209 protein-coding genes, 1 tRNA gene, 2 pseudogenes and 1 riboswitch (2 of these 213 cut by a window edge) are annotated in these 227900 nt (G+C 71.9%); of the genes and pseudogenes, 116 read left to right on the forward strand and 96 right to left on the reverse strand.

The annotated features are described in order from the left end of the window. Together fxsT and AQJ84_RS18740 are read right to left on the reverse strand one after the other, a co-directional pair. Positions 1-2042, reverse strand: the 5' portion of a protein-coding gene (fxsT, locus tag AQJ84_RS18735) for an FxSxx-COOH system tetratricopeptide repeat protein (RefSeq protein ID WP_053193873.1). The gene continues 478 nt to the left of window position 1, outside the view; 2042 of the gene's 2520 nt are visible here — the first part of the coding sequence; it begins with the start codon at positions 2040-2042; its stop codon lies beyond the left edge, outside the window. Positions 2043-2133: 91 nt separating this feature from the next. After that, positions 2134-3408 carry an MDR family MFS transporter gene (locus tag AQJ84_RS18740; RefSeq protein ID WP_030043495.1) on the reverse strand — a complete coding sequence of 425 codons (1275 nt, stop codon included), beginning with the start codon at positions 3406-3408 and terminating at the stop codon, positions 2134-2136. Between the two features lie 179 nt (positions 3409-3587). On the opposite strand from AQJ84_RS18740, the gene AQJ84_RS18745 reads away from it, so the two are divergent. Continuing rightward, entirely contained in the window at positions 3588-4349 is a 762-nt protein-coding gene (locus AQJ84_RS18745) for a phosphoglyceromutase (RefSeq protein ID WP_030043496.1), read from the forward strand. Positions 4350-4614: 265 nt separating this feature from the next. Here the strand turns inward: AQJ84_RS18745 and AQJ84_RS18750 are convergent. From AQJ84_RS18750 to AQJ84_RS18800, 10 genes and pseudogenes are all read right to left on the reverse strand, one after another. Further along, positions 4615-5220 (reverse strand): annotated as a pseudogene (locus AQJ84_RS18750) (transposase family protein); the annotation flags it as partial. Between the two features lie 169 nt (positions 5221-5389). After that, positions 5390-6577, reverse strand: coding sequence for a M20 metallopeptidase family protein (locus AQJ84_RS18755; protein ID WP_225877394.1), 1188 nt, complete (start codon positions 6575-6577; stop codon positions 5390-5392). Between the two features lie 295 nt (positions 6578-6872). Further along, positions 6873-8369, reverse strand: coding sequence for a cellulase family glycosylhydrolase (locus AQJ84_RS18765; protein WP_079022789.1), 1497 nt, complete (start codon positions 8367-8369; stop codon positions 6873-6875). A 191-nt stretch (positions 8370-8560) separates the two neighbouring features. Beyond that, a pseudogene (locus AQJ84_RS18770) lies at positions 8561-9160 on the reverse strand (cellulose-binding protein); the annotation flags it as partial. Between the two features lie 352 nt (positions 9161-9512). Then, entirely contained in the window at positions 9513-9695 is a 183-nt protein-coding gene (locus tag AQJ84_RS18775; RefSeq protein WP_030043504.1) for an RICIN domain-containing protein, read from the reverse strand. A gap of 504 nt (positions 9696-10199) precedes the next feature. Continuing rightward, entirely contained in the window at positions 10200-10562 is a 363-nt protein-coding gene (locus AQJ84_RS18780) for a hypothetical protein (RefSeq protein WP_053193875.1), read from the reverse strand. A gap of 34 nt (positions 10563-10596) precedes the next feature. Next, the gene (locus AQJ84_RS18785) at positions 10597-11496 is read right to left on the reverse strand and encodes a glycine betaine ABC transporter substrate-binding protein (protein WP_030043507.1); all 900 of its coding nucleotides are present in this window, start codon (positions 11494-11496) and stop codon (positions 10597-10599) included. Positions 11497-11514: 18 nt separating this feature from the next. Further along, positions 11515-12168, reverse strand: coding sequence for a hypothetical protein (locus AQJ84_RS44750; protein WP_030043508.1), 654 nt, complete (start codon positions 12166-12168; stop codon positions 11515-11517). Between the two features lie 219 nt (positions 12169-12387). After that, positions 12388-16446 carry an nSTAND1 domain-containing NTPase gene (locus tag AQJ84_RS18795; protein ID WP_225889108.1) on the reverse strand — a complete coding sequence of 1353 codons (4059 nt, stop codon included), beginning with the start codon at positions 16444-16446 and terminating at the stop codon, positions 12388-12390. 293 nt (positions 16447-16739) lie between these two features. Next, on the reverse strand, positions 16740-17342 hold the full coding sequence (locus AQJ84_RS18800; protein ID WP_053193878.1) for a tetratricopeptide repeat protein: 603 nt from the start codon (positions 17340-17342) through the stop codon (positions 16740-16742). Positions 17343-17676: 334 nt separating this feature from the next. On the opposite strand from AQJ84_RS18800, the gene AQJ84_RS18805 reads away from it, so the two are divergent. From AQJ84_RS18805 to AQJ84_RS18815, 3 genes are all read left to right on the forward strand, one after another. Then, on the forward strand, positions 17677-17898 hold the full coding sequence (locus AQJ84_RS18805; RefSeq protein ID WP_030043511.1) for a hypothetical protein: 222 nt from the start codon (positions 17677-17679) through the stop codon (positions 17896-17898). Positions 17899-18196: 298 nt separating this feature from the next. Beyond that, positions 18197-18709, forward strand: a complete 513-nt coding sequence (locus AQJ84_RS18810; protein ID WP_051870170.1) for a DUF4265 domain-containing protein — start codon at positions 18197-18199, stop codon at positions 18707-18709. Positions 18710-18948: 239 nt separating this feature from the next. Then, on the forward strand, positions 18949-19275 hold the full coding sequence (locus tag AQJ84_RS18815; protein ID WP_030043513.1) for a GYD domain-containing protein: 327 nt from the start codon (positions 18949-18951) through the stop codon (positions 19273-19275). Between the two features lie 46 nt (positions 19276-19321). Here AQJ84_RS18815 and AQJ84_RS18820 read toward each other — a convergent pair whose 3' ends face one another. Together AQJ84_RS18820 and phoU are read right to left on the reverse strand one after the other, a co-directional pair. Continuing rightward, a complete protein-coding gene (locus AQJ84_RS18820) occupies positions 19322-20170 on the reverse strand; it encodes an alpha/beta hydrolase (RefSeq protein ID WP_030043514.1) in 849 nt (282 codons plus the stop codon). Between the two features lie 817 nt (positions 20171-20987). Beyond that, a complete protein-coding gene (gene phoU, locus AQJ84_RS18825) occupies positions 20988-21677 on the reverse strand; it encodes a phosphate signaling complex protein PhoU (RefSeq protein ID WP_030043515.1) in 690 nt (229 codons plus the stop codon). A 235-nt stretch (positions 21678-21912) separates the two neighbouring features. Between phoU and AQJ84_RS18830 the strand changes: the two genes are divergently transcribed. Further along, positions 21913-23178, forward strand: coding sequence for a sensor histidine kinase (locus tag AQJ84_RS18830; RefSeq protein WP_030043516.1), 1266 nt, complete (start codon positions 21913-21915; stop codon positions 23176-23178). Continuing rightward, positions 23175-23855, forward strand: a complete 681-nt coding sequence (locus AQJ84_RS18835) for a response regulator transcription factor (protein ID WP_030043517.1) — start codon at positions 23175-23177, stop codon at positions 23853-23855. The genes AQJ84_RS18830 and AQJ84_RS18835 overlap by 4 nt, the downstream gene beginning before the upstream one ends. Before the next feature lie 94 nt (positions 23856-23949). On the opposite strand, the gene AQJ84_RS18840 is transcribed toward AQJ84_RS18835, so the two are convergent. Beyond that, positions 23950-24612 carry a copper chaperone PCu(A)C gene (locus tag AQJ84_RS18840; protein WP_030043518.1) on the reverse strand — a complete coding sequence of 221 codons (663 nt, stop codon included), beginning with the start codon at positions 24610-24612 and terminating at the stop codon, positions 23950-23952. A 612-nt stretch (positions 24613-25224) separates the two neighbouring features. Here AQJ84_RS18840 and AQJ84_RS18845 point away from each other — a divergent pair. From AQJ84_RS18845 to AQJ84_RS18870, 6 genes are all read left to right on the forward strand, one after another. After that, entirely contained in the window at positions 25225-25707 is a 483-nt protein-coding gene (locus AQJ84_RS18845) for a CarD family transcriptional regulator (RefSeq protein WP_003953493.1), read from the forward strand. A gap of 258 nt (positions 25708-25965) precedes the next feature. Beyond that, on the forward strand, positions 25966-26730 hold the full coding sequence (ispD, locus tag AQJ84_RS18850) for a 2-C-methyl-D-erythritol 4-phosphate cytidylyltransferase (protein ID WP_053191842.1): 765 nt from the start codon (positions 25966-25968) through the stop codon (positions 26728-26730). Further along, positions 26720-27217 (forward strand): 2-C-methyl-D-erythritol 2,4-cyclodiphosphate synthase, encoded by a 498-nt coding sequence (gene ispF / locus AQJ84_RS18855; protein ID WP_030043521.1) that lies wholly within the window; start codon positions 26720-26722, stop codon positions 27215-27217. Before ispD ends, ispF begins: the two co-directional genes overlap by 11 nt. A gap of 99 nt (positions 27218-27316) precedes the next feature. Then, complete coding sequence (gene cysS, locus AQJ84_RS18860; protein ID WP_030043522.1) at positions 27317-28717, forward strand: cysteine--tRNA ligase; 1401 nt, start codon at positions 27317-27319, stop codon at positions 28715-28717. 111 nt (positions 28718-28828) lie between these two features. Further along, positions 28829-29770 carry a 23S rRNA (guanosine(2251)-2'-O)-methyltransferase RlmB gene (gene rlmB, locus AQJ84_RS18865; protein ID WP_030043523.1) on the forward strand — a complete coding sequence of 314 codons (942 nt, stop codon included), beginning with the start codon at positions 28829-28831 and terminating at the stop codon, positions 29768-29770. Between the two features lie 118 nt (positions 29771-29888). Beyond that, positions 29889-31553, forward strand: a complete 1665-nt coding sequence (locus AQJ84_RS18870; protein WP_078632293.1) for a DoxX family protein — start codon at positions 29889-29891, stop codon at positions 31551-31553. Positions 31554-31763: 210 nt separating this feature from the next. Here the strand turns inward: AQJ84_RS18870 and AQJ84_RS18875 are convergent, their stop codons facing one another. The 4 genes from AQJ84_RS18875 to AQJ84_RS18890 form a co-directional block, all read right to left on the reverse strand. Continuing rightward, positions 31764-32495: a nucleotidyltransferase family protein gene (locus AQJ84_RS18875; protein WP_030043526.1), complete on the reverse strand. Its 732-nt coding sequence runs from the start codon at positions 32493-32495 to the stop codon at positions 31764-31766. 89 nt (positions 32496-32584) lie between these two features. Next, a complete protein-coding gene (locus tag AQJ84_RS18880) occupies positions 32585-33040 on the reverse strand; it encodes a hypothetical protein (RefSeq protein WP_030043527.1) in 456 nt (151 codons plus the stop codon). Between the two features lie 213 nt (positions 33041-33253). After that, entirely contained in the window at positions 33254-34390 is a 1137-nt protein-coding gene (locus AQJ84_RS18885) for an ABC transporter ATP-binding protein (protein WP_030043528.1), read from the reverse strand. Positions 34391-34736: 346 nt separating this feature from the next. Beyond that, positions 34737-36056, reverse strand: a complete 1320-nt coding sequence (locus AQJ84_RS18890) for an RNA-guided endonuclease InsQ/TnpB family protein (protein WP_051870172.1) — start codon at positions 36054-36056, stop codon at positions 34737-34739. A 175-nt stretch (positions 36057-36231) separates the two neighbouring features. On the opposite strand from AQJ84_RS18890, the gene AQJ84_RS18895 reads away from it, so the two are divergent. Beyond that, positions 36232-36305 (forward strand) — tRNA-Thr (locus AQJ84_RS18895). 40 nt (positions 36306-36345) lie between these two features. Here AQJ84_RS18895 and AQJ84_RS18900 read toward each other — a convergent pair. The 5 genes from AQJ84_RS18900 to AQJ84_RS18920 form a co-directional block, all read right to left on the reverse strand. After that, positions 36346-36825, reverse strand: a complete 480-nt coding sequence (locus AQJ84_RS18900; RefSeq protein WP_030043530.1) for a GNAT family N-acetyltransferase — start codon at positions 36823-36825, stop codon at positions 36346-36348. Between the two features lie 9 nt (positions 36826-36834). Next, positions 36835-37722, reverse strand: a complete 888-nt coding sequence (locus AQJ84_RS18905) for an aminoglycoside phosphotransferase family protein (protein ID WP_198536330.1) — start codon at positions 37720-37722, stop codon at positions 36835-36837. Between the two features lie 98 nt (positions 37723-37820). After that, a complete protein-coding gene (locus AQJ84_RS18910) occupies positions 37821-39314 on the reverse strand; it encodes an MFS transporter (protein WP_107082738.1) in 1494 nt (497 codons plus the stop codon). Between the two features lie 43 nt (positions 39315-39357). Beyond that, positions 39358-40338, reverse strand: coding sequence for a zinc-binding dehydrogenase (locus AQJ84_RS18915; RefSeq protein WP_030043532.1), 981 nt, complete (start codon positions 40336-40338; stop codon positions 39358-39360). Positions 40339-40386: 48 nt separating this feature from the next. Continuing rightward, positions 40387-41547 (reverse strand): FAD-dependent oxidoreductase, encoded by a 1161-nt coding sequence (locus AQJ84_RS18920; RefSeq protein ID WP_053191844.1) that lies wholly within the window; start codon positions 41545-41547, stop codon positions 40387-40389. A 144-nt stretch (positions 41548-41691) separates the two neighbouring features. Here AQJ84_RS18920 and AQJ84_RS18925 point away from each other — a divergent pair, with 144 nt between their 5' ends. Continuing rightward, positions 41692-42372 (forward strand): pentapeptide repeat-containing protein, encoded by a 681-nt coding sequence (locus tag AQJ84_RS18925; protein WP_051870173.1) that lies wholly within the window; start codon positions 41692-41694, stop codon positions 42370-42372. Between the two features lie 4 nt (positions 42373-42376). Continuing rightward, complete coding sequence (locus AQJ84_RS18930) at positions 42377-43027, forward strand: hypothetical protein (protein ID WP_053191846.1); 651 nt, start codon at positions 42377-42379, stop codon at positions 43025-43027. Positions 43028-43225: 198 nt separating this feature from the next. Here the strand turns inward: AQJ84_RS18930 and AQJ84_RS18935 are convergent, their stop codons facing one another. Next, entirely contained in the window at positions 43226-43726 is a 501-nt protein-coding gene (locus AQJ84_RS18935) for a hypothetical protein (RefSeq protein ID WP_030043538.1), read from the reverse strand. Between the two features lie 40 nt (positions 43727-43766). Here AQJ84_RS18935 and AQJ84_RS18940 point away from each other — a divergent pair, with 40 nt between their 5' ends. After that, positions 43767-45236 carry a M1 family metallopeptidase gene (locus AQJ84_RS18940; RefSeq protein ID WP_030043539.1) on the forward strand — a complete coding sequence of 490 codons (1470 nt, stop codon included), beginning with the start codon at positions 43767-43769 and terminating at the stop codon, positions 45234-45236. A 30-nt stretch (positions 45237-45266) separates the two neighbouring features. Here AQJ84_RS18940 and AQJ84_RS18945 read toward each other — a convergent pair whose 3' ends face one another. Both AQJ84_RS18945 and AQJ84_RS18950 read right to left on the reverse strand, forming a co-directional pair. Then, on the reverse strand, positions 45267-46208 hold the full coding sequence (locus AQJ84_RS18945) for a GNAT family N-acetyltransferase (protein ID WP_030043540.1): 942 nt from the start codon (positions 46206-46208) through the stop codon (positions 45267-45269). Between the two features lie 124 nt (positions 46209-46332). After that, entirely contained in the window at positions 46333-46908 is a 576-nt protein-coding gene (locus tag AQJ84_RS18950) for a TerD family protein (RefSeq protein WP_030043541.1), read from the reverse strand. A 145-nt stretch (positions 46909-47053) separates the two neighbouring features. Between AQJ84_RS18950 and arfB the strand changes: the two genes are divergently transcribed. Next, complete coding sequence (arfB, locus tag AQJ84_RS18955) at positions 47054-47491, forward strand: alternative ribosome rescue aminoacyl-tRNA hydrolase ArfB (protein WP_030043542.1); 438 nt, start codon at positions 47054-47056, stop codon at positions 47489-47491. Positions 47492-47518: 27 nt separating this feature from the next. On the opposite strand, the gene AQJ84_RS18960 is transcribed toward arfB, so the two are convergent. After that, positions 47519-47992 carry a GNAT family N-acetyltransferase gene (locus AQJ84_RS18960; protein ID WP_053191848.1) on the reverse strand — a complete coding sequence of 158 codons (474 nt, stop codon included), beginning with the start codon at positions 47990-47992 and terminating at the stop codon, positions 47519-47521. Between the two features lie 43 nt (positions 47993-48035). Then, positions 48036-48632, reverse strand: a complete 597-nt coding sequence (locus tag AQJ84_RS18965) for a flavin reductase family protein (RefSeq protein ID WP_030043545.1) — start codon at positions 48630-48632, stop codon at positions 48036-48038. A gap of 338 nt (positions 48633-48970) precedes the next feature. Here AQJ84_RS18965 and cdgB point away from each other — a divergent pair, with 338 nt between their 5' ends. Both cdgB and AQJ84_RS18975 read left to right on the forward strand, forming a co-directional pair. After that, positions 48971-50629 (forward strand): diguanylate cyclase CdgB, encoded by a 1659-nt coding sequence (gene cdgB / locus AQJ84_RS18970; RefSeq protein WP_030043546.1) that lies wholly within the window; start codon positions 48971-48973, stop codon positions 50627-50629. A gap of 119 nt (positions 50630-50748) precedes the next feature. Beyond that, complete coding sequence (locus tag AQJ84_RS18975; protein ID WP_030043547.1) at positions 50749-51705, forward strand: CBM35 domain-containing protein; 957 nt, start codon at positions 50749-50751, stop codon at positions 51703-51705. 3 nt (positions 51706-51708) lie between these two features. On the opposite strand, the gene AQJ84_RS18980 is transcribed toward AQJ84_RS18975, so the two are convergent. The 3 genes from AQJ84_RS18980 to AQJ84_RS18990 all read right to left on the reverse strand — a co-directional run bounded on the left by AQJ84_RS18980 (position 51709) and on the right by AQJ84_RS18990 (position 54987). Next, on the reverse strand, positions 51709-52638 hold the full coding sequence (locus AQJ84_RS18980; RefSeq protein WP_030043548.1) for a 1-phosphofructokinase family hexose kinase: 930 nt from the start codon (positions 52636-52638) through the stop codon (positions 51709-51711). 172 nt (positions 52639-52810) lie between these two features. Further along, complete coding sequence (nagA, locus tag AQJ84_RS18985; RefSeq protein WP_030043549.1) at positions 52811-53917, reverse strand: N-acetylglucosamine-6-phosphate deacetylase; 1107 nt, start codon at positions 53915-53917, stop codon at positions 52811-52813. 128 nt (positions 53918-54045) lie between these two features. After that, positions 54046-54987: an ROK family protein gene (locus AQJ84_RS18990; protein ID WP_030043550.1), complete on the reverse strand. Its 942-nt coding sequence runs from the start codon at positions 54985-54987 to the stop codon at positions 54046-54048. A gap of 118 nt (positions 54988-55105) precedes the next feature. Between AQJ84_RS18990 and AQJ84_RS18995 the strand changes: the two genes are divergently transcribed. From AQJ84_RS18995 to otsB, 3 genes are all read left to right on the forward strand, one after another. Further along, complete coding sequence (locus tag AQJ84_RS18995) at positions 55106-56377, forward strand: ABC transporter substrate-binding protein (protein ID WP_051870171.1); 1272 nt, start codon at positions 55106-55108, stop codon at positions 56375-56377. A 38-nt stretch (positions 56378-56415) separates the two neighbouring features. Beyond that, the gene (locus tag AQJ84_RS19000; protein ID WP_030043552.1) at positions 56416-56658 is read left to right on the forward strand and encodes a DUF3263 domain-containing protein; all 243 of its coding nucleotides are present in this window, start codon (positions 56416-56418) and stop codon (positions 56656-56658) included. A gap of 70 nt (positions 56659-56728) precedes the next feature. Further along, the gene (gene otsB / locus AQJ84_RS19005; protein WP_053191849.1) at positions 56729-57598 is read left to right on the forward strand and encodes a trehalose-phosphatase; all 870 of its coding nucleotides are present in this window, start codon (positions 56729-56731) and stop codon (positions 57596-57598) included. 87 nt (positions 57599-57685) lie between these two features. On the opposite strand, the gene AQJ84_RS19010 is transcribed toward otsB, so the two are convergent. Both AQJ84_RS19010 and AQJ84_RS19015 read right to left on the reverse strand, forming a co-directional pair. Further along, a complete protein-coding gene (locus AQJ84_RS19010) occupies positions 57686-59164 on the reverse strand; it encodes an alpha,alpha-trehalose-phosphate synthase (UDP-forming) (protein ID WP_030043554.1) in 1479 nt (492 codons plus the stop codon). A gap of 90 nt (positions 59165-59254) precedes the next feature. Then, complete coding sequence (locus tag AQJ84_RS19015) at positions 59255-60199, reverse strand: glucosyl-3-phosphoglycerate synthase (RefSeq protein WP_030043555.1); 945 nt, start codon at positions 60197-60199, stop codon at positions 59255-59257. Between the two features lie 175 nt (positions 60200-60374). Then, positions 60375-60515: riboswitch (SAM riboswitch) on the forward strand. Between the two features lie 17 nt (positions 60516-60532). On the opposite strand from AQJ84_RS19015, the gene thrC reads away from it, so the two are divergent. From thrC to AQJ84_RS19045, 6 genes are all read left to right on the forward strand, one after another. Further along, complete coding sequence (thrC, locus tag AQJ84_RS19020; RefSeq protein WP_030043556.1) at positions 60533-61816, forward strand: threonine synthase; 1284 nt, start codon at positions 60533-60535, stop codon at positions 61814-61816. 85 nt (positions 61817-61901) lie between these two features. Continuing rightward, positions 61902-62177: a MoaD/ThiS family protein gene (locus AQJ84_RS19025; protein WP_030043557.1), complete on the forward strand. Its 276-nt coding sequence runs from the start codon at positions 61902-61904 to the stop codon at positions 62175-62177. 431 nt (positions 62178-62608) lie between these two features. After that, a complete protein-coding gene (locus AQJ84_RS19030; protein ID WP_007493268.1) occupies positions 62609-62815 on the forward strand; it encodes a cold-shock protein in 207 nt (68 codons plus the stop codon). Positions 62816-63168: 353 nt separating this feature from the next. After that, complete coding sequence (gene groL / locus AQJ84_RS19035) at positions 63169-64794, forward strand: chaperonin GroEL (protein WP_053191850.1); 1626 nt, start codon at positions 63169-63171, stop codon at positions 64792-64794. A gap of 227 nt (positions 64795-65021) precedes the next feature. Continuing rightward, positions 65022-66146 (forward strand): NADH:flavin oxidoreductase, encoded by a 1125-nt coding sequence (locus AQJ84_RS19040; protein WP_053191852.1) that lies wholly within the window; start codon positions 65022-65024, stop codon positions 66144-66146. 119 nt (positions 66147-66265) lie between these two features. Further along, complete coding sequence (locus tag AQJ84_RS19045) at positions 66266-67798, forward strand: carboxylesterase/lipase family protein (RefSeq protein WP_030043562.1); 1533 nt, start codon at positions 66266-66268, stop codon at positions 67796-67798. Positions 67799-67811: 13 nt separating this feature from the next. Here the strand turns inward: AQJ84_RS19045 and AQJ84_RS19050 are convergent, their stop codons facing one another. From AQJ84_RS19050 to AQJ84_RS19065, 4 genes are all read right to left on the reverse strand, one after another. After that, positions 67812-68381, reverse strand: a complete 570-nt coding sequence (locus tag AQJ84_RS19050; protein WP_030043563.1) for a hypothetical protein — start codon at positions 68379-68381, stop codon at positions 67812-67814. A gap of 100 nt (positions 68382-68481) precedes the next feature. Further along, positions 68482-69372 (reverse strand): hypothetical protein, encoded by an 891-nt coding sequence (locus AQJ84_RS19055; RefSeq protein WP_374935405.1) that lies wholly within the window; start codon positions 69370-69372, stop codon positions 68482-68484. 230 nt (positions 69373-69602) lie between these two features. Continuing rightward, a complete protein-coding gene (locus tag AQJ84_RS19060; RefSeq protein WP_030043565.1) occupies positions 69603-69803 on the reverse strand; it encodes a DUF397 domain-containing protein in 201 nt (66 codons plus the stop codon). Beyond that, positions 69787-70626 carry a helix-turn-helix domain-containing protein gene (locus AQJ84_RS19065; protein ID WP_030043566.1) on the reverse strand — a complete coding sequence of 280 codons (840 nt, stop codon included), beginning with the start codon at positions 70624-70626 and terminating at the stop codon, positions 69787-69789. The genes AQJ84_RS19060 and AQJ84_RS19065 overlap by 17 nt, the downstream gene beginning before the upstream one ends. Positions 70627-70744: 118 nt before the next feature. Between AQJ84_RS19065 and AQJ84_RS19070 the strand changes: the two genes are divergently transcribed. Then, entirely contained in the window at positions 70745-71137 is a 393-nt protein-coding gene (locus AQJ84_RS19070; protein ID WP_030043567.1) for a hypothetical protein, read from the forward strand. 9 nt (positions 71138-71146) lie between these two features. On the opposite strand, the gene AQJ84_RS19075 is transcribed toward AQJ84_RS19070, so the two are convergent. Genes AQJ84_RS19075 through AQJ84_RS19090 form a run of 4 tightly spaced genes read right to left on the reverse strand, consistent with a single transcriptional unit; the run spans position 71147 to position 75308 of the window. After that, the gene (locus tag AQJ84_RS19075; RefSeq protein WP_030043568.1) at positions 71147-71986 is read right to left on the reverse strand and encodes an aldo/keto reductase; all 840 of its coding nucleotides are present in this window, start codon (positions 71984-71986) and stop codon (positions 71147-71149) included. Positions 71987-72016: 30 nt separating this feature from the next. Continuing rightward, positions 72017-73420, reverse strand: coding sequence for a PTS transporter subunit EIIC (locus AQJ84_RS19080; protein ID WP_030043569.1), 1404 nt, complete (start codon positions 73418-73420; stop codon positions 72017-72019). A 16-nt stretch (positions 73421-73436) separates the two neighbouring features. Continuing rightward, positions 73437-74372 carry an N-acetylmuramic acid 6-phosphate etherase gene (gene murQ / locus AQJ84_RS19085; RefSeq protein WP_053191854.1) on the reverse strand — a complete coding sequence of 312 codons (936 nt, stop codon included), beginning with the start codon at positions 74370-74372 and terminating at the stop codon, positions 73437-73439. 48 nt (positions 74373-74420) lie between these two features. Further along, on the reverse strand, positions 74421-75308 hold the full coding sequence (locus tag AQJ84_RS19090; protein WP_030043570.1) for a MurR/RpiR family transcriptional regulator: 888 nt from the start codon (positions 75306-75308) through the stop codon (positions 74421-74423). Between the two features lie 55 nt (positions 75309-75363). On the opposite strand from AQJ84_RS19090, the gene AQJ84_RS19095 reads away from it, so the two are divergent. Both AQJ84_RS19095 and AQJ84_RS19100 read left to right on the forward strand, forming a co-directional pair. Then, complete coding sequence (locus AQJ84_RS19095) at positions 75364-75747, forward strand: hypothetical protein (RefSeq protein ID WP_030043571.1); 384 nt, start codon at positions 75364-75366, stop codon at positions 75745-75747. Beyond that, complete coding sequence (locus AQJ84_RS19100; protein ID WP_053191856.1) at positions 75744-76022, forward strand: DUF4031 domain-containing protein; 279 nt, start codon at positions 75744-75746, stop codon at positions 76020-76022. Before AQJ84_RS19095 ends, AQJ84_RS19100 begins: the two co-directional genes overlap by 4 nt. On the opposite strand, the gene AQJ84_RS19105 is transcribed toward AQJ84_RS19100, so the two are convergent. Further along, positions 76004-77086 carry a GNAT family N-acetyltransferase gene (locus AQJ84_RS19105; RefSeq protein ID WP_030043573.1) on the reverse strand — a complete coding sequence of 361 codons (1083 nt, stop codon included), beginning with the start codon at positions 77084-77086 and terminating at the stop codon, positions 76004-76006. The genes AQJ84_RS19100 and AQJ84_RS19105 overlap by 19 nt on opposite strands. 26 nt (positions 77087-77112) lie before the next feature. Next, the gene (locus AQJ84_RS19110) at positions 77113-77814 is read right to left on the reverse strand and encodes an HD domain-containing protein (protein ID WP_030043574.1); all 702 of its coding nucleotides are present in this window, start codon (positions 77812-77814) and stop codon (positions 77113-77115) included. Positions 77815-78056: 242 nt separating this feature from the next. Between AQJ84_RS19110 and AQJ84_RS19115 the strand changes: the two genes are divergently transcribed. After that, a complete protein-coding gene (locus AQJ84_RS19115; RefSeq protein WP_053191858.1) occupies positions 78057-78746 on the forward strand; it encodes a copper homeostasis protein CutC in 690 nt (229 codons plus the stop codon). Between the two features lie 34 nt (positions 78747-78780). Here the strand turns inward: AQJ84_RS19115 and AQJ84_RS19120 are convergent, their stop codons facing one another. Further along, positions 78781-80844 (reverse strand): HelD family protein, encoded by a 2064-nt coding sequence (locus AQJ84_RS19120; protein ID WP_053191860.1) that lies wholly within the window; start codon positions 80842-80844, stop codon positions 78781-78783. A gap of 462 nt (positions 80845-81306) precedes the next feature. On the opposite strand from AQJ84_RS19120, the gene AQJ84_RS42320 reads away from it, so the two are divergent. Continuing rightward, on the forward strand, positions 81307-81483 hold the full coding sequence (locus tag AQJ84_RS42320; protein WP_164873170.1) for a hypothetical protein: 177 nt from the start codon (positions 81307-81309) through the stop codon (positions 81481-81483). A gap of 8 nt (positions 81484-81491) precedes the next feature. On the opposite strand, the gene AQJ84_RS19125 is transcribed toward AQJ84_RS42320, so the two are convergent. Further along, positions 81492-83135, reverse strand: a complete 1644-nt coding sequence (locus AQJ84_RS19125) for a DNA repair helicase XPB (RefSeq protein WP_053191861.1) — start codon at positions 83133-83135, stop codon at positions 81492-81494. A gap of 209 nt (positions 83136-83344) precedes the next feature. Here AQJ84_RS19125 and AQJ84_RS19130 point away from each other — a divergent pair, with 209 nt between their 5' ends. Further along, positions 83345-83899, forward strand: coding sequence for a hypothetical protein (locus AQJ84_RS19130; protein ID WP_198536331.1), 555 nt, complete (start codon positions 83345-83347; stop codon positions 83897-83899). Between the two features lie 37 nt (positions 83900-83936). Here the strand turns inward: AQJ84_RS19130 and AQJ84_RS19135 are convergent, their stop codons facing one another. Next, the gene (locus AQJ84_RS19135; RefSeq protein ID WP_053191863.1) at positions 83937-86459 is read right to left on the reverse strand and encodes a helicase C-terminal domain-containing protein; all 2523 of its coding nucleotides are present in this window, start codon (positions 86457-86459) and stop codon (positions 83937-83939) included. Between the two features lie 770 nt (positions 86460-87229). On the opposite strand from AQJ84_RS19135, the gene AQJ84_RS19140 reads away from it, so the two are divergent. Next, complete coding sequence (locus AQJ84_RS19140) at positions 87230-88312, forward strand: hypothetical protein (RefSeq protein WP_053191865.1); 1083 nt, start codon at positions 87230-87232, stop codon at positions 88310-88312. A 52-nt stretch (positions 88313-88364) separates the two neighbouring features. Next, positions 88365-89012, forward strand: a complete 648-nt coding sequence (locus tag AQJ84_RS19145; protein ID WP_078632298.1) for an HAD family hydrolase — start codon at positions 88365-88367, stop codon at positions 89010-89012. Here the strand turns inward: AQJ84_RS19145 and AQJ84_RS19150 are convergent. Next, positions 88991-89239 (reverse strand): hypothetical protein, encoded by a 249-nt coding sequence (locus AQJ84_RS19150; RefSeq protein WP_030043584.1) that lies wholly within the window; start codon positions 89237-89239, stop codon positions 88991-88993. The genes AQJ84_RS19145 and AQJ84_RS19150 overlap by 22 nt on opposite strands. A 163-nt stretch (positions 89240-89402) precedes the next feature. Here AQJ84_RS19150 and AQJ84_RS44980 point away from each other — a divergent pair, with 163 nt between their 5' ends. Beyond that, positions 89403-89786 (forward strand): cold-shock protein, encoded by a 384-nt coding sequence (locus tag AQJ84_RS44980; protein WP_030043585.1) that lies wholly within the window; start codon positions 89403-89405, stop codon positions 89784-89786. A 9-nt stretch (positions 89787-89795) separates the two neighbouring features. Here AQJ84_RS44980 and AQJ84_RS19160 read toward each other — a convergent pair whose 3' ends face one another. The 4 genes from AQJ84_RS19160 to AQJ84_RS19175 form a co-directional block, all read right to left on the reverse strand. Beyond that, positions 89796-90644, reverse strand: coding sequence for a 1,4-dihydroxy-6-naphthoate synthase (locus AQJ84_RS19160; protein WP_030043586.1), 849 nt, complete (start codon positions 90642-90644; stop codon positions 89796-89798). Then, a complete protein-coding gene (locus AQJ84_RS19165; RefSeq protein ID WP_030043587.1) occupies positions 90631-91341 on the reverse strand; it encodes a futalosine hydrolase in 711 nt (236 codons plus the stop codon). The genes AQJ84_RS19160 and AQJ84_RS19165 overlap by 14 nt, the downstream gene beginning before the upstream one ends. A 13-nt stretch (positions 91342-91354) precedes the next feature. Then, complete coding sequence (locus AQJ84_RS19170) at positions 91355-91855, reverse strand: hypothetical protein (RefSeq protein WP_030043588.1); 501 nt, start codon at positions 91853-91855, stop codon at positions 91355-91357. A gap of 61 nt (positions 91856-91916) precedes the next feature. Further along, positions 91917-93350, reverse strand: coding sequence for an MFS transporter (locus tag AQJ84_RS19175; protein ID WP_030043589.1), 1434 nt, complete (start codon positions 93348-93350; stop codon positions 91917-91919). Between the two features lie 269 nt (positions 93351-93619). Between AQJ84_RS19175 and AQJ84_RS19180 the strand changes: the two genes are divergently transcribed. Together AQJ84_RS19180 and AQJ84_RS19185 are read left to right on the forward strand one after the other, a co-directional pair. After that, complete coding sequence (locus AQJ84_RS19180) at positions 93620-94546, forward strand: DUF3027 domain-containing protein (protein ID WP_030043590.1); 927 nt, start codon at positions 93620-93622, stop codon at positions 94544-94546. A gap of 353 nt (positions 94547-94899) precedes the next feature. Next, positions 94900-98055: a sacsin N-terminal ATP-binding-like domain-containing protein gene (locus tag AQJ84_RS19185; protein ID WP_053191867.1), complete on the forward strand. Its 3156-nt coding sequence runs from the start codon at positions 94900-94902 to the stop codon at positions 98053-98055. Positions 98056-98113: 58 nt separating this feature from the next. Here the strand turns inward: AQJ84_RS19185 and AQJ84_RS19190 are convergent, their stop codons facing one another. Beyond that, positions 98114-98344 (reverse strand): DUF7683 domain-containing protein, encoded by a 231-nt coding sequence (locus AQJ84_RS19190; protein ID WP_030043593.1) that lies wholly within the window; start codon positions 98342-98344, stop codon positions 98114-98116. Positions 98345-98570: 226 nt separating this feature from the next. Here AQJ84_RS19190 and AQJ84_RS19195 point away from each other — a divergent pair, with 226 nt between their 5' ends. Both AQJ84_RS19195 and AQJ84_RS19200 read left to right on the forward strand, forming a co-directional pair. Beyond that, positions 98571-99497: a hypothetical protein gene (locus tag AQJ84_RS19195; protein ID WP_030043594.1), complete on the forward strand. Its 927-nt coding sequence runs from the start codon at positions 98571-98573 to the stop codon at positions 99495-99497. A gap of 207 nt (positions 99498-99704) precedes the next feature. Next, positions 99705-100556 (forward strand): hypothetical protein, encoded by an 852-nt coding sequence (locus tag AQJ84_RS19200; protein ID WP_030043595.1) that lies wholly within the window; start codon positions 99705-99707, stop codon positions 100554-100556. 12 nt (positions 100557-100568) lie between these two features. Here AQJ84_RS19200 and AQJ84_RS19205 read toward each other — a convergent pair whose 3' ends face one another. Both AQJ84_RS19205 and AQJ84_RS19210 read right to left on the reverse strand, forming a co-directional pair. Next, on the reverse strand, positions 100569-102962 hold the full coding sequence (locus tag AQJ84_RS19205; RefSeq protein ID WP_030043596.1) for a cation-translocating P-type ATPase: 2394 nt from the start codon (positions 102960-102962) through the stop codon (positions 100569-100571). 113 nt (positions 102963-103075) lie between these two features. Continuing rightward, entirely contained in the window at positions 103076-103351 is a 276-nt protein-coding gene (locus AQJ84_RS19210) for a DUF2530 domain-containing protein (protein WP_030043597.1), read from the reverse strand. 150 nt (positions 103352-103501) lie between these two features. On the opposite strand from AQJ84_RS19210, the gene AQJ84_RS19215 reads away from it, so the two are divergent. After that, positions 103502-104953, forward strand: coding sequence for an NCS2 family permease (locus tag AQJ84_RS19215; RefSeq protein WP_030043598.1), 1452 nt, complete (start codon positions 103502-103504; stop codon positions 104951-104953). Positions 104954-104960: 7 nt separating this feature from the next. On the opposite strand, the gene AQJ84_RS19220 is transcribed toward AQJ84_RS19215, so the two are convergent. Next, a complete protein-coding gene (locus tag AQJ84_RS19220) occupies positions 104961-105143 on the reverse strand; it encodes a hypothetical protein (RefSeq protein WP_030043599.1) in 183 nt (60 codons plus the stop codon). 151 nt (positions 105144-105294) lie between these two features. Between AQJ84_RS19220 and AQJ84_RS19225 the strand changes: the two genes are divergently transcribed. Together AQJ84_RS19225 and AQJ84_RS19230 are read left to right on the forward strand one after the other, a co-directional pair. After that, positions 105295-105732 carry a MarR family winged helix-turn-helix transcriptional regulator gene (locus AQJ84_RS19225; protein ID WP_030043600.1) on the forward strand — a complete coding sequence of 146 codons (438 nt, stop codon included), beginning with the start codon at positions 105295-105297 and terminating at the stop codon, positions 105730-105732. 122 nt (positions 105733-105854) lie between these two features. Then, on the forward strand, positions 105855-107126 hold the full coding sequence (locus AQJ84_RS19230) for an MFS transporter (RefSeq protein ID WP_053191871.1): 1272 nt from the start codon (positions 105855-105857) through the stop codon (positions 107124-107126). A gap of 370 nt (positions 107127-107496) precedes the next feature. Here AQJ84_RS19230 and AQJ84_RS19235 read toward each other — a convergent pair whose 3' ends face one another. Beyond that, the gene (locus tag AQJ84_RS19235; protein WP_053191075.1) at positions 107497-108018 is read right to left on the reverse strand and encodes a GNAT family N-acetyltransferase; all 522 of its coding nucleotides are present in this window, start codon (positions 108016-108018) and stop codon (positions 107497-107499) included. Between the two features lie 26 nt (positions 108019-108044). On the opposite strand from AQJ84_RS19235, the gene thpR reads away from it, so the two are divergent. After that, positions 108045-108617: an RNA 2',3'-cyclic phosphodiesterase gene (gene thpR / locus AQJ84_RS19240; protein ID WP_030042524.1), complete on the forward strand. Its 573-nt coding sequence runs from the start codon at positions 108045-108047 to the stop codon at positions 108615-108617. A 144-nt stretch (positions 108618-108761) separates the two neighbouring features. On the opposite strand, the gene AQJ84_RS19245 is transcribed toward thpR, so the two are convergent. Both AQJ84_RS19245 and AQJ84_RS19250 read right to left on the reverse strand, forming a co-directional pair. Continuing rightward, positions 108762-109754 carry an aldo/keto reductase gene (locus tag AQJ84_RS19245; protein ID WP_030042523.1) on the reverse strand — a complete coding sequence of 331 codons (993 nt, stop codon included), beginning with the start codon at positions 109752-109754 and terminating at the stop codon, positions 108762-108764. Positions 109755-109794: 40 nt separating this feature from the next. Beyond that, the gene (locus tag AQJ84_RS19250; RefSeq protein ID WP_053191078.1) at positions 109795-110472 is read right to left on the reverse strand and encodes an SGNH/GDSL hydrolase family protein; all 678 of its coding nucleotides are present in this window, start codon (positions 110470-110472) and stop codon (positions 109795-109797) included. Between the two features lie 89 nt (positions 110473-110561). On the opposite strand from AQJ84_RS19250, the gene AQJ84_RS19255 reads away from it, so the two are divergent. Beyond that, on the forward strand, positions 110562-111536 hold the full coding sequence (locus AQJ84_RS19255; protein WP_053191080.1) for a hypothetical protein: 975 nt from the start codon (positions 110562-110564) through the stop codon (positions 111534-111536). Between the two features lie 179 nt (positions 111537-111715). Here AQJ84_RS19255 and AQJ84_RS19260 read toward each other — a convergent pair whose 3' ends face one another. After that, on the reverse strand, positions 111716-112486 hold the full coding sequence (locus tag AQJ84_RS19260; protein ID WP_030042521.1) for a TetR/AcrR family transcriptional regulator: 771 nt from the start codon (positions 112484-112486) through the stop codon (positions 111716-111718). An 88-nt stretch (positions 112487-112574) separates the two neighbouring features. Here AQJ84_RS19260 and AQJ84_RS19265 point away from each other — a divergent pair, with 88 nt between their 5' ends. The 3 genes from AQJ84_RS19265 to AQJ84_RS19275 all read left to right on the forward strand — a co-directional run bounded on the left by AQJ84_RS19265 (position 112575) and on the right by AQJ84_RS19275 (position 115994). Further along, positions 112575-113549, forward strand: coding sequence for an ATP-binding cassette domain-containing protein (locus tag AQJ84_RS19265; RefSeq protein WP_053191082.1), 975 nt, complete (start codon positions 112575-112577; stop codon positions 113547-113549). Then, positions 113546-114367 (forward strand): ABC transporter permease, encoded by an 822-nt coding sequence (locus tag AQJ84_RS19270; RefSeq protein ID WP_030042520.1) that lies wholly within the window; start codon positions 113546-113548, stop codon positions 114365-114367. The genes AQJ84_RS19265 and AQJ84_RS19270 overlap by 4 nt, the downstream gene beginning before the upstream one ends. Positions 114368-114476: 109 nt before the next feature. After that, complete coding sequence (locus AQJ84_RS19275) at positions 114477-115994, forward strand: cellulase family glycosylhydrolase (RefSeq protein ID WP_053191084.1); 1518 nt, start codon at positions 114477-114479, stop codon at positions 115992-115994. A gap of 83 nt (positions 115995-116077) precedes the next feature. On the opposite strand, the gene serC is transcribed toward AQJ84_RS19275, so the two are convergent. Continuing rightward, a complete protein-coding gene (gene serC, locus AQJ84_RS19280) occupies positions 116078-117196 on the reverse strand; it encodes a phosphoserine transaminase (RefSeq protein WP_030042517.1) in 1119 nt (372 codons plus the stop codon). An 80-nt stretch (positions 117197-117276) separates the two neighbouring features. On the opposite strand from serC, the gene AQJ84_RS19285 reads away from it, so the two are divergent. The 15 genes from AQJ84_RS19285 to AQJ84_RS19355 all read left to right on the forward strand — a co-directional run bounded on the left by AQJ84_RS19285 (position 117277) and on the right by AQJ84_RS19355 (position 135929). Continuing rightward, positions 117277-120201 carry an FAD-binding and (Fe-S)-binding domain-containing protein gene (locus tag AQJ84_RS19285; protein ID WP_053191086.1) on the forward strand — a complete coding sequence of 975 codons (2925 nt, stop codon included), beginning with the start codon at positions 117277-117279 and terminating at the stop codon, positions 120199-120201. A 122-nt stretch (positions 120202-120323) separates the two neighbouring features. Then, the gene (locus AQJ84_RS19290; protein WP_053191088.1) at positions 120324-121448 is read left to right on the forward strand and encodes a lipid II:glycine glycyltransferase FemX; all 1125 of its coding nucleotides are present in this window, start codon (positions 120324-120326) and stop codon (positions 121446-121448) included. A gap of 211 nt (positions 121449-121659) precedes the next feature. After that, positions 121660-122613 (forward strand): EamA family transporter, encoded by a 954-nt coding sequence (locus tag AQJ84_RS19295; RefSeq protein ID WP_030042514.1) that lies wholly within the window; start codon positions 121660-121662, stop codon positions 122611-122613. A 183-nt stretch (positions 122614-122796) separates the two neighbouring features. Next, on the forward strand, positions 122797-123345 hold the full coding sequence (locus AQJ84_RS44205) for an SAV_915 family protein (RefSeq protein WP_225877334.1): 549 nt from the start codon (positions 122797-122799) through the stop codon (positions 123343-123345). Continuing rightward, positions 123345-123647, forward strand: a complete 303-nt coding sequence (locus AQJ84_RS19305; RefSeq protein WP_030042512.1) for a DUF6317 family protein — start codon at positions 123345-123347, stop codon at positions 123645-123647. The genes AQJ84_RS44205 and AQJ84_RS19305 overlap by 1 nt, the downstream gene beginning before the upstream one ends. Then, a complete protein-coding gene (locus AQJ84_RS19310) occupies positions 123647-124936 on the forward strand; it encodes a WXG100 family type VII secretion target (protein WP_053191090.1) in 1290 nt (429 codons plus the stop codon). The genes AQJ84_RS19305 and AQJ84_RS19310 overlap by 1 nt, the downstream gene beginning before the upstream one ends. Next, positions 124914-125435, forward strand: coding sequence for a hypothetical protein (locus AQJ84_RS19315; protein WP_053191092.1), 522 nt, complete (start codon positions 124914-124916; stop codon positions 125433-125435). Before AQJ84_RS19310 ends, AQJ84_RS19315 begins: the two co-directional genes overlap by 23 nt. 103 nt (positions 125436-125538) lie before the next feature. Then, entirely contained in the window at positions 125539-126336 is a 798-nt protein-coding gene (locus AQJ84_RS19320; RefSeq protein ID WP_030042506.1) for a TIGR03084 family metal-binding protein, read from the forward strand. Then, the gene (locus AQJ84_RS19325; RefSeq protein WP_030042505.1) at positions 126333-128015 is read left to right on the forward strand and encodes an acyclic terpene utilization AtuA family protein; all 1683 of its coding nucleotides are present in this window, start codon (positions 126333-126335) and stop codon (positions 128013-128015) included. The genes AQJ84_RS19320 and AQJ84_RS19325 overlap by 4 nt, the downstream gene beginning before the upstream one ends. Continuing rightward, a complete protein-coding gene (locus AQJ84_RS19330) occupies positions 128012-129610 on the forward strand; it encodes an acyl-CoA carboxylase subunit beta (RefSeq protein ID WP_053191094.1) in 1599 nt (532 codons plus the stop codon). The genes AQJ84_RS19325 and AQJ84_RS19330 overlap by 4 nt, the downstream gene beginning before the upstream one ends. Before the next feature lie 8 nt (positions 129611-129618). Next, positions 129619-131487, forward strand: a complete 1869-nt coding sequence (locus tag AQJ84_RS19335; protein WP_053191096.1) for an ATP-binding protein — start codon at positions 129619-129621, stop codon at positions 131485-131487. A 281-nt stretch (positions 131488-131768) separates the two neighbouring features. Next, entirely contained in the window at positions 131769-132908 is a 1140-nt protein-coding gene (locus tag AQJ84_RS19340; RefSeq protein ID WP_030042499.1) for an acyl-CoA dehydrogenase family protein, read from the forward strand. A gap of 26 nt (positions 132909-132934) precedes the next feature. Further along, positions 132935-134503, forward strand: a complete 1569-nt coding sequence (locus AQJ84_RS19345) for a 4-coumarate--CoA ligase family protein (protein WP_030042498.1) — start codon at positions 132935-132937, stop codon at positions 134501-134503. Further along, entirely contained in the window at positions 134500-135243 is a 744-nt protein-coding gene (locus tag AQJ84_RS19350) for an enoyl-CoA hydratase family protein (protein WP_030042497.1), read from the forward strand. The genes AQJ84_RS19345 and AQJ84_RS19350 overlap by 4 nt, the downstream gene beginning before the upstream one ends. Next, positions 135231-135929, forward strand: a complete 699-nt coding sequence (locus AQJ84_RS19355; RefSeq protein ID WP_225889109.1) for a TetR/AcrR family transcriptional regulator — start codon at positions 135231-135233, stop codon at positions 135927-135929. The genes AQJ84_RS19350 and AQJ84_RS19355 overlap by 13 nt, the downstream gene beginning before the upstream one ends. Positions 135930-135963: 34 nt before the next feature. Here AQJ84_RS19355 and pdxH read toward each other — a convergent pair whose 3' ends face one another. Continuing rightward, on the reverse strand, positions 135964-136650 hold the full coding sequence (gene pdxH, locus AQJ84_RS19360) for a pyridoxamine 5'-phosphate oxidase (RefSeq protein ID WP_030042496.1): 687 nt from the start codon (positions 136648-136650) through the stop codon (positions 135964-135966). A 233-nt stretch (positions 136651-136883) separates the two neighbouring features. On the opposite strand from pdxH, the gene AQJ84_RS19365 reads away from it, so the two are divergent. The 3 genes from AQJ84_RS19365 to AQJ84_RS19375 all read left to right on the forward strand — a co-directional run bounded on the left by AQJ84_RS19365 (position 136884) and on the right by AQJ84_RS19375 (position 140332). Beyond that, complete coding sequence (locus AQJ84_RS19365) at positions 136884-137984, forward strand: citrate synthase 2 (protein WP_030042495.1); 1101 nt, start codon at positions 136884-136886, stop codon at positions 137982-137984. Between the two features lie 340 nt (positions 137985-138324). Beyond that, the gene (locus tag AQJ84_RS19370) at positions 138325-138777 is read left to right on the forward strand and encodes a GNAT family N-acetyltransferase (protein ID WP_030042494.1); all 453 of its coding nucleotides are present in this window, start codon (positions 138325-138327) and stop codon (positions 138775-138777) included. A 151-nt stretch (positions 138778-138928) separates the two neighbouring features. Beyond that, on the forward strand, positions 138929-140332 hold the full coding sequence (locus tag AQJ84_RS19375) for a PAS domain-containing protein (RefSeq protein WP_053191098.1): 1404 nt from the start codon (positions 138929-138931) through the stop codon (positions 140330-140332). Positions 140333-140397: 65 nt separating this feature from the next. Here the strand turns inward: AQJ84_RS19375 and AQJ84_RS19380 are convergent, their stop codons facing one another. Next, positions 140398-141153 carry an SIS domain-containing protein gene (locus AQJ84_RS19380; protein ID WP_030042491.1) on the reverse strand — a complete coding sequence of 252 codons (756 nt, stop codon included), beginning with the start codon at positions 141151-141153 and terminating at the stop codon, positions 140398-140400. Between the two features lie 225 nt (positions 141154-141378). Here AQJ84_RS19380 and AQJ84_RS19385 point away from each other — a divergent pair, with 225 nt between their 5' ends. Further along, the gene (locus tag AQJ84_RS19385; RefSeq protein WP_030042490.1) at positions 141379-142071 is read left to right on the forward strand and encodes a metal-dependent transcriptional regulator; all 693 of its coding nucleotides are present in this window, start codon (positions 141379-141381) and stop codon (positions 142069-142071) included. A 600-nt stretch (positions 142072-142671) separates the two neighbouring features. Beyond that, the gene (locus AQJ84_RS19390) at positions 142672-143565 is read left to right on the forward strand and encodes an alpha/beta fold hydrolase (protein ID WP_030042489.1); all 894 of its coding nucleotides are present in this window, start codon (positions 142672-142674) and stop codon (positions 143563-143565) included. A gap of 18 nt (positions 143566-143583) precedes the next feature. Here AQJ84_RS19390 and AQJ84_RS19395 read toward each other — a convergent pair whose 3' ends face one another. Genes AQJ84_RS19395 through AQJ84_RS19405 form a run of 3 tightly spaced genes read right to left on the reverse strand, consistent with a single transcriptional unit; the run spans position 143584 to position 146702 of the window. After that, positions 143584-145215 (reverse strand): hypothetical protein, encoded by a 1632-nt coding sequence (locus AQJ84_RS19395; protein ID WP_051870096.1) that lies wholly within the window; start codon positions 145213-145215, stop codon positions 143584-143586. Then, entirely contained in the window at positions 145188-145982 is a 795-nt protein-coding gene (locus AQJ84_RS19400) for an ABC transporter ATP-binding protein (protein WP_053191100.1), read from the reverse strand. Before AQJ84_RS19400 ends, AQJ84_RS19395 begins: the two co-directional genes overlap by 28 nt. A gap of 57 nt (positions 145983-146039) precedes the next feature. Next, positions 146040-146702, reverse strand: a complete 663-nt coding sequence (locus AQJ84_RS19405) for a bifunctional DNA primase/polymerase (protein ID WP_037803620.1) — start codon at positions 146700-146702, stop codon at positions 146040-146042. A gap of 320 nt (positions 146703-147022) precedes the next feature. On the opposite strand from AQJ84_RS19405, the gene AQJ84_RS19410 reads away from it, so the two are divergent. Both AQJ84_RS19410 and AQJ84_RS19415 read left to right on the forward strand, forming a co-directional pair. Then, a complete protein-coding gene (locus AQJ84_RS19410) occupies positions 147023-148408 on the forward strand; it encodes a hypothetical protein (protein ID WP_053191102.1) in 1386 nt (461 codons plus the stop codon). A gap of 223 nt (positions 148409-148631) precedes the next feature. Then, entirely contained in the window at positions 148632-150524 is a 1893-nt protein-coding gene (locus tag AQJ84_RS19415) for a hypothetical protein (RefSeq protein ID WP_053191104.1), read from the forward strand. A gap of 39 nt (positions 150525-150563) precedes the next feature. On the opposite strand, the gene AQJ84_RS19420 is transcribed toward AQJ84_RS19415, so the two are convergent. Continuing rightward, complete coding sequence (locus AQJ84_RS19420) at positions 150564-151874, reverse strand: ABC transporter substrate-binding protein (RefSeq protein ID WP_030042482.1); 1311 nt, start codon at positions 151872-151874, stop codon at positions 150564-150566. A gap of 117 nt (positions 151875-151991) precedes the next feature. On the opposite strand from AQJ84_RS19420, the gene AQJ84_RS19425 reads away from it, so the two are divergent. Further along, positions 151992-152492 carry an SCO4402 family protein gene (locus AQJ84_RS19425; RefSeq protein ID WP_030042481.1) on the forward strand — a complete coding sequence of 167 codons (501 nt, stop codon included), beginning with the start codon at positions 151992-151994 and terminating at the stop codon, positions 152490-152492. A 47-nt stretch (positions 152493-152539) separates the two neighbouring features. Next, positions 152540-153421, forward strand: coding sequence for a formyltetrahydrofolate deformylase (gene purU / locus AQJ84_RS19430; RefSeq protein WP_030042480.1), 882 nt, complete (start codon positions 152540-152542; stop codon positions 153419-153421). Between the two features lie 165 nt (positions 153422-153586). On the opposite strand, the gene AQJ84_RS19435 is transcribed toward purU, so the two are convergent. Both AQJ84_RS19435 and AQJ84_RS19440 read right to left on the reverse strand, forming a co-directional pair. Next, on the reverse strand, positions 153587-155083 hold the full coding sequence (locus AQJ84_RS19435) for a zf-HC2 domain-containing protein (RefSeq protein ID WP_374935391.1): 1497 nt from the start codon (positions 155081-155083) through the stop codon (positions 153587-153589). Beyond that, positions 155080-155661, reverse strand: a complete 582-nt coding sequence (locus AQJ84_RS19440) for a sigma-70 family RNA polymerase sigma factor (protein WP_030042478.1) — start codon at positions 155659-155661, stop codon at positions 155080-155082. Before AQJ84_RS19440 ends, AQJ84_RS19435 begins: the two co-directional genes overlap by 4 nt. Before the next feature lie 343 nt (positions 155662-156004). Here AQJ84_RS19440 and AQJ84_RS19445 point away from each other — a divergent pair, with 343 nt between their 5' ends. Then, positions 156005-156385 carry an STAS domain-containing protein gene (locus tag AQJ84_RS19445; protein ID WP_030042477.1) on the forward strand — a complete coding sequence of 127 codons (381 nt, stop codon included), beginning with the start codon at positions 156005-156007 and terminating at the stop codon, positions 156383-156385. 165 nt (positions 156386-156550) lie between these two features. Then, positions 156551-157063 (forward strand): EF-hand domain-containing protein, encoded by a 513-nt coding sequence (locus AQJ84_RS19450; protein WP_030042476.1) that lies wholly within the window; start codon positions 156551-156553, stop codon positions 157061-157063. On the opposite strand, the gene AQJ84_RS19455 is transcribed toward AQJ84_RS19450, so the two are convergent. After that, entirely contained in the window at positions 157042-158583 is a 1542-nt protein-coding gene (locus AQJ84_RS19455; RefSeq protein ID WP_059198844.1) for a class I adenylate-forming enzyme family protein, read from the reverse strand. The two genes, AQJ84_RS19450 and AQJ84_RS19455, sit on opposite strands and share 22 nt — an antisense overlap. 111 nt (positions 158584-158694) lie before the next feature. On the opposite strand from AQJ84_RS19455, the gene AQJ84_RS19460 reads away from it, so the two are divergent. The 3 genes from AQJ84_RS19460 (at position 158695) to AQJ84_RS19470 (ending at position 161727) form a co-directional block, all read left to right on the forward strand. Then, entirely contained in the window at positions 158695-159882 is a 1188-nt protein-coding gene (locus tag AQJ84_RS19460; protein ID WP_374935392.1) for an acyl-CoA dehydrogenase, read from the forward strand. Between the two features lies 1 nt (position 159883). Next, positions 159884-160747: an acyl-CoA dehydrogenase family protein gene (locus tag AQJ84_RS19465; protein ID WP_053191108.1), complete on the forward strand. Its 864-nt coding sequence runs from the start codon at positions 159884-159886 to the stop codon at positions 160745-160747. Between the two features lie 503 nt (positions 160748-161250). After that, entirely contained in the window at positions 161251-161727 is a 477-nt protein-coding gene (locus AQJ84_RS19470) for an ATP-binding protein (RefSeq protein WP_107082684.1), read from the forward strand. A gap of 415 nt (positions 161728-162142) precedes the next feature. Here AQJ84_RS19470 and AQJ84_RS19475 read toward each other — a convergent pair whose 3' ends face one another. Then, complete coding sequence (locus AQJ84_RS19475; protein ID WP_030042469.1) at positions 162143-163069, reverse strand: cyclase family protein; 927 nt, start codon at positions 163067-163069, stop codon at positions 162143-162145. An 83-nt stretch (positions 163070-163152) separates the two neighbouring features. On the opposite strand from AQJ84_RS19475, the gene AQJ84_RS19480 reads away from it, so the two are divergent. The 3 genes from AQJ84_RS19480 (at position 163153) to AQJ84_RS19490 (ending at position 166457) form a co-directional block, all read left to right on the forward strand. Beyond that, a complete protein-coding gene (locus tag AQJ84_RS19480) occupies positions 163153-164064 on the forward strand; it encodes an SDR family NAD(P)-dependent oxidoreductase (RefSeq protein ID WP_030042468.1) in 912 nt (303 codons plus the stop codon). 108 nt (positions 164065-164172) lie between these two features. Beyond that, complete coding sequence (locus AQJ84_RS19485; protein ID WP_030042467.1) at positions 164173-165393, forward strand: acyl-CoA dehydrogenase family protein; 1221 nt, start codon at positions 164173-164175, stop codon at positions 165391-165393. Positions 165394-165407: 14 nt separating this feature from the next. Then, a complete protein-coding gene (locus tag AQJ84_RS19490) occupies positions 165408-166457 on the forward strand; it encodes a Zn-dependent alcohol dehydrogenase (protein ID WP_030042466.1) in 1050 nt (349 codons plus the stop codon). Between the two features lie 24 nt (positions 166458-166481). Here AQJ84_RS19490 and AQJ84_RS19495 read toward each other — a convergent pair whose 3' ends face one another. After that, on the reverse strand, positions 166482-167522 hold the full coding sequence (locus AQJ84_RS19495) for a GlxA family transcriptional regulator (RefSeq protein WP_037803617.1): 1041 nt from the start codon (positions 167520-167522) through the stop codon (positions 166482-166484). A gap of 71 nt (positions 167523-167593) precedes the next feature. On the opposite strand from AQJ84_RS19495, the gene AQJ84_RS19500 reads away from it, so the two are divergent. Next, positions 167594-168916 carry an MFS transporter gene (locus AQJ84_RS19500; protein ID WP_030042464.1) on the forward strand — a complete coding sequence of 441 codons (1323 nt, stop codon included), beginning with the start codon at positions 167594-167596 and terminating at the stop codon, positions 168914-168916. A 42-nt stretch (positions 168917-168958) separates the two neighbouring features. Here AQJ84_RS19500 and AQJ84_RS19505 read toward each other — a convergent pair whose 3' ends face one another. The 5 genes from AQJ84_RS19505 to AQJ84_RS19525 form a co-directional block, all read right to left on the reverse strand. Continuing rightward, positions 168959-169546 (reverse strand): flavin reductase family protein, encoded by a 588-nt coding sequence (locus tag AQJ84_RS19505; RefSeq protein WP_030042463.1) that lies wholly within the window; start codon positions 169544-169546, stop codon positions 168959-168961. A gap of 80 nt (positions 169547-169626) precedes the next feature. Beyond that, positions 169627-170466, reverse strand: coding sequence for an enoyl-CoA hydratase/isomerase family protein (locus AQJ84_RS19510; RefSeq protein WP_051870093.1), 840 nt, complete (start codon positions 170464-170466; stop codon positions 169627-169629). A gap of 37 nt (positions 170467-170503) precedes the next feature. Next, entirely contained in the window at positions 170504-172729 is a 2226-nt protein-coding gene (locus AQJ84_RS19515; RefSeq protein WP_030042461.1) for an acetate--CoA ligase family protein, read from the reverse strand. 177 nt (positions 172730-172906) lie between these two features. Then, positions 172907-174133 (reverse strand): flavin-containing monooxygenase, encoded by a 1227-nt coding sequence (locus AQJ84_RS19520; protein WP_030042460.1) that lies wholly within the window; start codon positions 174131-174133, stop codon positions 172907-172909. Positions 174134-174769: 636 nt separating this feature from the next. Beyond that, positions 174770-176356, reverse strand: a complete 1587-nt coding sequence (locus AQJ84_RS19525) for a subtype B tannase (protein ID WP_051870092.1) — start codon at positions 176354-176356, stop codon at positions 174770-174772. A 313-nt stretch (positions 176357-176669) separates the two neighbouring features. On the opposite strand from AQJ84_RS19525, the gene AQJ84_RS19530 reads away from it, so the two are divergent. The 3 genes from AQJ84_RS19530 to AQJ84_RS19540 are packed head-to-tail and all read left to right on the forward strand — an operon-like array spanning position 176670 to position 178161. Then, positions 176670-177119 (forward strand): hypothetical protein, encoded by a 450-nt coding sequence (locus AQJ84_RS19530; RefSeq protein ID WP_030042458.1) that lies wholly within the window; start codon positions 176670-176672, stop codon positions 177117-177119. Beyond that, positions 177116-177508, forward strand: a complete 393-nt coding sequence (locus AQJ84_RS19535; RefSeq protein ID WP_030042457.1) for a Zn-ribbon domain-containing OB-fold protein — start codon at positions 177116-177118, stop codon at positions 177506-177508. The genes AQJ84_RS19530 and AQJ84_RS19535 overlap by 4 nt, the downstream gene beginning before the upstream one ends. A 56-nt stretch (positions 177509-177564) precedes the next feature. Beyond that, complete coding sequence (locus AQJ84_RS19540; RefSeq protein WP_030042456.1) at positions 177565-178161, forward strand: GNAT family N-acetyltransferase; 597 nt, start codon at positions 177565-177567, stop codon at positions 178159-178161. Positions 178162-178696: 535 nt separating this feature from the next. On the opposite strand, the gene AQJ84_RS19545 is transcribed toward AQJ84_RS19540, so the two are convergent. Next, a complete protein-coding gene (locus AQJ84_RS19545) occupies positions 178697-179599 on the reverse strand; it encodes a LysR family transcriptional regulator (RefSeq protein WP_030042455.1) in 903 nt (300 codons plus the stop codon). A 188-nt stretch (positions 179600-179787) separates the two neighbouring features. On the opposite strand from AQJ84_RS19545, the gene AQJ84_RS19550 reads away from it, so the two are divergent. Further along, the gene (locus AQJ84_RS19550; RefSeq protein WP_030042454.1) at positions 179788-180093 is read left to right on the forward strand and encodes a DUF1330 domain-containing protein; all 306 of its coding nucleotides are present in this window, start codon (positions 179788-179790) and stop codon (positions 180091-180093) included. Between the two features lie 222 nt (positions 180094-180315). On the opposite strand, the gene AQJ84_RS19555 is transcribed toward AQJ84_RS19550, so the two are convergent. The 3 genes from AQJ84_RS19555 to AQJ84_RS19565 all read right to left on the reverse strand — a co-directional run bounded on the left by AQJ84_RS19555 (position 180316) and on the right by AQJ84_RS19565 (position 182881). Further along, entirely contained in the window at positions 180316-180981 is a 666-nt protein-coding gene (locus AQJ84_RS19555; protein WP_053191110.1) for a pyridoxine/pyridoxamine 5'-phosphate oxidase, read from the reverse strand. 135 nt (positions 180982-181116) lie between these two features. Beyond that, the gene (locus AQJ84_RS19560; protein WP_030042452.1) at positions 181117-181542 is read right to left on the reverse strand and encodes a pyridoxamine 5'-phosphate oxidase family protein; all 426 of its coding nucleotides are present in this window, start codon (positions 181540-181542) and stop codon (positions 181117-181119) included. 160 nt (positions 181543-181702) lie between these two features. Then, entirely contained in the window at positions 181703-182881 is a 1179-nt protein-coding gene (locus AQJ84_RS19565) for a thiolase C-terminal domain-containing protein (RefSeq protein ID WP_030042451.1), read from the reverse strand. A 228-nt stretch (positions 182882-183109) separates the two neighbouring features. Between AQJ84_RS19565 and AQJ84_RS19570 the strand changes: the two genes are divergently transcribed. Both AQJ84_RS19570 and AQJ84_RS19575 read left to right on the forward strand, forming a co-directional pair. Further along, positions 183110-184294, forward strand: coding sequence for an acyl-CoA dehydrogenase family protein (locus AQJ84_RS19570; protein WP_030042450.1), 1185 nt, complete (start codon positions 183110-183112; stop codon positions 184292-184294). After that, positions 184291-184761: a nitroreductase family deazaflavin-dependent oxidoreductase gene (locus AQJ84_RS19575; RefSeq protein WP_030042449.1), complete on the forward strand. Its 471-nt coding sequence runs from the start codon at positions 184291-184293 to the stop codon at positions 184759-184761. The genes AQJ84_RS19570 and AQJ84_RS19575 overlap by 4 nt, the downstream gene beginning before the upstream one ends. 32 nt (positions 184762-184793) lie before the next feature. On the opposite strand, the gene AQJ84_RS19580 is transcribed toward AQJ84_RS19575, so the two are convergent. Beyond that, positions 184794-185453, reverse strand: a complete 660-nt coding sequence (locus AQJ84_RS19580) for a LysE family translocator (protein ID WP_030042448.1) — start codon at positions 185451-185453, stop codon at positions 184794-184796. 82 nt (positions 185454-185535) lie between these two features. Here AQJ84_RS19580 and AQJ84_RS19585 point away from each other — a divergent pair, with 82 nt between their 5' ends. Next, on the forward strand, positions 185536-186027 hold the full coding sequence (locus tag AQJ84_RS19585; RefSeq protein WP_030042447.1) for an Lrp/AsnC family transcriptional regulator: 492 nt from the start codon (positions 185536-185538) through the stop codon (positions 186025-186027). Between the two features lie 37 nt (positions 186028-186064). On the opposite strand, the gene AQJ84_RS19590 is transcribed toward AQJ84_RS19585, so the two are convergent. Next, the gene (locus AQJ84_RS19590) at positions 186065-186700 is read right to left on the reverse strand and encodes a TetR family transcriptional regulator (RefSeq protein WP_030042446.1); all 636 of its coding nucleotides are present in this window, start codon (positions 186698-186700) and stop codon (positions 186065-186067) included. Between the two features lie 134 nt (positions 186701-186834). On the opposite strand from AQJ84_RS19590, the gene AQJ84_RS19595 reads away from it, so the two are divergent. The 3 genes from AQJ84_RS19595 (at position 186835) to AQJ84_RS19605 (ending at position 190722) form a co-directional block, all read left to right on the forward strand. After that, entirely contained in the window at positions 186835-187575 is a 741-nt protein-coding gene (locus AQJ84_RS19595; protein ID WP_157874947.1) for a VOC family protein, read from the forward strand. Positions 187576-187742: 167 nt separating this feature from the next. Next, on the forward strand, positions 187743-190094 hold the full coding sequence (locus AQJ84_RS19600; protein ID WP_053191112.1) for an outer membrane protein assembly factor BamB family protein: 2352 nt from the start codon (positions 187743-187745) through the stop codon (positions 190092-190094). Between the two features lie 67 nt (positions 190095-190161). Then, positions 190162-190722, forward strand: coding sequence for a hypothetical protein (locus AQJ84_RS19605; protein WP_030042442.1), 561 nt, complete (start codon positions 190162-190164; stop codon positions 190720-190722). Between the two features lie 5 nt (positions 190723-190727). Here AQJ84_RS19605 and AQJ84_RS19610 read toward each other — a convergent pair whose 3' ends face one another. The 4 genes from AQJ84_RS19610 to AQJ84_RS19625 are packed head-to-tail and all read right to left on the reverse strand — an operon-like array spanning position 190728 to position 194070. Further along, entirely contained in the window at positions 190728-191696 is a 969-nt protein-coding gene (locus AQJ84_RS19610) for an alpha/beta fold hydrolase (protein ID WP_030042441.1), read from the reverse strand. Positions 191697-191733: 37 nt separating this feature from the next. Further along, positions 191734-192507, reverse strand: a complete 774-nt coding sequence (locus AQJ84_RS19615; RefSeq protein WP_030042440.1) for an enoyl-CoA hydratase/isomerase family protein — start codon at positions 192505-192507, stop codon at positions 191734-191736. Further along, positions 192504-192920, reverse strand: coding sequence for a Zn-ribbon domain-containing OB-fold protein (locus tag AQJ84_RS19620; protein ID WP_030042439.1), 417 nt, complete (start codon positions 192918-192920; stop codon positions 192504-192506). The genes AQJ84_RS19615 and AQJ84_RS19620 overlap by 4 nt, the downstream gene beginning before the upstream one ends. Before the next feature lies 1 nt (position 192921). Next, positions 192922-194070, reverse strand: coding sequence for a lipid-transfer protein (locus tag AQJ84_RS19625; protein ID WP_030042438.1), 1149 nt, complete (start codon positions 194068-194070; stop codon positions 192922-192924). A 128-nt stretch (positions 194071-194198) separates the two neighbouring features. Here AQJ84_RS19625 and AQJ84_RS19630 point away from each other — a divergent pair, with 128 nt between their 5' ends. Continuing rightward, entirely contained in the window at positions 194199-195821 is a 1623-nt protein-coding gene (locus tag AQJ84_RS19630; protein ID WP_030042437.1) for a FadD3 family acyl-CoA ligase, read from the forward strand. Between the two features lie 435 nt (positions 195822-196256). Here the strand turns inward: AQJ84_RS19630 and AQJ84_RS19635 are convergent, their stop codons facing one another. Beyond that, positions 196257-196460 carry a hypothetical protein gene (locus AQJ84_RS19635; RefSeq protein ID WP_030042436.1) on the reverse strand — a complete coding sequence of 68 codons (204 nt, stop codon included), beginning with the start codon at positions 196458-196460 and terminating at the stop codon, positions 196257-196259. A 234-nt stretch (positions 196461-196694) separates the two neighbouring features. Next, on the reverse strand, positions 196695-199667 hold the full coding sequence (locus AQJ84_RS19640; RefSeq protein ID WP_053191114.1) for an AfsR/SARP family transcriptional regulator: 2973 nt from the start codon (positions 199665-199667) through the stop codon (positions 196695-196697). Between the two features lie 211 nt (positions 199668-199878). On the opposite strand from AQJ84_RS19640, the gene AQJ84_RS19645 reads away from it, so the two are divergent. The 7 genes from AQJ84_RS19645 to AQJ84_RS19675 all read left to right on the forward strand — a co-directional run bounded on the left by AQJ84_RS19645 (position 199879) and on the right by AQJ84_RS19675 (position 208009). Then, positions 199879-201138: an amidohydrolase family protein gene (locus AQJ84_RS19645; RefSeq protein WP_030042434.1), complete on the forward strand. Its 1260-nt coding sequence runs from the start codon at positions 199879-199881 to the stop codon at positions 201136-201138. Continuing rightward, positions 201138-202052 (forward strand): TIGR03619 family F420-dependent LLM class oxidoreductase, encoded by a 915-nt coding sequence (locus tag AQJ84_RS19650; RefSeq protein ID WP_053191131.1) that lies wholly within the window; start codon positions 201138-201140, stop codon positions 202050-202052. The genes AQJ84_RS19645 and AQJ84_RS19650 overlap by 1 nt, the downstream gene beginning before the upstream one ends. A gap of 17 nt (positions 202053-202069) precedes the next feature. Next, the gene (locus AQJ84_RS19655) at positions 202070-202816 is read left to right on the forward strand and encodes an SDR family NAD(P)-dependent oxidoreductase (protein WP_030042431.1); all 747 of its coding nucleotides are present in this window, start codon (positions 202070-202072) and stop codon (positions 202814-202816) included. 112 nt (positions 202817-202928) lie between these two features. Further along, positions 202929-204047, forward strand: a complete 1119-nt coding sequence (locus AQJ84_RS19660; RefSeq protein ID WP_078632155.1) for an LLM class flavin-dependent oxidoreductase — start codon at positions 202929-202931, stop codon at positions 204045-204047. A gap of 82 nt (positions 204048-204129) precedes the next feature. Continuing rightward, a complete protein-coding gene (locus AQJ84_RS19665) occupies positions 204130-205893 on the forward strand; it encodes an N-acyl-D-amino-acid deacylase family protein (protein WP_259294301.1) in 1764 nt (587 codons plus the stop codon). Further along, complete coding sequence (locus tag AQJ84_RS19670) at positions 205890-207341, forward strand: aldehyde dehydrogenase family protein (RefSeq protein ID WP_053191116.1); 1452 nt, start codon at positions 205890-205892, stop codon at positions 207339-207341. The genes AQJ84_RS19665 and AQJ84_RS19670 overlap by 4 nt, the downstream gene beginning before the upstream one ends. Positions 207342-207499: 158 nt before the next feature. Continuing rightward, entirely contained in the window at positions 207500-208009 is a 510-nt protein-coding gene (locus tag AQJ84_RS19675) for an NUDIX hydrolase (protein ID WP_051870091.1), read from the forward strand. A gap of 47 nt (positions 208010-208056) precedes the next feature. Here AQJ84_RS19675 and AQJ84_RS19680 read toward each other — a convergent pair whose 3' ends face one another. The 3 genes from AQJ84_RS19680 to AQJ84_RS19690 are packed head-to-tail and all read right to left on the reverse strand — an operon-like array spanning position 208057 to position 209535. After that, the gene (locus AQJ84_RS19680; protein WP_030042425.1) at positions 208057-208467 is read right to left on the reverse strand and encodes a nitroreductase family deazaflavin-dependent oxidoreductase; all 411 of its coding nucleotides are present in this window, start codon (positions 208465-208467) and stop codon (positions 208057-208059) included. Positions 208468-208478: 11 nt separating this feature from the next. Further along, positions 208479-208670: a DUF397 domain-containing protein gene (locus tag AQJ84_RS19685; RefSeq protein ID WP_030042424.1), complete on the reverse strand. Its 192-nt coding sequence runs from the start codon at positions 208668-208670 to the stop codon at positions 208479-208481. A 10-nt stretch (positions 208671-208680) separates the two neighbouring features. Further along, positions 208681-209535 carry a helix-turn-helix domain-containing protein gene (locus tag AQJ84_RS19690; RefSeq protein WP_030042423.1) on the reverse strand — a complete coding sequence of 285 codons (855 nt, stop codon included), beginning with the start codon at positions 209533-209535 and terminating at the stop codon, positions 208681-208683. A 201-nt stretch (positions 209536-209736) separates the two neighbouring features. On the opposite strand from AQJ84_RS19690, the gene AQJ84_RS19695 reads away from it, so the two are divergent. From AQJ84_RS19695 to AQJ84_RS19760, 14 genes are all read left to right on the forward strand, one after another. Then, positions 209737-210177: an ATP-binding protein gene (locus tag AQJ84_RS19695; RefSeq protein ID WP_030042422.1), complete on the forward strand. Its 441-nt coding sequence runs from the start codon at positions 209737-209739 to the stop codon at positions 210175-210177. Next, positions 210174-210425 carry a hypothetical protein gene (locus AQJ84_RS19700; RefSeq protein ID WP_157874948.1) on the forward strand — a complete coding sequence of 84 codons (252 nt, stop codon included), beginning with the start codon at positions 210174-210176 and terminating at the stop codon, positions 210423-210425. The genes AQJ84_RS19695 and AQJ84_RS19700 overlap by 4 nt, the downstream gene beginning before the upstream one ends. 188 nt (positions 210426-210613) lie before the next feature. Next, positions 210614-212221 (forward strand): WXG100 family type VII secretion target, encoded by a 1608-nt coding sequence (locus AQJ84_RS19705; RefSeq protein ID WP_053191122.1) that lies wholly within the window; start codon positions 210614-210616, stop codon positions 212219-212221. Next, positions 212221-212757, forward strand: coding sequence for a protease inhibitor I42 family protein (locus tag AQJ84_RS42335; RefSeq protein ID WP_053191124.1), 537 nt, complete (start codon positions 212221-212223; stop codon positions 212755-212757). The genes AQJ84_RS19705 and AQJ84_RS42335 overlap by 1 nt, the downstream gene beginning before the upstream one ends. A gap of 258 nt (positions 212758-213015) precedes the next feature. Next, the gene (locus tag AQJ84_RS19715; protein ID WP_107082685.1) at positions 213016-213426 is read left to right on the forward strand and encodes a type VII secretion target; all 411 of its coding nucleotides are present in this window, start codon (positions 213016-213018) and stop codon (positions 213424-213426) included. A 10-nt stretch (positions 213427-213436) separates the two neighbouring features. Then, positions 213437-215002, forward strand: a complete 1566-nt coding sequence (locus tag AQJ84_RS19720; RefSeq protein WP_030042419.1) for a WXG100 family type VII secretion target — start codon at positions 213437-213439, stop codon at positions 215000-215002. 3 nt (positions 215003-215005) lie between these two features. Continuing rightward, positions 215006-215503, forward strand: coding sequence for a protease inhibitor I42 family protein (locus AQJ84_RS19725; protein WP_030042418.1), 498 nt, complete (start codon positions 215006-215008; stop codon positions 215501-215503). Between the two features lie 31 nt (positions 215504-215534). Next, positions 215535-215939, forward strand: a complete 405-nt coding sequence (locus AQJ84_RS19730; RefSeq protein WP_053191126.1) for a hypothetical protein — start codon at positions 215535-215537, stop codon at positions 215937-215939. 79 nt (positions 215940-216018) lie between these two features. Beyond that, on the forward strand, positions 216019-216873 hold the full coding sequence (locus AQJ84_RS19735; protein ID WP_053191128.1) for an LLM class F420-dependent oxidoreductase: 855 nt from the start codon (positions 216019-216021) through the stop codon (positions 216871-216873). A gap of 37 nt (positions 216874-216910) precedes the next feature. Beyond that, the gene (locus AQJ84_RS19740) at positions 216911-217117 is read left to right on the forward strand and encodes a hypothetical protein (protein WP_030042417.1); all 207 of its coding nucleotides are present in this window, start codon (positions 216911-216913) and stop codon (positions 217115-217117) included. Positions 217118-217160: 43 nt separating this feature from the next. Further along, on the forward strand, positions 217161-219746 hold the full coding sequence (locus AQJ84_RS19745) for a bifunctional FO biosynthesis protein CofGH (protein WP_053191129.1): 2586 nt from the start codon (positions 217161-217163) through the stop codon (positions 219744-219746). Between the two features lie 89 nt (positions 219747-219835). Further along, positions 219836-220708: a DUF4231 domain-containing protein gene (locus AQJ84_RS19750; RefSeq protein ID WP_051870089.1), complete on the forward strand. Its 873-nt coding sequence runs from the start codon at positions 219836-219838 to the stop codon at positions 220706-220708. A gap of 86 nt (positions 220709-220794) precedes the next feature. Beyond that, positions 220795-221364: a hypothetical protein gene (locus AQJ84_RS19755; RefSeq protein ID WP_107082686.1), complete on the forward strand. Its 570-nt coding sequence runs from the start codon at positions 220795-220797 to the stop codon at positions 221362-221364. A gap of 54 nt (positions 221365-221418) precedes the next feature. Then, a complete protein-coding gene (locus AQJ84_RS19760) occupies positions 221419-221598 on the forward strand; it encodes a hypothetical protein (protein WP_030042413.1) in 180 nt (59 codons plus the stop codon). Positions 221599-221605: 7 nt separating this feature from the next. On the opposite strand, the gene AQJ84_RS19765 is transcribed toward AQJ84_RS19760, so the two are convergent. Then, positions 221606-222124, reverse strand: coding sequence for a DUF2165 domain-containing protein (locus tag AQJ84_RS19765; protein ID WP_107082689.1), 519 nt, complete (start codon positions 222122-222124; stop codon positions 221606-221608). Positions 222125-222236: 112 nt separating this feature from the next. Between AQJ84_RS19765 and AQJ84_RS19770 the strand changes: the two genes are divergently transcribed. Next, the gene (locus AQJ84_RS19770) at positions 222237-223352 is read left to right on the forward strand and encodes an ADP-ribosylglycohydrolase family protein (RefSeq protein ID WP_030042411.1); all 1116 of its coding nucleotides are present in this window, start codon (positions 222237-222239) and stop codon (positions 223350-223352) included. Positions 223353-223374: 22 nt separating this feature from the next. On the opposite strand, the gene AQJ84_RS19775 is transcribed toward AQJ84_RS19770, so the two are convergent. Continuing rightward, positions 223375-224961, reverse strand: coding sequence for a sodium:solute symporter family protein (locus AQJ84_RS19775; protein ID WP_030042410.1), 1587 nt, complete (start codon positions 224959-224961; stop codon positions 223375-223377). A gap of 217 nt (positions 224962-225178) precedes the next feature. Next, entirely contained in the window at positions 225179-225964 is a 786-nt protein-coding gene (locus AQJ84_RS19780) for an SDR family oxidoreductase (protein ID WP_030042409.1), read from the reverse strand. A gap of 106 nt (positions 225965-226070) precedes the next feature. Between AQJ84_RS19780 and AQJ84_RS19785 the strand changes: the two genes are divergently transcribed. After that, positions 226071-226910 carry a hypothetical protein gene (locus AQJ84_RS19785; protein ID WP_030042408.1) on the forward strand — a complete coding sequence of 280 codons (840 nt, stop codon included), beginning with the start codon at positions 226071-226073 and terminating at the stop codon, positions 226908-226910. 84 nt (positions 226911-226994) lie between these two features. Here AQJ84_RS19785 and AQJ84_RS19790 read toward each other — a convergent pair whose 3' ends face one another. After that, positions 226995-227900, reverse strand: partial view of a membrane protein gene (locus AQJ84_RS19790; protein WP_030042407.1) — the 3' portion only. 948 nt of this gene lie beyond the right edge of the window; 906 of the gene's 1854 nt are visible here — the last part of the coding sequence; the start codon falls outside the window, past its right edge — the gene reads right to left on this strand; its stop codon occupies positions 226995-226997.

The raw sequence follows: 227900 nt of genomic DNA on the forward strand, positions 1-227900 counted from the left end.
CTGGAGACGGAGCGAAGTGCCTCGACGTGGTCTTCGCCCAGTGCCGACTGGCGACGCGCCGCGACGTCCTTGAGGATCGGGTACGCCGCGTCGTGGCTGCCCAGATTGCCCAGAGCGATGCCGAGATCGTGGGTCGCGCTCAGTGTGTCGGGATGGTCCTCCCCGAGCACTCTGCGACGTTTTTCCAGGAGATCCCTGACGAGGGGCAGGGACTTGTCGTACGCCTGCATGTCGTTCAGTGCCACGGGCAGCAGGTGGGCCGCGCGCAGCGTGTCGGGAGCGTCCTCGCCCAGGGAGACCTTCCACTTCTCGTGCATGATCGAGGCGAGGCCGTGGGCCGCCTCGGGCTGGGCGTTGCGCACGAGATACCTGGCGGCCTTCAGGTACGTCGGCCGCAGTTCGGCTCTGTCGATCGTCGCGTCCAGCGTCGCCGTCAGATGCTGGGTGAGCGAAGCCCACTCCGGCCAGGTCCTGGGCAGTTCGGGGTCGCCTGGATCGACGACGGCCAGCAGCGCGGCCACGTCCGGCACCGTGCTCGCTGCCTGGTCGGCGGTGCCGTGACGCACGACAGCCTGCGTGAGCCGGTGCACCTGGAACGCGTCCGGCCCGACGACCGCCAGCCCGTACTGGGCGAGTGGCTGGAGCGCGTTGCGCGGCCAGCGGATGTCGTGCGGGTCGCCGGGGATGCTGGTCAGCCCCCCGCGTGCCTGGACGAGCCACGACGTCGGAATGGGCTCGGACCCGAGGAACGCAGCCAGACGCAGCAGGGCCGCCGCCTCGGGGCGGCCGGCCTCCAGACGGTCCGCGGCGATCGTGACCGTGGCCGCCACCGAGACCGGATAGTCGTACACCTCTCCGTCGTTGAGGAGCTCGGCGGTGTTGGTCCTGAGCAGCTGGAGATAGTGGTCGGGCGGTGTCCCCTCGCCGAGCGCACCCGCGGCGTGTGCCAGCGCGAGCGGCAGGTCACCGAGGGCTTCGGCCAGCGCGTCGGCCGTCCGGTCGGTCAGCGTGGGCAGCTGGCCGTTCAGGTAGGCCAGCGACTCCGTACGGCTGAACACACCCAGGGGAAGACCCGTCACGATCTTGTTCCAGGCCGGGTCGCGCGCCGTGATGAGCACGTGGCCGGGTCCCTCGGGCAGCCAGGTGCGCAGCTGCCGCGGGTCCTCGGCGTTGTCCAGGACGATGAGCCACCGGTCGTGGGTGCGCAGGTACTCCAGCGCGTACCGGGCGTTGATCTCGGCGCCGGCGTCCGGCTTGGCCACGTCGACCCGGGCCGCGAGCTCCGCGTACCGGGCCGGGACCTGCTCGACCTGCTCGGCGTCGACCCACCACACCAGGTCGTACTGTCCGGCGAAGCGGTGCGCGTACTCCAGCGCCACCTGGGTCTTTCCGACGCCGCCCGGCCCGTGGAGTGCGCGTACGGCGGCCCGGCGCTCGCCGAGCAGACCGCCGCGCACCTTCTCGATGACCTCGTCGCGGCCGGTGAAGTGCGGGTTGCGCCGCTGGCGTACGTCCCACACGACGGGATCGTGGGTGGCGGACGGGAAGCGGGGCTGGAGGCTCTGCGAAGTCGACGAGCCGGTGCGCTTGACTGCCAGGGGCGCCGTGCCGGGAAAGGCCGGCGAGGTGGTCGGGACCTCCCGCCCCCGCACCGCTTCGAGCAGGGCCTTGAGCGCCGCCTCCTCGTCCAGGTCGTGCATCTGCTGACGGATGCGTGGCCGAAGGAGCGCGGGCAGCTGGCCCGGCTCCAGGGGCTCGACGACCAGCGGGACGAAGCGGTCCCGGCCGGCCACGGCGGCGGTCCACTCCTCCTCGGTGTACCGGCCCGGGGCGAAGTACTGCGGGGAGAAGAGCGCCACGACGGCGGACGCCCGCTCCAACGCCGCGTTCATCTTCTGCACGAAGTCCTCGCCGGAACGCCAGTGCCACAGGTCGAGCTCGATCCCGTACCCGGCCTCCTGGAGGTGCCAGGCCACCCACTCCGCCCACTGGCTGTCATGTCCGGCATGACTGACGAAGATCAACTCGGAATTGTCGGTCACGCCCGTCTCCCACCCCAGCGGCCCCAACGGCCCCCGTACCGCACCTCCTTGTATACCGCGTGGGGTGTGGCCTCAGCAGGGAGTCGGCGCGTCAGGCCGTCCGGACCTCGGGTTCCGTACCGGCGGGGGTGGCGTCGGCAACCGTCTTTCCCTCCGCCGGAAGCCGCCGCATCAGCACCCCGAACCCGACCGCGGCCGCCGTCCCGACGACCGCGCACAGCCCCCACAGCCACTCGGCGCCGTAGCGGTCGATGACGACTCCGGACATCAGGGGTGCCACCAGCGCGGCGACCGACCAGGACAGGGTGTACATGCCCTGGTACCGGCCTCGCCCGTTGGCCGGCGACAGCCGGACGACCAGCCCGGTCTGCGTGGGCGCGTTGATCATCTCGCCCAGTGTCCACACGCACACCGTGAGGGCGAACACGCCGATCGACCCGGCGAAGGCGGTGAGGCCGAAGCCGTATCCCGCGAGGAGGGACGACACGATGAGCAACCGCCTGGTGTCCCGGTGCTCGATGAACCGGGTGACCGGGATCTGCAGCACGACGATCAGCACGCCGTTGACGGCGATCGCCATGCCGTAGTCGGCGGGCGTGAACCCGGCCGCGCCCATGGCCACCGGCAGGCCGACCGCGCCCTGCTGGAAGACGAGGGCGACGAGGAAGGACAGCCCGACGACGCTCATGAACCGCCCGTCGCGAAGGACGTCACCGAGGCGGACGTCGTCGGTCGCGCGTACCCCGACCCCTGGCTCAGGCTTCCGAGCCACGGGCCGTGACTCGGGCAGCCGCAGGAACACCACGACCGCGCAGACGGCCGTCATCCCCGCCTCGAGCAGGAACCCGGCCCGGTAGCTGACCTCCGCGATGAACCCGGCCGCCATGGAGGAGACGGCGAACCCGAGGTTGATGGCCCAGTAGTTGAGCGAGAAGGCCCGCACCCGGTCCTCGGGCCGCACGATGTCGGCCATCATCGCCTGCACGGCCGGCCGGGAGGCGTTGGAGGCCATCCCGACGAGGAAGGCGACACCGGCGATGGCGAGGGGGTGGTGCACGAAGCCGAGCAGGGCGACGGACGCGGCGGTCGACGCCTGGGCGATGAGCAGGGTGGGCCGGCGCCCGAGCCGGTCCGCCATCACCCCGCCGCCCAGCGAGGAGATCACCCCGCCCAGGCCGTGCAGCGAGGCGACGAGACCGGCGTACGAGGCGGAGTAGCCGCGGTCGAGGGTCAGGTAGAGGGCCATGAAGGTGGCGACGAAGGCGCCCAGCCGGTTGACCAGCGTGCTGGTCCACAACCACCAGAACTCACGGGGGAGGCCGGAGACCGTCTCGCGGGTGGCACGTCTCAGGGCGGCGACGGACATGACGGATCCCCCACGGATGCGATCGGCTCGGCAAGAGGCCCGGATGTAAGAGGCTCGGGCGGCGAGCAAACATTACGAGCCTGGTGGGGGCGAGGACCACTCAATTAACAGATCCCGTCAACTGTCCGGCTGACGGGCGGACGCCCAACGGATCAAAGCCTTCGTTTACGCTCATACGCATGGCCGACGCACCGTACAAGCTGATCCTCCTCCGCCACGGCGAGAGCGAATGGAACGCGAAGAACCTGTTCACCGGCTGGGTGGACGTCAACCTCAACGAGAAGGGCGAGAAGGAGGCAGTCCGCGGCGGTGAGCTGCTCAAGGACGCCGGCCTGCTCCCCGACGTGGTCCACACGTCCCTCCAGAAGCGCGCCATCCGCACCGCCCAGCTCGCCCTGGAGTCCGCGGACCGCCACTGGATCCCGGTCCACCGCAGCTGGCGCCTCAACGAGCGCCACTACGGCGCCCTCCAGGGCAAGGACAAGGCCCAGACCCTCGCCGAGTTCGGCGAGGAGCAGTTCATGCTGTGGCGCCGCTCCTACGACACCCCGCCGCCCCCGCTCGCGGACGACTCGGAGTTCTCCCAGGCCTCGGACGCGCGCTACGCGACGATCCCGCCGGAGATCCGCCCCCGCACGGAGTGCCTCAAGGACGTCGTCGGCCGCATGCTGCCGTACTGGTACGACGGCATCGTCCCCGACCTCCTCGCCGGCCGCACGGTCCTCGTCGCCGCCCACGGCAACTCCCTCCGCGCCCTCGTCAAGCACCTCGACGGCATCTCCGACGCCGACATCGCGGGCCTGAACATCCCGACGGGCATCCCGCTGGCGTACGAGCTCGACGCCGACTTCAAGCCGGTGAAGCCCGGAGGCACGTACCTCGACCCGGAGGCCGCCGCGGCGGCGATCGAGGCGGTCAAGAACCAGGGCAAGAAGAAGTAACGCGACGCTGATAAGCCCCCGACCTGCGGTTTCTTGGCAGGGCGGGGGCTTTTTGGTGGGGTCGGGCCGTCTCTGGGCCGTCAGGTCCGGCGGCGGGGTCAGGCCGCCAGGTAGCCGCCGGAGTCCGGCCGCACGATGAGCGGGGCGGGTTGTTCCCGTGGACCAGGTCGAACGCGAAGCGGCGGCGGTGGTAGTCGGGCAGTGAGCGTTTTCCATCCTCACTCTGAGCTGGTCAGATGAAGGGTGAGGACGGCCTGGTTCACCGCCTTCTGCCGGTGGAGAGGGTCTCCCACCCGCCCCGGTACGGGGTGCGGATCGTGCCGCTGGCGCCCCGGTAGGCCTTGTCCGCCCAGCACGGGATGCCGACGCCGGCGAGGGTGTCGAGGATGCCGTGTTCGCGGGCCGCGCGGATGTCGTGGACGGCGCCGGGCAGGGGAGGTGAGGCCCACAGCAGTCGGCCGAAGGGGTCGGCGAGGACCTGCACGTTCATCCCGTGCCTCTTGTGCTTGCCCGAGTGGAACGGCCGGTCCGCGGCGATGCGGTCGATCGGCAGCAGTGTGCCGTCCAGCTTCAGATACGCCTTCACCGAAGCAGTCCGCACCGCGTCTGCCAGGCTGGGAGCGAGAGCGGCCAGGAGGTCGACGGCCTCGGTGACGTAGCGATAGGCCGTCGTGGTGCCGACACCGAACCCTGCCGCAAGCTGAGCGTACGTGTGCCCCACCCGCAGGTGGGCGAGCGTGAGCAGAGCCTGGCGGCCCGCACTCAGGCGCCGCCAACGGGAGCCGATCGCACGGCGGTGCCGCCGCAACTGCTGCGCGAGGAAGCGAAGGGCAGAGCCGGGCACGTCGACGCCCGACGGGTAGACAAGCACGTGAAGCCTCTGGTGGAGACGGTTCTTTTGGTCGAAAACCCATCTACCAGGGGCTTCACCACGCTGTCAGCCCAACTCCCCGACTGAGGTACCGGGTTGGAAAGGGCTCGGTGAGCATTTTTGCATCTCACGTTGGCGAGGTGCGCCGCCCGGCCGACCGGGATGCAGCTCAGGCGAGGGCATCGAGACGGTGTGACAGGAACCCCGCCATCGCGCGGACCCCGATACCGATCGCGTGCTCGTCGGCGGCGAAGTCCGGGGAGTGGGGGACCCCGTTGATGCCCGCTTCCGGGTTGGCGACGCCGAGGTAGAACATCGCTCCGGACACCTGGTGCAGGAAGTACGCGAAGTCCTCGCCGTTGAACGGATACGCCGCGTGCAACAGCATGACCGCGTCCGCACCCAGGGCGCCTCGCAGGTACGAGGCTGCCGCCGCGTTGAGCTCCGGCGAGCACACCATGGCGGGCAACGGAGGCTCGGTGAACTCCACCCGCCCACGGGGCAGCGCATCCACCCAGCGCCGCACCTCCTCACGGATCTCGGCGTACCGGCTCTCAGGCCAGGCCCGCAGATAGGCGTGCACGCGCGCGCCATCATCGCCAGAGCTCGAATGGGACAGGGCGTAGACAAAGCGCGCCAGCGGGCCGTCCGGGGTCTGCATGTCGTCCATGAGCTGCTGGAGCTGTCCGGGCGTCTGCGGGCGCCCGACAGTCGACAATCCGTCGATCATGGCGACGAGCCGCTTGGCGTCGTCGGCGGCGCCCGGCCCCGCCAGCTCGATCCGGAAGCGGTCTTGCCCCGGCTGACCCGGCCCGACCGCGAACGTGCCGACTGGATTGGAGCCGCAGTGCAGCGCGTAGATCTCCCGCGGCGCGGTCCGCTCCAGGACCCCGTCCTCGATCATCGCCCGGGCGCCCTCGCACGTCTCCTCGGCCGGCTGGAAGACGAAGACGACCCGGCCGTTCAGCTGCTTCCGCAGCCGTGCGAGGACCAAGGCGATACCCACCCCGATCGCCGTGTGCAGGTCGTGGCCGCACAGGTGGGCCGCCCCCGGGACCTGCGAGGCGAAGGCACAGTCGAACAGTTCGTCGTCGTCGACCGCGTCCATGTCGGCCCGGTAGGCGACGGTCGGGCCCTCGCCCGCACCGTCGAGCACCGCCACCACACCATGGCCGCCCACGCCGGTTACGACGGCCAGACCCGCGGCGCGAAGCCGCTCGGCGACCAGTGCTGATGTGCGCCGCTCCTCACCGGCAAGATCGGGATGCCGGTGGATGTCGCGGCGCATCCCGATCAGCTCATCGTCGATCTCGGCCGCAATCTTGTCGATCATCGCGTGGTCCAGCGCGGAAGACATGCGCCGGAGGCTACAGGAGCCGATCTCCAACCCGGCCTTCAAGTTGAAGAAGGCTCATTGCCAGGGGGCGGCACACGGCCGGGCCGGACTGCCGTGGTGGGGCGACCACGGGCCCGACCATGAACGTCTGGCGGTACTCACCCGGGCTGCCGCCGAACGGCCCGTACATGTCCAGTTCCCTGCCGACCACCACCCCGGGGTCGACCGTGTCGGGGCGCAGGCAGACACCGACCAGCACGATCTCCGCACCGGCCGGTGCGCCGTCGACGACCCGGGCGAGAACCTGGGCACTCGGTTATGGGGTCGAGTAGGGGTCTTGGCTGATCAGGTGGGCCTTCAGACCCTCTCCGACGCCGGGCTCCGGGGTGCCCGCCCAGTCCTTGATGAGTACGCCACCATTGCTGCAGCCCCAGGGGTTCCAGGTCCACGCGAGATAACTCATGTTGTGCGCGTCGGCCCAGTCCACCAACTGCTGCATGTAGTCGAAGCCGCAGTTGTCCTGGCCGAACTCACCGATGACGACCGGCACGTGCTGGGCGAGCGGCGCGACCTGGCTGTCCCAGCAGGACACTGTCGCACAGGCGTTGAAGCTGTACGAATGCCAGGACGCGGCGAGGTTGTTCAGCGGGTCGTTCGGCATGTGCGTCAGCCACTCGCGCATGTCGTTGGCCCACTCAAGGCCACCCAGCATGAGGACGTTGGTCGCGCCGGTGGCCCGGACCGCGTCGACGAGGTCCTGCATGCCGGCCGTCTCGTACGGGAGGCCCGTGCAGGTGCCGCCGTCGCGCCAGCACTGCCAGCCGACGGTCTTGTCCCAGCCGGCGGCGATCTCCGGGTACGGCTCGTTGAACAGATCGAGGACGACGGCGTCATTGCCCTTGAAGGTGTTGGCGACACCGGTCCAGAACTGGGGGGCGTACTGCGCGTCCGGCATGGGTTTCTGGCAGGTCGCGGTGGCGTCCTTGCAGTGCCACTCCGGCCCGTTGGTATAGGCGCCCCGCGTCCAGTGCAGGTCGAGGATCGGGGTGATGCCATTGGCGACCAGCAGGTTGACGTAATCTTTGACGCCCTGCTGGTAAGCGGTCCCCTTGGGCGAGCCGTTGAGGCCGAGCCAGCATTCCTCGTTCAACGGCACACGCACCGCGTGGATGTTCCAGGTCTTCATCGCGTCGACGGAAGCCTGGTCGACCGGGCCGCCGTCCCACAGTCCCTTGCCCTGAACACAAGCGTATTCACCGCTGGAGCGGTCCACGCCCAGCAGCCGGTACGGCTTGCCGCTCGCGGTGACGATCTTGTTGCCGGAAACCTTCAGCTCCGGGGCCGGACCGCTGGGACCGCCGGTCGGAGTGGTGGTGGGGCTGGGGGTCGGGGATGTCACCGAGCCGGTACAGGTCACGCCGTTGAGCGCAACCGATGCGGGTTGCGGATTGGCGCCCTTCCACGCACCGTTGAACCCGATGGACGCCGACCCGCCCGTGTCCAGCGTCCCGTTCCAGTCGAGGTTGGTGGCGGACACGTGGGTTCCGGACTGTGCCCAGGTGGCACTCCAGCCGTTGGTGACCTTCTGGTCGGAGTTCGGGAAGTCGAACGTCGCGGTCCACCCTCGCACGGGGGAGCCGAGATTGGTGATGGCCAGGTCCGCGGTGAACCCTCCCGGCCATTCGCTCTGCACCTTGTACGCGACCGAGCAGCCGGTGGCGGCTGCCGATGCGGGCAGGGTGGCGATGGCAAGGCCACCCAGGATCAGTGCACCGGCGGCGCCGGTGGCTATCAAGGTGTGACGACGTTTCACCTGATCTCCTTGTTGAGTAAGGGATCGATGAGCTCGATACCCATCTGATCGACGGACGGGTGAGCCAGGGCCCAGGCCGAGGGCCTGCAGCTGACCGGTCCACCAGGCGGGTGCTGCGCGCCGTACGGATCAAGGAATCGACAACTGTCGCGCGTTCAGATCCTGTCGTCCCGGCACATTCCATGCGGGCGTCAGCAGCCGATCGGTGAGGGGCCCAGGGCCACGTCGTCGAACCAGAGAGTGTCGTCCCCGGTGCTGTAGCTCTCCCAGCCCAGGCGCAGGCCGGTGGGGCGGGGAGGGGTCCTGCGGGCGAGCCACTGCCCGTCGACGTTCTGGGTCGGCACCCCGTCCACGCGCAGTCCGGCGATCTCCTGGTCGTCGACCCAGGTGCGCATGGACTGGGCGGTGGTGTCGATCTGGTACCGCAGGCACAGCCACCGGCCGGTCGCCAGCGGGGTGCTGAGCGTGACACCCGCCGGGCTCTGTTCCGGCAGCGTCGCGTCGTCGCTCTCGCGGTTCCACTGCAGCGCGCCGTTCTGCCTGCCGACGCGCAGCGCCTTGCTGCCCTGTGAGGCGTCCGGCATGGACACGAAGGTGACGTGGTTGATGGGCAGGGCGGTGGTGTGCCGGACCCGCATCCGCACGTACACCACGGGCCCGACGGAGGACAGATCGCGGGTGGAGGCTGCGAAGACGTGGTTGCAGTAGCCGGCGCCGCCGTCGACGCGCAGCGACCTGGTGCCGCTGTAGGCGACGGACGTGTCGACGCTGACCTTCCCCGTTCCCCAAGACCTCAGTGGCGGCGGCGCTCGCCACGGGCGGCTGGGCGGCCGCGGCCACGACGGGTAACGCGGCACAGCAAAGCGCTGCCAGCAACACCGCAATGCGCTTTCGGGCGGGCGAGCGGTGGATCGAAAGAAGCTGCATGGGGGATCCGCCTTCTTCGTGACGGGGCGCCGTGACGTTCCTGTGGGACTCCTCCCGGAGTGAGCGCTGGAGCACCCCCATTGTGGGAGCGCTCCCACAGTCTCCGTATCCGGGACTGTAGAAGAGGGTCATGACCCTGACAAGGGGTCGCGTGCCCGTCGGAGTTTTCGCCGTGTCCGGGCTGGGGCGTGTGCCCGGCCCGGACAGGGGGTGGAATCAGTTGGGGTTCGGCCTCTGCTTGGTGCCGCCGCTGCAGGTCCACAGCTGGACCGGGGCGCCGTCGGTGGTGGAGGCGCCGGTGACATCGAGGGACAGGCGGGACGGGGCGGGACTGGACTGGACGTCGGTGACGATCTCGCCGGGGTTGAGGTCCCCTGCTGGTGGGCCCCGCCCTGGCAATGAACCGGGACGTTTTCGGCATCCTCCCAGACCAGAGCCGAGTGCTGCGGGCCCGTCCGGCCCAACAGCTCCTCACGCGACTGGGCCCGACCGCCGAGTCCCGCAGTCTGATCAGCAGGCGTCCGATCAGCTCATGCAAGCCCCCTACCGTCCGACCGAACCGTCGGGCCATCTGCCCGAGGGGAGCCTGTGCAGCTAGAGGTTGTCCCGTATGGGATGGGAGTTATCCAGTGAGGGCCAGGTTGTGCAGTCGGGCGATGCCGAGCATGGCCTGGTGGCCTGGTGAACTCCGTCGCCCTTGAGTCGGCAGTCCCGCAGGATGGCGCGGGCGGGAGGCGTTCGACATGGCGAGGCCCTGCGGATCGGTCCGTGAGGGGTGATCTCCACGTGGACCGGGGCGCGCGCTCAGGCATGAGTGCGGGTGCCCATCTCCGTACGGGTTTCCGCCCATGCCGTCTCGACGAGCAGGGGGGGCGGGACCCTTTCGAGTCCCGCCCATGCGGTCTACGACATGTGGAACGTCGTCGTCCGGCCCTTCGTATTGGGGACGTACTTCTGCTTCCAGGTCCAGGCGCCGCTGCCGAACTGGGAGTGGAGTTCGACCGAGGAGTTCTTCTTCCACCAGTAGTCCCACATGGTGGCGCAGGTGTGGGGGTAGGCGTCCCAGATCGGGGAGTCGTCCCACTCGTTGTGCTGGTTGTAGCCCCTGACCCAGAACCGCAGGTTCGAGTTCGAGTCGTTGCAGACCGTGATCTGTATGGCGGGGACCCCGTCGGCGGCGCTGGCCGTTGTGGGGAGGGCCAGGCCGCCGAGGACGGCGGCCGCCGTGAGCGCGGTTACGGCGAACTTCCTTTTGATGTCACGCATTTCACTGTCACCGTTCTGTTCGAGTGAGGGGGGATCAGCTGAGCAGCCCTTTGGAGCGCAGCCAGGTCCGCGCCGCCTTCGCGGGGGACTCGCCCGCGTCGACGGAGGAGGCGAGCGCGGCCAACTGATCTGTCGTCAGCGCCGAGTTGACTCGGGCCAGGGCTTTTCTTGCGGCCAGGCCCGCGTACGGGGCCTGGATGAGAGGGAAGACGTGCTCGGGCGGGATGACGGCCTCGGGGTCGGTCAGCACGACCAGCTTGTCCTCGGTGAGGGACGGGTCCGTGCTGCGCAGGGCCAGTACGTCGGCGGTGGCCGAGGTGCCGGCGGTGGTGAGAGTGACGCCGTACGCCTTCTTCAGTGACGAGGGCGTCGGGGCGTCGGGGTCCTTCGAGGCGGCGCCGCCGAGGGTGAGGCGGCTGCCGGCCTTGGGGAGGTCGGCGAGGCTGTGCAGGTCATGGGCCTGGGCGGTGGCCCTGGTGACCGCGAGGACGACACCGCGGTCGGCCGCGGCCGGGGGCAGGGCGGTGATGCCCATCGGCAGCGCCATACTCAGCGTCGTCGACACGTTCCCGGGCAGGGTGTCCCCGCCCGGGAACGTGCGCAGCAGAGTGCTCTCGTACGCCGGCGCCAGCCCGATCCTGCCCGCCACCACGGCCTTGGCGGTGGCGGAGGGCGAGGCGTAGCTCGTCGTCGCCATCCGCACCTTCTGCCCGGCCCCGGTGAGGAGTTCGCCGTACATGGCCGCCACCACCCGGCTCTCCGCCGAGGTGTCGGTGCCGATCACCGTCGGTCCGACAGCGTCCGCGTACACGGTGTCGGGATTGCTCGTCGCCCCCGCCGCACAGCCGGTCAGGAGGACCAGCGAGCATACGGCGGCGGCAGCGAGCCGGAGCCGGGAGCGGGAGCGGGTTGCCGAGGTCGCGGAGCACCACATGCCGTTGTCCGTCCTGGCTCAGCGGCAGTGGGCTGAGCGCTCGCCCGCGGTCATCTTCGCGTCCCTGTAGTTGACATAGCCCTTCTTGGGCTGGTCGGCGTTGAAGCCGGCCGACTGGTAGTTGTTGATGTACCAGATGTAGTGGCCGTAGTAGCGCTTGCCGAAGTGCAGCTCGTACCAGCCCTTGGCCTGCTGCTTGGAGGTGCCGCGCTCGAGCCAGCCCTTGTAGCCGGCCGGGATGTTGACGGTGTCGGTCACGGTGTCGGTGTGCGAGGCCACCCAGCTGTGGCTGTAGGTGGCCGTGACCTCGGTGGAGAACGTCTCGAACCACTTGTACTCGGCGCTGATCGAGATGCCGAAGGTGTTGGTCGAGCCGGTCATGTCCATCCCGCCGACGGTGTGCGGGTTGGTCAGGCTCCCGCAGTTGTAGGCGGTGTCGCCGACCTGGTGCTTGGGACCGGTGTAGGTCCAGTAGGCGGTGGCGTGGAACTCGCAGAGGTCCGTCGTGTGGCCACACGCGTCCAGCAGCTGCTTCGTGGTGGGGCTGTCGGCGGCGGAGGCCGGCGGGGCGGCCATCAGCGAAGCGCCCAGGGCGAGGGCCGCGACGGCTCCGGCGGTGCGGAGGGTGCGCTTGGGGGACGAGGAGGAGGTCTTGCGGCGGGCGAATGCCATCGGTGACTCCAGCGAGTGAGGGATGAAGCGGTCGGTCTGTTTTCCGGGCGGCCGACGGGATCGCCGCCGGCCGCCCGCCGGTTTCACTGACCGGGGGGTGCAGCGAACCGGGTGAGCCCCACTCTTGGCGCCCTGGATTTGTCTATCAATGCAGGTCAGAGGCGTAAACAACCCATTGGAGGACGGAAACGGGACACGTTACGACCCGTTCACGCTCCATTAATCGGGGGCCTTTCCTACGAGCGGCCGGCGTGCGGTCTTGCGTGGCCTGGAGCGCGGATGTGCCTCGTCGGCCGAGGGAGACGCGGCTTCGCGCCGTGCTCCGGGAGGCGGCACGGCCTCGGGCGTCACGATGCCGTGCGCGGACGCGCCGGGCTTTTGGGACGCGTGCCGCCGAGCGACGGGCGGCGACGAGGTGGTGCGCGCCGGCGCCGAAGTCCCGGTCGGCTTCGGCGAAGCGGCTGGGGCGGGGCCGGCTTCCGCGACCGGGTCGGGGCCGGCTTCCGCGACCGGGTCGGGGCCGGCTTCCGCGACCGGGTCGGCGGTGCCGGACACCCCGCACAGGCGCCGGTAGGGCACATCGGAGAGGTAGGTCCGCCATTCGTCGGCGGTCAGATCGCGGCCGGCGCGCGCACAGAGCTGGGTGACGACCTGCGAGAGGCCGACCGCGTACCGCTGGATGGGGACGTGGGCGCTGCCGGCGTAAACGGAGTCGCCGCGCCCGTCGAAGGCGAGCGAGCGGATCGCCTCGCCGGGCGTGCTGAGGCTGCCACCGAGAGGCTGCCGGGTGGCGGTGTCCCACAGCCGGAGCGCGCCGGAGGCGTAACCCACCGCGAGGGTGCTGCCATCGGGGCTGAAGGCGAGCGCGGTGACCCGGGCGCCGATCGCTTTGTCGTCGGCCACTTGCGCGACGGGAGGGATGACGGCCTCCCGGTGGCGTTCGGTACGGCCGCGCCAGACCGTGACGCTGCCGAAGCCGCCACCGGTGGCGAGGTGGACGCCGTCAGGGCTGAGAGCGAGAACCTCCGCACCGCCGTCCGGGCCGAGCGGTACGCCGGTGTCCAGGCCGAACGGCAGCGCGCTGGCCGGGCCGGTGAAACCGGAGACCAGGGCGGACCTCAGGGCCGCGGTCAGGGCTTCGGGCCGGTCGGTCCGCGTTTCGCGGGCGGTGTTCCACACCTCGCCGGTGGGCGAGCCGGTGGCCGTCGCCCGGGAGAGGAGCAGTTTCCCACCGCCCGGGGTGAGCGCGATGGAGCGGACCGGGGACGATCCGCCAGGCTGAAGGACCGCCCGCACGCGGTGATCTGTCACATTCCATACGACGAACCGCGCGCCGGACGCTTCCGGCTGCCCCACGCCGTACGCGAAGTCCCGCCTGTCCGGACTGAACGTCATCAGCGGCCCGACGCCCCCGGCCCCGCTCCGGCCGTCCGCTGCCGCGAGTGAGGGCAGCCGGGCGAGGACACGACCCGTCCGGGTGTCGCGCAGGCTGAAGCGGTAGTGATCGCCGTGCCGTTCGGCGGCGGCCAGCAGGCGGCCGTCCGGGCTGAACGTCTCGTGGTCCAGCGGCCGTTCGAGCCACGGAGAGGCGAGGGGCACCGCGAGGTCGAGGGAGTGCACGGTGCCGCCGGCCAGGTAGCGCAGGGTCGGGCCGTCCGGATCCCAGGCGAGGGCGGTGAGGGGCCCGTCGGAGAGGGTGTGGCGGAACACCGGTGCCTCCGCCGCCGATATGCGCCAGACCGTCGTCCCGTCCAGGCCGGCCGTCGCGAGGAACCGCCCGTCCGGGGTGAACGCGAGATGGGACATGCCGGGTTGGGCGATGTCCGCCAGTTCCCGGCCCGAGGCCGTGTCCCAGACGCGTATCGCAGCGTCGGAGACCGCCGCGAAGCGCGTCCCGGCCCGGTCGAAGACGAGGGCGGCGGACGAGCAGTCCACCGCCGACGAGTCCTGCCAGGCGCCGGTGACCGTGCGGTGGCGGACGATGTCCCGCAGCATTAGCGGCTGGTCCTGCGCGCACACGGCCGCCAGGCGCCCGTCCGCGCTCGGCACCAAGACGTCCATGGCACTGGCGGCACCTGCGGCGGAACGCTCCAGCACCACCGGGTCGTCCGTGAACGCGCTCACCTGCGCCGTCGTATCGGGGCCGTTCACGACGTACGCCCCGACGCCGAGCTCCGAGTCGGCCGCCGCGTGATACCCGACGGGGTCCTCCGTCCCCGCTGGCAGCCGCCACAGCCGGGCGGCGCTGTCACCGTCAGTACCGGCCAGGGCGAGGGTCCGCCCGTCGAGGCTGACCGCGGTCACCGCACGGTCCGGCAGGCGTCCCGATCCGGTACGGCGATGTGTGGCCACGTCCCAGGCCGACCACCGGCCGCCGCCGACGCCGAGCAGGGTGCGCCCGGAGTCGGCGAGGAAGTCGCGGGTGTCGTCGTTCTGGTCGGGGTCGGTGAAGGCGTCGCGTTCGGGTTCGGCGAGGGCGTCGAAGAGGGCGGCGCGGCTCTCGGGCAGCGGGGCGAGCCGCCAGGCGGCGATGCTGAGCAGGGTCCTGGTGCGGGGATCCGTCACCCGTTCCCCGCCGACGAGGCCGGCGGCCCGGCGGGCTCCGGCCACGCTGCGCTCCCTCTCCGCGACGTCGCTCTCGTGCCAGGCGATCTGCCCGGCGACCAGGACCCCGCACACGACGCAGATGAGCGCCACGACGAGTCTTCGCATGCGGCGCTGCACCTGGGCGGTTGTCCAGCGCTCCATGCGGTGGGCCACCCGAGAGGCGCTGAGGAAGGCGCGCTCCCGTGCGGCGAGGTCGTCGTCCTGCCGTTCACGGGTGAACAGCACGTCGGCCAGGGCGAGGTTGATCCCCCGGTACAGGGTGCCGGGGTCGCGGCCGTGCTCCTGCCAGTTGCGGGCGGCCTCGGTGAGGTGGCGGTGCATGCGCAGCCGCTCGCGGTTCTCCTCGAGCCAGCACTGCAGCCGGGGCCAGCCGGTGATGAGGGCCTCGTGGGCGAGTTCGACGTTCTTCTCGTCCACGGTGACGAGCCGGGCCCGGGAGAGACGTTCGAGGACGAAGGGCACCTCGGGGTCGGGCCATTCGCGCAGGTCGGCCCGTCTGACCGGGCGGCGGCTGTCGGGTGTGCCGTCGCCGGGGGCGATGAGGGCGAGCAGGAGCCGGCGGGCGGTGCCGGTCTGGTCGGGCGACAGGCCGCCGTAGACCTCCTCGGCCGCCGCGGCGATCGCTCCGTGGACGCCGCCCGCCTGCTCGTAGGCAGCGAGCGTCAGCACTCCGCTGCGTCTGCGGCGCCAGGTCTCGCGCAGGGCGTGCGAGAGCAGCGGCAGCGCGCCGGGCTGGTCGTACACCTCCTCGACGATGCGGGCGGTGAGTTCCCGCTCGACCCGCAATCCGGCCGCCGTGGCGGGCTTGACGATGGCGTCCCTCAGTTCGTCCCGGGTCATCGGGCCGACCGTCAGGCTCGTGTGCCGCAGTGCCTCGGCGAGGCCGGGGTGCTCGGCGCACCGGCCGTGGAAGCCGGCGCCCACCGCCACGACCACGCGCAGCCGGCCGCCCGAGTCCTTGGCGGCGAGCAACTGCTCGACGAACAGCCAGCGTTCGGCCCGGTCGCGGCAGAGCGTGAAGATCTCCTCGAACTGGTCGACCACGACGATGCGGTGCGGCTCGTCCGGCCCCGGCCCCGGCCCCGGCCCCGGCCCCGGCGCCAGCAGCCGGCCGTGCGTGGCGGCCGGCCGCGCGCCGGGTGTAATCAGCCGGAGCTCCGCCGCGCAGCCTGCCTCCTGGACGACCTTCTCCAGGCGGGGCAGCACGCCGGCCCGCAGCAGGGAGGACTTGCCGCTGCCGGATGCGCCGACGAGCACCGCGAACAGGTGCTCCTTCATCAGCCTCACCGTGTCCTCTGCGAGCTCGTCCCGGCCGAAGAACAGCTCCTGGTCGGCCGGTTCGAACTGGGCGAGTCCCTTGTACGGTGACTCGCCGCCCTCGGTTCCGCGGGCCGCGACGTCGTCGGCCGCTGCCAGCCGGCTCTCCCACTCGTCCGGATCGGCCCCGCAGGCCCGCGCGTACGCGCGCACGACCGCCACCGACGGCAGCCGCTCGCCCGAGGCCCCCCGCGACAGGGCGGCCACCGAGACGCCGGCCTGTTCGGACATCGTCCGGTATGAAGGGGAGCTGGCCCGCGCACGGAGTGACCGCAGCTCGTGGGCGAAGCGCTGCACCGGCCCCGCGTCGGGATCGAGCAGCCGCTCGGGGCGTCCCCTCTGCCGACTGCTCACGGACGCTCCCGCACATGGCTTCTCACGTTCACGGAAATTCGCTCTCGCAAACAAGTCGGGACAATTGCGCGCAGGAGGTGAGTATGTCATGACAGCTTGAGAGTTCAAGTGGTGTGTTGAGTCTTTGCCAGTGATGGACAAAACGTGGCCCGGCTACGGGCCGTCCGGGCATTGGACGGCCCTTCGCTCTACTCACGTGAAAAAGAGGCCCTATTTTGGTGCCGCGCCTGGAGCGCAGCACCACCGGCCCGAGCCGACGGAGTTGCCGCAGGTGAGGCTGCGTGAGCCCCCTGTCAGGCGAAGTGGCCGGCCTGGCGGTGGGCTGCGCCTCGCTCGGCGTGGGCCCAGGCGAGGGTGGGGTCGAGGTCGAGTGCGGCGGTGAGGTCGGTGATGGCTTGGTCGAAGCGGCCTGCCTGGCGGTGGGTTTCGCCGCGTTGAGCGAGGGCCCACAGGTCTTCGGGGTTGAGGTCGAGTGCGACGGTGAAGCCGGCGATGGCTTGGTCGAAGTGGCCCGCCTCGAGGTGGGCTTCCCCGCGGCGGCCAAGGGCGTCCTGAGGAACGGCGCCCGGATCGGCTGAGGCCTGCGGCTGCACGGAAGAAGGGTCGGACGGTACTTCGGCCGGCGTTTCTGACGCGTCTGTCTGAGGGGCGAGAGACCGCAGGCGCGTGGCGGCGGCGGTGGACACGCGTCTGCTGTCGTCGTCGGTGAGGTGGCGGAGCTCATCGAGGACGGTGCTGCGTACCACGTCGTTGCCGATGCGGTGCAAGCGGGCGAGCCCGTCGAGCGCGGCGAGCCGGTCGTCGGCCATCGGGCTGGTGAGGGCATTGCGCAGGTGGGCAGGCAGAGCCCAGTTGATGTTGCGGGCTATGACGATGCGGCTGCAGCCGCCGGCCACACCCGCGGCGTGCCCTGTTCGGCACGGAACTCATAACCCAGCCGCGGCCACAGCCAGTCGGCGGACCTTCTTCGCCGCTGTCATGCAGGGACCCTCCCGGCCGTGGGTCGGTGCAGTCATCGCCGTCACGGGACCCGAGCTTGCCAAAGCCGGGGTTCGGGGAATCCGGCACGGGCCGGCCGTCGCGGGACGAGGCCCGTGCCACAAGCGTGCCGGATTTTCAGGGGCTCACTGATTCTCGAAACAGCAGGTCAGTGGCGTGGCGAGGTTGTTGTCGGCTGGATCTGTGCCGACGGCCACAGCGAGTGGGAGATACGTAGGCTCATAATGAGCCATGACAAAGCCTGCGGCATCGAAGCGTCATCTGCCCACCAGCCCCTTCAAAGCCCCGGTCGCACCGGATCCCAAGCACTTCGCCATGGGCGACCAGGTCTCCCATGACGTGTACGGCCTCGGCCGGGTCGTCGGCGTCGAGGACGGAACCGCGGCGCTCGTGGATTTCGGTTCGGCACAGATGCGGCTCCTGAGCCCGTTCACCAAGATGACCAAGCTGTAGGACCGCTGTGCCCGGTCACGGCACGCCAGGCCCGTTCGAGGACCTGTAACGAAAGGCAGACCTCTCATCGACGCGACGTCGCTGTTCTCCGCCCCGGAAGGGCAGACCCGCCGTTCCACCGAAGTGTCGCCGCCTCCGACGACGCAGCCCTTCCATGCCCCGGACTTCGGAGAAGACGAGACCCTGTGGTCCGAGGAGGTAGAGGAGCCCGCCCCGGGCACGCGTGCGGGGCGGTCCAAGGCTGCCTAGCGACGGGTTCGAGACCCGAAGCGGTCCCGGTACCGGCTGCTGATCGCCCATGAACAAGGTGAGGGCCGACCACCCCGACGACGCACCCGAAGGCCCGTACGTGAAGGTGCACTTCCGGCTCGAGATCGAAGAGGACTGGCCTCCGGCGTCGGTGGAGAGCCTGTGGGCTGTGGACCAGGGCGACGGCACCGTGCGGCTCGACAACATCCCCTGGTTCGTCCGAGGCATCGCCTGTGGGGACATCGTGGCCACCGAGCCCGATGACGAAGGCGTGCGATGGGCCGGCGAGGTGGTCCGGCGTTCGGAGAACTGCACCATCCGCCTCATCGTGTTCCGTGACAGCGGTTCAGGAGCTGCACGGCAGAGCGTGATCAACGCGTTCCACGGGCTCGGAGTGTGCGGCGAGGGCATCGAGCGGTTCGGCATGATCGCCCTGGACGTCCCGCCCACCGCCGATCTCGCCAAGGTCCAGAGGCTGCTCCACCATGGCGTGGCCCAGGAGTGGTGGGACATGGAAGAAGGCTGCGTCACCGCGCGATGGCGAGCCGCCTCCGCGAGCTGACGCCGTTCGTGTCGGGGCCCACGCCGGATGGCGGTACGGCGGTACGGCCCAGGGCGGCAGGGCGGTACGGCGGCATGCCGGTACGGGTCATCGAGTTCGGCGGGCTCATCCGGGTCCAGGGGCGGCCCCCAGTCGCCGTACCGGTCATCGTCCCCGGCCGTTCGGGGGATACGCGGGCCCTCGCCGGCCCCTTCCCCGCCCCGCTAGGGCATCCCTGGAGGGGACGAAAGGGAGACACGATGCCGCTCTACCTATCGAGGTTCAGCTACACGCCGGAGACCTGGGCGAGGCTGATCGGCCATCCGGAGGACCGCGCCCAGGCCGCGCAGGCGTACATCGAGTCCGTCGGCGGGAAGCTCCACGGTTTCTGGTACGCCTTCGGCACGCACGACGGATACAACCTGTGGGAGGCCCCGGGCAACGTGTCCATGGCCGCGGTGGCGTTGGCGATCAGCGGAGGCGGCGCGCTGAGTTCGTTCGAGACGACGGTTCTCCTGACCGTCGACGAAACGATGGATGCCCTGCGCACGGCGGAGCGGGTCCAGTACCGGCCTCCGGGCGCGTAGGGGTCCGGATCAGTCGGCCGCCTCCGTGCGGCGGTCCGGGTCGTCTTCAGAGCGTGGCGAGTTCGCCCAGGGCCCGGGCCGCCGGTGCCGGGTCGACCAGCCACTTCAGGTGGCTGCCCTGGAGCGTGCGGACGTCGTACGGGTTTTCCGGCGTCAGCGCGTCGCCCTCGCGGATCAGCCGGTCCTGCATGGCGAGCGGCATGCTCGCGTCGTCGGCCAGGCGGACGTAGGTCTTCGGGACGCGGCCCCAGGTCGCGGCCTGCGCCCGGTCGGCGGAGGTGCCGACGTCCAGGTTCTCGTCAGGCTGGAAGGTGTTCAGGAAGGTCAGGAACTCCTCGTCGGTGCCGTCGGCCAGGAAGGCCGCCTTGAGCGCTCCGAGGGCATCCGGATCGGCCGTGCGGAAGTTGACGCGGAGCAGGCCGAGTTCGGCGGGGTTCCCGGCCATCGCGGCACCCAGCAGAGCGACGTCGACCGTGGCCATCTCCGGCTCCGCGTAGTAGTCGCCCACGTCGAGACGGACCGGGCACCAGGCCGAGACATAGACGATGCGGTCGATCAGGTCCGGCCGCGCGTTGGCCGCCGCCGTGGCCGTGACGCCGCCGCGGCTGTGGGCGACGAGGATCACGGGGCCGTTCCGCTTGGCCCGTTCCAGGATCCCGATCAGGTGCGCCGCGTTGTCCGCGAGCGTGACGCCCTTGATCGAGCCGGGCGCGGTGGCGAGCCCTTCGAGGTCCTGCGGCGCCTGGTACGCGCGGGTGTAGGTCGCCCCGAACCCGTGGCCGGGCAGGTCGACGGCGACCGAACGGTGTCCCAGGAGGCCGAGTTCGGCCTGGAGCGGCGCCAGGGAGAAGGAGTTCGCGAAGGCTCCGTGAACCAGTACGAACGTCGGTTGCATGTGGCTACTCGCTTTCCGGCCTCCGCGGCGTAGGCGGCACACGCGTCGCCGTCAGCCGCGGAGCCTTGAGAGCAGCGTGCGGACAGCTGCCTGCCCGACCGTTCACGCTACCCAGCGGAAGATCATCCGAGCTACCCGATTGAGTTGTTCCGCTTGTGCACGTGGTTGCCGCGGGCGGGACGGGATGGGGCGGAGCGGGACGGGGCGCGGCGGGGCGAGGGCTTCGCGAGCCTGGCGCCGCCGAAGGCGAACGGCCCCCGGCACCCGACGACGAAGGGCCCCAGCACCCCAAAACGAAGGCCCCCGGCACCCCACGACGAAGGGCCCCGGCAACCGACACCGGAGCCCTCAAGCGCCGCACGACCTTCACCGCCGTACGCGAGCCACTGCCGTACGACCTTCACCGCCGTACGCGATTCACCGCCGTACGAGACTCACGCCGTACGCGCCTCACGCCGTACCGGACTCTCCGCACCCCACCCCCGCCCCATCACCCGCACTGGCAAGGATTGCCCGACTGACACCCGCACCCGCACCCCGACCCGCAGCCGCACGCGGCTATCAAGGTCAGGCTGTTGATCCGGGCGGGCTGTTCGGTCGGGCGTTCCTGCGTGGGGTCGGGGGTGGGGGTGCTGGGGGATTCGGCCATGGTCCCTCCTCAAGGCTGGTGCCTGTGCCCATTGGACGCCCGTCGCACTGGGCGCATCAACGGCGCACGGAGGCTCCCACACGCCCCGACCGACACCCTCGCGCCCGGCGCAACCGGCACCTTCGCGCCCGGCGCAACCGGCACCTTCGCGCCCGGCGGAGGCCGGGATCAGGCCCCTTCCACCCCCGCCACCGCCTGGATGTCCTGCTGGAGTTCGTCCGCGTGCTCGCCCGTCACCAGGTACACGACCCGCTTGGCGACCGCGACGGCGTGGTCGGCGTACCGCTCGTAGTAGCGGCCGAGCAGCGTGACGTCGACGGCCGTCTCGATGCCGTGCTTCCAGCGGTCGTCCATCAGGTGCTGGAAGAGCGTGCGGTGCAGGAGGTCCATCGCGTCGTCGTCCTGCTCCAGCTGGAGCGCGAGGTCGACGTCCTTCGTGATGATCACCTCGGCCGCCTTGGCCATCAGCCGCTGCGCCAGCTGGCCCATCTCCAGGATGGTCGCGTGCAGGTCGTGCGGGATGGCGCGGGCCGGGAAGCGCAGCCGGGCGAGCTTCGCCACGTGCTGGGCGAGGTCGCCCGAACGCTCCAGGTCCGCCGACATGCGCAGGGAGGTGACGACGATCCGCAGGTCCGTCGCCACCGGCTGCTGGCGGGCCAGCAGGGCTATCGCCCGGGCCTCCAGTTCGTGCTGGAGGTTGTCGACCTTCTGGTCGCCCTCGATGACGCTTTCGGCAAGCTTCAGGTCGGAGTCGAGGATCGCCGTCGTGGCGCGTCCGATCGCCGACCCGACCAGTCGGGCCATCTCCACCAGACCGTCGCCGATCGAATCCAGTTCCTCGTGGTACGCGTCCCGCATCAGGGTTCCCTCTCGTACGTGATCTTCGGGGGTCACCGGGGGCCGGGTCCCGGCGCGTCTGTCAGGCAAAACCGGTGCTTCGCACCCCACGCTCCCACGTTCCGCCCTGTACGCGTCGGTTTCCGTCACCCCAAATGAACCGTCACTGGCTCCAAGGTGAACTCTGGGCGACGAGTGTTCGAGCTCGCACTCGGACGGCTGTGGGCGGAGCCCGACCCATGCCTAACCTGGGTGCATGGACGTGAACGCGGCGGTCGCCGCAGCGGCGGCGATAGCCGGTGTGCTCACCGGTGTCATCGCCATGCTGGCGTTCCGCTGGAGCGAGCGGGAGCAGAAGCGCCCCACCCGCACCTCTCTGCACACCGACCCGGTGCTTCCGCCGGGCGTGGACACCGTCCTGTCCGTGCTGAGGTCCTCCGCGGTCGTCCTGGACGAGGCGGACGCCGTGGTCAAGGCCAGCTCCGCCGCCTACGCCCTCGGGCTGGTGCGCGGCGGCAAGCTCTCCGTGGAAGCCATGCTCCAGATGGCCCGGGACACCCGACGCGACGGCGAGATACGCCAGGTCGAGCTGGACCTCCCCAGACGCGGCACCGGCCGTGGCGAGGCCCTCGCCGTCTCCGCACGCGTCGCCCCCCTCGGCTCCCGCCTGGTGCTGCTCCTCGTCGAGGACCTCACCGAGGCCAGGCGCATAGAGGCGGTGCGGCGCGATTTCGTGGCGAACGTCAGCCATGAGCTGAAGACCCCGGTCGGCGCCCTCTCCCTGCTGTCCGAGGCCGTGATGGACGCCTCCGACGACCCGGAGGCGGTGGAGCGCTTCGCCGGCCGGATGCAGATCGAGGCGACCCGGCTGACCAACCTGGTCCAGGAGCTCATCGACCTGTCACGCGTGCAGAACGACGATCCGCTCGAGGACGCCGAACCGGTCCGCGTCGACGAACTCGTCGCCGAGGCCATCGACCGCTGCCGGCACCAGGCCGGCGCCAAACAGATCACCATGGCCGCGGCCGGCCACGTCGACCTGGCAGTCTGGGGCAACCGCGGCCAGCTCGCCGCCGCCCTCGGCAACCTCGTCGAGAACGCCGTCAACTACTCTCCCGCCCGCACCCGCGTCGGCATAGCCGCCCGCCGTGTGACCGCGCCCGGCGGCGACATGATCGAGGTCGCCGTCACCGACCAGGGCATCGGGATCACCGACAAGGACAAGGAGCGCATCTTCGAGCGCTTCTACCGGGTCGACCCGGCCCGCTCCCGAGCCACCGGCGGTACCGGCCTCGGCCTGGCGATCGTCAAGCACGTGGCCGCCTCGCACGGCGGGGAGGTCACGGTGTGGAGCTCCGAGGGACAGGGCTCCACCTTCACCCTGCGACTCCCGGAGGCGGGTGCCGCCCGAGACCGGGCCCACCAGCGTCCGGACCTCGACGGTCTCGACGACGAGACCGGACCTTCGTCCCCCGAATCATCCCCTTACGAACCGCTCCACTCCCCGGAGGTCCTTCCGTGACCCGAGTGCTTGTCGTCGAGGACGAGGAGTCCTTCTCCGACGCCCTGTCGTACATGCTCCGCAAGGAGGGCTTCGAAGTCGCCGTGGCGACCACCGGGCCCGACGGACTCGACGAGTTCGACCGCAACGGCGCCGACCTCGTCCTCCTCGACCTGATGCTGCCCGGCCTGCCGGGCACCGAGGTGTGCCGCCAGCTGCGCGGCCGCTCCAACGTCCCCGTCATCATGGTGACCGCCAAGGACAGCGAGATCGACAAGGTCGTCGGGCTGGAGATAGGAGCCGACGACTACGTGACCAAGCCGTTCTCCTCCCGAGAGCTGGTCGCCCGTATCCGCGCAGTGCTGCGCCGCCGCGGAGAGCCCGAGGAGGTCACCCCGGCCGCCCTGGAGGCGGGCCCGGTCCGCATGGACGTCGACCGCCACGTCGTCACCGTCTCCGGCTCCAAGGTCGACCTTCCCCTCAAGGAGTTCGACCTCCTGGAGATGCTGCTGCGCAACGCCGGCCGCGTCCTCACCCGTATGCAGCTCATCGACCGCGTCTGGGGCGCCGACTACGTCGGCGACACCAAGACCCTGGACGTCCACGTGAAGCGCCTGCGCGCCAAGATCGAGCCGGACCCGGGCGCGCCCCGGTACCTGGTGACGGTCCGGGGGCTGGGCTACAAGTTCGAGCCGTAGACCGGCCACGCACTGACGCCGAAGGGCGGAACCTCCTGGGAGGTTCCGCCCTTCGGTCGTACGACGATCTCGTACGGCTGTTTCGAACGACCGCTCAGTGGCCCGCGCCCGCGGCCGGCGACTCGGTCGTGGTCGACTCGCCGGTCGCCGCGTCCGTGCCGGTCGGGGTTGCCGTGGGGGCGCTCGGCGTGGCCTCGGGGTCCTCGCTCGCGCCGGGGCTCGAGGTGCCGCCCGGCGTCGCGGGGATCTCGGTGGGGCCCCAGGTGGAGAAGTAGTGCTCGGCGGGGACCACGAAGGCGCGCAGGCTCACGTCACCGGTCTTGCTGAAGGTGAAGGTGACCTTCTGGGCGTTGCCGTTCTGCACGTTCTCGCCGAGGCTGTTCAGCACCGCGGAGGCGTTGCCCTTGCCGCCGAGAATGAGCGAACCGCCCGCGGGGACGGTCACCTTGCCCTTGCCCTTGGCGGGCGTGAGCTCGGCGCTGCCGCCACCGTCGACGGCCACCGAGTCCAGGGTCTGGGCGGTGTCGCCGCTGTTGAAGAGGGTGGCCGAGATGACCGCCGGGCCCTTGGCCTCGACGTCCGGCTGGGTGATGACCACGACGTTCTGGAGCTTGATGTCCCCGACCGACGTGGCCGCGTTGTCCGGCTTGACCCCCAGGGTCTGTGCGTTGTTGCCGGCCGCGCACGCGGAGAGCGAGGCGATCGAGAACGCGATGGCGGCGGCGGCGAGGGCACCGCGTCGAAGGCTGCTGCTCACGGCGGCGGCGACTCCTTGACTCGAGCGAGGCGGCCCGTAAAGCCGCGCTAAGTGTCTGTCAGCGGCATCAGGTTACCGAGCCGTCCCCGTGCCGCCGCACCCGACCCTCCCCCGGGGGCCCGTCACTTCGCCCGGTCTACCCCCGGCAGGGGCGGTCACGGCACTCCCGGGTGACCTCCGAGCCACGGCGAGGTGTCGCTCGTACGGCATTCACATAAGCCGGCCGATCGCGCGCCGGGGATTTTCCGTGAAGGAATCCGTGCACCCCGAAATTGATCACCATCCGTCCGGCCGAACGCCACGATGATCAATTCCGGATTCGACCCGGACCCGACTCCCCTCATCGAACGGAGTAGCGGAAGTCGCACGGTTGGAAGCGGACATATGGGGATGTTTGGCCGCTTGGAGGGGCCTCCGGATGCGTGTAACGGCCGCGTTTCTCCTCCCCCGAAGAGCCGCTCCGACCTGCGAATACCTTCTTCCGCTCGGCCTCCGCAGCACGTTCCTGTTGTTGTTGTCAAGCCCCGAGATATGCCCTGACCTGCGAAAACGCCATTCAGAACCCGCAGTTTCCGTGTTACTCTGGATAGCCACGGAAGGGGTACCTGTCACATGACGTTCAAGGTTGGCGACACCGTGGTCTATCCCCATCACGGGGCCGCGCTGATCGAGGCCATCGAAACTCGCCAGATCAAAGGCGTGGACAAGACCTACTTGGTGCTGAAGGTCGCCCAGGGCGACCTGACGGTACGTGTGCCAGCGGACAATGCGGAGTTCGTCGGCGTGCGTGATGTGGTCGGTCAGGACGGGCTGGACCGGGTCTTCGAGGTGCTGCGCGCGCCGTACGCCGAGGAGCCCACGAACTGGTCGCGTCGTTACAAGGCAAACCTGGAGAAGCTCGCCTCCGGCGATGTCATCAAGGTCGCGGAAGTCGTGCGTGACCTGTGGCGTCGTGAGCGCGAGCGTGGTCTCTCCGCCGGTGAGAAGCGCATGCTCGCCAAGGCCCGCCAGATCCTGGTGAGCGAGCTCGCGCTCGCGGAGAACACGAACGAGGACAAGGCGGAGGCCCTGCTCGACGAGGTTCTCGCGTCCTGACGCCGGCGCAAGCCAGCCTCAGCACATCTGAAATGCCGCGGTGCCCGATGACGTATTTCTCGTCGCCGGGCGCTGCGGCATGTTCGTACCCGGACGCCGACGTGCGTACATCTCGGGGAAAGCCTCCCCCGATACTGGGCGTGCCGGGCCCGGGCAGCTGGCTCGACCGGCGTCACGGAAGGGTCCGGTCAAGGCGTCGCGCCCGGCACGCTGAGGCCATACCCACCTAGGCCGAGCACACAAACCTGACAGGAACCGATGTCTGACGATTCGCGCCCCTCGCCCGCGGAAGTCCGGGCCGCCGCCCGTACGGCCGCCGTGATCCCGGCCGCCGGCCGTGGTGTACGTCTCGGCCCCGGCGCCCCCAAGGCGCTCCGCGCGCTGAACGGCACCCCCATGCTCATCCACGCGCTCCGCGCCCTGGCCGAGTCCCGTGCCGTCTCCCTCGTGGTCGTCGTGGCCCCGCCCGACGGCGCGGCCGAGGTCAAGTCCCTGCTCGACGCGCACGCCCTGCCCGAGCGCACCGACTTCCTCGTCGTCCCCGGCGGTGAGACCCGCCAGGAGTCCGTGAAGCTCGGTCTGGACGCGCTGCCGCCCGCGTACGACATCGTGCTGGTGCACGACGCCGCCCGCCCCCTCGTCCCGGTCGACACGGTGGACGCCGTCGTCGAGGCCGTACGGGCGGGAGCCGTGGCCGTCGTCCCGGCGCTGCCCCTCGCGGACACCGTGAAGGAGGTCGAGCCGGCCGCGACCCCGGGCGAACCGGAGCCGGTGGTGGCCACCCCGGAGCGGGCGCGGCTGCGTGCCGTCCAGACCCCCCAGGGCTTCGACCGCGCCACCCTGGTCCGCGCCCACGAGACGGTCACCGCCGACGTCACCGACGACGCCGGCATGGTCGAGCGGCTCGGCGAGACGGTCGTGACCGTCCCCGGCCACGAGGAGGCCTTCAAGGTCACCCGCCCGCTGGACCTCGTCCTCGCGGAGGCGGTCCTGGCCCGCAGGAGGCTCAACGATGGCTTCTGACCTCCCCCACGTGCTGCCCCAGGTCGGCATCGGCACCGACATCCACGCCTTCGAGGAGGGCCGCGAGCTGTGGTGCGCCGGCCTCAGGTGGGAGGGCGAGGGCCCGGGGCTGGCCGGTCACTCTGACGCTGACGTCGTCGCCCACGCCGCCTGCAACGCGCTGTTCTCCGCGGCCGGTCTCGGCGACCTCGGTCAGCACTTCGGCACCGGGCGCCCCGAGTGGTCCGGCGCCTCCGGGGTGACCCTGCTGACGGAGGCCGCCCGGATCGTCCGCGAGGCCGGGTTCACCGTCGGCAACATCGCCGTACAGGTCGTAGGGCCCCGCCCGAAGATCGGCAAGCGCCGCGACGAGGCCCAGAAGCTGCTGTCGGAGGCGGCCGGGGCGCCGGTGTCGGTTTCCGGCGCGACCACGGACGGCCTCGGCTTCCCGGGCCGGGACGAAGGCCTGATGGCGGTGGCCACGGCGCTGGTGGTGCGGACCGGCTGACCGGCCGGGCCGGGCGACGGAGCCGACCGACGTCACGAATGTGTGCCCCTTGGCCGCAAGGGGCTCAAGGCAGTGCTCCGCGCCTACTACCCTGGAGGCGTGACTATTCGCCTGTACGACACCAGCGCCCGGCAGATCCGTGACTTCGCCCCGCTCCAGCCGGGTTGTGTCTCGATCTACCTCTGTGGCGCGACCGTGCAGGCGGCACCGCACATCGGGCACATCCGCTCGGGGCTGAACTTCGACATCATGCGCCGCTGGTTCGCGTACCGCGGCTACGAGGTCACGTTCGTCCGCAACGTCACCGACATCGACGACAAGATCATCGCCAAGTCGGCCGACCAGGGCCGCCCCTGGTGGTCGATCGGGTACGAGAACGAGCGCGCGTTCAACGACGGCTACACCGCGCTCGGTTGCCTCCCGCCGACCTACGAGCCGCGCGCCACCGGTCATGTCACCGAGATGGTCGAGATGATGCGCGGTCTCATCGAGCGCGGCCACGCCTACGAGGCCGACGGCAACGTCTACTTCGACGTGAAGTCGTTCCCGGAGTACCTGCGCCTGTCCAACCAGGAGCTGGACAACCTGCTCCAGCCCTCGGGCGAGGGCGAGACCGGCAAGCGGGACCCGCGGGACTTCGCCATGTGGAAGGCGACCAAGCCGGGTGAGCCGAGCTGGGAGACGCCGTGGGGCCGCGGCCGGCCCGGCTGGCACCTGGAGTGCTCGGCGATGGCCCACAAGTACCTGGGCTCCGTCTTCGACATCCACGGCGGCGGCCTGGACCTGATCTTCCCGCACCACGAGAACGAGATCGCCCAGGCCAAGGCCTACGGCGACGAGTTCGCCCGGTACTGGGTGCACAACGCCTGGGTCACCATGAGCGGCGAGAAGATGTCGAAGTCGCTGGGCAACTCGGTCCTGGTGTCCGAGATGGTCCAGCGCTGGCGTCCGATCGTGCTGCGCTACTACCTCGGCACCCCGCACTACCGCTCGATGATCGAGTACAGCGAGGAGGCCCTGCGCGAGGCCGAGTCCGCGTTCGCGCGGATCGAGGGCTTCGTGCAGCGCGTGATGGAGAAGGCCGGGGGAGTCGTCGAGCCGTCCGCCGACGTCCCGCCCGCCTTCGCCGAGGCGATGGACGACGACCTGGGCGTCCCGCAGGCCCTCGCCGTCGTGCACACCACCGTCCGGCAGGGCAACTCCGCGCTGGCCGCCGACGACAAGGAAGCCGCCGTGGCCCGCCTCGCCGAGGTCCGCGCCATGCTCGGCGTCCTCGGCCTGGACCCGCTCGACCCGCACTGGGCGGGCGAGAGCGACCGCGGCGACGACCTCCACGGGGTCGTCGACAGCCTGGTACGCCTGGTCCTGGACCAGCGTGAGGCGGCCCGCGCCCGCAAGGACTGGGGCACCGCGGACGCCATCCGCGACCAGCTCAACCAGTCCGGCCTCGTCATCGAGGACAGCCCGCAGGGACCGCGCTGGAGCCTCGGCCCGCGCTGAGCTCTTTCTTGATCGATTGTGCCGCCCGGCCATCCGGGCGGCACACTGCATATACGCACGTACGCACGCTTCGGCTTCCCCGGGGCTTCTCAGAGAACAGACAGGTAGGTCATGGCAGCCAACAACCGCCGCATGTCCGGCAAGAAGGGCGCGCAGGTCGGCAGCGGCGGCCAGCGACGCAGGGGCCTCGAGGGCAAGGGCCCGACCCCGCCCGCCGAGATGCGCAAGGGTCACAAGAAGAACCGCGTGGCCAACGCCAAGGCGAAGCAGGCGGTACGCCGTCCCACGCCGCGCGGCCGGGGCGGCAAGGGCACCTCCGAGATGGTCGTCGGCCGCAACCCCGTCGTCGAGGCGCTGCGCGAGGGCGTGCCCGCGGTGACGCTGTACGTCCAGCAGTTCATCGACAACGACGAGCGGGTGCGTGAGGCGCTCCAGCTCGTCGCCGAGCGCGGTGGCGTCCACCTCATGGAGGCCCCCCGCCCCGAGCTCGACCGCATGACCAACGGCCTCAACCACCAGGGCCTCGTCCTCCAGGTCCCGCCGTACGAGTACGCGCACCCCGAGGACCTCGCGAACGCCGCCTACGACAAGGGCGAGGACCCGCTCATCGTCGTCCTCGACGGCGTCACCGACCCGCGCAACCTCGGCGCCGTCGTCCGGTCCGCCTCCGCCTTCGGCGGCCACGGCGTCGTCGTCCCCGAGCGGCGCGCGGCCGGCATGACCGCCGGTGCCTGGAAGACGTCCGCCGGTGCGGCCGCCCGGACGCCCGTCGCCCGCGCCACCAACCTGACGCGCACCCTGGAGGCGTACAAGAAGGCCGGCATCACGGTCGTCGGTCTCGCCGCCGACGGCGAGTCCGAACTCGGTGACCTTCAGGCCCTGTCGGGGCCCGTCGTCATCGTCGTCGGCAGCGAGGGCAAGGGCCTGTCCCGGCTGGTCGGCGAGACCTGCGACCACCGGGTGCGGATCCCCATGCCGGGCGGTGCCGAGTCGCTGAACGCGGGCGTCGCGGCGGGCATCGTGCTCTACGAGACGGCACGGCGACGCGCCTGAGCGACTGTTCGACGTAGTCACCCACACGGGGTATTCCTGGCGTCGAGGACAACCTTGACGGGGTCCGGACAGATCCGCCCGGTCAAAGCAGTGTCCTAAGCACACGTCACTCGGTTAGATGAGTGTGGACACCAGAACACCCCGCACACCCACGGGGGACGGCCCGTCGGGATTCGACGACGCTCCCGCGCTGAGCATGGTGAAGGTGCCGAGCGATCCGGCGCAGATCATCGTCAATCATGTGAGCTTCCGCGTGCAGTTGGGCGCGGCGACGCGGCGTAGCCAATCCCCGCGGATCGCACGGCACTTGAGCACCGACGACACCACCCGGATCCCCCCCGTCGGTGCCGCGGTCGGCAGACCGGGCGTGACCGCGGCCGCCCGTCGCCGGCCCGTCGTGTGGAGCGGCAGGTCCGATCCCGACGACACCGGAGCCCACCGCCTGTTGCAGGCCGTGCGGGGCGGCAGCGTCCGGTACGGCGAGGACCCCGTCACGTCCGCCGACGCCGGAGCCACCCAGGTCATCCCGCGGATCGACGCCAACGGCGGTTACGGCGACGGCGGTTACGACGACGGCTACGACGCCCTCGACCAGACCGTCGAGACCCCGGTCGTGGGCGCCCAGCGCACCCACGCCTCCGACGGCGGCCGACTCCTGCCGAACATGCGGACCGTGGGCAGCGTCGACGACGAACCCGCCTACCGGGGCGAGGAGTTCGACGAGTACGGCACGTCCGACACCGGCACCGACGGCCGCCGCGCCAAGCGGCACGGCGACGAACCGGCACGGCACGCCTACTTCCCGGGCCGCCGTATGAACCTCGGCGTCGTCCTGCTCCCGCTGCGGATCTTCCTCGGGTTCATCTCCATCTACGCCGGCATGGGCAAACTCTGCGACCCCGTCTACTTCGACGGCGGCGAACGCGGCTCCATGGTCAAGTGGCTCAACACCCTGCACCCCTGGGAAGTCGCCGAGCCGCTGCGGCAGTTCGCCCTCGAGCACCCGGTCGGAGCCGGGCTGGTCATCGCCTTCCTCCAGGTCATCGTGGGCGTCCTCACGATCCTGGGCTGCTGGCAGCGGGTCGCCGCGGTGGTCGGCGCCGGCCTCTCGGCCGCGCTCCTCGTCACGGTGAGCTGGAAGAGCGTCCCCGCCTACGACACCCCCGACATCATCTACCTGGCCGCCTGGTCCCCGCTGATCATCGCGGGCGCCCCCGTCTACTCCATCGACGGCCGTCTCGCCGGCGGCGCCTGGCGCCGCCTCGGCCCCCGTGCCGACATCTGGGACCTGCGCCGCTACGTGCTGCGTCGCGGCGCCCTGATCACCGTCGTCGTCACCGGGCTGACCCTGCTCCTCGGCTCGCTCCTCGGCGGCGCGGTCCGTGACGCGGACCGCGTAGTCGTCCCCGGACCCGGTGAGGCCCCGCGCAACGAACTGCCCGGCTCCCCGCTCCCGCAGGACCCCGCCAAGCGGCAGAAGAGGACCCCGTCGGCCTCCACCACGCCCACCCAGGGCGCCACGACCGGCCCCTCCGCGGCCACCTCCGCCACCCCGGACGCCACCCAGGACACCGGCACGGTCACCGGCGGCTCGCCCAGCCAGACCCAGGGCACCGGCCAGGCGCCGCCCCAGCAGTCCGCCCCGGTCGAGCAGGCCCCCAGCACCAGCTCCGGCCCCACGTCCGGCGGCAGCGCCTCCGGCGGTTCCACAGGTGGCTCAGGCAGCGGCGGCGGAGGCTCCGCCTCCGGCCAGCCGGGCCTGGTAGGCGGCCTGTTGGGGTAACCGAGCCGGTGGGCGGCATCCTGGGCACGCCCGCCGGCTGAACTCCCCGCCCATACGACGGAGGGTCCCGCACGTCATCCGTGCGGGACCCTCCGTCGTATGCGTGGGGGCCTGCGAGGCCGCTCAGGAGCGTCGGGAACCGCGCGACCCGCTGGACCACCTGCCGGCACTCGCCGAACCGCCACCTGACCGGCACCCGCCGAACGGCCTCTAACGACCCAGCGCGGCGAGCTCCTTGGCCGCCTCCGTCAGGTCCTTCGCGGTGTCGATGGCGCGCCAGTACGCGCCCTGCGGGATCGGGTAACCGGCGAGGCGGCGCTCACGCGCGAGGCGGGGAAAGGTCGTGCGCTCGTGATCGCCGCGCTCGGGCAGCAGACCCGCGAACTCCGGCGCGAAGACGTACACGCCCGCGTTGATCTCGTGCGTGCTCGGCGGCGACTCTATGAAGTCCGTGACCCGGCCGAACCCGTCCGTCTCCACCGCTCCCCACGGAATGCGCGGCCGTGCCAGCGCCAGGGTCGCCACCGCGTCGCGCTCGGCGTGGAAGTCCGCCATGTCGCGCAGCGAGAAACGGGTCCAGATGTCGCCGTTGGTGGCGTACCAGGGCCGGTCGGGGTGGGGGAGATGCGCGGCGGCGTACTTCAGGCCGCCGCCGCGGCCGAGCGGCTCCGTCTCGACGACGGTGGTGACGTTCACCGGGAGGTCGGCCGTCTCCAGCCAGTTCTGCAGGACTTCGGCGAGATGGCCGCAGCTGACCACCACGTCCGTCACGCCCTCTTCCGCGAGCCAGACAAGCTGATGGCCGATGATCGGAGTCCCCGTGCCGGGGATCTCGACCATCGGCTTGGGCCGGTCGTCGGTGTAGGGGCGCAGGCGGGAGCCCTGGCCGCCGGCCAGTACGACGGCTTGAACGGGGCGGGACGCGGCGTTCGGATCGGTCATGACCGAACTGTACGTGGCGTCCCGCCCGCAGCCGGGGCCGGCAACCCTTCCTTGGAACCAGGCGCTACCACCCTCCCTCGGGCCGTCGTTCAGCTGTGCGCGGCCGCGACGCCGGTCGCGAAGGACGTGTCGCAGACGGGCCGGGCGAACGACTGGGCGCGCGTGGGTCCGTACACACGGACCGCGGCCTTGCCCAGGGCGCGCGCGATGGACACGCAGTGCTTCGCCAGCGACGGACGGCCGTTCACCGCCTCCTGGAGGTGGGTGAGTGCGACGCCCGGGTTCTTCTCCTGGAGCTCGGTCAGCAGCTGGTCGCGCAGCAGCTCGTGCGGGGCGCGGGCCACGGCCCCCGAGGAGGTGTCCGCGTTGGAGGCGTCCGCCGCGGTGAGCACCGAGTTCGAGGGGTTCCCCGACCAGTTGACTCGGGTGACCGCCAGGGTCCCGGAGAGCACCAGGACTACGGGCAGGACGAATGCGAGGGAGCGGCCGATCCGGCGGGCGGGGCCCCGGCCGCGTCGCGTCTGTTGGTTAGTGGAGTGCTTCACGCGTGTGAGGGTAGCGCGGGGTGATGATTTGGCGACATTTAGTCACCGGTTCGGGGGATGAAGTGGTGCCTCTTTTTGGGTAACGCGTTGACGCACACTGCTCGAAATGACGGGTATGCCGGGGTATTCGGCGACAGCGAAGAGGGCCCCGCGGCAGGCCGCGGGGCCCTCTTCGTCAACCTGGGTGAATTGCCCGGGGTTGTGCTGCCCGGGTCAGTCGGTGAGGCGCTCGCCCGTGGAGGTCGAGAACACGTGGGTCTCGCCCGGCCGCGGCACGACGTGCAGCGTGGCGCCCTTCTCCGGGACCGCGCGGCCGCTGACGCGGACGACCAGGTCCTTGAGCTCGCCGTCGACCTTGGCGCTGCCGTAGACGTAGCCGTCGGCGCCGAGCTCCTCGACGACGTTCACGGTGACCGCGAGACCGGCCGGGGCGTCCTCGGTGTCCTTCGACAGGGCGGCAGCGGCGGCGCCGTTGTGCTCGACCACGTCGAAGTGCTCCGGGCGGACACCGACGGTGACGGTGGTGTCACCCTTGTCGGAGGCGGCCTTCAGGGCTTCGCGGTTGACCGGGACGACGCTGTTGCCGAACTTCACGCCGCCGTCGGTGATCGGGACCTCGACGAGGTTCATCGCCGGGGAGCCGATGAAGCCGGCGACGAAGAGGTTCGCCGGACGGTCGTACATGTTGCGCGGGGAGTCGACCTGCTGGAGCAGACCGTCCTTGAGGACGGCGACCCGGTCGCCCATCGTCATGGCCTCGACCTGGTCGTGGGTGACGTAGACGGTGGTGATGCCGAGGCGGCGCTGCAGCGAGGCGATCTGCGTACGGGTGGAGACACGGAGCTTGGCGTCCAGGTTGGACAGCGGCTCGTCCATGAGGAACACCTGGGGCTCACGCACGATGGCGCGTCCCATGGCGACACGCTGGCGCTGACCACCCGAGAGGGCCTTCGGCTTGCGGTCCAGGTACTCGGTGAGGTCGAGGATCTTCGCGGCCTCCTCGACCTTCTGCCGGATCTCCGCCTTGTTGACGCCGGCGATCTTGAGCGCGAAGCCCATGTTGTCGGCGACGGACATGTGCGGGTACAGCGCGTAGTTCTGGAACACCATGGCGATGTCCCGGTCCTTGGGCGGCAGGTGCGTGACGTCACGGTCGCCGATGCGGATGGCGCCGCCGTTCACGTCCTCGAGCCCCGCGAGCATGCGGAGCGAGGTGGACTTGCCGCAGCCGGACGGGCCGACCAGGACGAGGAACTCGCCGTCCTCGATGTGGATGTCGAGACCGTCGACGGCGGGCTTGGTGGAACCCGGGTAGATCCGGGTCGCCTTGTCGAACGAGACAGTGGCCATGGTGAAGGGCCCCCTTCTACCGGCAGGAACGTGCCGGACGATCCGTTGTAGGAAGGTGGTGAGCCGCCCCCGGCGGTGCGGGGGTGGTGTAGTCCACACGCGTGAACTGGGTCAGGACGGTACCTGGCGTTCACGTGGTCTGTCAGTACCTGGGGGACTGTGAACTTCGCCGAAATTTTCGAGGGGGCGGCAGAGCAACGCACTTTTGACCTCGCTACGAAGCTTCCTGCTTCATCGCCCGCCGCCGACCACGCGCAACCCTGGTGAGCTGCGACTGACCGGTCTTACGTGGGCTCCACAGGCATTCCGGCCGACGGCCCGTCGGTCCGTACCGCACCAGCCACGCCTACGCGGCCAGCAACCGCAATCCTTCGTCCCGGAGATTCGCGGCGGCGTTCACATCGCGGTCGTGGAGCGCACCGCACTCGGCACACGTCCACTGCCGCACCGAGACGTCCAGCTTGGGGCCCATGGAGTGACAGCCCGAGCATCGCCGGGTCGAGGGAAAGAAGCGGTCCACGACCACCAGCGTCCGGCCGTACCATTCGCACTTGTAGCGCAGCTGCCGCACCAGCTCGCCCCAGCCGGCGTCCATGATCGCCCGGTTCAGCTTCGCCTTCCGTTGCTTCCCCTTGCCGCGCCTCGCTCGCATCAGGGCCGCGACGGACAGCTCCTCCACCACGAGCACTTGGTTCTCGCGCACGAGGCGGGTGGTGAGCTGGTCCAACAAGTCCCTGCGGACGTCACGGATGAGTGTGTGGAGGCGCGCGATCTTCAGCTTGGCCTTCTCCCGGTTCTGGGACCCCTTCACCTTCCTGTGCAGTTCCCGCTGCAACCGTGCCAGCTTTCGCGCGTACCGCTTCAACAATCGTGGATGATCGAGCTTCGTCCCGTCGTCCAACGTGACGAGAGACGCCAGCCCCACATCCACCCCGACCGCCTTCGGCTCCCCCGAACCCGGAACGAAGACGGGAGACAACGGCGCTATTCGCTCCTCTACCAGCGTCGACACGAAATACCGCCCCGCGCGATCCCGGGTCACGGACAAGCGAACCGGGACCACTTCGGCGGGCAACGCCCTTGACCACCGGATGTCCAGCGGCTGCGTTTGCTTGGCCAGCGTGATCAACCCCGTACCCGGCCGCTCCGGATCTTCGATCCACCGGAAGCCCGTGCGCACGTAGGTCGCCGCATCCCGCGACCGCCCCTTCTTCTTCCGCTTCGGATACCTTTGCTCCCCCTTGAAGAACCGGCCGTACGCCTGGTCGAGATGTCGCAGGGACTGTTGAAGGACCGTCGACGACACGTCCTGCAACCACCCCGTCTCCTCAGCCCGTTTCCAGCCGGTCAGCGCGCGGCACGTCTCCGCGAAGCCCACCTTCACCCGGTGCCGTTCCCAGGCCTCGGACCGCAGCGCCAGCCCCTCGTTGTAGACCCACCGGCATGCCCCGAAGGTCCGCTCCAACTGCTCGGCCTGCTCTTCGGTCGGGTAGAAGCGGAAACGGTAGAGGCGGTGGTGCGCGTCCGAAGTCTTGGCGTGGGACTTCAGCCGCGTGGTCTTCCGCGCGTGGTGCTTGCGGCGCTCGCCGATGCCGAGTGCCTCGCGCTTGATGCGCTCGGCCTCCTCGCCCTTCACCGCCGTCGGCTTCGCCGCCGTCTTCCCCATGGCCCCCTCCCCGACGATCCGATCTCCGGAACAGCACGTCAGATCGATCAACGAACGGATGCGCGGGTGGTTACGCATGAACCCGGAAGCGTGTGAGTGGAGAACTTCGTGGCTTGGGGAAACGGCCTCTGTGTACAGTGGTGCCGCCTTCCCGTGCGGAGTTGTGCCGTGCGATGCCCCCTTAGCTCAGTTGGCCAGAGCGCGTGACTTGTAATCTCGAGGTCGTCGGTTCGATTCCGACAGGGGGCTCAGGAAAACCCAGGTCAGACGGTGTCTGGCCTGGGTTCTTTCATGTCGGGTCGCCCAGGGTGCGCAGGGACTCGTCGGTCAGGCGGTACACCGTCCACTCGTTCTGGGGGTGGGCGCCGAGGGATTCGTAGAAGGCGATCGACGGGGTGTTCCAGTTCAGGACGGACCACTCCAGGCGTTCGTAGCCGCGGGCGACGCAGATGCGGGCCAGTTCGGTGAGGAGGGCCTTGCCGTGGCCGGCGCCCCGGGCGTCGGGGCGGACGTAGAGGTCCTCGAGGTAGATGCCGTGGACGCCGCGCCAGGTGGAGAAGTTGAGGAACCACAGGGCGAAGCCGACGGGCTCGCCGGTGGTGTCGTCGGTGGCGATGTGGGCGTAGGCGGCGGGGTGTTCGCCGAAGAGGGCGTCGTGGAGCTGGGCCGGGGTGGCCCTGGCCTCGTGCGGGGCCTTCTCGTACTCGGCGAGTTCGCGGACGAGGGCGTGGATGACGGGGATGTCGCCGGGGGTCGCGGTGCGGATCATGCCGGGAGGCTAGCCCGCGTGATTCCTCAGGCGCCTCCCGATCTCCAGCCGGCGGGGCTCCGGCGGGCGGCCGTCCTCGATGTCCCACAGGGTGTTCTGGAGGAGCCGGGCGAGGGTCCAGGCACGCGCGCGGGCGCGGTCGAGGCCGAGGACGTCGGTCATGGCGTCGAAGCGCCAGTGGATCTCGTCGGCGTCGAAGCGGTTGTCGAGGGCCGGCCAGAGTTCGAAGCCGGGGTCGCCGGCGAGCGGTTTGGGGTCGATGGCGAGCCAGGGGGCGCGGTCGGAGGCGAGGACGTTCTCGTCGTGCAGGTCCCAGTGCAGGAGGCGGTCGCCGGGTTCGTCGATCACCTCGCGTACGGCGGCGGCGCAGTCGGCGATCAGGCGGCGGGTGCGTAGGTCCGGGGTGCGTTCCAGTGCCCGGGGGGTCCGGTCGAGCATGACCTGCGCGATGTCGCCGAGGCGCCGCATGCCCGGCGGGGCGGGGAACGCGGTGAGGTGGGACAGGAGCCGGGCGATGACGAGGACGGCCTCGCGGGTGTCGCCGAGGTGGGACAGCATGCGGGTGGGGTCGAGGCGTTCGAGGAGCATGGTCCCGGTGGCCTCGTCGTGATCGAGGAGCCGTACGGCCTGGTCGCCGTCCCAGACGCGCAGGGCGACGGGCTCTCCCTCGCTCTCCTCGTCGAGGAGTTGGAGCTTCAGGACGGCCCGGCCTGCGTCCGCGCGGACGACCGGCAGGACCAGGGCGCTGACCCCGTGCATCGGCCGTCCGTCGACCGTCAGCTCCCAGCGGTCGAGGAACTCGGCCGTCAGCCGCGGCAGTCCGGCGACGAAGGCGCGGCCCGCCTCCCCGTTGAACTCCTCCTGCGAGGCGGCCAGCTCGTCCGGGACGTCGATCACGCGTCGGACCCTACCCGCGTCCGGGAATCGCCTCACGCGAATTCGAGTGGGGGAGGACCGGGCGGAGAGTGCGCGGCGGCTGCGGGTCTCGTGACCGCTCAGGCCACCGCCTCCGGTACCCCCGTCTTCGTCGTGGCGCCCCGTTTCGGGGGCCGTGAGGTGATCATCAGGCCCGCGACCAGGCCGGCCAGCAGCATGGCGGCGGCGGCCCACCAGATGGCGACCGAGTAGCCGTGGACGACGGCCTTCTCGGCGAGCAGGGCGCGGCCGCCCGGGTCGGCGAGGTGGGCGGTGAGGTAGGCCGTGCTGCTGGTGGTGGCGATGGTGTTGAGGAGGGCCGTGCCGATGGAACCGCCCACCTGCTGTGCGGTGTTGAGGGTCGCGGAGGTGACGCCGGAGTCCTGGGGGGCGACGCCCGCGGTGGCGGTGGAGAAGACCGGCACGTAGGTGAGGCCCATGCCGAGGCCCATGAGGATCAGCGCGGGCAGGATCTCGGTGGCGTAGTCGCTGTCCACGGTCATCCGGGTGAGGACCACCATGCCGGTCGCGGCGAGGAACATGCCGGGGGCCATGAGCATGCGGGGTGGCAGGCGGTTGATCAGGCGGGCGGAGATCTGGGTGGAGCCGATGACGGTCGAGGCGGTGAGGGGGAGGAAGGCGAGGCCGGTCTGCACGGGGGAGTAGGCCAGGACGACCTGCAGGTAGTAGGTCATGAAGAGGAACAGGCCGAACATGCCGACGATGGCGAGGGCCATGGTGAGGAAGCAGCCGGCGCGGTCGCGGTCCCTGACGATGCGGAGGGGGAGCAGGGGCATGGGGGCCCGGGCCTGCCACCACACGAACGTCGTCAGGAGTGCGACGCCCGTCGTGAACAGGCCCAGGACCAGCGGGTCGGTCCAGCCCCGGGGTGCCGCCTCGCTGAAGCCGTAGACGATCGCGACCAGGCCGCCGCAGCCGAGCAGCACGCCGGGGACGTCGAGGCGGGCGCCGGCCTGGCCGGGGCGGGCGTCGAGGAGTGCGAGGGCGCCGATGACGGCGACGACGGCGATGGGGACGTTGACGTAGAGGCACCAGCGCCAGTCGAGGTACTCGGTGAGCAGTCCGCCGACGACGAAGCCGGTCGCCGAGCCGCTGCCGGCCAGGGCACCGTAGACGCCGAAGGCCTTTCCGCGCTCCCTGGGGTCGGTGAAGGTCGTCGTCAGGAGGGAGAGCGCGGAGGGGGCCAGTACGGCGGCGAAGGCGCCCTGGAGGGCGCGGGCGCCGAAGAGCATGCCGGGGGTGGCGGCGGCGCCGCCGAACGCGGAGGCGGCGGCGAAGCCGACCAGGCCGATGACGAAGGTGCGCTTGCGGCCCACCAGGTCGGCGATGCGGCCGCCGAGCAGGAGGAGGCCGCCGAAGGCGAGGGTGTAGGCGGTGATCACCCATTGCCGGTCGCCGTCGGAGATGCCGAGGTCCTGCTGGGCGGACGGGAGCGCGATGTTGACGATGGTCGAGTCGAGGACCACCATCAGCTGCGCGAGGGCGATGATCACCAGGGCCCACCAGCGGCGCGGGTCGGCGTCCTTGGGAGCACCTTTCGGGGTGACGCTCACCGGGTCAGCAGAACACGGATCGTGGCCGGTCGCATCCGGGGAGTCAGGGCTCGAGGACCACCTTTCCGGTGGTCCGGCGGGTCTCCAGGGCCCGGTGCGCGGCGGCCGCCTCGGCGAGTGGGAAGCGTTGGACGGCGGGGGTGAGGCGGCCCGCGGCGGCCTCGGCGAGGGCGCGCAGTTCCAGGGTGCGTACGGGCTCGGGGCCGCCGGCCCTGCGCATCATCGCGGGGCCGAGGACCTGCTGGGACACGCCGTCGACGAGGTAGGGCCCTGCGTCGTGCGGGCCGCCCGCGGACCAGCCGAAGACGAGGTGCCTGCCGCCTGGGCCGAGCAGGGCGACGGCCTCGCGGGCCACCTCGCCGCCGACGCCGTCGAAGACGACGGTGGCATCGCGTCCCGCGAGGTGGGCGCGGACCTTCGCCGGCCAGGCCGGGTCGGTGTAGTCGACGGCGAGGTCGGCGCCGTTGGCCTGGACGCGGGCGGTCTTCTCGGGACCGCCGGCGAGGCCGACGACGGTGGCGCCGGCGTGCCTGGCGTACTGCACGAGGAGGGTGCCGATGCCTCCGGCGGCGGCCGGGATCACGGCGACCGAGCCGGGGCCGAGCTCGGCGAACTGGAGGATCCCCATGGTCGTACGGCCCGTGCCGATCATGGCGACCGCCTGCGCGAAGTCCAGGTTCGCCGGGATCTCGTGGAGGCGTTCGACGTCGGTGACGGCGAGTTCGGCGTAGCCGCCGGGGGCGAACCCGAGGTGGGCGACCACGCGGCGGCCGAGCCACAGGGCGGCGACGCCCTCGCCGAGGGACTCCACGACGCCGGCGATCTCGCGGCCGGGGACGGTCGGCAGGGTGGGCCGTTCGGGCAGGGGGCCCTGGACGCCCTCGCGCACGGCGGTGTCCAGGAGGTGGACGCCGGCCGCTTCGACGGCGACACGGACCTGGCCCGGGCCGGGTCGCGGGTCGTCGATCTCCTCGTATGTGAGGTTCTCGGCGGGGCCGAAGGCGTGCAGACGGATGGCGCGCATGGGGCGACTCCCTTGGTGGTCTCTCCGCAGGTGCCCCACTGTTCAACCTCAAGCATGCTTGAGGTCAAGGTGGTGGCGGCCGAGCGCCAGCGACACCGCGGTCAGGGCGCTGTTGAAGGAGACCTCGCTGAGCACGCCGGGCGCGGCCACCTGGTCACCCGCCAGGTAGACGCCGTCACCGCGGTCGACGGAGGGCCGGTCGCGCCAGCTGGTGCCGGGCAGGTCGACGGCGCCGGTACGGCCGTTCGCGACGGCCGCGCTCCGCCAGGTCACCCGCCCGCGCCAGCCCTCGAAGGCGAGGTCGAGGAGCTGCTCGGCGCGCGTGACGCCGTCGGCCTTGGTCTCGTGCGGGGCGATGGGGATCTGTCCCTGGATGAGCTGCTCTCCGGCGGGGGCCAGGGAGCGGTCCTGGGCGGTGAACCGTTCGATCCAGCCGGGGGCGTCCAGGTCGGAGACGGCGAAGGCGTCGCCGCGCCGGGTGCGTACGGCGAGGTCGACGAGGGCGGTACGGCCGCCGGGCCAGGTCAGCGAGTCGTCGCCGAGGAGGCGGCGGGCGGCGTCCAGGGAGGTGGCGACGACGACGGGCGTGTCGGTGGGGAGGGTGTCGACCCGTGACAGCGTCTCCATGCGCACGCCGAGGTTCCAGGCCCGGGCGGCCATCCGGTCGATGACACTGGCCCAGCCGCCGCGCGGGTAGTGGGCCTCGGGGGGCAGTTTGGTGGCGCGGCGCAGGCGTTCCTGGACGAACGCGGCGGACAGGGTGCCGGGGTCGTGGTGGAAGACCGCCACGGCGGAGTAGTGGGCGGCCGCGCGGGCGGCCTCCTCCCCGGCCTGCTCGGTCGCCCAGGTCATGAAGTCGACGTCGACGGGGGCCTGGCGGGCGCCGGGGCGCAGCAGCTTGAGCATCGCGAAGGGCGGGGTGCGGCGCAGTGCGCCCCGGTAGCGCAGCCTGAGGCGGGCCGCCTCCAGGGGCGGGATCGGCGCGAGCGGTCCGATGAGGTCGCGCTGCTGGAGCCAGGACCAGTGCGGGCCGCCCTTGTAGAGCGCGTGCGGGCCCTCGTTCGTCCGGTAGGGCCCCTCGGCGGTCCGGGCCCGGCCGCCGAGGGTGTGGTGGGCTTCGTACACGGTGACCTTGGCGCCCGCCTCGGCGGCGGTGACGGCCGCGGTGAGGCCGGCGAAGCCGCCGCCGACGACGGTGATGCGGTGCATGGCTGGGGTCTCCCTCGGTCGGGTTGCCGGTCCTTGTCCGTTTCCTTATCCGTGCGTACGACTGATCGAGGGCCCCGGAATGTGACATCACCGGTGTTCGCGCAGGTCGGGGCGATTGTCAGTGGTGGGGTGCAGCATGGGGGCATGGTGAGGCGAGCGACGGGTGCGGGTGGCCGGCAGCGGGGAGCGCGGCGGCCGGAGGTGCGGCTGCCGCCCCTGGTGCCGTACGACGGTGGGGGGTTGGAGCCGGACGGGGACTACGACGGGGTGGAGTTCACGGAGGCGGACTTCGCGGGGCAGGACGGGCGGGGTGCCCGGTTCATGGACTGCGCGCTGACGGCGTGTGCGCTGGACGAGGCCCGGCTGCACCACGCTCGCTTCCTGGACTCCGTCCTCACCGGCATCCGGGGGGTGGGCACCGACCTGGCCGAGTCGACCCTGCGGGACGTCGAGTTGGTCGACGCCCGCCTCGGCGGGGCGCAGCTGCACGGGGCGGTTCTGGAGCGGGTCCTGATCCGCGGCGGCAAGATCGACTACCTGAACCTGCGCACCGCCCGTCTCAAGGACGTCGTCTTCCAGGGCTGTGTCCTGGTCGAGCCGGACTTCGGCGGGGCCCGGCTGGAGCGGGTCGAGTTCGTGGACTGCGAGCTGAAGGGGGCGGACCTCAGTGCGGCCACCCTGAAGGACGTCGACCTGCGGGGAGCCGCTTCGCTGGAGATCGCGCGGGGTGTGGACCGGCTGTCGGGGGCGTTGATCAGTCCGGCGCAACTGCTGGACCTGGCACCGGTATTGGCGGCGGAGCTGGGGATCAGGGTGGAGGGCTGACGGGGTGGGGACGTTCTACGGCAACGTGCTGGTGGCGCGGACGTGCGACGAAGTGGTGCCGCTGCTCGCGGGGGCCGGCGACCCGGACGGCGAGCCGCTGCGGGGGTACGCGATGGCCGTGGGCCCCGGCCACACGGTGATCTGCCCGGCCGAGGGGACCGACGCGATCGGACTGGCCGGCCCGCTGAGCCGACTGCTCGGGGCGCCGGCGCTGAGCGCGTACGTCCATGACTCCGACGTGCTGGACCTGCGGGTGTTCGTGGGCGGGGAGCAGCGCCACGGGTACGACTCCTTTCCCGGGTACTTCGACGAGGTCGAGACCGACGAGGACGGGAATCCGGTGGGTGCGGTGGCCGAGGGCCGTCCCGAACCCGTAGGCGTCGATCCCGAGGCCTTCCTGCCGCTGGCGGCGGGCCCTGTGGACCGCGCGGCACTGGTCCGCGTCCTGCGCGGGACACCCCTGGACCCGCAGGACGGCGAGGGCGGGCGGTACGTGTTCGCGGACGACCGGCATCACGACGTGATGGCGACGCTGGGTCTGGACGCGGCCCGGCTGAGCACGGGGTACGCGCAGCTGTCCCGTGGGTACCTGCCGGGTGGGACCGTGGCCGGGGACCTGATAGCGCTGGGCGGGGCGGAGCCGCCGGCGCGGTGAGGCGGGGTGCGGGCCCGGTGCGCCCGGCCAGGAGCCCGGTGCGCGGTGGCCGGGTCTCGGTCCGGCGCCCGGTGCGCCCGGCAGGAGCCCGGCGCGCCTGGCACGAGCCCGGCGCGCGGTGGCCCGGACTCGGTCCGGCTCCCGGTACGCCAGGTCGGTCGGGAGCCCGGTGCGCGGTGGCCCGGTCTCGCCCCGGCCTCATCCCAGCCGGGGGAAGCGGGCCTGCAGTGTCCAGATCGCCGGGTTCTCGCCCAGGTCGTCGTGCAGGTCGACGAGGTCGGCGATCAGGTCGTGCAGGAAGTCCCGGGCCTCCTTGCGGAGTTCGGAGTGGGAGAAGCTCAGCGGGGGCTCCTCCGCCGGCATCCAGTCGGCCTCGATGTCCACCCAGCCGAAGCGGCGCTCGAAGAGCATGCGGTCGGTGGACTCGGTGAAGTCGAGTTCCGCGCGCTGGGGGCGGGCGGCGCGGGAGCCCGCCGGGTCACGGTCGATCCGCTCCACGATGTCGCACAGCGCCCAGGCGAAGTCGAGCACCGGCACCCATCCCCAGGCTGTGGACAGTTCCCGGTCCGCCTTGGTGTCGGCGAGGTAGACGTCACCGCAGAACAGGTCGTGGCGCAGGGCCTGGACGTCCGCGCGGCGGTAGTCGGTCTGCGGGGGGTCCGGGAAGCGGTTGGAGAGGGCGTAGCCGATGTCGAGCACGTACGTGATGGTGTCACGCGCGTCCTCGTAGGATCGCCGGGTGTCCCGATCCGTACCGGTTGTCCCGACCTGGGCCCCTCGCGCCCTCCGTCCTGCCCGCACCGCCCTGTTCCTCGCCCTCGCCCTGACCGCCGCATGCGGCGGTGGCGGCGGTGGCGGTGGCGGTGGCGGAGGAGCAGAGAAAGAAGAAGCGTCCGGCCGACCCGGCGCCTCGGGGGTGCGCGACCCGTACTTCCCCAAGGCCGGCAACGGCGGGTACGACGTCACGCACTACGCCCTGGACCTCGGCTACGAGCCCGCCACCGGCCGCCTCACCGGCACGGCGACGATCAGCGCCCGCGCCACCCAGGCTCTGTCCGCCTTCGACCTCGACCTCGAAGGACTGTCCGTCCACGGCGTCACGGTGGACGGCGAAGGCGCCCGCTGGGACCGTGCCGGGCAGGAACTGACCGTACGTCCGCGGGACACTCTCGCCCGTGACAAGACCTTCCGCGTCACCGTCCGCTACTCCGGCACGCCCAAGACGATCACCGACCAGGACGGCTCCGAGGAGGGCTGGCTGCGCACCGCGGACGGGGCGCTCGCCCTCGGGGAGCCGACGGGCTCGATGGCGTGGTTCCCCGGCAACCACCATCCCTCGGACAAGGCGTCGTACGAGCTCACCATGACCGTGCCGAAGGGGCTGCGGGCCGTGTCCAACGGCGAGTTGGTGAGGGAGCGGAGCACCGGGGGCCGTACGGCCTTCACCTGGCGCACGGCCGAGCCCATGGCGAGCTACGTCGCCACGGTCGCCGTCGGCGACTACGACGTCCGCCGCTCCACCACCGCCGACGGCCTGCCCGTGTACGTCGCCGTGGAACCGGCCCTGGCCGAGGCGAGCCGCACGGTGCTGGGCAGGATCCCCGAGGTCACCCGGTGGGCCGCCGACACCTTCGGGCCGTATCCCTTCTCGTCCACCGGGGCGATCGTCCACGGTGACACCGACGTCGGCTACGCCCTGGAGACGCAGAACCGGCCGGCGTTTCCCGGCGTGCCCGACACCCTGCTGCTCGTCCACGAGATCGCCCACCAGTGGTACGGCAACTCGGTCACGCCGAAGACCTGGCGGGACATGTGGCTCAACGAGGGCTTCGCGACGTACGCGGAGTGGCTGTGGCAGGAGGAGCACGGCGGCGACAGCGCCCAGGAGACCTTCGACGCGCTGTACGACCACGGGGAGCGGACCTACGAGGACCTCTGGTCCTTCCCGCCCGCGAAGCCGACGAGCGCGGCGCACATCTCCGACAGCCCCGTGTACCAGCGCGGCGCGATGGTCCTGCACCGGATCCGCCGCACGATCGGCGACAGCGCCTTCCGTGACCTCCTGCGCGGCTGGGCCACCACCTGGCGCCACGGCAACGCGGACACGGCCGACTTCACGGCGTACGTCGAGAAGCGGGCGCCCGGCAGGAACCTCGAGGCGATCTGGGCGGACTGGCTGTACGGGGAGGGGAAACCGAAGTCCGTCTGAGACCGTCGCCGGCCTCACAGGGCAGTGCGCCTAGTCCAGTTCGTCCAGCAGCCGCGCCAGGCCGGGCGGCCACACGGGTTCCGGTTCCGCGGCGAGTTCCCTCCTCGTCCACCAGCGCCAGGTGAGGATGCCGTCCTGGGCGTGCGCGGCGGCCAGGTGAGGTCCGGTGGGTTCGCGCCGCGGGCCGTGGCTGACGTAGATGTGCTCGTGCTGGCGGACCGGGATGTCGAACCGGGTGAAGTCGTGTTCCCACGTGCACAGCAGGGGGCCCGGTTCGAGGTCCGTCCAGCCGGTCTCCTCGGCGAGTTCGCGCAGGGCGCCCTCGCGGGGGCTCTCGCCCGGGTCCAGACCGCCGCCGGGCAGGGCCCAGTGCACGCCGACCTCGGCGTTGTCGTAGCGGAAGAGGAAGACGGAGCCCTCGGGGTCCAGTACGGCGATCCGGGCGGCGGGGCGCGGTGTCCGCAGTGTCTTGCGCAGCACCGCGCAGGGGCGGTCGCGGTGGCGGTCACCGCGGCGGTCGATCACCTCGTAGCCGAGGGCCGTCCAGAAGGCGAGGCCCCGGGGGTTGGCGTCGAGGACGGCCAGGCGTACGGCGGCGTGGCCCGAGGCGCGCAGCCGGTCCTCGACGAGCGTGGCCAGCCGGCGTCCGTGGCCCCGGCGTCGGAGCTCCGCCGCCACCATCAGGAAGCCGATCCACGGGTCCGGGTCGGCGGGGTCGGGGTGCCGGGCGAGGGTGATGGCGATCCCGACGAGCCTCCCCTCGCTGCGGGCCAGCAGGACCTCGGTGCCCGGGAGCACCGCCTCCTCGACCAGGGTGGCCGCCACCTGGTGCGGGCGGATGTCGTCCGGGTCCGGGAAGTCGCCGCTGAGGGCGAAGAAGTCACGGTGGGCGGCGTAGAGCGCGGTGAGTTCGGTGAGCAGCGGACCCGGGAGGTCGCGATCCGGAGTGAGGGGGAGGGGGGTGAGGATCACGCGGGCAACCTACCGGTCCGCCCGCGGGCCGGCGGCCGGAACGCCGGAGCCCCCGGCCGGAACGCCGGAGCCCCCGGCCGTCGGGACGGTCGGGGGCTCCGGCAGGCTGCGGTGGGGCGTCGGATCAGACGTTCACACCGAAGTCCTGGGCGATGCCCACCAGGCCCGACGCGTAACCCTGGCCGACCGCGCGGAACTTCCACTCGGCGCCGTTGCGGTAGAGCTCGCCGAAGACCATGGCCGTCTCGGTGGCCGCGTCCTCCGACAGGTCGTAGCGCGCGATCTCGGCGCCGCCCGCCTCGTTCAGGATGCGGATGTAGGCGTTGCGGACCTGGCCGAAGTTCTGCGAGCGGTTCTCGGCGTCGTAGATCGAGACCGGGAAGACGATCTTCTCGATGTCGGCCGGGAGGCCCGCGAGGTTGACCTTGATCGCCTCGTCGTCGCCCGCGCCCTCGCCGGTGCGGTTGTCACCGGTGTGGACGATCGTGCTGTCCGGGGTCTGCTTGTTGTTGAAGAACACGAAGTGGGCGTCCGAGTAGACCTTGCCCTGCGTGTTGACCGCGATCGCGGAGGCGTCGAGGTCGAAGTCCGTGCCGGTGGTGGTGCGGACGTCCCAGCCGAGGCCCACGGTGACGGCGGTCAGGCCCGGAGCCTCCTTGGTGAGCGAGACGTTGCCACCCTTGGACAGGCTTACTGCCATTGTTGGGAGTCCTTCCCTCGTTAGACGTACGGCATGAAGCTACAGCTACCCGTATGAACGTGGAGAGAGGTACCAGAGGTTCCTGCTCTCTTTACTTTCTTTACCCGGGATATTCGGGTGACGTGGACCGGACAGACCGGGGAACATGGACGGCATGTCAGGTCCTCACGTCATCCGCGGCTCCGTCTCCCTCCCGGAGGCCGAGCTCATGTGGCGTTTCTCGCGGTCGTCCGGGCCCGGCGGACAGCACGTCAACACCAGTGACTCCCAGGTGGAGCTGCGTTTCGACCTCGCTCGCACCGAGGCACTGCCCGAGGTGTGGAAGCAGCGGGCGCTGGCCAAGCTGGCCGGGCGGCTCGTCGACGGCGTCGTCACCGTGCGCGCCTCCGAGCACCGCTCCCAGTGGCGCAACCGCGAGACCGCCGCCGTACGCCTGGCCGCCCTGCTCGCCGAGGCGACGGCCCCGCCGCCCAAGCCGCGCCGGCCCACCCGGATCCCCCGGGGCATCAACGAACGCCGGCTGCGCGAGAAGAAGCAGCGCTCGGACACCAAGCGGGGGCGGACGGGCCGCGACTGGGGGTGAGCCCCCGGTGGTCGACGACCCCGCGGCCTACGACAGTTCCAGCACTCCCACGGTCTCCCCCTCGCTGGTCTCCCCGTCGGTACGGAAGCCGAGCCCCAGGTAGAAGTTCTCGGGGCCGTGCGGGCCGGGGTGCCAGGTGACGTAGAGCTCCTTGCCGCCCCGGCGGCGGATCTCGGCGGCCACCGACTCGACGGCGAACCTGCCGTAGCCGCGGCCCTGTTCACCGGCCGCGATGTTCAGCCGCCACAGACCGGAGCGGAAGAGGGTGCCGTCCTGCCTCCAGTCGATGTCGAGGAAGGCCATCAGGAAGCCGACCGGGCGGTCGCCGTCGACGATCAGACGTGGCCAGGCGACGCCGGCGGGATGGACATAGGCCTCGGCGAGCGACTGCATCACCGGCGAGACCGCGAATTCCTGTTCAGGGTGGACCTTTATGCCGGTGGCGGCCTCGAAGTTACGGGGTGTGATCTCTTCGAGGCGGGGCGCGGAAGTCGTCGTCATGCGCGCACCCTAGGTCGGTGGATCACCGGCTCGCCAAGGGAATTCAGCCCAACTGCCGGTACCGGCCGCGGAAATACGTCAGCGGCCCCCCGTCGGCGCCGGGCACGTGCGCGCTCAGCACCCGGCCGATCACCAGCGTGTGGTCGCCGGCCTGCGTCCGTCGTTCCGTGCGGCACTCCAGGGTGGCCAGCGCGCCACCGACCAAGGGGGCGCCGGTCGCCTCGCCGCGGACGTACGGGATGTCCTCGAAGAGGAGGCGGTCGCTGATGCGGCCCTTCATGGCGAAGCGGCCGGCGACGTGCCGCTGGCTCTCGGACAGGACCGACACCGCCCACAGCGGCTGCTCGTCGAGCAGGTCGTCCATGCGGGAGCCCTCACGCACGCTGACCAGCACCAGAGGCGGGTCGAGGGATACCGACATGAACGCCGTGGCCGTCATGCCGACGTCCTCGCCCGCCGGCCCCTCGGGGTCGTCGGGGTCGAGCGGCGCCTCCCGCGCGGTCACCAGGACCACGCCGGCGGCCAGCCGGGACAGGGCGTCGCGGAACTCGTCGTTGCTCACCCCCACAGGATGCCCGGAGGCGGGTGAGGGAGATCGCGGCGGCGGTGCGGTGGACGTGGCGGCGGGTGTGTTCGGCACGCCCGAAACGCTAGTCCCCGGCCCCCGCGTGCCGCATCGGACCCGGGGCCGAGACCGGTCCTAGGACTCGTGGACCAGTTCCGATGTGTACTCTCTGTGTCCCGCCTGTGCGGTCTCCACATTCGTACAAAGTTTGCGTGCAGTAAACGCACAGGGAAAACGCAGAAACCCCACTCAATTGTTCATCTTTCGCTGTGACTTGAGTCACAAGGGGCACTAATTGTTGACCCTGTGTACCGAGTGGGCAGCGCGCTGTGATTCAGTGGCGGGGAAGCTGCTAGGACGATACGCCGATGAGAACCCTTGATTCGCTGCGAGGTCTCGGGGGGAGGGCGAGCATGGAGGCCGAGTCGGAGCCCTACGTCCGCCTTGCGTCCCTGCGACAGCTGCATCAGGTCATGGCCGACATGAACACGGCCCGCAGCCTCGCGGACACACTGCAGACCGTGGCCGACGGCGTGGTCAACGCCCTCGGGTACGAGCTGGCGTGCGTGAACCTCGTACGCCCCGACGGCGACCTCGTCGTCGCCGCCTTCTCCGGCAACGCGGCCGCCGAGGCGCTCATCACCGGACGTGTCGGCTCGCGCGAGTCCTGGGAGCGCCGCCTGGGCATGGGCGAGCACTGGGGCGACCTGGTCTTCATCCCGCACACCGAGGGCTGGGTCCTCGACGACGACGACGTACCGCAGTGGTACACCGACGGACCCGCGCCCCGCTTCGAGGACGAGTGGCACCCCTCGGACCGGCTCTTCGCTCCCATGTACACCCCGGCCGCGCCCGGCGGCGGCGCGTGCGGCGAGCTGATCGGCGTGCTGTCCGTGGACCGGCCGCGCAACGGCCGCCATCCCGGCGCGTGGGGGCGCGAAGCGCTCCAGATGTACGCCTTCCAGGCCGCCATCGCGATCAGCAACGCGCGTCTACGTGCCAACATGCAGCGCGCACTGGTCCGACTCGAAAGGGAGCAGCAGGCCCTCCGCGCCAGCGAGGAAAGCTTCCGGCAGGCCTTCGAGTACGCCCCCTCCGGCATGGCCATCGCCGAGATGGGCGGCGACCAGCACGGCCGGATCCTGCGCACCAACGACGCCCTGTGCCGGCTGCTCGGCCGGCCCGCCTCCGCGATGCGCCGCTACTCCTTCTCCGACCTCGTCCACCCCGAGGACATAGGCACCCTGCTGCGGACCTCCGCCGAGGGCGGCCGCGCCGAGCTGCGCCTCGGGCGCCGGGACGGGACCTACGTCTGGGTCTCGCTGCGCAACTCCGTGGTCGCCGACGCCGCCGACGGGCCCCGCTTCCTGCTCACCCACGTCGAGGACATCGAGGACCGCAAGCGCCGCGAGCTCCAGCTCGCCCACCGGGCCTCCCACGACTCCCTCACCGGCCTGCCGAACTCCGCCGAGCTGCGCTCCCGGCTCTCCTCGCGCCTGTGCCGCCGGTCCTCCGGTCACGCGGGCGCCCTCGAGCCGGTGGACGCCGCCTTCAGCCACCCGGTCTTCGACGCGGGCGGCCACGGCTTCGACTTCCCGCCGGGCGCCCAGGGGTACGACGGATACGACCACCATGTGCACACCGTCGCCCCCGAGGGTGAACACGACGACGGCACCAAGGGGCTCGCGGTCCTCTTCTGCGACCTCGACGGCTTCAAGTCGATCAACGACCGGTTCGGGCACAACGCGGGTGACGCGGTCCTCATCGAGGTCGCCCGGCGGCTGTCCCGGGGCGTCAGGGACGGCGACACCGTGGCCCGCCTCGGCGGCGACGAGTTCGTGGTGCTGGCCGACGGGCTCGGCCGGGCCGACGCGCAGGACCTCGCCGTACGCCTGCGCAACGAGATCATCCAGCCCATCCGGGTCGACGGACGGGCCATGCGGGTCGGCGCCAGCTTCGGCATCGGCTGGGCGCACTGCGGGATGACCGCGGACGAGGTGTTGAAGTCGGCCGACGAGCGGATGTACGTCGAGAAACGATCTCGTCCCAAACAACACAGACGCGCTGGGTGATCCCCAGGTCAGCGGGCCGATGCGATCCGAGTCACCCGTTTGGTCCACCAGGAGCGGGTAGGCTCGCCCTTCTCACCACACCTATCGCATCCGCACGCACCTGTTGAGGAGACCAAGGGATGACGGCCGGCAACAACGGCGCGAGCACGCCCGAGGACGACGACCCGTTCGGCTACCTCTATGAGGACGGGCAGGCCAACGGAGCCCAGCCGCCCTCTGGCGGCGGCGGCTACGGCTACCCGGGCTCCGTCAACCGGGTGCGGGCGGTCGGGCAGCGGCAGTACGGCCAGCAGGCCCCGGCCGCGGCTACCGCGCCCTACGGCCAGGTCCCGCAGCAGCAGGGCGCCGCGCCCTACGGCCAGACGAACGCCCACTACGCCGCCCCCGAGACGTTCCCGGGCGGCCCGCCCACCAGCCGGCAGCAGTCGTACGGCGGTGACGGCGGCCGGCGTGGACCCAACACCAAGGGCCTGCTGATCGGCGCGATCGCGGTCGTGGCCGCGGTCGTCATCGGCATCGGCGTGGCGATGATGGGCGGGGACGACGACAAGGGCGCGGACGACAGCGAGGCGGCGACGACGCCGACCACGTCACAGAGCGCCGAGCCGAGCCCCTCGAACAGCAACAGCGAGGCCAGCCAGGACAACCTGCCGACGATCGACGCCAAGGCCCTGGCCCTCGGCGGCACCGCCGCCACCGCCTCCGACGTCAAGGGCGCCAAGGCCGACGGCGGTGTCTACGTCACCGGCTTCAACCAGGTCGGCGCCTCGGTCACCTGGACCGTCAACGGCATCCCCAAGAGCGGCAAGTACACGGTGTACGTCGGCTACAGCGTCCCCGGCAAGGACCAGAACGCCACCCTCACCGTCAACGGGACGGCCTCCACCACGCCGGTCGACCTGAAGAACTGGACCGGCGCCAAGGAAGGCGACTTCGAGAAGGGCTGGACGAAGACCTACAACTACGTCCAGCTCAACAAGGGCACCAACACCATCAAGGTCTCCTGCGAGCAGGGCAACCAGTGCGACGCCCTGCTCGACCAGATGTGGCTGGTGAAGGGCTGGGTCAAGTCGTAGCCTTCAGGCCGCGCTGATCTCGCCCGTCACCGTCACCCGCCCCACCAGCTCGTCGTAGGCCTCCCGGTCGAACTCGCCCGCCACCGGTGCCAGTACCGTCGCCGCGGAGAGCGCGACCGCGCGGGCCAGCCGGTCCGGCCACGGGAGCTGTTCCACCAGGCCCGACAGCAGGCCCGCGACCGCCGAGTCGCCGGCGCCCGTCGGGTTGCCGCGCAGACGCGTGGGCGGGGCCGCCCGCCAGCGGCCCTCCGGGGTCACCGCGAGCAGGCCGTCGGGGCCCAGGGAGGCGACCACGCAACGGGCACCGCGCCGACGGGTGTCCTGCGTGGCGCGCACCGGGTCGTGGGAGCCGGTGAGTTCGGCCAGCTCCTCGGCGTTCGGCTTCACCAGGTCGGGACGGGCGGCCACCCCCCGCCGCAGCGGCTCACCGCCGGTGTCGAGCAGGACCGGGACGCCGGCCGCCCTCGCGGTCCGCACCAGCCCCCCGTAGGCCCCCACCGCAACCCCCGGCGGCAGGCTGCCGCACAGCGCCACCGCCGACGCCGACGCGAGCAGACCCTCGTACGTCTCCTGGAATTCCGCCCACTCGGCCGGCGTGACCGTCGGACCGGGTTCGTTGAGCTGGGTCGTGTCGCCGGTCAGCTCGTCCATGACGGCGATCGTGCGGCGGGTGGCGCCGGCGACCGGGACCAGGGCGTCCGCCACGCCCCGTACGCCGGCGAGCTGCCGCTGGACCACCTGCCCCGTCGCGCCGCCCGTGAAGCCGGTGACGGTCACCTCGTGCCCGAGGGCCGCGAGCACCCGGGCCACGTTCACGCCCTTGCCGCCGGGGCGTTCGGTCACGTCCGTGACCCGGTGGGAGGCGTGCGGGCGCAGGGACCGTACGCGATAGGTGATGTCGAGAGCGGTGTTCAGCGTGACCGTGAGGATCACCTGGTTCGCCTCCCCCGAGGAAAGAGGCAGAACGCGCTCGTCTCGCCGTCTGCCTGATGGTTCGTCTGCCGGTCCGGCTGTCTGTCCGGCTGTCCGGAGGGACGATCATGCCAAACGGACGGCGGTCCTCCCAGTTTGACAGGACAACCGCCGCCCTCAACAGACGGACAGATCAGCCCAGTTGCGGATCGACCACCCATTCGCCCCGGCGCATCACGCCCTTGAGGGCGAAGTCGGCGTCCAGGAGGACCAGGTCGGCGTCCTTGCCGGGCTCCAGCGAGCCGATCGTGTCGTAGCTGCCCAGCAGGCGGGCCGGGTTGGCGGAGAGCGCGGTGACCGCGTCCTCGACCGACAGGCCGTCGACCGTCACGGCCCTCCGGAAGGCGCGGTCCAGGGTGAGGGTGGACCCCGCGATGGAGCCGCCCTCCACGAGCCGGGCCACCCCTTTGCTTACCTCGACCTCCAGCGGGCCGAGCATGTAGCGCCCGTCGCCGAAGCCGGCCGCGTCCATCGCGTCCGTGATGAACGCCACCCGGGACGCGCCCGCGCGGTGGAAGGCCAGCTGCAGGGCTGCCGGGTGCAGGTGCGTGCCGTCGTTGATCAGCTCGACGGTGATCCGCTCGTCCTCCAGGAGGGCGGCGATCGGGCCGGGGGCGCGGTGGCCCAGGGCCGGCATCGCGTTGAAGAGGTGGGTGGCGACCGTGGCGCCGGCCTCGATGGCCTCCACCGTCTGCTCGTACGTGGCGTCCGTGTGGCCGATCGCCGCGATCACGCCGTGCTCCGCGAGCAGCCGTACGGAGTCGACACCGCCCGGCAGCTCGGTGGCGAGGGTGACCATCGTCGCCCGGCCGCGCGCGGCGTCGATCAGCTTGCGGACCTCCGCCGGATCCGGGTCGCGCAGCAGCTTCTCGGAGTGCGCGCCCTTGCGGCACGGCGAGATGAAGGGCCCCTCGAAGTGGATCCCGGCGATGTCGCCCTGCTCGGCCAGCTCGGCCAGCATCCCGGCCCGCTGGGCCAGGAAGTCCATGTCCCCGGTGACCGTCGAGGCGACGAGGGTGGTGGTGCCGTGCAGGCGGTGGGTGTGGATGCCCTTGAGGACCTCCTCGACGGTCCCGGAGGTGAAGGAGGCTCCGCCGCCACCGTGGTTGTGGAGGTCGACGAAGCCGGGGAGCAGCCAGTGGCCGGACACGTCGATCACCCGGGCGTTCTCCGGGGCGGTGGCGGCGATGCGGGTGCCCTCGACGACCAGACGGCCGTCCTCGACGGTTCCGGTCGGCATGACCACGCTGGCGCCGGACAGGACGAGGGGCGAGGGGCCGGTCGCGGGCCGCGGGCCCGTCGTGGCCGGCCGCGCCCCGCGGCCCTGCCGCGTGTCGGCGCTGTCCCGCGCCCCTGAGGGGGTTGCCATCAGGTCGTTACCTCCGTGCGGTCGGTTGGTTCGAGGAGATCCCAGGCCAGGAGTCCGGCACCCAGGCAGCCTGTGGTGTCCCCCAGAGCCGCCGGGACGATCGACGGGACTTTCTGGAAGGTCACCCGTCGCCGGACGGCGTCCCGCAGTGGTGTGAACAAGGTTTCCCCCGCCTCGGCGAGTCCGCCACCGATGATCAGGGTCCTCGGGTCCAGCAGGGTGAGCGCGGTGACCAGGCCGTCGGCCAGCGCGTCGACCGCCTCCCGCCACACTCGTACGGCGTTCGGATCGCCGGACGTGACGGCCTTCGCGCAGTCCGCCGCGTCCGCCTCGGGGTCGCCGGAGGCCGCCGCCCACGCCTCGCTCACCGCCGCCGCGGACGCGTACCGCTCCAGACAGCCGCGCTGCCCGCAGGGGCAGGGCACCCCGGCGGGCCGTACGACGACGTGGCCGATCTCGCCCGCGAAGCCGTGGGCGCCCGCCTCCACCCGGCCGTCGATGCCGATGGCGCCCGCGATGCCGGTGCCCAGCGCCACGAACAGGAAACGGTCGGTGCCCTGGCCGGCGCCGATCCGGCCCTCGGCGAGGCCGCCGGTGCGGACGTCGTGGCCGAGGGCCACGGGGGCGCCCAGCCGCCGCGCGAGCAGTTCGCGCAGCGGTACGTCACGCCAGCCGAGGTTGGCCGCGTAGACGGCGACGCCCCGGTCCTCGTCGACGATGCCGGGGACGGCGACGCCGGCGGCGGCCGCGGGCTCGCCGAAGTGCTCGACGCCGTAGGCGCGCAGGGCGGCGGCGAAGCCGAGGATGCCCTCGACGACCGCGTCCGGCCCGCGCTCGCGCCCGGTGGCGCGGCGGGCCTCGTGCAGCAGCTCGCCGTCCGCCCCGATCAGGGCGGCCTTCATGCCGGTGCCGCCCACATCGAGGGCGATGACGTGTCTCACGGGGGACAGTGTGGCCCGTGGACCCTCAAGAGGTCTAGTCCACTTACGTGGTGTAGACCTTGTGGGGGCAATATGTATGACCTTTCGAGACTTTCGATGATCGGCGATGTTGGGGCGTATGGCAGTGCAGCGGGGTAGGACAGGAACGGTCGCGGCGGTGTCCGCCCTCGGACTCACGGCGGCCCTCGCGGGCTGTGGGCTCACCGGTGACTCCGGCGACGTGACGTTGAAACTGGTCGCCGCCGACTACGGCGACAGCTCGGCCAACAGCTCCCAGAAGTACTGGGACTCCCTGGCCAAGGAGTACGAGGCGAAGCACGAGGGCGTGCGCGTCGACGTGAGCGTGTACTCCTGGAGCGACGTGGACCGCAAGGTCAAGGAGCTGGTCGAGGCAGGCGACGCGCCCGACATGGCGCAGATCGGCGCGTACGCCGACTACGCGGACGCGGGGCAGCTCTACAAGGCCGACGACCTCGTCTCCATACCCGTCCAGGCCGACTGGATCTCCCAGCTCTCCAACGCGGGCGAGGTCAAGGGCGTCCAGTACGGCATGCCGTTCGCCGCCTCCACCCGGCTGCTCTTCTACAACAAGACCCTCTTCACCCAGGCCGGCCTCACCCCGCCGACCACCTGGGACGAGCTCGCCCAGGACGCGCAGGCGCTGAAGTCGGAGGGCGTGAAGTACCCCTACGCGCTGCCCCTCGGTCCCGAGGAGGCGCAGGCCGAGACGATGCAGTGGCTGCTCGGCGGCGGAGGCGGCTACACCGACACGCTCGGCACCTACAGCATCGACTCCACGGAGAACACCGACACCTTCACCTGGCTCAGGGACAACCTGGTCGCCAAGAAGCTGACCGGGCCGGTCGCCCCGGGCAAGCTCGACCGGGCCGACGCCTTCGCCGCGTTCGCCAAGGGGCAGGTCGGCATGCTCAACGGGCACCCCTCCCTCATGGGGATGGCCGAGGACAAGGGCGTGAAGTTCGGCATGGTGCCGATGCCCGGCGAGAACGGCCAGAACAAGATCTCCATGGGCGTCGCCGACTGGATGACCGCCTTCAAGCAGAACGGGCACGCCGAGCAGATCGGCGACTTCCTCGACTTCGTCTACAGCGAGAAGAACGTCCTCGCCTTCTCCCGGAAGTACGACCTGCTGCCGGTCACCGAATCCGCGTCCGAGGTCATGAGCACGGACAAGCGGGACGCCGACCTCAAGCCGTTCCTCGACGAACTCCCGCTGTCCGAGACGTACCCGGTCGGCGAGACGTCCTGGGCGCAGGTCAGCGCCGCCGTCAAGAAGCGGATCGGGGCGGCCGTGACCCCCACCGGGAACCCGGCGGCGGTACTCAGCCAGCTCCAGGCGACGGCCACCTCGGCGCAGAACACCCCGTAGCCGGTGCCGCTGTCGGTGCCGGCGGCTACCGTGCGGTCATGGACGAGCAGCGGCGAGCGGACCTGAACCGCAGGGAACAGGAGATCCTCGCACTGGAACGCCGCGGCTTCAGCGGCCCCGGCCTGAAGGAACGAGCCATTCGCGAGGAACTCGGCCTGGCCCCGGTGCGCTACTACCAACTCCTGAACGCCCTCCTGGACGACGAACGCGCACTGGCCCACGACCCGGTCACGGTGAACAGACTGAGACGGGTACGGGAGGCGCGGCGGGGCGAGCGGTAGGACGTCTCCCTCGACCTCCCCGATTCGGCCACGGCCGTGTGGGGCGCCTCATCGTGGATAGGGTCGACTCATGGGCAGTCACGCGGATTCCATGGAGCCGAAGGTCACCGATCCTCTGCCGACGCCGGTCACGGCGGTCGGGCGGGACGGGCTCGGGCAGGTGCTGGCGCGGCCCGGGCGGGCGGTGGTCGCGTTGGACTTCGACGGGACGCTCGCGCCGATCGTGGCGGATCCGGAGCAGGCGCGGGCGCATCCGGAGGCGGTGGCCGCGTTGGTGGGGCTGGCGCCGAAGGTGGCCGGGGTCGCCGTGGTCACCGGGCGGCCGGCCGAGGTGGCGGTGCGGCACGGCGGGTTCGCCGGGGTGGCCGGGCTCGAGCAGCTCGTGGTGCTGGGGCACTACGGTGCCGAGCGCTGGGACGCCCGCACCGGCACCGTGAGCGCTCCCGCCCCGCATCCCGGGGTCGCCGCCGTGCGGGCCGAGCTGCCGGGAGTGCTCGACGCCGCCGGGGTGGGCCAGGGTGCGTGGATCGAGGAGAAGGGGCGGGCGGTCGCCGTGCACACGCGCCGCGCCGCCGATCCGCAGGCCGCCTTCGAGGCCCTGCGCGGCCCCCTCACCGAGCTCGCCACCCGACACGGCCTGATCGTCGAACCCGGTCGCCTGGTCCTCGAACTCCGCCCGCCCGGCATGGACAAGGGCGTCGCCCTCGCGGAGTACGTCCGCGAGAGGGGCGCCGGCTCCGTCCTCTACGCCGGCGACGACCTCGGCGACCTGCCCGCCTTCGCCGCCGTCGACAGGCTCCGCTCCGACGGCGTGCCCGGCCTGCTGGTGTGCAGCGGCAGCGACGAGGTCACCGAGCTGAGGGAGCGGGCCGACCTCGTCGTGGACGGCCCGGAGGGGGTCGTACGGCTGCTGCGGGCGCTCGCGACGCGGCTCAGCTAGCCGCTGCGGCCTGGCGGCGGGCTCAGCCCGCCGTCCTCATGCCCCCACCTGGACTCCAGGGAGCGGCGTGAGGCCAGGCCACGCGGCTCAGCCGGCCGCCTTCAGTGCCTCCAGCTGGTCCAGGAACCACCGGGCCGGCGGGAGGGCCGTCGCAGCCGCGGCCAGTCGCTTCACGCGCTCCGCCCGTTCGCCCGGCGGCATCGTCAGGGCCTCGTGCAGCGCCTTCGCCGTGCCGATCACGTCGTAGGGATTGACGACGATCGCGTCGTCGCCGAGTTCCTGGAAGGCCCCCGCCTCGCGAGACAGCACCAGCACGCACCCCTCCTCGGAGAGCAGCGGCACCTCCTTCGCGACGAGGTTCATGCCGTCCCGGATGGGGTTGACCAGGGCCACGTCGGCCAGGCGGTAGGCCGCCAGGGAGCGGGCGAAGTCGTCCTTCACGTGGAGGACCACCGGCGTCCAGCCGGGCGTGCCGTACCGGGAGTTGATCTCGTCCGCCACGCGCTGCACCTCGGCCGTGTACTCGCGGTAGACGGCCAGGTCCTGGCGGGACGGGTAGGCGAAGGCCACGTGGACCACGCGTTCGCGCCACTCGGGACGGTCGTCGAGCAGCTGCCGGTAGGCGAGCAGGCCGCGCACGATGTTCTTCGACAGCTCGGTGCGGTCGACGCGGACGATCGTCCGGCGCCGGCTCCCGTCGGGGGCCTCGCCGATCTCGTCCCGCAGCGCCGCCATCCGCTCGTCGACGTCCGCCTCGTGCGCCCGCTTGCGCAGGAACTCCGCGTCGGCGCCGAGACCGTGCACGCCGATCTCGGTGGTCCCGAGCGGCGGACGGCCGGTCGGCGAGTGCCCGACGGACTTGGGTGTGCTTCCGCTCGGCCACGACGGGAAGATCCGCTCCGGGTCGGTGCTCCCGGCGCAGTCCATGAACGCCTGCGCCCACCGCCAGGTCAGGAACCCGAGCCGGTCGGCGCCCAGCATCCCCCACACCAGCTGCGAACGGATGTCGTCCGGCAGCATCGAGAAGTACTCGGCCGGCGCCCACGGCGTGTGCGAGAAGTGGCCGATGCGCAGGTCGGGGCGGAGTTCGCGGAGCATGCCGGGGACGAGACAGAGGTGGTAGTCCTGCACCAGCACCGCCGCGCCCTCGGCCGCCTCCTGGGCCAGCGCCTCGGCGAACGCGCGGTTGTAGGCCTCGTACGCCCCCCACTGCCGCCGGAACTCCGCGTCGAAGACCGGCTCCAGCGGGGTCTGGTACAGCATGTGGTGGACGAACCACAGCACCGAGTTGGCGATGCCGTTGTACGCGTCGGCGTGCACGTCGGCCGGGATGTCGAGCATGCGCACGCCCGGCTCGCCCACCCCGCGCCGTACCGCCTCGCGGTCGCCGTCGCCGAGGGCCGAGCACACCCACAGCGCGCCCGCGTCGGGGCCGATGGCGGACAGGCCGGAGACCAGCCCGCCGCCACCCCGTTTGGTGTGGAGCGAGCCGTCCTCGCGCACCTCGTACGTAATCGGGCCGCGATTGGACGCGACCAACACCTCAGCACCGTGCGTTGAAGCCATACGCCTCAACCTAGCCCGGCCCGGAAACGCTCAAACGTGCGGATACGCGCCATGACGTATCCGGCACGCCCGCTGCCGGAGCGTGCCCGGTCAGGCGACCTTTCGGGCCGCGTACTCAGCGATCTCCACCATGGGCGGCCGCTCCTCCGTGTCCACGGAGTAGGTGCGCGGCTCGAAGCCGTCCTCGCCCCGTTCGAACTGGGTGAGGGAGGGACGCACGAGGTGACCGCGGGCCAGCCGCAGCTGGGCGGTGCGGTAGATCGCGGCGGACATCCGGCCCAGCGCCTGCCCGTCCTGGTGGCGGTGCTTGCGCACGCCGACGTCGACCTGGGCCAGCGCGTCGAGGCCCACCAGGTGCAGGGCGTCGATCAGCATGCCCAGCTCCACGCCGTAGCCCACCGGGAAGGGGAGCTGTTCCAGGAGCGAGCGGCGGGCCGCGTACTCGCCGCCGAGCGGCTGCACGAAACCGGCCAGCTGCGGCCAGTGCATGTTCAGCAGCGGGCGGGCCATCAGCTCGGTGACCCGGCCGCCTTGGCCTGCCGCCCCGCCCAGCGGCCGGTCGTACATCCCCTTGACCAGGTCGACGCCCGGATCGGTGAGCAGGGGGCCCACGATCCCGGAGACGAAGTCGGAGGAGAACTCCTTCAGGTCGGCGTCGATGAAGCAGACGATGTCCCCACGGGTGGCCAGGAGGGAGCGCCACAGCACCTCGCCCTTGCCGGGGACGGCGGGGAGGCGGGGGAGGATGGCGTCGCGGTGGACGACCGTGGCCCCGGCGGCGGCGGCCACCTCGGACGTACGGTCGGTGGACCCCGAGTCGACGACGACTATCTCGTCGACGAGCGGGACCTGGCACATGAGGTCGTGGCGGATGACGGCGACGATGTCGCCGACCGTCTCCTCCTCGTTGAGTGCGGGCAGCACGACACTGACGGACTGGCCGCCGGCGCGTTTCGCGGCGAGGATCCTGTGGAGCGGGCGATCGGTCTTGGACCAGGAGCGGGTGCTCAGCCAGCGCTCGACTTCGTTCAGCACAGTGCGCGGCTCCTCGTTCTCTCGGCGAGTCTGTGATCGACGTGGTATGTGATCCATCTCGCGGTTCGGACGACTATCTCAACTGTCCTGGCCTTCGGTTACAGTCTTGAACAACGCGGATGACCATCGCATGTCGGGGGTCGCCGCCCCGTTTCACCGATCAACAACCAAATACCGCTCATCCAGAGGGGCAGAGGGATACGGCCCGATGAAGCCCCGGCAACCCTCCAGTCGGTTCTCGTCACCAGCGAGGCTCCCGACTCGGGAAGGTGCCAAATCCGTCTCACGGCGAAGTGCGTCGTGAGGAAGATGAGGAGAAAGGGCCTCGCCTCCATGGCTGTGCAGACTGATGCAAGCACCACGAACACCGTAGACCTCGGCCCCGCGGCCGCGCTGAGCTGCCGCGAGTGCGGTCACCGCGTGCCCCTCGGCCCGGTCTTCGCCTGCGAGGAGTGTTTCGGCCCGCTCGAGATCGCCTACGACTTCTCCGGCTACGACGCCGAGGAGCTCCGCAAGCGCATCGAGGCGGGACCCGCGAACATCTGGCGTTACGCGCCCCTGCTCCCCGTCCCGGCCGACGTGGCGGACAAGCCCAACATCAACCCCGGTTGGACCAAGCTCGTCCAGGCCGACAACCTGGCCCGCGAGCTGGGCGTCGACGCGGGCAAGCTCTTCGTCAAGGACGACTCCGGCAACCCGACGCACTCCTTCAAGGACCGGGTCGTCGCCCAGGCCATCGAGGCCGCGCGGGCGTTCGACTTCACCACCCTCTCCTGCTCCTCCACGGGCAACCTGGCCGGTGCCGTCGGCGCCGCCGCCGCCCGGGCCGGCTTCCGCTCGTGCGTGTTCATCCCGCACGACCTGGAGCAGGGCAAGGTCGTCATGGCCGCGATCTACGGCGGCGAGCTCGTCGGCATCGAGGGCAACTACGACGACGTGAACCGTTTCTGCTCCGAGCTGATCGGCGACCCGGCCGGCGAGGGCTGGGGCTTCGTCAACGTCAACCTGCGGCCGTACTACGCCGAGGGCTCCAAGACCCTGGCGTACGAGATCTGCGAGCAGCTCGGCTGGCGGCTGCCCGACCAGCTGGTCGTCCCGATCGCCTCCGGCTCGCAGCTCACGAAGATCGACAAGGGGCTGCAGGAGCTGATCAAGCTCGGCCTCGTCGAGGACAAGCCCTACAAGATCTTCGGTGCGCAGGCCGAGGGCTGCTCGCCGGTGTCCGTGGCCTACAAGGCCGGGCACGACGTCGTGCGCCCGCAGAAGCCGAACACCATCGCCAAGTCGCTGGCCATCGGCAACCCGGCGGACGGTCCCTACGTCCTGGACATCGCGCGGCGTACGGGCGGTGCGGTGGAGGACGTGAACGACGAGCAGGTCGTCGACGCGATCAAGCTGCTCGCGCGGACCGAGGGCATCTTCGCGGAGACCGCCGGCGGGGTGACGGTGGGTGTGACGAGGAAGCTGATCGAGAACGGTCTCCTCGACCCGACGAAGACCACGGTCGTGCTGAACACCGGTGACGGTCTGAAGACGCTGGACGCGGTGGCAGGGACCGGGCTGACTGCGACCATTCGTCCGAACCTCGATTCGTTCCGCGAGGCCGGACTCGCATAGCCGTTGTCATCTGCGGGCCGGTGGGGGCTGGTCGCGCAGTTCCCCGCGCCCCTGAGGGCGATTACCTGACCGGAGGTCATCAGACATGAGCGTTACCGTCCGCATCCCCACCATCCTGCGCACCTACACCGGCGGCAAGGCCGAGGTCGCCGCCGAGGGCGGCACCCTCGGCGAGGTCATCGCCGACCTGGAGAAGAACCACACGGGGATCGCCGCCCGCGTGCTCGACGACCAGGGCAAGCTGCGCCGGTTCGTCAACGTGTACGTCAACGACGACGACGTCCGCTTCGAGCAGGGGCTGGAGACCGCGACCCCGGACGGTGCCGGTGTCTCCATCATTCCGGCCGTCGCCGGCGGCTGATCATTACCATCGGTAACGGTGATTACCGAGAGTTCATCGAATTGCCCCCTCCGCGATAGAAGCGGAGGGGGCAATTCTGTGTGGTTGAGCGCGGTACAGTTGGGGAACGCGGTGCCGAATAGCAGGTCGACGGCCCTTGATTTCCGCTCCATGCCCGACAAGAAGTAGCCAAAGTGTGTGCTTCTTTCGCGGCTTTTGTGCATTTTGTGGGGCCCGACTTGCCCCGAATTCGGGTGAATTCTCACCACATTCCGGACCGTGCGCGTCCAGAATTCTCGTCCGATTGACCTGTTGCAGACGGCAGTTGGACAGATACATTCGGCCGCGGTCGACGCGTTCCGGCGCACGCCCCCAACCATGTGGGGGGTGAGGTCTGACCCGGATCCGCGAAGTGTGGATCTGTGCAAGGGCCAGTAATAGGGGAGTTAGGCATGGCTCAGGGCACCGTCAAGTGGTTCAACGCGGAGAAGGGGTACGGCTTCATCGCGGTCGACGGTGGTGCGGATGTTTTCGTCCACTACAGCGCGATTCAGATGGACGGCTACCGCACCCTGGAGGAAGGTCAGCGGGTCGATTTCGAGATCTCGCAGGGCCAGAAGGGGCCGCAGGCGGACATGGTCCGACTGGCGACCGGCTGAAGCACGCGCCGACTGACAGCGTCGTTCTTCTGTTCTTCGGAGGGCTCGTATCCCATGGGGAGTCATGGGTTACGAGCCCTTCGGCATGTCCGGGACCGGGCCCCGGACGGGGTCCGGGGCGGCCCCGCGGACGGCCGGGGATCGGCCCAGTACCCGGGAGGCGCTTGCACTCGGCAGGGGCGAGTGCTAATCATTGGCGTTAGCACTCTGAAGGTGAGAGTGACAACGAAGGACCGGGTCGGTGAGGCCCGCAGGCCGGGTGGGGCAAGGAACCACGAGGCATGCAGGCCGTCCGTCGCGGGCGCCAGCGCGGTCCGGAGAAATCCACCCCCTGTCCGGGAGGACCACTTCACATGGCCAAGATCATCGCGTTCGACGAGGAGGCACGGCGCGGTCTCGAGCGCGGGATGAACCAGCTCGCCGACGCCGTCAAGGTCACCCTTGGCCCCAAGGGCCGCAACGTCGTCCTCGAGAAGAAGTGGGGCGCGCCCACGATCACCAACGATGGTGTTTCCATCGCCAAGGAGATCGAGCTCGAGGACCCGTACGAGAAGATCGGCGCCGAGCTGGTCAAGGAAGTCGCCAAGAAGACGGACGACGTCGCGGGCGACGGTACGACCACGGCGACCGTTCTCGCCCAGGCCCTCGTCAAGGAAGGCCTGCGCAACGTAGCCGCCGGCGCCAACCCGATGGCCCTCAAGCGCGGTATCGAGAAGGCCGTCGAGGCCGTCTCCGGTGCCCTGCTCGAGCAGGCCAAGGACGTCGAGACCAAGGAGCAGATCGCCTCCACGGCCTCCATCTCCGCCGCCGACACCCAGATCGGCGAGCTCATCGCCGAGGCGATGGACAAGGTCGGCAAGGAAGGCGTCATCACCGTCGAGGAGTCCCAGACCTTCGGTCTGGAGCTGGAGCTCACCGAGGGTATGCGCTTCGACAAGGGCTACATCTCGGCGTACTTCGCCACCGACATGGAGCGTATGGAGGCGTCGCTCGACGACCCGTACATCCTGATCGCCAACTCCAAGATCGGTTCCGTCAAGGACCTGCTCCCGCTCCTGGAGAAGGTCATGCAGTCGGGCAAGCCGCTGCTGATCATCGCCGAGGACGTCGAGGGCGAGGCCCTGTCGACCCTGGTCGTCAACAAGATCCGCGGCACCTTCAAGTCCGTCGCGGTCAAGGCCCCGGGCTTCGGTGACCGCCGCAAGGCGATGCTGAACGACATCGCCATCCTCACCGGTGGCGAGGTCATCTCCGAGGAGGTCGGTCTCAAGCTCGAGAACACCTCCATCGACCTCCTGGGCCGTGCCCGCAAGGTCGTCATCACCAAGGACGAGACCACCATCGTCGACGGTGCCGGCTCCTCCGAGCAGGTCCAGGGCCGGGTCAACCAGATCCGCGCCGAGATCGAGAACAGCGACTCGGACTACGACCGCGAGAAGCTGCAGGAGCGCCTGGCGAAGCTCGCCGGCGGTGTCGCGGTCATCAAGGCCGGTGCCGCCACCGAGGTCGAGCTCAAGGAGCGCAAGCACCGCATCGAGGACGCCGTTCGCAACGCGAAGGCGGCCGTCGAGGAGGGCATCGTCGCCGGTGGTGGCGTGGCCCTGCTCCAGGCCTCCTCGGTCTTCGAGAAGCTGGACCTGGAGGGTGACGAGCTGACCGGCGCCAACGCCGTGAAGCTGGCCCTGGAGGCCCCGCTCAAGCAGATCGCCGTCAACGGTGGTCTCGAGGGTGGCGTCATCGTCGAGAAGGTGCGCAACCTGCCCGTCGGCCACGGCCTGAACGCCGCGACCGGTGAGTACGTCGACATGATCGCCGAAGGCATCATCGACCCGGCGAAGGTGACGCGCTCTGCCCTGCAGAACGCCGCCTCCATCGCCGCGCTGTTCCTCACCACCGAGGCCGTCATCGCCGACAAGCCGGAGAAGGCGGGCGCTGCCCCGGCCGGCGGCGGCATGCCGGGCGGTGACATGGACTTCTGATCCTTCCGAGGATCGCGAGTTCATCGCTGTACACGCCGAGGGCGGTACTCCCTGGAGACAGGGGGTGCCGCCCTCGGGCGTGTGCGGGATCACAGGGGTCCGGGCGGGGCGTGGCGGAATGCGCGTCCGGGTGGCGCGGTTGAGGTGACGGGGCGGTTGATGCGTATGCACATACCGCCTGGAATGCCCCACCGCTCGATGTCCCCGATCCCCCGAGGAGTACCCCTGTGACCGTCGCCGCCTCCGCGTCCCGCGCCGCCGAAGTCCTGTCCCGGCCCGTCGCCCTGAACGGCCTGACCGTCCCGAACCGCATCGCGATGGCGCCCATGACGCGCGCGTTCTCCCCGAACGGGATCCCCGGCGCGGACGTGGCCTCGTACTACTCCCGCCGCGCGGCCGCCGGCGTCGGCCTGATCGTCACCGAGGGCACCTACGTCGGCCACGACTCGGCCGGGCAGAGCGACACCATCCCGCGCTTCCACGGCGAGGAGCAGCTCGCGGGCTGGGCGAAGGTCGCCGCCGACGTGCACGCGGCGGGCGGCACCATCGTGCCGCAGCTGTGGCACATCGGCATGGTCCGCGAGCAGGGCCAGCCGCCCTACGCCGACGCCCCCGCCGTCGGCCCCTCCGGGCTGCGCATCGGCGCCGACGAGGTGACCGGCAAGGCGATGACCCAGCGCGACCTGGACGACGTCATCGGCGCCTTCGCCGAGGCCGCCGCTGCCGCCGAGCGGATCGGCTTCGACGGCGTGGAGCTGCACGGCGCCCACGGCTACCTCATCGACCAGTTCCTGTGGGCCGGCACCAACCGCCGCACCGACGCCTACGGCGGCGACCCGGTGGCCCGCGCCAAGTTCGCCGAGGAGATCGTGGCGGCGGTCCGCGCGACGGTCTCGCCCGAGTTCCCGATCATCTTCCGCTACTCGCAGTGGAAGCAGGAGGCCTACCGGGCCCGTCTCGCCGAGACCCCCGAGGAGCTGGAGTCGATCCTCGCCCCGCTCGCCGCGGCCGGCGTCGACGCCTTCCACGCCTCCACCCGCCGCTACTGGTTCCCCGAGTTCGACGGCTCCGACCTCAACCTGGCCGGCTGGACGAAGAAGCTCACCGGCAAGCCCGTCATCACCGTCGGCTCGGTCGGCCTCGACGGCGACTTCCTCAAGGGCTTCCAGGGCGAGGGCGCCCCGGTCAAGGGCATCGACGACCTGCTCGACCGGCTGGAGGCCGAGGAGTTCGACATGATCGCCGTCGGCCGCGCCCTGCTCCAGGACCCGGAGTGGGCCGCGAAGGTCCTGGCCGACCGCTTCGACGAGCTGAAGCCGTACGACGCGGCGGCGCTGGCCACGCTCAGCTGAGTGCCGGCTCCCTTTCCACGGCGCGGGTGTCGACCGCATGGGTGACAAATTCAATGGGTGACGGCAATGATTCTGGTGAGCAACTACCGGCTCATCGGTCCATCGGCGAGGAGTGCCCTGTGACGACGACTCAGCCCCACGACCCAGTGGTCCGCACCGCGACCGGCGCGGTGCGCGGGCGTCGGGGGGACGGCCTGGCCGTCTTCCGGGGCATCCCGTTCGCCGCCCCGCCGGTCGGGGAGGCCCGGTTCCAGGCGCCGCGCCCGGCGGCGGCCTGGGATGGCACCCGCGACGCGTACGCCTTCGGGCCGCCGCCCCCGCAGGACGTGGCGGCGCTGGGCGGTGGCGTCCCGCCGGACGTGCCCCTGGGCGACGACTGGCTGACGGTCAACGTGTGGACCCCCGACCCGGACCCGGCCGCCCACCGCCCCGTCATGGTCTGGCTCTACGGCGGTGCCTACAAGCTCGGCCACGCGGGCAGCCCCGGTTACGACGCCCGGCACATCGCGCACGACGGGGACGTCGTGGTCGTCACCCTGAACTACCGCGTCGGCATCGAGGGCTTCGCCCGCCTCGACGGCGCGCCCGCCAACCGAGGCCTGCTCGACCAGGTCGCCGCGCTGGAGTGGGTACGGGACAACATCACGGCGTTCGGCGGCGACCCCGGCCAGGTGACCGTCTTCGGCGAGTCGGCGGGCGCCGGTTCGTTGGCGGCCCTGCTGGCCATGCCGTCCGCGTCCGGCCTGTTCCGGCGGGCCATCGCCCAGAGCGTGCCGGGCACCTACTTCTCCGACGCGCTGGCCCGGGACATCGCGGCCGCGATCGCGACGGAGGCCGGGCTGCGTCCGACGGCCGCCGACCTCGCCACGGTCGATCCCCGCCGACTGACCTCCGCGGGCGGTTCGCTGAGCGCCAAGATGCTCCAGTACACGGACAGATGGGGTCGGGCCGCCCCCACGGTGACCCCCTTCTCCCCGGTGGTCGACGGCGAGGTCCTGCCGGTCACGCCCTGGCAGGCGCTGGCGGCCGGGGCGGGCCGGGACGTGGAGCTGGTCGTCGGTCACAACCGGGACGAGTTCCGGCTGTTCCTGGCGATGGGCGGACAGCTCGGGCGGATCACGGAGGAGCAGGCGCGGGGGGCGTTGCGGATGTTCGCGCCGGGTGCCCCCGGTACGTCGTCCGGCGAGGAGGCGTACCGTGCGGCCTTCCCCGACGCCACGCCGGGTGAGCTGTTCGAACGGGTCCAGACCGACTGGCTGTTCGCCATGCCCAGTCTCCACCTCGCCGAGGCGCAGCTCGCCGGTGGCGGCCGCGCCCATGTCTACGAGCTGACCTGGTCGGCGCCGGGTCCTCTGGGTGCCTGCCACGCGTTGGACATCCCGCTGCTCTTCGGCACGTTCACCGCCGACTTCGGAGCCATGCTCTTCCCCGACGGGAAGCCCACGGCGGAGGCCGAGGCCCTCTCGTCCCGATTCCGGGCGGCCTGGACGGCGTTCGCGAGGACCGGCGACCCGGGCTGGCCCGCGTACGACACCGACGCGCGGCAGGTACGGGTGTGGGATGTGGAGCCGCAGGTCAGGGCGTATCCGGAGGAGGCGTCCCGGCGGATGTGGGAGGGGTACGAGTTCGCGGCGCTGCCGCTGCTGGGGTGAGTGGGGCGGAGGGCTAGAGGTTCCCGAGGGGTTCGATGTCGACGCGTACCGGGGTGCCCCAGATCCGCAGCACCTCGTAGTCGGTGAACTCGTGCACCAGCCGGTAGGCCATGGCGGCGCGGGGTCCGCGTCGCTGGGCGGCGAGGTAGAGCTCGGCCTCGTGCCGGTCCCGGCGCGGGGTCCCGCACAGCTGCCACGCCTGGCCGTTCCACAGCTCCGGCAGCCAGCGCTGCTGGGGCTGCGGCCGGTCCTCGCGCACGCCGTACCGGGAGGGCGTGGGCTCGGCGGGCCGGGCATGCGCGGCGGGGCCGTTGATCTCGGAACGCCGGGCGGCCCGCCGACGGGTCTCGCACAGCAGGCACAGGTCAGGCGCGTTCTCGTCGACCGGCCCGTTGGGGTGTTCCGGGCAGCGGGTGGTGGGCGCGGCCGAACTGACACTCTCGTCCAGCAGGTCCAGGGCCCGCTTGATGTCGGCCTTGACCTCGTGCAGCCGGGCGTCGGGGGTGTCGCCGGTCAGGGCCTCACCATGCTCGCCGAGCAGACGGAGGGCGCGGCCCAGGGCGGTGAGCTGGGCGTGGTTCATGCGGTGTCCGCCTCGTCGCGCAGCCGCCTCGGCTCTTCCGTCTCCATGAAAAAACTGTACACACCAGCGGGTGTGCGCGGAGGGCGGGCCGTCGGAGGGGTCACACCCGTGGCCTTTCGCCTCGGGGGGCCATCGCCGCGCGCACCTCCGCGGCGAGGCTCCGGACCGTGGCCGCGACGAGCGGGGCGGCGGGCCGGGCGGGGCCGGTGTTGCCCCGGCAGGTTCCGCAGACGCCGCCCGGCAGTGCCTCCGGCCGGCCCGGGACACCGCACTTCGCGCACTCCAGGACGCGGAGCGGGCGTGGGGCCGCCGGTGCGGGTTCGGGTGGGAGCTTGGTGGTGAGGCGGTTGCGGATGAGGGCGGCCGGGTGGTGGACCGGGTGGGGCAGGCCGCCGGTCAGGGCCTGGAGTACGGCCGTGTCCGTGGCGCCCCGTGCGAACCACTCCGTCAGCAACGGGGCGAGGCTCGCACAGTCCGCCTGGGACAGCGACAGGGCGGGAGCGGTACGGCCCAGGGCGGCCAGCAGGATGAAGGCGCGCGAACGGGTCTGCCGGGGCGCGTCCGGCGGCTGGTCCTTCGGTACGTCACCCCGGGTGAACGCCGCCCACCAGTCATCGTCGCGCGCGGTACGGGTGAACCACGATCGGGTGATCCAGCGCGCGCTCCCCTCGGCCGCCACCAGATGCTCGCGCCCCCTGCGCAGGTGTCCCGCGCTCTGCAGGCGGTTGAGGGCCGTACGCAACGCGCACTGTCCGTACGGCAGCACCTTGGCCAGCGTCTTTACGGAGATGTCGGCGCCGTCGGGAAGCCGGTCGATGTACGCGGCGATGGCGGCTTCGCGGGGCGGAAGGTGGGCGAAGTCGTGCGCGGCGCGGGGGCGTTGGTCCGGGGTGGAGCGTTTGCCGTAGCCCGGGTTGGCCATCGGATGGGGCTCGATGGGGGAGGGAGCGTGCGCGAGCGGGAGGGCAGCACTAAGCTTGGCGTCAGCCATGGGATCGACTTCTCTCGATCTCGTAGGTCAAGCCCCCGCAGGTGTTCGCAGCACCTGACGGGGGCTGTTCTGTCTCGTTATCCGGGCACGCTAGACGACCGTGACTCTCCGTGGCAAGTCGAACGCGTCAAGTCAACTCGCGGGGTGGGAGGGTGGGTTGAGGCCCACCACCCATTCCAAGCAAAGAGGGCTTGGAGCTGGGCACTTGAGCTTCGGGGCCGGAAAAACCCTCAGATCGCCCGGACGAACGCGGACCACGCCTCCCGACCGAACGTGAGCTTCGGGCCCCGGGGGTTCTTGGAATCGCGGACCGGGATGAGGGCGGGGAGGTGGTCGTGCGTCACCTCTAGGCAGTTGTCGCCGCTGCCGCCGCTGTAGCTGGACTTGTACCAGGCGGCCGCGTCCAGGTCGTACTCAGAGATGCTCCTCATGCGCGTAATCCTGCGCCATCGTCTCGATCAAGACCAGGGACTTCTCGGGCGAGAGTGCCGAAGCCGTGAGGAGCTCGTAGTAGAGCCGGTAGCGCGCGACGGTGGCGGGGTCGTCCTCCAGGCGGCCGGTGCCGACGCCTTCGAGGTAGACCACCGGGGGCGCGTCGCCGAAGTCCATCAGCTTGACGCACCCTTGCATCGCCGGGTGGGCTCCCGCATCGAACGGCAGTACCTGCACGATGGCACGGTTCCGGCGCGTCAGGCCGGCGATGTGGCGCAGTACTTCCGCCATCACCGCGCGATCGCCCGTCACACGACGCACGGCAGCTTCGTCGATCACCGCCCACAACATGGGCCTTGTTGGATCGTCGAGGATGCGGGCTCGCTCCATCCGGGCCACGACCAGTTCCTCGATCGCTTCCTCCAGCGCCGTCGGCTGGTAGGCGCGGCAAACCGATCGTGCGTAAGCGGGCGTCTGGAGCAGGCCGGGGATCAGCATCGACGCGTACTCCCTGATCGCCGTGGCGTTCCTCTCCGTCTCCGCCGCCTCGGCGAAGTGCTCCGGATACTTCGACTTCGCCGCCGCCCCGCAGTTCCGCTGGAAGAAGTCCTCCGTCCCCAACGCCTCGTCCAGCAACCGCGCGTACTCCGGCACCATCCGCCGCGTCCCCGCCTCCAGCTGCCCGATGAACGACCCGCTCACGAACAGCCGCTGGCCCAGGTCGTCCTGGCTCAGCCCGGCCTTCTCGCGTGCGTGGCGCAGCTCCGCGCCCAGCAGGGCGCGGGGAGAGGCCGACGGGTCCAGATCCTTCGGTCCGGGCATGGGTGACTCCCTGTCCGACAGACGAGGTTGTTGGAACGTCATGTCTGGCCAGGTTAGAGGCGGGGCAGACACGCTGTGTCGCGAATCACCAACTCAGCGTGGAGGCGGACGGATGGCCGTGAGGCAGACCGAGGAAGTCGTGGAGCAGCTGCGGGAGGCCCTCGTGGGCGTGGGCCTCGTGCTGCCGTCCCTGCGCGTGGATCCGGTGACCGGTGCGAGTGACGAACCGTTCGCCCTGGTCGAGCTCGGGCGCTGCAACGTCCGTACCGCCGAGCGGCTGGCCTCCGTGCTGCGCGGGGAGCGGCCCGCGATCGGCGCGCATGTCGTGGACGTACGGGACGGGCGGCTCGGGGAGGTGATGGGGCACGTGGGTGGCCGGGTGCAGCTCCGTCCCGTGGCCGGAGGGCGGGAGTGGGACTGTCCGCCGGAGTCGACCGGGCCCGCGCCGCAGGACGAGGTGCTGCGGGCCCGGGTCAGACGGGTCAACAAGGAGGGCCGCCTGCCCTGTTGACGTCCTGCGTTACCCCTCGGAGAGAAGGCCGTCCAGACGGGCGTACTGCTCCCGGGGCAGTCGTAGGTCCGCCGCGGCCACGTTCTCCTCCAGGTGGCGGGCGCTCCCCGTCCCCGGGATCGGCAGCATCACCGGCGAGCGGGCGAGGAGCCACGCCAGCGCGATCTGGGTGGGGGTGGCGTCCAGTTCGGACGCCACCGACCTGATCACGGGGTGCTCGTCGGCCGCCCCGGGCGCGACCGGCCGCCACGGCAGGAACGCGATGCCGGCCGCCTCGCAGGCCCTGAGCACCGGCTCGTGCTCGCGGTCGAGCAGGTTGTAGCGGTTCTGGACGCTCGCGATGTCGACGACGGACCTGGCCTCGTCGAGTTCCGCGACCGTCACCTCGGAGAGGCCGATGCGGCCGACCTTGCCCTCCGAGCGGAGGTCGCCCAGTGCGCCGAGCTGGTCGGCGAGAGGGGTGTCCGGGTCGATGCGGTGGAGCTGGAGGAGTTCGACGCGTTCGACGCGGAGGCGGCGCAGTGCCTCGTCCACCTGGCTTCGCAGGGAGGCCGGGCGGGCGTCGTAGGTCCACTCGCCCGGCGCGGGCTGCCGGACGCCGACCTTGGTGGTGACGAGCAGGTCGGCGGGGTAGGGGTGCAGGGCCTCGGCGAGGAGTTCCTCGTTGGCTCCCCAGCCGTACAAGTGGGCCGTGTCGACGAGGGTGACGCCGAGTTCGACTGCCCTGCGGAGCAGCGCGACGGACGCGGCGCGCTCGTCCGCCGGTTCGGTCGGCAGCCGCATCGCCCCGAAGCCGAGCCGTCGTACCTCCAGGTCACCGCCGATACGGAACGTGGTCGTGGTGTTCACTCGGTTTCCTCCCCCGGTCGAACTCCCACGCTAACAAGGCTGGTTGGCGTCGGTCCGGGACTCGGGGGAGGCGACGCCGGTCAGCCCGAAGGCGTACGTCGCCAGGAACCCCACCACGTACGCGGTCACCAGCCCGCCCCCGTAGATCGCCGCCGTCACCGGCAGGGCCCTGTTACCCGCCAGCAGTGGGAACAGGGCCCACCCCGAGGGGCCGATCGCCGTCGCGCCCACCCGGTCGCCGAGCATCGCGAAGAAGCCGACGAAGGCGCCGCCCGCCGAGCCGCCCGCGCAGGCCGTGAGGAAGGGGCGGCCGAGGGGGAGCGAGACGCCGTAGATGAGGGGCTCGCCGACGCCCAGGAGACCGGCCGGGAGCGCGGACCTGATCGTCGTACGGAGTGAGGTGTCGTGGCGCAGGCGGACGTACACCGCCGCCGCCGCGCCGACCTGGCCCGCGCCCGCCATGGCGAGAAGGGGGAGCAGGACGGTGTAACCCTGTTGTTCCACGAGGGTGGTGTGGATGGGGATGAGAGCCTGGTGGAGGCCCAGCATGACCAGGGGGAGGAAGAGGCCGCCGAGGACGAGGCCGGCCGCCGCGCCCGTGGTCGTCAGGAGCCAGTTCGCCGCCGTGCCGATCGCCGAGGAGATCTCGCCGGCCGCGTACATGAGGCCGTAGAGCGTGGCCAGGCCCGAGACGAGGACCGTCAGGGTGGGGGTGAGGAGGACGTCGAGGGTGGCCGGGACCCAGGTGCGGCACCACTTCTCGACGTAGGTCCCGAGGACGGCGGCGGCCAGGGCGCCGAGGACGCCACCCTGTCCGGGGGCGAGCGTCACCCCGAACGCGGTCACCTTCGCCACGCCCGGATACACGACCACGGCCGCCACCGCCCCGCCCAGCACCGGTGTGCCGCCGAACTCCTTGGCCGTGTTGTGGCCCACGAACACCGCGATCAGGGCCATGAAGGCGCTGGCGACGGCGGCGAGGGCGGGGGTGAGGGACGGCAGCCATCCGAGGTTGACCAGGAGGCCGTTGAGACCGGCCAGCACACCGCAGCCGACCAGGGCGGGGATGAGCGGGACGAAGACGTTCGCGACCCGGCGGAGGGCGAGCTTGAGCGGGGTCGCGTTGCGCTGCCGCTGCTCCTCCTTCAGTTGGACGCCGCGCGCGGCCAGTGGGGACGACGAGCCGAGGAGCGCGTCGAACCGAGCCGTCACCCTCGTCACCACCCCCGGCCCCAGGACGATCTGGTAGGTGTCGTCGTCCACGACCACACCGAGGACCCCCGGTACGGCCCGCAGCCCCGCCTCGTCCACCAGGGACCGGTCGGCGAGGCCCAGGCGGAGGCGGGTCATGCAGTGGGCGGTGGACAGGACGTTGGCGGGGCCGCCGACCAGGGGCAGGAGCGCGGCGGCGAGAGCTGACGAGGAGGTGGGCACTCCCCGAGCGTGCTGGTCAGCGGGCCGCCTCGGCGAGCGCGGCACGCAGATGACCGTCGGAGTCCTCCAGAAGGCGGGCGGCCGTCGGGCCGTCGACCCCGGCGAGGATCGTCAGGATGGCGTTCTTCACCTCGCCGTCGGTGGCCGTCAGGGCCCGCTCGACCTCGTCGTCCGGCGCGCCGGTGGCGAGCGCCACGATACGGCGGGAGCGGGCCCGCAGCTTCTCGTTCGAGGCGCGCACGTCGACCATCAGGTTCCCGTACGTCTTCCCCAGCCGGATCATCGTGATCGTCGACAGCATGTTGAGGACCAGCTTCTGTGCCGTGCCCGCCTTCAGGCGGGTGGAGCCGGTGAGCAGCTCGGGGCCGACGACGATCTCGATGCCGTGCTCGGCGGCCGCCGCGAGCGCGCTGTCCGCGTTGCAGGCCAGGCCGACGGTCAACGCGCCCTGTCGACGGGCGTGCTCGACCGCGCCGACGGCGTACGGGGTGCGGCCCGAGGCGGAGACGCCGACCACCGTGTCCCGGGGCGTCAGCGCGAGCGCGTCGAGGTCGGCGCGGGCCAGTTCCGCCGAGTCCTCGGCACCCTCGACCGAGGTGACCAGGGCGCCCGGGCCGCCCGCGATCACCCCGACCACCTGCTCCGGCTCGGTGTTGAAGGTCGGCGGGCACTCGGAGGCGTCCAGCACGCCGAGCCGCCCGGCGGTACCGGCGCCCGCGTAGATCAGCCGCCCGCCGCGGCCCATCCGCTCGGCGACGGCGTCGATGGCGGCGGCGATCTCGGGCAGCCGCCGCGCCACCGCGTCCGGCACGCAGGCGTCCTCGCCGTTCATGAGGCGGGCGATGTCGAGCGTGGGAAGCCGATCGATGTCGGCCAGCTCCGGCCGGAAGGCCTCGGTGGTCAGGGTCTCCAACTCGGCGCGGAGATCACGGGGGTTGGATGTCGAGGTCATAGGGGGGTGGCTCTTTCCCACTTCGGTGTGAACGGTCGGGCCTGCGGTCTACCGGCGGTGCCGGTGCGCCAGCGCCTCGTAGGACGCAGCCAGCGCGGGCGCCGCGGTCTCGTACGTCCGCTGCGCCACGCCGACGAACAGACAGTCCACCACCAGCAGCTGGCTGGTCCGTGACGACATCGCCGCCGGCCGGAGTTCACTCTCCCGGGCCGTCGACGTCGTCAGTACGTGATCGGCGTACTGGGCGACCGGGCCGCCCGGCCGCCCGGTGATCGCGACGGTCGTCGCCCCCCGCTCGAACGCGACCCGCAGCGGCTCGATGACGTCACCGGTCGACCCCGAGTGGGTGATCGCGACCGCCACGTCCCCGGGCCGCAGCTGCACCGCGTTCGTGACGGCCAGGTGGGGATCGCTGTGCGCCTGGGCTATCAGCCCTATCCGCAGCAGCTTCTGGGTGAGGTCCTGGGCGACCAGGCCGCTCGCCCCGACGCCGTACACGTCGGTGCGGCGGGCGGTGGCGAGGGCGGTCACGGCCGCCCCGAGCTGCACGGTGTCGAGGCCGGCCGCCGTGTCGGCGAGGGTCTGCCGCTCGTCGTACGCGAGTTTCGTCACGACGTCGGCGATGGGGTCGTCCACCGCGATGTCCGTCGTGATCGCGGGCGCGCGGCCGGACTGCTGCTGGGCGGCGAGGCCGGCCAGGGCGAGCCGCAGGTCGCGGTAGCCGGGGTAGCCCAGGATGCGGGCGGTGCGCACGACGGTCGCCTCGCTGGTGCCGGTGAGTTCGGCGAGCCCGGTGACCGTCAGGGCGGCGCAGCCGGCGGGGTCGCTCGCCACGGCCTCCGCGACGCGCTGCATGGAACGGGTCATCGACGGGACGAGGGTGCGGACCTTGGCCGCGAGGCTGTTGCCGAAAATTTCCTTCACTTCCTGGGTCACAAATGAAAGATATTTTCGGCTCGGTCCTGGGGTCAAGAGTGCGCACAATGGGTGCATGGATCCCATCAGCCCCCTGGAGCAGGCGTTGCACGCGGCACGCGCCCTCGTGCTCGCCGATCTGGCCGCGGGTGAGGTGGCCGCCGCGGACGTGGTGTCCATGGTCGAGGACTCCGTGGTGCAGCGGCGCTGGTGGGTCGAGCAGTGGCCGGAGGGCGTGGCCTTCGTGGCCGGCCTGGTCGCGCAGGACGTACAGGACGCGATCCTCGAGCGGTCCGGCCGGTGGCCCCTGTGCCCGGTGTGCGGCACCGGGCAGCCGCACGCGCTGGAGGTCGAGCCGGAACTCGGCCCCGACCCGCACTGGGTGTGCCACGAGGCGGGCGTGAAGGTCGCCGCGGTGGGAGCCCTCGGGTCGGCGACCGGCGGGACGCCGCCCTCGTGACCGTGTACATCGACCCGCCGGCCTGGCCGGGGCACGGGCGCATGTGGTCCCACCTGGTCAGTGACGTCTCCTTCGACGAACTGCACGCGTTCGCCGACGGGTTGGGCGTGCCCGAGCGGGCCTTCGAACGGGACCACTACGACATCCCGTCGCACCGGTACGCGGAGGTGGTTGCCGCCGGCGCGGTGGAGGTCAGCAGCCGCGAAGTGGTGCGGCTGCTGTACGCGGCCGGGCTGCGCCGGCGCAAGAGCCGGACTCAGCCGCGCAGTTCGTAGGCCCGCAGCCCGTCCTCGTCGAGCTCCTCGCTCACCCGCACGAACCCGGCGCGCGCGATCACCGCCTGGGACGGGGCGTTGCCCGGCTCCACCGTCGCGAACAGCGACCGCACGTCGTCCCGGGCCAGTGCCCACGCGCACAGCACCCGCAGCGCCTCGGTGGCGTAGCCGTTGCCGCGGGCGCCCTCCACCAGGTCGTAGCCGACCTCCGCGCGGCCCTCCTCGTCCGGTACCCCGTGGAAGCCCATGCCGCCGACCGCGCGGCCGTCGCTGTGCCGCACCAGGGCGAACAGGCCGAACTCCGGGCGGTGCACGCCCGCCTCGTACGCCTTCAGCATCATCCCGGCGGCCTCCAGCGTGCCCTCGTAGGGGCCGCCCGCCAGCCAGTCGAAGCCCCCGTCGCCGCCCGCGCACAGGTCGGCGGCGGCCGCGGGGGTGACGCCCTCCAGGGTGAGGCGGTCGGCGGTCAGGACCAGGTTGTTGCGCCACTTCCACTCGGTGACCGGCGCACGGCCGGGCAGCTCGCCGCGGCCGGTGGCCCACAGCAGGGTCCGCCAGTGGTCGGGGCCGGGCCGGACGTGCGGGAAGAGCCGGGTCAGGACGTACTCGGCGAGCTCCTCGGCCGGTGTGTACGCCAGCCCGAGGCCCTCGGCGACGTCCCGCGTGTGCAGCAGCACCTCGGCGACGCCCATCGCGGCGAAACCCTCACGGTTCGCGCTGCCGAAGGGGTACGGATGGAAGGCGCGGGCCCGGCGGGGCGTGGCGCGGAAGGCGGCGACCAGCAGCGCGCCGGCCGTCTCGACGACGTCCAGCAGCCCGTCCTGGCCGGTGCCCTCGTCCAAGGTGATCTCGAAGGGGACCCACGCGTGCTGCGCGCGGCCCGCCAGCTGGCCGGCGTAGGCGAGGAGAGCGCCCGCGAGGTGCTCGGCCGTGTCACGGCAGCTCCACTCCAGCCCGCCGGCCCGCACCTCTTCCCAGTCCCGGTCCGTCGCCGTCCGCTTCCGCAGCAGCGCCAGCGCGCCCGCGACGGCCTCCGCCACCCGTTCCCCGCCCAAGTCCCTCATGGGGGCAGGGTAGGGGGGCCGTTTCCTCAGGTCGACAGCATTTCCAGCTCGGCGGCCAGGTTGTAGCGGGCCGTGGCCTCCCACTCCGCCTGACCGTGCGGCGTCCTGAACAACCGGGGCAGATCCAGGAGTTGGCGCAGGATCGCGGCGCGTCCGGTGCGGAAGGCGTCCTGCGGGACGAAGCCGTACTCCTCCCGGACGGCGGCCGTGTAGGCGGCGTACGCGGAGGGCGGTCCGGCGAGGACGGCGAGGTCCGCGTCGCACAGGACCTGCCCGTCCGGGTCGTCGTCGGCGGGGTCGTGGCCGACGGTGAGCCGGACCAGCCGGGCCACCTCGGCGGTCTTCGCCGCCGACAGCCCGGCCTCGGGGAGCGCGCGCTCGGCGAGCCGGGCCGAGCGCTCCTCGTTCTCGGAGCGGTCGGGAAGGTAGACCGCGTCGTGGAACCAGGCGGCCAGGCGTACGACGTCCGGGTCGGCGGCGTGCCTCTCGAGCACGTCGATGTGGTCGAGGACCGCGGTGAGGTGGGTCAGCGTGTGATAGCGGCGCTGCGGTTCCTGCCAGCGGGCGATGAGGTCGTCGGCGTAGGGGGCCGGGTCGGGATGCGGGGCCGGGTCGGGGTCCGGGGTCCGATGGGGGTCCGGGGTCCGGCCGGTGGCGGCGGGACCGGGGCTCCGGGCTCCTTCCAGGGCGCGGGCGAAACGGGTGCGCAGGGCGTCGGGATCGGCCATGGCCCCATTCTCCCCGGGGCGGGGTTGTGCCCCTAGCGGCGACGCCGCCCCGCTCGTACGGCTGTACTCGGGGCGCGCGCGGCGGGCGGGGCGGCGTACGGGTCGGTGGGGTGAAGGAGGCGGAGCCGGACACCTACGGGTGAACATCCACGGGTGACCTCCTGTCGGCACCGGGCGTATTCTGAATTGGACTAGACCTGTAGTTGTCCGCTGAACCGCCCGACGAAGACGAATGGGGTCCCATGAGCAAGCGTGCAGTCCTGGAGGTGATCGCCCTCGACGTCGAGGACGCGGTCGCCGCCCAGGCCGGAGGCGCGGACCGTCTCGAGCTGGTCACCGACATCGCGGCCGACGGGCTGACCCCGTCGGCCGCCACGGTCGCCGGGATCCGGGCCGCCGTCGACATCTCGCTGCGCGTGATGCTGCGGCCCACGGACGGGTTCGCGCCGGGTGACGTGGACCGGCTGGTGGGGGTCGCCGGGGAGCTGCGGGCCGCGGGCGCCGAGGAGTTCGTGCTCGGGTTCCTGGACGCGGACGGCGGGGTCGACCTGGCGGCCGTGGAGCGGGTGGCCGGCGTGCTGGACGGCTGCCGGTGGACCTTCCACCGGGCCATCGACCACGCCGCCGACCGCGACGCGCTGCGCAAGCAGCTCGACGGGCTCACGGGCCTCGACACCTTCCTCACCGCCGGCTCGGCGGCCGGCGTCGACGAAGGGCTCCCCACCCTGCTCGCGGAGGCACGGCGACGCGGGGAACCCGGCTACGAGCCCCGGATCCTGGTCGGCGGCGGCCTGCGCCTGGACCACCTCCCCGCCCTCCGGACCGCCGGCGTCGACGCCTTCCACATCGGCGGCGCGGCCCGCCCCGACGGCTGGCAGGGCCCGGTGTCGGCGACGGCGGTGGCCCGGTGGCGGCGGGTGCTGGACCGTTAGGGCCTGTCGGGCCGGTTCAGGTCCAGGTCCAGGTCTAGTGGTCCTGGCCCAGCTGTGGTGGCAGCGGTGCCGTGTGGGTCACCGTCAGGCCGGACACCGCTCGGGTCAGGGCCACGTACAGGCGCCGTAGACCGGTTCGTTCGTCGGGTTCGCCGTCGACCACGGCCTGGGGTTCGTCCAGGACCACGTAGTCGTACTCCAGACCCTTGGCCAGGGAGGCGGGGACCAGCGTCAGGCGGGTCTCCCGGGTGGTCTCCTCACCCGGCGCGAGGTAGCCGATGCCCGCCGTGGTGAGCGCCTCGGCGAGGGCGGGTACGCGGGCGTCGGCGGCGATCAGACCGGTCGAGCCCTCGTGGCGCAGCAACTCCTCGCAGGCGGCGATCACCTCGTCCGCGCCGGCGACCGGTCGCACGTCGAAGAAGCCCGGGTTCTCCCGGACCGAGGCGACCGGGGTCAGGCCCGGCGCGATGTGCGGGAGGAGGCGGGAGGCGTAGGTGATGACGTCGGTCGGCACGCGGAAACCGGCCGTCAGCTCCTCGATCACGCCGTCCGACTTGCCGAGGTGGGCCAGGGCCTCGTCCCAACTCCGGGTCGCCCAGGGCGTGGTGCCCTGCGCCAGGTCGCCGAGGACGGTGGCCGAACCGGTGGTGCAGCGGCGGCCCACGGCCCGGTACTGCATCGGTGAGAGGTCCTGCGCCTCGTCCAGCACCACGTGACCCAGGGAGTGCGTGCGCTGGACCAGGTCGGTCGTCTCGTCGATCAACACCATGTCCGCCGGCGACCACTTCGCGGACTTCACCGACCGCACCGGCTTCGCCCACAGGATCGTCTTCTGCTCGTCCCCGCTCAGCAGGCCCTCCGCGTGCTCGCCGAGGAACTCCGCGTCCGTGAGCAGCCGCAGCACGAGCTTCGCCGGGTCGACGGGCGGCCAGATCTGCTTCACGGCGGCCTTCACCGCCGCGTTGCGCGCCACCGCGTCCTGCACCCGGTCGTCCGGCGCCTCACCGGAGCGTTCCATCTGCACCAGCACGGCGTGCGCGATGCGCTGCGGAAGGGCCTCGCGGGCGGCGCCGTAGCGGATGTCCCGGTCCAGCAGCTCACGGACGATCTCCTCCACCTCGTACGCCGCGACCCGCCACCGGCGCGAGCCGCGCACCACGACGACCGGCTCGGTCGGCGGGGTCACGTGCGCGTACACGGCCCGCCTCAGCACCTCCGCCATCCTCGCGTCGCCCTTGACGACGGCGGCGGTCGCGTCGTCCGTGCCGCGCACCTCCGCGCTCCCGGCCACCAGGTCGTCGACGGTGGCCTGCTTCACCGTCAACTCGCCCAGCGCGGGCAGCACCTGCTCGATGTAGTGCAGGAAGGACTTGTTCGGCCCGATGACGAGGGTGCCGGTGCGGGCCAGCCGCTCGCGGTGGGCGTACAGCAGATACGCCACCCGGTGCAGACCGACGGCCGTCTTCCCGGTCCCCGGGCCGCCCTGGACGCACACGGTGCCGCCCAGCCCGGAGCGCACGATCTCGTCCTGCTCGGGCTGGATGGTCGCCACGATGTCGCGCATCGGGCCGACACGCGGACGCTCGATCTCCTGCTGGAGCAGCTTGCTGGTGGCCGCCGCCTCGGCCGGGTCGGAGAGGTGCTCGTCCTCGTACGCCGTGAGGTCGCCGCCGGTGTAGCCGAAGCGGCGGCGCAGCGCGATGTCCATCGGGGTCTTCTTGGACGCCCGGTAGAACGGCTGCGAGACCGGCGCCCGCCAGTCGATGACCATCGGGTCGCCGTCGTGGTCGTGCACGTGCCGGCGCCCGATGTAGAAGCGCTCCCCCTCCGCGCCCTCGGCCTGCTCGACCCCGGGTGCGTGCAGGTAGTCGAGCCGGCCGAAGAAGAGCGGGGCGTGGCTGAGGTCGGCCAGCGACTTGATGCGCTCGCCGATCTGGCGCTCCAGGATCTGGGCGTTGACCCAGTTCGCCGTGACGTCGCTGATGTCGAGGGACTCGGCGTCCTCACGCATGGCCCGCAGGGCGGCTCGGGAGACGGCGAGGTGGGAGCGTTCGCGGGCGAGGGGATCGTCGTCGACCGACGGGGACGGCGTGGACAAGGGGGTGCCTCCGGAGGAACCAGCGGGTGGGTGTCGCGGGATGCCGACCGGTTTCCGTCCGGACGGCGGCTCTCCGTGCAGGAGGCGGGCAAGAGCGGAGATTGTAGGTGAGCGGGGGAGGGGGTGGCCAACGGTTTTCCGACCGGGCGTGGCGTCGCCCCCGACGGGCTGCGCCGACCCTCGGCCCGGTGTGGGCCTTTGTCCTGGTGCTGCCCGTCCGGCCGGCGTGGGCCTTTGTCCTGGTGCTGCCCGTCCGGTTGGTGTGGGCCTTTGGCTTGGTGCTGCCCGTCCGGCCGGCGTGGGCCTTTGGCCCGGTGCCGCCCCTCCGTCCGGTGCCGCCCCCTAGGGGATGCGCCCTCCCCCCTGAGGGGCACGGCTCACCCGCGAGTACTACGCGGCGACCACGGCGGGTCGGCCCGAAGACCGATGCAGTCCTTACGCCGGGAGAGTCACCATGGATACATGAGCGCAGCCACCATCACCCCAGTCTCGCGCCCGGCCGGCGCCACACCGGTCCTGGGCAGCCACCGCCACCGCCTCGGCGAGGCCCTGCGCGCCGTGAAGGTCTTCGCAGGGGCCGCCTTCGACGTGGTCATCCTCGGCGAGTACGGCGAGGAGGCCGGCGTCCGCCGCAGGTAGGGAGCCGGTCAGCTCTCCGCGAGCAGCTCGTCCGCGTCCACGATCCGGTACGCGTAGCCCTGCTCCGCCAGGAACCGCTGACGGTGCGCGGCGAAGTCCTGGTCGATGGTGTCCCGGGCGACCACCGAGTAGAAGTGGGCCTGGTGACCGTCGGCCTTCGGCCGCAGCACCCGCCCCAGCCGCTGTGCCTCCTCCTGCCGTGACCCGAAGGTCCCCGACACCTGGATCGCGACCGTCGCCTCGGGCAGGTCGATGGAGAAGTTCGCCACCTTCGACACCACCAGGACGCTGATCTCACCCTGCCGGAAGGCCTCGAAGAGCTTCTCCCGCTGGGCGTTGGAGGTCCCGCCCTTGATCACCGGCGCGTCGAGGTGCTCTCCCAGCTCGTCCAGCTGGTCGATGTACTGCCCGATGACGAGGATCTGCTGCCCGGCGAACCGCCTGACGATCGCCTCCGTCACCTTCCGCTTGGTCGCGGTCGTCGCACAGAACCGGTACTTCTCCTCGGTCTCGGCGGTGGCGTACGCGAGCCGCTCGGAGTCGGTGAGGTTCACCCGGACCTCGACACAGTCCGCCGGCGCGATGTAGCCCTGCGCCTCGATCTCCTTCCACGGCGCGTCGAACCGCTTCGGCCCGATCAGCGAGAACACGTCGGACTCCCGCCCGTCCTCCCGCACCAGGGTCGCGGTGAGCCCCAGCCGCCGCCGGGCCTGCAGATCCGCCGTGAACTTGAACACCGGCGCCGGCAGCAGGTGCACCTCGTCGTAGAGGATCAACCCCCAGTCCCGGGAGTCGAAGAGCTCCAGGTGCGGGTAGACGCCCTTCCGCCGGGTCGTCAGCACCTGGTAGGTGGCGATGGTGACCGGCCGGATCTCCTTCTTCGTCCCGCTGTACTCGCCGATCTCCTCCTCGGTCAGCGAGGTCCGCTTCACCAGCTCGTGCTTCCACTGCCGGGCGGAGACCGTGTTGGTGACGAGGATCAGCGTGGTCGACTTCGCCTGCGCCATGGAACCCGCGCCGACCAGCGTCTTTCCCGCACCACAGGGAAGGACGACGACACCGGAGCCGCCGTGCCAGAAGTTCTCCACGGCCTGCTTCTGGTACGGGCGCAGCGCCCACCCGTCCTCGTGCAGCTCGATCGGGTGCGCCTCGCCGTCCACGTACCCCGCGAGGTCCTCGGCCGGCCAGCCCAGCTTGAGCAGGGTCTGCTTGATCTGCCCCCGCTCGGAGGGGTGCACGGCGACGGTGTCGGGATCGATGCGGTTGCCGACCAGCGGGGCGATCCGCTTGGAACGCAGCACCTCCTCCAGGACCGGCCGGTCGGTGGAGGTGAGGACCAGGCCGTGCGCCGGGTGCTTGGACAGGGTGAGGCGGCCGTAGCGGTCCATCGTCTCCGCGATGTCCACGAGGAGCGCGTGCGGTACCGGGTACCTGCTGTACTCCACCAGCGCGTCCACGACCTGCTCGGCGTCGTGCCCGGCCGCCCGCGCGTTCCACAGGCCGAGCGGCGTCACCCGGTAGGTGTGGATGTGCTCCGGTGCCCGCTCCAGCTCGGCGAACGGCGCGATCGACCGACGGCAGTCGTCGGCCCGCTCGTGATCGACTTCGAGGAGCAGTGTCTTGTCCGACTGGACGATGAGTGGACCATTCACGCTCGGCACCCTTTCCGTAAGGCCGGAACAGCACGGCCAAACCTCCAGTGTGCCGTACGGCGCGCCGAAGCGGTGGTCCGCGGGCTGCCCACCGTCTCTCCCCGTCGTCTCCGCCGGTCGGGCCGGACTCGTGGGCAACCCTGCGCGCCCTTCGGTCGTCTGACCGGGCGAGCAGCGCGGTGGGCGCGACGCGGTGAGGGGTTCACGGTATGGCGGAGCTGTCGGTCCGCGGCTGGGCGACCGGTGCGGGATCCGTGGTCGTGCTGGTGGCCACGGGCGCGTGGGTGATGTGGCCGGGGAACGTCGACGGGCGGCTGTGGAGCGAGGTGCGGCCGGTGATCGAGGCCCGCATCGCCACCGAGGCGCGGGGCAGCGGGTACGGCGAGACCGTCCCCGGCCTCGACGCCCGCTGGTTCTGCCAGGCGGAGGCGCTCGGCCTGGAAGCACGCGGGGACACCGTGCGGGCCGACATCGACACGCTGTGCGTGGAGTACGGGGTGCACGGCGACGCGCTGGTGGAGTGCAGCGCCGGGCACGTCCCGCAGGTGGTGCGGCTGGAGCGGGACGAGGCGGCCGACGGCGGCTACCGGGTCGTGTCCCGGGAGGAGGCGCCCGACGGCGCGGAGAACGCGCGGTGGACGAGAACCCACTTCGGTGTCCTCGGCGCGTCCGCCCTCCAGGAACCCATGTCGACCGACGCCCTGGAGGACGAGGCCCGCGGCCACTTCGGCCTGCCCGCCGACGCCGCCGTCGCCGACTGCTGAGCCGGGACCGCGCGCGCCGCGGCGCGGAGGCCCGCCGTCAGTCGTCGGCGAGCTCCGCCACCCCCGTGACCCGGTGCAGCGGATACGTCCGCACCTCGTCCGCGGTGTGGTCGTACGCCGTCACGAAGCCGCCCTCGACCCGGATCGGGGCGATCACCCGCTGGCTGGCGGCGCCCTCGGCGTTGACGTAGCCGATCCACAGGGTCTCGCCGGTGAGGACGGCGGCCTGCATGGTGGCGAGGGTCTCGGCCGAGCTGGTGCGGGGGAGTTCGCCGCCGGTGGCCGGGGCGGTGGCCGTGGGCTTGCGGGGGGCCGTGGAGGCGAGGTCGCCGGCGCGGATGGCGCGGATCGCGGCGGTCAGCAGAGTCGCGTCGGGGACCGGCGGGCCGTCCGGGACCGGCTCGGGGGGCGTGCGCGGCGGGGTGCGGTGGGCGTGGGCGCGGGTGATCAGGACGTCGCCCTCGGCGGACTCCGCGGCCGGCGCCAAGCCCATCGCGCGCAGCCCGTCCAGCAGGGTGGCCGGGTCGGCCTGGGTGGCCAGTACCGTCGGGGCCAGCCGGCGCAGGCGCAGGCCCGCCGCCCGCTTGTCGGCCATGATCTCGTTGAGCAGGGCGTCGTCGTCGCAGCGGACGTAGGCCGAGGCCGCGCCCACCCGCAGATGCCCGTGCCTGCGGGCCACGTCGTCGATCAGGTACGCGAGCGGCTGCGGAACCGGCGTACGGGAGTGCTCGGCCAGGAACGCGTGCAGGTCGGAGGCGGCCCGGCCGGAGTCCAGCGCGCGGCGCACCGAGCCGGGCGTGAACCGGTACACGGTCGCCCCGCCCTTCGACTCCACCTCCGCGAGCACGTCCAGCATCTCCGCCAGCGGACGCTTCAACGGTCCCGGCGCCACCGCCGTCAGGTCGGCCTGGAGCAGGACGTGGTCCAGGGGCTCGGGCAGCAGCGGGGCGAGGACGCGGGCCGCCGCCGCGGCGGCGGTGGCCTGCTCGGCGGGAGACAGCGGCTCGGCGGCCGGCGGGGCGTGGTGGTGGACGGGCAGCTTGTCGCCCGGCCCCTCGGGCTCCGGCGCCGGGGCCTTCGGGGCGGGAGCGCCCAGCAGCGCCCGCCCCTGCGTGGACAGCGCGCCCCGGCCGGTCACCCCCAGCAGCTCCGCCTCCGACAGCGTCCACCGCGCGATCCGGGCCCGCAGGCCCTCGTCCGGCTGCGGGCCCCGCAGCGGGCGCTCCCAGCCCAGCCGGGCCAGCACCGACTCCGCGGACGGCGAGGTGCCCTCCGGGAGTCCGGCCAGCAGGCTCAGCACCCGGTGCCGTACCTCGGGCGCGGCCGAGCGGTCGAGCCCCGGCCCCAGCGCCGACAACGTACGGTCCTTCGCGTCCCGGCCGCCCACCACCCCGGACGTCCGCGTCGCCGTCAGCCACGCCTGCGCGAGCCGCGACCAGCGCTCGGCCGCGGGCTGCTCCAGCCACTCGTCGTGGTCCGGGGTCGCCGCGTACCGCTCGTCGGCCTCGCCGTCGGAGGCCAACAGGCCCGCCGCGTAAGCGAGTTCCACCCAGAACGCGGCGACGGGCTCGGACACGTCCAGGGCGACGGCGGTCCGCTTCAGGTCCCGGACGCTCAGCCCGCCCGCCCGCAGCACCGCCGGACCGCCCTCGTCCCAGTCCTTCAGCAGCTCCTCGACGGTCGCCAGCGCCGTGTACGCCTGCCCGGCCGCCGTCGCGTCCACAACCTGTGGACGGTGCGCGGCCGCGGCCTCCAGCGGCGGCGGCAGCGGCTCGGTGGTCCGGTGCGCCCGGCCGCCCCGCAGGTGCAGGGCCACCTCGCGGGGCAGGACGACCGTGCCCGGCGCCGTCGGCAGCAGCAGACCCCGGTCGAGGAGCCAGCGCAGCCTGGCCGCGGGATCGGCGGTGACCTGGCCGTACGGCGGCCCCCACACCAGCCGGTCCAGCACCTCACGGGACTCGGCGGGGGCCCCGGCGAGCAGCTTCGCCATCCGCTTGCGGTCCCCGAACAGCTTGGTGAGCCGCGCCACGGCCGAGACCGCGTCGTGCGTCGACGCCAGCCCTGCCGTCGCCACGATCTCCTGCACCCGGCCCGGGGACATCCCCGCGGTCGCCTCCTGCACCGTCGGGCCCAGCCCCGTCGGCGACGGGTGCTGCGAGGACGGCGCCAGCAGCTCCCGGGCCGTACGCACGAGCCTCAGCCGGTCGTCGGCGCCCCACACCAGCGCCTGCTCCCGCAGCGTCCCGAGCGCCCGAGGCAGCGCCGCGGTGACCGCCGGATCACCCTCGTCACCCGCCATCAGCCCGAGCAGCACCTGGTAAGACGCCGGCTCCGCCGCCACCGCCAGCGCCTCCGCCGTCTGCAACGCGAACCGGTCCAGCCGCTCCAGTGCCCGCACGACCGACGCACGGGTGCCCGCGCGGGTCGCGAGCTGCGTGAGGTCGGTGGGAACGGGCGTGATGAGGTCGGGGCGGGCGCGCAGCAGCGCACCCAGGGAGGCGTCGTCCCTGGCACGGAGCGCCTCCGCGAGGGACCGCGGCGGTGTGGCCTGGTGGCTCATCCTGCCCACGTTAGCGGGTCACCTCCGGCGGCCGGGCCGGTCGGACGGCGTCGAGGCGCCCTGCCCGCTCCGGGCTGACGTGCGCTCCCGCCTCTCCGTCGGGGCGGGCGCCCCCCCTGTACGCCGGCTTCTCCCGGCCCCGGGGGGCGTGGTCTGCGATCGGTGCGACGGCGGCGGTCGCATCCGACATCCGGAGCCGGGCGGTCGTCGACGTCCCAGCGCTCTCGCCGTCCTCGGCTTCGCCCTTGGGCCCGGGAGGCCTGGTCCGAGATTGGCGGTCCGTCTTCGGTGACCGGGCCGGGGGGGACGGGGCGGAGCGGGTGTTGACGTCCTGCGGGCGTCGCCGTCCTCGGCTTCGCCTGGCGGCCCGAGGGGTCTGGTCTGTGGTGGGCGGGGCGTCTTCCGTGGCCGGGCGGGGCGGAGGGAAGGCGGGGACGGGCCGCCGGGCCGCGTCAGCGTGCTGCAGCTCTCTCCAGGGCTGGAGCGGCTCGGTCCGCTCTGTCGGGTTGCTTCCGGCGGTCGGGCGGGCACGCGAGTCCTGGGAACGTCCCTGGGCTTCGGCTCTTCCGTCGGCCCGAGGGGCCTGGTCTGCGCTGGGCGGGGCGTATCCCGTGGCCGGGCCGGGCTGACTTGGTCGAGGGGTGTGGCCTTGCCGCGGCTCTGCCTCGGGGCGAAGGCCCGGCCCCGGTTGTCGGGCGGACGGATTCGGGCCGGGCTGCGCTACCTTCGACCGACGGGGTATCCAATGCGCCAACCCCGGAGGGGACTTCGTGGGTATCGAGAGCGACCAGGTCGTCTACGAGTATCTGAGCCGCGTCGGAGACGTGGCCCAGCAGCGGCAGTTGTCGTCCGCCGTCCGGATGCGGCTGGTGTCGGAGCTGCGCAACGAGATCGACCGGCGCAGGGCCAAGGCCACGGTCGACAGCCCCGCCGCCGTACGCCGCATCATCGCCCACCTGGGCAGCCCCGACGAGGTGGTGGAGGCCGCGGGCGGCACCGCCGGTGCCCCGCAGGCCCCGCCCGCCCACGTCCCCGTACAGCGGGACCGGGAACGGGAACCGGAGGACAGCGGCGGCGGCCGCGCGAAGGGGCTGCGGCGGGTCGTACCGCGCCCGCGCCCGGAGCGGGCGTCCCCCGACCCCGCCCCGTCCGACGTCCCCTCCCCGCCGCACATGGCGAGCATGGACGAGCTCGGCGACAGCGCCACCCAGCCGGACTGGTGGCGGGTGGACAGCAGCGCGTTCGGGGTCGGGGACAGCGTGCCCGGCTTCGTCGGCGGGGTGGAGATCCCGGAGCTGCTCAAGCCCCCGCCGAAGCCGGAACCGGAAGCCGAGCCGGAGACCACCGAGGAGCGGCCCGCGCCCACGGTCCAGAAGAAGGCCGGCGCGCTCGGCAGGCTGGTCCGGCTCACCAAGCCCGCGCCCGCACCCCCCGCACCGGCCGCGGTCGAGGCCCCCGCCACCCGCCGACGGTTCCGGCTCCTCGGCGGCGGCGCGGCCGGTGCGGCCGGCTCGGGCGGCTGGAGCAACCCCTTCCTCCTGCTCGCCGCCGGACTGCTCGTCGCCGGCGCCGTCCTCGGCAACTGGATCGCCCTGGTGCTGGGCTGGGCCATCGCCTACGCCTCCCGGCGCCTCAGCGACGCCGAGACGAAGCTGGCGGTGGTGATCCTTCCCGGCCTGTCCCTCACGGCCGGTGCCGTGTGGCTGTGGGGGCGGACCGAGGGCCGCTGGGGCGAGCCGATCGCCGAGGGACACATGAACGCCGCGATGGCCCAGACCTGGCCCTGGGTCGTGCGCGGCGCGGCCGTGGCGTCGGCGCTGTTCCTGGTGTGGCGCTCCCAGCGGCGGCGATGACCCCGTACGCCGCGGGCACGCGCACGCCTGCCCGCCACCGAGGCTGGGCACAATGGCCCATATGGCCTCTACACGCTTCTCCGCCCCCGCCCCCACCGTCGGCTTCGACCTCGACATGACCCTCATCGACTCCCGGCCCGGCATCCGCGCCTGCTACCTGGCGCTGTCCGAGCGGACCGGGACGTACATCGACGCCGACCTGGCGGTCACCCGGCTCGGGCCGCCGCTCGCGGAGGAGCTGGTCAACTGGTTCCCGGCGGAGGAGGTCGCGCCCATGGCCGACGTCTACCGCGCGATGTACCCGGCCATCGCCATCGTCCCGACCCCCGCGCTGCCCGGCGCCCGCGAGGCCATAGCGGCCGTACAGGCGGCCGGCGGGCGGGCGATCGTGGTCACCGCCAAGCACGAGCCCAACGCCAAGCTGCACCTGGAGCACCTCGGCATCGAGCCCGACGCGGTCATCGGCGACCTGTGGGCGGAGCAGAAGGCGGACGCGCTGCGGGAGCACGGCGCGACCGTCTACGTCGGCGACCACGTCGGCGACGTCCGCGGCGCCCGGAAGGCGGACGCGCTGTCGGTCGCGGTGGCCACCGGCCCGTGCGACGCGAACGAGCTGAGCGAGGCCGGCGCGGACGTCGTCCTCACCGACCTCACCGAGTTCCCGGCCTGGCTCGCCGGCTACCGCCCGGCCCGCGCCTGACGACGCCCCGCCCCGATCGACCGGAGCACCCCGGCACCGGCCAGCAGGAAGCCGACGCCCATGAGCATGCTCAGGCCGAACATGTACGACGGAAAAGGCTCCGTATCGAGAAGGAACGGGGCCACGGTGACCAGAGTGGCCACCGCGCCGATGAAGAACACGAGCACACCGGCGCGGATCAGTCGGTCACCGGGCTCGGCGGAATTCGTTTGGGTTTTGTCACGCACTCGACCAGGGTAGTTCCCTGCGCGAAGGAACAACCGGGCGACGTCTTGTCACCGGCCTGAAGACCATTAGCCTTGGTACCGGCGGGTCCCGACGACCCGCCCGAGTGCTATCAAGAGCCGTTTCAGAAGCAGTTTTCCGACGAGTACGAGGACGAGGACAGACGTGCCTACCGGCAAGGTCAAGTGGTTCAACAGCGAGAAGGGCTTCGGCTTTCTCTCCCGTGACGACGGCGGCGACGTCTTCGTCCATTCCTCCGTCCTCCCCGCCGGAGTCGAAACGCTCAAGCCGGGTCAGCGAGTTGAGTTCGGTGTGGTCGCCGGCCAGCGCGGCGACCAGGCCCTTTCGGTCACCATTCTCGACCCGACCCCCTCGGTCGCGGCCGCGACCCGCAAGAAGCCGGACGAACTGGCCTCCATCGTCCAGGATCTGACGACCCTCCTCGAAAACATCACGCCGATGCTCGAAAGGGGCCGGTACCCCGACAAGGCGGCCGGCGCGAAGATCGCCGGCCTGCTGCGTGCGGTCGCCGACCAACTCGACGTATAGCAGCGCGTTTCACGGAAAACCGAGAGCACCGGGGCCGAGGGGCGGCACCAGCCCCTCGGCCGCCGCGCGGGTGAGCAGACCCCGGATCGCGGCATAGCCGTCCTCGCCGAGGTCGGCGGTGAATTCGTTGACGTACAGCCCGATGTGCTGGTCGGCGACGGCCGGGTCCATTTCCTGCGCGTGCTCCATGACGTAGGGGCGGGACACCTCGGGCTCGTCCCAGGCCGCGCGCACCGACGTACGGATCGAGTCGGCGAGCCGCGTCAAGGTCTCCGCGCCCAGCGAGCGCTTGGCGATGATCGCGCCCAGCGGGATGGGCAGCCCCGTCGTGCGCTCCCAGTGCTCGCCCATGTCGGCGAGCTTGTGCAGCCCGTAGTTCTGGTAGGTGAAGCGCGCCTCGTGGATGACGAGCCCCGCGTCGACCTTCCCGTCCCGCACGGCGGGCATGATCTCGTGGAACGGCATCACCACGATCTCGCCGACCCCGCCGGGCAGCGTGTCCGCCGCCCACAGCCGGAACAGCAGGTACGCCGTCGACCGCTCGCTCGGCACCGCGACCGTGCGGCCCGTCAGGTCTTTCGGCCCACGGGTGAGGACGAGCGGCCCGCAGCCCCGGCCCAGCGCGCCGCCGCAGGGCAAGAGCGCGTACTCGTCGAGGACGTACGGCAGCACCGCGTACGACACCTTCAGCACGTCGAACTCGCCGCGCTCGGCCATGCCGTTGGTGATGTCGATGTCCGCGAACGTCACGTCGAGGGCGGGTGCGCCGGGGACGCGGCCGTGGGCGACGGCGTCGAAGGTGAAGGTGTCGTTGGGGCAGGGCGAGTACGCGATCCGCAGATGCTCACCGGTCGTCATGAGGGTTCCAACTCTCCAGTACGGGTGCGAGCTTCCCGAAGCCCGTCGCGAGGGCCGTCAGGGCGTCCCCGATGCGCCAGGCGGCGCGGTCGCGCGGGCCCACCGGGTTGGAGACGGCCCGCAGTTCCAGCACGGGCACGCCGTGCGCCGCGGCCGCCTCGGCGACCCCGAAGCCCTCCATGGCCTCGGCGAGCGCGTGCGGGTGGCGAATGCGCAGGGCGGCGGCCCGGGCGGCCGTCCCGGTCACCGTCGACACGGTGAGGACCGTGCCGGGGCGCGCTCCGGTCGCCGACACGGCAGCCCGTACGAGTGATGCCGGCGGACGGTGGGTGACGGTCCCGAAGCCCAGTTCGGTCACCGGCAGGAACCCGTCGGCCGTCTCGGCCCCCAGGTCGGCCGCGGTGATCTCGTCGGCGACGACGAGGGAGCCCAGGGGCGCCTCGGGCGGGAAACCGCCGCCGATCCCGGCGGAGACGACGAGGCCGTAGGGGGCGTCCTCCAGCGCTGCCGCGGTGAGGGCGGCGGCGGTGCGGGCCGCGGCGAGCGCGGGGCCGACGCCGGCGGCGAGGAGATCGGGGCCGCCGGGGACGCGGTGCAGGACCGCCCCCGGCAGCCGCACCTCACGCGCGGTGCCCGGGAACGCGCGCGCCACCGCGTCCCGTTCGACCGGGACCGCGGTGGCTACGAGGACACGCATGGACGTCGGCGGATCAGGCGTCGGCGTTCTTCAGCTTGAAGTTCCACACGCCCTTGTACACCTTGCTGACCGTGGTGTCGGACTTGTCCTGCTCGACGATGCTGATGTTCAGCTCCTTCGGCGCGGCCTGGCCCTGCTGGTCGGCGAAGAGGTCGACGCCCTCGAAGTAGTAGTACGTCTTCTTGGAGGGGTTGGTGACCTGCTGGCCGTTGATCCACATGGCCCAGCCGGTCTCGGCGATCTTCGGGTCGACACCGATGCGCAGCGTCTCGCTCTGCGGCACCTCGATCGTGTGGGAGGCCTTCTTCAGGGTGCACTTGGTGGCCTCGGCCTTGCCGAGGTCCTTGCCGTCCTCGTAGCACTGGGCCTCGGTGCTCACCGACTCGTCGCCGATCGTCACGGTGGCACGGGGCGTCGGCTTGTCGCAGGCCGACAGAACGAGCAGTCCGGCGGAAACGGCACCGGCGACAGCGACGGCGCGGCGGCGTCGCACTACGGATTGCAGCGTGGTCATGGCCGAAGGCTATCGGGCACGCCCACCCGTCCCCCTACGCGGGGGTGCGGCGTGCCGCGGGTTACGCCACCCTCGGCCGGGCGGGCCCGCTGTGCCGGGCCGAGCCGAGCAGCCCCTTGACGGTGGTCAGCCAGCCGACGGCGACGATCGAGGCGCCCACGAAGAGGCCCAGGGTGCCGTTGAGCGGCATCACGATGCCGACCGCGCCGCCGAACACCCAGGACACCTGGAGGATCGTCTCGGAGCGCGCGAAGGCCGACGTGCGCACCTGTTCCGGCACGTCCCGCTGGATCAGCGCGTCCAGCGACAGCTTGCCCAGGGCCTGCGCGAAACCGGCCACCGCCGCCAGGCAGGCCACCAGGAACGCGCCGAAGAAGATCGCGGCCGTGATCGCCGCGCCCACCACACACGCCACCACCGTCACGATGATGATCTCCGGCTTCTTCGACTTGAGCCCCGCCCCGACCGCCGTACCGAGCGCGTTGCCGGTGCCGGCCGCCGCGATCACTATCCCGAGGGACACCGCGGCGCTCTCCCCGGTCAGTGGATGCTCCCGCAGCAGGAAGGCGAGGAAGAAGATCAGGAAGCCGGACAGGCAGCGCAGCGAGGCGTTGGCGCCGAGGGCGTGGGTGACGCCGATGCCGACCGTGCGCAGCCCCGGCCGCTTGACCTGCTTGCGGTGCGGTCCGTGCAGGTGCTCCTCGTCCGCGGCCAGCAGCGCCACGTCCTCGCCCTTGGCCGAGTCGACCTTGGAGGGCAGGGAGAACGACAGGAACGTGCCCGCCACGAAGATCACGAAGGCGCCGTACAGCGGCCAGCTCGGCCCGATCGACTGGAGCCCCGCCGCGATCGGCGCGGCGACACCGGTCGCCAGCAGCCCGCCCAGGGTGACCCGCGAGTTGGCCTTCACCAGGGAGAACCGGGGTGGCAGCAGGCGGGGCACCACGGCACTTCTGACGACCCCGTACGCCTTCGAGGCGACCAGGACGCCCAGTGCGGCCGGATAGAGCTCCAGGCTGCCGCTGGCGACCGCACCGGAGAGGATCAGCGCGAGCAGCGCCCGGGCCAGCATCGCGCCCGCCATCGCCGCCCGGCGGCCGTGCGGCAGACGGTCCAGGAGCGGGCCGATCACCGGGGCGAGGACCGTGAAGGGCGCCATGGTGATCGCGAGGTAGAGCGCGACGCGGCCGCGGGCCTCGTCGGTGGGGACGGAGAAGAACACGGTGGACGCGAGGGCGACCGTGATCATCACATCCCCGGCGCCGTTCACACCGTGCAGCTCGATCAGTTTGCCGAGTCCCGACTCACCCGCCCCGTGCGCGTGCGTCGCCTTGCGGATACCGCGTGCGGGACCCGTCACCGGCAGGTGCAGGGCACGGCCGACCGCGCGGAGAGGCCCGCCCGCCCGGCCCGACCCGCTGCCCGTCCTGCTCCCCTTGATCCCTTTGGACCCACCGATCCCGGTGGCACCTTGGGATGACTTCGCGGCTGCCACCCCGTCATAGTGCCCCGAGAAAGCCGTGTGTAGTGCGGTTACCGCGCGTATGGCCGTGCACTTCTGAAAGGGAACAGACCCGTCGGTGTAGGCCAAGCGCACGCGAACAGGTAGCGTGCGTATCTCAGCCATCCCGCAGAATGGATGGAGTAGGTGCGCCCGAGCGTGAGCGGGCGCGGACGTTGACGCGGTCCTCGGGTCCGCTCCGTCCGCCTCGCCGCCGACAGGCAGACGCACCAGAGAGACGGCGTAGGAGAGAAGCGATACCTGTGAGCGCAGCGACCACGCGAAGCCGCACCCCCGACCGCCTGTGCGCCGAGGCGGTCGACCTCGCCCGCACCGCCGCCGAGGAGGCCGCCGCGCCCGGCGTGGTCGGCGAGCACTCGGGGCTGGTGTCCGAGGGCGACCGTGTCGTCACCCACTTCTTCGAGTGCAAGGAGCTCGGCTACCGGGGCTGGCGCTGGGCCGTCACGGTCGCCCGCGCCTCCCGCGCCAAGTTCGTCACCCTCGACGAGGTGGTCCTGCTGCCGGGGCCTGACGCCCTCCTCGCCCCCGAGTGGGTCCCCTGGAGCGAGCGCCTGCGGCCGGGCGACATGGGGCCGGGTGACCTCCTGCCGACCGACGCCGAGGACCTCCGCCTGGAGCCCGGCTACTCCGGTGAGGACGAACCGCTGCCGAGCTCACCCGTCTCCACGGAGATGGCCGAGCTGGTCGAGGCCGAGGACGCCGACGTCACCCCGGGCGCCCCGGCCCACCTGCCCGTCGCACCGGCCCGTGGTTCCATCGCCGCGGTCGCCGAGGAACTCGGCATGCGCCGGGCGCGCGTCCTGTCCCGCTACGGGCTGCACATCGCCGCCGACCGCTGGGAGGAGTCGTACGGCGCGAAGACCCCGATGGCCCAGGCCGCGCCCGCGGCCTGCGTCAGCTGCGGCTTCCTCGTGCCGATCGGCGGCTCGCTCGGTCAGGCCTTCGGCATCTGCGCGAACGAGTTCGCCCCGGCCGACGGCCGCCTGGTGTCCCTCTCCTACGGCTGCGGAGGCCACTCCGAGGCAGCGGTCATGCCGACGCCGCCCCGTCCGGCTCCACCGGTGATCGACGAGACGACGGTCGACCCCTTCCCGCTGCGACCGGCCCGGGACTCGGGGTCGGTGCCGGACGTCTCCGACGAGGACGCGGCCGAGCTGGGGCATTCCTAGGGACGTGCGGTGAGGCCGGTGGTGCCCAGGGGAGCACTGCCGGTACGACGTTCAGTCCCGGTGCCCGGTCCCTGCCGGCCGGCCGTTCTCGTCCCACTCCCGAACGGCGGCAGGACTCCGGGCTGACGCGGGCACCGCCCGGACACTCCTCGACTCCGCCCGGGAACGGCCGACCTCGATACGGCGGTCGCCGGGGCGAGGTCGATCCGCGCTCGGCGTCGTCCCGCGTCACGGGGGAACCCGCCGCCCCAGGCGCGGTTCGGCAGTTGGCCGGGGCGTGGCCGCCGGACGGCGCGCGCAGCCCCGCCCCGCTGAGCGGTACCTTCATCGTCACGCCGATGAGGAGAGTCAACGTGAGTAAGTTCGTGCGGCCCGCGGCCGAGGGGGCGGACCCCTTCGGGACCGCCCGTCTCAGGCGAGGCGTCATGGATGCCTGGGCGACCAGCCCGGCCCGTTTCCGCGAGGACGCCAACGCCGAGGAGGATCTGGTCCTCGGCGGGTACCGGGACCGGCTCGTCGTGGAGCTCGCGCAGAACGCCGCGGACGCCGCCGCCCGCGCCGGCGTTCCCGGGCGGCTGCGGCTCACCCTCCGCGACGGTGTCCTCGTCGCCGCCAACACCGGCGCCCCGCTCGACGCGGCGGGCGTGGAGTCCCTGGCCACGCTGCGGGCCTCGGCCAAGCGGGACAACGAGCAGACCATCGGCCGTTTCGGCGTCGGTTTCGCCGCCGTTCTCTCCGTCACCGACGAGCCCGCGGTCGTCGGCCGGCACGGTGGTGTCCGCTGGTCGCTCGGTGAGGCCCGGGTGCTTGCGGCCGACGTGGCCCGGCACAGTCCGGGGCTGGGCGACGAGATCCGCAGGCGCGACGGCCACGTGCCGCTGCTGCGGCTGCCGTTCGCCGCCGAGGGCACGGCCCCCGACCCGTACGACACGGCGGTCATCCTGCCGCTGCGCGACCCGGCCGCCGCCGACCTCGCCGAGCGCCTCCTCGCCGCCGTGGACGACGCCCTGCTCCTGGCCCTGCCCGGGCTGGAGGAGGTCGTGATCGAGACCGAGGAGACCCGCACCCTGCGTCGCCGAGCCGACGGCGACTTCACCGTCGTGGAGGACTCGCGGGACGGTACGACCCGTTGGCGTACGGCTGTCGCGCACGGGCCGCTCGCCGCGGAGCTGCTCGCCGACCGGCCCGTCGAGGAGCGGCTGCGGCCGTACTGGACCGTCACCTGGGCCGTGCCCGTGGACGGAGACGGCACGCCCGCCCGCCCCCGCACCGCGCCCTACGTGCACGCCCCCACGCCCAGCGACGAGTCCCTGGGCGTGCCCGCCCTGCTCATCGCGTCGTTCCCGCTGGACACCACCCGTCGGCACGCGGCGCCCGGCCCGCTCACCGAGTTCGTCGTGCAGCGCGCCGCCGACGCGTACGCCGGACTCCTCGCCGACTGGCGCCCGGTGACCGCCGGCATCATCGACCTGGTGCCCGGACCGCTCGGCAAGGGCGAGCTGGACGGGGTGCTGCGGCAGGCCATCCTCGAGCGGCTGCCGCGTACGTCCTTCCTGCCGCCCGCCGTGGAACCCCCCGCTTCCGAAGCGTCGGAAAAGGCCGAGGAGTTCGACGGGGCGGAAGGCGACGGTCTGCCCGTGTCGCTCCGGCCCCGCGACGCCGAGGTCGTCGAGGGCGCCGGCTCCGAGACCGTCCGGGTCCTCGCCGAGGTGCTCCCCACCCTTCTCCCCGCCGGGCTGGAACGCCGCGTCGAGCTGCGGACGCTGGGTGTCGCCCGGGTCGCGCTGACCGACGCCGTGGACCGGCTGGCGGGGCTGGAGAAGGAGCCGGACTGGTGGCGGCGGCTGTACGACAGCCTGGCCGGGGTCGATCCGGACCGCCTGTCCGGGCTGCCCGTACCGCTCGCCGACGGACGGACGACGATCGGGCCCCGGCAGGTGCTGCTGCCCACCGCCGACGACGCCCGTATCGACCCCGAGGTGCTCGCCCGGCTCGGCCTCAAGGTCGCCCACCCGGACGCCGCCCACCCCCTGTTGGAGAAGCTCGGCGCCCTGCCGGCGACCCCGCGCGCGGTGCTGACGACCCCGCAGGTGCGGGCCGCGGTGGCCGCCTCCCTCGACGACGAGGGCGGACTGGACTGGGAGCAGGACACGCCGGACGCGGAGGAGCTCGCCGACACCGTCCTCGCGCTCGTCCGCGACGCCGGCCTGGAGCCCGGTGACGAGCCCTGGCTCGGCTGCCTCGCGCTGCCCGACGAGGACGGGGAACCGACTCCAGCGGGCGAACTCGTCCTCCCCGGCAGCCCCTTCCACCAGGTCATGCGCGAGGACGAACTGGCCTCCGTCGACCCCGAACTGGCCGACAAGTGGGGCGAGCAGCCGCTCGCCGCCTGTGGCGTCCTCGCCAACTTCGCCCTGGTCCGCGCCACCGACGTGGTCCTCGACCCGGACGAACTGGAGCCCCGCGACGGCGACTTCGCCGAGCCGGACGACGCCGGGCTGCTCGACGCCGTCGACGTGTGGTGCGAGGACATCCTCGACCGCTTCCCGGACACGCCGGTGCCGCCGGTGGCCACCGAGCTGGTCGCCGTACGCGACCTGGACCTCGTGGACGAGGACAAGTGGCCGCAGGCCCTGGCCCTGTTGTCGAAGCCACCGCTGCGTGACGCGCTGGTCCAGCAGGTGCGGATCCTGCTGCCCGACGGCACCCACGAGGTCGTACGGCCCTACACCGCCTGGTGGTTGCGCGGGAACCCGGTGCTCGACGGGCGCCGGCCCGCCGGCCTGCTGGCCTCCGGCGGCGACCCGCTGCTGCGCGGGCTGTACGAGGAGGCCGACGCGACCGGCTTCGACGACGAACAGGTGCTGCGGGCGCTCGGCGTACGGACGTCCGTGGCCGCGCTCCTCGACGAGCCGGGCGGCGCCGCCGAACTCCTCGACCGGCTCGCCGACCCGGACCGGGAGGTCACGGGTGCCCAACTGCACGCCCTGTACGGGGCGCTGGCCGATCTGGATCCCGAGCAGGTGACCCTGCCGGACGAGCTGCGGGCCGTGGTCGACGGGCGGGTCGAGGTGGTGGACGCGGCCGACGCGGTGGTCGTCGACTCACCCGACCTGCTGCCCTTCACCGAGGGCGTCGCCCTGCTGCCCGTACGGCCCGCGCGGGCCGCCGAGCTGGCCGAGCTGTTCCAGGTGCGGCGGCTGAGCGAGTCCGTCACCGGTCAGGTCGACTCCGAGGGCACCGAACACGACGTACCGGAGCCGGTGCGGGTGCTGCTCGGGGCCGGGACCCCCCGGACCTACGTCGAACACGAGGAACTCTTCGTCGACGGCGTGGAGATCGACTGGCGCCTGACCAACGACGGCGTCCTGCACGCCGCGACCCTGGAGGGCGTCGCCGCGGGCCTCGCCTGGGCGGCGGGGCAGTGGCCCCGGCGGTTCGAGGTGGCGGCGCTGCTGGAGGATCCGTCGCGGACGGGGGAGCTGGCGCGGGATCGCTGGTTCGACTGATGCGGTGACATGGCATGACGGCGGGGCCGTCCGGCAGGACGGCCCCGCCGTCATGCCATCAGTCCGCCGTGGGGTCCAGGAAGTAGTCGTACTTCTCCAGATCGAGCGTGATACCGGTCAGCTGCAGGATGCGCTCGGCGTGCTCCCGCGTCAGGGGCACATCGCCGATGAGCTCGGTCGGTGGAATCCCCACGAGGTCCGAGAAGGCGTCTGCGCCGACCGAGGTGACGTCAATGGACGACTCGAGGAAGTCCTCGTCCTTCGGGAAGCGGGAGATGGCGAATCTCATGGGGGCACCTTCCGGGCAGGATCAGCGGGAGCGCTGGTTCGGCTGAGGCGGCGCGAGGGGGTTCTTCGAATTTCTCGCACATTTTTCTTACCAGGCGTACAACCATTCCCATGTGTCACGGATCTGATCACCTGAGTCAACAGACTCCCTGATCACTTGGGCCCCGTGCGACGACGAGCCGTAGGAACGACCACTGCCGGGGCCCCTCTCTCCACATGGAGAACACATGCGTATTCGTGCCACCGTTGCCGCCGTCTCCGGCGCCCTCGCCCTCTCCGCCGTGGCCGTGCCGGCCGCGCAGGCGGGCGACAGCCCGTCGTACAGCAAGGCCGATGTCCAGAAGGCCGTCCAGGCCGTGCAGTCGGCGTCCGGCAAGAGCGCCTTCGCCGCCGCCGCCGAGGGCGAGCCGTACGCGCTCGACCTGTCCTTCTCCGGCGTGAAGATCAACAATGGCAAGCCGATCGTGGCGGGCATCGCCAACCAGGTGACCGTGCCGGTGACGTACACGGTCACGCACGCGGCGGACATCGACCTGGACGCCTCCGACTTCCTGATGGACGTCGAGATCTACCGCGGCGCCTCCTACGCCGAGGTGGACAAGACGCTCTTCGGGGACGACTGGCCGACCTGCACGGCGACTTCGTCGACCACCGCCACCTGCAAGGGCACCATCGACGTCTACCCGGACTTCGAGCTGGTCAACGCGGACGCGGGCACCTGGAAGGCCGGCGGCTACGCCATCGACCTGAACGGTGAGGACCCGACCTCCGAGGACGTCGACTGGAGCAAGGTCGGTTACGCCGAGCAGGACGGCCTGGGCAGCACCAAGCTCCAGCGCTACTCCAAGCTGACGGTCAACGCCTCGCCGGAGCCGGTGACGAAGGGCAAGACCATCACGGTGACGGGCAAGCTGTCCCGCGCCAACTGGGAGACCCACAAGTACGCGGGTTACGCGACCCAGTCGGTGAAGCTGCAGTTCCGTAAGAAGACCTCCAGCACCTACACCACGGTCAAGACCATCAAGTCGAACTCCACGGGCAACCTGAGCACGACGGTCACGGCCTCCGCCGACGGTTACTTCCGCTACAGCTTCGCGGGTACGACCACCACCCCGGCGGTCAACGCCGCGGGTGACTTCGTCGACGTGCGATAAGCGGCAGGGCTGAGCACGGCTCAGTACGGTTGAACGCCGGCTTCGGGGCTTCCCGGGGCCGGCGTTCGGCTTTCCCCATGTAGATGTCAAACATTGCCTACGTACGGACAAAATCAGGATCGACCCGTACAACCAGGCACATGCGTCGCGGATCTGATCGCGTGAGTCAACAGACTCCTAGATCACTTCTCCCCCTGGGGAACGCACATGCGCATACGTGCCACCGTGGCCGCCGTCACCGGCGCCCTGGCTCTCTCCGCCTTCGTCGTGCCGGCCGCACAGGCCGCCGACGCCCCGTCCGGCAAGGCAGCCTTCAGCGCCGCCACCGCCGACGGGACCGCGTCCGCCGCAGCGACGCTCGACGTCACCTTCTCCAACATGAAGGTCAACAACGGCAAGAACATCGTCGTCGGCACCACCAATGTCGTCAGCGTCCCGGTGACCTACACCCTGACGCACCCCGTCGGCATGGACACCAGCGAGGACAACTTCGCCAGCGGGCCGCTCATCTACCGCGGTTCCTCGGTGACCTCCCCGAGCAACGAGATCATCAGCGACGACCCGGCGACCTGCACCACCGCGTCGTCGACCACCCTCAACTGCTCGGGCACCATCTACATCCGCCCGGCCGACGGCGACCTGACCAACGCCGACGCCGGCACCTGGAACGCGGGCGGCCTCGCCATCAACAGCGCCGGCGACACCAAGACCCAGGGCGGCCTCGGCGCCACCAAGGTCCAGCGCTACTCCAAGCTGACGGTCAACGCCGGCCCGGAGCCGGTCGCCAAGGGCAGGACCGTGACCTCCACGGGCAAGCTGTCCCGCGCCAACTGGGACGACAACGCGTACCACGGCTACACCGTCCAGCCGGTGAAGCTGCAGTTCCGCAAGGCCGGCACCAGCACGTACACCACGGTCAAGACGGTGAACTCGGACTCCTACGGCAACGTGAAGGCCACCGCCACCGCCCAGTACGACGGGTACTGGCGCTTCAGCTTCGCGGGCACCACGACGACGCCGGCGGTCAACGCCACCGGTGACTACGTCGACGTGAAGTAGTCCCCAGCCGGCTCAGGCCGGGAAGCGGCGGTCGACCACCCTCCACACCACCTCCAGGGCGACCGCCGCCACCCCCGCGATGCCGACCGCGATCCACGGCATCGTCACCCCGACCAGCTTCAGCGCGAAGAAGTCCTGCAGCCAGGGCACCACCAGCACCAGCAGGAACCCGGCGCCCATCGCCGCCACCAGCGCGATCCGCCACCAGGTGTAGGGGCGGGCGATGATCGCCAGCACCCACATCGAGACCAGGAACAGCGTCAGCGTCGCGGCACTGGTCTCGGCGTCCAGCGCACCGCTGCCCGTGTAGTGGTGCCGGGCGATCAGGTACGTCGTGAAGGTCGCCGTCGCGGCCACCACCCCGCCGGGGATCGAGTACCGCATGACCCGCCGTACGAAGTGGGGCCGCGCGCGTTCCTTGTTGGGCGCCAGCGCGAGGAAGAAGGCCGGGACGCCGATGGTGAGGGTGGACAGCAGGGTCAGGTGGCGGGGCAGGAACGGGTACTCCACCTGCCAGCACACCACCAGGACCGCCAGCAGCACCGAGTAGACCGTCTTCACCAGGAACAGGGTCGCGACCCGCGTGATGTTGCCGATGACCCGCCGGCCCTCCGCGACCACCGAGGGCAGCGTCGCGAAACTGTTGTTGAGCAGCACGATCTGCGCGACCGCCCGGGTCGCCTCGGAACCCGAGCCCATCGCCACACCGATGTCGGCGTCCTTCAGGGCCAGGACGTCGTTCACACCGTCGCCGGTCATCGCGACGGTGTGCCCGTGCGACTGCAGGGCGCCCACCATGTCGCGCTTCTGCTGCGGGGTGACCCGCCCGAACACCGTGCCGCCGTCGAGCGCCCTGGCCATGCCGTCCTGCTCGGCGGGCAGCCGGCGGGCGTCGACGGTGGTGCCGGTCAGCCCCAGCTTGCTCGCGACCGCGCCCACCGACACCGCGTTGTCCCCGGAGATGACCTTGGCGCGGACGTCCTGCTCGGCGAAGTAGCGCAGCGTGTCGGCCGCGTCCGGCCGCAGTCGCTGCTCCAGCACGACCAGGGCGGTGGGCAGGGCGCCCCGGCCCACCTCGGGGTCGTCCAGGTCACGGACGGTCCGGGCCAGCAGCAGCACCCGAAGGCCCTGTTCGTTGAGCCGCTCGGTCTCGGCGAGGGCGGGGTCGTCGGGAGCCAGGAGCACGTCGGGGGCGCCCAGCAGCCAGGTGCTGGTCTCGCCGTTCCCCTCGTTGAAGGAGGCGCCGCTGTACTTGCGGGCCGAGGAGAAGGGCAGCGACTCGGTGCAGTGCCAGTTCTCCAGGTCCGGGTAGGCGTCGATGATCGCCTGGAGGGAGGCGTTGGGGCGCGGGTCGGACTCGCCGAGCGCGCCGAGCACGTCGCGTACGTACGACTCGTCGGCGCCCTGGAGGGGGCGAAGCTCGGTGACGTCCATGCCGCCCTCGGTGAGGGTGCCCGTCTTGTCGAGGCAGACCGTGTCGACGCGGGCGAGTCCCTCGATGGCGGGGAGTTCCTGGACCAGGCACTGTTTTCGGCCAAGTCGGATGACGCCGATGGCGAAGGCGACGGAGGTGAGCAGGACCAGGCCCTCCGGGACCATCGGCACGATGCCGCCGACGGTGCGCGCTACGGAGTCCTTGAGATCGTTGTCCTTGACGAAGAGCTGGCTGATGATCAGGCCGATCGCGGTCGGGACCATCATCCACGTCACGTACTTGAGGATCGTGGAGATGCCGGAGCGCAGCTCGGAGTGGACCAGGGTGAACCGGGAGGCCTCCTCGGCGAGCTGGACGGCGTAGGCCTCGCGGCCGACCTTGGTCGCCCTGAAGGCACCGCCGCCGGCGACGACGAAGCTGCCGGACATGACCTGGTCGCCGGGTCGTTTGACGACCGGGTCGGCCTCGCCGGTGAGCAGCGACTCGTCGATCTCCAGCCCGTCGGTCTCCACGCACACGCCGTCGACCACGGCCTTGTCGCCTGGCCCGATCTCCATGACGTCATCCAGCACGATGTCGCTGGTGGCGACCTCGGAGGCGACCCCGTCCCGGCGCACGGTGGGCCGGGCCTCCCCGATCACGGCCAGCGAGTCCAGCGTCTTCTTCGCCCGCCACTCCTGGATGATGCCGATGCCGGTGTTGGCGAGGATCACGAAGCCGAACAGGCTGTCCTGGATCGGTGCGACGATCAGCATGATCACCCAGAGCACGCCGATGATCGCGTTGAACCGGGTGAAGACGTTCGCGCGGACGATCTCGACGGTGGACCGGCTGCTGCGCACCGGCACGTCGTTGACCTGCCCGCGCGCGACCCGCTCGGCGACCTCGGCCGCGGTCAGCCCGCTCGCCGCGACCGGAAGGGTCGTCGGGTGCACCGGATCCAGGTCGGCGCCCGCGTCGATGTGCGTCATGCATTCGACGGTACGTGCGGATTTGCGGCTTCACCCGCCGAGTGCGCGGAAGATCCGACCAGGGGATGAGAGGGGGCGAGGACGAGTGATGCCGTAGTACTACGGGGTCCTGGTCACTCGGCGGCAGGGGTGGACGCGTCCTCGGCCGCCGCCGCCCTCCTGATCGCCGCCTCGCGCCTGCGGACGTACCAGATGCCGATCAGGCCGAGGCCCGTTCCGGCCAGGCAGGTCCACACCCACCAGGTGTGGCCGTGGTCGTCGAACCAGCCGTAGAAGGGGAGCTGCACGAGGAAGAGGACGAACCAGAGGATCGTGCCGCCAACGACGGTGGGGACGATGGGGCCCTCCAGGGGCTCCGGCGCCTCGTGCTCGGGGGTCCACTTCTGCATGGGGACAGCTTACGAGGCGATCGGTTCTACGCGCGGAGATGGCGTCAACACGGTCATATGTTCATACTGAAACGGTTTGTGTCCGACCACTTCTCTTCGTATGAAACGCCAAAGGCGCCTGGGGGAAAGCCGCTGGTGATGAGGTTCCGCATGCCCACCTCGGCCCCTGCCAAGGTTCCCGCGCCCCAGCCGCCGGGCGGTACGCCCGCCCAGGGTGCCCTCGACCGCTTCTTCAGGATCTCCGAGCGCGGCAGCACGCTGCCCAGGGAGATCCGGGGCGGCTTCGCCACCTTCTTCGCGATGGCCTACATCATCGTGCTGAACCCGATCATTCTCGGCAGCGCGAAGGACATGTACGGGCACCAGCTCGACAACGGCCAGCTCGTCACGGCCACGGCCGTGACAGCCGCGTTCACCACGCTGCTGATGGGTGTCGTCGGCAACGTGCCGATCGCCCTCGCCGCCGGTCTGGGTGTGAACTCGGTTGTCGCGCTCCAGCTCGCTCCCCGGATGTCCTGGCCGGACGCGATGGGCATGGTCGTCCTGGCCGGCTTCATCGTCATGCTGCTGGTGGCCACGGGTCTGCGCGAGCGCGTCATGAACGCCGTGCCCTTCGGCCTGCGCAAGGCCATCTCCATCGGTATCGGCCTGTTCATCATGCTGATCGGGCTCGTCGACTCCGGCTTCGTCTCCCGGATCCCGGACGTCGCCCAGACCACCGTCCCGCTCCAGCTCGGCGCCGACGGGCACCTCAACGGCTGGCCGGTGCTCGTCTTCACCCTCGGCGCGCTGCTGACCCTGGCCCTCATCGTCCGCAAGGTGCCCGGCGCGATCCTCATCTCGATCGTCACGATGACGGTCCTCGCGGTGATCATCAACGCCGTCGCCACGATCCCCACCTGGGGTCTGACCACCCCGAAGTGGCCCGGCAACCCCGTCGCCACCCCCGACTTCGGCCTGATCGGCGAGGTCAGCCTCTTCGGCGGCTTCTCCAAGGTCGGCGTGCTGACCGGCATCCTGTTCGTCTTCACCGTGCTGCTGTCGTGCTTCTTCGACGCGATGGGCACGATCATGGGCGTCAGCGACGAGGCCAAGCTGACCGACGCGCAGGGCCAGATGCCCGGCATCAACAAGGTCCTCTTCGTCGACGGTCTCGCCGTCGCCGCGGGCGGCGCCAGCTCGTCCTCCGCCACCACCGCCTTCGTGGAGTCCACGGCCGGCGTCGGCGAGGGTGCCCGCACCGGTTTCGCGAACGTCGTCACCGGCGGCCTCTTCACCGTGGCGCTGTTCCTCACGCCGGTCGCCACGATGGTCCCGTCCCAGGCGGCCACCCCGGCCCTGCTCGCGGTCGGCTTCCTGATCCTGGCCGGCTCGGTCAGGGAGATCGACTGGGCCGACCACACCATCGCCGTCCCGGCCTTCGTCACGATGGTGATGATGCCGTTCACCTACTCGATCACCAACGGCATCGGCATGGGCTTCATCACCTTCGTGGTGCTGCGCCTGGCGGCCGGCCGGAGCAGGGAGATCCCGGCCGCGATGTACGTCGTGTCAGCCGTGTTCGCCTTCTACTACCTGATGCCGGCGCTGGGGCTGACCTGAGCGGCGCTCAGGTGACCCCGTAGAACTTCTCCGTCTCCGCGACGGCGGTCTGGAACCGCTCGTCGAAGTCGTCGCGAACGAGCGTCCGGACCACGTAGTCCTGGACGCTCATTCCCCTTTTCGCCGCATGGTCCCGGAGCCGCTCGAGCAGCTCCCCGTCTATCCGCAGGCTGAGCACGCTGGTCCCCATGGACCGAGGGTCGCTGGCGCATGCGGGGCGGCGTTCACTTTCCGCCGTCGACTCACTCGTACGGGTGATGATCGGGTTTCGGTGGCAGGTCTCACGGGAATCCGCGTGCGTGCCAGCTTGTTTAGCCAGGGTAATGAGTTACGCTAAGGAGATGCCGGACCTTACCCATGGCGACGACGCTGCCGCCGTGAACTCCCTTCGCTCCGCCGTGATGCGGCTGTCCCGTCGGCTCAAGCACCAGCGGGTCGACGAGTCGCTGAGCCCGACCGAGATGTCGGTGCTCGGCACCCTGTCCCTCTGTGGCAAGGCCACCCCGGGCGAGCTCGCCCGCAAGGAGCACGTCCAGCCGCCGTCGATGACCCGGATCGTGGCGCTGCTGGAGGCCAAGGGCCTGGTCCGCCTCGAACCGCACCCCGAGGACCGGCGCCAGAAGGTCGTCACCAAGACCGAACAGGCCGAGGCCATGCTGGCGGAGAGCCGCGCCAAGCGGAACGCCTTCCTGGCCACCCTGGTCGACGGCCTGGACGAGGACGAGTGGGCCAAACTGCGCGCCGCCGCCCCCGTGCTGGAGAAGCTCGCACACCTGTAAGCGCCCCTGAGGCGAACGAACAGTCAAAGAGGAGGCGAATCCTTTTGAGTACGGGATCCGGAGCAGACTCCAACCCCGCACCGACCACCCACGACTCCCTGTCCACCACCAAGCGCTCGTCCATGTTCAGCTCCCTGACCGTCCGGAACTACCGCCTCTTCTTCATGGGCCAGGTCGTCTCCAACGTCGGCACCTGGATGCAGCGCATCGCCCAGGACTGGCTGGTCCTCAGCCTCACCGGCTCCGCGACCGCCGTCGGCGTCACGACGGCCCTGCAGTTCCTGCCGATGCTGCTCTTCGGCCTCTACGGCGGCGTCCTCGTCGACCGACTCCCCAAGCGCGGCGCGCTCCTGGTCACCCAGTCCGCGATGGGCGCCACCGGCGTCGCACTCGCCGTCCTCACCCTGAGCGGGAACGTCCAGGTCTGGCACGTCTACCTCGCCGCCTTCGCCGTGGGTCTCGCGACCGTCGTCGACAACCCGGCCCGCCAGTCCTTCGTCTCCGAGATGGTCGGCCCCGACCAACTGCAGAACGCGGTCAGCCTGAACTCCGCGAACTTCCAGTCGGCCCGGCTCGTCGGCCCCGCCGTCGCGGGCGTCATGATCACCGGCGTCGGCACCGGCTGGGCGTTCCTCGCCAACGGCCTGTCCTTCGTCGCCCCCATCGCCGGGCTGCTGCTGATGCGCGCGCGTGACCTGTACGCCGTCGAGCGGGCCCCGCGCGGCAAGGGACAGCTGCGGGAGGGCCTGCAGTACGTGGCCGGGCGCCCCGAGCTGATCTGGACCATCGTCCTGGTCGGGTTCGTCAGCACCTTCGGCTTCAACTTCCCCGTGTACCTCTCGGCCTTCGCCGACGACGTCTTCCACGCCGGAGCGGGCTCCTACAGCCTCTTCAACACGCTGATGGCGGTCGGCTCCCTGGCGGGCGCCCTGCTCGCCGCCCGGCGCGGCACGGCCCGGATGCGGGTCCTGGTCGTGGGAGCGGTGGCCTTCGGCGCGCTGGAGATCGTGGCCGCGTTCGCCCCCTCCCTGTGGCTGTTCGCCCTGCTGATGGCACCGATCGGGATGTTCGGCATGACGGTCAACGTCACCGCCAACAGCAGCGTCCAGCTGAGCACCGACCCGGCCATGCGGGGCCGCGTGATGGCTCTCTACATGATGGTGTTCATGGGCGGCGCGCCGCTGGGCGCGCCGATCGCCGGCTGGATCACGGACGCGTACGGCGTCCGGGCGGGCCTCGCGGTGGGCGGCGCGATCGCCGCGGCGGCCGCCGTCACCATCGGCCTGGTCCTGGCCCGCGTCGGCAACCTGCGGCTGTCGGTGGGCTGGAACCGTGGTCATCCGCACGTGCGGTTCGTGCCGCGGGAGCGGGAGCAGTTGGCTGCGGCGGCCTGAGCGGGGTGTGCCTGCGGCGGCCTGTTCGGGTTCGGTGGGGGTGCGCGTCGCGCCTTGGGTTCGGGGGTGGGTCGGGGACGTGTCGGGGGGTGTCCGTCCTCGGAACGTCGCGGAATCGGTCGGTCATAGAGGTGCTCGTGTTGACGCGACAACCGCTGCGGGCGGGCACCCCCCGACACGTCCCCTTCCCGCCGTGGGCGGCTGCGGCTTTTCAGCCCGTCCGGCGTTTGAGGACGAGGCCCGTTCAGGGGCGAAATGGGGGTCTGGGGGCGGCAGCCCCCAGGGGCGGTCACTTCTGGCCTACCGAGTCGGGTGGTGGGTGGGCATAGGCCCCGGGGGCTGGGGGCGCAGCCCCCCGGTGCCTCCGCGGCTACAGCCTCCGGGCCAGTACCTGGCCCGGCCAGTTGTTCGTTGCCGTGTAGGTGTCCGTGCGGACGAAGCCGTTGGACTCGTAGTAGCGGACGAGTTTGCCGTCGGCGCCCGCGTAGCAGTCCACCCGCAGCAGCGAGACGCCCGCCCGGCGGGTCTCCTCGGCGGCGTGTGCGAGCAGGGCGCTGCCCGCGCCGTGGCCCTTGAAGCGGCGGTCGGAGGCGAGCCAGTGGATGTAGCGCTCGGGCTCGCCGGGCGGCGGGAGGTGGGACAGGTAGGCGCCGGGCGCGTCGGTGAGGGTGAGGGTGGCCGCCGGGACACCGCCGATCTCGGCCAGGTAGGCCGCGCCCTCGCCCATGTACCGGACGACCGACTCGACCACCTTCGGTTTCTGCGACAGGGGCTTGGTCCCCCACTGTTCGGTGCGCCCCTGCGCGACCAGCCATTCCGCACTGCTGTCCAGCATGCCGAGTATCGCGGGGACGTCGTCGGCCCCGCACTCCCTGATCCTGATCGTCTCCATCGCCTCATGGTGACAGGCTGGAGCGCATGAGACTCTTCGCCGCCGTGCTTCCCCCGGAGGATGTCGCCCACGAACTCGCCCTGGAAGTGGCCGAGTTGCGGAAACTTCCCGGCGCGGACGGCCTGCGGTGGACCGGCCGGCCCGGCTGGCACTTCACGCTCGCCTTCTACGGCGAGGTCGACGAGGACGTCGTACCGGAACTGTCCGCGCGGCTGGAACGGGCGGCCCACCGCACCGCCCCCTTCCCGCTCGCCGTGCGCGGCGGAGGGCAGTTCGGGCACGGACGCGCCCTGTGGGCCGGCGCCGAGGGCGACCTGCCCGCGCTGCGGCTGCTCGCCGACCGGGCGGAGGCGGCGGCGCGCAAGGCGGGCGTGGCGATGGGGGAGCACCGCCGGTACAAGGCCCACCTGACGGTCGCCCGCAGCCGGGAGGGCATCGACGTGCGGCCCTACCTGGAGACCCTGGAGCCTCTCAGGACCCGTACCTGGACGGTCGACGAGCTGGTGCTGGTGCGCAGCAACCTGCCGAGGTCGGGAGTCCCGGGAGAACAGCCGCGCTATGAGGCGGTCGCCGGTTGGCCGCTCGGGGCGGCCGGTTAGGCTCGAAGGCGTGGACCCGAAAACCCGGAACCGGATCATGGCCGGTGCGCTTGTGTTGATGTTCGTCGTGGTGGCGCTGGCGGCGGCCGTCGGCAGGTAACGAGGACCGGTCCGGCCGGCGCCGGCAGGCGCCGGCCGGATGGCTCACCAGGCGAACGCCTCCGGCGACGGTCCCGGACCCGGGAAGATGTCGTCCAGGCCGGCCAGCAGTTCCTCGTCGAGCTCCAGCTCGACCGCGCGCACCGCGGAGTCGAGCTGCTCGGCGGTGCGCGGGCCGACGATCGGGCCCGTCACACCGGGCCGGGTGAGCAGCCAGGCCAGGGCGGCCTCGCCGGGCTCGATCCCGTGCTTCTCGAGCAGGTCCTCGTACGCCTGGAGCTGCGCGCGTACGGCGGGGTTCGCGAGCGAGTCGGCCGCCCGACCGGAGGCACGCCGGCCGCCCTCGACCTCCTTCTTGATCACGCCGCCGAGCAGGCCGCCCTGCAGCGGGGACCAGGGGATGATCCCGACGCCGTACTCCCGCGCGGCCGGGATGACCTCCATCTCGGCGCGGCGCTCGACGAGGTTGTAGAGGCACTGCTCGCTGACGAGGCCGATCGTGCCGGAGCGGCGGGCGGCGATCTCGTTGGCCTGGGCGATCTTGTATCCGGGGAAGTTGGAGGACCCGACGTAGAGGATCTTGCCCTGCTGGACGAGGGTGTCGATCGCCTGCCAGATCTCCTCGAAGGGCGTGGCCCGGTCGACGTGGTGGAACTGGTAGAGGTCGATGTGGTCGGTCCGCAGCCGCTTCAGGCTGGCGTCGACCGCGCGCCGGATGTTGAGGGCGGAGAGCTTGTCGTGGTTCGGCCAGGCGTCGCCGTCGGCGGCCATGTTGCCGTACATCTTGGTGGCGATGACGACCTTGTCGCGGTGGGCGGCGCTCTTGGCGAACCAGTTGCCGATGATCTCCTCGGTACGGCCCTTGTTCTCGCCCCACCCGTAGACGTTCGCCGTGTCGAAGAAGTTGATGCCGGCGTCCAGCGCCGCGTCCATGATCGCGTGACTGTCCGCCTCGTCGGTCTGCGGACCGAAGTTCATGGTGCCGAGCACCAGGCGGCTGACCTTGAGTCCCGTGCGTCCGAGCTGCGTGTACTTCATGGTCCTCAAGCCAACGACGTGGAGTGTGCTCTATGCAAGCTCAGCAGTCCTCGTAGGGCCGGCCGAGGCCCCAGCCCTGGTGCATCGCGTCGGCGAAGGCGGCGGCGATCTTGTGTTCGCCTCGGGCGTTGGGGTGCGTGCCGTCGTAGGTGTCGAGGTCGATGTCGTACGACGGCGGGGTGGAGGCGAGGAGCAGCGGGGAGCGGGGCTCGTCGAGGTCGGCGGCCGTCTTGGCCAGGAGCTCGTTGAAGCGGTCGACCTGGGTGGCGAAGGGGGCGTCCGAGCGGGCCCGGACGTTCGGGATCACCGGCAGCAGGACCATCCGCACCCGCGGGTCGGCCGCGCGGGCCCCGGCGATGAAGGCGCGGGCGTTGTCGGCGGTCTGTTCGGCGTTCGTGTAGAAGCCCAGGTCGATCAGGCCGAGGGAGACCAGGAGGATGTCGGCCCGGTTGCCGCGCACCGCCTCGCCGATCAGCGGCGCCATGTGCAGCCAGCCCTCGCCCCAGCCGGCCAGGTGGGCACGCGGGAAGTCGGGCTCGGCGTACGCGTACGAGGTGGGGGCGTCCGCCACCTTGTCGTACAGCGTCTCGCGGGGTCCGACCAGGGTGAACGGACCGCCGTACGTCGTGCACAGGTGCCGCCACAGCCGGTGCCGCCAGGTGTGTTCACCGGTGCTTCCGATGGTCATCGAGTCGCCGACCGGCATGATCCTGAGCATCCGCTCATGATGGACGATCACGGGGGCGGGTGGGGTGTGAAGCCCGCCACCCGTCCGCGAACGCCGGGCCGGGATGGCAGGCTTGGGGGATGCGTCGCTCTCTCGGGTTCCTGGCCGCGGGTCTTCTCGTCGGCGTGCTCGCCGTGCCCTCGGCAGCCGCTGACGGCGACCAGGGGTTCTCCATCACCGACCCCCGGATCACCGAGTCGAGCGGGCTGGCCGCCTCGCGGCAGCATCCCGGCGTCTACTGGACGCACAACGACAGCGACGACGGGCCGTACCTCTACGCCGTCGACAGCGCCACCGGCAAGACCGTCGCCACCGTCACCCTCACCGGCGTGGGCACCCCCCGGGACGTCGAGGCGATCTCCATAGGCCCCGACAACCAGATCTACGTCGGGGACATCGGGGACAACGACGGGGTCACCTGGTCCTATGTGTGGATCTACCGGCTGGCCGAGCCCAAGGTGCTGAAGGACCAGACGATCCGGGCCACCCAGTACGTGGTGAAGTACGAGGACGGTTCCCGCGACGCGGAGTCCCTCGTCGTGGACCCCGACACCGGGCGGACGTACATCATCGACAAGAACGAGGAAGGCGGACACCTCTACGAGGGGCCCGCCGACCTCTCCGCCTCCGGCACCAACGTCTTCCGGCGGGCCGGTGCCGTCGATATGTGGGCCACCGACGCGGCCCTCTCGCCGGACGGCGAACAGCTCGCCGTGCGCGGCTACTTCGGTGGTGTCTGGTACGACTGGAACGGCGGGAAGATCAAGCGCGGGGGGCGGCTGAGCGTGCCCCTGCAGGGGCAGGGCGAGTCGGTCAGCTACTCCGCCGACGGTACGAAGCTGATGTACGGCAGCGAGGGCGCCGACAGCCCGGTGACGGCCGAGGACGTGCCCGGCGGTGGGTCCGACTCGGCGTCGGGGCAGGGGAGTTCGGGTTCCTCGGACTCCTCGGACACCGGGGCCGGCTCCGAGGGCAACCTCAAGGTCGGTGCCCTGGCCGTGGTGGTGGCCTGCGCCGCCCTGTTCGGGTTCCGGCGGCTGCGCCGCAGGCGCTGAGGCCGCAGGCGCTGAGGCCGGGGGCGGCCGGCGCGTACCCGCGTGGGGAGCGGGTGTGGGGAGCAGGGGTGGCGCCGGTGGGTTTCCGGCGGCCGGGGCGCGGGCGCTGAGGCCGTGGGGGCGGCCGGCGCGTCCCCGTCTGCGCGGCGGATGTGTCGCGTCGAGCGGGGTGACGCCGGTCAGGTCTGTGCGTGGCGTTGTGACACGAGGACCTCGAGGCCGTCCAGGATCCGTTGCAGCCCGAACTCGAAGTGGTCGAAGTCGGGGCCGAAGGTGTCCTCGGAGAGCCCGGCCAGCAGGGGGTAGCGGCCCGACGTCATGATCTTCTCCAGCGTGGGTGCCTGGGCCGCCCAGAACTCCGCGTCCGTGAGGCCCGTGCGGCGCTCCGCCTCCTCCTGGTGCACCTGGGTGCGTGCGGCGCCGACGACATAGCCGTCGATCAGGATGATCGCCGAGACCAGTTCGGGGTCGCGCAGCCCCATCGGCTTGATCCGGGTCAGCACCTTCTCCATGCCGTCGATGGCACTGGGGCCGAGCAGCGGGCGGGACTGGTTGACCTGGAGCAGCCAGGGGTGGCGTCGGTAGAGGGCGAGGGTGGCGCGGGCCAGGGCCTCCAGGGCGGCGCGCCAGCCCTCGTCGCCGAGGTCGGCGGGGTTGTCGGAGGGCCGCTGGACGCGGTCCAGCATCAGGTCGAGCAGCTCTGCCTTGCCGGGCACGTACCGGTACAGGGACATGGTGCCGGTGCCGAGCTCGGTGGCGATCCGGCGCATGGACACCGACTCAAGCCCGTCCTCGTCCGCGACCCGGACCGCGGTGTCCACGATGCGGTCCAGGGTCAGGGCGGGTTTGGGGCCGCGGCTGGGGCGTCTTCCGGTGTCCCACAGCAGTTCGAGCGTGCGCGCGATGTCGCCGCTGCCGCTGGTGTCCGTACTGCCCTTGCCGCTCGTCATGGGACTCAGCTTAGGTCCTCGGAAAAAAACTGAGTACGGCGTACTCTAAATCGGGTACGGTGTACTCAGTTACCGAGAAGGGGGACCCATGACTGACGGATACGCGGTGCGGGCCGAGGCCCTGGAGAAGCGCTACGGCGAGAAACGCGCCCTCGACGGTTTCGATCTGACCGTCCGCGAGGGCACCGTGCACGGCCTGCTCGGGCCGAACGGCGCCGGCAAGACCACCGCGGTCCGCATCCTGTCCACGCTGCTCCGGCTGGACGGCGGGCACGCGACGGTGGCCGGTCTCGACGTGGTCCGCCACTCGGGCGAGGTCCGCGCCCGGATCGGACTCACCGGGCAGTACGCGGCGGTGGACGAGGTGCTCACCGGCCGGCAGAACCTGGAGATGTTCGGCCGCCTGTTCCACCTGGGCGGCAGGCGGGCCAGACTGCGGGCCGTCGAACTCCTCGACCAGTTCGACCTGACCGACGCCGCCGACAAGGGCGTTGGCAAGTACAGCGGTGGCATGCGGCGCCGGCTCGACCTCGCCGCCTCGATGATCCTGGCGCCTGCCGTCCTCTTCCTCGACGAGCCGACGACGGGACTCGACCCCCGAAGCCGCGGCGAGGTCTGGGAGTCCGTGCGGGCGTTGGTGGCGGGCGGCACCACCGTGCTGCTGACCACGCAGTACCTGGAAGAGGCGGACAAGCTGGCCTCCCATATCACCGTCATCGACCAGGGGCGGGCCATCGCCGACGACACCCCGGACGGGCTGAAGAACCGGATCGGCGGCGACCGTATCGAGGTGGTGGTCGCCGAGCGGTCCGACATCGCGCGGGTGGTGAAGGTCGTCGCCCGGGTCTCGGACGGCGAACCCGAGTCGGACGAGACGGAGTTGCGCGTCCACGCCCCCGTCGCCGACCGGGTCGCCGCTCTCACCGACGTGGCGCGCACGCTCCAGGACGAGGGCGTGCGGGTCGAGGACATCGGGCTGCGCAGGCCGAGCCTCGACGACGTCTTCCTGCGCCTGACCGGACACCGTACGGACGTGTCGGAACCGAAGGAGGCCGCCGCATGAGCGCCGTGGACCTGACCGGCCAGGACTCGCGTGGCCGCGTGTACTGGCTGCTCGCCGACGTGTGGAACATCGTCCGCCGCGGCCTGACCCACTACCAGCGCCAGCCCGTCAACATCGCCTGGCAGCTGGGCTTCCCGATCCTGTCGGTCCTGCTGTACGGCTATGTCTTCGGCAGTGCGATGAAGGTGCCCGGCGGAGGGGACTACAAGGACTTCCTGATGCCCGGGATGTTCGTGATGACGATGGCCTTCGGCTTCATCAACACCGCCACCCTCGTCGTCTACGACTCCACCAAGGGGGTCATCGACCGGTTCCGTTCCATGCCGATGGCCTCGTCCGCGGTGGTCGCCGGGCGGGGGATCACCGATCTGATCGCCGCCTGCGCGGAGTTGGCGATCATGATGCTGACGGCGGTCGCGATGGGCTGGCGGCCGGACGGCGGGCTCGGCTTCCTCGCCGCGTTCGGACTGCTGCTGTGGCTGCGGTTCGCGCTGATCTGGATCGGGGTGTGGCTGGGCCTCATGGTCCCCAACCCGGAGGCGGCGGGCGGGCTGTTCGCGGTCGCCTTCCCGCTGACGATGATCTCCAGCATCTTCGTCGCGCCCCAGCTGATGCCCGACTGGCTCGGCACGGTGGCCGCCTGGAACCCGATCTCGTCCACGGCGGCGGCCACCCGCGAGCTGTTCGGCACACCGGTCGGCGGTGGCGACTCCTGGGTGGAGCAGCACTCACTGCTGATGGCCGGCGTGTGGCCGGTGGTGCTGACGGCGATCTTCCTGCCGCTGGCGGTGCGGAGGTTCCGGAAGCTGAGCCGATAGCGTCGCGTGTCTTGACGTGTCCATGCGACCTGACTTCCATGGGAGGTGCGGGGAGTGGGAGCGCTCCCACTGGATTCCGGGCCCGCGCCTCCCGAGAGGAAGCAGCGACATGTTCCGCACCTTGCGAAGAGCGCTGTGCGCGGCCGCCGCGGCGCTCCTGCTGCCCCTGTTGCCGATGACCGGCGCCCAGCCGGCCCACGCGGCGGAGCCCGGCGCCGGCTACTGGCACACCAACGGCCGTCAGATCCTGGACGCGGCGGGCCAGTCGGTCCGGATCGCCGGGATCAACTGGTTCGGCTTCGAGACCTCCAACAACGTCACCCACGGCCTCTGGGCCCGCGACTACAAGAGCATGATCGACCAAATGAGGTCGCTGGGTTACAACACCGTCCGCATCCCGTTCAGCGACGACATCTTCAAGAGCTCCACGGTCCCCAACAGCATCGACTTCTCGGGCGGCAAGAACGCCGACCTGCGGGGGCTGAACTCCCTCCAGATACTGGACAAGATCGTCTCGTACGCCGGTCAGGGCGGCCTGAAGATCGTCCTCGACCGGCATCGCCCGGACGCGGCCGGCCAGTCGGCACTCTGGTACACCGCGGCGGTCCCCGAGTCGACCTGGATCACCAACCTCAAGGCCCTGGCCACCCGCTACAAGGGCAACCCCACCGTCATCGGCATCGACCTGCACAACGAGCCCCACGACCCCGCCTGCTGGGGCTGCGGCGACACCACGAGGGACTGGCGGCTGGCCGCCGAGCGGGCCGGCAACGCCGTGCTCTCCGTCAACCCCGAGCTGCTGATCTTCGTCGAGGGCGTGCAGACCTTCAACGGCGTCTCCGGCTGGTGGGGCGGCAACCTGATGGGCGTCGCCGAGTACCCCGTACGCCTCGACGTGCCGAACCGGATCGTGTACTCGGCCCACGACTACGCCACCAGCGTGGCCCAGCAGAGCTGGTTCAGCGACCCGTCCTTCCCGGACAACATGCCGGGGATCTGGGACAGGTACTGGGGCTACATCTTCAAGCAGAACATCGCGCCGGTGTGGGTCGGCGAGTTCGGCACCACCCTCCAGTCCACCGTGGACCAGAAGTGGCTGGCCGCACTCGTGAGTTACCTGCGGCCCACGTCGACGTACGGCAACGACTCCTTCCACTGGACCTTCTGGTCCTGGAACCCCAACTCCGGTGACACCGGAGGGATCCTGAAGGACGACTGGCAGTCCGTGGACACGGTGAAGGACGGATACCTGACGAGCGTCAAGGCGCCGGGATTCCCGGCCGGGGGAGGCGGTCCTTCCGACCCCACCGACCCCGGCGGGGGCACGGCCGCCTGCACCGCCGCCTACACCGTCAGCAGCGACTGGGGCAGCGGCTTCAACGCCGAGGTGAAGGTGACCAACTCGGGCACGACCCCGCTCACGTCCTGGAAGGTGACGTGGAGCTGGCCGGGCGCCCAGAAGGTCACCAGCATGTGGAACGCCACGTACACGCAGAGCGGGGCGAGCGTGACCGCCGCGAACGCCGCTCACAACGGGGCGGTCGCGGTGGGCGGCTCCGCGAGCCTCGGGTTCGGCGGCGCGCCCGGGGGCGGGGGTGTGCCGGCGGTGACGTGCACGGCCACGTGACCCGTTCGGCGGCCTGATCGGTGGCCGCACGAGATGAGGGCGCCCGGCGTTCGCCGGGCGCCCTCATCCTCGTACCGGAACGGTCAGAGCTTCTCGATCACGTAGTCGACGCACTTCGTCAGCGCCTCGACGTCCGCCGGGTCGATCGCCGGGAACATGGCGACGCGCAGCTGGTTGCGGCCGAGCTTGCGGTAGGGCTCGGTGTCGACGACGCCGTTGGCGCGCAGCACCTTGGCGACGGCGGCGGCGTCGATCTCGTCCGAGAAGTCGATCGTGCCGATGACCTGCGAACGCCTGGCCGGGTCGGTGACGAACGGGGTCGCGTACTTGGACTCGTCCGCCCAGCCGTACAGGCGGGTCGAGGAGTCCTTCGTCCGGCCCGTGGACCAGGCCAGGCCGCCCTGGCCGTTGATCCACTCCAGCTGGTCGTTCAGCAGGAAGAGGGTCGCGAGGGCCGGGGTGTTGTACGTCTGGTTCTTGCGGGAGTTGTCGATCGCCGTCGGCAGGCTGAAGAACTCCGGGACGTGACGGCCGGACGCGTGGATCCGCTCGGCGCGCTCGATCGCCGCCGGGGAGAACACGCCGATCCACAGGCCGCCGTCGGAGGCGAAGGACTTCTGCGGGGCGAAGTAGTAGACGTCGGTCTCGGCGATGTCGACCGGGAGGCCGCCCGCGCCGGAGGTGGCGTCCACCAGGACGAGGGAGCCCTCGTCGGCGCCGTGTACCCGCTTGATCGGGGCGGCGACACCGGTGGAGGTCTCGTTGTGGGTGAAGGCGTACACGTCGACGCCCGCCTCGGCCCGCGGATCCGGGTGGGTGCCCGGGTCGGAGGAGATGACGGTGGGCTCGGCGAGCCAGGGGGCGAGCTTGGACGCCTTGGCGAACTTGGAGGAGAACTCGCCGAAGTTGAGGTGCTGCGACTTGTTCTCGATCAGGCCGTGGGTCGCGACGTCCCAGAAGGCGGTGGAGCCGCCGTTGCCGAGGACCACCTCGTAGCCCTCGGGGAGCTGGAACAGCTCGGAGATGCCCTCGCGGACCTTGCCGACCAGGTTCTTGACCGGTGCCTGGCGGTGAGAGGTGCCCATGAGGGACGTACCGGTGGAGGCGAGTGCGTCCAGCGCCTCCGTCCGCACCTTGGAGGGTCCCGCGCCGAAACGTCCGTCCGCGGGCTTGATGTCAGAAGGAATCTGGATCTCAGCCACGGAAGGGAGCGTAGCCGCTGGGGGAAACCTGGTCGAAACGAAGTCCGTCGGCTGAGACGGCGTTTTGGTTTGCTGGACGCATGACAGATCTAGAGGCCGGGCTGCGCGCGGTCGTCCGGGGTGAGGTCGGTTTCGACGTCACCTCCCGGGCGCTGGTCACCATGGACGCCTCCAACTACCGGCGGGTCCCGCTGGGCGTGGTCGCCCCGCGGGACGCCGACGACGTGGCGGCGGCGCTGGCGGTGTGCCGGGAGCACGGTGTGCCCGTGGTGGCACGCGGCGGCGGAACGTCGATCGCCGGGCAGGCGACGGGGACGGGCGTGGTCCTGGACTTCACCCGGCACATGAACCGGCTGCTGTCCCTCGACCCCGCCGCGGGCACCGCGGTCGTGCAGCCCGGGCTGGTCCTCGACCGGCTCCAGGAGGCCGCCGCCCCGCACGGACTGCGCTTCGGACCCGACCCCTCCACCCACAGCCGCTGCACGCTCGGCGGAATGATCGGCAACAACTCGTGCGGCTCCCACTCGGTGGCGTGGGGGACGACGGCGGACAGCGTCCGGGAGCTGTCGGTGGTCACCGCGCGCGGTGACCGGCTGCGGCTCGGGCAGGAGTGGGCCGGGGCGCCGGAGGGGCTGCGGGCGCTGGTTGAGGGGGACCTGGCGCGGTTGCGCACCGGCTTCCCCGAGCTGCCCCGCCGTATCTCCGGCTACGCCCTGGACGCGCTGCTGCCCGAGAAGGGCGCCGACGTCGCCCGGTCCTTCTGCGGCTCGGAGGGCACGCTGGGCATCCTGACGGAGGCGGTCGTACGGCTGGTCGAGGCCCCGCGCGCGCGTGCCCTGGCCGTGCTCGCCTACGCCGACGAGAGCGCGGCCGCGGAGGCGGCGGCGGGCCTGCTGCCGTTCGGGCCGCTGACCGTGGAGGGCATGGCGGCGGACCTGGTGCCGACGGACGCTGACCTGCCGCGCGGCGGGGCCTGGCTGTTCGTGGAGACCGGCGGGGCGACGGAGGCGGAGGCACGCGCGCGTGCGGAGACGATCGTGCGCGCGGCCGACGTCCTGGACGCCCTGGTCGTGACGGACCCGGCCGGACAGCGCGCCCTGTGGCGCGTCCGGGAGGACGCGAGCGGCACGGCGACCCGGATGCCGGACGGCTCCGAGGCGTGGCCCGGCTGGGAGGACTGCGCGGTGCCGCCGGCCCGGCTGGGCGCGTACCTGCGCGACTTCAGAGGGCTCCTCGGGTCGCACGGGCTGCGCGGCACGCCGTACGGGCACTTCGGCGACGGCTGCATCCACGTCCGTATCGACTTCGACCTGCTGACGGACCCGGGTGTGGCCCGCTTCCGCCGCTTCTCGGAGGACCTCGCCGACCTGGTCGTCGCCCACGGCGGCTCGCTGTCCGGCGAACACGGCGACGGACAGGCCCGGGCGGAGCTGCTGCCGCGCATGTACGGCGGTGAGCTGGTGGGGCTGTTCGAGCGGGCGAAGGCGGTCTGGGACCCTGACGACCTGCTCAACCCGGGCATGCTGGTCCGCCCGGCCCCGCTGGACACCAACCTCCGCTTCTCCGTGCTCCCCCGCGGCGGCCCGGTCGACGTGGCCTTCGGCTACCCGACGGACGGCGGCGACTTCTCGGCGGCCGTGCGCCGGTGTGTCGGGGTCGCGAAGTGCCGCACAACCCCGGCGTCGGGCTCCGCCGTCATGTGCCCGTCCTTCCGGGCGACCGGAGAGGAGGAACACTCCACGCGCGGGCGTGCCCGGCTGCTGCACGAGATGCTCGCGGGCGAGCTGGTGACGGACGGCTGGCGGTCGACGGAGGTCCGGGACGCCCTCGACCTGTGTCTGTCCTGCAAGGGCTGCCGCTCCGACTGTCCGGTCGGGGTCGACATGGCCACGTACAAGGCGGAGTTCCTCCACCACCACTACGCGGGGCGGCGGCGTCCGGCGGCCCACTACAGCATGGGTCTGCTTCCGGTGTGGCTGCGCGCGGTGGCCCGGCTGCGGGCGGGGGCGGCGGTCAACGCGCTCGTCTCGCTGCGGCCGCTCGCCCGGGCGGCGAAACGGCTGGGCGGGATCGCGGCGGAGCGTCGTATCCCCCGGCTGGCGACGGAGCCGTTCAGCCGGTGGTGGAGGCGGCGGCGCACGTCCCCCTCCGGCAGCGGCGCGCTGGTCGTGCTGTGGCCCGACACCTTCACCGAGTACCTGTCGCCGTCCGTGGGCCGGGCGGCCGTACGCGTGCTGGAGGCGGCGGGCCTGCGGGTGGCGCTCCCGCCGACGCTGCGGCTGCCGGGGCCGCGGATCGCCGACGGCACCTCGGCCGTCGTGAACCCCCTCACGCTCCTCGGGGGCCGCGGGCGGGTCTGCTGCGGCCTGACCTACGTCTCCACCGGCCAACTGGACCGCGCCCGTACGGTCCTGCGCCGCACCCTCGACCTCATGGCCCCGGTGCTGGCGGGGGACACCCCGGTCGTCGTCCTGGAACCCAGCTGCGCCGCCGCCCTCCGCACCGACCTCCCGGAGCTCCTGCACGACGACCCGCGCGCCCGCCTCCTCGCCGACCGGGTCCTCACCTTCGCCGAGGCGCTGGAACGCCTGGCCCCTGACTGGACCCCGCCCGTGCTCGACCGCCCGGTCGTCGGCCAGACCCACTGTCACCAGCACGCGGTGCTCGGCGACACGGCCGATCGCCGACTGCGTTCCGTGGCCGGCCTCTTCGGCGAACTGGCCGGCGGCTGCTGCGGCCTCGCCGGTGACTTCGGCTTCGAGAAGGGCCACTTCGAGGTGTCGGCCGCCTGCGCGGAGGAGCAACTCCTCCCGGCGGTACGGGAGGCGGAGGCGGGCGACGGGACGACGGTGGTCCTGGCGGACGGCTTCTCCTGCCGGACGCAGCTGGAGCAGCTGGCGGGGGTGCGGGGGTGGCATGTGGCGGAGGTACTGGCGGCGGGGCTGGACGAGGACGGGCCGCGGGAGCGCGGCCTGGAGAAGCGTGGGCCGCAGGAGCGCGGGTGAGGGGAACCCAGGTGATCGGAGGGAGGGCGAGGGAGATCCCGGCGTGACCGGCGCGTGCCGGTGGGCGGGGGCGCGGAAGTTCGTAGTCTGCAGACCCCCGCCAGCGTCAAGGAGTCCAGCGCATGACCCTCCGCATCCGGCCCATCTCCCGCGACGAACACCTCGCCTTCGTGGCGGCCCGCCGCTCCGCCAGCCACATGCAGGTCCCCTCCTGGGGTGACGTGAAGCCGGACTGGCGGGCGGAGAGCCTCGGGTGGTTCGACGAGGAGGGGCGGCAGGCGGGAGCGGGGCTGGTGCTGCTGCGGCCGGTGCCGAAGGTGCGGAAGTACCTCGCCTATCTGCCCGAGGGGCCGTTGATCGACTGGTACGCGGCCGATCTGTGCGACCGCTGGCTGGACCCGCTGCTCGGGTACCTCAAGGGGCGGGGCGCCTTCTCGGTGCGGATGGGCCCGCCCGTCGTCGTCCGCCGGTGGAGCGCCGACGCGGTCAAGGCGGCGATCGCCGACCCGGCGGCGCGGCGGCTGCGGGACGCGGAGGCGACGTCGTGCGAGGCGGGTGCCCTCGACGTGGCGGACCGGCTGCGGCACGGCGGCTGGCGGCAGACCGAACCCGGCGGCGAGGACGGCTTCGCGGCCGGACAACCGCGGTACGTCTTCCAGGTCCCGTTCGCGGGAAGATCGCTGGAGGACGTCCAGCGCGGCCTCAACCAGCAGTGGCGGCGCAACATCAAGAAGGCGGAGAAGGCCGGCGTGAAGGTCGTCCGCGGAGGCTACGAGGATCTGCCCGCCTTCTACGAGCTGTACGCCGAGACCGCCGAGCGCGACCGCTTCCTGCCGCGCCCCCTGCCGTACTTCCAGCGCATGTGGACCGCGCTCACCGCCGAGCACCCCGACCGCATGCGCCTCTACCTCGCCCACCACGACGGCGACGTCCTCGCCGCGGCCACCATGCTCACCGTCGGCGAGCACGTCTGGTACTCCTACGGCGCCTCCACCAGCCGCAAGCGCGAGGTCCAGCCCAACAACGCCATGCAGTGGCGCATGATGACCGACGCCCACGACATGGGCGCCGCCGTCTACGACTTCCGCGGCATCACCGACACCCTGGAGGAGTCCAACCACCTCCTGGGGCTCCTGCGCTTCAAGGCGGGCGCGGGAGGTGAGGCCGTGGAGTACCTCGGGGAGTGGGACTTCCCGCTCAACCGGCTGCTGCACAAGGCGCTGAACCTGTACATGGCCCGCCGCTAGCCCTTTCCGCCCGTACGGAGGGCGTACGGGAACGTACTGGGGTGTACGGGAGCCGACCGCATTCTGGGACAGTCGCATAAACGCTTCACACACCTGACGCAGTCCACTACCCTGGACTGCGTCGTACAGTCAGGTGAACGAACCGCCGACTGAGCCCCACAGTCGAGCCCTCGGCTGAGCCCCGGCTCGGCCCGAGTCCCCGGAAGGCACCGTGAGCACGTCCAGCGCCACCACCCCCTCCACTCCGGCCTCCGGCGTCCCCGCGTCCGCCCCGCAGGGCGCCGCCCCGCGCGGGCGGGGGGCCCTCGGGCCCGTGGGGCTGGTCCTCGCCGGCGGGATCTCGGTGCAGTTCGGCGCCGCGCTCGCCGTGACGCTGATGCCGAGGGCGGGCGCGCTCGGCGTGGTGACCCTGCGGCTGCTGGCGGCGGCGCTGGTGCTGCTGGTGATCTGCCGGCCCAGGCTGCGCGGGCACTCGCGCGCCGACTGGGGCACGGTCGTCGTCTTCGGCCTCACCATGGCCGCGATGAACGGCCTCTTCTACCAGGCCGTCGACCGTATTCCGCTGGGCCTCGCGGTCACCCTCGAAGTGCTCGGTCCGCTCGCCCTCTCGGTCCTCGTCTCCCGCCGCGCGCTCAACCTCGTCTGGGCGGGACTCGCCCTCGCCGGGGTCTTCCTCCTCGGCGGCGGCGGAAGCGGAGGCTTCGGTGACCTCGACCCCGTCGGTGTCGCCTTCGCCCTGGGGGCGGGCGCCATGTGGGCGGCGTACATCGTCTTCAGCGCGCGGACGGGGCGCCGCTTCCCGCAGGCCGACGGGCTCGCGCTGGCGATGGGGGTGGCGGCCCTGGTGTTCCTTCCCCTCGGCGTCGCCGAGTCCGGCGGCAAACTCCTCGACCCGACGACCCTCGCCCTCGGCTCCGCGGTCGCCGTGCTCTCCTCGGTCCTGCCCTACACCCTCGAACTCCTCGCCCTGCGCCGTCTGCCGGCCTCCACCTTCGCGATCCTGATGAGCCTGGAACCGGCGATCGCCGCCACCGCCGGATTCCTGATCCTGAACCAGGCGCTGTCGGTGGTGGAGTCCCTCGCGATCGCTCTGGTCATCGCGGCGAGCATGGGGGCGGTGCGCACCCAGGTGGGGCGGGGGAAGGCCGCGGTGCCGGAGGCCTAGGCCCGAAAGGGCGGCCCCGGTCATCGGGCGGTCAAGCCCGCATCAGCCCGCGGCCAAACGGTCGTATGGGTTGCGCATGCCCCATCCGCTTCACCCGCACATGATCTAATTTGCCCTTTCGTCTCCTGGCTACGGTGGTCCCGCCGATCGTGCACTTGGGTCCACGGGGGAGAGGAGACGGCGGTGGCCACACCGATCCGTTCGCGCCTTCTCGACTACGCAGAGCAGGTCGAGGCGAGGCCGCCCACGGGTGCGGACCTCGTCCGGACTTCGCGCCAGGAGCCCCGCAGATCACGCCTCCTCGACTACATCGACCTCGTCGACCGCGTGGACCGCACCGATCACGTCGAGCACCTCGCGCCCACTGATCCGGCGCGGCCACTCGGCCCGAAGCCGGGGGTCCCGGCGTACGGCACCCCCGTCCTCGTCCCGGCCCATCCCCGTCACGTCGACACGACCGACCCCGACGGCACCCCCACCCGCGTGCCCTTCATCGCGTACGAGCTGTTCGCGCACCCTTCGGACACGACCGTGGCGTTCGCCTTCACCACCCCGCACAGGCTCATGGCGGCGCTCGGTGAGGCCCAGCCCTGGGTGGCCACCTCGCTCGGCCCGCTGGCCGAGGGGATGGCCGCGCAGGGCGTCACCGTGCTGCTCGACCCGCGGATCGCCCCGGGCCGCCCCAACTGGCGGCCGGCCGACCTGGCCGCCCTGGCCCGGCAGGCGCGCTGATGCCGGCCGACTTCAAGGCGATCCTCAGCGACCTCACGTCGATGTCCCGCACCTTCCACGACGAGGCCGTCAACTACCGCAAGCTGCACACCGACGTCGCCCCGCCGGTGGCCGACGGCGGCGACGCCGGGCTCGACCACGCCCTCAAGGAGGTCGCGGAGCTCATCGTCGGCCTGCACACCGGCTTCGCCGACCGGCTGGACGACCACGGCGACAACGTGGCCCACGCCCGCGACTCGTTCCAGCGGCACGACATCGACGTACACGGACTGTTCGAGGACCTGACGGTGGGGGACGGCTGATGGCGGACAGCTGGGTCGGCGGCGACATCGGCGGGCTGCGCACGATGGCCGAGAGGTACAAGAACGCCCGGCAGAAGCTGGACGACGTGGTCCAGCCACTCGGCCGCGCGGTCGAACGCCTCGTGGACGACGCCGGTTGGAAGGGCGAGGCCGCCGAGACGTTCCGCGCCACGTGGAGCGAGGACGCGCTGGCGGCGGGTGCCTTCGCGAGCCTCGTACACAGCGCGGGGGACATCCTCTCCGACCTCGTCGACGCCCTGTCGACCTGTGAGACGGCTCTGCAGAACGCCGAGCACACGGCCACGCGGCAGGGTGTGGCCATGGGGGACAAGGGGGTGCCCCTGGACGTCGTCACGGCCGATCCGCCCGGCGCCGAGGACCGCAAGACCCTCTCCGCGTTGAACGAGTACGCCACGGTGCGGGGGCAGGTCCTGCACACCGCCCAGCAGGCCCGGCTGGTGGCGGCGGACAAGCTGCGCGGACTGTACGCGCAGGTCACGGCACCGGTGTCGACGGGCGACAAGATCACCGTCGCCGACTACCTGCGGGGCCTGTACGCCTACGACGCCGAGGACGCGCGGGCCGGCGGCAAAGAGGCCCGGGCCTCGCTCGACGGTGCCCAGGCAGAGGAGCGGGCCGCGAAGAAGGAGCTGCGCGCGGAGCGGAGGGCCTTCCAGAAGGCGGGCCGGGCGCTGCCGGAGGACCTCCCCGCCAAGGGCGCCTACGCCGACGCGGTCACCCGGGTCGGCGCCCTGCGGGAGGCCGTCGCCCGCGCCGACCACGGCAGTACCGCGCTGCCGTACGACCGGGCCCTGAACGTGAAGCTGGCCGACGCCGCGGACGCGCTGCGCGCGGGCAGGAGTCTGGAGAAGCTTCCGGACTTCCTCAAGGAGGTCCCGGTCCTGGATGTCGCCGCGGCCGGTGCCTGCGGGTTGCTGGAGGCGTCGGACGACCATGACAAGGGGTGGTCGTGGCAGAGGTCCGTGGCCGTGGACGGGGGCGCCAACGTGGCGGGCCTGGCCGCCGGTACGGCCGTCACGGCGGGCCTGGTGGCCCTGGCTCCCGTGGACGTACCCGTGGCCGTGGTGGCCGGGGTCGGCGGTGCGGTGGTGGTCGGCGCGACCGGCGTCATCGACCACGCCCTCCACGAACACTGGAGTGAGGACATCCACGACCGCGGGGTCGTGGGCGGCGTGCTGCACGGCAGCGGCCACGTCCTGTCGGAGACCGGGGACGACTTCGTGCGACTGAAAGACGACGTGTGGCATGGCATCAAAAGCATCTTCTGAGGTCCCCGCCCCCGGCATCCGGCCCCCGATCCCGGCCCTGCCGGGCCTCGGCACGACCTGGTACGAGCGCGGCCCGCGCTACTGGCTGCGCCGCGCCCTCGGCGCCGCGCTCTGGTTCGCCGTCCTGGCCTTCCTCTGCTACCTCGCGCTCGTCCTCTACGGCAGCTTCCGCGAGGACCTGCCACCGACCGTGCGCACCGTGTGGGACTGGGCGCAGGCCGCCGCTTCCTGCGGGGCGTCGGTGTGGGGGTGGCGGGTGCAGCGCCGGGACCACCGCAGGAAACTCCTCGACCCGCCGACCCCCGACCGTGCCCGCCGCGACAAGCAGAACGAGACCCGCCGGTCCGTGGGACTCACTCTCGCCGGCCGGCTCCTGTTCGTGGTCGCGGCGCCCATGATGCCGGCGTTCGCGGCGTGGGGCGTGGGCTGGGCCGCGGCCGCCTTCAGCGTCCGCGAGTACCCGAGCGAGGTGGGCGCCCGCCGCTCGCTGCGGACATAGGCGGCCGGCGGCAGGAGGGGCGAGGAGGGCCCGCCACCCTCGCGGAGAACAAATTCATGCAAGCATGCTTGATTGTTTCTGGCCCCGCTGCCATGCTCCCCCCATGGCCGACCCGACGCCCGTCTTCGACGACCTTCGCGCCGAGAGCGATGAACTCGACCGGCTGGTAGCCGGGTTGAGTCCCGAGGAGTGGGCCCTCGACACTCCCGCCCCGCGCTGGACCATCGCCCACCAGATCGCGCACCTCGCCTGGACCGACCGTGCCTCCCTGCTCGCCGCGACCGACGCGAAGGGGTTCGCGGTGCTGGTGGAGAAGGCGCTGTCCGCACCCGACTCGTTCGTCGACGAGGGGGCGGAGGACGGCGCCCGACTGCCGCCCGTGGAGGTCCTGTCGGGGTGGCGGGAGGGCCGGGCCGCCCTCGACGCGGCGCTGCGCGAGGCGCCGCCCGGCGCCCGTTTCCCCTGGTACGGCCCGCCCATGTCCGCCGCCTCGATGGCCACCGCCCGGCTCATGGAGACCTGGGCCCACGGCCAGGACGTGGCGGACACGCTGGGTGTGGAGCGGCCGCCCACGGACCGGCTCAGGCACGTGGCCCGCATCGGTGTGCGGGCCCGCGACTACGCCTTCGGAATGCGCGGACTGACCCCGCCCGCCGAGGAGTTCCGCGTCGAACTCGCCGCGCCGAGCGGCGACCTGTGGACCTACGGGCCCGACGACGCCTCCCAGCGGGTCACCGGCCCCGCGCTCGACTTCTGCCTCCTGGTCACCTGGCGCGCCCACCGCGACGACCTCGCCGTACGCGCCGACGGCCCCGACGCCGACCGCTGGCTCGACATCGCCCAGGCCTTCGCCGGCCCGCCGGGCACCGGACGCCCGCCGAAGGGGGGCGCCACCCCGTGACCCTGCGCATAGGCAACGCCTCCGGCTTCTACGGCGACCGTTTCGACGCCGTGCGCGAGATGCTCACCGGCGGCGAACTCGACGTCCTCACCGGCGACTACCTCGCCGAGCTCACGATGCTGATCCTGGGCCGCGACCGGCTGAAGGACCCTTGTGCCGGGTACGCCCGCACCTTCCTGGGCCAGTTGGAGGAGTGCCTCGGCCTCGCCCACGAGCGCGGGGTGAGGATCGTGACGAACGCCGGTGGCCTCAACCCCGCCGGACTCGCCGCCAGGACACGGGAGCTGGCCGACAGCCTGGGCCTTCCCGTCCGCGTCGCCCACGTCGAGGGCGACGACCTCACCGCCGCCCACCCCGGCAGCCTCGCCGCCCACGCCTACCTCGGCGGCTTCGGCATCGCCGCCTGTCTGCGCGAGGGCGCCGACGTCGTCGTCACCGGGAGGGTCACGGACGCGGCGCTCGTCACCGGGCCCGCCGCCGCCCACTTCGGGTGGACGCCGACGGACCACGACCGGCTCGCGGGTGCCGTCGTCGCCGGGCACGTACTGGAGTGCGGGACCCAGGCCACCGGCGGCAACTACGCCTTCTTCGCCGACCGGGACGTACGACGGCTGCGCCACCCCGGCTTCCCCCTCGCCGAACTCCACGAGGACGGCACCGCCGTCATCACCAAGCACCCCGGCACCGGCGGCCTCGTCGACGTCGGCACGGTCACCGCCCAACTGCTCTACGAGACCGCCGGCGCCCGGTACGCGGGCCCCGACGTCACCGCCCGCCTCGACACCGTCAGGCTCACTCAGGACGGCCCCGACCGCGTCCGTGTCGACGGCGTCCGCGGCGAGGCCCCGCCCCCGACGCTGAAGGTCGGCCGCAACCGCCTCGGCGGCTTCCGCAACGAGGTCACCTTCGTCCTCACCGGACTGGACATCGAGACCAAGGCCGCGCTCGTGCGCGAACAGATGACGGACGCGATGGCCAAGTCACCGCCCGCCGACATCCGTTGGGACCTCGTCCGCACCGACCGGCCCGACGCCCCCACCGAGGAGACCGCGAGCGCCCTGCTGCGGCTCGTGGTCCGGGACCCGGACCAGGCGGTCGTCGGGCGGGCGTTCAGCGGCGCCGCCGTGGAGCTGGCGCTCGCGAGCTACCCCGGCTTCCACGTGGTGGCGCCCCCGGGGAAGGGCTCGCCCTACGGGGTCTTCGAGGAGGCGTACGTCCCCCAGGAAGCCATCGACCATGTGGCCGTCCTCCACGACGGACGCCGAGCCCCTGTGGCGCCGGCCCACGTGACCCGCGTACTGGAGGACCTGCCGGAGCCACCCCTGCCGGAGCCCGCGCCCCCGGGGCCCACCCGCCGCGCGCCCCTCGGTCTCGTCGCCGGTGCCCGCAGCGGCGACAAGGGCCCGAACGCCAACGTCGGCGTCTGGGCCCGTACCCACGACGCCTGGCGCTGGCTCGCCCACGAGCTGACCGTCGACCGGTTTCGACAACTCATCCCGGAGAGCAGCGGGTTGAAGGTCACCCGGCACGTCCTGCCGGACCTCCGCGCCCTCAACTTCGTCGTCGAGGGCATCCTCGGCGAGGGCGTCGCCGCCCAGCACCGATTCGACCCGCAGGCCAAGGCGCTCGGCGAATGGCTGCGCTCCCGCCACCTGGACATCCCGGAGGCCCTCCTGTGACGGTCATCGACTCCGCCCTGGACACGGGCGGCCCCGACCACCTCGCCCACCGCGAGACCATGCTCGCCAAGCTGGACCAACTGGCGGACGAGCACGCGAAGGCCGTCGCGGGCGGCGGCCCCAAGTACGTCGAACGCCACCGCCGGCGCGGCAAACTCCTCGCCCGGGAACGCGTCGAGCTGCTCCTCGACCCCGACACCCCCTTCCTGGAGCTGTCCCCGCTGGCCGCCTGGGGCAGCGACCACACCGTCGGCGCCTCGCTCGTCACCGGCATCGGTGTCGTCGAGGGTGTGGAGTGCCTGATCACCGCCAACGACCCGACCGTGCGCGGCGGCGCGAGCAACCCGTGGAGCCTGAGGAAGGCGCTCAGGGCCAACGACATCGCGCTCGCCAACCGGCTGCCCTGCATCAGCCTGGTGGAGTCCGGGGGCGCCGACCTGCCCTCCCAGAAGGAGATCTTCATCCCGGGCGGGGCCGTCTTCCGCGACCTCACCCGCCTCTCCGCGGCCGGCGTCCCGACCGTCGCCGTCGTCTTCGGGAACTCGACCGCCGGCGGCGCGTACGTCCCCGGCATGTCCGACCACGTGATCATGGTCAAGGAACGCGCCAAGGTGTTCCTCGGCGGGCCGCCGCTGGTGAAGATGGCCACCGGCGAGGAGAGCGACGACGAGTCCCTGGGCGGCGCGGAGATGCACGCGCGCGTGTCGGGCCTCGCGGACCACTTCGCGGTGGACGAGCGGGACGCCCTGCGGCAGGCGCGCCGCGTGATCGCCCGCCTCAACCACCGCAAGGCGTACGGCGACCCCGGTCCGGCCGCGCCCCCCAAGTACGACGAGGAGGAGCTCCTCGGCATCGTCCCCGGCGATCTGCGCACCCCCTTCGACCCCCGCGAGGTCATCGCCCGGATCGTCGACGCCTCCGACTTCGACGAGTTCAAGCCGCTGTACGGCACCAGCCTCACGACCGGCTGGGCGGCCCTGCACGGCTACCCGGTCGGCATCCTCGCCAACGCCCAGGGCGTCCTGTTCAGCGCGGAGTCCCAGAAGGCCGCCCAGTTCATCCAGCTCGCCAACCAGCGCGACATCCCGCTGCTCTTCCTGCACAACACGACCGGCTACATGGTCGGCAAGGAGTACGAGCAGGGCGGCATCATCAAGCACGGCGCGATGATGATCAACGCGGTCAGCAACAGCCGCGTGCCCCACCTCTCCGTGCTCATGGGCGCGTCCTACGGCGCCGGCCACTACGGCATGTGCGGGCGCGCCTACGACCCCCGGTTCCTCTTCGCCTGGCCCAGCGCCAAGTCGGCCGTCATGGGACCCCAGCAGCTCGCGGGCGTCCTGTCGATCGTCGCCCGGCAGTCCGCCGCGGCGAAGGGACAGCCCTACGACGAGGACGCGGACGCGGCGCTGCGCGCCATGGTGGAGCAGCAGATCGAGTCCGAGTCCCTGCCGATGTTCCTGTCCGGGCGGCTGTACGACGACGGGGTCATCGACCCGCGCGACACCCGCACGGTCCTGGGCCTGTGCCTGTCAGCCATCCACACGGCGCCGTACGAGGGTGCGCGCGGTGGCTTCGGCGTCTTCCGGATGTGAGGGATCACGTGATCGGTACCCTGCTCGTCGCCAACCGGGGCGAGATCGCCTGCCGGGTCTTCCGCACCTGCCGTGAACTCGGCATCCGCACGGTCGCCGTGCACTCGGACGCCGACGAGGACGCGCTGCACGCACGCGTGGCCGACGCGACGGTACGACTGCCGGGCGCGGCGCCCGCCGAGACGTATCTGCGCGGCGACCTGGTCGTGCGGGCCGCCCTCGCCGCCGGCGCGGACGCCGTGCATCCCGGCTACGGCTTCCTGTCCGAGAACGCCGACTTCGCCCGGGCCGTCCTCGACGCGGGCCTGGTCTGGATCGGGCCGCCGCCGGAGGCGATCGAGGCGATGGCGTCCAAGACGCGTGCCAAGGAGCTGATGGGGCTCCCGTCGCTCGGCGAGGTCACCGAGGCCGACCTGCCCGTGCTGGTGAAGGCGGCCGCGGGCGGCGGCGGGCGCGGGATGCGGATCGTGCGCCGGCCGCAGGAGCTGCGTGCCGCGCTGGAGGGCGCGAGCGCCGAGGCCGCCAGTGCCTTCGGGGACGGCGAGGTGTTCGTCGAGCCCTACGTGGAGGGCGGCCGGCACGTCGAGGTGCAGATCCTCGCCGACACGCACGGCACGGTCTGGCCGTTGGGCACCCGGGACTGCTCCCTCCAGCGCCGCCACCAGAAGGTGATCGAGGAAGCCCCCGCACCGGGACTCTCCGAGGAGCTCACCCGGGAACTGCACACGCTGGCCGTGCGCGCCGCCCGTGCCGTCGACTACGTGGGCGCCGGCACGGTCGAGTTCCTGGTCGCCGACGGCCGGGCCCACTTCCTGGAGATGAACACCCGCCTCCAGGTCGAACACCCCGTCACGGAGGCCGTCTTCGGCCTCGACCTGGTCGCGTGGCAGATCCGTGTCGCCGAAGGACACGCCCTCGACGACGACCCCCCACGCGCGCGTGGCCACGCCGTCGAGGCCCGCCTCTACGCCGAGGACCCCGCGAACGACTGGACCCCCCAGACCGGCACCCTGCACCGCCTGACCGTCCCGGACGGCGTCCGCCTCGACACCGGCTACGACGACGGCGACACGATCGGCGTCCACTACGACGCCATGCTCGCCAAGGTCGTCGCCCACGCACCCACGCGCGCGGAGGCGGTCCGCGCACTCGCCGGCGCCCTGGAGCGGGCCACCGTCCACGGCCCGGCCACCAACCGCGACCTCCTCGTCCGCTCCCTGCGCCACGAGGAGTTCACCACGGCCCGCATGAACACCGGCTTCTACGACCGCCACCTCACCGAACTCACCAAGCCGGCACCCGACCCGTACGCCCCGCTGGCCGCCGCCCTCGCCGACGCCCACGGCCGCTCCCGCTTCGGCGGCTGGCGCAACGTCCCCTCCCAGCCCCAGACCAGGCGCTACGCGACGGCCGGCGAGGAGGTCGAGGTCCGCTACCGCCACACCCGGACGGGCCTGGCCGCGGACGGGGTGCGCGTAGTGCACACCGACGCGCGTCGCGTGATCCTCGAAGTGGACGGCGTACGCCGCGGGTTCGAGGTGGCCCGGTACGGCGACCAGGTCCACGTGAACGCCACCCGCCTCACCGCCCTGCCCCGCTTCCCCGACCCGGCCCCCCAGCTGGCGCCGGGCTCCCTGGTGGCCCCGATGCCCGGCACGGTGGTGCGCGTGGCGGGGGGCCTGAGCGAGGGATCCGCCGTCCAGGCCGGGCAGCCCCTCCTGTGGCTGGAGGCGATGAAGATGGAACACAAGATCACGGCCCCGGCGACGGGAACGCTGACCGCCCTGGACGTCGTCCCCGGCCAACAGGTGACGGTGGGCTCACTGCTGGCAGTGGTCCAGCCCACGCAGGAGCGCGAGAAACCGCGCCCCAAGTAGCCGACGCTGGCCCTCAGCCCCGCCAGGGGCGCGGGGAACTGCGCGCCCAGCCACTACGAACCCGCAGCCGAGGGCGGCCCTCAGCCCCCCATGGGCGCGGGGAACTGCGCAACCAGCCCCAACGAACCCGCAGCCGACGCTGGCCCTAAGCCCCCCCCCGGGGGCGCGGGGAACTGCGCGCCCAGCCACTACGAACCCGCAGCCGAGGGCGGCCCTCAGCCCCCCATGGGCGCGGGGAACTGCGCAACCAGCCCCAACGAACCCGCAGACGAAGGAGCCGCATGAGCCCCGTCATCGAATCCGACGAACACAAGGCCCTCCGCGCAGCCGTACGCACCCTCGGCGAACGCCACGGCCGCAACCACGACCGAGAGGCCCTCTGGGCGGAAGCAGGCAAACTCGGATACCTGGGCGTCAACCTCCCGGAGGAGTACGGCGGCGGAGGCGGCGGCATCGCCGAACTCCACCTCGTCCTCGAAGAACTCGGCGCGACCGGCTGCCCTCTCCTCATGATGGTCGTCTCACCGGCGATCTGCGGCACCGTGATCGCCCGCTTCGGCACCGAGGACCAAAAACGCGCGTGGCTCCCCGGCCTCGCCGACGGCACCCGCACCATGGCCTTCGGCATCACCGAACCCGACGCCGGCTCCAACAGCCACCGCATCACCACCACGGCCCGCCGCGACCCGGACACCGGGGACTGGCTCCTGACCGGCCGCAAGGTCTTCATCTCCGGCGTCGACATCGCCGACGCCACCCTCATCGTCGGCCGCACGGAGGACTCCCGCACCGGCCGCCTCAAGCCCTGCCTGTTCATCGTCCCCCGCGACGCCCCCGGCTTCGAACGACGACAGCTGGACATGGAACTCACCGCCGCGGAGAAGCAGTTCGAGCTGACCCTCGACGACGTACGGCTGCCCGCGGAAGCGCTCGTCGGCGACGAGGACGCCGGCCTCCTGCAGCTCTTCGCCGGCCTCAACCCCGAACGCGTCATGACGGCGGCCTTCGCCATCGGAATGGGCCGCTACGCCCTCACACAGGCCATCACCTACGCCCGCGACCGCACCGTGTGGAACACGCCCATCGGCGCCCACCAGGCCATCGCGCACCCCCTCGCCCAGGCGCACATCGACCTCGAACTCGCCCGCCTGATGACGCAGAAGGCGGCCCACCTCTACGACGCCGGGGACGACGTGGGCGCGGGGGAGGCCGCCAACATGGCCAAGTACGCGGCCGGCGAGGCCTGTGTGAAGGCGGTCGACCAGGCCGTGCACACCCTCGGCGGCAACGGCCTCACGCGCGAGTTCGGGCTCGCCTCGTTGATAACGGCCGCCCGCGTGGCTCGTATTGCCCCGGTGAGCCGGGAGATGATTCTCAACTACGTCTCCCACCAGACCCTGGGCCTGCCCAAGTCGTACTGACCGGCCGTGTCGCGCGAGGAGGAACCATGTTCCGCAGCGAGTACGCAGACGTCCCGCCCGTAGCACTCCCCATCCACGAAGCGGTGCTGGGCCGCGCCACCGAGTTCGGCGACGCGCCCGCCCTGATCGACGGCACCGACGGCACCACCCTCACCTACGAGCAGCTGGACCGCTTCCACCGGCGGGTCGCCGCCGCCCTCGCCGAGGCAGGCGTCCGCAAGGGCGACGTCCTCGCCCTGCACAGCCCCAACACCGTCGCCTTCCCGACCGCGTTCTACGCCGCCACGCGCGCGGGGGCCTCCGTCACGACCGTGCACCCGCTCGCCACGCCGGAGGAGTTCGCCAAGCAGCTCACCGACTCCGCCGCCCGCTGGATCGTCACCGTCTCACCGCTCCTGGAGACCGCCCGCAGGGCAGCCGAACTCGCCGGCGGCGTCCGGGAGATCTTCGTCTGCGACAGCGCCCCCGGGCACCGCTCACTCATCGACATGCTGGCGTCCGCCGCGCCCGAGCCGCGCGTCGACATCAACCCCGAGGAGGACGTGGCGGCCCTCCCGTACTCGTCGGGCACCACCGGCGTCCCCAAGGGCGTGATGCTCACCCACCGCCAGATAGCCACCAACCTCGCCCAGCTCGAACCCGCCCTGTCCAACGGCCCAGGCGACCGCATCCTCGCCGTCCTGCCCTTCTTCCACATCTACGGGCTGACGGCCCTCATGAACGGCCCCCTGCGCAACGGCGCCACCGTCGTCGTCCTGCCCCGCTTCGACCTGGAGACGTTCCTCGCGGCCATCCAGAACCACCGCATCACCGGCTTGTACGTCGCCCCGCCGATCGTCCTCGCCCTCGCCAAACACCCCCTCGTCGCGCAGTACGACCTGTCCTCCCTGAAGTACATCCTCAGCGCCGCCGCCCCCCTCGACGCGTCACTCGCGGCCGCCTGCTCACAGCGACTCGGCCTGCCGCCCGTCGGACAGGCGTACGGCATGACGGAGCTGTCCCCGGGCACCCACGTCGTCCCCCTGGACGCCATGCGGAAGGCGCCCGCCGGGACCGTCGGCAAGCTCGTGGCCGGCACCGAGATGCGGATCGTCTCCCTGGACGACCCCGACAAGGACCTGGGCGTCGGCGAGTCCGGCGAGATCCTCATCCGCGGCCCCCAGGTCATGAAGGGCTACCTGGGCCGCCCCGACGCCACCGCCCAGATGATCGACCCCGACGGCTGGCTGCACACCGGGGACGTCGGCCACGTCGACGCCGACGGCTGGCTCTTCGTCGTCGACCGCGTCAAGGAACTCATCAAGTACAAGGGCTTCCAGGTGGCCCCCGCCGAACTGGAGGCACTGCTCCTCACCCACCCCGGCATCGCCGACGCCGCCGTCATCGGCGTCTACGACGACGACCACAACGAGGTCCCGCACGCCTACGTGGTCCGCCAGCCCACCGCGACCGACCTGTCCGAAGGAGAGGTCATGATGTACGTCGCCGAACGCGTCGCCCCCTACAAGCGCGTCCGCCACGTCACCTTCATCGACGGCGTCCCGCGCGCCGCCTCCGGCAAGATCCTGCGCCGGCGACTCAGGGAGCGCACGTGACGGCCCTGGCCCACCCCACGCACGAACGCGGCATCACCACCCTCACCCTGGACTCGCCGCACAACCGCAACGCCCTGTCCGCGCCGCTGGTCCACGAGCTCGCCGACGCGCTGAAGCGGTGCGGCAAGGACGACGGCGTACGCGCCGTCGTCCTCACCCACACCGGCAACACCTTCAGCGCGGGCGCCGACCTGCGCGACCCGCCGCAACCCAAGGCACTGGCCGCCCTGCTCCGGCAGATCGTCAGACTGCGCAAGCCCGTCGTGGCCCGGGTCACCGGCCACGTACGGGCCGGCGGCCTCGGCCTGCTCGGCGCCTGCGACATCGCGGTGGCCGCCGGCACCGCCACCTTCGCCTTCACCGAGGTCCGCGTCGGAGTCGCCCCCGCCCTGATCTCGCTGCCCCTCCTGCCGCGCGTCGACCCCCGCGCCCTGGCCCGCTACTACCTCACCGGCGAGACCTTCGGCCCGGCCGAGGCCGCCCGCATCGGCCTCCTCACCGCGGCCGGCGACCACGCCGACGTCGACGAGGTCCTCGCCCCCGTCCTCGACGGCCTGCGCCGGGCCGCACCGCACGCCCTGGCGGAGACGAAGAAGCTGCTCACGGCTAAGGTGCTGGAGGCCTTCGACCTGGACGCGGGCGAACTGGCCCGGCTCTCGACCCGCCTGTTCGCCTCCGCCGACGCCCGCGAGGGCATGACGGCCTTCCTCGAACGACGGGATCCCGCATGGGTGCTGTGAACACGGCCACCGGCGACCTCGACCACACCGACCACACCGACCACACAGACCGCACAGACCGCACAGACCGCGCCGACCGTGCCGACCGTGCCGACCGCGTCGAACGCGTGCCCAAACAGGACCGCAGCCGGGCCACCCGGCAGCGCCTGCTGGCGGCCGCCGTGGCCTGCCTCGCCGAACACGGCTGGGCGGGTTCCACGGTCTCCGTCGTCGCCGAACGCGCCGGCGTCTCCCGCGGCGCCGCGCAACACCACTTCCCGACCCGCGAGGACCTCTTCACCGCCGCCGTCGAGTACGTCGCCGAAGAACGCTCCACCGCCCTGCGCGCCCTGTTCCCGCAGGGCACGGCCGCCGACGACCGCCGGGCCGTCGTGTCCGCGCTCGTCGACCTCTACACCGGCCCCCTGTTCCGGGCCGCCCTCCAGCTGTGGGCCGCCGCCTCCAACGAGGAGCAACTGCGCCCGCGGGTGACGGAGCTGGAGGCCCGCGTCGGCCGCGAGACCCACCGCATCGCGGTGGACCTGCTGGGCGCCGACGAGTCCCGCCCGGGCGTACGCGAGACCGTCCAAGGCCTGCTCGACATGGCCCGGGGCCTCGGCCTCGCCAACCTCCTCACCGACGACGCAGGCCGCCGGGACCGGGTCCTGACCCAGTGGGCGGCCCTCCTGGACGACGCGCTGGGCTGACGGAGAGGACCGAGCGTCCCGGACCACGCACGGGCTACGGACTGAGCCGCTCCACCTGCCAGCTGCCGTCCGCCCGCGCCACGTACCGGAGACGGTCGTGCAGCCGGTTCTCCCGGCCCTGCCAGAACTCCACCGCCTGCGGCGCCACCCGGAACCCGCCCCAGTGCGCCGGCACCGGAACCGGCTCGCCCTCCGGATAACGGGCGGCCAGCTCCGCGTAGGCCGACTCCAGGTCGGCGCGGCTCGCGATCACCGAGGACTGGGCGCTCGCCCAGGCACCGAGACGGGAGCCGTGCGGCCGGGTGCGGAAGTACGCGGCGGTCTCGTCCCGCCCGGTGCGCCGGGCCACGCCCGTGACGATGACCTGGCGGGCCATGGGATGCCACGGGAACAGCAGCGACACGTACGGGTTCGAGGCGAGGTCGTGGGCCTTGCGGGAGTCGTAGTTGGTGTAGAAGACGAAACCCTGCTCGTCGAAGTGCTTCAGCAGCACCGTGCGCGAGCTGGGCCGGCCCTCCGCGTCCGCCGTCGAGACGATCATCGCGTTCGGCTCGAAGAGGCGCCCCTCCGTCGCCGCCTGCTTGAACCAGCGCGCGAACTGCTCGACGGGGGTGGCGGCCAGATCGGCCTCGGCCAGGCCCTCGGCCCGGTACTGCATGCGCATGGCGGCAGGATCGAGGGAGGGATCGAAGGCGTCGTCTCGGTCGGTCACCCCGGTCATCCTGCCGTATGGGCGGACGCCGTTCGGCACGGTGTCCTTGATCACTGGCTGGCACTGAGTGCCGCAACCTCTCCCCAAGGGTGGCACCCGGGGATTATCGTGCTGAGTCCCTCTCGGTTGGGTGACCGCCGGCCGCGTGGGGCATCACAGTGGTACCGCCCAGGACCGCGAGTCTCGGAGACGACCGTGGATCCATGCGGCGGACGCCGTCAACCATCACGAGGAGCCGCCTGATGTCCGACTTCGTACCCGGACTCGAAGGAGTCGTCGCGTTCGAGACGGAGATCGCCGAACCCGACAAGGAAGGCGGCGCACTCCGGTACCGGGGCGTCGACATCGAGGACCTCGTCGGGCACGTCTCGTTCGGCAACGTGTGGGGACTGCTCGTCGACGGAGCCTTCAACCCCGGCCTGCCGCCCGCCGAGCCGTTCCCCATCCCCGTGCACTCCGGTGACATCCGGGTGGACGTCCAGTCCGCGCTCGCCATGCTCGCGCCCGTCTGGGGCCTGAAGCCGCTGCTGGACATCGACGCCGAACGCGCCCGCGAGGACCTCGCCCGGGCCGCCGTCATGGCGCTGTCCTACGTCGCCCAGTCCGCGCGCGGCCAGGGCAGGCCCATGGTTCCGCAGCGGGAGATCGACAAGGCGCAGTCCGTCGTCGAGCGCTTCATGATCCGCTGGCGCGGCGAGCCCGACCCCAAGCACGTGGCGGCCGTGGACGCCTACTGGACGTCCGCCGCCGAGCACGGCATGAACGCCTCCACCTTCACGGCCCGCGTGATCGCCTCGACCGGTGCGGACGTGGCGGCGGCCCTGTCCGGAGCCGTCGGCGCGATGTCCGGCCCGCTGCACGGCGGCGCCCCCTCCCGCGTCCTGCACATGATCGAGGAGATCGAGCGGACCGGCGACGCCGAGGCGTACGTCAAGCGGGCCCTGGACAAGGGCGAGCGTCTGATGGGCTTCGGCCACCGCGTGTACCGCGCCGAGGACCCGCGGGCCCGCGTCCTGCGCCGCACGGCCCGCGAACTCGGCGCCCCGCGCTTCGAGATCGCCGAGGCCCTGGAGAAGGCCGCCCTGGCGGAGCTGCACGCCCGCCGCCCGGACCGCGTCCTGGCCACCAACGTCGAGTTCTGGGCCGCCATCATCCTGGACTTCGCCGAGGTCCCGGCCCACATGTTCACGTCGATGTTCACCTGCGCCCGTACGGCCGGCTGGTCGGCCCACATCCTGGAGCAGAAGCGCACCGGCCGTCTCGTCCGCCCCTCCGCCCGCTACATCGGCCCGGGCACCCGCGACCCGCGGGAGATCGAGGGCTACGGCGACATCGCGCGCTGAGCCCGCCGGCGGGAACGCAGACGACCCGCGAGCTCGGGTCCTCCGCCTGACGGCGGAGAAGCCGGCCGGACGTACCGGCGAGCTCGCGGGTCGGGTGACTGCATTGGGATTGGGCCGGCTGCGTGTTTCTCGCACACGCTGGTCCGGCACCGCACTCGGTGTGGTGACGGGCCGCTAGCCCGCAGCCACCTCGCGCGTCCGGGTTTCACTCATGTACCCGATCACCTCCTTTCGGCGTGCCCCACACATTAGGAAGCGGCCGGGCACGGATCAACCCGTTTTTTTCCGGTGAAGCCGGTTCCCGTGAATTTCATGTCTTCCGACGAGGGGAGTGGGTGTGGTGGCCGACCTGCGGATCGACGTGGTCGACGGTGACCGCATGCTCAAGCAGTGGCGGTACGTGCACAACGTGATCGTGCCGCCCGCCGCGATGGGGCTCGACGAGGTGCGGGAGCGCAGTGGACGGTACCGGCTGGAGAACGCGTATCTCGGTGAGGAGCTCGTCGGCTGTTCCACCGTGCGGCCACCGGAGGGCGAGGAGGGCGTGGCGACCGTCATCGCGCGCGTGCTGCCCGGGTTCCGGCGGCGGGGGTTCGGGACGGCGCTCTACGAGAAGGGGCTCGCCCACGCGCGCGTGCTGGGGGCGCGGGTGATCGAGACGTGCGTGCTGGCCGCCAATGACGACGGGGTGCGGTTCGCGGAGGTCTGCGGGTTCGTGGAGGTCGACCGGTACGTGCTGGACGGGGAAACCGATCTGTGGCTGGACCTGCGGCTGGTGCGGGCCGCAGGGTAGAGGTGAGGGCACCGGGACGGGACCGGCGCACAACGATTCCCTCAATCTTGTGGGAACCCGGTGTGTGCTGCGTCACGTTCACGTTAGATGATTGCCAGTGAGTGAACCGACGTGCCGTACGTGCGGACGCGGCAGCCTGCAGGGGGTCCAGGTGAGTGCTTCCCGGCGTAGTGGGACCACCGACGAGATCGGGCCGGACGAGCCCGAGCGGGACGGCCCGGAGGGCTCGGACGGCTCGGATCTGCTGGCCGCGCTGCTCGACGGGATGGACGCGGCCCTGTGTGCCTTCGACGCGGACGGCGTGGTGACGCACTGGAACCGCGAGGCCGAGCGGATCCTCGGATGGAGTGCCGCCGAGGCCGTCGGGCGGCACGGGTTCGCCGGGTGGGCGGTGCGCAGCGCCGACGCCGAGGAGGTGGAGGGGCGGCTGCTGTCCGCCATGCACGCCCCGGGCCGCCAGGTGCACGAGTTCGCGCTGCTGACCAAGGACGGCGGCCGGGTGCTCGTGCGCACCCAGTCGGCGGCCGTACGCGGGCCGGACGGCAAGCCCGCGGGGCTGTACTGCGCCTTCAGCGAGGTGCACACGCAGATCGACCTGGAGCGGTCCATCGCGCTGAGCGAGGCCCTGTTCGAGGACGCGTCCTGGGGTGTCGTGCTGGTCGACGCGGATCTGCGCCCCGCCGTGGTCAACGCGCACGCGGCCCGGGCGCTGGGCATCGGGCGTACGTCCGTCCTGGGGCGCCCTCTCGGGGACCTGCTCGCCCAGGGTGTGGAGGAGCTGGAGAGCGCGCTCACCCATGTGCTGGCGGAGGGAGCGCCGCCCGCGCCCGCCGAGATCTGGGTGAGCGTGCGCACCCCGGACGGCGAGCAGCGGCGCTGCTGGCGCTGCGGCTTCGTGCGGCTGGCGTCACCGCTCACGGAGGAACCCGTGCCGCTCGGCGTGGGCTGGCTCTTCCAGGACGTCACGGAGGGCAAGCAGGGCGAGCAGGAGGCGTCGCTGCTGCGGTTCCGTACCAATCAGCTGCACCGGGCCGCCCGGGCCGCCGGTGAGTGCGAGGACCCGCGGGAGGCGGCCGCCGTCCACCTGGACTTCGCGCTCGCCGGGTTCGCCGACCACGCGCTGGTCGACCGGGTGGCGGGCGGTGCGGTGGCGGACGGCGAGACCGACTCCGTACGGCTGGTCCGGGTCGTGGCGACACCCTCCGGGGCGCCCGGGCCGAGCCTGCTGACGGGGCAGGCGGGGCTGCCGGTGCGGTACGGGCAGGGGCATCCGGCGTTGCAGTGCGTGGAGCGGGCCGGGTCGGTGCGGGCGAGTGTGGGGGCCGTGCGGGCGGAGGAGGCCCGTGAGTGGGCCGAGGCCCGGCAGTGGCCGCCGGACGCGGTGCACGCGCTGTGCGCGGTGCTGCGCAGCCGCGGCCGGACGCTCGGAGTCGTGACGTTTCTGCGGGGGGCCGGGCGGAGCCGGTTCGAGCGGCAGGACGCGGTGTACGCGGAGGATGTCGCCGTGCGGATCGGGTCGGCGTTGGATCTGGCCGAGGTGCTGGGGCGGGGGTAGCGGAGCCGGGGCGGGAGTAACGGGCCGGGCTGCCCGGGCAGGCTGCCCCGGGCAGGGGCCGGGGATCAGCGCCGGTAGAAGATCCGCTCTGCGTACTCCTCGAACACCCGCCCGTTCCACTCGTGTCCCCCGTCCACGTTCCCCGAGCGCAGCAGCGGCGGCTCGATGCCGCGGTCGGCCAGGGTGCTCGCCGTGGTGGCCATGACCGCCTGGAGGAGGGCCGCGGTGACGACGGTGGAGGCGGGGGCGAAGGGCGCCGGGACGGTGTCGAGGGTGAGTTCCGCGTCGCCGACGGCGATCTTCGAGTCGAGGACGAGGTCGCAGTGGTCCTTGAGGTACGTGCCGGACACGTGCCGGGACGTCGTCTCGGTGGCGTAGGCCACCGAGGTCACGCCGATGACCTTCACGCCCAGGGCGCGGGCGTGCGACGCCATCTCGACCGGGAGGGCGTTGCGGCCGGAGAGGGAGATGATCACGAGGGCGTCGCCCGCGCGGAGCGGGGAGGAGTCCAGGACGGCGCTCGCCAGGCCGTCGACGCGCTCCAGGGCGGAGCCGAGCGTGGCGGGCATGACGTCGACGCCGACGGCACCGGGGACGGCCAGCAGGTTCATGAGGGCGAGACCGCCGGCCCGGTAGACGACGTCCTGGGCGGGGAGCGAGGAGTGCCCGGCGCCGAAGGCGAAGAGCCGGCCGCCGTTTGCGACGGTGTCCGCGAGCAGCACGCCGGCCGCTTCGATGTTCCCGGCCTCCTCGTCCCGGACCCGCTGCAGCAGGCCGATCGCGGCGTCGAGGAACTGCCCGGCCGGCTTGCTGTCGCTCATGCGGAGCCCCTTCGGAGCGTCGTGAGTCTGTGTCGCGGATCACGGTGCGGTCTGGACCAGTGGGATGTCAATACGGGGTTGGAATGCCCGGTGCCACGCGCCCGGGGCCTCTTCGTGGCGACGGCGCGGCACGCTTGTCATCGGTATCCGGCAGAATTGGTGTCAGGGCCAGCGCACAAGCCGGGAAGCTGTCGTGCTTCCGGCAGATCTCATCAAGGGGCACGTATGTCCGGACTGATCGACACCACGGAGATGTATCTCCGCACCATCCTCGAGCTGGAGGAGGAAGGTGTGGTCCCCATGCGCGCCCGGATCGCCGAGCGACTCGACCAGAGCGGACCGACGGTCAGCCAGACGGTGGCGCGGATGGAGCGCGACGGTCTGGTGGCCGTCGCCAGCGACCGTCACCTGGAACTCACGGACGAGGGCCGCCGGCTCGCCACGCGGGTGATGCGCAAGCACCGGCTCGCCGAGTGTCTGCTCGTCGACGTGATCGGTCTGGAGTGGGAGCAGGTGCACGCCGAGGCCTGTCGCTGGGAGCACGTGATGAGCGAGGCCGTCGAGCGGCGGGTCCTCGAGCTGCTGCGCCACCCCACCGAGTCGCCGTACGGCAACCCCATCCCGGGGCTGGAGGAGCTGGGCGAGAAGGACGGCGCCGACCCCTTCCTGGACGAGGGCATGGTGTCGCTGGCCGACCTCGACCCGGGGGTGGAGGGCAAGACGGTCGTGGTGCGCCGGATCGGCGAGCCGATCCAGACGGACGCGCAGCTGATGTACACGCTGCGTCGGGCGGGTGTGCAGCCCGGCTCGGTGGTGAGCGTGACGGAGTCGCCGGGCGGGGTGCTCGTCGGCAGCGGTGGTGAGGCGGCGGAGCTGGAGGCGGACGTGGCCTCGCACGTGTTCGTCGCGAAGCGCTGACCGGCCGGTGGGGCGAGCGGCCCTGACCTCCGCCGTCTCAACTTCCGAGACCGGTGGGGCAGTTGTGGTCTCCTGGCGATCACGTCGCCTCCGAGATTCACTGTGCCGAATCGCAGCGCTCGGACGCTTCCCGTGCGAGGCTGTCGCGTGAGGCATATGACCTGAGGGCTCTTGGCCGTGGTCCGGCAGCGATGTCGCGACCGGCCGGGGAGGGGGCGGGAAGATGTGCCGCAGACGTGCGGAGGGCCCCGGCGCCTTATGGCGCCGGGGCCTGTCCTCCCCTGTGCTGACCCGGAGCCCCGAGCTCTCAGGGTCATCCCCTTCGGACCGTTTTCCCCGAGCGGTCCGCCTCCCGTTGAAGATCTCCCCTCGGCTGCGGCGATCATTCCTTGAGGGTGGTCACTCGAACGAGGGGTGTTGTCGGCGAGAACAGCATTCTCGAATGGGTATTCGATAGTCTGCGTGACGCATCGCACGGATCGTGCGCTTCAGGGGTGTGGGTAGGAACGACAGACACGGCAGGGCAGGACGCGGTTCACAGGACCGCCGCCTCGAGCGGGAGCGAGCGGTCCGAGCGGAGCTAGGGGGGTGCCAGGACCAGTGGCGCGACGCATCGACGTGACCGGGGCGGGCGGCGTACGCCTCGCAGCCTGGGAGTTCGGCGACCCTCCCAAGCCCGACCCTCCCACGAAGCAGCCGACGGACGAGAAACAGGCCCCCGGCGTGCTGTTACTGCACGGCCTGATGGGCCGTGCCTCGCACTGGGCGGCCACCGCCCGCTGGCTCTCCGAGCGGCACCGTGCCGTCGCCCTCGACCAGCGTGGCCACGGACAGAGCGAGAAACCCCCTCGGGCCGCCTACACCCGCGAGGCCTACGTCGAGGACGCCGAGGCCGCCCTGGAACAGCTCGGGCTCGGGCCGGCCGTCCTCATCGGCCACGCGATGGGTGCCCTGACCGCCTGGCAGCTCGCCGCCAAGCGCCCCGACCTGGTCCGCGGTGTGATCATCTGCGACATGCGGGCCTCCGCGATCGGCGCCGCCTCGCAGCGCGAGTGGGAGGACTGGTTCAAGGCCTGGCCCGTCCCCTTCAACACACTCGCCGAGGTCCGCAGGTGGTTCGGCGAGGACGACCCCTGGGTGGAGCGCCCGAGCCCGTCCCGCGGCGAGTTCTACGCCGAGGTCATGCACGAGTCCCCGGACGGCTGGCGCCCCGTCTTCGAACCGGAGCAGATGCTCGAGTCCCGGCAGACCTGGGTGTACGACGCCCACTGGGAGGAGCTCGCCCAGGTCAGGTGCCCCGCCCTGGTGGTCCGCGGACTCGACGGCGAGCTGGGCCGCGCCGAGGCCCAGGAGATGGTCCGCGTGCTGCCCCGCGGCCAGTACGCGGAGGTCGCCGACGCCGGTCATCTCGTGCACTACGACCAGCCGGACGCGTGGCGGGGAGCCGTCGAGCCCTTCCTGGACACCGTTGTCGCGGAACACCTCAAGGGCTGAAGGCGCCGACGGCCCCGCTCACCCCTTGCTGACCGCCGTGAGGATCTCCGGCAGCTGGCGAGCCGTGCGCGGGGCGGCCAGCCGCAGCCCCGCCACCGTGATCGCCGTCCCGTAGACCGTCCCCACCGGCAGCAGCAGCCAGCTCCAGTCGTCGCCGCCCTCGCTGACGTTGAGCCAGATCGTCCCGACGATGACGGGCGCGCACAGCAGGGCCGCCGAGACCATGCCGCCGAGGATGGCCATGAAGGCGAGCCCGGACTGCCCGGGCGCCACGTTCCTGTGGCCCTCCTGCGGGATGGAGTACGGGAAGCGCGCGGACGTCCACGCGCCGGTCGCCAGCATCGCCCCGAGCAGCGCGAAGGACAGTCCGAGCACCTCGGGCAGCTTCGGCCAGTCACCGAGCAGCGCCGTGGTCATGACGGTCACGAGGGTGGCGTACGGCAGGGTGATCACCAGCAGGGCGAGTGCGCGGGCGCGCAGTTCGACGTAGGCGTCCCGGGTCGAGGAGATCGTCATCGCGACCATCCAGAACGCCGACGTGTCCTGTCCGAACTGGTTGTACATCTGCACGCCGAGCATCCCGGCGGCGAAGCAGGCGAAGTAGATCGAGCCGGTGCCCTGCAGGGCGTTGAACAGGGGCACGATCAGACCGATGGCCAGGGAGGTCACCCAGGCGGCCTTGGTCTTCGGGTCGCGCCACACATAGCGCAGGCTGCGTTCCATCACCGTGCCGGTGCGGCCGGCCGGCAGCAGCCGGGACAGGCCGGTCGAGGACCGGTCGCGGGCCTTGGAGTCGGCGGCCTGGAGCGTGGAGCCGTCCGGCGCGGTCATCAGCCGGTCCAGATGACGCGCCCACACGGCGAGCAGGCCCACCAGGGCGGCGGCGGTCAGGGCGAGCTGGAGGACGGCGACGCCGTACGACCCCTCGCTCGCGGAGTCCACCGCGCCGATCGCCGACGCCGGCGGCACCCACCTCAGCACGTCGGCCGGCCCGTCGAGCTGGCCCAGCCCGCCCGAACCCAGCCGCTGCGCACCGAAGTTGACGACCTGCGCGCCGACCGCGATGAGCAGCCCGCTCAGCACGGCGAGGTCCCGGCCCTTACGGCTGGTCAGCAGCCTGAGGTTGGCGGCTGCCACGGCCCGCGCGAGCGCCACGCAGACCAGCAGCGCGAGCACGACACCGACGACCGCGACGACATACGCCACACCGCCGTGCGCGACCGCGACGACCGAGCCGGCCAGCACGCACAGGGTGAACAGCGGCCCGATGCCCACCAACGAGGCGGTGAGCAGGGCCCGTACCAGCGGGCGGGGCCGCAGCGGCAGCATCACCAGGCGGGTGGGGTCGAGGGTCTCGTCGCCGCCGGGGAAGAACAGGGGCATGACCGCCCAGCCCGCCGCCAGCACCGCGACCAGCAGCACGACCACCGACTCGGCGTGCGCGTGCCCGCGCAGCGCGATCAGGCCGATCAGCTGCACCACGGTCAGCAGCAGCACGCTGACGGCCGAGGCGATGTAGGCGGCGCGGCGGCCGCCGGACTGCCGCAGCCCGTTGCGCAGCAGCGACACCTTCAGCCGGACGACAACAGGGGTGACGGACGCGGTGGACGCGGTAGAAGTGCTCACCGGGCGGCCCCGCCGCCCAGCCAGTCGAGGTGGGATCCGGTGTCGCGGCCGCCCGCCCCGACGAGTTCGAGGAACGCGCGCTGCAGGGTGGGAGCCTCGCCGCGGACCTCGGCGAGCGTGCCCTGGGCGCGGATGCTGCCCGCGGCCATCACCGCCACCCAGTCACAGAGCGACTCGACGAGCTCCATGACGTGGGACGAGAAGACGACGGTGGCGCCGGAGGCCGTGTAGCGCTCCAGCACGCCTCGGATCGTCTGCGCGGACACCGGGTCGACGCCTTCGAACGGCTCGTCGAGGAAGAGCACTTCGGGGTTGTGCAGGAGCGCGGCCGCGAGCCCGATCTTCTTGCGCATGCCGGTCGAGTAGTCGACGACGAGCTTGTGCTGCGCACCGGCCAGGTCGAGGACGTCGAGCAGTTGGGTGACCCGCTTGTCGACCTCCGCGCGGGGCAGCCCGCGCAGCCGCCCCGAGTAGACGAGCAGTTCACGCCCCGACAGCCGCTCGAACAGCCGCAGGCCCTCCGGCAGCACCCCGATCCGCGCCTTCACCTCCACCGGATCCCGCCACACGTCGTGACCGACGACCTCGACGGACCCGTGGTCGGGCCGCAACAGCCCGGTGATCATGGAGAGGGTCGTGGTCTTCCCGGCGCCGTTCGGCCCGACGAGCCCGATGAACTTGCCCGCGGGCAGATCGAGATCGATCCCGGCGACGGCGACCTGCTGTCCGAACCGCTTCCACAGCCCGCGCACCCGTACGGCGGCTGTACCCGCCACTGCTCCCGACGTCATGCCTGAACCCTACGGTGGGGCAACGCTCCGAAGGGGTGCGGGAGGGTGCCTCGTGAACTACCGGTCCCGCCCGCAGGCGTAGGCGAGCGGCGAGATCAGCTCCTCCGCGTCCGGCAGCCACCGATTGGCCGGGGTGGGCCGGCAGGCCCACTGCACGGCCCCCCGCGATCCGAACCGGGTGGGCGGCCCGGCCACGTACTCCCCCTCGCCCAGCGCGACCAGATCGAGCGAGGACGGGGACCAGCCCAGCTTCCGCACCAGCTCCGGCATCTTCACCGACGCACCCGGCAGCACGAAGAACTGCATCCGGCGATCCGGCGTCAGCGTCACGGGTCCGAGCGTCAGCTCCATCCGCTCCATCCGTGCCAGCGCGAGAAACCCGGCCGTCTCCGGCACGGAGATCGCGTCGAACGTGCGCCCCGTCGGCAGCAGGATGGAGGCCGTCGGCTGCTTCTGCCACATCCGGCGCGCGACGGTCGCACTGCCGGTCGCCTGGGTCGCCCAGTCCACGCGCGCGGGGTGCGCGCCGGGGACGGCGCACGCGGCGTCGCCGCACGAGCAGCGCTGCACCCCCTCGACGGCTTCCAGCCAGGTGCCGGGGAAGACGTCCCAGTGGCGCTCCTCGGCGTAGCGTACGGCTGTCTCCAGCAGCGATTCCCCGCGCTGCTTCGGAATCTGAACGGCTTCGGTGCCCGCGATCGTCTCTTCCACGCTGAACACAACTCCCGCGCCCACCTCGGGTTACGGGCGTAGCGCGCGCGGGGGAAGCGCATCGATTCCGCATCTGGGGCGCATGGATGCATGTGTGGGGGCGCGCAGGAGGAAGTGGGGAGTGAGCTGGGTAGCCAGGTGTGGGGGCGGCATCCGCCTTTACCCCGGCAATCCTCGCAAGCCTCGCATTTTCGGTACCGCCGCGGGGCATTGATCTTCACGGCCGGATCTTTTCGCTGGACGTATCTCGATCGAGGCGACCCGATCCGGTCGTGGAAGACACGTCAACTCGGTGCGTGGGCAGGCACCGCAGCCACAGGGGGTACGCCATGGCCGCAAGGCCTCTCGTCGCGCGGCAGCCGAACGAACGGCTGCAGGCGCTCATCCAGGAAGCGGGCTGCTCCAACGCGGGGCTCGCCCGCCGGGTCAACATGTGCGGCGCCGAGCACGGTCTCGACCTGCGGTACGACAAGACGTCCGTGGCGCGCTGGCTGCGCGGACAGCAACCACGGGGCCGCGCACCGGCGATCATCGCGGAGGCGCTCGGCCGCAAACTCGGCCGTACGGTCACGATCGACGAGATCGGCATGGCCAACGGCAAGAACCTCGCCTCCGGAGTCGGCCTCCAGTTCTCCCCGACGGTCCTGGGCGCCATCGAGCAGGTCTGCGAGCTGTGGCGCAGCGACGTGGGCCGCCGGGACTTCCTGTCCGGCTCCTCCGTGGCCGCGTCCGCGCTGGTCGAGCCGAGCCGGGACTGGCTGATCTCCTCGGCCGACTCGCAGGTGGCGCGGGCGGCGGGGCCGCGGGTGGGCCAGTCCGACGTGGCGGCGGTGCGCGCGATGACCCAGGCGCTCAGCGACCTGGACCACCAGTACGGCAGCGGGCACGTGCGCCCGGTCGTCGTGCACTACCTCAACAGCGTGGTCTCCGGGCTGCTGGCCGGCTCCTACCGGGAGGCGGTGGGCCGGGACCTGTTCGCCGCGGTGGCCCGACTGACCGAACTCGCGGGCTACATGGCCGTCGACACCGGCCAGCCCGGCCTCGCCCAGCGCTACTACATCCAGGCGCTGCGGCTCGCGCAGGCGGCGGGCGACCGCGGGTACGGCGGGTACGTCCTCGCCGCGTCCATGAGCCACCTCGCCGCGCAGCTCGGAAACCCGCGGGAGATCGCGCAGTTGGCGCGCGCGGCGCAGGAGGGGGCGCGCGGGCGGGTCACTCCGCGCGCGGAGGCGATGTTCCACGCGGCGGAGGCCCGGGGGCACGCGTTGCTGGGCGACGCGCGGGCGGCACAGGTGGCGTCCGGGCGCGCGGTGAACGCGCTGGAGCAGGCCGACGCGGACGCCGGGGACGACCCGGTGTGGATCGCGCACTTCGACGAGGCCTACCTCGCCGACGAGCTGGCGCACTGCCACCGGGACCTGGGGCAGGCCGAGGCGGCGGCACGGTGTGCTCGGGAGTCGCTGGCCGGGCATCCCGAGTCGCGGACCCGGCGCCGGGCCATCGGCTATGTGCTGCTGGCCACCGCGCAGGTGCAGCAGCGGGAGGTGGAGCAGGCCTGCAACACCGGCACGAAGGCGGTGGAGTTGCTGGAGACCCTCCGCTCCAACCGGGGCGCCGAGTATCTCGAGGACTTCCAGCAGCGGCTGGAGCCGTACCGGGACGAGCCCGTGGTAAGGGAGTTCGGGGCGCGACTGGACCTTCAGGCGGCGGCGTGAACGCACGGGGAACGGGAGCCTGAACGGCAGGGAAACGAAGGCGTCGGAGGCGGAAGGGGGCTTGTACAGCGGCTGGGGGACCGGTTCTGTCACCGCGTCCAAGGTGATCTGTTACCGCGGTCACAGGGACGCAGGTCACGCCATGAGCTGCGTGGCACCGGGCTCCGCGGACCCGGTAGCGTGAGCCGACGATTCCGAAGGTCCCCCATTAGTAGGAGTCCCGGTGACGCAGAGTGGACAGGGCGAGGAGCCCTCGGCGCGCGAAGCGCGCGAAGGCATCGTGCTGCCCTCCGACGGCGGGGAACCCCTGCTGCCGGGAACGACGGGTGGATACGGCGGACAGAGCGGCGGGTACGGCGGACAGGGCGGTCAGGGGGGATACGGCGGCCGGCAGGACGGCGCCGGTCACCGCGCGCCGGCGCCCGGTGCGTCGTCCGGCCCGGCGGCCGACCAGCCGCCAGGACCGGCCGGCGGCCAGGCCTGGGGCACGCCCTGGGGCCCCGACCAGCAGCAGGCCCCGGCCCCGCCGCAGGACCAGGGCTGGACGTCCCGGCCCGAGCAGTCCTGGGGAACCCCCGACCAGGCGTGGCGCGCCCCGCAGACGCCGGGCGGCACGTCGTCCGGACCACAGCCGCAGGAGGGCCGGCAGGGGCAGGGCCAGGCGTACGGGGCCGACGCCTACGGCTCCGCGATGCCGCCCGCGGGACCTTACGGCTCTCCCACGCCGCCCCAGGGCCCCTACGGTTCGGCAGGCCCGTACGGCACGGCGGGCGCAGACACCTACGGCTCCGCCGACGCGAGCGCCTCCCTGCCGCCCGCCGACGCCTACGGCGCACCCCTTCCGCCCGCCGACGCCTACGGCGCACCCCTTCCGCCCGCCCAGGGCGCCTCCCTGCCGCCGGCCGAGCCGTACGGCACTCCCGGCGCCGGCGCGCCGCTGCCGCCCGTGGTGCACGGCGGTGGTGGTCACGCCGCTCCGCTGCCGCCCGCCGACGAGGGCGCCACCCAGTACATCCCGCCGGTCGCGGCCGACGGGGCGACGCAGTACATCCCGCCGGTGGGGCCCGGGGCGTTGCCGCCCGAGGTGCACGCCGAGTCGCCCGGCGAGTCGACGCAGTTCCTGGGCCGCGCCCCGCGGGGCGCCGGGCCCGGCGCCGGAGCGCAGCCCGCCGCCGGACCGGTGCCGCCCGCCGGGGGCCCTGACGCCGAGGCCACGCAGTACATCCCGCCGGTGCCCGGAGCGGCGGGTGGCGACCGGCAGCCGCCCGCCGAGTTCGACAACCTCTTCCGCAGCGGGCCCGGCGGCGCGGAGCCGGCCGGGGCGACCCAGCAGATGCCGCGCATCCAGCAGCCCGGCGCCCAGCCTCCGTACGGGCGGCCCGGCGCCCCGCAGTCCTACGGGCAGTCCGCGCAGCCCCCGTACGCCGGTCCGCCCCAGGCCCGCGGGTACGACGACGAGGACGACCGCGGCCCGCGAGGCGGGCGGTCCCGCTCGCGGGTGCCGGTGATCGCCGCCGTGGGGATCGGCATAGCCGTACTCGGCATCGGCGCGGGCGCGCTGCTCGCCGGTGGCGGGGGCGGGGGCGACGACCAGAGCGACAAGAACCAGCCGGTCTCGGCGACCGCCCCGGCGAGCGAGTCGGCCTCGCCGTCGGCCGACCCGGCGCGGGAACAGGCCGCCGCCCTGGACAAGTTGCTGGCGGACAGCGGCGACAGCCGTACCTCGGTGATCAACGCGGTGGCCAGTGTGAAGTCCTGCAAGAACCAGGAGCAGGCGGCCAAGGACCTGCGGGACGCGGCCCGGCAGCGCACCGACCTGGTCACCCGGCTCTCCGGCCTCACGGTGGACGAGCTGCCCGATCACGCCGCGCTGACCGACGCCCTCACCAAGGCGTGGAAGGCGTCCGCGTCGGCCGACAACCACTACGCCGCGTGGGCCGACCAGGCGGCCGGGAAGAAGGGCTGCAAGAAGGGGCAGGCGAGGATCACCGGCCAGACCCAGGCCGGCAACAGGGCCAGCGGCATCGCCAGCGCGGAGAAGACCAAGGCCGCCCAGCTGTGGAACGCGATCGCGAAGACGTACGGCCTCACCGAGCGCCAGCCCACCCAGCTGTGACCCCGGCCCGCGGCTGAGGGACCGTGAACCGCGGGTCCCTCAGCTCAGGTCCGCGCTCTTCAGCGTCTGAGTCACGTCGGTGAAGCCCTCCTTCGCCGACACCAGCCGCCCGGACCGTACGACCTGCAGGGTCACGTCGGTGTTGACCAGGCGGGGGAAGCCGACGGAGGCGAGTTCGCCCTGGAACTCCCAGTGGAGCGTCGGCGTCAGACCGCCCGTGCCGATCTTGAGCCCGCCGTCCAGGGCCCGGCTGACCGTGTCGGCGCTCACCTCGCCGTCGCCGAGCGACTCGACGACCGCCCTGAGCACCGTGTAGGCGATCCAGGTCGTCTGCACCCCGGCGTCCGCCGGGTCGATCCGGTTGTCGCCGAACGCCTTCTCGCTGATGACCTTCTTCATCGCGTCCCACCGGGCGTCGGTCTCCACCGGGTACCAGCCGGTGATGTACGACCCCTCGTAGGGCCCGCTCCGGCCGCCGGACGCGTCGATCACGGTCTGGTCGACGCTGCCGAGGACCGTGCCGGTGCGCACTTGCGGGTACTCCTCGCGGGCGCGGCGGAAGGAGTCCATGAAGGTGCCGGTGCGGTCGCCGAGCGAGGGGACCACGCAGCCCTTGCGCGCCGGGTCGGTGGTGGACCTCCGCAGTGCCTGCTCCGACTGCTCCGAGTACTGGGTGGCGTCCTCCGCCGCCCGCACGTCCTGCGCCTTCGCGTGTCCGCCCGCCGTGAGGCCGGAGTCGAGCAGGACCGGCAGTTCGTCGCCGGCGATGGTGTCGGGCCGCACCAGGGTCACGGAGCCGCAGTCCGGGGCGAGGGCCTTGCCGAGTCCGGCCAGGAGGGTGGGCGCGCCGCCGTTGACCGGGTAGGAGAGGGGGCTGGTGAACTCGTCGGTCGTGACGCCGTAGCCGCCTATGTAGGGGATGCCCGCGCCCTCCAGGGGTGGGAAGAACGAGTCGGCGTACTGGCTGTAGGAGCCGACCACCGCCACGACGTTCTCCTTGACCGCGCGCCGGGCGCACTTCGCCGCGGCCACGCTGTCGTTGTGGTCGTTGCAGGTCAGGACGGTGAGCTCGCGGCCGTCGATACCGCCTTTGGCGTTGATCCAGCGGGCGTACGCCTGTGCGAAGGCGGGCATGCCGGGCTTGTTGGTTGCGTCGGTCTCCTGCGGGGCCCAGGTCATGACCTTGATCGGGCCGTCGTCCCCGGAGCCCCCCGTGACACCGGGGACGACCCCGCAGCCGGCGACCAGCGACGCACTCGCCACCAGTGCTCCCGTCGCGCCTGCGGCGGCTCGGACGGGCCGGGTGAACCTGAGGAGGAAGGTGCTGCGTTTACGTCGCCTGCCGGTCATGGACCCACACGCTTCCGGCACATCACCAACCCAGGAGTGACCTTCGGTTAGGAGACGGTGACGCACAGGTGAACAGCGGGGGCCGGTGCGGCCCTCGGGGCGGGGAACGTACGATCGATGACCGTGCAAGGTTCGGAGAAGTCTTCCCGTCACGGCCGTCGCTCATCCACCATGGGCGGCATGCCACAGAACGACATGCCGTGGTGGCGCTGGCGCAGCAACGTGCGTTCCGCGCTGCACATGCTCTCCGATCCGGTGTTCCAGCGGGACGTCTGGCTGGCCGGTGTCGACGGGTACGGGGACGTCACCGACGCCGTGTACCGCCTGGTCGAGGACACCTGGCTGGACAACTGGTCCGCCGAGAAGTACGTCGGCACGATCTTCCGGGACTCCCAGGAGGCGGCCCTCGTGGACACCGCCGTCCTGCGGGTGCTGCGGATCATGCACCAGGTCGGGCCGGACGCCCCGGTGTCCGCCTACGTCGACCACCAGGGATGGCCGGACGCGATCCGCGCGGCGCGTGACGCGCACGTACGGATGGCGACGGCCGACGGCGAGGACCCGGACACCCCGCCCCGCACCCTCGAGGTGCTGCGGATCCTCACGCGGTCTGCGTAGCGAGACGGCGGGACGGCCGCGGCCCCGGATATGCGACCCTGTCCTGCATGAACGCGCAGTCCAGCCGAGCCGAGGCTCCCGCCGACCAGTACGTCCTCACCCTTTCCTGCCCCGACAAGCAGGGCATCGTGCACGCCGTGTCGAGCTATCTCTTCATGACCGGCTGCAACATCGAGGACAGTCAGCAGTTCGGTGACCACGACACGGGACTGTTCTTCATGCGGGTCCACTTCTCGGCGGAGGCGCCGGTGACCGTGGACAAGCTGCGGGCCAGCTTCGCGGCGATCGGTGACGCCTTCCACATGGACTGGCAGATCAACCGGGCCGACGACAAGATGCGCATCGTGCTGATGGTCAGCAAGTTCGGGCACTGCCTGAACGACCTGCTCTTCCGCGCCCGGATCGGCGCGCTGCCGGTGGAGATCGCCGCAGTGGTGTCCAACCACACGGACTTCGCCGAGCTCGTGGGGTCCTACGACATCCCCTTCCACCACATCCCGGTGACGAAGGACACGAAGGCGGAGGCCGAGGCGCGGCTGCTGGAGCTGGTCCGCGAGGAGAACGTCGAGCTGGTCGTGCTCGCCCGCTACATGCAGGTGCTCTCCGACGACCTGTGCAAGCAGCTCAGCGGCCGGATCATCAACATCCACCACTCCTTCCTGCCGAGCTTCAAGGGCGCGAAGCCGTACCACCAGGCGCACACCCGGGGTGTGAAGCTGATCGGCGCGACGGCCCACTACGTGACCGCCGACCTCGACGAGGGCCCGATCATCGAGCAGGAGGTCGAGCGCGTCGGCCACGACGTGAACCCGGACCAGCTCGTCGCGATCGGCCGTGACGTGGAGTGCCAGGCGCTGGCGCGCGCGGTGAAGTGGCACGCGGAGCGCCGGATCCTGCTCAACGGGCGGCGGACGGTCGTGTTCGCCTAGGAGCCCGGCGGCTCTGTTTCGCGGGCGGCCGCGGGTGCGTGGAGGGCTGGTCGCTCAGTTCCCGCGCCCCTTGAGCAGTTCCACTGGACGCCCTTTCAGGGGCGCGGAGAACTGCGCGAGCAACCACGCGTCACTCGCAGCCGCCGACGAAACGGCAACCAGCCCCTACATCCGGCTCAGGCTCGCCGCCGCGAACAGCACATCCCTGATCGCCTCCCGATCACCCAGCTGCCCCGCCGCGGCCTCCGCAGGAGACACGTGGCCCGCAGCGAGCCTGCAGAATTCCACGCCGTCCAGAGCGACATGGGCGACCTCGTGGTCGGCGGAGCCGACCGCGCCGGGGGAGTCCAGGGGGATCAGCCACTCGCCGCCGCCGTGGCCCTCGATCTCCAGGCGCAGGCTGCGGCCGGGTTCGCCGGCCGGTACGAGGTGCCGGCCGGCCGCCGGTGCCGCCCGCCCGGTCTGCCGGCGTACCGCCAGCACGGTGGGCAGCATGCGGGCCGCGAGGTCGATCATCCGGTTGAGGTGGCGTGGCGAGGGCGGGCCGTAGGGATAGTCCACCGCCTCGGCGATGTCCTCCGCGTGCACCCAGCACTCGAAGGCGCGGTCCAGCATCGCGTCGTGCAGCGGCAGCTCGAAGGTGCCGTACGAGACGGCCGGTCGGCCGGTGCCGACGCCGGTGAAGGACACCGTGCGCACCAGGTCGTGGCTCTGCTCCCGCCAGGGCACCCGCACCGAGCGGGTGGGCGGGAAGTGCGAGGCCCGCCAGTACGCCTCCGTGCGCCCGGCCGGGGTCGGCGCGTCCGCACGGACCTCGCCCAGCGGGTCGTCGAGCCCCAGGGCCACGGCGATCAGACCGTCCACCGTGAGCAGGTGGGCGATGACCCCGGCGACCGTCGTACGGCGGCTGGTCGCCTCGTCGGCCTCGAACCAGCGCAGCCGCACGGGCGCGTGCCACTCGGCGTCGCCTATGTCCTGGAGCAGGGCGTCCAGCCGGGCCGTCTCGGCGTCGTACGGCGTCGCCCAGTCCGGCACCGGGATGCGCGGCGGACGCCGGTCGAGGCAGCTCTCCAGGACGCGGGTGCGCAGGCCGGGGTCCAGGTCGAGGCTCTCGGGGCGTTGCAGCAGGCCCACCGCCTCGCGCAGCCGCAGGGCCTCGTCCGCGCAGCTTCCGCAGCCGCCGAGGTGCTCCTCCACGGCCTCCGCCTCCTGGGGGGAGCAGGCGGCCAGCGCCCACGCCCCGAGGAGCGACTTCAGGACGGGGTGCTCCAGCACCAGCGGCGGGACGGACGGAATCGGCTCCTCCAGGGCGGGCAGCGGCCGGTCGCCGTCCTCGACGGACGCCCGGGGCATGGGGATACGGGGCGGCTGACCGGGGGCGGGGACGGGACCGGAGCCGCCAGAGCCGTCGCCGGGGCCGCCGGGACCAAAACCGCCGGAGCCCTCGCCGGGGTCCCCGAAGCCGTCGGCCGGGCTGCCGGAGCCGGCTCCCGAGTCGCGGGAAACGCCGTGGCCGCCCCACTCACCGCCGTCCGCGCCACCCGAGTCGCTTCTGGCCCCCGCGTCCCCCGGACCGCCCTCCTCGCCGATGCCGCCTTGAGCGCCCCGGTCCTCGGGCCTGCCCGAGCCGCCGTACGCCTCGAACCGGTCTGCTCCGCTCACGCCGCACCCCCGTATCCGGGAGGCGCGCCGGGCGCCCCGGCGTCGTGGGCGGTGGACAGCAGTTGCAGGCCGAGGCGGAGCCGGCGGCGGGCCTCGTCCTCGGTGACGCCGAGGTCGGTGGCGGTCTGGCGGTAGTCGCGGCGCTGGAAGTAGGCGAGCTCCAGGGCGGCGCGCAGGGGGACGGGCATGGACTGGACGATGTAGTCGGCGCGGGCGGCGACCGAGGCGTGGCGGACCTTGCGCTCCAGGTCCTCGGTGGTGCCGTGGCCGTCCTGGGCCAGTGCGGCGGTCTCGGTGGCGCGCAGCCGCTGCACGGCGAGGCGGTGGGTCAGGGTGGCGACCCAGGTGCGCAGCGGGCCCTGTTTGGGGTCGTAGGTGTCGGGGTGCTCCCAGACATGGGCGAAGACCTCGCGGGTGATGCCGTCGGCGGCGCGTTCGTCCCCCAGCACCCGGTGGGCGAGGCCGTGCACGAGGGAGGCGAAGCGGTCGTAGAGCTCGCCGAGGGCCGCCGCCTCACCGCGCGCGAGCCGCTGTTGCATCTTGCGGTCCCAGCGGGGCGGTGTGTCCTTCTTCGCCATGCGGCCCTCTCAGCCTGCCCGTGTCCCGGCTCGTGTCGCGGACTGTGTCCCTGTCAAGCCTGCGCCCAGCGTCTCCTCGAATGTAGTCGGCACCTCCGGTGGTGCACGCCCCTTTGTTCCAATGCGCGCCCCCGGCGGTCACCTCCTGGTAGAGGGGTCGGGCGGCGCCTACCCACCCATCCCTCCGATCAGACCTGATCGAACAGGATCGAATGCGACTGAAACAAGCCTCTTTCGCCTTCCTGCCGTTTCTGGGCCCGTGTTTCAGGGAACTGCCGCTGGGCAGCCGCGCTGCAAGGAAGCGAAGGGACGGCTTCCGGTTGCTTTCCGGCGAGCGAAGGGCATGGTGGTGGCGTTCAATGTGACCGACAGCGGGCAGGGCGATTGGGCCGTGCTCCAGGTGTCGGGCGAGCTGGACCTGGTGACGTCGCCCGTGTTGCGACAACGGGTGCACGACGAGGTGGCCGAGGGCCGTCACAGTCTCGTCCTCGATCTGTCCGAGGTGTTCTTCTGCGACTCCAGCGGCGTCGGCGTGCTCATCGCCTCCCGTCGCCTCATCCGCTCCTGCCAGGGCCGGCTCCGTCTGATCCTCCCGGCTCAGGGCGCGGAGGACGGCTCCCACGTCAACCGGGTGCTGGGCGCGCTGGGCGTGCGCAGACTGTTCGACGTGCATCCCGACCTCGCGTCGGCAGTGAGCGAGGAGGCCGGCCCGCTGTCCGCGTGACGGCGAGGCCGCCCGGCCGGACGAGGGCTGTGGTTCTGCCACACCGTCGTCCCGAAATTCACCCGGTCCTGGCACAAGCGTCGCTTTCCCGCGCCCGGAGATGCCCTCGCGTCGTACGCTCCGTGCCAGAGCACCCCGACGTCACGTAAGGCGGCACGAGAAGACATGGTCAGCAGCGAGTACGAGCGCAGGATCGCCGCCCGGTTCGCCACCTTCGACCAGGACGGCAACGGATACATCGACCGCGAGGACTTCAACGTGGCGGCCAAGGCGCTGCTCACGGAGTTCGGCACGGCGGCCAGGTCCGACAAGGGACAGGCCCTGTATCTCGGTGCCGAGGCGTTCTGGCAGGGCATGGCCGGGATAGCGGACCGGGACGGTGACCAGCGCATCACCCAGGACGAGTTCGTGGGCGGAGCGGTCAAGCGCCTGCGGGACAACCCGGAGCGGTTCGCCGAGATCGCCCGTCCCTTCCTGCACGCGGCGCTCGCCGTGGCCGACCCCGACGGGGACGGCGCGGCCACCGTCGAGGACACCGCGCGCGTGCTGAGGATCCTCGGCGTCCCCCAGGAGGTCGCCCGGTCCGCCGCGACGGCGATCGACACGGACGGCGACGGCAGGATCGGCGAGAACGAGATCGTGACCGCCCTCGCCCGCTACTTCACCGTCCCCGAGTGATCTGACCCCGAGTGAGCTGAGAAACGCTCCCTGAGCTTGTACTTGAGCACCTTCCGCAGGGTCTCGCCCCGCGGAAGGGCCGCCACCACCTCCAGCCGCTCCGGCAGCTTGTGCGTCGCCAGCCCTTCCGCGCGCAGGTACGAGGTCACCGCCTCCAGCGTCAGCGCGCCGGTCGGCGAGGGCTGTCGCGGCGGCTCGACCACGGCACAGACCAGCTCCCCGCGCTCCGGGTCCGGCAGCCCGATCACCGCCACGTCCCCGACGCCCGGGTGCCGGTGCAGCAGGTCCTCGATCTCCTTCGCCGAGATGTTCTCGCCCTTGCGGATGATGACGTCCTTGAGCCGGCCGGTGAGAACCAGATGGCCGGTGTCCGTCAGCCGCCCCAGGTCCCCGGTGCGCAGAAAGCCCTCCTCGTCGAAGGCGTCGGCGGTCTGGGCCGGATCCAGGTACCCCCGGCACACGGCCTCGCCCTTCAGCCGCACCTCCCCGTCCACGATCCGTATCTCCATCCCCTCGGGCGGCCGTCCCTCCGTCGTCGCCAGCATCTCCGGGGTGTCGTCCGGCGCCCCCATCGTGATCATCGGTACCTCGGTCATGCCGTATCCGTGGGTCAGCTGCACCCCCATCTCCCGGACCACGGCGTGGTACACCTCCGGCGGCTTGGGCGCCCCGCCGCCCGCGAGCAGCCGCAGGGACGGAATCACCGGGACGCCGGGCTGTCCGCGCTGCTCGGCGAGGAACATCGAGTAGAACGCCGTCGACCCGCCCGCCATCGTCACCCCGTGCCCGCGGTAGCCCGCGAGCGCGTCCGGCAGCGCGAACTGCTCGAACAACACCGCCGGGAAGCCGTACAGCAGCAGCATCACCAGGTAGTCGGGGCCACCGATATGGGCGTAGGGGAAGGCGATGGAGCCCACGTCGGAGGCGGTGGGCCGCAGTGCGTGGGCGAGGCAGGAGCCGCCCGCGATCAGTGAACGGTCCGTGTGCAGGACGCCCTTGGGGTCGGAGGTCGTGCCCGAGGTCCAGTAGATCCAGCGGACCGACGTGCCCTCGGCGGGAGGCGGCGGCAGCACGGACGGGTCGCCGTCGGGCAGGCGGTCGTACGCCTCGACGACGCCCTTGGCGCCGAGGCGGCGTGCCATCTCCGTGTGGTCGAAGCCGCGCCACTCGCCCGGCACCGCGAAGTACTCCGCCTTCGACTCCCGCAGCGCGAAGCCGACCTCGCGCTCCCGGTAGAACGGGATCACCGGGGTCTGGACGGCGCCCAGGCGGGCCAGCGCGAAGGACAGCACGACCGTCTCGATGCGGGTCGGCAGCTGCCAGGCGACGACCGTGCCGGGGCGCACCCCCAGGTCGTACAGGCCCGCCGCGACCCGCTCGGCCCGGTCGCGCAGCTCCCCGAAGCTCAGTGCCCGGTCGTCCTGGAGGAGGAGCGGGCGGTCGGGGGTGAGGTCGGCGCAGCGGGCGGCCAGGTCCCAGAGGGTGCGGGAGGCGCCGAGCGTGTGGGCGGTGTCGTTCACAACGGCCCCCTGTATAGCTGACGGGTAGTCAGATCGTGGGCAGAGCGTAGGGCCCGGTGCCTTGTCGGTCCAGAGGCGCGGGGCTAGCCTTCCCGGGAGCAGCAAAAACTGATGAGGCGTCAGATCGCAGTCTGGGGGCCGCCGGTGGATCTCGCCCAATCGCCCGAGGAGGAGGAGTTCCGGGCGCGGCTGAGGGAGTGGCTGGCGAAGGTGCTGCCGACGCTGCCGCCCAGGCCGTCGCCGGACGACTGGCCCGGGCGCCGCGCCTACGACCTCGGCTGGCAGCGCACGCTGTACGACGCCGGGTACGCCGGCCTGCACTGGCCGGTCGACGCGGGCGGGCAGGGCGCCACCCCGACCCAGCACCTGATCTTCCTTGAGGAGACGGAACGGGCCGGCGCGCCCTACGTGGGCGCCAACTTCGTCGGCCTGCTGCACGCCGGGCCCACCATCGCCGCCGAGGGGACGCCGGAGCAACGGGCGCGCTGGCTGCCGCCCGTGCTGCGCGGCGAGGAGGTCTGGTGCCAGGGCTTCAGCGAACCGGACGCCGGAAGCGACCTGGCGTCGCTGCGCACGCGCGCGTGCCGGGACGGCGATGACTACGTGGTCACCGGCTCCAAGATCTGGACCTCGCACGCCGAAGTCGCCGACTGGTGCGAGCTGTTGGTGCGCACGGATCAGCGGGCCCCCAGGCACCGGGGCATCACGTGGCTCGCCCTGCCGATGGACGCCCCGGGCGTCACCGTACGGCCGCTCAGAACGCTCGCCGGGTCGGCCGAGTTCGCCGAGGTGTTCCTCGACGAGGTGCGGGTGCCCGCCACCCATCGGGTCGGCGAGGAGAACGACGGCTGGCGCGTGACCATGGTGACCCTCTCCTTCGAACGCGGCACCGCCTTCGTGGGCGAGGTGGTCGCCTGCCGTCGCGTGCTCGGCGAACTCGCCCGCACCGCACGCGAGAACGGCCGCTGGGACGATCCGGCCCTCCGTCGGCGGCTGGGCAGGCTGAACGCCGAGTTCCGCGCCCTGTGGCGGCTCACGCAGTGGAACGTGAGCGAGGCGGAGGCGGGCGGCGGTGTGCCCGGCGTGGGCGGCTCGGTCTTCAAGCTGCGCTACTCACAGGCCCGCCAGCGGCTCTACGACGCCGCCGCGGACGTCCTCGGCCCCGACTGTCTCGACCTGGACCGGCCCTGGACGCTCGACCGGCTGTCGTCCCTGTCGTACACCATCGCCGCCGGGACCTCGCAGATCCAGCGGAACATCGTGGCCGAGCGGATCCTCGGGCTGCCGAAGGGACGATGACGTGCGTTTCCGACTGACCGAGGACCAACGCGCCCTGCGGGAGGGCGTACGGCAACTGCTGGCCCGCCGGTTCGGCCGCGAGGCACTGCGGGCGGCCGTGGCGGCGCCCGGGCTGGACCGCGCGCTGTGGCGGGAGCTCGGCGCCGCCGGGTTCTTCGCGCTGCGGCTGCCGGAGGCGGACGGCGGGGTGGGACTCGGGCTGCCCGAGACGGTGTTGGCCTTCGAGGAGGCGGGGCGGGTGCTGCTGCCCGGTCCGCTGGTGGCCACGCATCTCGCGGCCGCGAGCGTGCCGGGGGCGGCCACTGGGGAGACGGTGGTGGCCGCCGCCGACGGAAGGCTGGTGGAGTGGCTGACGGAGGCGGACGTCGTACGGGGGGAGGTCGCCGGAGCCGTACCGCTGCGGTCGGTCGATCCGCTGACCCCACTGCACCGGACGGCCGCCGCCGGGCCAACGGACCCCGTCGCCGTTCTCCTCACCGCCGCCGAGCAGCTCGGCACCGCCACACGCGTGTGCGAGCTGGCCGTGCAACACGCCCGGACGCGTGAGCAGTTCGGACAGCCGATCGGGGCCTTCCAGGCGGTCAAGCATCTGTGCGCCGAGATGCTGGTGCGCGCGGAGACGGCCCGGGCCGCGGTGTACGCGGCGGCCGTCACCGCGCAGCCGGCCGACATCGCGACGGCCCGGCTGCTCGCCGACGAGGCGGCCCAGCTCGGCACCCGGGACTGCCTCCAGGTGCACGGCGGCATGGGGTTCACCTGGGAGAGCGAGGTCCACCTGCATCTCAAACGCTCCTGGGTGCGGGCACAACGTGGCGGTGCGAACACGGAGAGTGAGGAACTTCTGGCGGCCGATCTGGTGGGCTGAGCGGCTCGGAACGCGTGTGGGCTGCGGTGGTGCCGAGGCGGCCGGGACGGATGTCGCGGATTGTGGCATACCGGAATCACGCTGCGTTGATATCGGGTTGTGTCCTAGGTGTGACTCGTCACGTCCCGGAGTCGGACGGTCGCTCCGGTACCTTGTGTGAGATGCGAGTGGTTCCGAGCACGAGCCATGCCGGTGGCGCCTTCGAGGCGGCTCCGGATTGGGCGGTGCGCACCCCGGTTCGCAGGGCAGGAAGGCCGTCGGCCCCTGCTTGTTCGACTCCCCACTACGAGCGTCGCACAGTATGGCGCACGGGTACTCCTTCGCGCTGGAATATGCCCGAAGCGCTTGTTGGGGTGACTGTACGTCAACCATGCTGTCTCATCAGGGATTCACGTTCCGTGATCCCGGCTTTGGCTGTTGTTCTGGTCATGCAAAAAATGGCTACGATCGTGGCCCTCGTGAGGCGCGAGGCTATGTGTCCGCCGGTTCGGATGGTGTGAGCGGTGCAGGTGCTTCAAGTGCAGCTGGAGATCCGTCCCGACCCCGCTGAGGTGGGGCGGGCCCGGAAGTGGGCCCGCTCGCGCCTCGCCGGGTCCGGGATACGGGACGACGAATCGCTCGCGGAAACCCTGATCCTGCTCGTCTCCGAACTGGTCACCAACGCCGTGGTGCACACCGGCTGTCCGGCGGTGCTGCGGTTGTCCCTGCCGTCCGGGGTGACCGAGTCGGCCACCGTGCGCCTCGAGGTGGCCGACCGCAGCGACCGTGCCCCGGTGCCGCGGTGTGTGGACGGCGAGGAGACCGGGGGCCGGGGTCTCGCCCTCGTCGACGGACTCGCCGACCGCTGGGGCTGGAGCCCCGAGGGCGCCGGCAAGCGCATCTGGTGCGAACTGGATCGGTGCGCGGGCTCCCGCGACGGCGCCACGGCCTACAGCGGTGGCGCCTCGGCGTATGAGGGGCTGGCGTACGAGGCCGTGTGACCGGCGCACGGCGGGCCGAATTCCGGGCACCTGCGCGTGGCTTGGCGCACGGACGCAGAAAGCGCTGTCGGCACCTGACGGCCGGTGTACGCGTGCGCCGGGACATGCTTCCGTGCGCGCCCTTGGCATATCGGGGCATAAGTAATGAAGCGCCGCACGGGTGTTGACGAGGCGTGTCCGTTTGATCACGCTTGTGGTCAGCGATTCGCCGCGAGGGGACGACGAGGGCTTCGGTGACGGAGGCCCTCGGCGAGCGTGGGTCGTGATTCGGCGTCGGTTCTCTCGGGGCCACGGGAGCCGATGGGGGTCCCCCCGCTCGAGCGGAGTCGAGAGCGGGGAGGGTGCGCCGGAGTCGGACGGCGGTGCGCGATGCCGTGTTCGGGGCGGGCAGTTGCGCGCCGCCGTCCGACGGTCCTCACAGGATGGCGACGGGTGCGACCGGGGTGCCGGTGGCGCCGACGAAGGGTTCGGGCATCGCCGACAGCAGGAACGCGTAGCGCCCTTCTTCTCCACAGGCTGTGGACAACTTTTCGAGATTCCAGTTCTGGCCCTGGAGCATCCCCATCTCCACGAGATGGAGCGCGTGCACGGGCAGCCACAGGTCCTCGACCTCGGGCGGGAAGATCTCGAAGGTGAGGGTGTCGTTCGCGACCGCGGCCACCTCGCGCGCGTGGAACCACTCCGGGGTGCGGACGGACAGGCCCGGTGACGGATAGCCGTACGCCTCCCTGTCGCCCGCCAGGTACACCTGCACCTGTCCGGTCCGCACGAGCACGATGTCGCCGGTCCGCACCCGTGTGCCGGCGAGTTCCTCCGCGGCCTCCAGGTCCTCGGGCGTGACGGCGTGCGAGCCGTCGAGGCGGTCCCGGCCGAGGGCGCGGGCCACGTCGAGCAGCACCCCGCGCGAGACGACGTGCCGGGCTTTGTCGATCCCGCTGAACTCGGCGCCGCCGTGCGGGGTGATGGTGCCGGCCGGGCGCCCGTTGTAGAGCCGCCCCGAGTGCGAGACGTGGGTGAGCGCGTCCCAGTGGGTGGCGGCCTGCAGGCCCATGGTCACGGTGTCGTCGCTGCACGCCACCGTTCCCGGACCGAAGATCTCCTGGTTGATCTGCACCATGGAGTGCAGCGGGTTGACCCGGCCCGGAATCAGCCCGGTCTGCACCCCGTCCTGCCTCAGGGGGAGGGCGAGGGGGACGCGGCGCCCGGTCCTGACCTCCGTCGCTGCCCGGGCCACGACCTCGTCGGTGATCAGGTTGAGGGTGCCTATCTCGTCGTCCGCCCCCCAACGGCCCCAGTTGTTCACGCGCTTGGCGATGTCGTGGAACGCGGCGGGTAGCGACATGGGTCCTTCCCGGGGCTTGTCTCCGACAGTCTGGCGGGTCATAAAATCTAACGGTCCGTCAGAAACCGCGGGAAGGGGCCGGCATGGGGAACTTCTTGGCAGGCAAGGTGGTCGCCGTGACGGGTGCCGGGCGGGGGATCGGCCGGGCCGTGGCGCTGGCGGCCGCGGCCGAGGGCGCGCGGGTCGTGGTCAACGACTACGGCGTCTCGATGGACGGCGCCTCACCCACGAGCGAGATCGCCGAGTCCGTGGTCAAGGAGATCGAGGCGGCGGGCGGCGACGCGGTCGCCGTCGCCGACGACATCTCGACGATGGCGGGCGGGCAGCGCGTCGTCGACGCGGCGCTGACCTCGTACGGACGGCTCGACGGGGTCGTGTGCGTCGCCGGGATCCTGCGCGAACGCATGCTGTTCAACATGTCCGAGCAGGAGTGGGACCCCGTGCTGGCGACCCACCTCAAGGGCACCTTCACCGTGTTCCGGGCGGCGTCGGCGGTCATGCGCCGACAGCGCTCCGGCACCCTCGTCGGCTTCACCAGCGGCAACCACCAGGGCTCCGTCTCGCAGGCCAACTACAGCGCGGCGAAGGGCGGGATCATCTCGCTGGTCCGCAGCGCCGCGCTGGGCCTGCACAAGTACGGGGTGAGCGCGAACGCGGTGGCGCCGGTGGCCCGTACGCGGATGTCGGCGAACGTTCCGACGGAGCTGACGGAGATCGGCGAGCCGGAGGACGTCGCGGCGCTCGTGGTCTACCTGCTGTCCGAGCGGGCCGCGGAGCAGGGGATCACGGGCCAGGTGTACACGGTCGCCGGACCGAAGATCGCGGTGTGGGCACAGCCCAGGGAGCTGCGGGCCGCGTACGCGGAGGGCGCCTGGACGCCGGAGCGGATCGCCGAGTTCCTGCCGGGGTCGGTGGGGGTGGACCCGATGCCACTGCTGTCGCAGGTGGAGGGGATGTCCCGGGCGGCGGCGCGAGGGGACAGGCCGAACGCCTGACGGGGACGGTGTGCGTGGAGCGGCGCCCGTGGGCCGGCTGTGGAGGGCCGCGCGGGTCTCCGTGCCCCTGGCGGTGTCAGGGGCGACCGGTGTCGAGAGGAGAGCTCCGTGGACTTTGGATTCGGGCCCGAGGACGAGGAGTTCCGGGCGGAGGCGAGGGCGTGGCTCGCCGCGCACGCCGGCGCGGCGTCGGACCGGCGGAGCTGGGAGCGGACCCTCGGCAAGTCCGGCTGGATAGGGCTGGGCTGGCAGGAGAGCGGATACGGCAACCGGACCGCCGGTCTGACCCGGCAGGTCGCCTGGGCCGAGGAGTACGCACGGTCCGCCGCGCCCCCGCGCTCGGGCCACATCGGGGAGAACCTGCTCGGCCCCACGCTGCTCGCGCACGGCACCGACGAGCAGAAGGCGCGGTTCCTGCCGCCCGTCGCCGCCGGAGAGGAGCTGTGGTGCCAGGGGTACAGCGAGCCCGGGGCCGGATCGGACCTGGCCGGTGTGCGGACCACGGCCGTGCGGGAACCGGACGGGGCGTCCTACCGGATCACCGGGCAGAAGATCTGGACGTCGCTGGCCCAGGAGGCCGACTGGTGCTTCGTGCTGGCCCGTACGGACCCGGGGTCACGGCGTCACCACGGGCTGACCTTCCTGCTCGTCCCCATGGACCAGCCCGGCCGGATCGAGGTCCGCCCCATCCGGCAGCTGACCGGCACGAGCGACTTCAACGAGGTCTTCTTCGACGGGGCACACGCGCGTGCGGAACACGTCGTGGGAGGTGAGGGCGGCGGCTGGCGGGTCGCGATGAGTCTGCTCGGGTTCGAACGGGGGGTCTCGACGCTGGCCCAGCAGGTGGGCTTCGCCCAGGAGTTGGGGCGGGTGGTGCGGACGGCCGTGGAGAACGGCGCCGTGGACGATCCCGTCGTGCGGGAGCGGCTCCTGCGGCAGTGGGCCGAGTTGCGGGTGATGCGCTGGAACGCGCTGCGCACGCTGGGCGGTTCGGGCGACGCGGGAGCGCCGAGCGTGGCCAAGCTGCTGTGGGGCGGCTGGCATCAGCGGCTGGGTGAGCTGGCGATGCTGGTGCGGGGGGCGGCGGGGGCGGTCGGGCCGGCGGAGTGGACGTCTTCGGGGTCGTCTGCGGGGCCGTCCGCAGGGTCGCCTTCGGGGTCGCCTTCTGTGTCGTCTGCGGGGTCGTCTTCGGGGTCGTACGAACTCGACGAGTTCCAGCACCTGTTCCTGTTCTCACGCGCCGACACCATCTACGGCGGTTCCGACCAGGTCCAGCGCACGATCATCGCCGAGCGCGTGCTCGGTCTGCCGAGAGAACCCAAGGGCTGACAGGGGGCCGCGTGATGCGAGGCGTGGTGTTCGACGGGAAGCGGATCGAGGTCGTGGACGATCTCGACGTACGGGATCCGGGGCCGGGAGAGGTGCAGGTCGCCATCTCTGCGGCGGGGTTGTGCCACAGCGACCTGTCCGTGGTCGACGGGACCATTCCCTTCCCCGTTCCCGTGGTGCTCGGCCATGAGGGCGCCGGGGTGGTGGAGGCCGTCGGGGCGGGGGTCACGCATGTGGCGCCGGGGGACCATGTCGCCCTGTCCACGCTGGCCAACTGCGGGGCGTGCGCCCAATGCGACCGGGGGCGGCCGACGATGTGCCGGCAGGCGATCGGGCGTCCCGGGCAGCCGTTCACCCGGGGCGGGCGGCCGGTGTTCCAGTTCGCGTCCAACTCCGCCTTCGCGGAACGGACCGTGGTGAAGGCCGTGCAGGCGGTCCGCATCCCGAAGGACATCCCCTCGCCGTCCGCCGCGCTCATCGGGTGCGGGGTGCTGACCGGTGTCGGCGCCGTGCTCAACCGGGCCGGGGTGGACCGCGGGGACAGTGTGCTCGTGATCGGCACGGGCGGGATCGGCCTGAACGTGCTGCAGGGCGCGCGGATCGCGGGCGCCCTGCGGATCGTGGCCGTGGACGCCAACCCGGCCAAGGAGGCGGTGGCCCGGCAGTTCGGGGCCACCCACTTCCTGACCTCGACGGACGGGGTGCGGGACATCCTGCCGACCGGGGCGGACCACGCCTTCGAGTGCGTCGGCCGGGTCGAACTGATCCGGGAGGCGATCGACGCCCTGGACCGGCACGGGCAGGCGGTCCTCCTCGGCGTCCCGCCGGCCACCGCCGAGGCGTCCTTCCTCGTCTCCTCGATGTACCTGGACAAGTCGATCCTGGGCTGCCGGTACGGGTCGTCGCGGCCGCAGCGGGACATCGCCCTGTACGCCGAGCTCTACCGGGAAGGGCGACTGCTCCTCGACGAGTTGGTGACGCGGACGTACCCGGTGGAGGACTTCGAGCGGGCGGCGGCCGACGCGGAGGCGGGGAAGGTGGCTCGGGGGGTGCTGACGTTCTGAACGTGCCGTTGTTCCGGCCGGGGCTCAACCGCCGTGCCGCGCACGTGCGTCGGCGTTGTCGCCGCCTGCGCGGAAGGTGCGCCGATAGCTGGTGGGCGTGACGCCGAGGGCCGTCTGCAGGTGTTGGCGCATCGACTGGGCCGTGCCGAAGCCGGCGTCCCGGGCCACCTGGTCGACGGACAGGTCGGTGGACTCCAGGAGGTGGCGGGCCCGTTCCACCCGCTGCCGGGTCAGCCACTGGCCGGGGCTGACGCCGGACTCCTCGCGGAAGCGGCGGGTGAAGGTGCGTACCGACATGGCCTCCCGCGCGGCCATGTCCCGCAGCTGGATCGGTTCGTGGAGGCGGCCCAGCGCCCAGGCCCGGGCGGCGGTCGTCGTGGCCAGCTGCGGGTCGGGCACGGGGCGGTGGACGTACTGCGCCTGACCGCCGTCGCGATGCGGCGGTACGACCGTACGGCGGGCCACCTCGTTGGCGACCGCCGCGCCGTGGTCGCGGCGCACCATGTGCAGGCACAGGTCGATACCGGCCGCGACGCCCGCCGAGGTCAGGATGTCGCCGTCGTCGACGAACAGGACGTCCGCGTCGACCCTGACCCTCGGGAAGAGCCGTTGCAGGTGCTCCGCCTGGGCCCAGTGCGTGGTGGCGGGGCGGCCGTCGAGGAGACCGGCGGCGGCCAGGACGTAGACGCCGGTGCAGATGGAGGCGAGCCGGGTGCCGGGCCGGATGTGGGCGAGGGCGGCGGCCAGTTCGCCGGTGAGCACACCCTGCTCGAAGACCGGGCCGAGCTCGTACGACGCCGGGACGACCACGGTGTCGGCGGTGGCCAGGACCTCCGGGCCGTGGGCGACCTGGACGGCGAAGTCGGCGTCGGTCTCGACCGGGCCCGGTGGCCGGACCGAGCAGGTGATCACTTCGTACAGCAGCCGCCCCTCGGCGTCCCTGGGGCGGCCGAAGATGCGGTGCGGGATGCCCAGCTCGAAGGGGAGCAGACCGTCGAGGGCGAGCACGGCGACGCGGTGGGGCCGGAAACCCGGTGTGGCTGCGGAGTCTGTGGCCGAATCCATGGCCCGATCCTAACGAACGCTGTCTTTCGGGCCACTCGATCGGAGGCGCGCCGGATCGCAAGCTCTATGTCGTGACCCAGACAAGCGAAGCCGCCCCAGAGGCCCCCGGCGACGGAAAGAGGCCGGTGTCCCCCCGTCGGCGTCGCGTGACGTCCGTGCACCGCGCCTGGTTCGTCGCCGCCGTCACCTTCGTGACGATCATCGGCGCCGCCGCCTTCCGTTCCCTGCCCGGACTGCTCATCGATCCCCTCCATGACGAGTTCGACTGGTCACGCGGCACGATCAGCGCCGCCGTCTCGGTCAACCTCGCCCTGTACGGGCTCACCGCGCCCTTCGCGGCGGCGCTCATGGACCGTTTCGGCATCCGCCGGGTGGTCGCCGTGGCCCTGACGGTGATCGCGATCGGGTCCGGGCTGACCGTGTGGATGACGGCGGCCTGGCAGCTGATGCTCTACTGGGGTCTCCTGGTCGGCCTGGGGTCCGGCTCCATGGCGCTGGCCTTCGCCGCCACGGTCACCAACCGCTGGTTCACCGAGCGGCGCGGCCTGGTCACCGGCGTCCTCACCGCCGCCTCGGCCTCCGGCCAGCTGATCTTCCTGCCGCTGCTGTCCTGGATGGTCGAGACCCACGACTGGCGTCCGGCGGCCGTTACCGTGGCGCTGGCGGCCCTCGCGGTCGTCCCCTTCGTGTGGCTGCTGCTGCGCGACCACCCGGCCGACGTGGGCCTGAAGCCGTACGGCGCGAAGGAGTTCGTACCGAAGCCGCCACCGGTGACCGGTGCCGCGCGCCGGGCCGTGACCGTCCTCCTCAAGGCCGCCCGCACCGGCCCGTTCTGGCTATTGGCCGGCACCTTCGCGATCTGCGGCGCCTCCACCAACGGCCTGGTCCAGACGCATTTCGTGCCCGCCGCCCACGACGACCACATGCCGGTCCCCGCGGCGGCCTCGCTGCTCGCCGTCATCGGCGTCTTCGACGTGGTCGGCACGATCGCCTCCGGCTGGTTCACCGACCGCTTCGAGCCGCGCCGGCTGCTGGCGGTGTACTACGCGCTACGAGGCGTCTCGCTGCTGTTCCTGCCGATCCTGCTGGCCCCGACGGTCCACCCGCCGATGGTCTTCTTCATCGTCTTCTACGGCCTCGACTGGGTCGCCACCGTGCCTCCCACCGTGGCGCTGTGCCGGGAGCTGTACGGCGAGGACAGCGCGATCGTCTTCGGCTGGGTGCTGGCGTCCCACCAGGTGGGGGCGGCCCTCGTGGCCTTCGTCGCGGGCGTGGTGCGGGACGTGTTCGGGGAGTACGACATGGTCTGGTACGCGGCGGGCGCGCTGTGCGCGGCGGCTGCGCTGATGGCGCTGATGATCCGGCGGCGGCAGCCGGCGGCGGTCGTGGCCTGAGCCCGGTCCCGTGAGCCCCCCGGAGGCTGTCCGGCGGATTCCCTAGCCGAACCTGCCCCGGTGGAACAGCAGGGGCGGGAGGTCCTCCTCGTTCGTGCCGAGCGCCTCCACCCGTCCGACCACGATCAGGTGGTCGCCGCCCGTGTGCACCGCGTGGATCGTGCAGTCGATCCACGCGAGCGTGCCCGCGAGGCGCGGCGAGCCGGAGACGGGCGCCGGGTCGTGGGCCACCCCCGCGAACTTGTCCCGGCCGCTCACCGCGAAGCCACGGCACAACTCGCCCTGGTGGGCGCCCAGGACGTTGACGCAGAAGACGCCGGCCCGGGCGATCCGCGGCCAGGTCGTGGACGTACGGCCGACCATGAAGACGACGAGGGGCGGGTCGAGGGAGAGGGAGGAGAACGACTGGCAGGCGAATCCGGCGGGAGCGGTCTCGCCGTCTGTCGCGGGCGCCGTCACGACGGTCACGCCGGTCGCGAAGCTCCCCATCACCCGCCGGAACTCGCCCTGTTCGACGGGCGCCCGCTCGTCCTCGCCCACACAGCGCAGCTCGGGGCGCGGCAGGGCTTCCACCGGGGCCGTGGGCGCGGTCCCGGCCGACCTGAGGTAGCGCACTGCGGCTTCGGCCATCCCGGCTTGTCCCATCACGTCACCCATTGAAACTGACGGAGCGTCAGATGGGAAGGGGTGGAGCGGGACTCCGACGGGCTTCAACGGCCCCGGAACACTGCGCTTCTGCGCTGTACGAAGCTCGCCACGCCCTCCCGGGCGTCCGCCGTCGTCATGTTGACCTCCTGGGCCGCCGCCTCGGCGGCGAAGGCGGTGGCGCGGTCGGTGTCGAGGGAGGAGTTGACGAGTTGCTTGGTGAGGGCGAGCGTGCGGGTCGGGCCGGTGGCCAGGCGCTCGGCCCAGGCGCGGGCCGTCCTGTCCAGCTCCTCGTCCGGGACGACCCGGTTGACCAGCCCGAGCCGCTCGGCGTCCGACGCGGTCAGCGCGTCCCCGAAGAACATCAGCTCCTTCGCGCGCCGCGGGCCGATCAGACGGGGCAGGAGATAGGCGCCCCCGCCGTCGGGGACGAGCCCGCGCCGCACGAACACCTCGATGAACCTGGCGGACTCCGCGGCGAGTACGAGGTCGCAGGCGAACGCGAGATGGGCGCCGAGGCCGGCCGCGGTGCCGTTGACCGCGGCGATCACCGGCTTCTCGCAGTCGAGGACGGCGGCGACCAGACGCTGGGCGCCCGCGCGGATCGTGCGGGCCACGTCACCGGCGACCCGGTCGCCTGCCGGAGGCCCGCCGCGAAGGTCCGCGCCCGCGCAGAAGCCACGGCCGGTCCCGGTGAGGACGACGGCCCGTACGTCCGGGTCGGTGGAGGCTCCGTCGAGCAGCCGGATGATGCGTTCTCGCTGGTCAGGGGTGATGGCGTTGAGGGCCTCGGGTCGGTTGAGGGTGATCCGGCTGACCTGGTTGTCAGTGGTGTGCCGTATCAATGACTCAACGGAATCTTCCGGCACGTCGGTCTTTGCGTCGGTACGGGGGGAGTCGGACATGTTCGTCTCAGGTGCGTTCGCCTCAGGGCTGCTCATCTCAGGTGCACACCACCAGCGCGTCCAGAGCCACCGCGCCCTGCCCCCTGGGCAGCACCATCAGCGGGTTGATGTCGAGCTCCGCGACATGGTCCCCGAGTTCGAGGGCCATGCGCTGCACCCGCAGGACGACTTCGACGAGCGCGTCGAGGTCCGCCGGGGGGCGCCCCCGGACCCCGTCGAGCAGGGCCCGCCCGCGCAGCTCGGCACACATGTCCCGCGCCTGTTCCTCGCCGAAGGGCGGCACCCGCACGGCCACGTCCCGCAGCACCTCGACGAGCACCCCGCCCAGCCCGACGGTCACCGTCGGGCCGAACAGCTCGTCGTGGGTGACGCCGACGACCATCTCGACGCCCCGCTCGACCATCTGGCAGACGAGGACGCCGTCCAGGGAGACGTCCTCGTAGCGGGCGATGTCGGTCAGCTCCCGGTAGGCGTCCCGGACCTGGCTGGCCGAGGTCAACCCGATCTTCACCAGGCCGAGCTCCGTCTTGTGGGCGATCCGCGCGCCGGACGCCTTCATCACCACCGGGTAGCCCACCAGGCCGGCCGCCCGCACGGCCGCCGCCGCGCTGGTCACCAACTGCTCGCGCGGTACCCGGATCCCGTACGCCCGCAGCAGCTGCTTCGCCGCGTGCTCGCTCAGCTGCTGGCCGGGGCGCATCAGCTCGCGCGCCTTGCGGAAGGAGGGCGAAGGGGTGCGGGGTGCCGAGTCGAGAGGAGAGCGGTAGCGGGTCACGAAGCGGTGGTGGTCGAGGTGGGCGCGGACCGCGGTGAGGCAGTTGGCGACCGTGCGGAAGGTGGCCACCCGGGACGAGCCGAGCAGGACCTCGCGGTAGGCCGGTTCGGTGCCGACCGGCGACCCCCACACCACGCACACCAGTTTGTCGGTCCGCTCGGCGGCGTCCACCAGGTCCTGGACGAGCCGGTCGCTCAGGGGCGGGAAGGGCCCGGTGATCGGGCAGATCAGCACACCGACCTCGGGGTCGGCGAGGATCGCGTCGATGATCTTCCGGCCGCGCCAGTCGCCGACCGGGTGCCCGCCGTTGTCGACGGGGTTGGCCACGTTGAGGTACTCGGGTATCCACTGGTGCAGCTCGGCCTGCCGGGCCTGCGACAGCTCGGGCAGGCTCAGGCCGGCCTCGGTTGCCAGGTCGGCGACGTGCGCGCCCGTGCCGCCCGAGATCGAATAGACCACCACGCCGTCCGCCCGGGGCGGCCGGGCGCGGGCCAGCAGGGCGGCGGTGTCCTGGAGTTCGTCGAGGCCGTCGACCCGGATCACCCCGTACTGCCGCATCGCCGCGTCCACCACCGCGTCCGCGCCGGTCAGCTTGCCGGTGTGTGAGGCGGCCGTGCGGGCGCCGGTCTCGGTGCGGCCCACCTTGACCGCGACCACCGGCACCCCGCGCCGGGCGGCCCGGTCGGCGGCGAGCAGGAAGGAGCGGCCGTCCTTCAGCCCCTCGACGTAGCAGGCGATGGCGCCGACCTCGGGCTGCTCGGCGAAGTAGGAGAGGAAGTCGGAGGTCTCCAGGTCGGCCTCGTTGCCGGTGGGCGCCCAGTGGGAGAGCCGGATGCCGAGTTCCTGGAGGGCGAAGACGGGGCGGCCCTGGTGACCGGACTGGGTGATCAGGGCGATCGCCGGACCGGCCAGGTCGTCCCGGAAGTGCTCGAAGGCGTTGAGGTTGGTGTTGGGGCCCAGCATCCGCATCCCGGACCTGTTCACGGCCGCCGCGAGCCGCGCCTGCGCGATCGCGCCCTCCGCACCGGTCTCCGCGAACCCGGAGGCGAAGACGACCGCGAACCTCACCTTGGCCTCGGCGAGTTCCTCGATCACGGGGAGGGGGTCGGCGACCAGCAGCACGGCGAGGTCGACCTGCTCGGGCAGGTCGGCGACGGAGGGGGAGCAGGGGATGCCGAAGACGGACGGGCGGGTGGGATGCACAGGGTGCAGGCGGGCCCCGACGCGCTCGGACCAGGCGAGCAGTTGGCGGGTGACCCCCGTGTTGGGCCGCCCTTCGGCGTCCGAGGCACCGATCACCGCCACGGACCGAGGGCGGAAGAGGCGGTCCAGATCGGGGACGTCGGAGTACAGCGGCCGCCCGCTGACGTCGAGATCGTCGACCTCGGCGGGCCGGCCGTGGACGGCGGGTCCGGGTTGCTCGCCGCAGGCGATGACCCGGGCTCGGCGGGAGTCGGTGGTGAGGGTGCCGTGGGTTGATCCAAGCATCGGTCCGCCCGCTCCTGTGTGACAGCCAATTAACTGACGGTCTGTCAGATTACAGAACTGACGGGTTGTCAGGAACGGCCCTGCACGCAAAGGATGCCCTCCGGACCGGCGAGGGAACCGTGGGGAGGGGGAGTCGGGGAGTCCGGAGGCAGGCGGGGGAGAGCGGAGGCGGGAGTTCTACGTCACCGGCAGGCGGGAGGTCTGCCGTGATCCGTCCCTGGCGACGGCCTTCGCGATCTTCGCCGCGTCGATGGCCAGCTCGCGGAACATCCCGCTGATGGGGTTGGTGAAGCCGCTGAAGAACAGGCCGGGGGCGTTGTCGGGGCAGCGGGCGCCGTGCACGACCGGCCTGCCGCGGGGGTCCAGCACGTCGAGGTGGCCGACGAGGTCCTCCAGGGCCCGGGTGTAACCGGTGGCCGCGATCACGGCGTCCGGCTCGACACGGGTGCCGTCGGCGAGGACGACCTTGCCGTCCTCGAACGCCTCGACGGCGGCCACGACCTCCACGGTGCCCTTGCGGACTGCGTCGATCAGGCCCACGTCCTGTACGGGGATGGAACCCTCGTTGACGCGGGAGTAGAGGCCGGTTTGGGGGCGGGGCAGACCGTGGGCCGAGAGGTCGGGCACGCTGAGTCTGGCCATCGGTCTGGCCAGCCGGTCGACGACGGCCACCGGCAGGTGCCGGACCAGGACGCCGGTGTACTGGGCGGCCCAGCCGGCTGTCGAACGGCGGACGATGTGCGGGGCGGTGCGGACGGACAGCCGTACCCGCGAGGCGCCGCCCTCGACCAGGTCGACGGCGATCTCGGCGCCGGTGTTGCCGACCCCGACGACGAGGACGTCACGGCCCGCGTAGGCCTCCGGGTTGCGGTACTCGGCGGCGTGCCGGAGGTCGCCGGTGTAGGAGTCGCGGCCCGGCCAGTCGGGCACCCGGGGCGTGTGGTTGTGGCCGGTGGCGACGACCACCGCGGCGCCGGTCAGCTCCCGGCCGCCGGTGGCGTGCAGCAGCCATCCGGTGCCGTCGGGGGAGCGGTCGACGCGGGAGACCTCGACGCCGGTGATGATCTCCAGCTCGTGGTGCTCGGCGTACTTCTCCAGGTACCGCACCACGTTGTCCCGGGAGACCCAGCGGCCGAACCGGCGCGGCATCGGCAGCCCCGGCAGTCCCGACAGACGGCGGGTGGTGTGCAGGTGCAGCCGGTCGTAGTGCCCCCGCCAGGAGGCTCCGACGCGGTCGGACTTCTCCAGGACGACGGCACGCAGTCCCCGGGCGCGCAGCGCGTACGCGGCGGCGAGCCCGCCGGGGCCGCCGCCGATGACGTACACGGGGCGGTCTGCGGGTTCTGCGCGGTTCGGCTCCGCGGGGTTCGCGGACGCGGAAGGGGACGCGGTCGAGTCGGCCATGTTCGCGAGCGTAATCACGCACCGGGTTGATGGGTCTCGGTCAAGACGGGAATTGGTTGCGGATTGATCACGGCTGTAGGAGGAGTGGGCGGGACCCGTGGCGCAGGGCGCCCGGTTGTGAGGGAGGAGTGGGGGAGCGGCGGGATCAGCCCTCGGACGCATACGTCCTCCCGTCCAAGCAGGAGTGGACCTCGCAGCGCGTTGGCATCACCTGATCTACGTCGTCGCCCGCACTCTGCGCATCGAGGTGACCGACACCCGTGGTGATCGCCTGCCCTGCCCACAAGTCCCCGCCCGCGACGCGGAGTCCGGCCGGGCCTCCTCACTGCTGGCCCACCGTCTGCGCGTCCAACTGCCGCCCCCACCGCCGTTCCGGTCACCGGCGCCGCCGCCGACGGTCCGCCACCCCTTCCAGACCTGCGACGGGTGCGACCGGCCCTCCGCGCGGCCCACCCCGGCCGCTGCCGGGACTGCCGGGACCATCCGGACCATCGGGACCCCGTGTCCCCGCCCGGCTGACAACGCGACGACGGCGCCGGGCCCGACTCGCGGAGGGGCCCGGCGCCGTGGCGGGCGGTGGCCGGAGACATGACGGGAGACCGGTACCGCGTGCAAGGGGCCGCCGGGGCGGCGGAGTTACTTCTTCTTGTTCTTGTGGCCCGTCACCTTCGCGATCCACGTGATGAAGTCGCCCGGGTCGGTGTTGGCGCCGTGGCCCTGGTCCCAGTAGTAGAGGTGGTTGACGTCGTCGCCGAGGCCCGCCGCGGCGGCGGCGAGGTTCGCGGAGACGGTCAGCGAGGTGTCGCTGTCCTCCGTGCCGAGACGGATCCACCAGTGCTTGGAGCGGCCGGGGTTCCCGCGCTCCAGGTGGTACATCGGGTTCATCAGGTTCAGCGTCTCGGGGATGTCGCTCGCGACGCGCTTGCTGCTGAGCCCCGTGGTGTCGTTCTTGGCGCCGTACGCCGTGAAGTGGCGGTTCTGGGTCGTGCCCGCTCCGAACAGGTTGTTCTCGCCCGCCGACAGGTCGAAGGCGTCGAAGGCGGGGACGGTCTTCTTGCGGGCGCCCACGTGGGTGAGGAAGTCGGCCCAGCTGAAAGTGGCCTTGCCGCCGGACCAGGTGATGAAGGTGTTCGCGGCGAGGTAGGTCGCGCGGTCGGAGTCCGACAGGCCCTTCAGGTACGTGGTCGCCGAGGGCTCCAGGTACTGCTTGACCAGGTACTCGTCGTAGTTGCGGGCCGTGAGCGTGCCGAAGCCGTTCAGGCCGCGCAGTTTCAGGGAGGCCTGGTACTCGGCGAACTGCGCCTGCAGGACCTTGGAGACGGTCTGGTCGACCTGCTTGCCGGTGCTGAGCTTGTTGGCGCCCCAGTTCCACTCGTAGGCGCCGTCGGCGTGCTCCAGGTCGGTGATCGGGCACCAGGCGCCGGTCGCGAAGATCGCGTCGGAGGCGTCGGCGGCGCCGAGTTCCTTGAGGTACTTGTCGTAGATCCTGCTGTCGCCGGAGGCGCCCAACAGGGCGGACAGGGCACCGCCGGCGCTGGTGCCCGCGGAGACGATCCGCTCGACGTTGCCGGGGATGCGGCCCTTGTTGGACCTGATGTAGCGCACCGCCGCCTTGAGGTCGACGATCGCGGCCGGGGCGGTGCCGTAGTACTCGCCGGCGGAGTTCTTGAGGGTACGGCCGCGGGCGCCGGGCTCGATGACTACGTAACCGGCGGCCAGGGCGAGGAGTTGGTTGCTGGACGTGGCGCCGCCCGTGGCGTTGGTGTTGCCGTTCGCGTTGGAGGCCGCGCCGCTGGGCGCGCCGCTGGGCGCGCCGCCACCGCCACCGCCCATGGCCGAGCCGCCGCCGCCGACCTTGGTGGCGTCCGCGACGGAGGAGGGCATGTAGCCGCCGACGGAGTTGGCGAGCAGGATGGGCGCGTCGGTGGCGTCCACCGCCTTGCCGTCGATCTTGACGGGGGCGCTGACGATCAGGCTCTGGTAGGTCTCGTCGACCGGCTTGGCGACGTAGGTGATCGCCTTCCAGAAGTGGTACGTCACCGAGTGCTCGGTGCCGTCCGTGTCGGTGATCGTCGTGGTCAGCTCGCTGTAGGCGTCCTTGTCGAAGACGAGGGAGCCGGAGCCGGAGGACGACGCCGTCGAGTCGGTCTTGTCGTCCGACGCCTGGGCGGAGAGGGCGATGCCGCCGACTGCCGCGACGCCCGCGGTCGCCCCGATCCCCAAGACGACGCTCCTGCGCTTCACTGCCCTGTGCTTCACCGTGGTGCCTCTCTCGTGCCGTGCCTGCCAGGCAGGTGCCGGTTTCGGCCTTGCGGAAGCGAACGTAATCGCGTGCTGACGGAATCGCCAACAATCCAGCCACATTCACGGGGGACGCACAGTTTCATGGGGAGTGCACAGGGATTAGCTAGCCATCCTCTTATGGAACGCAAAGGTTTGACGTCGGAATCACCCCTCCCGGTGTCTTGCGGAAGTCCCGCCCGTCCGCTGAACTGACGTACCGTCAGATATGGCTTCGGCGTCGGCAGGAGCGTCCATGGACACGATCTGGCTCACCGGTGCGCAGTGGTTGGCCGTGTTGCGTATCGGGCTCGGGCTGTGGTGGCTGGAGAGCTGGCGGCACAAGGACAAGAAGGCCTGGTTCGAGGGGGCGGGGATCGCCTGGGCCGCGGACGTGGCGGCCAAGCACCGGTGGAACGCGGTGCGCGGCGGCTTCGGCGTCGTCGTCACGCCGTATCCGAAGACCATGGCGTACGTCGTCGTGTACGCGGAGCTCGCGCTCGGCCTCGGGTTGATCCTCGGCGCCCTGACGCCGGTCGCCCTGGTCGGCGGGTTGCTGCTCAACCTGCTCTACCTGGTGCTGATGATCCACGACTGGGCCGAGCAGGGGCAGAACTCGATGATGGCGCTGATCTCGGTGGTGGCCCTGTTCGGGATGTCCTGGCAGACCTGGTCGCTGGACAGCGCGCTGGGGCTCTTCGGGTGAGCGCGCGCTTCGACCTCCCCGAGGCGGACGGCTTCACCCGGACGTACTGGGACGCGGCGGCGCGGGGGCGGCTGCTGCTCCGGCGCTGCGGGGAGTGCGGGCGACCCCACCACTACCCGCGCGAGTTCTGCCCGCACTGCTGGAGCGAGGACGTCGACTGGGAGCCGGCGAGCGGCCGGGCCACGCTCTACACCTGGTCCGTCGTCCACCGCAACGACCTGCCGCCCTTCGCCGAGCGCACCCCCTACGTCGCCGCGGTCGTCGACCTCGCCGAGGGCCCGCGGATGATGACGCAGGTCGTGGAGTGCGCGCCTGATCGGCTGCGGGCCGGGATGCCACTGGAGGTCACCTTCGCCGACGGGGTGCCGGTGTTCCGGCCGGGTGGGTGAGGCGGGGGCGGTGGGGCCGCCTTCGGAGGCGCTGACCGAAGAGATTCAATGGCCCGATGAGCCACGTCGACCAGTACCCCTCCCGCCCCTTCCCCGACCTCCACGCCCACGGCATACGCCTGTGCCCCTGGGATCCCGACTCCGACGCCGACTGCGCGACCTGGCTGCGGGGGACGACGGAGCCGGAGTTCCGGCGTTGGAACACCCCGCTCAGGCCGGTCACCGACCTGGCGGGCGCCCGCGAGTCGCTGCGCGGCAAGGCCGTGCGGGCCCTGGACGGGTCGGCGGCGTCGTACCGGGTGGCCGACGCCGACAGCGGTACGACGCTGGGGCACATCGGCGTCCAGGACATCGACCACACCATGCGCCTGGCCCGCGTCGGCTACTGGGTCCTGCCCGAGGCCCGGGGCCGCCGTGTCGCCACCCGTGCCCTCGCCCTCGCCTCCCACTGGGCCTTCACCGACCTCGGCCTGTACCGACTGGAACTCGGCCACGCCCTCGGCCACGACGCCTCCTGCCGGGTCGCCGAGCGCTGCGGGTTCCGGTACGAGGGGACACTGCGCGGCGCGATGTTCGAGGCAGGCCGGCAGGACGCCTTCAGGGACCTGCACCTGCACGCGCGCCTGGCCACGGATCCGGCCCCGGAGCTTTGACCTGAATCCGCAACGCTCCGCGTCGTGGCTGTGTCAGCGTCTCTTGGCGTCGCATGCGCGTGCGAGTGGTGGGTTCCGCCGGGGCAGCCTGCTCGGCATGGATCGAGACCGCCTGCTCATCGAGAGCACGCTGAGCCCCCCTTCGAACCCGCACCCGCCGATGTCGCGGAACTCAGCACGCGGATCGCCCGTCTCGAACACGGCCTCGGGGAGCAATGGAACAGTGGTTGGCGCCAAGTATTGACCGACGTCATGGACGTCGTTGACGGCGGGCGTTCCCGCCGGGCACCCGTGCTTGTCCGGTTCGGCGTCGGCGAGGCGCGGTATCCGCCGAGATCTCGGGCTGGGCGAGGACGTCGCCGCGGTGTACGACTCGGACCGGCCCCGGGGCCATCATCGGATGCTGATCCGCCGGCGTAGCGAGGTCGTGTCGGACATTCAGCGAGACCGCCGTCGTCATCACCGCGAAGTCCGCCGGGCGCGAGGTCTTCGGCCTCGCCACCGCAGGCGTCCGTCTCGCTTGACTTCTTGCGCGTCAGTCCGGCAGCCAGTGCAGCTCGTGCGCCAGGGTTTTGGCGACGGCACGGACGCGGCGGTGCAACGGCGACTGCTCGCGTGGGAGGACCAGGTGGATCGTCAGGCTGGGCCCGCCCCGCAGCGGTCGCCAGGTGAGACCGGCCGGTTGTGCCGTGACCGCGGCTTCTCCGGCCGGGGCGAGGGTGACCCCGTCGCGCAGGTCGCGCTGAGACATGTCGAAGGAGACTGCGGGCGTGTGGAACCGGGGGTGTGGTCGGGTGTCTCGGAACAGTGCGGACAGCTGATCGTGGATCACGGGGTTGGCCGCACGGTCCGGGAGTCGCAGCGGATACGCGGCCGCGTCGGCGATCTCGATCTCCGGGTGTTCGGCCAGCGGATGGTGCTGCGCCAGCTGGACCCCGATGCGCGCACGCCGCAGCAGGAACCGGCGCACGCCACGGCCCGGCTGTTCACCGCGGGTGATACCGGCATCGATGCGGCCGTCGGCGACCGCGGGGGAGATCTCCGGTGTCGCCATCGGGACCGCGCCGACCTCGAGTCCGCTGTTGCCGCGAATCAGCCTGTCCACCAGGGCAGGTGCCGTCTCGGCCCCGGTACTGAGGCTGTATCCGATGCGCAGCGTGCCCAGTTCACCGACCGCCGCGCTCCGGGCGGTGTCCCATGCCCGGTCCAGCGCCGCCAGTGCGGGCGGCGCGGACTCCGCCAAAGCCGCGCCGGCCGTGGTCAATACGACGCTACGCGTGGTGCGGACCAGCAGAGCCGTACCGAGTTCCGCCTCCAATCGGCGCATCCGGGCGCTGAGTGCGGGCTGCGCGATGCCGATCCGTGCGGCCGCGCGGGTGAAGTTCAACTCCTGCGCCAGCACCAGGAAGTACCGCAGGCTCACCGTATCCGGCGCCACGTGCCCTCCCTGCCGATTGATAACGATCCATTCTGAGCCTAGCCCGTACCGGTCTTTCCCTCGACCGCACATCAAGCCCTAACCTGCGCCTATGGCGATTCAACTGACCGCAGTACCCGTCGCCGGGATCGATCGATCTGAGTGTCAATTCGAAGTCGGACGTGTCCGGCCCAACACAGGAGGATTCCATGGCTAAGGGCTACTGGGTCAGTGTCTACCCCGCCAATTCCGACCCCGAGAGGCTGACTGCCTACGACAAGCTGGCCGGTCCGGCTGTCCAGGCTGGGGGCGGGCGCACCCTGTCCCGGATCCCGTCCCGTGGCGGTCGAGTCGTCGCCCACGAGGCCGGAATCACGCAACGCGTCGTTCTGATCGAGTTCGACAGCTTTGAACAGGCCGTCGCGGCATACGAGAGCGAGGCATACCAGAAGGCGCTGGTGGCTCTCCCCGACGGCGTCGAGCGCGACTTCCGCATCATCGAAGGCATCGACTGACCGGCGGGCCCAGCCACCACAGTCACCGCGAAACGACTCCCGAAGTCGCCGCTGTAACCAGCGTCGCCACCATCAGATGCGCTGCACCACCGGCCTGAAGGCCGATGCACTGCGAGTGAATGCCGGTAGCCGTAAAGCCCGTACTGGTGGTCGAGCCTGTTCCGGCCCGTGAGCCCGTCCCGGTGGTCGAGCCCGTTCCGGCCGTCAAGCCGGTCAGGGCCCTTACGGCCAGAGCAGCTGCGTCGTCCACGTGTCCTCCGCGCGCCGGTACAGCAGCCGCACGTGCTGGCGGCGGCCGTCGCCCTGGAAGAACTCCACCTCCAGCGGGCGCAGGTGGTACAGCGTCCAGGTGGGCACCGGGGAGTCTGGCTCGCGCTGCGCCCGCTCCCACGCGGTCTGCGACACCTTCGCCAACTCGTCGAGCGACACGAGGACTTCGCTCTGGCGTCCGGTGAGGGCGGCAGCCAGCGCCCCCGTGGAGCGGGCGTGCAGGTCCGCCTGGCCGTCCGCGGAGGGGGCGGCCGTGACCGGGCCCCGGACGCGCACCTGACGGCCCAGGACCGGCCAGTAGAAACCGAGGGCGGCGTACGGGCGGGCGGTCAGCTGCTCGCCCTTCCGGCTGGTCACGTGGGTCGCGAAGGACCAGCCGTCCGCGTCGGCGCCGTGCAGCATCACGGTCCGTACGTCCGGCCGGCCCTCCGCGTCCGACGTCGCGAGGGACATCGTGTGCGGCTCGGTCTGGCCGGCCGCGACGGCCTCGGCGAACCAGGTGGTGAAGAGGGGCAGTGGCTCGGCGGGGGCGTCGGCCGGGTCGAAGGCAGGCAGCGCGGTGACCTCCGGGTCCCACACCCGCAGTGACCTCAGCAGCTCGTGAAGATCGGTTCCCATGCTCCGATTGTCACGCCTCCGGCGCTTCGGATCGTGCGGGGCCCGAAGACGTCGCCCCGATGGTCACGTGCTGGTCGAGCATGCAGCGAGGGGCCGTGGACGAGCGTGCTCGCCATCCTCACGCTGTCCGGCGCCTCAGACCGTACCGAGGTCCGAGGACAGCCAGCGTTCGGGTCGCATCCGGATGACGACCTGTTCGCCGTGCTCCTTCCAGGCCGTGGCCACGTATCCGTCCACCTTGTCGGCCGGGAGGTAGCGCGCGGAGATCTCCCGGAGCTGTTCCAGGGTGGCGGGCACGGTGTCGACGACCGGCCCCTCGACGGACACGTACCGGATGGTGGGTTCCAGCCGGTCGACCATCAAGGTGAACCGGCCCGCCGCGCTGATCAGCTCGTTCTTACGGGTGTGCAGTCCCGTCATGATCCACACCGTGCCGTCGGACTCGTACTGGTACCAGATCGGCACGGTCAGCGGAGCGCGCCCCGCCCCCGCGTCGATCGCGAGTGCGGCCACGTGCGGCTCGGCCAGGAACTGTGCTCGTTCTTCGCGGGTCAGGGCCATGCGGACTCCTCCGGCGGCTCGGGCATCATCGTCCTCTGTCACGCCCCAACACCCGTCGGGGGCTGCCTGTTCCCGCCCCGCCCGGACCGGCGTGGGGTGCCTGAGCCGGCCACGTCAGACGATCTCGGCGGTCGGCTAAAGGCATCGCAACAGGCCCCGCCTACGGACGAGTTCGCCCCAGCACCACCGTCCCCGACGAGCAGAACCAGCCGCCCGTCCCCGAGGCCACCGCCAGTTCCGGCAGCCGCCCCCCGTCCTTGCGGACCTGGCGGCCCTCCGCCTCCCCGCGCAGCTGCCGTACCGCCTCCACCAGCAGGAACAGTCCCCGCATGCCGGGATGCTGGGCCGACAGCCCGCCCCCGTCCGTGTTCACGGGCAGTTCGCCGCCCTCGACCCGCAGCCGGCCCTTCTCCACGAACGCCCCGCCCTCGCCCTTCCCGCAGAAGCCGAGGTCCTCCAGGGTCACCAGCGTCATGTACGTGAACGCGTCGTAGATCTCCGCGAAGTCGATCTCCCCGGGTCCGACGCCCGCCCGTTCGAAGGCGAGCCGTCCGCTGACCGCCGCCGGGGACACCGTGAAGTCGGCCCACTCGGACATCGCGGAGTGGGAGACGTGCTCCCCGGTGCCGAGGATCCACACCGGTGCCGTACGGCAGTCCGTCACGTAGTCCTCGGCGGCGAGCAGGACCGCCGCCCCGCCGTCGGACCGCAGGCAGCAGTGCAGCTTGGTGAAGGGGTCCGCGATCATCGGGCCGGACAGTACGTCGTCGACCGTGACCGGGTCGCGGAACATCGCCTCGGGGTTCAGGGCGGCGTTGGCCCGCGCCTGCACCGCCACCTCCGCCAACTGCTCGATCGTCGTGCCGTGTTCGAGCATGTGGCGGCGGGCCGCCATGGCGTACTTGGCGATCAGTGTGTGGCCGTACGGCACCTCGAACTGGAGCGGTCCCCGGGAGCCGAACGACAGGTTCCCCGTGCGGCGGCCCGACTTGACGTCCGCGCGGGCCGTCGAGCCGTAGGCCAGCAGCACCGCGTTCGCGTGGCCGGCGGCGATCGCGTCCGCCGCGTGTGCGGCCATGACCTCCCAGGTGGAACCGCCCACCGACGTCGAGTCGACCCAGGTGGGACGCAGGCCCAGGTACTCGGCGACCTCGATAGGCGCGAGGGTGCCGGTGCCCGCCGAGGCGAAGCCGTCGACCAGCGAGCGTTCCAGGCCCGCGTCGGTCAGGGCGCGGCGGGCGGCCTGGGCGTGCAGGGCGTAGGCGGTCGCGTCGTCCACGCGGCCGCAGTCGGAGAGGGAGACGCCGACGATCGCGACTTTCCGGGAGCCGGTCCTCATGGATCTGACGGTACATCAGATACGGCGGTGTGCGGCAGGTGTCACGAGGTGGCCGACGTCATGCCGCGAGAGCCGTGGCCGACGTCATGTCGCGAGAGCTGCCACGAGTGCTTTCGCGAGTGCTGTCGCGACAGCTGCCGTGAGAGCTGTCACGGGGCTGGGCATCCCGCGCCGCCCGCCCTAATATGACGGCCCGTCAGATCATGCGGACGGCTCAGAGGAGGTCCCATGGACGCCGGCTTCACCGCTGAGCAGGACGAGATCCGCCGCACCCTGCGCGAGCTGCTCCGCAAACGCTGTGGGCCCGCCGACGTGCGCGCCGCCGTCGACACCCCGGCCGGACACGACCCCACCCTGTGGTCCGCCCTCGCCGAACACCTCGGGCTGCCCGGCATCGCCCTCCCCGAGGCCTACGGCGGTGTCGGCTGCTCGGTGACCGAACTCGCCCTGGCCTTCGAGGAGACCGGCCGCCGCCTGGCCCCCACGCCCCTGTTCGCCACCGCGGCCCTCGCCGCCCCGCTGCTGCTCGCCCTCGGCACGGACGCCCAGCGGGCCGGGCTGCTCCCGGGCATCGCCGCCGGCTCCCTGACCGCCACCCTCGCCGTACCCGGCACCCACCTCTCCACCGCCCTCGCCCTCACCGGTGACAACGACGGCGGCTGGGCGGGCGGCGGCCGGGCCGGGGGCGTGCAGGCCAGGCGGGCGGGGGAGGGCTGGCGGCTGTACGGGCAGGCCGACCAGGTGCTCGACGGGCACAGTGCCGGGCTGCTGCTGGTCGCCGCCCACGCGGGCGGGTTCGCCCGCTCGCGGACGCTGCTCTTCCTGGTGCGCGGGGACGCGGCCGGACTCGTGCGGGCCCGGCAGACCGCCCTCGACGCGACCCGGCCGCAGGCGCGTGTCCAACTGAGGGAGGTGGCAGCGGAGTTGCTGGGCGACGAGGAGACGGACGTACGCACCGCGCTCACCGCTCTCGGTGACGCGGCCGCCACCGTCCTGGCGGGCGAGGCCGTCGGGGCCGCCGACCAGGTACTGAAGCTGACCGTCGAGTACGTGCGGCAGCGCGAGCAGTTCGGGCGGCCGATCGGGTCCTTCCAGGCGGTGAAGCACCGGCTGGCCGACGTCTACGTACAGGTGCAGGCGGCCCGCTCGGCGGCCTACTACGCGGCGTGGGCCGCGGCGAACGGGGAGCGGGTCGGACGGCTGGCCCTCGCGCAGGCCCTCGAAGCCCTGCGCCGCGCGTCCGCCGAGGGGATCCAGCTGCACGGCGGCATCGGTTTCACCTGGGAGCACGAGGCTCACCTGTACTTCAAGCGGGCCGCCGGGGACGAGCTGCTGTTCGGGCCGGTGCACCGGCTGCGGGCGCACGCCGCCGACGCGGCTCGGCTCTTCCAGGGGCAGGAGGTGACGGTGTGATCGGCGAACGGATCGTGCAGAAGGTGTCGTCGACGCGGGGTTTCGCCAAGGTCGCGCCCCATGTGATCCCCGCGCTCGACCGGGCCGTCCACCGGCTCACCCGCGGGCGGTTCCTGCTCAGCGCACAGCTGCTGCCCGGGGTGATCCTGACCTCCACCGGGGCGCGCAGCGGCCTGCCCCGCCGGGCACCGCTGGCCTGTATGCCCGAGGAGGGCGGCCGCAGCTGGCTCCTCGTCGGCTCCAACTTCGGCCGCCCGGGGCATCCCGCCTGGACCGCCAACCTCCTGGCCCACCCGGACGCCTCGGTCAGCTGGAAGGGCCGGGACATCCCCGTCACGGCCCGGCTGCTGCAAGGCGAGGAACGGGCGGCCGCCTGGAAGGCGGTGCTGACCTTCTGGCCGCCGTACGCGACGTACCAGGCACGGGTGGACCGCGAGATACGCCTCTTCAGGATCGTGCGGAGGTGACGGCGGGGCCGTGGGTGGTGCGGAGGTGACGGTCAGAGCGTCGCCAGTCGCTGGACCAACAGCAGCGTCCCGATGCCCAGCATGGCCGCCCCCGACGTCCGGGTGACCGCCCGCGCGGCGGCCGGGCGGGCGCCGAGGACCGCGCGGGCCGCGAGGCCGACCGTCAGGTAGACGGCGGCGCAGCACGCCATGTGGAGCAGTCCGAATACGGCGGTCTGCGCGGCCACAGGCAGGTGCCCACCCCCGGTGACCAGGAACTGCGGCAGGACCGACAGGTAGAGCAGCAGGCCCTTGGGGTTCAGGCCGCTGATCGTGGCGCCGCGCAGGAAGACGCGGGCGGGAGACGGGGTCACGGGCTCTCCCGCCGACTCCGCAGACTCCGCCGACCCCGTCGGCGCCCCTGTGTCCGGGGTGCCGGGCCTGCGCAGCAACCCCCACCCCAGCCACACCAGGTAGGCGGCGCCGGCGGCCGTCAGCGCGGTGAGCAGGCCGGGCGAGCGCGCCACCAGGACCGCGAGACCGGCCACCGCCAGCACCGTGTGCAGGGCGTAACCGGAGACGAGTCCGGCCACCGCCACCACCGGAGACCGGTCCCTCAGGCCCGCCGAGATCGCGTACGCCCAGTCCGCGCCCGGCACGCACACCAGCAGCAGGTCGACGGCGAGGAAGGAGATGAGGGTTCCCGAGTGCATGGTGGGGACATTAGGCGCAATGGGGTCGAAAGTGTTGTCGAAGTTTGCCCATGATCCGTGCTTTGGGAGGAGAATCTCTCCCATGGACGACGTGGACCGGAAGATTCTTGCCGAGCTGCAGCAGGACGGGCGGCTGACCGTGACCGAGCTGGCCGCACGGGTGCGGCTGAGCGTCTCGCCGTGCCACCGGCGACTGCGTGAGCTGGAGCGGTCGGGGGCGATCAGCGGCTACCGGGCCGTCGTGGACCCGACGGCCGTCGGGCTGACCTTCGAGGCGCTGGTCTTCGTCTCGATGCGGCAGGAGGACCGGGACACGGTCGTCGGGTTCGAGCGGGCGCTCGGCGAGGTGGAGGAGGTGCTGGAGGCGCAGCGGCTGTTCGGGGAGCCCGACTACCTGCTGCGGGTCGTCGCCGCCGACCTCGCCGCCTACCAGCGGCTCTACGACGAGCGCCTCGCCACCCTGCCGGGCGTGCAGCGGCTGACGTCCACGCTGGTGATGAAGCACGTGGTCAGGGACCGGCCCCTGCCGGCACAGCGCGGCGGGCGGCAGTCCGGTGGACTGCCGCCCGCGTGACAGGACTCGGGGTCTGGGAAACGATCGCTCGACGGGCCTACTTCGTCGGCTTCTTGCCGGTCACGCCCAGGTGCACCAGTAGCGCCAGGTTCGGCTTGAGTTCGGCCTGCTTGACGCCCCACGTCTGGAAGCCCTTCTGATGCGAGGCGACGGCCGCGAGCATCGCGACGATCGAACCCGCCACGGCCGCGGGGTTCACGTCCTTGTCGACCCGGCCCTTGGACTGCAGTTCGGCGACCGCGTCCGAGAGGGAGTTGTTCACGGAGTTCAGGATCTTCATACGGAGCTTGTAGAACCGCTTGTCGCCCTCGGCGGCCCCGAGGTCGACGACCCGGAGGATCGCGTCGTTGCGGCGCCAGAACTCCAGGAAGCCGTCGACGAGTTCCTGTGAGGTCTGCCAGCCCGCCTTGCCGACCCAGGAGCGTCCGGCGACCAGATCGGTCAACTCGGCGCCCTCGGCGGCCATTTGCTCCGCGATCTCCAGGACGGCGCCTTCGACGTCCGGGAAGTACTGGTAGAAGGTCGCGGGTGAAGTCCCCGCCTTCCGGGCGACATCGATGACTTTGACGTCCCGGTAAGGGGAGGAGCTGAGCATCTCGCTGAGGCAGTCGAGCAGCTTCTGCCGGGTCGCCTGCCCACGCCGGCCGGCCACCCGGCCGTCGACGGTACGCACTTGTCCTGTCATGCCGTCAGCTTACCGAGGGGTGATCGGAGCGCGATTCGGCCGACTGCAAATGGGGTGCGCGGGTGTGCGGGGGCGGGTGTGCCTGGTCTGCGGGGTGCGGGAGACGCCGTTACTTTGGCGGCATGGCCGAAAACAGGGCATCCGGGTACGCAGAGGACGTCTACGGAGAGGGCGTCCCCTGCTGGGTGGACGCGCAGCTTCCCGACGTCGAGGCGGGCAGGCGTTTCTACGGTGAGCTCTTCGGGTGGACCTTCGAGGAGTCGCACGGCGGCTCGGTGTGGGCCCGCCTCGAGGGCGAGCCCGTCGCCGCCCTCGCCCGCAAGGCGGACGGCCGGCTGCCCACCGTCTGGACCGTCTACTTCGCCACCCCGGACGTCGAGGGGCTCGCCGACCGGGTCTGGGCGGCCGGCGGGCAGGTCGTCACCGCCCCACTGCCGGTCGGCGACCTCGGCACCGCCGCCCTGGTCACCGACCCCGAGGGCGCAGTCTTCGGCCTCTGGGAGCCCGGCACGCACACCGGCTTCGGCACCCGGCACGAGCCAGGCACCTTCGCCTGGGCCGAGCTGTACGCCCGCGACACCGAGGCCGCCAACACCTTCTACGGCGGACTCTTCCACGAGGCCCTCTTCGGTTCCGGCGCCCGGCCCGACTTCGGCCGCGCCCCGGTCTCCGACGTCTTCCCCGCCGAGATGCCGCCGCACTTCCTCGTCCACTTCGCGGTGGCGGACTGCGCGGCCGCGCTCGGGACGGTGAACCGCCTCGGCGGACGGGTCCAGGCGCCCCCCTTCGAGACCTCGTACGGACGGGTGGCCATCGTCACCGACAATCAGGGAGCGTCGTTCGCACTGCTGGAGCGAGGGTGAATCCTGCTTTGATGTGAGACACCCCATTTGTTTCCGGGTTCGCAACCGGCGCCCCGGCCAGGAAGAATCAGGGTGCGTGCCGCCATGGCGGTGCGGTGGTGAGACGCTGCACGGGGTCGTGCACACACGTGGGCGTGACGCGGCCCGTACGGGGAGGTGGCAGGCAAGTGGTGGATCAGCTGACGCAGCACGATCCGCGCAGGATCGGGCCGTTCGAGGTGCTGGGACGGCTGGGTGCCGGCGGCATGGGGCTGGTCTATCTCGCGCGCTCGGCGTCCGGCCGGCGCGTGGCGATCAAGACGGTCCGTACGGAGCTCGCGGAGGACCAGCTCTTCCGGGTGCGCTTCACCCGTGAGGTGGAGGCCGCCCGGGCGGTCTCCGGCTTCTACACGGCGGCCGTGGTCGACGCCGATCCCCGTGCGGCCGTGCCCTGGCTGGCCACCGCGTACGTGCCCGCCCCCTCCCTCGAGGAGATAGTGAACGAGTGCGGGCCCATGCCGGCCCAGGCGGTGCGCTGGCTCGCGGCGGGCGTCGCCGAGGCGCTTCAGTCGATCCACGGCGCCGGGCTGGTCCACCGCGACCTCAAGCCCTCCAACGTGCTGGTCGTCGAGGACGGCCCCCGGGTCATCGACTTCGGCATCGCGTCCGGCGTTTCGAACACACGTCTGACGATGACCAACGTGGCCGTGGGCACCCCCGCCTACATGTCCCCCGAGCAGGCGAAGGACTCCCGCAGCGTCACCGGCGCGAGCGACGTCTTCTCGCTCGGTTCCATGCTGGTGTTCGCCGCCACGGGCCACCCGCCCTTCCACGGCGCCAACCCCGTCGAGACCGTCTTCATGCTGCTGCGCGAGGGACCGGACCTCGAAGGCCTCCCGGACGAGCTGCGCCCCCTCATCGAGTCCTGCATGCAGATGGAGGCCACGGCCCGCCCCAACCCGGCCGACCTCCAGTCCCAGCTCGCCCCCCACCTCTTCGGCTCCGGCTCCGACGACAGCGGTACGGCGTCGGCGTGGCTGCCCGAGCGGGCGGTGGGCCTCATCGAGGCGCGCCGCGGCGGCAGACCGCCGAAACCGGCGCAGGCCGGCGGACGCAGCGGCGGCGGCCGGATCGGCGCGGTACCGCCTCCGCCGTCCCGCGATCCCGTGATCCCGGCTCCGGCGCCGTCCCCGGTGTCCGTGGGCGCCCCCGACACCGGCCCGGTGCGTCTCGCCGGCGCCCAGGTGCCCATCGGGCCCGGCCCGCGTGTCGCCGACGCCCGCGCCGCCGCCGTCAAGGCACCCCCGCCCGAGGCCGGCCTGGTCGCGACCTGGTCCAGGCCCCGCCCCGGCGTCAACGGCGCCGACCCCGCCGTGACCGCCGCGCCGCCCGTCCCCCCGGAGACCGCGGCCGGCTGGCGCCCCTGGCGCTTCCGCATGTCCAACGACGTCTGGGGCACCCCCTCCGTCGCCGGCGACCTCGTCTACGTCACCTCCTTCGAGGTACACGCGCTGGACGTGGCCACCGGCCGGCGGCGCTTCAAGACACGGGACGTGGCCTGGTCGATGGCGGTCGCGGACGGCCGGGTCCACGCCTCCGACGGGCCCACCCTGTTCGCCCTGGACGCCCGCGAGGGCGGGGACCTGTGGCGGCTGTCCACGGACGCCTGGGTGTACTCCGTCAAGGCCGACCGGGGCACCGTGATCACCGGCACCCGCGGCGGCGGCGTCCAGGCCTGGGAGGCCTCGGGCGGTCAGAAGCTGTGGGAGCTCACCGGCTGTCAGAGCGACTTCGAGTCCCCGGAGGCGGGGCCCACCCTGCACGAGGGCACGGTGTACGTCTGGCACGACGCCCGGCTGCGCGCCCTGGACGCCCGCAGCGGCGACGAGCGCTGGTCGTACCCCATCGGCGACGCGGCCTCCTGCGGCGGCGTGCCGGTCCGGGTCGCCCAGGCGCACGACGGCCATGTGTACGTGTCGGCGGGTACCCGGGTGCTGGCCCTCGACGTGGCGAGCGGCCGCGTCCGCTGGCACTTCGAGGCGCCGGCCGTCTTCCTCTGCCCGCCGACCTTCGTGCCCGGCCCCGCGGTCGCCGGCGGCGGTGTGTACCTGGCCGACTACCTCGGCACGGTCTACGCCCTCGACGCGACCGACGGCCGTGACCGCTGGCGTATCGCCACCGAGGCCCGCTCCTCCGTCGACTCGGTACTGGTGGCCGGCGGCCATGTGCACGTGGGCAGCGGCAAGGGCCTCTACACCCTGGACGCGGTCACCGGCACGCCCAAGTGGCGCTTCCAGGCGGGCGGCGACATCGTCGGCGCCCCCACGGTCGCCGAGGGCCGCATCCACTTCGGCTCCACCGACCACCTGCTCTACACCCTGAAGGCCGACGACGGCCGCCTGCGGTGGAAGCTCGCGACCGGCGGCGAGATCACCGGCTCCCCGGTCGTCAAGGACGGCGTCGTGTACGCGTGCAGCAAGGACCGGTGCGTGTACGCGCTGGACGCGGAGAAGGGGACCGGGACGGCACGCACCCCGTGAGTTCGGGCCGGCCGGCGCCGGCCACCCGCCACGCGGTGCCCGTCCGGGGCGCCGATAGGGTGATCACATGCGGACACGGGGGCGCACACTCAGGCTGACAGCGGTCGTCGCGATGGTGGGACTGGCCCTGACGGGCTTCTCGTCGGGACGGCACCACAGCCGCGGCGGGAGCGGCGGTGGGGACGGCGGCGGCTGCAGCAGTTCCCGCCAGAACCACGGCGGTTCGTCGTCGTACCGCGACTCGGACGACGACAGTTACGGCAGTAGCGGCAGCAGCAGTGGCAGCGGCGGCGGGAGTTCGGACCGGCGCCGTTCCACGCCCACGTCCTCCAGCACGGGCGGCGGTGACTGGCTGGAGGACGCGACGGTGAAGCTGGTGAGCTGCGCGACGAAGAAGACCCCCTACGCGACGGCCGAGGTCACCAACCCGAACGGCCGCAAGGGCACCTTCACGGTGAGGGTCAACTTCATGAACGCCCGGGACGACTTCCCGGTCTACTTCGGGAGCACGGACGTGACGGTGCCCGCCAAGGGCAGGAAGACCGTCAGGGTGCGGTTCGCCGACTGGGAGGACATCACCACGGTCGACCACTGCGAGGCCGAGCGGGACGCCTACCCGGTGGACTGACCGCCTCAGCCCCTGAGTCCGGTCAGGAAGTCGATCAGGGCCGCGTTCACCTCGTCCGGCCGCTCCTGCTGGGTCCAGTGGCCGCAGCCCGGCAGCTCGATCGGGTCGCGCACCAGGTTGGGCATCAACTCCGGCAGCTTCGCGATGAGTTCGGGAGTGCCGGGGAAGGCCGGGACCAGGTCGCGGTCGCCGTACACGTAGAGCGCGGGCGGGCTGACGACCGCGCCGTGCCAGGGGGCGGTGAGTTCCCAGTTGCGGTCCAGGTTGCGGTACCAGTTGAGGGCACCGGTGAAGCCCTGGGCGTAGCTCTCGGTGAGCTCGTCCAGGTCCGCCTCGGTGAGCCAGTCCGGCAGCACCTCGGGGTCGGGGCTGTCCGCGAGCCAGCCCCGCTCCGGGTCGCTCACCAGGGCCTGCTCGTAGCGGCCGGCGCCGGGGGCGTCACCCGAGGCCCCGTACAGCAGCCTGCGCAGGGTGCTGCGAGGGTCCTTGCCGAACTCGGCGTCGGCGACCCCCGGACGGTTGAAGTAGTTCCAGTAGAACCGCCCGTCGAACCGTTCCCGCATGGCCTCCAGCGGTGGACGCTCCCCGCGGAACGGCGGCGCCACGCTCAACCCCGCCACCCCGCGCACCACGTCGGGCCGCAGCAGCGCGGTGTGCCAGGCCACCGGCGCGCCCCAGTCGTGCCCGACGACGAACGCCCGCTCCTCACCGAGCGCGTGGACCAGCCCGACCACGTCCCCGACGAGGTGGAGGATGCTGTACGCGGCCACGTCCTCGGGGTGGTCGCTGCTGCCGTACCCGCGCTGGTCGGGCGCGACCACCCGGAACCCGGCGGCGGCCAGCGGGCCGAACTGGTGGCGCCAGGAGTGCCAGGACTCGGGGAAGCCGTGCAGCAGCACGACGAGCGGTCCCTCGCCCTCCTCGGCTATGTGCAGCCGGATTCCGTTCACGTCGACCATGCGATGTTCAACCATGGGGGCGAGCATACGCCTGTACGGGCCACGTAAATTGCTAACGCAACCTGTACTCGCGCTGTCGGGCCCGAAACAACTCGGCCTGCCCGCCGGGCGGCAGATTCCCGAGCGCGATGAGATGCGGCGCCTGTGCGAAGCCCTGGGCGAGGCTCGCCTGCTTGGCGGCCCACAGGGCGCGGACGGTCCCCTGCACCGCCTCCGTCGGACACCCGGCGATCACCCCGGCGGCAGCGGTCGCGGCCGCCAGCGCCCCGCCCGGTTCGGTGAGTTCCGTGACCAGCCCGATGGTGTGGGCCCGCCGGGCGGACAACCGCTCCGCCGTGCCCATCAGTGCCGTCCGGGCCGCCTCCCCGTGCGGCATCAGCTGCGCCATGAGGACCGACTCGTACGCGCTGACCATGCCGTAGGTGGTGTGCGGGTCGAAGAAGGTCGCCGTCGTGTCCGCCACCAGGAAGTCGCACTCGCCGAGCAGGTAGAAGGCCCCGCCGCAGGCCATCCCGCGCACGGCGGCCACCACCGGCTTCCACAGGTCGTTGGACTTCGGCCCGATGCCGAGCAGCGGATCGTCCGCCATGTAGGGCGAGTCGGGCTGCGGCACGACCGCGTCCCGGTCGATCCCGGTGCAGAACGCCCGCTCCCCCGCGCCGGTCAGCACCACGGCCCGTACGGAGTCGTCGAACCGCAACCGCCGCCAGACGTCCCGGAGTTCCCGAACCATGGCGAGGTCGACGGAGTTGAGCCGGTCGGGCCGGTCGAGGGTGACGACGGCGACACCGGTGTCCTTGTCGACGCCGACCCGCACGGCGGTCACGGGCGCTCCGGGATCCACCGGGGGAGCCCGTCGGCACCGAAGACGACCCGCACCCCGGCCCCGATGCGGACCCGGTCGGCAGGCACCGAGTCCAGCGGCGCCCCGGCCGCGGCGACCAGGTTGCCGACGAGCCGGATGTGCGGCGCCTCGGCCAGCTCGACCAGGACGACGTTGTAGGGAGCCAGCGCCGCGTAGTCGGGCAGGAGAGGCGGGTGCGGCACGACGTACGACCAGATCCGGCCGTGCCCGGACACCGGGCGCCACTCCTGCGCGAAGGACTGGCAGTGCGGGCAGCAGGGGCGGGGCGGGAAGCGGAGCTCGCCGCAGTCGGCGCACGCCTGGACGCGCAGCTCGCCCCGGGCGGCGTACTCCCAGAACGGGGCGCCGTCGGTGTCCACGGCAGGCTTCAGCATCTCAACTCCTCAGCAGCAGAGCGGACGTCGGGACTCCCTCACCGGCGGTGACCAGACAGGTCGACGCCCCCGGGACCTGCGCCGTACCGGTGCCGCGCAGCTGCTTCACGCCCTCGTTGAGGAGGTTGAAGCCGTGGACGTACGCCTCGCTGAGCCCGCCGCCCCCCGTGTTGAGGGGCAGCCGGCCGCCGATCTCCAGGGCGCCGCCCTCGGTGAACGCCCCGCCCTCTCCCCGGCCGCAGAAGCCGTAGCCCTCCAGGGAGAGCGGGACGAGGGCGGTGAACGCGTCGTAGATCTGGGCGACGTCGACGTCCTCGGGCGCGAAGTCGGCGTGTTTCCACAGGTGCCGGGCGGCGGTCCAGGCGGGGCCGGTCAGGGGGTCGTCGTTCCAGTAGTTGACCATGCCGTGGTGCTGGGCGGGCAGTCCCTGGGCCGCCGCGTGGACGTAGACCGGCCGCCGGCGGCAGTCCCGGGCGCGCTCGCTGCCGACGATAACGCAGGCCAACGCCCCGTCCGTCTCCAGGCAGTTGTCGAAGAGGCAGAGCGGCTCGCTGATCCAGCGCGCGTTCATGTACATCTCGCGGGTCAGCGGGCGGTCGTACATGATCGCGGCGGGGTTCTGGTTGGCGCGGTTGCGGCAGGCGAGGGCGACGTTGAAGAGGTGGTCGCGGGTCGCGCCGTACTCGTGCAGATAGCGGCGCGTGAGCATGGCGATCTCGTCGACGGGTCTGAGCAGGCCGTAGGGCCGGGTCCACTGGGCGGGGGTGGGGAGTTGGACGGTGGTGTCGCGCCAGGGCCGGGGCCCCGAACCGCGTTTGCGGGAACGCCAGGCGACGCCGACCGTGGCCTGTCCGGTGGCGATGGCGGCGGCGAGGTGCGCGACGGTGGCGCAGGAGCCCCCGCCCCCGTACCCGACCCTGCTGAAGAAGGTGAGGTCACCGAAGCCGACCGCCTTGGCCAGCTCGACCTCGTCGGTCTCCTCCATCGTGTAGGAGGCGAGCGCGTCGACCTCGCCGGGGGCGATGCCCGCGTCGTCGAGAGCGGCCAGGACGGCCCGGCAGGCGAGCGTCCTCTCGTCCTCGTCCAGCCGCTTGGCGAAGGCGGTCTGGCCTATGCCGACGACGGCGGTGGCGTCCTTGAGTGAGGCCATGCTGGGGGCACCTCCGCATGCTGGCACGACACGGCACGACAGCTGACAGTGCGTCAGGTTACAGCTAATCTGACGGGCAGTCAGCTAGTGCGTTTCGGCTGGGTTCTACTGGGCCGGGGAGGCCGGTTGTGCGCGAGGACGTGGAGTGGGGCAGCATTCCGGGGCTGGTCAGGTCGGCGGCCGAACGGTACGCGGACGCCGAGGCGGTGGTGGACGGCCGGACCCGGATCTCGTACGCGGAGCTCGGCGCCCGGGTGGAGCGGGCGGCGGCCGCCTGCGTCGCGAACGGGGTCTCGGTCGGTGACCGGGTCGGGGTCTGGGCCCCGAACTCCCTGGACTGGATCGTCTCCGCCCTGGGCGCGGTCTCGGCGGGCGCGGTCCTCGTCCCCCTGAACACGCGCTTCAAAGGGGCGGAGGCGGCGGACGTCCTGCGCCGCTGCGGTGCGCGCCTGCTGTTCGTGACCGGGACGTTCCTCGGCACCTCGTACGTGGCGTCGCTGCGGCGGGCGGCGGGGGAGGGGGCCGGGCCCGGCCCGCTGCCGGGGCTGCCGGCGCTGGAGCAGGTGGTGGTGCTGTCGGACGACGCGCCCGCCGACTTCCGTACCTGGAAGGACTTCCTGGTGAGCGGGGACGGGGTCGGGGAGGCGGCGGTACGCGCCCGCGCCTCGGCGCTGCACGGCGGACTGCCCTCGGACATCATCTACACGTCCGGGACGACCGGCCGCCCCAAGGGCGCGGTGATCACCCACGCGCAGACCCTGCGGGCCTACGCGGTGTGGAGCGACCTGGCGGGACTGCGGCGGGGCGACCGCTACCTGATCGTGAACCCCTTCTTCCACACCTTCGGTTACAAGGCGGGCATCGTGGCCTGTCTGATGAGGGGCGCGACGATGATCCCCCAGCCGGTCTTCGACGTCGACACGGTGCTGGCGAACATCGCGGCGGAACGCGTGTCGGTCCTGCCGGGCCCGCCGACCCTGCACCAGTCGCTCCTGGACCACCCCGCGCGTGACGCCCACGACCTGTCGGCCCTGCGCCTGGTGGTGACCGGCGCGGCGGTGGTGCCGCTACGGCTCGTGGAACGCCTGCGCGGTGAACTGGGCGTCGGCACGGTCCTCACCGCCTACGGCCTGTCCGAGGCCTGCGGCGTCGTCACGATGTGCCGCCGCGGCGACGACCCGGCGGTGATCGCGTCGACCTCGGGGCGCGCGATACCCGGCACGGAGGTGCGGGTGGTGGACGCGGACGGGGCCGCCGTGGGCCCCTCAGTTCCCGGCGAGGTCCTGGTCCGCGGGTTCAACGTCATGCGCGGCTACTACGAGGACGCGCCGGCGACGGCGGAGGTTGTGGGGCCGGAGGGCTGGCTGCGGACGGGCGACGTGGGCGTGCTCGACGAGGCGGGCAACCTGCGCATCACCGACCGCCTCAAGGACATGTTCATCGTCGGCGGCTTCAACGCCTACCCGGCGGAGATCGAGCAACTCCTCGGCCTGCACCCGGACGTGGCGGACGTGGCCGTCGTCGGCGTCCCCGACCCGCGACTCGGGGAGGTCGGCAGGGCATACGTGGTCCGGCGGCCGGGGGCCGTGCTGACGGGGGACGACCTGATCGCGTGGGCGCGGCGCGAGATGGCGAACTACAAGGTGCCCAGAGCGGTGGAGTTCCTGGACGAGCTGCCTCGCAACGCCGGAGGCAAGGTCGTGAAGGGGGAGCTGCGGAGGCGGCAGGGGCAGTCGACGGCGGGGCGGTGAGCCGCGGTGCCGTGGTCGGCGTTGCGCGGAGGGCCGGCCGGGCGCTTGCCTCGAAGTCCGGGGCGGTGGGCCGCCGTGCGGTGGGCGGCGGTGCGGCGGGCTGGATGCCCGCCGCGTTCGGAGCTTGCCGAAGAGCGGTCCGTGGCAGGGCCACCGTGGTGAGGGCGGCGTCGCGCAGGGGGCCGGCCGGGCGCTTACTCGAAGCCCGGGGCGGTGGGCCGCCGTGCGGTGGTCGGCGGTGGGGCCGGCTGGTTGTCCGTCGCGGTCCTGGCCTGCCGAAGGCCGGTCCGCGCCGGGGCCCGCCCGTGGTGAGGGCGGCGTCGCGCGGGGGGTCGGTCCGGCGCCTGCCTCGAACCTCGCGGCGAGTCCGGACGCACCTCGGCCGCGGCGGCTCCCCCTCCGCGCCGCCGCGGCCGATCCCCGTGCGGGAAAGGTCTAGTTCGGGTCGGACGTCACGTGGGTGTTGTCCGGCGTGGTCTCGGTCCCGCCCTCGTCCACCTCGGTGACATGGGTGTTCAGCGGCTTGATCGGGCTACTGGTCACGTGGGTGTTGAGCGGCTTGATCTCCTCGCCGGCCGGCTCGTCGGTGACGTGGGTGTTGTCCGGTGTGGCGACCGGGTCCTTCGTGGCGTCGCTCATGCTGCTGCCTCCCCTTGTTGAAGCAAGTCGGAACGTGAGGGCCCGTCCGGTCACTCCCCCGAGGGTGACCGGACGGACCTTCGGGCCGCCCACCCTAGACAACGGGTGGGGCGACCTGACCGACGACCCGTCTGCCCCCCGACGCGACGGATCGACTACTCAGAGAGTGCCGGTCGGCGATAAACGAACGATGAACGCCCGTGAGTCGCCCTCGGACGGCCGCGCCGCCGCGTGCTAGGCGGCCGCGACCGGAGTGAGCAGCTCACGCACCTGGACGGCCTCGGGGGAGCCCAGCTTCTCGTAGATCTCCAGGGCCTCGTGCCAGCAGACCCGTGCCCTCCCGGACTGGCCGAGGCCGGTCAGCGCCCTGCCCAGCACGGTGAGCACGTGGGCGCGACGCCACTCCCCGCCGACCCCGCGCAGCACCGCGAGCGCCGTCTCGGCGTTGCTCGCCGCCCGGGCCGGCTTCTTCGCGTCGAGGTCGACCTCCGCGAGACGGCAGAGGGTCATCCCCTCCCACAGGCGCTGGCGGCTGGAGCGGAAGACGTTCAGCGCCTTCTCCAGCTGCTCGGCCGCCCGGGAGTGCTGCCCCGTCTTGCCGAGCGCCATCCCCAGCGCGTACTGCCCGTTGGCCCCGCGCAGGGCGTGGCCCAGGGTCTCGTAGATCGCGGTTCCCTGGTGGGCGAGGTCGACGGCGGTGTCGGCACGGCCCGTCGCGAGGTGGAGGCGGGAGAGGTTGCACAGCCCCGAGGCCGCCCCGGCCAGGTCACCGCAGCCGCGGAACTTGCCGATGGCCCGGCTGAAGTACTTCTCGGCGTCCTCGTGCCGGTTTTGGTAGAAGGCGATGCTGCCGAGGATGTTCGCCGCCCAGCAAGGCGGCAGCGGGTCGTCACCGCCCTCGGCGAGCCGGCACGCGTCCTGTGCCTCCTGGTAGGCCGTGTCGAAGAGGCCGGAGAAGAGACGGGCGTTGCTCAGCACGACGGAGGCGCGGGCTTCGGCGCGGACGTCCCCCAGCGAGCGGGCGGCGTCCCGCAGGGCCGCGGCGGCGGCCTCGTACTCCTTGGAGTTGGCGCCGGACTCGGCGAGGTCGACCGACGCCCACAGGAGGTCGATCGCCCGGCGCAGGGTGCCGCCCTCGGTGGACTGGCGCACACAGGCGAGCAGCGGCACGGCCTCCGAGTAGAGCCAGTCCCAGGCCGCCTGCCGGTGGGTGAAGGTCAGCCCGGCGGTGCCGGTCGGTTCCAGGTGGTCCACCAGCCGGTCCCCGGGCCGCTCGATGGCGTACACCCCGGCGGCCGTGGCCAGGTAGAAGTCCAGCAGTCGGGACAGCGCCGCCTCCCGCTCGCTCGGCGGCCACTCGTCCCGTTCCGCGCAGGCACGCGCGTAGAGCCGGACCAGGTCGTGGTAGCGGTAGCGGCCGGGTGCCGCCGACTCCAGCAGGGAGGTGTCGACGAGGGACTCCAGCAGGTCCTCGGTCTCCTCGACGGGGAGGTCCAGTACGGCGGCGGCGGCCGCCAGCGAGATGTCGGGGCCGTCCGCCAGGCCCAGCAGGCGGAACGCGCGGGCCTGGGCGGGTTCGAGGGCCCCGTAGCCCAGCTCGAAGGTCGCCTTCACCGCGAGGTCGCCGGCCTGGAGCTCGTCCAGGCGGCGGCGTTCGTCGGCCAGCTTCGCGGCCAGCACCGAGACGGTCCAGGTGCGGCGGGCCGCGAGGCGGGACGCCGCGATACGGATCGCGAGCGGCAGGAAGCCGCACGCGGCCACCACGTCCAGCGCGGCCTCGCGCTCGCTGCCCACCCGCTCCTCGCCCACGATCTTCGTGAACAGCGACAGCGCCTCGTCGGGGGACATCACGTCCAGGTCGATCAGATGCGCCCCGGCCAGGTCCACCATCCGCACCCGGGAGGTGATCAGGGTGGCGCAGCCCTCCGTGCCGGGGAGCAGCGGCCGCACCTGGGCGGCGTCCCGCGCGTTGTCCAGCAGGACGAGCACCCGGCGGCCGTCCAGCACCGAGCGGTAGAGCGCCGCCCGTTCCTCCAGGGAGTCGGGGATGGAGGAGTCCGCCGTGCCCAACGCCCGCAGGAACGAGCCGAGTACCGTCTCCGGCTCCGCGGCCCGCGCCCCGGCGCCCTGGAGGTCGACGTACAGCTGGCCGTCGGGGAAGGCGCCGCGCGCCTGGTGGGCCACGTGCACCGCGAGGGTCGTCTTGCCGACGCCGCCGATCCCGGCCAGCGCCGACACGGCCATGACCCGGCCCTCGACCGAGGCCAGTACGTCGCCGAGCTCGGAGACGAAGGCCGACCGCCCGGTGAAGTCGGGGACCGTCGCCGGGAGTTGGGCGGGGCGGACCGGCGTGGAGGACGGCTCGGCCCTCGGTGTCGAGGGTTCCGCCAGGGTTGGGTCGGCCCGCAGGATGCGCTGCTGGAGTTCACTGAGGCCGGGGCGGGGGTCCACGCCGAGCTCGTCGGCCAGCAGGCGGCGGGTGTCGGCGTAGACCGCGAGGGCCTCGGCCTGGCGTCCGCTGCGGTACAGCGCCAGCATCAGCAGCTCGCGCAACCGCTCCCGCAGGGGGTGCGCCGCGGTCAGGGCGGTGAGCTCGGAGACCGCCTCCGCGTGGCAGCCCTGCTCCAGGTCCATGTCCATCCGGGATTCGAGGAGTTGCAGGCGCCACTCCTCCAGCCGCACCCGCTGCGTCTCCGCGTACGGGCCCGGCACCCCGGCCAGCGCCTCGCCGTCCCACAGGGCCAGGGCCCGGCCCAGGAGGTCCCGGGCGTGGCACAGGTCGCCGGTGTGCCTGGCCTTCTCCGCCTCCGTCGCCAGGTCCTGGACGACGGACAGGTCGAGGGCGCCCTCGGGCAGGCCGCGGATCGCGTAGCCGCCGGACTCGCTGACCAGGACGCCGGGGTCCAGCACCTTGCGGAGCCGGGAGGCGTACGTGCGCAGGGCCGCCAGTGCCTGCGAGGGGGGTTCCTCGCCCCACAGGGCGTCGATCAGCTCGGCGGCGGTGGCCGTGCGGCCCTCGCGCAGCAGCAGGGCCGCCAGGAGGGCGCGTTGCTGGGGTGATCCGGTGCTCAGCGACTCCTCGCCGCGCCAGGCCCGCACCGGGCCGAGCAGTCCGAAGCGCAACGCCGGTGCCCGCTCCACGGAGGCGTCGGGACGCCTCTGCTCCGGCACACGCGGTACCTCCGGCACGCGCGGTACACCGTCCATCGCCGTCGTCCCCCTAGATGTCCTGAGCCACCCCGCCAGTTTGCCTTGTTCATGGCAGATGCGTCAGCTGTGGAGGGCGCGATCACCGGGAGGCGCGCGGGATATCACAAGCCCCTCACGCTGTCTTCGCACACTTCCGCACAGGAACGCCCGTAACCGGGCCCCGTCGCGCTAGCTGACGGGTCGTCAGATCGGCGCTACCGTGCCCCCTATGGAGACCATAGTCACCGAAGCCGTCGAGACGGACCCGGCACTTCCGCTGATCATCTCCGTCGACGACCACACCGTTGAGCCCCCCACCGTCTGGCAGGACCGGCTTCCCAGGAGGTACCTGGACACGGGGCCCCGCGTAGTCCGCGCCCCGCTCAGGGAGATGACCTTCCTCGGCGGCCGCTTCAAGCCCGTGATGGGCACTCCCGGCACCGACGACGGCCCGGTCGGCGACTGGTGGGTCTACGAGGACCTGCACCGCCCCCTCACCCGCCTCGACACCGCCGTCGGCTACAGCAGGGACGAGATCAGGCTCGAGGTCATCACGTACGAGCAGATGCGGCCGGGCTCGTACGACGTGCCGCAGCGCCTCGCCGACATGGACGTCAACCACGTCCAGTCCGCCGTCTGCTTCCCGACCTTCCCGCGGTTCTGCGGCCAGACCTTCACCGAGGCCGCCGACCACGAGCTGGGCCTTCTGTGCGTCCAGGCCTACAACGACTGGATGGTGGAGGAGTGGTGCGGGCCCCAGGCGCGCGGCCGCCTCATACCGCTGACCCTCATCCCGCTCTGGGACGCCGAGCTCGCGGCCCGTGAGGTACGGCGGAACGCGGCCCGCGGCGTCCGGGCCGTCGCCTTCTCCGAGATACCCCCGCACCTGGGCCTGCCGTCCGTCCACACCGACGACTGGGACCCCTTCCTCGCCGCCTGCGACGAGACCGGCACGGTCGTCGCCATGCACATCGGCTCCAGCAGCCGTATGCCGTCCACGTCGAAGGACGCCCCGCCCGCGGTCGGCTCCACCATCACCTTCGCCAACTGCTGCTTCTCGATGGTCGACTGGCTGATGAGCGGCAAGTTCGAGCGCTTCCCCAACCTGCGGGTGATGTACGCGGAGGGCCAGATCGGCTGGATCCCGTACATCCTCGAACGCGCCGACATCGTGTGGGAGGAGAACCGCGGCTGGGGCGGGGTCGCCGACAAGGTGCACCGGCCGCCGTCCGAACTCTTCGCCGAACACGTCTACGGCTGCTTCTTCGACGACGCCTTCGGCCTGCGCAACCTGGACGCCATCGGCGTCGGCAACGTCCTCTACGAGACCGACTACCCCCACTCCGACTCCACCTGGCCGAAGTCCAAGGAGGTCGGCGAGGCGCAGATGGGGCACCTGGACGCGGACGTCGTGGAGCGGATCGTACGGGGGAACGCGATCGATCTCCTCGGGCTCACACCGGACGGACTCTGGGACGGTCCGAGGTGATCCGGTACGGCATCCAGCTCCCCGTCCAGTCGCAGAGCACCCTCTACGCCGAACCGTGGGAGGCCGCCGCCGGACCCGAGGACCTCCTGGACATCGCCCGCGGCGCCGAGCGCGCCGGCTTCGACTACGTCGCCTGCTGCGACCACGTCGCCATCCCGCGCCGGCTCGCGCCCGCGATGAGCACGGTCTGGTACGACCCGGTCGCCACCCTCGCCTTCCTCGCCGCCGCCACCGAGCGGGTACGGCTGCTCAGTCACGTCGCCGTCGTCGGCCTGCGCCACCCGCTGCTCACCGCCAAGCAGTACGCCACCCTCGACCACCTCAGTCGCGGCCGGCTGGTCCTCGGGGTCGGCGCCGGCCATGTGGCGGAGGAGTTCGAGGCGCTCGGGGTGGACTTCCGGCAGCGGGGGCCCGTCCTCGACGAGACGATCGACGCCCTGCGCGCCGCCCTAGGCCCCCAGGAGTTCCCCGAACACCACGGCAAGGTGCACGACTTCCAGGATCTCGGCCAGCGGCCCAGACCGGCCCAGACCCGCGTACCGCTGTGGGTCGGCGGCTCCTCGCCCGCCGCCGTACGCCGGGCCGCGCTCAAGGCGGACGGCTGGCTGCCGCAGGGCGACCCGCGCGAGCGGCTGCCGGCCCAGATCGAGCGGATCCGGGAGATCCGCGAGAAGGGCGCGATCCAGGGGCCCTTCGTCATCGGCGCCATCGCCGAGCCGCTCTACGTCGGCACGCCCGGCTGGGACGTCGGACGGCGCACGCTCACCGGCCCGCCCGAGACGCTCGCCGAGTCCCTGCGCGCCTACCGCGCGATGGGCGTCCACCAGATCCAGGTCAGGTTCCGCAGCCGCAGCAGAGCCGAACTCACCGACCAGATTGCCGCGTTCGGGGCCGGGATCGGCCCGCACCTCTGACCGGAACGGGAGACCCCATGGGCAAGCTGGACGGGCGCGTCGTGATCGTCACCGGCGCGGCGCGCGGACAGGGCGAGCAGGAGGCCCGGCTCTTCCGGGCGGAGGGCGCCGGGGTCGTCGTGGCGGACGTGCTCGACGAGCAGGGGCAGGCCCTCGCGAAGGAGATCGGGGCGCTGTACGTGCGGCTCGACGTGGGGCGGGAGGAGGAGTGGAGGGCCGCGGTCGACGCCGCCGTCCAGGCGTACGGCCATGTCGACGGGCTCGTCAACAACGCCGGCATCCTGCGCTTCAACAGCCTCCTCGACACGCCCCTCGACGAGTTCCTGGAGATCGTGAACGTCAACCAGGTCGGCTGCTTCCTGGGCATCAAGACCGTGGCGCCCCGGATGTCCGACGGAGGCACGATCGTCAACACCGCCTCGTACACCGGGCTGACCGGGATGGCGTACGTGGGGGCGTACGCGGCCAGCAAGCACGCGATCGTGGGGCTCACGCGGGTGGCCGCGCTGGAGCTGGCGGACCGGGGGATCCGGGTCAACGCCGTCTGCCCGGGCGCCGTCGACACCGCGATGAGCAATCCGGGCGCCGTCGCGGAGGGAGCGATGGACGCGCTGTACCGCAAGCTCGTGCCGCTGGGGCGGATCGGGCGGCCGGAGGAGGTGGCGCGGCTCGCGCTGTTCCTGACCTCCGAGGACTCCTCCTACATCACGGGACAGCCCCTGGTGATCGACGGGGGCTGGCTCGCCGGAGTGGCCGTGGTCTGACTGGCCGTCAGCTATTGACGGTGCATGCGGGCGGTGCCACAGTCGGCCCCACCGATGAATCTGACGGTACGTCAGAAACCGTGAACACCAGAACCGGGGACGGTGAACCTCCTTGGAATTCGGGCTCTTTGTACAGGGATACGTGGGCAAGCGCGCCGAGACCGACCCGCTCGCCGAGCACAAGGCGCTGATGGAGGAGACCGAGTACGTCATCCAGGCGGACAGGTCCGGCTTCAAGTACGCCTGGGCGTCCGAGCACCACTTCCTGGAGGAGTACTCGCACCTCTCCGCCAACGACGTCTTCCTCGGCTACCTCGCCCACGCCACCGAGCGGATCCACCTCGGCTCCGGGATCTTCAACCCGCTCGCCCAGGTCAACCATCCGGTGAAGGTCGCCGAGAAGGTCGCCATGCTCGACCATCTCACCGGCAACCGCTTCGAGTTCGGCAGCGGACGCGGGGCCGGCTCGCACGAGATCCTCGGCTTCCTCCCCGGCATCACCGACATGAACTTCACCAAGGAGATCTGGGAGGAGACCATCGCCGAGTTCCCGAAGATGTGGCTCCAGGACGAGTACGAGGGCTTCCAGGGCAAGCACTGGTCGCTGCCCCCGAGGAAGATCCTGCCCAAGCCGTACGGGAAGGCGCACCCGGCGATGTGGTACGCCGCCGGGTCGCCACCCTCGTACGCCATGGCCGCCCGCAAGGGCCTCGGGGTGCTCGGCTTCAGCGTGCAGAAGGTCTCCGACATGGAATGGGTCCTCGAGCAGTACAAGAACGCCGTCGTGGACGCCGAGCCGATCGGCTCCTTCGTGAACGACAACGTGATGGTGACGACCACGGCGATCTGCGCGCCGACGCACGCGGAGGCGGTACGGATCGCGGTCGAGGGCGGGCTGCACTACCTGCCCTCGCTGGTCTTCCGCTACCACGACACGTTCCCTCGGCCCGAGGGGTTCCCGGTGTGGCCGGAGACGCTGCCCGAGTACAACGAGGAGTTCATCGAGGTCCTCATCGCCGAGGAGCTGCTGATCTGCGGGGATCCGGACGAGGTGCTCACGCAGTGCAAGCGGTGGGAGCAGGCGGGGGCCGACCAGTTGAGCTTCGGGTTGCCGGTGGGGGTGCCGAAGGAGGAAACGTTGCAGACGATCCGGCTGGTGGGGGAGCACGTGATTCCGAAGATCGATACGGATCCCGTGCACCGGACTACGCGGTTCCGGCAGGCCGCGTGATCGCCGTGGGGCTGCGGGCCGTTCGCGGCCGCGGGTGGTTCGTGGCTGGTCGCGCAGTTCCCCGCGCCCCTTTGCGGCATGCATCGCACCGGAGTCGGAGGAGGCAGACGACGTCATGCTCGACCACCTGATCAAAGGCGCGACCGTCGTCGACGGGACGGGCGCCCCCGCGTTCACCGCCGACGTCGGGATACGGGACGGCCGTGTCGCGACCGTCGGGAAATCCACCGAGGAAGCCCGCACCAGCGAGGACGCGCACGGGCTCGTCCTCGCGCCCGGGTTCGTCGACCCGCACACCCACTACGACGCCCAGCTGTTCTGGGACCCGTACGCGACGCCGTCCCTCAACCACGGGGTGACCACGGTCGCCGCCGGCAACTGCGGGTTCACGCTCGCGCCGCTGAACCCGGCGCGCCCCCAGGACGCCGACTACACCCGCCGGATGATGTCCAAGGTCGAGGGCATGTCCCTGGTCGCGCTGGAGGAGGGGGCGCCCTGGAGCTGGCACGGCTTCGGGGAGTACCTGGACGCGCTGGAGGGGCGGATCGCCGTCAACGCGGGCTTCATGGTGGGACATTGCGCGCTGCGACGGTACGTGATGGGGCCGGACGCGGTGGGCGGGCAGCCGAGCGCCGAACAGCTCGACGAGATGCTGCGGCTGCTGCACGAGGCCATGGAGGCCGGCGCCTGGGGTCTGTCCACCACCCAGTCGTCCACCCACTCCGACGGCGACGGCGAACCGGTCGCCTCCCGGCACGCCCTGCCCGCCGAGCTGCTGGCCCTGTCCCGAGCGGTCGGCGAGCACGAGGGCACGCAGATCGAGGCGATCGTCGCGGGCTGCCTGGACCAGTTCAGCGACGCGGAGATCGACCTGTTCGTGGAGATGAGCGCGGCGGCCGGCCGCCCGCTGAACTGGAACGTCCTCACGATCGACTCGGCCGTCCCCGAGCGGGTGCCCCGGCAGCTCCTGGCGAGCGAGCGGGCCCGGAAGGCGGGCGGCCGGGTGGTGGCGCTGACCATGCCGATCCTCACGCCGATGAACATGTCCCTGGGCACCTTCTGCGCCCTGAACCTCATCCCCGGATGGGGCCCGATCCTCGGCCTGCCCGTCCCGGAGCGGATCGAGAGGCTGCGCGACCCGGACGTACGGGCCGGGATGCTGGAGCGGGCCGTGTCCAAGGAGGCGGGCGTCTTCCGCCGGCTGGCGAACTTCGGGCGGTACGTCATCGGCGACACGTACAGCGAGGCGAACCGGGGCCTGAGCGGACGGGTGGTCGAGGACATCGCGGCGGAACGTGGACAGGACCCCTTCCAGTGCCTCGTGGAGATCTGCGCGGCCGACGGCCTGCGGACCGTCCTGTGGCCCATGCCCACCGACAACGACCCGGCGTCCTGGGCCCTGCGCGCCGAGACCTGGCAGCACGAGGACGTCCTGCTGGGCGGGTCGGACGCCGGGGCGCATCTGGACCGGATGTGCGGGGCGCCGTACACCACCCGCTTCATCGGGGACTGTCTGCGCGGGCGGCGGCTGGCGAGTCTGGAACAGGCCGTGAAGATGCTGACGGACGACCCGGCGCGGCTGTTCGGGCTCCGCGAACGCGGCCGGATCCGGGAGGGCTTCCATGCCGACCTCGTCCTCTTCGACCCGGAGCGGATCGCCGCGGGCACGGCCACCCTGGTGCACGACCTGCCGGGTGACAGCCCCCGGCTGGACTCCAAGGCCCTCGGGATACGGGCCGTGTGGGTCAACGGCGTCGAGGCGATCCGGGACGACGTGGTGAGCGGGGCGGTACCGGGGAAGGTGCTGCGCTCGGGGCGGGACACCCGGACGGTGGCGACCAGGTGAGCGAGGGGCAGCGGCTGTTCGTCGGCGGCGAGTGGATCGAACCGGACGGCGGTCACTACGAGGTCGTCGACCCGGCGACCGAGGCGACCGTCGGCCTGGCGCCGGAGGCCTCGCGGGATCAGGTGCGCGCGGCCTGTGCCGCGGCCCGCGAGGCCTTCGGGCCGTGGTCGCGTACGGCGCCGGAGGAGCGGGCGGCGATCCTGGCGCGGGCCGCCGGGACCATCGGCGGTCACCTGGAGCCGTACGCCGAGCTGGCCCGGGCGGAGACGGGCGCGACGACGGGTACCGCGCGGGGCATGCAGGTGGGGGTGGCCGCGGCCCGCTTCCGCCGGTACGCCCGCGTGGAGCCCGCCGAGTGGCCGGTCCCGCCGCAGATCAACGAGGCGGGACCGATGGGGCGGGCGGCGGTGATGGGCGCGCTGGCCGTACGCCAGCCCGTCGGGGTCGTCACCTGCGTCACGTCGTACAACAACCCGTGGGCGAACGCGGCCGGCAAGGTCGCCCCCGCCCTCGCCATGGGCAACACGGTGGTGGTGAAACCCGCCCCGCAGGACCCGCTCTCCGTCTACCGGATGGCGGAGGCGCTGGAGGCGGCCGGGGTGCCCCGCGGGGTCGTGAACGTCGTCTCCGGCCGCTCGGTGGAGGTCGGCGAGGCGGCCGTGGAGTCACCGGACGTCGACATGGTCAGCTTCACCGGCTCGACGGCGGTCGGCCGGCGCATCGCCGAGGTCTGCGGCCGCGGCATGAAACGCCAGCTGATGGAGCTGGGCGGCAAGGGCGCGGCGATCGTCTTCGACGACGCGGACCTCGGCTCGGCCGTGGCCGGCATCGGGACCACGTTCTCCTTCTACAGCGGACAGATCTGCACCGCGCCGACCCGGGTCCTTGCGCAGCGAGGCGTGTACGACCGATTGGTCGCGCAACTGGCGTCCTACGCAGGCCGGTTGCAGGTCGGCGATCCGAGGGAACCGGACACGGTCGTGGGGCCGGTGATCTCGGCGGCCCACCGGGACCGGGTGGAGTCGTACGTCGAACTCGGCCGCAAGGAGGGAGCGGTGGCGGTGACGGGCGGCGAACGCCCCCTGCTCGACCGGGGCTTCTACGTCACGCCGACCCTCCTCGCCGACTGCACCAACGACATGCGGGTGGCCCGTGAGGAGATCTTCGGCCCCGTGGTGTCCGTCATCCCCTTCGACGACGAGGACGAGGGCGTCGCCCTCGCCAACGACACCGACTACGGCCTCATCGACTACGTCTGGTCGAAGGACGTGGCACGGGCCTTCCGGGTCGCCCGGCGGCTGCGCGCGGGCGGCGTGGGCGTGAACACCGTCGGCCGCAACATGGAGGCCCCGTTCGGCGGGTTCAAGAGCAGCGGGGTCGGCCGGGACGTCGGGTCGTACGCCCTGCACGCGTACAGCGAGGTGCAGGCGATCGTGTGGCCGGGCTGAGTTGTGAGCCGCACCGCACCCGGTACGGGTCGATTTCGGGCAACTTCCCCATGGCCCACTGGCCCGACAGCCGTCACTCAGCGTGCGTGGTCCACGGAAAGTGAGCCGGAACCCATTTCGGTTGCGAGCGCTGAGTTGAAGTGGGCCAAGATGATCCGATGAGCCAAGAGACGGACGGTGGAGCCGAAGCGGTCCCAGACGAGTTGAAGAGGAGAAGCTTCCGGTTGGCGGCCTACGCCGTGTGCATCGAGGACGGGCGGGTGCTGCTCGCCCATCACGCGTCGGACAACTGGACTCTTCCGGGCGGCAGGGTCGAGCACGCGGAGGATCCGTTCGACACGGTGATCCGGGAGGTTGCTGAGGAGACCGGCTGCTCCGCGGTGGTCGAGCGCCTGCTGGGCGTGGACTCCAGGGTGATCCCCGCGGCCGTCGCGCGTGCGGGAATCGAGCACCAGAATGTCGGCATCTTCTACCAAGTCCGTATCACTGGCGGCCAGCTCCGGCCTGAGCCGAACGGCGAAACCGTCGAGTCGGTCTGGACTCCGATCCCCGAGGTCGCTTGCCTCCGCCGATCATCGCTGGTCGACACCGGCCTCGCCCTGGCGCAGACGGTTCCGCCAACCGGCCACGTCGCTCCTGTCCCGGTCGGCGGCCTGATCCAGCACTGAGGGATCCGCCCCGGACCGCCAGATCCGGCGCGTCAGCCGCCAGGGGCTTACGTCTCAGGCGCGTCGGCGGTGTGGAAATCCACCCGAACTGTCAGCAGTCCCGACCCCATCACCCACACCCCCACGCTGTTGAGACGGGGCAGGCCGCGCAGGCGGGCGACCGGGTCGTCGTCGGGCAGCAGGTGGGCGGTGCCCTCGTGCCAGCGGCCCCGGATGCGTACCCGTACCCGGGGATCGGCCTTGATGTTGCGCACGTACTGCGACCGCTCGCCGAACTCGGAGACCAGCCAGAAGGAGTCCCCCACCCGGCGACCGCCCACCGGGGTCCGGCGGGGCAGCCCGGAGGTGCGGCCGGTGGTCTCCAGCACGGGCTGGGTGGGCAGGCGGCGCAACACCGGGTTGATACGGCGCTGGATGGCTGTGACGGCCCGGTACTTCCGGTCGGCTCGGTGGGACATGGGGCTCCGGTTCAGGTTCCGTCCGGTGTCTTCAGCAGGTCGAGCAGGGCGCCGAAGGCGGCGGGGGTGGTGGAGAGGACTGTTTGGGCGGGGTCCGCGCTTTCGATGAGGCGGAGGGTGGTGGGGGAGGCGGCGGTGGATATGTGGACGCACGCCTCGCCTTCCTGGCAGTAGGACGACTTCTGCCAGACGGGAGTGGGCATGTCGGCTCCTTCACAGGTTCTGGGCGATGGAACGGATCAGGTCCCGGGTCTTCTCCGGGCCGAGGGCCGCGTCTTCGACGACGTCCAGAAGGCGCCGGTACTTCTCCAGGTGAGCCTCGGCATCGAGGAGTAGGGGACCGTGGAACTGGTCCAGTTGCACGGTGTCCAACTCCGGTACGGGGCCGCACAGGTAGTTGATGGACTGACCCGACCCCGGGAACGCGCCGACGTCGAAGGGGAGTACCCGAAGGGTGATGTGGTCCCGTTCGCTCATGTCGACCAGATGCTGAAGCTGCTCACGGGCCACCCGTCGGCCGCCGACCCGCATGTGCAGGGCCGCCTCGTGGATGACGGTGCTGTACGGGTTCGGGTTCTCACGGAACACCACGTCCTGGCGCTTGATGCGGTGCGAGACGCGGTGCTCCACCTCCGGCGGGGTGGGCGCTGGGATCGCGTGGCTGAAGATCTCCCGCGCGTGCTCGGTGGTCTGGAGCATGCCGGGGATGTGCGCGGTGAAAGCGGTACGGATGGCCGTCGCGTGCTGCTCCAGCTCGGCGAGGGTGAGCAGGCCGGACGGCAGTACTTCGCGGTACGCATCCCACCACCAGCCGCGGACCTTCTCGCCGGCCATGTCGACGAGGGCGTCGATGTAGGGCTGGTTCGTGCACGAGTAGACGTTGGCCATCGCCCGGACGCGGTCCGGACTCACTCCGAACCTGGCCGACTCCACATTGCTGAGTTGACCTGAACTCGTGCCGAGCAGTCGAGCGGCCTCAGTCGAGGTCAGACCGGCCCGCTCGCGGAGTTTGCGCAGCTCAGTCGCGAGCCGGATGCGCCGGGCGGTTGGGGTGGGCCTGGGGGTCATGACACTTCCTCCTACCGGGCGCCCAGCGGTTGTGTCACCCACACGAGGGAGAAAGCGCCGAGATCCTTCGAAAGCTCGCAAAGCTTCTTTGCGCACCCTCTATCGTCGTTCCCAGGCGCCCCACCTGGAAGCGCACCGTGGGACGCCACGGCATCGACACCAGGCACCTGTCCAACTCCCCTCGGCGACCGGAGACTTCCCATGGCCACCGTATCCCCGTCCTGGAACTACACCCTGCATCTTCCGCACGATCCACGCGCACCCGGCGTCGCACGCGGAGCCCTCCGCCTGATGCTGGCGGCCCACGGGATGCCCGAGCTGGCCCCCACCGCGGAGCTGCTGGCGGCGGAGCTGCTGGCCAACTCCCACCGCCACACCAAGGGCCCGTATGCCCTCCGCGTCCGCTCGGCGGAGCCCGGCCGGCTGCGGGTCGCCGTATGGGACACGGACCCGCGTGTCCCGCCCGGCTTCTCGGACCGGGACGGCCCCCTGCCGTCGCTCGACGCGGAGGACGGCAGGGGCCTGCACCTCGTCCGTTCCTGCGCGGACGCGTGGGGCGCCTCGGTGCTCCGCGAGCTGGGCGCGTCGAAGGGCGGCAAGCTGCTGTGGGCCGAGTGCGGGAACGGAGTGACGAAGTGGTGAGCCGGGCCGACCTGCCCGAGATCCGAACCGTGGACGACCTGCGCAGGGTGCTCAGCCGCTACGGCTTTCCGGGCGACCGGGAACGCTTCGAGGAGGAAGTGGCAGCCGCCGTAGGAGCCTCCCCGACCCACGACTTCGAGGGCGCCGCGGCCGTGGTCCGGGCCTGTCGGCATCGCGTCCTGATCAGGAGCTCGCCCGAGATCACGGCGGCCATCGAAGAGGCGCACACCGCAGGCGTCGGCACGTGAACGGGTTTCCCCCGCTTCCCAACTCGACAGCGCCTGACCGTCCCGCCCGCCTGGGGGATGCCGTAGAAGCCCTGTGTGCGGCGTGTGATCCGCCGGCGTTCGTACCTCCGGCCCGTGCTAGCGTCACGCGGTCGTGATCATGTTCGATGCCTCGCGCGGGGACGGGGACGGGGCCGGGGGAACGGGGGATGGCGATGACCGGGTCCATGTGGCTTCCGGACGTCCTGACGGATCGCCGTAAGTGGCTGGCCCTGCTGGGGCAGAGCATGCGGAAGGCCGGCAGCAAGAACGAGCTGCTGGACCTGATCGACCGGGCGCTCGCGGTGGCCCCGCCGGCGGGCGAGCCGGCGACGCTGGAGACGCTGGCGAAGACGTACCGCGATCAGCTCGACGACATCGGTGACCTGTTCAAACGGGTCGACCGGGTGGCCCGCAAGGGACTGTCGGAGGTCTGGGTCGGGGACACGAGCGTGCGGGCGTCGGACGCGGTGGGCGGCGCCTCGCGTGCGGTGACGGAGATGGCGGAGGCCTTCCAGGGCGGTGCCAGGGCGCTGCTCACGCTGGCCGACGCGATTGGGGATGCCCAGAAGCAGGACGCCGACGGCCGCGGCAGGCTGAACCACGCCAGAGGGCAACTGGGCGGCCGGGACGGCTTCATGGACAAGCTGATCGAGACCGACGAGGAGAAGCAGGAGCTGGCGGCGGCCCGCCTCGTCGCCGCCGACGGTGTCGACCTGATGCACAAGGCCGCCGTCGCCGCCCACGACGCCGGCGGCGCGGCCGCCCAGGACCTCAACAAGTGGGCCGCGGAGGCCCGTGCGGGGAAGCTGAACACCGACGAGCTGACCGCGGTGGACCGGCTGATGCTGGCGGACACCAGCAACGCCGGCGGCGACCCCGAGCTGAACGAGATCCTCACCGCGAACGAACTGGAGCGCTCCGGCCGGGCCCTGGAGGACCTGCCGCCCGCCGAACGCGCCCGTATGGAGAAGCTGCTGGCGGACGCGAAGTCCCCGCAGGAGAAGGCGTACCTGATGAAGGGCCTCGCCGCCGGGCACGGCGTGGACGAGGTCGAGACCTTCGCCGGCAAGATCCACGGCAAGGACCCGGACTGGCTGCGCGAGCACCTGGCGCCGATCACCACCGCGGCCGACAGCATGGACGACCAGGGGACGCAGTACAACGGCGCCAACGTCAACACCGACGACCAGAGCTTCTACTCCCAGGGCTGGAGCCAGGGCGGCGACGGCTCGGAGGGCACCTGCGTGGCCTCCTCCACCGTCGCCGCGCGCGCCCTCGTCGACCCGCTCTACGCCCTCGACCTCACCGGTGGGCCCAGCGGCCAGGAGGACGACCCCGACGCGTTCCGGCAGCGTCTGGTGGAGGAGCAGCACCGGGTGCACCTGGAGGGCGACGGCGGCGCCAACTGGAACAGCATGGACCTCACCGGCAAGACGGAGGTCCTCAACAAGGAGGTCAGCCCGGACACCGGCAGCTCCTACGAGCTCCAGCGGGTCCCCACCGCCGAGGCGCGGCGCGACGCCCTGCCGGAGATCGAGAAGGCGGTGGCGGAGGGCAAGCCGGTGCCCATCGGCGTCGAGGGGTTCGACGAGAACGACAAGCGGTCGGGCCACGCGATGATGATCGTCGCCCAGGAGGGCGACATGCTCCAGATCTACAACCCCTGGGGCACCACCACCTGGGTCAGCGAGGACGACTTCGTCAACGGCGGCATGGCGAAGGCCAGTGACAACGACCTGCCCAACGCCTACGCCGTGCACCTACCCCGGGACTGATGACCATGAAGACGCGCGCCCTGTTCGCCGGCTCGGCCGCCCTGCTCGCCCTCACCGGCTGCGGCGGTTCCGCAGGCACGTCCGTCGAGCCGGCCACCACCGGGTCGGCCGCCACCGGAGCCACCACCCCCGGGCCCACCGCCACCGAATCCTCCGCGCCCGGCACCGTGTACGGTCCGCGGGACCGGGCCGTCACCGTGGCGCCGGGGGAGGAGTTCGCCCTCACCCTCCCGGCCGACCCGGGTCTCGGCCAGGACTGGTACCTCACCGATCCCGAGCCGGCCGCGGGCGTCCTGAAGTACCGCGGCAAGCGCAAGGACTACGCGGACAGCCAGGCCGACGGCGCCACCGGCGGCACCCAGTCCTTCGACTTCACCGCGCTCGCCGAGGGCACGGCCACGGTACGGCTGCTGTGGTGCCCGATGAACACCTGCGGCGGCCCCGACGACACCGCGTCCCCCTCCCCGTTCCCCACCGCCACCGGCACCCCCGGTGCCGCGGCCGCCTTCTACGTCTTCCAGGTCACCGTCCGGTGAGCCGTCCGACCGGCCGCCGCGAGGCGTGCGCGCGGCGGCCGCCCTGCCGGCCGCCCTCACCGCGGGCTGCGGGACGGCGAAACTGCCCGCGCGGGACAGATGCGCGGGGATGGTGTGGGAGCCGCGTGCGGGGCGTGTGACCGGAGGGTGAGGCGGGCCGGCACGCGTGTTAGCCTCCCGCCGATGTGATCATCCACAACGCCCTTCGTCGGCGGTCGCGTTGACGACGGGGGCAGTGCGGACAACGGGGGACGGACGATGACGGCTGCTGCGCCGGACTTCTCTGTGCAGAAGAGCGGACTGACCGGACAGGCGACCGAGCTGGACGGGGCGGGCGACGACGCGGGCAAGATCCGCAAGGCCGTCGAACCCGCGGCCTGCTACACGCAGGACACGCTCGGCGGCCCCGACTCGGGTGCGGCGTTCAACGCCTACGCCGCCGCCTGGTCGGCGGAGGCCCGCACGATCGAGGACGCGCTGCACGAGCTCGCCGACAAGATCCGCCTCTCCAAGGGCGCGTACACCGGCAGCGACGGTCTCGTCGAGACCAGCGTCAGGAGCGTGCGGACCGGCGACGGCTCCCTGACCACGGGCCCGGCCCGCGCCGACGCCCACGTCAGCACCATGCCCGCCTTCGCCGAGCGCCCCTCGGCCCTGACGGGGTACTGAGGTCCGCTCGGTGACGCAGTCGCAGTCCACGACCGACCGCCGCGCCAAGTTGACGGGGCTGTGCGAGAACATCCCCAAGGCGGAGAGCAAGAACGACCTCCTCGACATGATCGACGAGGCACTCGGGGTGCCCGCGCCCGAGGGCGACCCCGCCACCCTGGAGACGCTGAGCAAGCGGTACCGCGACCAGCTCGACGAGGTGAGCGCCCTGTACGAGCGGGTCGACCGGGTGGGCCGCCGGGGCCTGCCGGACGTCTGGCTCGGCGACACGAGCGTGCTCGCGCAGGACGCGGTGAGCGCGGCGTCGAAGGCCGTGCTGGAGATGGCGGAGGCGTTCCAGGGCGGCGCCAGGGCGCTGCTCGTCCTGGCCGACGCGGTCGAGAACGCGCAGAAGCAGGACAGTGACGGCCGGGCGAAACTGAACGACGCGAAGCAGGAGGTCGGCGGCGGCAGCCGGGACGGCTTCTTCGACGACATGTGGGAGGACGACGAGGAGGAGTGGGACCGCATGAACGCCCGCGTCTGGGCCTCCCAGGGCGTCGAGCTCATGCACAAGGCGGCGGTCGCCGCCGACGACGCGGCCCGGGCCGCCGCCCGTGACCTCAACAAGTGGGCGGCCGAGGCGCGGGCCGGGAAGATGCAGACGGACGAACTGTCCGCGGTGGACCGCCTCATGCTCGCCGACACCAGCAACGTCGGCGGCGACCCCGAGCTGAACGAGATCCTCAGCGCCAACGACCTGGAGCGCTCGGGGCAGGCGATGGAGCGCATGTCGCCCGCCGAGCGGGCCCGCGTGGAGAAGCTGCTGGCCGAGGCGGCCACCCCGCAGGAGAAGGCCTACCTGATGAAGGCCCTCGCCGCGGGCTACTCCGTGGACGAGGTCTCGGACTTCGGCGGGAAGATCCACGGCAAGGACGAGGAGTGGCTGCGCGAGCACCTGGCGCCGGTCTCCACCAACTCCGAGACGGGCCAGGAGCAGCAGACCTTCGGCGACAAGCTCTGGGACCAGGACGGCGCCACCTGCGTGCCGTCGTCCACGGTCACCGCGCGCGCCATGGTCGACCCCGTCTACGCCCTGGAGCTCACCGGCGGGCCCAGCGGCCAGGAGGACGACCCGGAGGCCTTCCGCGAGCGGCTCACCGACGAGCAGCTGCGGATGCACGAGGAGGGCGGCGGCTCCAACGAGGGCTGGTTCTGGGACCGGCAGCCGGCCGGGATGGACGACGACGGGCAGGTCGAGATCTCCAACAAGGAGCTCAGCCCGCACACCGGCGACAGCTACGAGGCGCACGACATGAACAGCGACGACGACCGACGGGACGTCCTGACCGACATCGAGAAGTCCGTCGCCGAGGGCAAGCCCGTCCCCATCAACGTCGAGGGTGAGGACGAGAACGGCGACCGCGTCGGTCACGGCCTGATGATCGTCGGACAGGAGGGTGGCATGCTGCAGGTCTACAACCCCTGGGGCACCACCACCTGGGTCAGCGAGGACGAGTTCATCCGGGGCGACCTCAGCGCGGCCAGCGACGACCGCTTCAACAACCTCCAGAGCGTCTACATCGAGCAGGACTGACCCGTGCGCACACCAACAGCCGTCCGCCGACTGGCCGTAGCGGCCCTTCTCCCCCTCGCCCTGACCGGCTGCGGCCTGACCGGCGGGGACGGCGACGCCTACGGCGTCCAGGAACGCACCGTCACCGTCGACGCGGGCGACGAGTTCACGCTCTCCGTTCCGGCCGACCCCGCGATGGGGCAGAACTGGTATCTGGCCGATCCGCGGCCGGACGCGGACGTCGTGAAGTACAGCGGCGGGCAGGAGGACGACGAGGGCGGCGTCAAGGGCACGAGCGGCGACGACGACACCCAGTACTTCGACTTCGAGGCGACGGGGGCGGGCAAGGCCACGGTGAAGCTGCTGTACTGCCCGAACGGGTTCTGCCACAGCGCCGCCGAGGCCACCGCCTCGCCCGCCTCCTCGGCCGCGCCCGTCCCGGGTCCCGTGCCCACGGCCACCGGCACCGGCGCGCCGGACGACCGTGTGGAGTACTACCTGTACGAGATCACCGTCCGCTGACCCCGCCGCCCGCATCCGGAACCGAGGCCCCATGCCCGCCACCCCCGCCACCCGCACCGACGACGAGGTCCTCGCCGGCACCGACGTGGCCGTCCTCCTGCGCTACGGCCTGACCCAGGACGCCTTCCACACCGCCCTGTTCGGAGACGGCGCCGTGGCCGCCGCCGTCACCCTCGACCGGCTCGGCGTGGTGCCGCGTTCGGTGGCCTACGTCGCCGAGATCGTCCGCGCCGGCGGCCTCGCCTACGCGGCGGAGCTCCCCGAGCCGCTGCCCTCCGAGGAGGCCGCCGCCCACCTGCGCGACTGGCTGCGCGCCGCCGCCCAGGTCGCCACCGACCCGAACACCGAGACCCGAGCCGCCCGCTGGCTGGACGCGGTGGCCGAACTGATCGGCCTGCGCCGAGCCGCCCGCACCCGGACGAGCGAAGGAACCTGAGCCGCGGGAAAAGTTGCCCCCGCACATATGCCGACCGGTCGGTATGGACAGCCGCGCGCCGAGCCGGTACAGATGACCCATGCGTATCTCCGTGACGGTCTTCCTCACCGACGAGACGATCACCCCGACCCGGCTCGCCCGTGAGCTGGAGCAGCGCGGGTTCGCCGGGCTGTACCTGCCCGAGCACACGCACATCCCCGTCGAGCGCACCACCCCGTACCCGGCCGGCGGCGAGCTGCCCCCCGAGTACGGCCGGACCCTCGACCCGTTCGTCGCGCTCGGCCAGGCGGCCGCCGTGACCGACCGGCTCGGCCTCGGCACCGGCATCACGCTCGTGGCCCAGCACGACCCGATCGATCTCGCCAAGCAGGTCGCGACCCTCGACCACCTCTCCGGCGGCCGCTTCACGCTCGGCCTCGGCTTCGGCTGGAACGTCGAGGAGGCCGCCGACCACGGCGTCGAGTGGCGCACCCGGCGCGAGCTCGTCCGCGACCGGATGGCGCTGATGCGGGCCCTGTGGAGCGAGGAGCCGACGGCCCACGAGGGACGGTTCGACAGCGTCCGGGCCAGCTTCGCGCACCCCAAGCCCGTCCAGAAGCCGCGCGGCCCGGTCGCCGGCCCGCGCACCCTCGTCGGCGGGGCGGCCGGCCCGAAGCTGTTCGCGCACATCTGCGAGTACGCCGACGGGTGGCTGCCCATCGGCGGGCGCGGCCTCGGCGAGGCCATGCCCCGGCTGCGTGCCGAGTGGGCCGATGCGGGCCGCGACCCGGACGCCCTCCAGGTCGTCCCCTACGCCGTCCACCCGACCCCCGGCAAGCTCGCGCACTACGCCGACCTCGGCATCGAGGAGGCCGTGGTGCAGTTGCCGCCGGCGGGGGAGGCGGAGGTGCTGAAGGCACTGGACGGGCTGACGGGATATCTTCCAGGGACCTGACAACTCGGTCGGAGCGCACGGGGGAGCAGTAAGCGTCATGAGGATCGCCTGGTTAGTGTGGCTCGGGCGGCATTTCGCCGAATTCGGCTACAGCCAAGGCCTGTTGCGCGGCGCGATCGGCACGCTTGCCGTACTGGTGACCGCCCTGCTGCTCTGGTTCACCCTGCAGCGCAACAGGCCTCTCGCCGTGGTCCTCAGCGGTCTCGTGTCCGCCCTGGGCATCGGGTGGCTGGCTTTCCACTGACGGGGCCCGGCCCAGCTGATCAGCGCGATCGTATGCTCGAAGGATGACGACTTCCGCGACCTCCGGGACCGGCCCCACCGAGAACTCCATGCGTCGCGCCCTCAAACGCGCCCGGGACGGCGTGGCCCTCGACCCCTCCGAGGCCGCGGTGCTGCTCCAGGCCCGCGGCGAGGCCCTCGACGACCTCTCCGCGTCCGCGGCCCGGGTGCGGGACGCGGGCCTGGAGGCGGCGGGCCGCCCCGGCGTCATCACCTACTCGAAGAGCGTCTTCATCCCCGTCACCCGGCTGTGCCGGGACAAGTGCCACTACTGCACCTTCGTCACCGTCCCCGGCAAGCTGCGCCGCGCCGGGCACGGGATGTTCATGTCCCCCGACGAGGTGCTCGACGTGGCCCGCAAGGGCGCCGCCCTCGGCTGCAAGGAAGCCCTCATCACCCTCGGCGACAAGCCCGAGGACCGCTGGCCCGAGGCCCGCGAGTGGCTCGACGCACACGGCTACGACGACACCGTCGCCTACGTCCGCGCCCTCTCCATCCGCATCCTGGAGGAGACGGGCCTGCTGCCCCACCTCAACCCGGGCGTGCTGACCTGGACCGACTTCCAGCGGCTGAAGCCGGTCGCCCCGTCCATGGGCATGATGCTGGAGACCACCGCGACCCGCCTGTGGTCGGAGCCCGGCGGCCCGCACCACGGCTCCCCGGACAAGGAGCCGGCGGTCCGCCTGCGCGTCCTCGAGGACGCCGGCCGCTCCTCCGTCCCCTTCACGTCCGGGATCCTGATCGGGATCGGCGAGACGTACGAGGAGCGCGCCGAGTCCCTCTTCGCACTCCGTCGGGTGTCCCGGTCCTACCACGGCGTCCAGGAACTGATCATCCAGAACTTCCGTGCCAAGCCGGACACCGCGATGCGCGGCATGCCGGACGCGGAACTCGACGAACTCGTCGCCACGGTCGCCGTCGCCCGGCACATCATGGGCCCCGGCGGCTGCATCCAGGCGCCGCCCAACCTCGTCGACAGCGAGTACGAGCGGCTCATCCGCGCGGGGATCGACGACTGGGGCGGGGTCTCGCCGCTGACGATCGACCACGTCAACCCCGAGCGCCCCTGGCCGCAGATCGAGGAGCTCGCCGAGAAGTCCGCGGCGGCCGGGTTCGAGCTGCGCGAACGCCTCTGCGTGTACCCGGAGTTCGTCCGGCGCGGCGAGCCCTGGCTGGACCCCCGGCTGCGTCCGCACGTGGCCGCGCTCGCCGACCCCGAGACGGGGCTCGCGCTCCCCGACGCCGTGGTCGAGGGCCGCCCGTGGCAGGAGCCGGAGGAGGTCTTCGAGGCGTCCGGCCGCACCGACCTGCACCGCACCATCGACTCCGAGGGCCGCACGTCCGACCGCCGTGACGACTTCGACGAGGTCTACGGCGACTGGGGCGCCCTGCGCGAGGCGGCCGCCCCCGGCATGGCACCGGAGCGCATCGACACCGACGTACGCCAGGCGCTGGCGACGGCGGCCGACGACCCGACGCGGCTGACCGACGAGGAGGCGCTGGCGCTGCTGCACGCGGACGGCCCCGCGCTGGACGCGCTGACCCGTGTCGCCGACGACGTCCGCAGGTCGGCCGTCGGCGACGACGTCACCTACATCGTCACGCGGAACATCAACTTCACCAACGTCTGCTACACCGGCTGCCGCTTCTGCGCCTTCGCCCAGCGCCGCACCGACGCCGACGCCTACACCCTCTCCCTCGACCAGGTGGCCGACCGGGCCCAACAGGCCTGGGACGTGGGCGCGGTGGAGGTCTGCATGCAGGGCGGCATCCACCCCGACCTGCCCGGCACGGCGTACTTCGACATCGCGAAGGCGGTGAAGTCCCGCGTCCCCGGCATGCACGTGCACGCCTTCTCGCCGATGGAGGTCGTGAACGGCGCGACCAGGACGGGCCTTTCGATCCGCGAGTGGCTCACGGCGGCGAAGGAGGCCGGCCTGGACTCGATACCCGGCACGGCCGCGGAGATCCTCGACGACGAGGTCCGCTGGATCCTGACCAAGGGCAAGCTGCCGACGGCGACCTGGACCGAGGTCGTCACCACCGCCCACGAGCTGGGCATCCGCTCCTCCTCGACGATGATGTACGGCCATGTCGACCAGCCCCGGCACTGGCTGGGGCACCTGAGGACACTGGCCGGGATCCAGCAACGCACGGGCGGGTTCACCGAGTTCGTCACCCTCCCCTTCATCCACACGAACGCGCCGGTGTACCTGGCGGGCATCGCCCGCCCCGGCCCCACCATGCGGGACAACCGGGCGGTGACGGCGATGGCCCGTCTCCTGCTGCACCCGCACATCCCCAACATCCAGACCAGCTGGGTGAAGCTGGGCACCGAGGGCGCGGCCGAGATGCTCCGCTCCGGGGCCAACGACCTCGGCGGCACCCTCATGGAGGAGACCATCTCCCGCATGGCGGGCTCCTCCTACGGCTCCTACAAGTCCGTCAAGGACCTGATCGCGGTAGCGGAGGCGGCGGGCCGCCCGGCCAGGCCGCGCACCACCCTGTACGGCGAGGTCCCCGCGGAACGGCAGCGGGCGGCAGCGGCGTCGGACGGTCATCTGCCGGACCTGCTGCCGGTGTTGGACTGATCCCTGATCGACCCGCGGTCGACCTGAGCGCCCGTCAGGAGGTAGAAAGACCCCGTCGAGGACCTTGAGCCGGGACGAGGGGTACGAGGGTGAGCGGTACGACGGGCGGGCTGCGGGACGACGAACTACCGGTGGTGTTCCGCTCATCGGACACGGCGTCGCTGACCGGCCAGCGGCGCTACATCCGGGGCACGAAGTGGCGGCTGGTGCTCGCGGTGGCCGCCGCGGTGTGCGGGGTCCTGAACCACCGGGCGGCCTTCCTCGCCCTGGTCGCGGTCTTCGTCGCCACGATCCTGGTGGAGTTCTGGCTGCTGGCGGAGCGGCCGGAGGAGGCCTGGTACGACGGCCGGGCGCTGGCCGAGTCCACCAAGACCCTCGCCTGGCGCTACGCGGTGGGCGGCGCCCCCTTCCCGGCCGACCTGCCGGAGGCAGAGGCACAGCTCCGCTTCCTGGAACGCCTGCGGGACCTGCTGCGGGAGGCCCCCGCCACCAGCCTCGCGCCGATGGGGTCGGCCGCCGTCACGGACGCCATGAACGGCCTGCGCGCCCAGGACTTCGACGCCCGCAAGAAGGCGTACGTGGAACAGCGCGTCGAGAACCAGCTGCGGTGGTACACCGCGAAGGCCCAGGCCAACGTCGTACGGGCGCGGCGCTGGCGGCTGATCCTCATCGCCGTGGAGGGCCTCGGGCTCACCGCCGCGGTCCTGCGGCTCACCGGGGTCCTGGACTTCGACCTCGCCGGGGTCCTCGCGGCCGTCCTCGGCGCCGGCTCGGCCTGGTTCGCGGTCCGGCAGTACGAGACCCTGGGCCGCGCCTACACCTTCGCCGCCACCGAACTGAGCATCATCCACGACCGTCTGAGCCACACCACCCCCGCGAGCTGGGCCCAGGAGGTCGCGGACGCGGAGGAGGCGATCAGCCGCGAGCACACGATGTGGAGGGCGTCGCGAGGGGCTGGGTGACGTGGGGGCTGTGGGGTCCGGGGCAGGCGGGGTCGCAGTACGATGATCGGGCCCCGATGTGCGGGGTCCCGTAGCTGAGGAGATGCGTGTCCGTGCCTGCCCGTCGGCTTCCCACGTGGGTCTGGGTGAGCGGCCTGACGGCGGGCGGGATCGTCGCGGTCGCCGTCCTGGCCGTACAGGCGGACAAGGGGCCGCACCCCGTCGCCACAGCCACCCGGCCGAGCGCGTCGGCGTCGACGGGGGCCGAGCCCCGGCCCACCGCGTCCAAGGCCCCGGCCGCCGTCCCGGACGGCTCGGGCACCGGGCGGCGCGTCGTCTACTCCCTCGGTCAGAAGCGGGTCTGGCTGGTCGACGCGAGCGACGCGTCCCGCCGTACGTTCGCGGTGTGGCCGGGCACGGTGAGCCCGGACCCCGGCAGCTACACGATCTCCCAGCGCACGGAGGCCACGACCGGCTCCGACGGCGTCCAGATCGAGCACATCATGTACTTCGCCGCCAAGTCCGGCCTGTCGATCGCCTTCTCGAACGCGGTGGACGGCTCGTCGCCCCCGCCCGCCTCGGACGTCCGCACCAGTGGCATCCGGATGGGCAAGGCGGACGGTTCGGCCCTGTGGACGTTCGGGTCGACCGGCACGACGGTGACGGTCGTCAAGTAGCCGTCCGGTACCGCTCACGGGTGCGCCGGCCCCAAGCCCGGCCAGGGAGAAACCATGCTCGTCGTCGCCTTGTCCGCTCTCCTCGTCCTCGTCGTGGGAGGCTGCGTGTGCGTCGTGTGGGCCCAGCGGGGCGGCCCCCGCTGGGCGCGTGGCGTGGCGAGGGCGACCCTGCTGGCGGGCGAGCTGGTCGGCCGGTCGGGACGCGGCGGCCGCGGATCGGGCCAGGGCGACTGACAGCGCGCTACCGGCCGGAACCGGCGGCCGGAGCGCCGTCGCCCGTGGGCAGGTGGTTGACGATCAGTACCACCCCGCTGAACAGGAACGCCCGCGTCGCCGCGTCCAGCCCGTTCCAGTCCCCGGACTGCCACATCGCGAACCACTCTCCGCCGATCGCGATGAACCCGGCGCCGAACAGCAGCATCACCATGAGCAGGCCGTACGTCGAGAAGCGCCGGGCGCCCGCGCGGTCCCCCCGCGCCCACAGCCAGGTCCCGTACACCAGGACGAGCGCGGCGACCGTCTCCCAGACGATGATCGCGACGTACGCCGCGTCCTGGAGTCCCTTGCTTGTGACGGCTCGCCACATCAGGTCGTCGTCCTTGAACGTGGTGTCCATCGCGAGCACGTGCTGCACGAACTGCTGGTTGGTGCCGAAGTCGGTGATGTTCCCGAACGCGACCAGCGCCATGTAGAGGGCGACGGTGCCGGTGAGCAGGGTGGCGGCGAGGGAGAGCACGCTGCGTGAGGTTGTTGTGGCCATGGCGGCCATTTTTCCCGCACGGCCCGGCCCCTCGGTACGTATTGAGCCAGGTTCGCGTTCGATTACAGTGCTGCACTGTCGTACGTATGGGCGGTGCCACAGGGAGGTCTTGGTGGGTGCGACAGCCGGGGCCGTCTGGGGGCGGGCCGAGCAGCAGGACTTCCGGGGCAGAGTGCGCGGCACCCTGCTGGGCGTGGCCGTGGGCGACGCCCTGGGGGCGCCCGTGGACGGGCTCACCCTGGCCGAGATCCGGGAGACCTACGGAGCCGAGGGCCTGGTCGATCTCGGCTTCGGCCACGGACGGCGAGGCGCGGTCAGTCATCTCACCCAGCTCACCCTGTTCAGCGTGGACGGCCTGATACGCGCACAGGTACGCCGCGACACCGGCGCCTGGCATCCGCCGACCGACCTGCACAAGGCCTATCTGCGCTGGGCGGCCACCCAGCGCGACTGGGGACCGGACGAGCGGCGCAAGGAGGACGGGTGGCTCGCGCGGGAGGAGTGGCTGTACGCGCGACGGGACCCCACCCGGTCCCTCCTGCTCGGGTTCGGGGACGAGACGATGGGCACGCTGGACGCGCCCAAGAACCCCGGTGACGCCGGGCCGGAGGCCGCCGCCCGTTCCGCGCCCTTCGGGCTGCTGGTGGGCTGGGAGCCGCAGCTGGTCGTCCAGCTCGCCGTGGAGTGCGCGGCACAGAGCCACGGCCACCCCGCCGCCTACCTGTCGGCCGGCGCGTACGCCGTGATCGTGCACTCGCTCGCCCGCAGCGAGAGCCTCGACGCCGCCGTGCAGCGGGCCCTCGCCCTGCTCGCCGCCCGGCCCGGGCACCAGCCGGTGTCGGACGGCCTCCAGCACGCGCTGGGTGCCGTGCGGCAGGGGATGCCCACCCCGGCGCGGGTGGCGGAGCTCCTCGGGGACGGCACCGCCGAGGGGCTGCTGTCGGCCGCCGTGTACTGCGCGCTGGTGGGGGAGGACGTACGGCACGGCCTGTGCCTCTCGGTCAACCACGACGGCCCCTCCGCCGCCGCCGGCGCCCTGACCGGCGGCCTCCTGGGCGCCCTGCACGGCGAAACGGCCCTCCCGCCGGCCTGGCTGGCCGAACTGGAGGGCCGTCCCACGCTGCTGGAACTGGCGGACGACTTCGCGATGGAGATGACCCAGGGCCCGGCCCTGCACGGCCCCGCGGGCGCCTCGCCCGGGTGGCTGGCCCGGTATCCGCGGGGCTAGAGGGTCCGACTCCCCCGGGGGGCTAGGACCTGCCCCGGTCCTTCACCCGGGTGACCACCGCGTCCTCGACGGCTCCCGCGGGCGTCGGGATCGCCGCGGCCGCGCCGTCGTCGTCATCCGTGTTGATCTTCTCGATGATCGCCAGCCGCTCGGGGGTGTCCTCCGGCTTCACGAAGCCGATGAGGATGTACAGGACCAGCGACACGGCCAGCGGGATCGACACCTGGTACTGCAGCGGGACGCCACCCTCGACGTTCCAGTTGATCGGGTAGTTGACCAGCCAGAACGCGAGCAGACCCATGGACCAGCTGGTGAGCGCGGCCGTCGGCCCGGAGCGGCGGAACGGGCGCAGCAGACCGAGCATCATCGGGATCGCCATCGGGCCCATCAGGCCGGCCACCCACTTGATCACGACCGTGATGATGTCCTTGAAGGTGGGGGAGTTGACCTGGGTGGCCGCCGCCATGGACAGGCCCAGGAAGACGACCGTCGCGATACGGGCGGCGATCAGGCCGGTGCGCTGGCTCCAGGCCCGCGCCCGGGCCGAGAGCACCGGCGCGCAGTCCCGGGTGAAGACGGCGGCGATGGCGTTCGCGTCCGACGAGCACATGGCCATGGTGTGCGAGAAGAACCCGACGATCACCAGGCCCAACAGGCCGTGCGGCAGGAGCTGTTCGGTCATCAGGCCGTACGAGTCGGAGCCGTCCGGCTTCTGCGCGTCCACCAGCAGCGGCGACATCCACATGGGGTAGAAGAGGACCAGCGGCCAGACCAGCCAGAGCACCGCCGACAGCCGTGCCGACCGCGTGGCCTCCCGCGGAGTGGCCGTGGCCATGTAGCGCTGGGCCTGGTTGAGCATGCCGCCGTTGTACTCGAACAGCTTGATGAAGAGGAAGGCCAGCAGGAACACCGCGCCGTAGTCGGCGACCAGCGGCTTGTCGTGACCCTGCAGGGCCGGCTGGTCCCAGGCGTCGAGGAACCCGATGCCCCTGTCGCCGAGCTCCATGATCACCGCGACGAACATGGCGACACCGGCGAGGAGTTGGATGACGAACTGGCCGAGTTCGGTCAGCGCGTCCGCCCACAGGCCGCCGATCGTGCAGTAGACCGCAGTGATGCAGCCGGTGATGAGGATGCCCTGGTTCAGCGAGATCCCGGTGAAGACCGACAACAGTGTGGCGATCGCGGCCCACTTGGCGCCCACGTCCACGATCTTCAGCAGCATGCCGGACCAGGCGAGCGCCTGCTGGGTCTTCAGGTCGTACCGGTTCTTCAGGTACTCCAGCGGCGAGGCGACGTGCAGCCGTGACCGCAGCCGGTTGATGCGCGGGGCGAACAGTGTCGCGCCGATGGCGATGCCGAGCGCGATCGGGAACGACCAGGTCACGAAGGACGTCACGCCGTAGGTGTAGGCGATGCCCGCGTAGCCGGTGAACATCACCGCGCTGTAGCCCGACATGTGGTGGGAGATGCCGGACAGCCACCACGGCATCTTGCCGCCGGCCGTGAAGAAGTCGCTGACGTTGTCCACCCGCTTGTGCGACCAGACGCCGATCGCGACCATCACGCCGAAGTAGCCGATGAGCACGGCCCAGTCGAGACTGTTCATGTGCCCCCTTCCAGGGTCCGCCTTGTGAACTCCGCCCAGCTGGTTGGCACTTCGCCCGAGCGGGGTAGGGGCGACACAGGCCGCGAAGTGCCCGCTCATCGTGGTTGGGTCGACGCGGGCACGACAAGCAAGCGGAAGGTCAAGAGGCGGCAAAGAAGTTCGGTGAGCTGACCTCCGTTCACGTTCATGAACTCCGCAAGGTGACCGAAAGGGAACCTCAGCGCATCAGTTCCCCCGCGTTGACCAGCAACGACTGCCCCGTGATCGCCCGCGCCCGGTCCGAGGCCAGGAACACCGCCGCATCCGCCACGTCCGCGTCCGAGGCCAGCTCGGGCAGGGCCATCCGGCCGCTCAGCCGCTCCAGCACCTCCGCCTCGGTCACCCCTTCCGACTGCGCCGTGAACCGCACGTACGCCTGTACCGGCGGGCCCCACATCCAGCCCGGCAGCACCGTGTTGACGCGGATGCGGTACGGCCCCAGCTCCCGGGCCAGCGAGTACATCGCGCTGGTCAGCGCCCCCTTCGACGCCGCGTAGGCGGCCTGCCGCACCTGCGACGGAGCCGCCACCGACGACTGCGTACCGATGAACACCACCGAGCCCCCGCACGACTTCAGCGCCGGCAGACACGCCCGCGTCATCCGCAGCGACCCCAGCAGGTTCACGTCGATCACCGACTGCCAGCTCGTGAAGTCGGCGTCCTCCAGCCCGCCGAAGTAGCCGTCCCAGGCCGCCACCTGTATCACCGCGTCGATCCGCCCGAAACGCTCCAGCCCCAGCCGGGCCAGCGCCTCGCACCGCGCCTCGTCCGTGATGTCCGTGGCCCGGTACGCCGTGTGCGCCCCGTCCGGATCGATCTCGGCCGCGCTCTTGGCGAGGTTGGCCTCCGTCCGCGCCCCCAGCACCGCGTTCCCGCCGTCCCGCACGACGGCCGCCGCGACCTGGTGCCCGAGCCCGGCGCCGACTCCCGACACGACGACGGTCTTGCCCGAGAGCAGTGACATCGATGGCCTCCCCTTCGCGGCTCCCGCCTCTGGCGGATTACCTGACGGGGCGTCAGAGTATGGGCGACCGCAGGAGGACGGAAGGGCAGACGGAGGGAAAGCACCCATGTCCGAGGACACCCGCAGCGAGACGTACGCCGAACTGGCCGCCGTAGGACCGTACGGAGTCCGCCCCGGCCACGCGCTGATCACCATGGTCGAACCGCACCCGGGCCACGAGTACGCCTACAACCGCTGGTACGAGGACGATCACTTCGTCGCGGGAGCGATGGCCATGCCCTGGATGTACTCCGGGCGCCGCTGGGTGGCCACCCGCGACCTCCAACTCCTGCGCCGCCCCGAGAAGTCGGCGATCGCCCAGCCGGTTGGCGCCGGCTGCTACCTCTCCACGTACTGGATCACCGACGGCCGCTACGACGACCACATGCGCTGGACCGTCGCCATCAACAAGCGCCTCAACCGCGACGGCCGCGTCTACCGGGACCGCACCCACGTCTTCACGGCGTTCCAGGACCACGAGGCGACCGTGTACCGCGACGGAGCGGCGGGGCCGAGGGACTTCCACGCCCTCGACCACCCCTACGCCGGCCTGGTCCTGGAAGTCCTCGACGCCGACTCTGCCGAGCAGCGCACGGAACTGCTGGAGTGGCTGCTCTCCCGCCATCTCCCGAAGCGCGTGGCCGGCTCACCGGCCGCCCTGGTCACCATCTTCCGCCCGACCCCGCTGCCCGGCGACCGCATGACCTACGTCAAGCAGGTCGAGGGCGTCGACACCCGGCTGACGCTGCTGTGGTTCCTGGAGGCGGATCCGAGGGAGTGCTGGGAGGAGTACTTCACGGGGCTGGAGGAGGCGGTGGGGGAGTCGGGGTTGGGGAGGGTGGAACTGCTGGCGCCCTTCGTGCCGACGGTTCCGGGCACGGACAAGTACGTGGACCAGCTGCGCTGAGGGTGTCTCGAGGGCACCCCTTCGCGGGTGGGTACAGGCCGGGGGTCCGGGGGCGGAGCCCGGGAGGCCCACCCCGACCCACGGTCACTTCAGCTCATCGGGACACGGAGTCCCCCGCGGCACCGTGTAGGGCGCCGCCAGCCGATACGTCCCCGCCCGTGGGGCGATCAGCATCGTCCACTTGTCCCCGTCCGCGTCCTCCGCCGTCTCCATCAGGCACCCGTTGAGGTTCTCGTACGCCTTCGGCATCCCCTCGGCGCGTTCTTTGGAGGCCTCCGTCTCCTGCGGCGGCTTCAGCTTGTTGCCCTCGGCGTCGACGATGCTCAGCCACGGCGAGTAGGGGATGCGGATGAGGATCCGGCCGGCCTTGTTCACGCGCATGGTCATCTCGCCCTGCGCGGCCCGGTCGACGACCGCGTTCGGCTCGGCCAGCGGCGTCGGGTCGGTCACCCGGAACAGCTGCCAGTTGGCGTCGCCCCAGATCTGCCGCAGATACGGCATGCCCCGCTGGACCAGCTCCCGCTCCCGCTCACCGCCGTCACCGTCCGGCTGGTCCTTCGGCAGCACGACGTAGTGCACGGCCCAGCGCGCGAGCCACTCGTGGTAGTTCGCCGAGTTGAGGGTGTCGTCGTAGAAGAGCGGGTTGCGTTCCATGTCGGCCTGGCGGTTCCAGCCGCGGGCCAGATTGACGTAGGGGGCGAGGGCGGAGGCCTCGCGGTGCGAGGCGGCCGGCACGACCTCCACGCGGCCCTTCTCGGCGCCGACCTTCTGGAGCTCGTTGACCAGCGGCGCCAGCTCACGCGCCCAGGACGCCGCCGGAGTCGTGTGGACGACGTCGTCGACCGACTTGAAGCCGATCCACGCCGTGAACCCGACGAAGGCCAGCACGATCGCATACCACTTGCGGGTGCGCGGCACCGCGAACGGCAGCGCGGCCGCCAGCGCCACCCCGGCGAACAGCATCGCGAGCCGCGAGATGTTGGAGCCGAT

Source organism: Streptomyces resistomycificus, assembly GCF_001514265.1.
GTDB classification, from domain to species: Bacteria; Actinomycetota; Actinomycetes; order Streptomycetales; family Streptomycetaceae; genus Streptomyces; species Streptomyces resistomycificus.

Coding starts and splice junctions, on each gene's coding strand:
- AQJ84_RS19635 (WP_030042436.1), bottom strand. CDS start 196,460: ATGAGCGACGCCACGAAGGACCCGGTCGCCACACCGGACAACACCCAC.
- AQJ84_RS18740 (WP_030043495.1), bottom strand. CDS start 3,408: ATGTCCGTCGCCGCCCTGAGACGTGCCACCCGCGAGACGGTCTCCGGC.
- AQJ84_RS19305 (WP_030042512.1), top strand. CDS start 123,345: ATGCCGGCCGACTTCAAGGCGATCCTCAGCGACCTCACGTCGATGTCC.
- AQJ84_RS19145 (WP_078632298.1), top strand. CDS start 88,365: ATGGCCCATATGGCCTCTACACGCTTCTCCGCCCCCGCCCCCACCGTC.
- AQJ84_RS19285 (WP_053191086.1), top strand. CDS start 117,277: ATGACAGATCTAGAGGCCGGGCTGCGCGCGGTCGTCCGGGGTGAGGTC.
- thrC (WP_030043556.1), top strand. CDS start 60,533: ATGGCTGTGCAGACTGATGCAAGCACCACGAACACCGTAGACCTCGGC.
- AQJ84_RS19380 (WP_030042491.1), bottom strand. CDS start 141,153: ATGAGCGACAGCAAGCCGGCCGGGCAGTTCCTCGACGCCGCGATCGGC.
- AQJ84_RS19570 (WP_030042450.1), top strand. CDS start 183,110: ATGGACGCCGGCTTCACCGCTGAGCAGGACGAGATCCGCCGCACCCTG.
- AQJ84_RS19540 (WP_030042456.1), top strand. CDS start 177,565: ATGAGCCACGTCGACCAGTACCCCTCCCGCCCCTTCCCCGACCTCCAC.
- AQJ84_RS19385 (WP_030042490.1), top strand. CDS start 141,379: ATGTCCGGACTGATCGACACCACGGAGATGTATCTCCGCACCATCCTC.
- AQJ84_RS19460 (WP_374935392.1), top strand. CDS start 158,695: ATGAGGCGTCAGATCGCAGTCTGGGGGCCGCCGGTGGATCTCGCCCAA.
- AQJ84_RS19200 (WP_030043595.1), top strand. CDS start 99,705: ATGCGCATACGTGCCACCGTGGCCGCCGTCACCGGCGCCCTGGCTCTC.
- AQJ84_RS19585 (WP_030042447.1), top strand. CDS start 185,536: ATGGACGACGTGGACCGGAAGATTCTTGCCGAGCTGCAGCAGGACGGG.
- AQJ84_RS19475 (WP_030042469.1), bottom strand. CDS start 163,069: ATGTCGCTACCCGCCGCGTTCCACGACATCGCCAAGCGCGTGAACAAC.
- AQJ84_RS19440 (WP_030042478.1), bottom strand. CDS start 155,661: ATGGCGAAGAAGGACACACCGCCCCGCTGGGACCGCAAGATGCAACAG.
- AQJ84_RS19025 (WP_030043557.1), top strand. CDS start 61,902: ATGAGCGTTACCGTCCGCATCCCCACCATCCTGCGCACCTACACCGGC.
- AQJ84_RS19680 (WP_030042425.1), bottom strand. CDS start 208,467: ATGTCCCACCGAGCCGACCGGAAGTACCGGGCCGTCACAGCCATCCAG.
- AQJ84_RS19225 (WP_030043600.1), top strand. CDS start 105,295: ATGCCGGACCTTACCCATGGCGACGACGCTGCCGCCGTGAACTCCCTT.
- AQJ84_RS19760 (WP_030042413.1), top strand. CDS start 221,419: ATGCTCGTCGTCGCCTTGTCCGCTCTCCTCGTCCTCGTCGTGGGAGGC.
- AQJ84_RS19255 (WP_053191080.1), top strand. CDS start 110,562: ATGCGTCGCTCTCTCGGGTTCCTGGCCGCGGGTCTTCTCGTCGGCGTG.
- AQJ84_RS19165 (WP_030043587.1), bottom strand. CDS start 91,341: ATGCGTGTCCTCGTAGCCACCGCGGTCCCGGTCGAACGGGACGCGGTG.
- AQJ84_RS19565 (WP_030042451.1), bottom strand. CDS start 182,881: ATGAGGACCGGCTCCCGGAAAGTCGCGATCGTCGGCGTCTCCCTCTCC.
- ispF (WP_030043521.1), top strand. CDS start 26,720: ATGGCTTCTGACCTCCCCCACGTGCTGCCCCAGGTCGGCATCGGCACC.
- purU (WP_030042480.1), top strand. CDS start 152,540: ATGAACGCGCAGTCCAGCCGAGCCGAGGCTCCCGCCGACCAGTACGTC.
- ispD (WP_053191842.1), top strand. CDS start 25,966: ATGTCTGACGATTCGCGCCCCTCGCCCGCGGAAGTCCGGGCCGCCGCC.
- AQJ84_RS19645 (WP_030042434.1), top strand. CDS start 199,879: ATGGAGACCATAGTCACCGAAGCCGTCGAGACGGACCCGGCACTTCCG.
- cdgB (WP_030043546.1), top strand. CDS start 48,971: ATGGAGGCCGAGTCGGAGCCCTACGTCCGCCTTGCGTCCCTGCGACAG.
- AQJ84_RS19625 (WP_030042438.1), bottom strand. CDS start 194,070: ATGGCCTCACTCAAGGACGCCACCGCCGTCGTCGGCATAGGCCAGACC.
- thpR (WP_030042524.1), top strand. CDS start 108,045: ATGAGACTCTTCGCCGCCGTGCTTCCCCCGGAGGATGTCGCCCACGAA.
- AQJ84_RS18960 (WP_053191848.1), bottom strand. CDS start 47,992: ATGACGACGACTTCCGCGCCCCGCCTCGAAGAGATCACACCCCGTAAC.
- AQJ84_RS19550 (WP_030042454.1), top strand. CDS start 179,788: ATGGCTAAGGGCTACTGGGTCAGTGTCTACCCCGCCAATTCCGACCCC.
- AQJ84_RS19450 (WP_030042476.1), top strand. CDS start 156,551: ATGGTCAGCAGCGAGTACGAGCGCAGGATCGCCGCCCGGTTCGCCACC.
- AQJ84_RS19610 (WP_030042441.1), bottom strand. CDS start 191,696: ATGGTTGAACATCGCATGGTCGACGTGAACGGAATCCGGCTGCACATA.
- phoU (WP_030043515.1), bottom strand. CDS start 21,677: ATGCGGGACGCGTACCACGAGGAACTGGATTCGATCGGCGACGGTCTG.
- AQJ84_RS19060 (WP_030043565.1), bottom strand. CDS start 69,803: ATGAGGAGCATCTCTGAGTACGACCTGGACGCGGCCGCCTGGTACAAG.
- AQJ84_RS19170 (WP_030043588.1), bottom strand. CDS start 91,855: ATGACCACGCTGCAATCCGTAGTGCGACGCCGCCGCGCCGTCGCTGTC.
- AQJ84_RS19490 (WP_030042466.1), top strand. CDS start 165,408: ATGCGAGGCGTGGTGTTCGACGGGAAGCGGATCGAGGTCGTGGACGAT.
- AQJ84_RS19445 (WP_030042477.1), top strand. CDS start 156,005: ATGGTGGTGGCGTTCAATGTGACCGACAGCGGGCAGGGCGATTGGGCC.
- AQJ84_RS19705 (WP_053191122.1), top strand. CDS start 210,614: ATGGCGATGACCGGGTCCATGTGGCTTCCGGACGTCCTGACGGATCGC.
- AQJ84_RS42320 (WP_164873170.1), top strand. CDS start 81,307: ATGAGCGCAGCCACCATCACCCCAGTCTCGCGCCCGGCCGGCGCCACA.
- AQJ84_RS19640 (WP_053191114.1), bottom strand. CDS start 199,667: ATGGACGGTGTACCGCGCGTGCCGGAGGTACCGCGTGTGCCGGAGCAG.
- AQJ84_RS18900 (WP_030043530.1), bottom strand. CDS start 36,825: ATGATCCGCACCGCGACCCCCGGCGACATCCCCGTCATCCACGCCCTC.
- AQJ84_RS19740 (WP_030042417.1), top strand. CDS start 216,911: ATGAGGATCGCCTGGTTAGTGTGGCTCGGGCGGCATTTCGCCGAATTC.
- AQJ84_RS19265 (WP_053191082.1), top strand. CDS start 112,575: ATGACTGACGGATACGCGGTGCGGGCCGAGGCCCTGGAGAAGCGCTAC.
- AQJ84_RS18780 (WP_053193875.1), bottom strand. CDS start 10,562: ATGCGTGACATCAAAAGGAAGTTCGCCGTAACCGCGCTCACGGCGGCC.
- AQJ84_RS19310 (WP_053191090.1), top strand. CDS start 123,647: ATGGCGGACAGCTGGGTCGGCGGCGACATCGGCGGGCTGCGCACGATG.
- AQJ84_RS19560 (WP_030042452.1), bottom strand. CDS start 181,542: ATGGCCCTGACCCGCGAAGAACGAGCACAGTTCCTGGCCGAGCCGCAC.
- AQJ84_RS19110 (WP_030043574.1), bottom strand. CDS start 77,814: ATGGCCGATCCCGACGCCCTGCGCACCCGTTTCGCCCGCGCCCTGGAA.
- AQJ84_RS42335 (WP_053191124.1), top strand. CDS start 212,221: ATGACCATGAAGACGCGCGCCCTGTTCGCCGGCTCGGCCGCCCTGCTC.
- AQJ84_RS18890 (WP_051870172.1), bottom strand. CDS start 36,056: ATGGGGAAGACGGCGGCGAAGCCGACGGCGGTGAAGGGCGAGGAGGCC.
- AQJ84_RS19400 (WP_053191100.1), bottom strand. CDS start 145,982: ATGACGTCGGGAGCAGTGGCGGGTACAGCCGCCGTACGGGTGCGCGGG.
- AQJ84_RS19420 (WP_030042482.1), bottom strand. CDS start 151,874: ATGACCGGCAGGCGACGTAAACGCAGCACCTTCCTCCTCAGGTTCACC.
- AQJ84_RS19425 (WP_030042481.1), top strand. CDS start 151,992: ATGACCGTGCAAGGTTCGGAGAAGTCTTCCCGTCACGGCCGTCGCTCA.
- AQJ84_RS19345 (WP_030042498.1), top strand. CDS start 132,935: ATGTTCCGCAGCGAGTACGCAGACGTCCCGCCCGTAGCACTCCCCATC.
- AQJ84_RS19195 (WP_030043594.1), top strand. CDS start 98,571: ATGCGTATTCGTGCCACCGTTGCCGCCGTCTCCGGCGCCCTCGCCCTC.
- AQJ84_RS19205 (WP_030043596.1), bottom strand. CDS start 102,962: ATGACGCACATCGACGCGGGCGCCGACCTGGATCCGGTGCACCCGACG.
- AQJ84_RS19215 (WP_030043598.1), top strand. CDS start 103,502: ATGCCCACCTCGGCCCCTGCCAAGGTTCCCGCGCCCCAGCCGCCGGGC.
- AQJ84_RS19160 (WP_030043586.1), bottom strand. CDS start 90,644: ATGACGACCGGTGAGCATCTGCGGATCGCGTACTCGCCCTGCCCCAAC.
- AQJ84_RS18950 (WP_030043541.1), bottom strand. CDS start 46,908: ATGGCAGTAAGCCTGTCCAAGGGTGGCAACGTCTCGCTCACCAAGGAG.
- AQJ84_RS19290 (WP_053191088.1), top strand. CDS start 120,324: ATGACCCTCCGCATCCGGCCCATCTCCCGCGACGAACACCTCGCCTTC.
- nagA (WP_030043549.1), bottom strand. CDS start 53,917: ATGCCGACCGGAACCGTCGAGGACGGCCGTCTGGTCGTCGAGGGCACC.
- AQJ84_RS18845 (WP_003953493.1), top strand. CDS start 25,225: ATGACGTTCAAGGTTGGCGACACCGTGGTCTATCCCCATCACGGGGCC.
- AQJ84_RS19320 (WP_030042506.1), top strand. CDS start 125,539: ATGGCCGACCCGACGCCCGTCTTCGACGACCTTCGCGCCGAGAGCGAT.
- AQJ84_RS19220 (WP_030043599.1), bottom strand. CDS start 105,143: ATGGGGACCAGCGTGCTCAGCCTGCGGATAGACGGGGAGCTGCTCGAG.
- AQJ84_RS19685 (WP_030042424.1), bottom strand. CDS start 208,670: ATGCCCACTCCCGTCTGGCAGAAGTCGTCCTACTGCCAGGAAGGCGAG.
- AQJ84_RS18785 (WP_030043507.1), bottom strand. CDS start 11,496: ATGTGGTGCTCCGCGACCTCGGCAACCCGCTCCCGCTCCCGGCTCCGG.
- AQJ84_RS19275 (WP_053191084.1), top strand. CDS start 114,477: ATGTTCCGCACCTTGCGAAGAGCGCTGTGCGCGGCCGCCGCGGCGCTC.
- AQJ84_RS19235 (WP_053191075.1), bottom strand. CDS start 108,018: ATGGAGACGATCAGGATCAGGGAGTGCGGGGCCGACGACGTCCCCGCG.
- AQJ84_RS19530 (WP_030042458.1), top strand. CDS start 176,670: ATGGACACGATCTGGCTCACCGGTGCGCAGTGGTTGGCCGTGTTGCGT.
- AQJ84_RS18810 (WP_051870170.1), top strand. CDS start 18,197: ATGAACAAGGTGAGGGCCGACCACCCCGACGACGCACCCGAAGGCCCG.
- AQJ84_RS19690 (WP_030042423.1), bottom strand. CDS start 209,535: ATGACCCCCAGGCCCACCCCAACCGCCCGGCGCATCCGGCTCGCGACT.
- AQJ84_RS19030 (WP_007493268.1), top strand. CDS start 62,609: ATGGCTCAGGGCACCGTCAAGTGGTTCAACGCGGAGAAGGGGTACGGC.
- AQJ84_RS19410 (WP_053191102.1), top strand. CDS start 147,023: ATGGCCGCAAGGCCTCTCGTCGCGCGGCAGCCGAACGAACGGCTGCAG.
- AQJ84_RS18745 (WP_030043496.1), top strand. CDS start 3,588: ATGGCCGACGCACCGTACAAGCTGATCCTCCTCCGCCACGGCGAGAGC.
- AQJ84_RS19775 (WP_030042410.1), bottom strand. CDS start 224,961: ATGAACAGTCTCGACTGGGCCGTGCTCATCGGCTACTTCGGCGTGATG.
- AQJ84_RS19245 (WP_030042523.1), bottom strand. CDS start 109,754: ATGAAGTACACGCAGCTCGGACGCACGGGACTCAAGGTCAGCCGCCTG.
- otsB (WP_053191849.1), top strand. CDS start 56,729: ATGGGCAGTCACGCGGATTCCATGGAGCCGAAGGTCACCGATCCTCTG.
- AQJ84_RS19605 (WP_030042442.1), top strand. CDS start 190,162: ATGCGGACACGGGGGCGCACACTCAGGCTGACAGCGGTCGTCGCGATG.
- AQJ84_RS44750 (WP_030043508.1), bottom strand. CDS start 12,168: ATGGCATTCGCCCGCCGCAAGACCTCCTCCTCGTCCCCCAAGCGCACC.
- AQJ84_RS19785 (WP_030042408.1), top strand. CDS start 226,071: ATGTCCGAGGACACCCGCAGCGAGACGTACGCCGAACTGGCCGCCGTA.
- AQJ84_RS19675 (WP_051870091.1), top strand. CDS start 207,500: ATGAGCCAAGAGACGGACGGTGGAGCCGAAGCGGTCCCAGACGAGTTG.
- AQJ84_RS19515 (WP_030042461.1), bottom strand. CDS start 172,729: ATGCTTGGATCAACCCACGGCACCCTCACCACCGACTCCCGCCGAGCC.
- AQJ84_RS19780 (WP_030042409.1), bottom strand. CDS start 225,964: ATGTCACTGCTCTCGGGCAAGACCGTCGTCGTGTCGGGAGTCGGCGCC.
- AQJ84_RS19730 (WP_053191126.1), top strand. CDS start 215,535: ATGCCCGCCACCCCCGCCACCCGCACCGACGACGAGGTCCTCGCCGGC.
- AQJ84_RS19250 (WP_053191078.1), bottom strand. CDS start 110,472: ATGCTCAGGATCATGCCGGTCGGCGACTCGATGACCATCGGAAGCACC.
- AQJ84_RS18915 (WP_030043532.1), bottom strand. CDS start 40,338: ATGCGCGCCATCCGTCTGCACGCCTTCGGCCCCGCCGAGAACCTCACA.
- AQJ84_RS18755 (WP_225877394.1), bottom strand. CDS start 6,577: ATGTCTTCCGCGCTGGACCACGCGATGATCGACAAGATTGCGGCCGAG.
- AQJ84_RS19055 (WP_374935405.1), bottom strand. CDS start 69,372: ATGGCTGACGCCAAGCTTAGTGCTGCCCTCCCGCTCGCGCACGCTCCC.
- AQJ84_RS19520 (WP_030042460.1), bottom strand. CDS start 174,133: ATGGCCGACTCGACCGCGTCCCCTTCCGCGTCCGCGAACCCCGCGGAG.
- AQJ84_RS19105 (WP_030043573.1), bottom strand. CDS start 77,086: ATGAGGGACTTGGGCGGGGAACGGGTGGCGGAGGCCGTCGCGGGCGCG.
- AQJ84_RS19595 (WP_157874947.1), top strand. CDS start 186,835: ATGGCCGAAAACAGGGCATCCGGGTACGCAGAGGACGTCTACGGAGAG.
- AQJ84_RS18925 (WP_051870173.1), top strand. CDS start 41,692: ATGGTGAGGCGAGCGACGGGTGCGGGTGGCCGGCAGCGGGGAGCGCGG.
- AQJ84_RS19480 (WP_030042468.1), top strand. CDS start 163,153: ATGGGGAACTTCTTGGCAGGCAAGGTGGTCGCCGTGACGGGTGCCGGG.
- AQJ84_RS19230 (WP_053191871.1), top strand. CDS start 105,855: ATGTTCAGCTCCCTGACCGTCCGGAACTACCGCCTCTTCTTCATGGGC.
- AQJ84_RS19115 (WP_053191858.1), top strand. CDS start 78,057: ATGAGCAAGCGTGCAGTCCTGGAGGTGATCGCCCTCGACGTCGAGGAC.
- groL (WP_053191850.1), top strand. CDS start 63,169: ATGGCCAAGATCATCGCGTTCGACGAGGAGGCACGGCGCGGTCTCGAG.
- AQJ84_RS19655 (WP_030042431.1), top strand. CDS start 202,070: ATGGGCAAGCTGGACGGGCGCGTCGTGATCGTCACCGGCGCGGCGCGC.
- AQJ84_RS18920 (WP_053191844.1), bottom strand. CDS start 41,547: ATGCACCGCATCACCGTCGTCGGCGGCGGCTTCGCCGGCCTCACCGCG.
- AQJ84_RS18830 (WP_030043516.1), top strand. CDS start 21,913: ATGGACGTGAACGCGGCGGTCGCCGCAGCGGCGGCGATAGCCGGTGTG.
- rlmB (WP_030043523.1), top strand. CDS start 28,829: ATGGCAGCCAACAACCGCCGCATGTCCGGCAAGAAGGGCGCGCAGGTC.
- AQJ84_RS18995 (WP_051870171.1), top strand. CDS start 55,106: ATGGCAGTGCAGCGGGGTAGGACAGGAACGGTCGCGGCGGTGTCCGCC.
- AQJ84_RS18975 (WP_030043547.1), top strand. CDS start 50,749: ATGACGGCCGGCAACAACGGCGCGAGCACGCCCGAGGACGACGACCCG.
- AQJ84_RS19315 (WP_053191092.1), top strand. CDS start 124,914: ATGGCATCAAAAGCATCTTCTGAGGTCCCCGCCCCCGGCATCCGGCCC.
- AQJ84_RS19620 (WP_030042439.1), bottom strand. CDS start 192,920: ATGCTGAAGCCTGCCGTGGACACCGACGGCGCCCCGTTCTGGGAGTAC.
- AQJ84_RS19715 (WP_107082685.1), top strand. CDS start 213,016: ATGACGGCTGCTGCGCCGGACTTCTCTGTGCAGAAGAGCGGACTGACC.
- AQJ84_RS18820 (WP_030043514.1), bottom strand. CDS start 20,170: ATGCAACCGACGTTCGTACTGGTTCACGGAGCCTTCGCGAACTCCTTC.
- pdxH (WP_030042496.1), bottom strand. CDS start 136,650: ATGACCGGGGTGACCGACCGAGACGACGCCTTCGATCCCTCCCTCGAT.
- AQJ84_RS19000 (WP_030043552.1), top strand. CDS start 56,416: ATGGACGAGCAGCGGCGAGCGGACCTGAACCGCAGGGAACAGGAGATC.
- AQJ84_RS18875 (WP_030043526.1), bottom strand. CDS start 32,495: ATGACCGATCCGAACGCCGCGTCCCGCCCCGTTCAAGCCGTCGTACTG.
- AQJ84_RS19010 (WP_030043554.1), bottom strand. CDS start 59,164: ATGGCTTCAACGCACGGTGCTGAGGTGTTGGTCGCGTCCAATCGCGGC.
- AQJ84_RS19695 (WP_030042422.1), top strand. CDS start 209,737: ATGGCCACCGTATCCCCGTCCTGGAACTACACCCTGCATCTTCCGCAC.
- murQ (WP_053191854.1), bottom strand. CDS start 74,372: ATGACCTCGACATCCAACCCCCGTGATCTCCGCGCCGAGTTGGAGACC.
- AQJ84_RS19135 (WP_053191863.1), bottom strand. CDS start 86,459: ATGAGCCACCAGGCCACACCGCCGCGGTCCCTCGCGGAGGCGCTCCGT.
- AQJ84_RS19505 (WP_030042463.1), bottom strand. CDS start 169,546: ATGGCCGAAGCCGCAGTGCGCTACCTCAGGTCGGCCGGGACCGCGCCC.
- AQJ84_RS19355 (WP_225889109.1), top strand. CDS start 135,231: ATGGGTGCTGTGAACACGGCCACCGGCGACCTCGACCACACCGACCAC.
- AQJ84_RS19130 (WP_198536331.1), top strand. CDS start 83,345: ATGGCGGAGCTGTCGGTCCGCGGCTGGGCGACCGGTGCGGGATCCGTG.
- AQJ84_RS18805 (WP_030043511.1), top strand. CDS start 17,677: ATGACAAAGCCTGCGGCATCGAAGCGTCATCTGCCCACCAGCCCCTTC.
- AQJ84_RS19580 (WP_030042448.1), bottom strand. CDS start 185,453: ATGCACTCGGGAACCCTCATCTCCTTCCTCGCCGTCGACCTGCTGCTG.
- AQJ84_RS19555 (WP_053191110.1), bottom strand. CDS start 180,981: ATGGGAACCGATCTTCACGAGCTGCTGAGGTCACTGCGGGTGTGGGAC.
- AQJ84_RS18870 (WP_078632293.1), top strand. CDS start 29,889: ATGAGTGTGGACACCAGAACACCCCGCACACCCACGGGGGACGGCCCG.
- AQJ84_RS19270 (WP_030042520.1), top strand. CDS start 113,546: ATGAGCGCCGTGGACCTGACCGGCCAGGACTCGCGTGGCCGCGTGTAC.
- AQJ84_RS19190 (WP_030043593.1), bottom strand. CDS start 98,344: ATGAGATTCGCCATCTCCCGCTTCCCGAAGGACGAGGACTTCCTCGAG.
- AQJ84_RS19210 (WP_030043597.1), bottom strand. CDS start 103,351: ATGCAGAAGTGGACCCCCGAGCACGAGGCGCCGGAGCCCCTGGAGGGC.
- AQJ84_RS19095 (WP_030043571.1), top strand. CDS start 75,364: ATGGATCCCATCAGCCCCCTGGAGCAGGCGTTGCACGCGGCACGCGCC.
- AQJ84_RS19365 (WP_030042495.1), top strand. CDS start 136,884: ATGTCCGACTTCGTACCCGGACTCGAAGGAGTCGTCGCGTTCGAGACG.
- AQJ84_RS19510 (WP_051870093.1), bottom strand. CDS start 170,466: ATGTCCGACTCCCCCCGTACCGACGCAAAGACCGACGTGCCGGAAGAT.
- AQJ84_RS19050 (WP_030043563.1), bottom strand. CDS start 68,381: ATGAACCACGCCCAGCTCACCGCCCTGGGCCGCGCCCTCCGTCTGCTC.
- AQJ84_RS19495 (WP_037803617.1), bottom strand. CDS start 167,522: ATGGATTCGGCCACAGACTCCGCAGCCACACCGGGTTTCCGGCCCCAC.
- AQJ84_RS19765 (WP_107082689.1), bottom strand. CDS start 222,124: ATGGCCACAACAACCTCACGCAGCGTGCTCTCCCTCGCCGCCACCCTG.
- AQJ84_RS19260 (WP_030042521.1), bottom strand. CDS start 112,486: ATGACGAGCGGCAAGGGCAGTACGGACACCAGCGGCAGCGGCGACATC.
- arfB (WP_030043542.1), top strand. CDS start 47,054: ATGGACGGCATGTCAGGTCCTCACGTCATCCGCGGCTCCGTCTCCCTC.
- AQJ84_RS19735 (WP_053191128.1), top strand. CDS start 216,019: ATGCGTATCTCCGTGACGGTCTTCCTCACCGACGAGACGATCACCCCG.
- AQJ84_RS19745 (WP_053191129.1), top strand. CDS start 217,161: ATGACGACTTCCGCGACCTCCGGGACCGGCCCCACCGAGAACTCCATG.
- AQJ84_RS19340 (WP_030042499.1), top strand. CDS start 131,769: ATGAGCCCCGTCATCGAATCCGACGAACACAAGGCCCTCCGCGCAGCC.
- AQJ84_RS18815 (WP_030043513.1), top strand. CDS start 18,949: ATGCCGCTCTACCTATCGAGGTTCAGCTACACGCCGGAGACCTGGGCG.
- AQJ84_RS19065 (WP_030043566.1), bottom strand. CDS start 70,626: ATGCCCGGACCGAAGGATCTGGACCCGTCGGCCTCTCCCCGCGCCCTG.
- AQJ84_RS18885 (WP_030043528.1), bottom strand. CDS start 34,390: ATGGCCACTGTCTCGTTCGACAAGGCGACCCGGATCTACCCGGGTTCC.